Origin of the sequence: Rhizobium sp. SL42 (genome assembly GCF_021729845.1) — a bacterium.
Lineage (GTDB): Bacteria > Pseudomonadota > Alphaproteobacteria > Rhizobiales > Rhizobiaceae > Allorhizobium.
In genome coordinates this window covers 484,629-715,314 of record NZ_CP063397.1, presented here as the reverse complement: position 1 = coordinate 715,314, position 230,686 = coordinate 484,629, and the positions used below count along the sequence as shown (strand labels likewise).

Genomic DNA, 230,686 nt, shown 5'->3' with positions numbered 1-230,686 from the left:
GCTACGACGTCGGCGGCGCATCGGCGGGCGGCATCATCGCAGTCATCCTCGCCAATATCGTCGCCTTCTTCCTGATGCGCGCCGTCGGCAAGAACCTCGACCGGTAAGGAGAAGACATCATGGCACGCGCAGTCTCGACCCAACGCAAGCTCGCCTTCACGGCCGTCGCCTGGATTCTCGCGATGGTGATCTTCTTCCCGATCCTCTACACGATCATCACGTCGCTAAAGACCGAGACGGAGGCAATCCAGGGCTTCCGGCTGATCCCGTCTTTCACGCTGGAAAACTTTGTCACGGTGCAGACGCAGCGTGACTATTTCAAGCCATTCATGAATTCCGTGATCCTCTCGGTCGGTTCGACGATCTTGGCACTTCTCGTCGCGATCCCGTCGGCCTGGGCCATGGCCTTTTCACCAACCAAGCGCACCAAGGACATCCTCATGTGGATGTTGTCGACCAAGATGATGCCGTCGGTCGCCGTGCTCGTGCCGATCTACCTGATCTTCCGCGACACCTCGCTGCTCGACACGCGCATCGGCCTCACCATCATGCTGATGCTGATCAACCTGCCGATCGTCATCTGGATGCTCTACACCTACTTCCGCGAGATCCCCGGTGAGATCCTCGAGGCCGCACGCATGGACGGTGCATCGCTTTGGGGCGAAATCGTTTACGTCCTCACGCCGATGGCGGTGCCCGGAATTGCCTCCACCATGCTGCTCAACATCATCCTCGCATGGAATGAGGCTTTCTGGACGATCCGTCTGACGACGACGAATGCGGCGCCACTGACAGCGTTCATCGCCTCCTTCTCCTCTCCACAAGGGCTTTTCTGGGCCAAATTGTCCGCCGCCTCGACACTGGCCATCGCCCCGATCGTGATCCTTGGCTGGTTCAGCCAGAAACAGCTTGTCCGCGGCTTGACCTTCGGCGCCGTCAAATAAGGAAGACCACAATGGGTAGCATCACACTTCAGAACGTGTCGAAAACCTTCGGCGAAGTCTCGGTCATTCCTTCGATCGACCTGCAGATCAACGACGGCGAATTCGCCGTATTTGTCGGCCCCTCGGGCTGTGGTAAATCAACCCTGCTGCGCCTGATCGCCGGTCTCGAGGATGTCTCGGGTGGGAAGATCCTGATCGACGGCGTCGACGCCACCGACAAGGCACCCTCACAGCGTGGCCTGGCCATGGTGTTCCAGTCCTATGCGCTCTATCCGCATATGAGCGTGCGTTCCAATATCGGCTTTCCGTTGAAGATGGCCGGTATGGACAAGGCAGAGATCGATCGCAAGGTCAACGACGCCGCAAAAATCCTCAACCTGACAGACTATCTCGAGCGCAAGCCACGCAATCTCTCGGGCGGCCAGCGCCAGCGCGTTGCCATCGGCCGCGCCATCGTGCGCTCGCCGGAATGCTTCCTGTTCGACGAACCCTTGTCGAACCTCGATGCTGCCTTGCGCGTCAACATGCGGTTGGAGATTACCCAGTTGCATCAGCAACTGAAGGCCACGTCGATCTATGTCACGCATGACCAGGTCGAAGCCATGACCATGGCCGACAAAATCGTCGTGTTGAACAAAGGCCGTATCGAGCAGGTCGGTTCCCCCCTCGATCTTTATCATAAGCCGGCAAACATCTTTGTCGCGGGCTTTATCGGCTCGCCGAAGATGAACCTGATCACCGGCGCCTTTGCCGCGGAACACAATGCCCGCACCATCGGCGTGCGCCCTGAACACGTCACACTGTCGATGAACGAAGGCTCCTGGAAGGGCAAGGTTGTGGTGGCCGAACATCTGGGTTCCGACACGTTCCTGCACGTCGATATCGAGGGTATCGGCCATGTCACCACCCGCGCCGGCGGCGAATTTGCCGTCAAGCACGGCGACACCGTATTCATCACGCCTGACCCCAGCCGCATCCACCGGTTCGACGACAAGGGATTGGCGTTATGACGGGAAGGCTGACTGGCAAATCGGCGCTGATCACGGGTTCCGCCCGCGGGATCGGCCGTGCCTTCGCCGAAGCCTATGTTCGCGAAGGTGCGACTGTCGCCATTGCCGACATAGATTTTGCCCAGGCCACCGAAACGGCCAGCGCCATCGGTCAGAGTGCCTATCCCATTCACCTGGATGTTACCGACCAGTCTTCGATAGAGGCGGCCGTCAGGACGGTCGAGGAAAAGACCGGCGGCCTCGATATCCTGATCAACAATGCCGCCCTGTTCGATATGGCTCCGATCACAGAGATCAGCCGCTCTAGCTACGATCGCCTGTTTGCGATCAATGTCGCGGGTACGCTGTTCATGCTCCAGGCTGCCGCCCGATCGATGATCGCCCGTGGCCAGGGCGGGAAGATCATCAACATGGCAAGCCAGGCGGGCCGCCGCGGCGAGGGGCTGGTTGCCGTCTATTGCGCCACCAAGGCGGCTGTCATCTCGCTTACCCAATCAGCCGGTCTCGACCTGATCAAGCACCGCATCAATGTCAACGCCATCGCGCCGGGCGTGGTCGACGGCGAGCATTGGAACGGCGTTGATGCGCTGTTCGCCAAGTATGAAAACCGGCCGACCGGCGAGAAGAAGAGGCTCGTCGGTGAGGCAGTGCCCTTTGGCCGCATGGGCCGCGCCGAGGACCTGACCGGCATGGCGATTTTCCTCGCCTCACCCGAAGCCGACTACATCGTCGCCCAGACATACAATGTCGACGGCGGCAACTGGATGAGCTGAGCGCCGCCGGCACTCCGCTCAAGACTGACGTCTCGCACCCCGAGGACCGTGACATGACACACACCCTATCGCTGGCAAATCTTGCCGAAATCGCATCGACAGCAGCCGTGCCGGCCTATCGCCGCGAGCAGTTGAAGGCAGGCATCCTGCATTTCGGGGTCGGCAATTTTCACCGTGCCCACCAGGCGATCTATCTCCACGAACTGTTCAACAAGGGGCAGGATCTCGACTGGGCCATTCTCGGCGCCGGCGTCATGCCATCGGACCGACGGATGAAGGAGAAGCTGGAATCCCAGGATTATCTGACCACCGTCGTCGAGCAGGACAACAATCGCAGCGCAGCAACCGTGACCGGTCCGATGACCGATATCCTCACCGCGCCCGACTTCGACAGGATCATCGCCGCCCTCGCGGATCCGGCGATCCGGATCGTGTCGATGACAATTACCGAGGGTGGCTATTTTATCGACCCGGCGACCGGAAAGTTCGACCCGACCCATCCGGCCATGGCTGCCGATGCGAATGACCCCGCCAGTCCGAAGAGCGTGTTTGGCCTGATCATTGCGGGCCTCAAGGCTCGCCGTGCCGCCGGAATACCTCCGTTTACGGTGATGTGCTGCGACAACATTCCCGGCAACGGCGAAGTCACGGAAGCCACCGTTACCGGGCTCGCCCAACTGTCGGACCCGGAATTTTCCCACTGGATCGAAGAAAACGTGGCTTTCCCCAACGGCATGGTTGACCGGATCACACCGTCAACCGGCGAACGCGAGATCGCGATCGCGCGCGATACCTACGGTATCGACGACCAGTGGCCGGTCTTTTGCGAAGAGTTCAAGCAATGGGTGCTGGAAGACAAGTTCCCGCTCGGCCGCCCGGCGCTGGAAGACGTCGGCGTCACCTTCGTCGACGACGTGGCCCCTTACGAACTGATGAAGCTGCGCATCCTGAACGGCGGCCATGCGGCGATTGCCTATCCTGCCGCGTTGATGGACATTCATTTCGTCCATGAATCGATGGAAAACCCGCTGATCCGCGGTTATCTCGCCAAACTCGAAAATGACGAAATCATTCCAATCGTGCCGCCGGTGCCGAACACCAGTCTGCAGGACTATTTCAAGCTGATCGAAAGTCGTTTCCTCAATCCGAAGATTGGCGACACCATTCCGCGCCTGGCACAGGACGGCTCGAACCGCCAGCCGAAGTTTATCCTGCCTTCGACCGCCGATCGCCTGGCCAAGGGCCTCGACGTCGTCGGACTGGCCCTGGTGTCCGCGCTGTGGTGCCGCTATTTCGAAGGCACTTCTGACAGCGGCAAGACCATAGTCTTCAATGATGACAGTGCCGAGCGGCTGCAGGCCGCAGCCATTGCCTCGCGCAACGATCCAAAGGCTTTCCTTGGGCTGGCCGACATCTTCGGCAGCGTTGGGACCAATCCATTGTTCATCCAGCGTTTCGGCAAAGCATTGCAGTCACTGCGCGCCGATGGTACCGCGGAAACACTGAAACGCTACATCGATGGCCATCTGGCTGATTGAGGGCCGATAGAGGGCCAAGAGCTTTGGATGCGAAACGGCTGATCATATTCGATTGCGACGGTGTGCTCGTGGACAGCGAGCCGATTGCACTGTCGGTGTTGACCGAGACGCTGGGTATGTCCGGAATCGCAATTGACGAGGAAGGTGCGGCAAAGCGATATCTCGGTCGCAGCCTGACAACCGTGCGCAGCCTTGTCAGGGAAGAATACGGTCTTCAGATAGATGATCCGTTTCTGACCCGGATGCGGGATCTGCTCTATGCCCGCTTCAGCAGCGAGTTGAGGCCGATTCACGGCATTCAAACCGCGCTGGATAGCCTCGAAGCAGCCGGCATAGCCTGGTGCGTCGCATCCTCCAGCCAGATCGAACGGATCGCCCTGTGCCTGTCTGCAACCGGTATGCTGGATCGCTTTTCGCCGCATATCTTCAGCGCCAGCATGGTGACGCATGGCAAGCCGGCGCCTGATCTCTTCCTGTTTGCAGCAAACAAGATGGGTGTCGAGCCCTCGGAATGTCTTGTCGTCGAAGACAGTCCGGCCGGCATTCTGGCCGCCCGAGCCGCGGGCATGGACGTCCTTGCGTTTACCGGTGGATCGCATACCGGCCTGTTGGCGTATCGCGATGGACTTGCCGCGCTGATGCCCGTGCAAGCATTTGACGCGATGGAGAATTTGCTCCACCTTGTCGCTCCTGCGAGGAGACCGAAAGACCAACCGGATGCATGACCACATCATCGCCGTGGACGTCGGCACGGGCAGTGCACGTGCCGGCGTATTCGACCTTCACGGTCGCCAGATTGCCCGGCATGTCACCGCAATTTCACTGTTCCAACCCCAACCCCTTCACCTCGAACAAGACAGCGACGAGATCTGGTCCGCCGTATGCACCGCTGTCCGGGCTGCCGTGTCGGAAGCCGGGCTTTCGCCGCGGGACGTGGTCGCGATCGGCTTTGACGCAACCTGCTCTCTGGTGGTGAGGGACAGGCAGGGCATGCCACTGACCGTTTCGACATCAGGTCAGAGCAATCTGGATACGATCTTGTGGATGGATCACCGGGCGATCCGTGAGACTGACGACTGCAACCGCACCAACGACCCGCTGCTTGAACGCTTCGGCGGTCGCCTTTCGGTCGAAATGCAGGTGCCGAAACTGCTATGGCTGAAGCGGCATCTGCCCGAAACCTGGAAGCAGGCCGGGATGATTTTCGACCTTGCGGACTATCTGACCTGGCGAGCAACGGGCATCAACAGTCGTGGGCACTCGCCGCTGGCTGCCAAGTGGGGTTATGGCCCGATCGCGCCGGGCGAACGCCCGGATGCCTTCTATTGCCGTGTCGGGCTTGACGATCTCGCGGAGAAATCAGGCATTCCGGACCTTTCAGGCCTGCCTACGCTCCCTGTCGGGCATCTGACCACCGAAGCGGCCGATGCGCTGGGTCTTGCAGAAGACTGTCTGGTCGCCCCGGGTCTCATCGACGCCTATGCCGGAACCGTTTCGCTGTTTTGCGCCACGGATCGTTCCACGCCCGATGCGCTGGAAAGCCACGCTGTACTGATCGCCGGCACATCGAGCTGCATCGTGCGTCTGCTTGACAGGCCGGTGTCCGGGGAGGGCTGCTGGGGCGCTTTTCGTGACGTTGCCGTGCCCGATCTCTGGCTGCTGGAGGCCGGACAATCTGCCTCCGGCGCGCTGCTTGACCACATCGTCAGCACACATCCGCGGGGCGGCGAGCCGACTCAGGCCCGGCATAGGGCAATCCTGGACCATATCAGCCTGCAATTGCAGAAAATCGGTCCGAACTACGGCCTGCCCATCACCGTTCTGCCGGACTTCCACGGAACGCGTTCTCCCGTTTCCGATCCGCGACTGACCGGAACGATCGCGGGCCTCAGCCTCGACCGAAGCTTCGACGGCCTTTGCCAACTCTACTGGCGAAGCTGCATTGCATTGGCTTGCGGCGTCAAACATATCATTGAGCGCCTTCCCGCAGGACCGGCCCGAATCGATACGCTGCTGCTCGCCGGCGGACTGGCGCATCACCCGCTTCTTTCGCAACTCTATGCGGATGCCACCGGATGCAGGGTGCGCAAGGCAGAGGGCTGCGACGCCGTGCTTCTCGGCACGGCGCTACATACCGCGGTGGCAGCCGGCCGCTACGCTGACTTCTGGAGAGCTGGCCAGGCGATGGCAGTGCGGATGAGCGAATTGATCCCTGACGTTTCACGACGGACCGCGCTGAACCGCGATCACGCGCTTTTGGCCGAGATGATGCGCCACCGCGCTGCGCTGCAGCAACTGATGTGAGTGGCGGCAGTAGGGCACTCCATGCAGCCATTTGGCGGAGTGGAAAGGGCGTTGTGCAGCCATTATGTCAGCGTTGAACGCAAAAGCTCCTCAATGCTTGGAAGCAAGGGTGCGCCTCTAGACATTTCTGGGCGATTGGCGCTGCAGCGCAACCATGTGCGAAGAAGCGCCATGGCTATCTTGAGCGGCTTGGAGGTTAGGTTTTCCCCGGCTCGGGAACGCAAAAAACCGCCCCGGTTTTACGGAGGCGGTTATTGATTTGTTTGATTTTTTGGTTGCGGGGGCAGGATTTGAACCTGCGGCCTTCAGGTTATGAGCCTGACGAGCTACCGGGCTGCTCCACCCCGCGCCAAGCGCATTCGGCTTTGCCGAATGTCGCGATTACGTCATCGCTATGCGATGACGGACTGTGCCGGAGCAAAACCGAAGGTTTTGTCTCCTGTAAGGTTGGCACGAAGCCGAAGCCTCTGATCCAACCCTGTGTTTTGCGTATTCTACAAACGAATAAGGGTCGCTTTTGGCGACCCCTGATCGGCTCAAGGGCCGTAGAATGTTTAGAGAAGATTTATGTTTGCCTTTAGCAGACCTGGCAGCGACCTACTCTCCCGCGTCTTGAGACGGAGTACCATTGGCGCAGGGGCGTTTCACGGCCGTGTTCGGAATGGGAACGGGTGCAGCCACCCCGCAATAACCACCAGGTCAGCTAAGGGCAATAAAAGAGAAGCTGGTAGAAGTCGTTTCGACTTCGTTTTGAGATATGAACACGTTTTTGGCTTCATCGCCGCCGCTGAGGCGGCCGATGAGCATGGTCAATGAGAACGATCAAGCCAATCGAGCTATTAGTACCGGTAAGCTTCATGCATTGCTGCACTTCCACACCCGGCCTATCAACGTGGTAGTCTTCCACGGCTCTGATAGGGAATACTCGTTTTCAGGTTGGTTTCCCGCTTAGATGCCTTCAGCGGTTATCCATTCCATATATAGCTACCCTGCTATGCCGTTGGCACGACAACAGGTCCACCAGAGATATGTCCATCCCGGTCCTCTCGTACTAGGGACAGATCCTGTCAATATTCCTACACCCACGGCAGATAGGGACCGAACTGTCTCACGACGTTCTGAACCCAGCTCACGTACCGCTTTAATTGGCGAACAGCCAAACCCTTGGGACCTGCTCCAGCCCCAGGATGCGATGAGCCGACATCGAGGTGCCAAACAACCCCGTCGATATGGACTCTTGGGGGTCATCAGCCTGTTATCCCCGGCGTACCTTTTATCCGTTGAGCGATGGCCCTTCCACGCGGGACCACCGGATCACTATGACCGACTTTCGTCTCTGCTCGACTTGTCAGTCTCGCAGTCAGGCGGGCTTATGCCATTGCACTCGACGACCGATTTCCGACCGGTCTGAGCCCACCATCGCGCGCCTCCGTTACTCTTTCGGAGGCGACCGCCCCAGTCAAACTACCCACCATACACTGTCCCGGATCCGGATAACGGACCGCGGTTAGACATCCATGACGATAAGGGTGGTATTTCAAGGATGGCTCCACTCAAACTGGCGTCCAAGCTTCAAAGCCTACCACCTATCCTACACATGCCGACACGAATGCCAGTGTAAAGCTATAGTAAAGGTGCACGGGGTCTTTCCGTCTGACCGCAGGAACCCCGCATCTTCACGGGGAATTCAATTTCACTGAGTCTATGCTGGAGACAGCGGGGAAGTCGTTACGCCATTCGTGCAGGTCGGAACTTACCCGACAAGGAATTTCGCTACCTTAGGACCGTTATAGTTACGGCCGCCGTTTACTGGGGCTTCAGTTCAAAGCTTGCACCTCTCCCTTTAACCTTCCAGCACCGGGCAGGCGTCAGACCCTATACGTCGTCTTGCGACTTCGCAGAGCCCTGTGTTTTTGATAAACAGTCGCTACCCCCTGGTCTGTGCCACCCCATCTCACTTGCGTAAAATGGGGTCACGCTTCTTCCGAAGTTACGCGTGCAATTTGCCGAGTTCCTTCAGCATAGTTCTCTCAAGCGCCTTGGTATACTCTACCTGACCACCTGTGTCGGTTTCGGGTACGGTCTATAGGGTGGAGCTATTTCCTGGAACCGCTCCACCGCACATTCAATCCAATAAGAATGTACGATTTGTGCGATCCGTCACTACCACCAGGCCCACGAATATTAACGTGGTTCCCATCGACTACGCATTTCTGCCTCGCCTTAGGGGCCGGCTAACCCTGCTCAGATTAACTTTAAGCAGGAACCCTTGGTCTTTCGGCGAGGGGGTCTCTCACCCCCTTTATCGTTACTCATGTCAACATTCGCACTTCCGATACCTCCAGGGCCCCTCACGGGTACCCCTTCACAGGCTTACGGAACGCTCCGCTACCACACGTCTTGCGACGTATCCTCAGCTTCGGTGCATGGCTTTAGCCCCGTTACATTTTCGGCGCAAAGACCCTTATTTAGACCAGTGAGCTGTTACGCTTTCTTTAAATGATGGCTGCTTCTAAGCCAACATCCTGGTTGTTTTGGGATCCTCACATCCTTTCCCACTTAGCCATGACTTGGGGACCTTAGCTGGAGGTCAGGGTTGTTGCCCTCTTCACGACGGACGTTAGCACCCGCCGTGTGTCTGCCGACTAGTACTCCTCGGTATTCGGAGTTTGGTTAGGATCAGTAAGACGGTGAGTCCCCATAGCCCATCCAGTGCTCTACCCCCGAGGGTATTCGGTCGACGCACTACCTAAATAGTTTTCGCGGAGAACCAGCTATTTCCGAGTTTGATTGGCCTTTCACCCCTAGCCACAAGTCATCCCAATCTATTGCAACAGATGCGGGTTCGGTCCTCCAGTTGGTGTTACCCAACCTTCAACCTGCTCATGGCTAGATCACTCGGTTTCGGGTCTAATGCAACTAACTAAACGCCCTATTCAGACTCGCTTTCGCTGCGCCTACACCTACCGGCTTAAGCTTGCTAGTTACACTAAGTCGTTGACCCATTATACAAAAGGTACGCTGTCAGGCTTGCGCCCTCCAACTGTTTGTAGGCAACCGGTTTCAGGTTCTATTTCACTCCCCTTGTCGGGGTGCTTTTCACCTTTCCCTCACGGTACTTGTTCGCTATCGGTCATGCACGAGTACTTAGGCTTGGAGAGTGGTCTCCCCATGTTCAGACAGGATTTCACGTGTCCCGCCTTACTCAAGGACAATGTGTGTTCTACGCGTACGGGACTGTCACCCACTACGGTCGCACTTTCCAGAGCGTTCCACTTTATTCCACATTGCCACTGGCCTGGTCCGCGTTCGCTCGCCACTACTTACGGAGTCTCGGTTGATGTCCTTTCCTTCGGGTACTTAGATGTTTCAGTTCCCCGAGTTCGCTTCAAACCCCCTATTTTATTCAAGGGTTGATACCTTATCACAATGCTTGGAAACCCAAGCCGTCATCGCTGACAGCTTGGATTCTCCAAGCATTTAAGGTGGGTTTCCCCATTCGGATATCCATGGATCAAAGCTTATTCGCAGCTCCCCACGGCTTTTCGCAGCGTATCACGTCCTTCATCGCCTGTGCATGCCAAGGCATCCACCAATTGCCCTTATTCTACTTAATCGTTCTCATTGCCAATGCTCATCATCTAGTCGTCGTTTCATCAGAAACGATCGACGGGCCGGGTTACCTTTTACAACCCAACCTACTCAACAATGCCATCAACGTGTTCGACAGATCTGCTTTACTGGAGCTACGCCGAGCAGCTCACTTGCAGTCTGTCTTAAGACCAGCTTCTCGAGATCAAATCCGGTACCGCGCGGTCAGGCAACGGTAATCCGATCGTTCATCAGAGATGACACGAAGTCACCAACAACAAACGATCCAGAGTGACAAGCTTCCTTCCTACGTCCGGCTCCTCGTTCGTTTCCAGTCGGCTAGACCATCCACGACGTCATTGGAACCGGCTTCGGACGTCTTGAACTTGCGCTCAAAACACCTGGAAGCCTCCAGATCAATCTTCTCTTCACAATTTTGCAGAACAGGCAGCACTTCATCGAAGTGATGCAAACTTTATTTTCTTCAAAGGATATCCGCCACTCGACACCAAAAGCATTGGTGGAGCTGAGCGGGATCGAACCGCTGACCCCCTGCTTGCAAAGCAGGTGCTCTCCCAGCTGAGCTACAGCCCCAACCATCGCAACACCCAACAGCAATGCCGTCAGGATCAGGAACATCAAGTGAACCAAATGGTGGGCCCGGGTAGACTCGAACTACCGACCCCACGCTTATCAAGCGTGTGCTCTAACCAACTGAGCTACGGGCCCATTTCACCAAGCCGATAAAGGCTCAATTCAACCGCCCATACAGGCCAGAGGCCGTCGCCGGTCGTCCGGCGCCCTCGCGGAGCGTCAGCATGTCATAGACATGCGGTACGACGCGTGAGCGCTAACCAATGGTTCATATCCTTTTGAAGAAAGAGAAACGTGGACGGCGGCGCTTACGCCATACCGTGGATGTGCAAAGCACGATCCCGGCGTATTTCGTTGCGATGGTCGCCTGACTGGCGCCATCTTTGTTCTAAAAAGCGAAGGAAAGGTCATCCTGTTCAAGACAGGCATCTTCCAAATTCCAAGGCTTCCTTAGAAAGGAGGTGATCCAGCCGCAGGTTCCCCTACGGCTACCTTGTTACGACTTCACCCCAGTCGCTGACCCTACCGTGGTTAGCTGCCTCCTTGCGGTTAGCGCACTACCTTCGGGTAAAACCAACTCCCATGGTGTGACGGGCGGTGTGTACAAGGCCCGGGAACGTATTCACCGCAGCATGCTGATCTGCGATTACTAGCGATTCCAACTTCATGCACTCGAGTTGCAGAGTGCAATCCGAACTGAGATGGCTTTTGGAGATTAGCTCGACCTCGCGGTCTCGCTGCCCACTGTCACCACCATTGTAGCACGTGTGTAGCCCAGCCCGTAAGGGCCATGAGGACTTGACGTCATCCCCACCTTCCTCTCGGCTTATCACCGGCAGTCCCCTTAGAGTGCCCAACTGAATGCTGGCAACTAAGGGCGAGGGTTGCGCTCGTTGCGGGACTTAACCCAACATCTCACGACACGAGCTGACGACAGCCATGCAGCACCTGTCTTGGGTCCAGCCGAACTGAAGGTTACCGTCTCCGGTAACCGCGACCCAGATGTCAAGAGCTGGTAAGGTTCTGCGCGTTGCTTCGAATTAAACCACATGCTCCACCGCTTGTGCGGGCCCCCGTCAATTCCTTTGAGTTTTAATCTTGCGACCGTACTCCCCAGGCGGAATGTTTAATGCGTTAGCTGCGCCACCGAACAGTCAACTGCCCGACGGCTAACATTCATCGTTTACGGCGTGGACTACCAGGGTATCTAATCCTGTTTGCTCCCCACGCTTTCGCACCTCAGCGTCAGTAATGGACCAGTAAGCCGCCTTCGCCACTGGTGTTCCTCCGAATATCTACGAATTTCACCTCTACACTCGGAATTCCACTTACCTCTTCCATACTCAAGATACCCAGTATCAAAGGCAGTTCCAGAGTTGAGCTCTGGGATTTCACCCCTGACTTAAATATCCGCCTACGTGCGCTTTACGCCCAGTAATTCCGAACAACGCTAGCCCCCTTCGTATTACCGCGGCTGCTGGCACGAAGTTAGCCGGGGCTTCTTCTCCGGATACCGTCATTATCTTCTCCGGTGAAAGAGCTTTACAATCCTAAGACCTTCATCACTCACGCGGCATGGCTGGATCAGGCTTGCGCCCATTGTCCAATATTCCCCACTGCTGCCTCCCGTAGGAGTTTGGGCCGTGTCTCAGTCCCAATGTGGCTGATCATCCTCTCAGACCAGCTATGGATCGTCGCCTTGGTAGGCCTTTACCCCACCAACTAGCTAATCCAACGCGGGCTCATCATACCCCGATAAATCTTTCCCCCGTAGGGCGTATACGGTATTAGCACACGTTTCCATGCGTTATTCCGTAGGGTACGGTAGATTCCCACGCGTTACTCACCCGTCTGCCACTCCCCTTGCGGGGCGTTCGACTTGCATGTGTTAAGCCTGCCGCCAGCGTTCGTTCTGAGCCAGGATCAAACTCTCAAGTTGAGAATTCAATCTCGACTAATCACTTAATGTTCTGAATCGACGAGAACTCACTAGGTTCCAATCCTAAAACCGGAACCGGTGTTCTCATATCAAAACGTGACCGTCATCTTGTCTTCTAATCAGGAAATCACTTTCCCAATCACGCAAGACCGCCGTCCACGTTTCTCTTTCTTCTATCTTCAATTGTCAAAAAACAGACGACTTCAAAGCCGTCACAAAATCTTCCCGCCAAACCGTAAAGCCCGGCAACCCATCAGCATAACAGCCAATTTCTAAGATTTCTCAAGAACGAAGGACTTCGTCGCCAGCAGCGCCGCCGCCCTCGTCAGTGAGCGGGGTTATAGATTTCCACCCGATACAGTCAACAGCCTCTGTCGCAAAAACTTCAGAAAACATACAAATCATTGAATATTCGACATAAATAGGAGTTTCTAATGTTGATAGGCGCTTGGAGTGGCCCAAGTCATGCTGTTTTCGGCATCGCGACCGCCATTCCGGGTTCAAACGACCATTGGCTGCGGCGAGCGCTTGCACGAACCGTGCCTCTTGCTAGTGTCATGCACAACAACAGGAGACATGAGCATGCTTTTTCTCGACCGGACCGCAACTGCTGAAGCCTTGAACTGGGATCGTCTGATCGAGGCCATTGCCGGCCTGTTTGCCGGCGGCTGTGTCATGCCGGTTCGTCATCATCACGGCGTCGCGGTGCCGGGCGAGGCCGAGGCGACGTTGCTATTGATGCCCGCCTGGGTTCCCGGCTCCTATATAGGCGTGAAGCTGGTCTCGGTGTTTCCCGACAATTCCCGCCGCAGCCTGCCGGCCATTCATGGCAGCTATCTGCTCTCTTCGGGAAAGACCGGCGAGATGCTGGCGGTCATTGACGGCGGGGAACTGACCGCACGACGGACAGCCGCCACCTCGGCGCTCGCAGCACGTCATCTTGCCCGCGCCGACGCATCCGTGCTGCTGGTCACCGGCACAGGCCGGCTGTCGCTGAACCTGATCGAGGCGCATCGAACCGTGCGTCCGATCAGCCGTGTCCTTATATGGGGCCGTGATCCGTCGAAAGCAGCGGCGATTGCCGCGGAGGCGCGTGCGCTTGGCCATCCGGCAGAAGCTGTTGCAGACCTTGAGCCAGCGGCGCGGATCGCCGACATCATTTCCTGCGCGACGCTGTCACATCAGCCTTTGATCCTCGGCGCGTGGCTGAAGCCCGGCGCGCATCTCGATCTGGTCGGGGCCTTCAAGCGCGACATGCGGGAAAGCGATGACGAAGCCGCGCGGCGCGCGACGCTGTTCGTCGATACGCGTGACGGCGCATTCGGCGAAGCCGGCGACATCCTTCAGCCCCTAGAGGCGGGCATCATAACACGCGAGCACATCCGCGCCGAACTTGCCGATCTGGTCTCGGGGCGCCATGCGGGAAGGCGGTCAGATGACGAGATCACCCTTTTCAAGTCTGTCGGTGCCGCACTGGAGGACCTGGCCGGAGCGATCCTTGCCTACGAGACGGCAACGGGTACATCCGCGGCATGACGCCTGCCTTGCCGAAGCTGCCGATCAGCGACCAGTTGAAGGCAATTGCCGACGCCCTGCAGACCGGCAACCGGCTGGTGCTTTCGGCCCCACCCGGCGCCGGCAAGACCACGCTGGTGCCGCTTCATCTGCTGGGTGAAGGCTGGCGGGCAGATGGGCGGATCATCGTGCTGGAGCCAAGGCGGCTGGCGGCGCGGGCGGCGGCGTCCCGCATGGCAAACCTGCTTGGCGAGAGCGTCGGCGAAACAGTCGGATACCGCATGCGGCTGGACAACAGGATCTCAGGTCGTACACGGATCGAGGTGGTAACCGAAGGTGTTTTTGTCCGCATGATCCTGGAGGATCCGGAGCTGACGGGCATTGCCGCCGTGTTGTTCGATGAGTTTCATGAACGATCCCTGGATGCCGATTTCGGCCTTGCGCTCGCCGTCGACGTGCAAACGGCGCTCAGGCCGGACCTGAAACTGGTGGTGATGTCGGCAACGCTGGATGTCGACCGCATCGCCGTGCTGCTCGAAAATCCGCCCGTTGTCAAAAGTGAAGGCCGCAGCTATCCCGTCGACATTGCATATCGCGACCGTTCCGGCACGGAACGGATCGAAGACGTCATGACCTCGGCCATCCTGGAGGCCCATGCGGAGGAAGAGGGCTCGATCCTTGCCTTCCTTCCCGGCCAGGCCGAGATCCGGCGCGTAGCGCTGCGGCTCGAAGGCAGGCTTCCGCCGACGAGTCATGTCACGCCGCTTTACGGCAACCTTTCCCAGGCGGAACAGGATGCGGCGATCCGGCCGGCGCCAGCCGGGCAACGCAAGATCGTCCTGGCGACCTCTATTGCCGAAACCTCGATCACCATCGACGGTGTGCGCGTGATGATCGACAGCGGCTTGCAGCGCCTGCCGGTGTTCGAGCCGGCGACGGGCATTACGCGCCTGGAAACGGTGCGGGTATCGCGGGCATCGGCCGACCAGAGGGCGGGGCGCGCCGGGCGAACGGAGCCGGGCCTTGCCATTCGGCTCTGGCATCAGGGACAGACCGCCGCCCTTCCCGCCTTCACGCCGCCGGAGATCCTGGCGACGGATCTGTCCGGCCTTGTGCTCGACATGGCCCACTGGGGCGTGGCGGACCCTCAGCAACTGGCGTTGCTCGACATGCCGCCGGTTGCGCCCCTGAAAGAGGCACGCGCGTTGCTGCAGGCATTGGGCGCGCTGGATGCACATGGCCAGTTGACAGCGCGAGGGCGAAAAATGCGGGATTTCGGTCTGCCTGTCCGACTGGCTGCCATGGTTCTTGCCGCCGCTGACGAAGACCTCGCGCGACCGGCCGCGGACCTTGCGGTGCTGTTGACCGAGCAAGGCCTTGGCGGCCCGGATCTCGATCTCGACGAACGGTTGCGGCGCTTTCGCCGCGAGGGTGGCGAAAGAGCGGTTTCTGCTCGCAGGCTCGCCGCGCGGCTTGCCGACGAGGCAGGTGGACGCAAAACAGCGGCGGAGGCTCCGGCGGGCGCTCTGCTGCTGCATGCCTATCCCGACCGGATCGCCAAACGGCGCGGCGGACGCGGGCGGTTTGTCATGGCGAACGGACGGGGCGCCGAAATCGCCGAGACGGAACGGCTGGCAGGCGCAGACATGCTGGTGATTGCAGACCTGACCGGCAAGGCAGCGCAGGGCCGCGTGCTGGCGGCAGCGGAAATCACACGCGCAATGATCGAAGACGGTCTGCCTGACGTTATCGTTACGTCGGAGGAAGGCGGCTTTGATTCGGCAAGCCGGCAGGTGCGGGCGCGGCGGGTCACCCGGATCGGGGCGATCGTGCTTGAGGAATCACCACTGGCAAAACCGAAGGGAGAGCAGGCCGCACGGGCCCTGGCCGAAGGCGTCAAGCTGCTCGGGCTGCAGGCGCTCAGCTTTTCCAGATCGGGCGAGCAGCTTCGACAGCGACTGGGTTTCCTGCATCGAAGCCTGGGGGAACCATGGCCGGATGTCAGCGACGATGCGCTGCTCGATACGCTGGAGACATGGTTCGTGCCCTTCCAGTCAGGTGTTACAAGTCTTGAGCAAGTCAGCACGGCAAGTCTGCATGATGGGCTGATGTCCCTATTGCCGCACGGGCTCGGCCGTGATCTCGATCGCCTGGCGCCGACACATTTCACTGCGCCGACCGGGCACGCGCATCCGATCCGCTATGACGGTACGGAACCGGTGCTGGCGATCCGTGTGCAGGAACTTTATGGCATGAAGAGCCATCCGGCGATTGCCGGCGGCAAATTGCCACTGGTTCTCGAGTTGACCTCGCCCGCACATCGGCCCATCCAGACGACGCGCGACCTGCCGGGATTCTGGGCCGGTTCCTGGAAGGATGTGCGCAGCGAGATGCGTGGCCGCTATCCAAGGCATCCGTGGCCGGAAAATCCAGCCGACGCGGATCCGACCACCCGGGTGAAGCCGCGCGGCACCTGAAGCATCAGACGAAAGGCGAGACTGCATGAGCATGGAGCTTTCGGCCAAGTTCGGCCCCTCGAGCCGTCGGTTGAGACTGGAAACGCTGGTGCGCTTGCGCTGGGTGGCAGTGGCCGGCCAGGCGTTGACCGTCATGGTTGTCGCCTTCTGGTTCGACTTCCCGTTACCGCTGGCCACATGCCTTGGCCTGATCGGCGCGCTGGCCGCCGCCAATGCGCTCCTGTCCTTTGCATTCCCTTCGACTTACCGATTGGAACCGGCGGCCGCGCTTGCGGTTCTGGCGCTCGATCTCTTCCAGATGGGCGCCCTGCTGTTCATTACGGGTGGCCTGAACAATCCATTCGCACCGCTGATCTGCGTTCCGGTCATCATCTCGTTTGCCTCGCAGCCGCGTCGCCATTCGACAGCGCTGCTGATCACCGCCGTCGGGTTCATCACGCTGCTGGCGTTTACGCCTTATCCCCTGCCGTGGTTCGAGGGCCGGCATCTGGATGTCCACCCGCTGATGCAGGTCGGCATGTGGTGCTCGATCGTATCGATGATGGCGTTTGCCGCCTTCTATGCCTACCGTGTCTCGCAGGAGGCGACACTGCTGGCCGATGCATTGACCGCCACCGAACTCATCCTGCAGCGCGAGCAACATCTGCACCAGCTGGATGGTCTGGCGGCGGCCGCCGCCCATGAGCTTGGAACACCGCTCGCAACAATCAGCGTGGTTGCCAAGGAAATGGAACGCGAACTGGGCGAGGACGATCGCTTTCGCGAAGACGTTCAACTGCTGCGCAGCCAGAGCGAGCGATGCCGCGACATTCTCAGACGATTGACCAGCCTGCCCTCCGAGGGTGAAGCCCATATGCGTGTGCTGCCACTTTCCTCGATGATCGAGGAGGTGTTGGCGCCGCATCGCGAGTTCGGCATCAAGGTGGACCTGGTCGAGCTTTCCGACCGGGCGACGGAACCGGTTGGTACGCGCAATGCAGCCATTCTATACGGGCTTGGCAATCTGCTGGAGAACGCGATCGACTATGCAAGCAACAAGGTCATTGTCAGCGTTGAACACACAGCAAGCCATGTGACCGTGACGATCGAGGACGACGGCGCTGGATTTTCTGCCGGAGTCTTGCAAAGAATTGGCGAGCCCTATGTTACAAGCAGACAGGGCGATGCGCGTGCCGGCGGGTTGGGCCTCGGGCTTTTCATCGCCAAGACGCTGCTTGAGCGATCCGGCGCAAGCCTTCGTTTCGAAAATGGCGCGTCCGAGCACCCCGGTGCCCGCGTCATAGTGTCATGGCCCCGGGAATTCATGGAGGCAAACACGCCCTTATGACTTTACCGGCCAGCCTTTCGTGCCCATAAGCTCAGCCAGGACGAGAATATCGGTCTCGGGATACAGATCATGACAGATGTTGCAACTTCGATTGCGAAAGCAAACCATTCCACCTCGCCAGCCGGTGTCGATCTCGGCGCAGATCCATCTCTGCTGATCGTCGACGACGACGCACCATTCTTGCGGCGTCTTGCAAGGGCAATGGAAAGTCGCGGCTTTGTCGTCGATCTCGCCGGCTCCGTCGCCGAGGGCATCGCCAAGGCAAAGTCGGCACCGCCGAGCTATGCCGTCGTCGACCTTCGGCTTGGCGACGGCAACGGCCTTGATGTCATCGAAGCCATTCGCGAACGGCGAATGGACACACGGATCGTCGTGCTGACCGGTTACGGCAATATCGCCACCGCAGTGACTGCGGTTAAACTCGGCGCCCTCGACTATCTGTCAAAGCCGGCAGATGCCGACGACATCTTCCTGGCACTGACACAAAGGCCGGGTGAAAAGGCTGAAATTCCGGAAAATCCGATGTCGGCCGACCGCGTGCGCTGGGAACATATCCAGCGGGTCTACGAAAGCTGCGAGCGCAACGTGTCGGAGACCGCTCGGCGGCTCAACATGCATCGCCGCACGCTGCAGCGCATCCTTGCCAAGAGAGCGCCGAAGTAAGTCATTCGCGAGGGGTGCGCGCCGCCCACTCCGCTATCATCAAGCGCTGGGCCGCCGCACGGGAGAAATCCAGGGTGACGGCCTTTCGCGTTGCCGGTGCCAGACGATGTTCCGGGGCATCGCGCACGACGTGACCCGCATATCCATCGGACAACAGCAGCCCACAGTCCTCAGGGAAAATATCGAGGGGCACGCCGACATGCGTCGCGAAAAACAGCCGGTCACAATAGCGGCGGTAGTCGGGCCATTTGCGGTCCACGCGAAAATCCTCAATCGACGACTTGATCTCGACGATCCATATCTCCCCGCGTTCCGAAAGGGCGATCAGATCGGCGCGGCGGCCATTGGCAAGCGCCAGTTCCGGCAGAACCGCAAAACGCATGTCAGTCAGCAGAAGCTGGACCCCGCGCCGAACCATTAATGCCCGGTCGGACTGGCGCCCATCGATTAGCGGATTGTTAACGGCGATCGAAACTATGGTCATGGATATGTCCGTTCCAGCGGCCCAGAGATGTTGCAAAAAAGCCATGCCGCGTCATTTTGCAGTGCCGAAGACGCCCGGCTGACATACGGCGCTTGCACCGCCGAGATTAATCAAAAATAAACCATAATCAAAGATGGTCGAGACAACCATCTCCCCGCCAAAACCATGAGCTCCCCCATGCGCTTCCGCAATTTACTGACCTTGCTCGGCCTCGTTGCATCCGTAGGCCTCGCCGGCTGCACCACCACATCCGAAGGATCCAAGGAGGTTGCCGAAACCACCAGGGTCGAAATCTTCAGTGATTCCTATGGTAAAGTTACCGACGCTGGTTTCGCACTGCCAGCGATCCCGATCGAAAAGGTGAACAAGAAGTTCCACCGTCAGATCGTCGACTACTCAACCACGGAAAAGCCGGGCACCGTCGTCGTCAATACGCGCGAGCGTTTCCTCTATTACGTTCTGCCGCGCGGCAAGGCCGTTCGCTACGGTATCGGCGTCGGCAAACAGGGTTTCGCTTGGGAGGGCGAAGCCTATATCGCATGGAAGCAGGCTTGGCCGACCTGGCATCCGCCGAAAGAAATGGCGGCACGCAAGCCAGACGTGGCCCAGTATGTCGAGAAGGGCATGGACCCCGGCCTGCGCAATCCGCTCGGTGCCCGTGCCATGTATCTTTTCAACGAGAAAGGGCAGGACACGCTGTTCCGCCTGCATGGTACGCCTGAATGGGCTTCGATCGGCACCGCCGCTTCGTCGGGCTGCATCCGCCTGATGAACCAGGATGTGATCGACCTCTACAATCGCGTGACGCCGGGCAAGAGCGCCAAGGTCGTCGTCCAGCAGTAAAGCGATATCCGTTCCGACAATGAGAAAAGCCGCCAGATCGCTCTGGCGGCTTTTCTTTTGAGACATTGCTTTACCCTATTACTGGCGAGCTTTGGCTTTCAACTCCAGGCGACGACGATGCAGGACCGGCTCGGTGTAGCCATTCGGCTGTTGCCGTCCCTTGAGGACCAGGTCCAGCGCTGCCTGGAAAGCGATCGACGCATCGTAGTTTCCTGCCATCGGCACATAGACCGGATCTCCCGCATTTTGCCCGTCGACAACCACCGCCATGCGCTTCAGCGTCTCGACAACCTGAGCCTCGGTGATAACACGATGATGCAGCCAGTTTGCCATGTGCTGGGCGGAGATACGCAAGGTAGCGCGGTCTTCCATCAAGCCGATGTTGTTGATGTCCGGCACCTTTGAACAACCGACACCCTGATCAATCCAGCGAACGACATAGCCGAGAATGCCCTGGGCATTGTTGTCGAGCTCGCGCTGGATCTCGTCAGGCGTCCAGTTCGGCCGGATTGCGACCGGCACCGACAGGATATCGGCAAGGTTTGCGCGCGGACGAGTCCTGAGAGACTTCTGCACCTGCGCGACGTCGACACTGTGATAGTGCGTGGCATGAAGGGTCGCAGCCGTCGGAGACGGAACCCAGGCGGTGTTGGCGCCGGCTTTCGGATGCGCGATCTTCTGCTCGAGCATCGCGGCCATCAGGTCGGGCATGGCCCACATGCCCTTGCCGATCTGGGCGTGGCCGGACAGGCCGCATTCCAGGCCGATATCGACGTTCCAGTTCTCATAGGCCGAAATCCAGGCTGCCTGCTTCATATCGCCCTTGCGTATCATCGGTCCGGCTTCCATCGACGTATGGATTTCGTCGCCGGTGCGATCCAGGAAGCCCGTGTTGATGAAGACGACGCGATCCCTGGCGGCGCGGATGCACTCCTTGAGATTGACCGTGGTGCGGCGCTCCTCGTCCATGATGCCCATCTTGATGGTATTGGGTGCCATGCCGATCAGGTTTTCGACACGCGAGAAAATCTCGCAGGCAAAAGCAACCTCTTCGGGGCCGTGCATCTTCGGCTTGACGACATACATCGAGCCGGCACGGGAATTCTTCCGGCGACCCGATGGGCCTACGTCATGCAGGGCGATTAGGCCGGTCAGGGCCGCATCCATGATACCTTCCGGCACTTCGTTGCCGTCCCTGTCTCGAATCCCCGGATTGGTCATCAGGTGACCGACATTGCGCACCAGCATCAGTGAGCGGCCGGGCAGCGTGGCGGGTCGACCGTCAGGTGCCAGATACTCGACATCCGGGTTCAGGGCGCGGAGAAAGCTCTTGCTGCCCTTGGCGACTTCCTCCGTCAGGTCGCCTTTCATCAAACCAAGCCAGTTTGCATAGACCACCACCTTGTCATCTGCATCAACGGCGGCGACCGAATCCTCGCAGTCCATGATGGTGGTCACGGCTGACTCGAGGCGAATATCGTTGATCCTGGCGGCATCCACTCGGCCGATGATGCCGGAGCCGTCGATCAGAATGTCGACATGCAGACCATTCTTGCCGAGCAAAATCGCGGTCGGCGCATCCGGCGCGCCCCGGAAACCGGCAAACTGTGCGGGATCAGACAGCCCAGTCATGCCGCCGCCGATCAGGCGCACGGACAAAGCCTCGTTTTCAACAGTCAGCGCCTCGACGGACGACCAGTCACCGGCAGCGAGCGGAGCCGAGCGATCGAGGAAAGCCCGAGCCCAGGCAATCACTTTGGCACCACGGGCCGGGTTGTAGCCACTGCCCTTTTCTGCGCCATCGGTTTCGGGAATGACATCCGTTCCGTAGAGGGCATCATAAAGAGAACCCCAGCGGGCATTGGCGGCGTTCAGCGCATAGCGGGCATTCATCACCGGAACGACGAGCTGAGGGCCGGCAATCGATGCAATTTCCGAATCGACGTTCCCGGTTGCGATTTGAAACGCATCCCCTTCCGGCAGCAGGTAGCCAATTTCGCGAAGGAAAGCCTCATAGACGGCCAGGTCGCTCGGCGCACCGTTTTGGCGATACCAGACGTCTATCTTTTCCTGCAGTTCATCCCGACGCGCCAGCAATGCGCGGTTCTTCGGTGCAAGGTCGTGGACAATGGCGGAGAGCCCGGACAGGAAATGGTCGATGTCGACGCCGGTTCCTGGAATGGCACTGCCGACGATGAAGTCATGCAATCTACTGTCGATCGACAGGCCGTGGCTCTCAACGAATGTCATGGGCACTTCTCCTCGCAATGCGGCGCAATCTTTGCGGCTAGCATCATCTGAATGCATTCATAGTCAATTGTGCATAAATTAGAAATATTATTTCCATAATCGAAACTATCAGTGTCTCGCCATTCGCGGACGGCCGCTGACCGTCGCGAATATGCGCGCCTCCACCAGCTTGCGCCGTCCTTCGATCTCCGGCGCATCGACCTCCTCGCGCCACGTCAGGATCGCATCAGTGGCGCCGCTTGCCTCGGCATGCTCCAGCGCAATGGCCGAGGCTCGATCGCGTGCAGCCAAAAAGGCTTCCTCCTCGTTGACGAAACGCAGGCTATCGCCGGCGCCGGACAGGATGAAGAGCCCCTCTTCCGGCGATGTGATGAAGACCGTTGTCGTGCTGCGGACCTGGCCGACGACGGCGCCAACCGCATTGGCAACATCGGCATCGGGTGGGACGGCGCATTCGGCCGATAGCAGTTGGGCGATGGCAGGATAGTACACGGCTGCCGAAGCGCCGAGGCCGATCAGCGGCCTGTCCAGAGACAAGGAGAAACGGGCGATGCCGGGTTCCCGGTTGAGCGCTCTATCAATCAGGACGGAGCGCACCGGGTCGACTTCAGGAATACCGTCTTCGGCGAAAGAGGATGCCAGGATTACCTCGGCGGACTGGCGCGTCAGGCGATCGACTATCCGAACAGCCAACGCCTCGGGCGAGGCGGCAATCAGCTGGCCTGCTCCGTTTTTCTGCCGGACGGCGAGCTTCAAGCCCAATTCTGCTGCGTCCCTGTTCCATTGTCCCTGGCGACCCAAGAAATGCATCGCGTCCGAAGGCGTCAGCCCGATAACATGAACGAGGCCACGCGCGACGAGACGATCCAGCGTCGCCTTCTGCTGGGTGTAGGAAATCAACTGATCAAGCGGCAGAGGCGTGGCGCCGATCCTGGCAAACAATGCCGCCTCTTGCGGCTGAAGCCCGGCCGCAAGATGATCGGGGATGCCGGTGCGTATGGCAAAACGTCCATCATGACGGCCAAGGTGTGTTGCGCGAACTTGCCGGTCCAGAACATCGAGAATAGCCCCGCCATGCAAGGCGGCAGCGAGGCTGAGCGGTACCAGCCGGCGCGGCCCAAGATCGATCCGGGCAGCAAGGCCACGGTCATCAAAGCGAACTTCCGAATCACCGCCAAGACCGAAGGTACGCATCGCAACTGCCTCGACCATGGTGCGGAAACCACCAACCACCGCGCCATCCTGATCGAGACGCGGGTGACCGCCGTCCATCACCGCCACATCGGTGGTGGTTCCGCCGATGTCAGAGACAACGGCATTGTCCAGGCCGGTCAGATGGCGGGCACCAACGAGACTTGCCGCGGGTCCCGACAAGATCGTCTCGATCGGGCGCAGTCTTGCTTCGGCCGCTGAAATCAAGGCACCATCGCCTCGCACCACCATCAACGGAGCATCGATCCCGCGCCGCTTCAGATAGCTTTCCGCCGATCCAACCAATCGGTCGATCATCGAAACCAAGCGTGCGTTGAGCAAGGTCGTCAAAGCGCGTCTCGGACCGCCCAGCTTTGACGACAATTCGTGGCTGCAGGTGACAGGCAGACCACATTGGGCGCGGATCACCTCACGCACCTTCAATTCATGGGCCGGGTTGCGCACGGCAAAATATCCGGCGACGGCAAAGGACGAAACATGCGGCGCCAACCTTGGCAAGGCAGACTCGAGCGCCTCGAGATCAAGTGGCGTCTCGTTGCCGTGCACATCATGGCCACCGGCAATGAACAGCACCGGATCAGAGCCCAGCGCATCGGCCAATCCGCCACGCTTGAGGTCTTCAGGCCCGAAGCCGATCATCACCAGAGCGGAACGCCCGCCCTGCCCCTCAACCAGTGCATTTGTCGCAAGTGTCGTCGATAGCGAGACAAGTCCGATAGCCTCCGGCGCTATGCCTGAAGTCGCCAACACGTTCTCGAGCGCACCGGCGATCCCGATCGACAGATCGTGCCGCGTCGTCAGGGCCTTGGCCTTGGCGAGGATACCCGCCGTTTCGCTGTAGATCACCGCATCGGTATAGGTTCCGCCGGTATCGATGCCGAGCATAGTGTCTGAGGTCACGAAGGCCGCCTTGTCTTCCAGTCTTTGCTCCAGGGAGCCTAAACCGTTATGGCACAGTCGATTCCGTTTGCACCAGCGGACCCGCGTCAGATGCAGGGTTGTTTCGCGTCTTCCTCCGGGTGATCCTCATCGGCAACCCGCCTGCGGGCTGTGTCGTCAGTTTCTGCACCGGCCACGGATTCGTCTCAGGCGTCACGTCGAAGCGGAACCTGTGCATCAGCACCGCAAGGGCGATAACTGCCTCCTGCAGCGCAAAGGTCGCCCCGATGCAAACGCGCGGACCGGCGCCAAAGGGCAGATACTGAAAACGGCCGATCTTTTCACGGGCACCGGGCATGAAGCGCGCCGGATCAAAGGCGCGCGGCTTGTCCCAGTAGAGTTCGTGTCGATGCAGTGTCCAGGGCATGACAAGCACGGTGGTGCCCTTGGCTATCTCGATCACCTCGCCACTCGCCGCAGTGTAGCTATCGGCCGAAATCGCATCGCGATTGATCGATGGCGCCGGCGGATAGAGCCGCATCGCCTCTTCAAAAGCAGCGCGCACATATGGCATCTGGTCGAGCCAGTCCACCGGGTCGGCACCGCTGGCAATCACGCTGTCGATCTCGTCTTCCATGGCGCGACGCACATCTGGACAATGGGCGACGCAAAAGAATGTCCAGGCCAATGCCCGCGCAGTCGTTTCGTGCCCGGCACCAATGAAGGTCAGGATGTTGTCCTCGATCTCCTCCACGCCAAGCCCGTCCGGCCCTTCAAGATCCAGCAGCAAGGTGAGAAAATCATTGGGAGCCGTGGCGCGGTCGGCTGTCATGAGGGCACGCCGCTGATCCATGGTGTTGCGCACAAGCTGCCGGAACTTGCGCAATACCTTCTGACCGCGGATACGGGTGAGACGCGGTACCCATTTGGGTGCCTTGAGCAGATCAAAGGGATCAACGCGGCCCATATTGTGCAGGAGATCCTCGACGTCTCGGGCAAAATCTCCCTGTTCAGAGACAATACCGTCTGAAAACAGCGTGGCAGACAGGATGTCGTAGGTAAGTTCGGTCATATCGACAGCAATGTCGCGCACCTTGCCTGCGGGTTCGTCGGTCTCGTAGCGGGACAGGAAATCCTCGCTCTTCTGGCGCATCTGCAGCGCAAAGCCGCGTGCGTGACGTGGCGTGAAAACGGGCGCCATAGCCTTGCGCGACCGCTTCCATACGGGGCCTTCCGCCGTCAGCAGGCCATCCCTGAGGATCGGGCGCAAGACCAGCTGGCGCACTTCTGACATCTCGTAGTTGGCCGCATTGTCGACGAGCACGTGGCGGATCAGGCCGGGATCATTGGCGATGAGTGTCGTTTGGCCGAAGAAGCGGGTCTCGATCCATGGCCAAGTGTAGGACGGCACGCCCCACAATTCGAGCGGATTGCGCAGGACCGTTCTGATGATTTCAAGCCGACCCGGAGGGACCGTACGCGGCAGCGGTGCCGGTGGTTCGAAATCTGCGATTTGGGGCTTTGTATTCATGCCTTTGCTCCACAAGGGGCGCCGTCGCCCCTAAGGAGTTAGAGCAGGTCCTGCAACTCGTCCAGCCGATCGTTGACCAGCCATCCGTAATAGTTCTCTTCCGGCCAATTGGTCGCACCACCTGCATTGCGCGCACGTAGCGCGCGCGCACGTTGCTGCGAATTGCCGATATTGAACAACGTCGCCGTCACGCCTGGGTTTTGCGAAATATCCACATTGGCGATGCTGCGGTAGTCGTCGATGGACTTGCGGATGACTGCCGCCATGAACGCGAGCGAGATGTCTGGATCCATGATCGCCTTGTAAACGCCGACAGCATCCTTTTCATCGAGCTTGGCATAGCCAGACTTCTGATGAACGAGATCCGACAGCATCAGTGCGGTCAACGGATTGATCTGGCCCAGTCCGAAGGTCTGGCCGGCGTAGAAAGGCTGGAAGAAGACGGCACTGAACCGATTGTTGGGGTAAGCGGTGCCACCGACCGTCTTTCCGCGAAACCTGTCCTGCCAGACGTCTTCACGGCAGGTCCACAGACGGTAGGAATCATCCAGCTCGTCACACTCGGCAAATTCAGGCCGCTGAACGAAATCAGAAACGTCCTCGCTCTTATAGGCAAAACGGAAGCTGTTGCCGGCGTAAGACGCGGCCTTCACATAATAGCTCTGCAGGCTGTCATAGGCGTCGACGTTGTAGGTATGTTCGCCAACGATCGCACCGACCATGTGGATCGGCGCAATACCGTAAGCCACAGCCGTTTTCTTGATCTTGCCGACCAGGGCGTCGTCATCGCGCAGGAGATCGCGAACTTTTTCGTATTTCAGGTCAAAACTGGTCTTGCCGGCCTTGGTGCGACGAACCGAAGCGCCCGGAACCGGCGGCTGCTCGACGTTGCGATTGCCTGACGGCACGACCTGCGCAGCTTGAGCTACAGTGCCCAACAATCCCGCCAAGGAGACCGTCAGAAAAAATGTCCGGATGATAGATAGCACGCTTCGCCGTCCTCAGACTGAGCCGCAAATCAGATCTGCATCATTCACAAGGGAAGGGATGCAGATCCACTAGCTCACTCCTTACATAAGCACAGCCTGCATTGTCGACCTTCCGCGCTCTCACTTTCCCGATACTGCGGGAGGGAAAGAGCGCCATAGGTGCACAAAGATCACAGGATATAACGACTGAGGTCGGTATCGGCAGCCAGGTCTCCGACATGCTTCTGCACATAGTCCGAATCGATCATCACTACAGCGCCGCCGCGATCCGGTGCATTGAACGAAATGTCGTCCAGAACGCGTTCCATCACCGTCTGAAGGCGCCGCGCGCCGATATTCTCAACCGTGGTGTTCAGCTTCACCGCGACATCGGCCAAAGCATCGATCGCGTCCTCGGTAAAATCGAGATTGAGCTCCTCGGTCGCCATCAGCGCCTTGTATTGGCGGATCAGGCTTGCTTCGGTTTCAGTCAGGATCCGGCGAAAATCCTCCTTGGTCAAAGGCTTCAACTCAACGCGGATAGGCAGACGACCCTGCAGTTCCGGCAAGAGGTCCGACGGTTTCGAGACATGGAAAGCGCCCGACGCGATGAAGAGGATGTGATCCGTCTTGACCGGACCGTATTTGGTCGAAACGGTGGTGCCTTCGACCAGGGGCAGCAGGTCCCGTTGTACACCTTCGCGCGAAACGCCCGCACCCACGCCGCCTTCCCGTGCCGCGATCTTGTCGATCTCGTCGAGAAACACGATACCGTCGTTTTCAACGGAACGCACCGCTTCGCGCTGGATCACTTCATTGTCGATCAGCTTGTCGGATTCGTCTCGGATCAGGTCGGTATAGGACGCCTTGACCGTGGTGCGAACCTTTTTCGTCCGGTTGCCCATGGCCTTGCCGAACATTTCCGAAATATTCAGAATGCCGACATTGGCACCGGGCATGCCCGGAATTTCAAACCCGCCAGGCATGCCGGATCCGGCGTCTGCCACTTCAATATCGATTTCCTTGTCATCCAGTTCTCCATTGCGCAGCTTCTTGCGGAAGCTGTCGCGGGTCGCCGGTGACGATGTCGAACCAACCAGCGCGTCCAATACTCGCTCTTCGGCAAGCGCGTGCGCCTTGGCCTCAACTTCATTGCGCTTCTTGTCGCGCACCAGGGTGATACCGATCTCGACGAGATCGCGTACGATTTGTTCGACATCGCGGCCGACATAGCCGACTTCGGTGAACTTGGTCGCCTCGACCTTGATGAACGGTGCTCCGGCAAGCTTTGCCAGGCGACGGGAAATTTCGGTCTTGCCGACACCGGTCGGCCCGATCATCAGGATGTTTTTCGGCATGACCTCATCGCGGAGATCCTCGGACAGCTGCTGGCGGCGCCAGCGATTGCGCAGCGCGATCGCCACCGCACGCTTGGCGTCGTGCTGGCCGATGATGTGGCGATCGAGTTCGGAAACGATCTCGCGCGGAGAAAAATTGCTCATGTGGTTTTACTCCTGGCAGTCGCAAGGAAACTCGACTGCTTGAACTTGGTTTCATGGACCGGACAGGCAGGTTCAAGCGACGTCCAGGGTCTCGATAATCACGCTGTCATTGGTATAGACGCAGATTTCACCGGCAATCTGCATGGCGCGACGGGCAACCTCTTCGGCCGAGCGATCACTGTCCATCAGGGCCCTCGCTGCGGCATAAGCGAAATTTCCGCCCGAGCCGATCGCCATCGTACCATGTTCCGGCTCCAACACGTCGCCATTGCCGGTAATGGCAAGCGTGATCGTCTTGTCGGCGACCAGCATCATTGCTTCGAGGTTGCGCAGGTATTTGTCGGTGCGCCAATCCTTGGCAAGCTCGACGGCAGCCCGCATCAACTGACCCGGATATTGCTCCAGCTTTTTCTCCAACCGGTCAAGAAGAGTGAAGGCATCCGCAGTCGCGCCAGCGAAACCGGCGATCACCTTGCCATCCTTGCCGATCCGGCGAACCTTGCGTGCGTTGCCCTTCATCACGGTCTGGCCGAGGCTCACCTGGCCATCGCCGGCCATCACGACCTTGTCGCCCTTGCGAACAGTAATAATCGTTGTCATCAAACACCTATATGCCCGCGTACCGGGCCTTGTCTGCTTCGGCCAGCGGCCGTTTGTCGAAACCTATGTAAGTTGCCTTTTGGCGATTGCAATCATTGCCGACAGTCCGCTGCAGGCGCCTTACGGCAACGCAATGTAACTTCTGGATATTTGGCTCACCTGCTGATATGGAACGGCCATTATTCCCATGGAGCAGCCCGATGGCAGAGCGCAAAGGCGAGATTTCCCGCAAGACCAACGAGACGTCTGTGTCCGTTTCCGTCGATATCGACGGCACCGGCACCGGCAAGATCTCGACCGGCGTGGGCTTTTTCGACCATATGCTCGACCAGTTATGCCGCCATTCTCTGATCGACATGCATATCGATGCAGCGGGCGACCTTCATATCGACGACCACCACACTGTCGAAGACACGGGCATTGCGCTTGGCCAGGCAATTTCCAAAGCGCTTGGCGATCGCAAAGGCATCACACGTTATTCGTCGATCGACCTTGCCATGGATGAAACCATGACAAAGGCGGCCATCGATGTGTCCGGTCGACCGTTCCTGGTCTGGAACGTCAATTTCAGCGCGCCGAAAATCGGCACGTTCGATACCGAACTGGTGCGCGAATTTTTCCAGGCACTGGCACAGAATGCCGGCATCACACTGCATGTGCTGAACCACTACGGCGCCAACAATCACCATATCGCCGAGACTTGCTTCAAGGCAGTCGCACGGGCTCTGCGCATGGCGACGGAAATCGATCCGCGCCAGGCGAACCGGATACCGTCCACCAAAGGGACATTGTGACGGCAGCACGGGTCCGCTTAGCGGAAACAAACTGCCACCTTGCTCCGCTGTCGGCACAGGGCTGAAGCGTTGAGCGGAAAGGACATATGACATGCGTGTAGCCATCATCGACTACGGTTCGGGCAATCTACGTTCGGCGACCAAGGCATTCGAACGCGCAGCACGCGAAGCCGACGTTGACGCCACGATTGAACTGACCGATCAGGCGGACCGGGTGGCCTCGGCCGACCGGATCGTATTGCCGGGCGTCGGCGCCTATGCGGATTGCCGCCGGGGTCTCGATGCTGTTCCTGGAATGCATGAGGCAATCGTCGATGTGGTCGAACACAAGGGGCGCCCGTTCTTCGGGGTTTGCGTCGGCATGCAGCTGATGTCCTCGCGCGGACTGGAGAAGACCACGACGCAGGGTTTCGGCTGGATTGAAGGCGACGTCATCGAGATGACCCCGTCCGACCGGAGCCTGAAGATCCCGCAGATCGGCTGGAACACACTGACGCTCAGACATGCACATCCGCTCTTCGACGGGATCGCCACAGGCGCAAATGGCCTGCATGCCTATTTTGTTCACTCCTACCATCTTGCGGCCAAGCATGCATCTGACGTGATTGCGACCACCGAATACGGTGGCGCGATGACGGCCTTTGTCGGCCGGGACAACATGGTCGGCGCGCAATTCCATCCGGAAAAAAGCCAGACGCTTGGTCTCAAGCTGATTGCCAATTTCCTCACCTGGAAGCCCTGACCCTCATTTTCGGATTTTTGTCATGATCCTTTTTCCCGCCATCGACCTGAAGGACGGCCAGTGCGTTCGCCTGAAACTCGGCGATATGGACCAGGCGACCGTTTATAACGCCGATCCGGCCGCGCAGGCACGTGACTTCGAAGAGCAGGGCTTCGAATGGCTGCACGTGGTTGACCTGAACGGCGCCTTTGCCGGCGAAAGCGTCAATGGCGCCGCAGTCGATGCAATCTTGAAGGCCACCAAAAACCCGGTGCAGCTCGGCGGCGGTATTCGCACGCTGGAGCATATCGAGAGCTGGCTATCACGCGGCCTGTCACGCGTTATCCTCGGGACGATCGCGGTCCGCGACCCGGCTTTGGTCATCGAAGCCTGCAAGCGCTTCCCCGGCAAGGTTGCCGTCGGCATCGATGCCAAGGGTGGCAAGGTCGCCGTGGAGGGTTGGGCGGAAGCATCCGAACTCGGCGTTATCGAGCTTGCGAAGCGCTTCGAAGGTGCCGGGGTTGCTGCGATCATCTATACCGATATCGATCGGGACGGCATCCTGGCCGGGATCAACTGGCCGTCGACGCTGGAACTGGCTGGAGCTGTCTCCATACCGGTCATCGCGTCGGGCGGCCTGGCTTCCATCGACGACATCCATCGCATGTTGCGACCGGATGCGGCTAAGCTCGAGGGTGCCATATCGGGCCGCGCGCTTTATGATGGCCGTATCGATCCAGCGGAAGCGCTCGCGCTGATCAAGGCTGCCAGAGGTTAAAGGACACATCCCATGACGCTCAAGGCCCGCGTAATTCCCTGTCTCGATGTCAAGGACGGCCGTGTCGTCAAAGGCGTCAACTTCGTCGACCTGATCGATGCCGGCGATCCCGTGCAGGCTGCCAATGCCTATGACGCGGCCGGTGCCGACGAACTCTGTTTCCTCGACATCACCGCCTCTTCGGACAATCGCGACACGATTTTCGACGTGGTGGCTGAGACGGCCGATCACTGCTTCATGCCGCTGACCGTCGGCGGTGGCGTGCGTGCGGTGGCCGATATCCGCAAATTGCTGCTCTGCGGCGCGGATAAGGTCTCGATCAATTCGGCAGCGGTCAACAATCCCGATTTCGTCGCCGAAGCCGCCGACAAATTCGGCAACCAGTGCATTGTCGTTTCGATCGATGCCAAGAAGGTCTCCGCCAGCGGGGAAACCGACAGGTGGGAAATCTTCACCCACGGTGGACGCCAGCCGACCGGAATTGACGCCGTCGAGTTCGCCATCAAGATGGTCGAACGCGGCGCTGGCGAATTGCTTGTGACCTCGATGGACCGGGACGGCACCAAGAGTGGCTATGATATCGGCCTGACGCGCACCATTGCAGACAGCGTCCGGGTTCCGGTGATCGCGTCCGGCGGCGTCGGAAATCTCGACGATCTGGTCGCCGGCATTCGCGACGGCCATGCGACAGCTGTGCTCGCCGCCTCCATCTTCCATTTCGGCACCTATTCGATTGCCGAGGCCAAGGCATATATGGCTGACGCCGGCATCGCGATGCGGCTCGATTGAGCGCAAGGAAGGCAGATCATGACCGCTTTTACTCTCTCCGACCTTGAAGCTATCGTGGCAAAGCGCGCCAAGGCTGCCCCGGACCAATCCTGGACGGCGAAACTCGTCGCGGGCGGGCAGAACAAGGCGGCAAAGAAGCTTGGCGAGGAGGCTATCGAGGCCGTGATGGCGGCGGTCCAGAACGACCGGGAGAACCTCGTCTACGAAAGCGCCGACCTGCTCTATCACCTGATGGTCGTATTGAAAATCGCGGACATACCTTTACAAGACGTGATGCAGGAACTTGAGCGCAGGACCGCTCAGACGGGCCTGAACGAGAAGGCCAGTCGGCGGGATCCATGACGATATCTATACGGGAATCCGAAGCGCCAGAAGTCCTCGACCATTTCCAGGCCAATGGTTATTCGCCTTATCTGTTCTTTGATTCCGAGGAATGGGCGCATTTTCGCGCTGACACGCCGCTGACGCTGACGGCCGACGAAGTGCATCGGCTGCGCTCGATCGATGACCCGATTGATCTTGATGAGGTGCGGCGGATCTATCTGTCGCTGTCACGCCTGCTATCGTCGCATGTCGAATCCTCGCAGCTGCTGTTCGAGCAGCGCAATCGCTTCCTCAGCATGTCAGACGTATTCAAGACGCCATTCGTCATCGGCATTGCCGGATCCGTTGCTGTCGGGAAATCGACCACCGCGCGTATTCTGAAAGAGCTTCTCGCTCGCTGGCCTTCGAGCCCTAAGGTCGATCTGGTGACCACGGACGGCTTCCTCTATCCGAATGCGCACCTGACCAAAAACGATATCCTCAATCGCAAGGGTTTCCCCGAAAGCTATGACATCGGCGCCCTGCTACGCTTCCTGTCGGCGATCAAGGCGGGAATGCCGAACGTCAAGGCACCCTGCTATTCGCACCTGACCTACGACGTGCTCCCTAACGAACACGTGGTCATCGACCGGCCGGACATCCTGATTTTCGAAGGCATCAATGTTCTGCAGTCGCGCAATCTGCCCGCGGACGGCAAGATCGTGCCGATGGTTTCTGATTTCTTCGATTTCTCGATCTATATCGACGCTGATGAACATGCCATCCATCGCTGGTATGTCGAACGCTTCATGCGCCTCAGACAGACGGCGTTTCGCGATCCGAACTCCTACTTCCATCGATATGCGACAATCGGCGAGCAGGAGGCAATGACCATTGCCGAAGGCCTCTGGAACAACATCAATCTGAAGAACCTAAGGGAAAATATCCTGCCGACGCGACCGCGCGCCGATCTGATCCTGCGCAAGGGCAACAATCATCTGGTCGAGAAAGTCGCGCTGAGAAAACTGTAGGCGATGCATCGTCGGCTATGGATCAGGGATTGACGCGGCGCAGTGTCAGATTGATGCGACCGCCATTCTTCAAAAGCGTCGAGGTTCCTGGGTAAATCCTGTCGACGCCATGAAAGCACAGCCTGCCCGCTCCGCCCAGAACAAAGACATCGCCACTTTCAAGCCTCAGCGAACTGGTTCGATCTTTGCGATCCAATCCACCTATGCGGAACAGGCAACTGTCGCCGAGGGACACTGAGACAACGGGAGCGTTGAAATCCGTCTCGTCGCGGTCCTGATGCAGGCCCATCTTGGCATCGTCGCCATAGAAATTGACAAGGCAGGCTTCCGGATCCTTGTCGAAGCCGGATATTTCGCGCCAGAGATCGACCAGAATCTGCGGGATTGCCGGCCAGGGCACCCCGGTGATGGGATGGGCTGCCTGATAGCGATAGCCTCTCTCCTTGTCCGTTACCCAACCGAGCGGCCCACAATTCGTCATGCGCACGGACATGGGCTTTCCGGTGCCGGGCATGACCGGCACATAGAGCGGCGCTTCCGCCACCACATCGCGCACAGAATCCACCAGCACGTCCTGTTCGGTCCGCTGAAAATACCCGGGAAAATGAAAGAGTCCCTCCGAGAGGGACAGCTTGGGTTTCACGATCACTGTCTTTGCTGCCGCTGTTTCGAAGGCAGGTTATACAAAAAGCCGTTTGTGGGAACCCGTCATCGAAACAGCAATCAGCCGACAAGCGGAGGAATGCGCAGCACCTGGCCTGGATAGATCTTGTCGGGATGGCTCAACATCGGCCGGTTCGCTTCAAAAATCAGCGTATGCTTGGCACCCTTGCCCTTGCCATATTCGGCTTCGGCAATCTTCCACAGGTTGTCGCCCTTCTTCACCGTATGAAATACCGGCTCCTTTGCCGCGACGGGCGCAGCGCTGTCCGCGTCGGCAATCTTCAACTCGGTGGCTTCCACGGTGGAAATGCCAAGCGTGTTGCCGACGGCCACGACAGCCTTTTCGAAAATCGACTGATCCTTGACCACACCTTTCAGGACGATCTTGTCATTGACGACCTCAACATCAACCTTGTCCGTGCCAAGGTCATGGGAGGCGAGTTCCTTCTTGACCGCTTCGACATCAGGCGCTTCGTCCTCGCCGCCCAGTCCAAGCTTCTTGTCGGCGCTCTTGATGAAATTGAAAAAGCCCATCGATAGCCCTCCTTGGTTGCCGTGGATCAGATGACCGCAGAGGCCCGAAAAAGACAAGTAATTTTCTAATTTAAATATAGCTGAATTAGTCGCCGCCCGGTCTGCCGCGCATTTTCTTCACTTCGGCGCGTCCGGACTTTTCCTTCAGGCGGCGCTCGACCGAACCTTTGGTCGGCTTGGTTTTGCGGCGCGGCGGCGGCGGCGGTTCTGCGGCCTTCAGGATCAGTTCCTTCAGCCGCTCGCGCGCATCTTCGCGATTGCGCTCCTGGCTGCGAAAGCGATTGGCCTCGATCATCAGCACGCCTTCCTTGGACAGGCGCCGGCCAGCCAAGGCCGCTGCGTTCTGCTTGACCCGATCACTAAGTGCGGGCGATCCGAGGATGTTGAAGAACAGTTGAACCGCCGTCGAGACCTTGTTGACGTTCTGGCCGCCCGGGCCGCCGGCCAGAACGAACTGCTCGGTCAGTTCCCAACCCGCTATGGTTATGCGGTTGTTGATGTAAAGCGGATCGCTGGCCATGGCTCTTCACGTCGTGTCTGTCAGACATTTCATATCGGCAACAAAAGGCAACATGGCAAGCGACAAGAAAAGGCCCGGCGAAACTCCGCCGGGCCTTTTCTTGTCAGTTTCTGAATTCGGACTTATTCGGCTGCGATCGCAACACCCGGCGCCGCGTCGCGCACCTTGCCATCGACATGGGCTTCAAACTTGGCGAAGTTGTTGATGAACATGCCGACCAGTTTCCTGGCTTGCACGTCATAGGCGGCCCCATCCGACCAGGTCGAACGCGGATCGAGGATCCTGGTATCGACACCGTCCACCACCACCGGAACGGCAAACCCGAAATTGGGATCGGTCCGCATCTCCGCCTTTTTCAGTTCGCCCGTCAGTGCAGCCGTCAGCAAGGCGCGTGTCGCCTTGATCGGCATGCGGTTGCCTGTGCCGTAAGCGCCACCGGTCCAGCCGGTGTTGACCAGCCAGCAATCAACCTCATGACGAGCGATCAGATCGCGCAGCAGGTTGCCGTATTCAGTCGGATGACGCGGCATGAAAGGCGCACCAAAGCATGTCGAGAACGTCGCTTCCGGTTCTGTCACGCCCTTTTCAGTTCCCGCCACCTTGGCAGTATAGCCAGACAGGAAGTGGTACATGGCCTGCTCAGGCGTCAGACGGGCGATCGGCGGCAGCACGCCGAAGGCATCTGCCGTCAACATGATGATCGTCTTCGGATGCGGCGCCGTACCGGTTTCCGATGCGTTCGGAATGAAATGCAGCGGATAGGCGCAGCGGGTATTTTCGGTCAGCGAGCCATCGTTGAAATCCGGCATGCGATTTTCATCGAGCACGACATTTTCGAGAACGGTGCCGAAGCGCTTGGTCGTGGCGTAGATCTCAGGCTCAGCCTCGGCCGAAAGACGGATGGTCTTCGCATAGCAACCGCCCTCGAAATTGAAAATGCCGTTTTCGCCCCAGCCATGCTCGTCGTCGCCGACCAGCGTGCGGCTCGGATCGGCAGACAGTGTCGTCTTTCCGGTGCCCGAGAGCCCGAAGAAGACGGCAGCATCGCCAGCCGGACCGACATTGGCCGAGCAATGCATCGGCATCACGCCCTTTGGCGGCAGAAGGTAATTGAGAACCGTGAAGACCGACTTCTTCATCTCGCCGGCATAGGAGGTGCCGCCGATTAGCACGATGCCATTGGTTAGGTCGCAGGCAATGACCGTCTCGCTGCGGCAGCCGTGGCGCTCCGGATCCGCGCGAAAGCTCGGCAGGTCGATGATCGTCAACTTCGGCACGAACGTAGCGAGATCTGAACGTTCCGGACGGATCAGGAGATTGCGGATGAACAACGAATGCCAGGCGAATTCCGTCACGACGCGGGTCGGCAGGGCATTGTCCTTGTCGGCACCGCCAACCAGGTCCTGAACGAAAAGATCCTTGCCTTCAGCATGAGCCAGCATGTCCCTGTGCAGGACTGCAAAATGCTCGGGCGAAAGTGGCTTGTTGTTGTCCCACCAGATCTGGCCATCGGTCTTGCTGTCGCGAACGACAAACTTGTCCTTGGCGGAACGGCCGGTGTGCTGACCAGTCAAGGCGCGCAATGCGCCATCCGCGGTGAGTTCGGCTTCGCCGCGGCGAATCGATTCCTCATACAACAGGCCTTCGCCCAGGTTGTAGCGAACGCTTGCGGCACTGCCGAGACCGATCGTCGCAACCCCAATTGCGGGGTTATTTACACCGAATTCCTCCATGGGCGCGCATCCTCTCAACGTGAGCCACAATACTTGAATAGGCGGAAATTAGTCGGGGAATTTTAGAAAGGCAAGTGGGGCTTCCTAAATAATATAATGATATCAATTATTTAATCGATTTAAATTGCGAAATGCATTTTTAAATCGTTTAGTTCTCGTTCCATTCCAAGGGGTAACACAACCCCAGGCGGTGCATTTGCCTGCGACCTGCGCGCACCAGGAGCCTCCGCAACAGTCTCCCTTTATCTTTGCCACAATTTGTTCCACCTTTATCCCCATTAAGCACTGCCATGCCACCAGAGCTGGGCTGGGTGACACACCAGGAGCAGCGCTTACATGACGATGGAGACGTACAGCATGCAGACGATCGCGCTCGTGGATGACGACCGCAATATCCTCACTTCAGTCTCGATCGCGCTCGAGGCCGAAGGATACAAGGTCGAGACCTATACCGATGGCGCCTCTGCGCTGGACGGCCTGCTCGCAAGGCCCCCGCAGCTTGCCATCTTCGACATCAAGATGCCGCGTATGGACGGCATGGAACTGCTGCGCCGCCTGCGCCAGAAGTCCGACATTCCCGTCATCTTCCTTACCTCCAAGGATGAGGAAATCGACGAACTGTTCGGCCTGAAGATGGGTGCCGACGATTTCATCACCAAGCCGTTTTCGCAGCGACTGCTGGTGGAACGCGTGAAGGCAATCCTGCGCCGCGCAGCCAATCGCGAGAACCTGTCCGCCATCGGCGGCCCCGGCAAGCCGACGGCCGAGCAACAGGCCCGGACGCTTGAACGTGGCCAGCTGGTAATGGACCAGGAACGCCATACCTGCACCTGGAAAGGCGATCCGGTGACCCTGACGGTGACCGAATTCCTCATCCTGCAGTCGCTCGCACAGCGACCGGGCGTGGTCAAAAGCCGCGATGCCTTGATGGACGCAGCCTATGACGAGCAGGTCTATGTTGATGACAGAACCATCGACAGCCACATCAAACGGCTTCGCAAGAAGTTCAAAATGGTCGATACGGACTTCGACATGATTGAAACGCTCTACGGCGTGGGCTACCGCTTCCGCGAAGCAGCGTGAACAAACCTGTCCGGTGATCGCGGGGACCTGCCGAGACCTAGAGCTCATGCGTTTGGGCTCTTTGGCTCGAGTTCGAAGACGAGCGGTCAGAACGGCAGGCGAAGGGGTGGAGTTTGGCCAAGCAGGTAGATGAAGACACCTTGGAGGAGCTGGAAGGCGCCTCGGAATCGCGTCGGCTCTTTACCCATCCGTTCACCCTGATCCGGCGCATCTTCGGCCATGCTCTATTTTCGAGCCTGACACGACGGATTGTCTTCTTCAATCTGGCCGCCCTGATCGTCCTAGTCGGCGGGATCATGTATCTCAATCAGTTCCGGGAAGGCTTGATCGATGCACGTGTCGAGAGCCTGCTCACCCAGGGGGAAATCATCGCCGGCGCGATTTCCGCATCGGCGTCGGTCGACACCAATTCGATAACTATCGACCCGGAAAAACTGCTGGAACTGCAGGCCGGCCAAAGCATCACGCCCGTTCCGAATGACGAAGACCTGGAATTTCCTATCAATCCGGAGCGGGTTGCGCCCGTGTTGCGTCGACTGATTTCGCCGACTCGCACCCGCGCCCGGCTGTTTGACGCCGACGCCAATCTGCTGCTTGATTCCCGCCATCTCTATTCCCGCGGCCAGGTCCTGCGTTTCGACCTGCCGCCGGTGGACAACGATTCCTCCAGCCTGACCAACTGGGTAGCGCGGATCTTCAATACGGTGCTGCAGCCCGGCAATCTGCCGGTCTACAAGGAAGCGCCCGGCGGCGACGGCTCGATCTATCCGGAAGTGATGAATGCCTTGACCGGCGTGCGTGGTGCCGTGGTCCGGGTGACGGATCAGGGCGAACTGATCGTTTCCGTTGCCGTGCCGGTCCAGCGGTTTCGCGCGGTGCTCGGCGTACTTCTCCTTTCCACCCAGGCCGGCGATATCGACAAGATCGTGCATGCAGAACGTCTGGCGATCATGCGTGTCTTCGGCGTGGCGACGCTTGTCAACATCGTCGTGTCGCTGCTTCTGTCATCGACCATCGCCAATCCGCTTCGACGGCTTGCGGCAGCGGCGATCAGGGTGCGGCGCGGCGCCAGGGAGCGCGAGGAGATCCCTGACTTCTCCGCCCGCCAGGACGAGATCGGCAATCTGTCGATCGCTTTGCGCGAAATGACCACCGCACTCTATGATCGAATAGATGCGATCGAAAGCTTTGCCGCCGATGTCAGCCATGAGCTGAAGAACCCCCTCACCTCGCTGCGCTCCGCCGTCGAGACCCTGCCACTGGCCAAGTCGGATCAGTCCCGGCAGCGGCTGATGGATATCATACAGCACGACGTACGGCGCCTTGACCGGCTGATCAGCGATATTTCCGACGCCTCGCGGCTTGATGCCGAACTCGCGCGTTCGGATGCCAAGCCGGTCGACATGGAAGTGCTGCTGTCAAGCCTCGTGGATATCTCGCGCGAAATCCGCAGTGGCAAGAAAGCCGTCGAGATCGACTATGTCATCGACCAGAAACCCGGCTCCAAGGCACGGTTCCTGGTCAATGGCCACGATCTGCGTCTGGGGCAGATCATCACCAACCTGATCGAAAACGCTCGATCCTTCGTCCCGGAACAGGGCGGCCGGATCAGGGTTCGCCTATCGCGCACACGCGGTCGGTGCCTCGTGCAGGTTGAGGACAATGGGCCGGGCATCCAGGCCGAGAATATCGACCGTATTTTCGAGCGTTTCTACACCGACCGCCCCGAGGGCGAGAGCTTCGGCCAGAACTCCGGTCTCGGCCTGTCGATCAGCCGGCAGATCGCCGAAGCGCATGGCGGGACGCTGAGAGCAGAGAATGTCATCGATCAGGATAGCAAGACGCTGCTGGGCGCGCGCTTCGTTCTGACCCTACCGATCGATGCACCGGCATGACGGGCATTGGCGAAAACATTCACGCGACCGCCATCATCGTTGACGGTATCGGTCTGCTTTTTGTGGGTCCTTCGGGGACGGGAAAATCAGCCTTGGCGTTCGACTGCATCGCCGAGGCGCGTATCAGCGGAAAGTCCGCAGCGCTGATCTCGGACGATCGGGTCATCATTTCGCGCCAGAATGGCCACATCATTGGACACGGGCCAGCCAGCATCCGTGGACTTCTCGAATTGCGTCACAGCGGCATCGTCAGGATGGAATGGGTCGAACAAGCTCCACTTCACTATGCGATCATGCCCGTTGTATCGGCAGAAGCCGACAGATTGCCGCCCGAACACGAACAATTTGAAGTCGCGAGGGATATTCAACTGCCCGCTATCCGTGTTCCGCGACCTGTCCGATTTCCACTTTCCCATATCTTCGCCCTTATTCGGAGCGTATGATTCTGGGCTTGCACTTCCCATTTTCATCGCCAAGATGGCCTCGTGCTGATAGACGGAGCCTCCGTGTTGCGTTATTTGGCCAATGTTTGCGCTAAGGGGCAGTAAAGAATGATCGGACTTGTGCTTGTCACACATGGCAAGCTGGCTGAAGAGTTTCACCATGCGGTGGAGCATGTCGTCGGCCCACAAAAAAATATCGAGACCGTTTCGATTGGCCCGGAAGATGATATGGACCAGCGTCGTCAGGACATTCTTGACGCGGTTCTGCGGGCAGATGATGGCCACGGCGTGATTATCCTTACCGACATGTTTGGCGGCACTCCTTCCAATCTGGCTATTTCCGTCATGAACAATGGCCGGATCGAGGTCATCGCCGGCGTCAACCTGCCGATGCTGATCAAGCTTGCCGGCGTGCGTGGCGACAACGACATGGACAGGGCGCTGGTCGAGGCTTCCGAAGCCGGACGCAAATACATCAACGTCGCCAGCCGTGTGCTCAGCGGAAAGTAAGAGATCATGACTGGTCCGATCGCCCGTGAAATGCTGATCATCAACAAACGCGGCCTACATGCACGCGCCTCGGCGAAATTCGTCCAGATGGTCGGCGGCTTCGATGCAGCCGTGAGTGTGTCCAAGGACGGCACCACCGTCGGCGGCACGTCGATCATGGGACTGATGATGCTGGCGGCGAGCCCCGGATGCTCGATCCATGTCAGCGCCACCGGCAACCAGGCAACCGCCGTCATCGAGGCGCTGGAAACGCTGATTGCCGACAAGTTCGGCGAAGAGATTTAACCGATCGAACATAAAGACATAAAGACTTCTTTATGTCTAATTGCCAACGCACCTGATCCCTGTTACAGAGGCGGCATGGCCTGCAACGATTGTTGCGGGCGGCACATTCGCATCGGTCCCGTTCGTGAACGGGGGAGCCAGGCCAAATTTAGCCGGAGAACACCATGAGCCAACATGACTACGTCATTGCCGATATCGGTCTTGCCGATTTCGGACGCAAGGAACTAGACATCGCTGAAACCGAAATGCCGGGCCTGATGTCCTGCCGCAACGAATTCGGCGACAGCAAGCCGCTCAAGGGTGCGCGCATCACCGGCTCGCTGCACATGACGATCCAGACGGGTGTTCTGATCGAGACCCTGGTCGCGCTCGGCGCCGAAGTCCGTTGGGCTTCGTGCAACATTTTCTCGACCCAGGACCATGCCGCTGCCGCAATCGCAGCCGCCGGCATTCCGGTCTTTGCCGTCAAGGGCGAGTCACTCACCGAATATTGGGAATACACCGACAAGATCTTCCAATGGACCGATGGTGGCTTCTCCAACATGATCCTCGATGATGGCGGCGACGCCACCATGTATATCCTGCTTGGCGCCCGCGCCGAAGCAGGCGAGGACGTTCTCTCCAATCCGCAGTCGGAAGAAGAAGAAATCCTGGTCGCGCAGATCAAGAAGCGCCTGGCAGCAACGCCCGGCTGGTTCACCAAGCAGCGCGACGCGATCAAAGGCGTCACCGAAGAAACCACCACGGGCGTGCATCGCCTGTACGAACTGTCGAAGAAGGGTCTCCTTCCTTTCCCGGCGATCAACGTCAACGATTCAGTCACCAAGTCGAAGTTCGACAACAAGTACGGCTGCAAGGAATCGCTGGTTGATGGCATCCGCCGCGGTACCGACGTGATGATGGCCGGCAAGGTTGCCGTCGTCTGCGGCTACGGCGACGTCGGCAAGGGCTCGGCGGCATCGCTGCGCGGCGCAGGCGCCCGCGTCAAGGTGACAGAAATCGATCCGATCTGCGCCCTGCAGGCTGCCATGGATGGCTTTGAAGTCGTCACGCTGGAAGACGTCGTCGATTCGGCTGACATCTTCATCACCACGACCGGCAACAAGGACGTCATCCGCATCGAGCATATGCGCGAGATGAAGGACATGGCGATCGTCGGCAATATCGGCCACTTTGACAACGAGATCCAGGTCGCTGCGCTGAAGAACCTCAAGTGGACCAACGTCAAGCCGCAGGTCGACATGATCGAGTTCCCGAAGGGCAACCGCATGATCCTTCTGTCGGAAGGCCGCCTGCTGAACCTCGGCAATGCCACCGGTCACCCGTCCTTCGTGATGAGCGCCTCGTTCACCAACCAGGTTCTGGCCCAGATCGAGCTGTTCACCAAGCCCGGCGAATACAAGAACGACGTCTACGTCCTGCCCAAGCACCTCGATGAAAAGGTCGCTCGTCTGCATCTCGCCAAACTTGGCGTGAAGCTGACGGAACTTTCTGGCGAGCAGGCTGCCTATATCGGCGTCACTCAGCAGGGTCCTTTCAAGTCTGAACACTATCGCTATTAATTAATCTCTGGATAATACCAGATATGGTAGGCGCGGCATTGACAAATGCCGCGCCTTCTTTTTTGCCCGCCGGCCTTCCCGACACTTTCCATCGGCGGTATTGTTTAGGACTTGATTCGTGGACCGCCCGATGGGCGTGGACTCGAAATCGGATGTCTTGTCGACGATGCGGCACATAATAAGACGGAGACAGACCGAGCATGTCGGTACATCAATGCGACCCGCTTTCGCGGGAGACGGCTATGACGGCGTCTAAATCTGGCCTCTGGCGGCAAACGACACATCAACAGGGGCAATCCCTTCGCTCGACCGCGCGCATACACGCGGCGGCTTCATGGCGCCGTGTCCTGGCAAACGGTTCGGCGCTGGCCGGCCTGCTTCTGCCGACCCTTGCGCATGCCCAAGCTAGCGATAAGGCCGGAACGCCACTGCTCACCAGCGTCGATATGGCGGGTTACGCGCTCGTCATCGGCGTGGTTTCTGCTGCGGTGTTTTCTTCGATCCTGTTGATCCGCCAACGCAATCGCCTGGAATCCGAAAACCGCGACATCCGCTCGACGCTGTCGGACAACCAGCAGAAAATTTCCGGCTATCATGCGGTAATCGCGGACAATAGTCGGCGTATCGTGATGTGGGACGGGCAAAACGGCAAGGCGGAATTCCTCGGCCAGTTGCCGGCCGATACCGGGGCTCCGCAATCGGACAACGAGTTCCTGGCACTTGGACGCTGGCTGAAGCCTAACTCTGCGAGCGAGCTCGAAAAAGCGATCGAAGCGTTGCGCTCACATGCCAAAACCTTTGACCTTGTCGTCGAGACGCAGCGGGGTGAAGTCATCGAGGTTCAGGGTCGCCTGTCGGGCGGCCGGGCCTTGGCCCACTTCGTCGCGCTCAACAACCTGCGCGCGGAACTGGCCGAGTTGAAGATCGAGCGCAATCGTCTGCGCAGTTCCATTGCGACCTTCGAATCCCTGCTCGACTCGATCGAGCAACCGGTCTGGCAGCGTGACAGCGACGGACGCCTCACCTGGGTCAACCAGGCCTATTGCGAAGCGGTCGAAGCTAGCTCTCCCGACCAGGCAATCCAGGAAGGACGCGAAGTCCTCAGCAGCCTGACGCGCGAGAAGATCAAGGCGAGCACGACACCGGAATCGCCGTTCCACGACACCGTCTCGACGGCCGTGCGCGGTGCGAGAACTTTCTTCGATGTTGTCGATATCCGCGGTCCCGGCGGTTCGTGCGGCATGGCAATCGATGTCTCCGGAACCGAAGCTTTGCGCGAGGAACTGGCACGTACGTTGAAAAGCCACGCGGAAACACTCGATCACCTCGGTACGCCGGTCGCGATCTTCGACGGCGAGCGTCGACTGCAGTTTTACAACCAGGCCTTTGTCGCGCTCTGGGCACTGGAGCCGAAATTCCTGGAATCGAAACCCGACAATGCCGAAATTCTCGACCGGTTGCGCTCGGCGAACAAATTACCGGAGCAACTGAGCTGGAAGGCGTGGAAGGAAAACACCCTTTCCGTCTACCGATCGCTCGAAACCCAGACCGATCTCTGGCATTTGCCGAATGGTCAGACCCTGCGGGTCATCGCATCTGCGCATCCACAAGGCGGCGCAACCTGGGTGTTCGAAAACCTGACAGAACAGGTCGATCTGGAGACACGCTACAACACCCTGCTCCAGGTTCAGGGCGAAACCATCGATCACCTCTCGGAAGGTGTTGCCGTCTTCGGCCCCGATGGCCGTATACAGCTGTCCAACCCGGCATTCCGTGCCCTCTGGGGTGTCACCGACGCCGAGACCGCCGTTGGCACGCATATTCGCACGATCGAGGCCACCTGTGCGCCGTCCTACGATCGCCCCGACGGCTGGAAAGCCTTCGGCAAGATCATCACCAGCTTCGAAGACGAACGGCCGTCCAGTCAGGGCACATTGGAGCTCTATTCTGGCCTTGTGCTCGACTATGCCGTCACACCCCTGCCAAACGCCCAGACCATGCTGACCTTCGTCAACATGACAGACAGCGTTCGCGCAGAGCGGGCACTGAAGGAAAAGAACGAAGCGCTTCGCAAGGCGGACGAACTGAAGAACGATTTCGTCCAGCATGTTTCCTACGAGCTGCGTTCGCCGCTGACGAATATCATCGGCTTTACCGACCTGCTCAAGACACCGACGATCGGCCCTCTCAACGAGCGCCAGGCCGAGTATGTCGACCATATTTCCACCTCGTCCTCGGTATTGCTGACCATCGTCAACGATATTCTCGATCTCGCGACCGTCGATGCCGGCATCATGCAGCTCGACTATTCCGAGATTGATCTGAGCGATCTGCTCGACGACGTATCGATGCAGATGACGGATCGCCTGCAGGAAGGCGGCGTGACGTTGGAGATTGCTGCTGCCAGCCAGCTTGGCTATGTGATCGCCGACCGGCAGCGCCTCAAGCAGATCCTGATAAAGCTGCTGACAAATGCCGTGAACTTTGCCCCTGACGGTTCGGTCGTCGCGATGAAATGCTGGCGCGAAGACACCGATTTCGTCTTCTCGGTAACCGACAAGGGCTGCGGAATGAGCGAAGAGATGCTTTCCACCGTCTTCGATCGGTTCTCGACGCATGGCAAGGGTGGCAAGCGCAGCGGACCTGGGCTCGGTCTTTCGATCGTCCAGAGCTTTGTCAATCTGCACAGCGGCAAGGTCTCGATCGACAGCGCACCGGGCCTCGGCACCACCGTGCATTGCCGCATTCCCTCAGCCAGTGTTCCGCAAGCCATCGCCGCCGCCGAATGAGTGACGGCATGCCCCCGATCGTCTTGGATCTGCCCGACGAAACGGCAACCAAACGGCTTGGCACAGATCTGGCATTGGTGCTGCAGGCAGGCGACTGCCTCGCGCTGCACGGCGATCTGGGCGCCGGAAAATCCACACTCAGCCGGGCCTTGTTGCGAACGATCGCCGAGGATCCCGAACTTGAAGTGCCGAGCCCAACCTTCACGCTGGTTCAGGGCTACGACCTGCGGCTGCCTGTTGCGCATTTCGATCTGTACCGGCTATCCGACCCGAGCGAGCTCGATGAACTCGGCTTCGACGAAGCCCTTGCCAACGGAATCTGCCTGGTCGAATGGCCGGACAAAGCCGGTACGGCATTGCCGAAATCGACCATCGACATTCACTTTTCCTTCACGCCGGAAGGTGGCCGCCATCTGAGCATATCCGCGCCGGAAGCGACGCTCTCGCGGGTCAAGCGAGCGCTGCAGATTCGCAGCTTTCTCGACAGGAGCGGCTATCCGAATGCAGAGCGCCGGCATCTGATTGGTGATGCCTCGACACGGGCCTACGAATCCATCCATCCGGCCGGCGAAGATACGCGCCTGATCCTGATGGATGCGCCGAAACGACCAAACGGCCCGCCGATCCGGGACGGCAAACGCTACTCGCAAATCGCGCATATAGCCGAAGATGTCTATCCCTTCGTAGCCATTGACCAGGCGCTGCGGGAGCGCCGCTTTTCAGCGCCGGCCATCCTGGCCAGCGATTGCGAAGCGGGCATCCTGTTGCTCGAAGACCTTGGCTGCCAGGGAATACTCGACGAGGCCGGTCGGCCGATTGCGGAGCGCTACCAGGCCAGTGTCGCCTGCCTTGCCGCGATCCACAATACACCATTCGAACGGGAGATTTCCCTAGACGGCGGGCGGATCCATCGCATCCCGGATTTCGACCGCACGGCAATGAAGATGGAAGTCGAGTTGCTGATCGACTGGCACCTGCCTTGGAAACGCAGCGGTCTCAAAGTCAGTGACGACGAGCGTCTGAGTTACCTGAACATCTGGGATGCCTTGATCGATCAGCTTGCAGACAGCGAAACCTCGCTTGTCCTGCGTGACTTTCATTCGCCCAACGTCATCTGGCGGGGTGACAGGACCGGCCACGACCGGATCGGCATTCTCGACTTCCAGGATGCGATGATCGGGCCATCGGCCTATGATGTCGCCTCGATCATCCAGGATGCGAGGGTCACGGTGGAGCGCGCCTTGGCCGACCGTTTGATGGCGGACTATCTCGCGATCCGTCGGCTCTCTCCAACCTTCGATGAAGGGCTGTTCCAGAAAAGCTGGGCGATCATGGCTGCCCAGCGCGCCTGCAAGCTCTGTGGTCTATGGGTTCGGCTGAAAGATCGCGACGGTAAGGACGGCTATATGAAGCACATGCCACGCACGCTCCGGCACCTGGCGGTCGCTTTCGAACATCCGGCACTCGCCCCCTTGCGCGACTGGTGTATTGAAGCTGGAATCGAACTTCCCGAATCAGCGGCGTAGTCACAATGAAAATCACCCAAGCCATGGTGCTCGCGGCCGGTCTCGGCACGCGGATGCGGCCGATCACCGACACCATCCCGAAACCGCTGGTGAAAATCAGCGGCAAGCCGATGATCGACTATGCCCTGGAGGCGCTTGCCGAGGCTGGCGTCGAGACAGCGGTCGTCAACGTGCATCACCACGCAGACCAGATGGAAGCGCATCTCAGAGCTTTCAACGGTCTTGAGATCAAGATTTCCGATGAGCGGGATCGGCTGATGGATTCCGGCGGCGGCTTGGCTAGGGGATTGACGCAGCTCAAGTCGTCCCCTGCTTTCGTGATGAATGCCGATCTGTTCTGGATCGGCGAAGCTGAGGGTGAGCCGTCAAACCTGCGCAGGCTTGCGGCAATGTTCGATCCGCAGTCGATGGATATCGCCATGTTGTGCGCCGACCCGGAGCGGACGACCGGACACAATGGCAAGATCGACTTTTCGCTGGCTGCCGATGGTCGCTTGGCCCGTTACACAGCAGGCGATGCAAATCCTGTCATCTATGCGGGTGCGCTGGTGCTGATGCCCGGCTTTCTGGCCGATGCGCCGTCTGAACCGTTCAACCTCAACATCTATTTCGATCGCGCCATTGCAGCCGGCCGTCTGCGGGGCCTGATACTTGATGGCGAATGGCTGACCGTCGGTACTCCTGAAGCAATCGGCGAGGCGGAAGCAACCATCCAGCGCGTCAGTCGGGGCCTGTAGGCCATGGCCAGCGGTCGCACGCCAAGGGTCTTCACCATTCCGGCGGGTCTGCCATTTCTGCGCATGCTGACACGTGCGCTGGTCGACGGTGACCTTGTCGACAGCTATCGCTACGATCCGGCCGATCCGCTGTCTCTGTCGCGGGTGACTATCCTGGTTCCCACCCGACGCGCAGCCCGCGTCCTGCGGTCGGAATTCGTGGATCTGCTTGGTGGCCGGTCGGCGATCCTGCCGCAGATCAGGACCCTGGGCGAGACCGATGACGACAGCGGTTTCTTCGACCACGATACGCCCTCGGCGCTCGATCTGGCCCCTCCGGTCAGTGGAACTGTGATGCTGCTCGAGTTGGCACGGCTTATCCTCGCCTGGCGAAACCAGTTGCCTGAGATCGTGCGCTCCATTCATGCCGATACGCCGCTCGTTGCACCTGCAAGCCCGGCCGACGCGGTCTGGCTGGCACGTGCATTGACCGAACTGATCGAAGCGGCCGAGACCGAAGGCAGCGACTGGAAAAACCTGTCCAATCTGAAGGCGGAAAACTTCGCATCCTGGTGGCAACTGACGCTGGAATTCCTGAAGATCGCCACGGCATTCTGGCCGGCCCGTCTGGAAGAACTGATGCGCTCATCGCCGGCCCGTCACCGTGATGCGGTCCTGCGTGCAGAGGCGGATCGCATTCGCCGCCAGGGCACTGAAGGACCGATCATCGTCGCCGGTTCGACTGGTTCAATTCCGGCAGCGGCCGAATTGATCACCGCGATCGCCGAACTCGACCGCGGCGTCGTGGTCCTGCCCGGGCTCGATACCAACATGCCGGACAGGGACTGGGCCAAACTCGACGACCGCGCAGCGCTCGACATTCTGCCAAATCCTGCGGTGCGAGGTCATCCGCAATATGGTCTCGCACATCTGCTCAACCGGATCGGCATAAGCCGAGACGAAGTACAGCTTCTCGCGGCAGCGGATGACGCATTGTCCGACCGCGCGGAAATCCTGTCTCGCGCGATGGCCCCGGCCGAGGCAACCGATGGCTGGAAGGCCTGGCGAGACGGATTTGCCACGGATCGGCTGACGGATGCGTTTCGCGATGTCGCGCTGATCGAAGCAGCCAACGAGCGCGAGGAGGCGACCGCAATCGCGATCGCGCTTCGGCTGGGTCTGGAACAGCCAGGATCCGACAACGAAAGTCGGGTGGCACTGATTACGCCCGATCGCGCATTGGCACGCCGGGTGATGGCAGAACTTGCACGCTTCGGCATTCAGGCCGACGATTCGGCCGGCACGCCGCTGACCGGTACGCAGCAGGCCATGCTCACCCAGGTTCTGGTCGAGGCCTGTTTGCGGCCGGGCGATCCGGTGGCGATTGTCTCCCTGCTCAAGCATCCGCTAGCCCGGTTCGGCTTCGACGCGGAGACAGCGCGTACTGCCGCCGATGCGCTTGAAACCATCGCGTTGCGCGGTGGTATCAAATCGCTGGATCTGGCCGAGATGGAGCCGCTGTTCGAGCAAGGTCTGGCGGCTCATCTCGTGGATCGGCACGCGCCGCAATGGCGTCAGTCACTTTCTGATGAAGCCATCGATCTGGCGAGCGAACTGGCGCAGCGGGTGACCGCTGCCGTCGAGCCATTGGTGGGCGTGCTGGTGCGCACCGCAGATGGCCGCGTGCTATCCAACAGACTGGTGCTTGGGGACTGGGCCGAACGCACCGGCCGGGTGATCGAGGCCGTCTGCGTCGACGACCGCGGCGATCTGGCCGGCATCTGGGGCGAAGAGGCCGGCGACACGCTGGCCGAGCTCCTCACGCAGGTGATCGCGACAGAGGGGCGGATCGAGGCCGACGGCCCGCAATGGATCGACATTGTCGCAGCCCTGATGGCTGGACAGGCCGTGAAACCGAAGGCGATGCGCCATCCACGGGTTTTCATCTTCGGAACCCTCGAAGCGCGACTTCAAAATGTCGACATGGTGGTGATCGGCGGGATGAACGAAGGTGGCTGGCCGGGCCAGACCACCAACAATCCCTTCCTGTCACGCGTGATGAAAGCCGAAGTCGGGCTTGAGCCGCCGGAACGGCAAATTGGCCAGGTCGCTCATGATTTCGAAATGGCCTGCGGGACCCGCAATCTGATCTTTTCGCGTTCGCTGCGCCAGGGATCGGCACCAACGGTTGCTTCGCGCTGGCTGCAGCGTCTGCTGGCACTGGGCGGGTCTGGTTTTGAGAAGGATCTCAAACAGCGCGGCGACCTCTATCGTCGCTATGTCGATCTGCTGGACGATGGCGACAACCAGGCGCCGGCACAGAGACCGGCGCCAAAACCGAAGGCAGAGCTGCAGCCGCGTTCTTTTACCTTCAGCGAGGTCGGGCGGTTCAGGCGCGATCCCTACGCTACCTATGCCAAACGCATTTTGCGGCTTGATGCCGTCGATCCGTTCAATGAGGATCCGGGTGCCGCAGAACGCGGGACCCTCTATCACGGCATTGTCGATCGCTTCATCAAGGAGGGTCACGATGCCACCAGGAGAGATGCGCTCGACATCCTCTATCGGATCACCGACGAGGAATTTCTCAAGCAAGCGCTGCCGCTGCATATCGATATCGTCTGGCGACAGCGTTTCTACGGCGTGGCGCAGTCCTTTCTCAAATGGGAGCGCGCGCGCCGGCCTGAGATCCGGACAACATTGACCGAGGTGCGCGGCAATGTGGTGTTGAAACCGATCAACATTACCATCCGCGGTGTCGCCGACCGGATCGACATCAAGGGCGGTGGCCATGCTGATATCATCGACTACAAGACGGGCCTCAATCCCAGTGCTGCCCAGGCACGAAGCCTGCTCGATCCGCAGCTGGCGCTGGAGGCCGCAGCGCTGATGGAAAGCGCCTTTGGCTCGGCCGGACAGCTGAAGCCGGACAATCTGATCTATGTGCGACTGAGACCCGGTGACCGTTTCTGTGTGGACCAGGTCAACAACGAACTTTCGGGCCGTGGTGACAACCGCAAATCGGCAGCCGAGCTCGCAGTCCAGTCGGTCGAGGAACTCGGGAAATTCATCCAGGCCCTGCAATCGGGCGAACGTGGCTTTGTCTCGCGGCTGATCCCGGCGGAGCAGACCAAATATGGCGGCGAGTATGATCATCTGGCGCGTGTCGCCGAATGGTCGACTGCTGACAGCGAGGAGGCGGGCTCCGATGAGTGACAACCCTTCCCTACCCACAGACCTGCCGGTCGGCGATGATCCTGGCGCATGGATCGACTGGACGACGGTGGAGCAGTCGCGCGCCTCGCATCCCGGACAGTCTGCCTGGGTTTCCGCCAATGCCGGTTCCGGCAAGACGCATGTTTTGACCCAACGCGTCATCCGTCTTCTGCTGGCCGGGGCCCGCCCCTCCTCGATCCTTTGCCTCACGTATACAAAGGCGGCGGCATCGGAAATGTCCAACCGTGTTTTCGACCGGCTGGCCGAGTGGGCGACGCTGGATGACACCGAACTTGCCAAGCGCGTAACGGCCATCGAGCAGCGCGTACCGGACCGCACGACGCTTGCGGCCGCGCGCCAGCTCTTTGCCAAGGCGCTCGAGACGCCGGGCGGATTGAAAATCCAGACAATCCACGCCTTTTGCGAAGCGCTGCTGCACCAGTTTCCGTTGGAAGCCAATGTCGCCGGCCATTTCAGCGTTCTCGATGACCGGGCTGCCGTTGCCGTTCTCGCCGAAGCCCGCCGCTCGCTGCTGACGGCGACGTCGAGCGAAGACGATGCGGATCTGGCCGAAGCCTTCTCCCAGGTGCTCGGCATTGCGGATGAGAGCGGGCTGGAAACGCTGATCAGCGATATTGTCGCCAATCGCCACGCGATACGGCAATTCCGCCGGGAATCCGCCCGCCACGGCAGCATTGATGCAGCCTTGCGCCTGCGCTTCGAAATCAGTCCCGATGAAACAGAAGCATCGCGGGCAGAGGCCTATTGGCCTCTTGCCGGCCTTTCCGGTCCATTCTTTGCCCAGTACATTCGGTTGGCACTGGAAAAGGGCGGCGAGAAGGTTCGCTCGGTTGCCGAGACGCTGGAGCGCGTGCTTGTCGAACGTGATCCCCTGGAGCGGGCAAAACTGCTCGATGGTGCCTTCCTGACACAGGCGGAAGCGCCCAAGGCTGACAGCTCGCTGATTGCGGCAGCCATGACCAAGGCGGCGCCCGAGTTACGTGACGCAGTGATTGCAGCCCGCGAACATGTGGTTGGCAAACGCGACAGGCTGCGGATCTTCCGCATGTACGAGGCGACAAAGGCTGCCCTTACGCTCGCGGTGCGGTTGGACGAAGACTATGAAGACCTGAAGAAACGCAGATCCCAACTCGACTTCGAGGATCTGATCGCCCGCAGCGCAGAACTGCTGATGCGCGCAGATGTCGGTGCCTGGGTGCACTACAAGCTCGACCAGGGCATCGACCATATCCTGGTCGACGAGGCACAGGACACGAGCCCGGTGCAATGGTCCGTCATCCGGTCGCTGCGCGAGGACTTTTTTTCCGGCGCAAGCGCCCGTCCGGGCGTGCGCACCTTCTTTGCCGTGGGTGACGAAAAACAGTCGATCTATTCGTTCCAGGGTGCCCGCCCGGAGCAGTTTTCCGTCGAGGCAAAACAAACGCAGCAGGCGGTCCATGATGGTGGGCAGACGTTCAATACGATCCGCCTGCCGCTTTCCTTCCGCTCGACCTCGGCAATCCTTTCCGCAGTCGATCAGGTGTTTTCCGTCAGCGAGAATTTCCGTGGCCTCAGCGCCGGCGGCGACGCGGTCGTACATATGTCGAGCCGTAGCGGCCACCCGGGCGAAGTCGACCTCTGGGATATGGTCGCTGCGGAAAAGCAGGACAAGGTCGAGGACTGGACCGCCCCCTTCGATGCAACACCGGAAAGCGCGCCCTCCGCCATTCTGGCGCGTCGAATAGCCCACGCGATCAGCGAACTGGTCGGCAAACAGGCAATCATCGAGAAGGGTGTCGAGCGGTTGATCCAACCCGGCGATATCCTGGTCCTGGTGCGCAAGCGCGACAGCTTTGTCAATGCACTGACCCGGTCGCTTAAGCGGCCCTACAGCATTCCGGTGGCCGGCGCCGACCGACTGAAACTGACCAACCACATTGCGGTGCAGGACATGCTGGCACTTGGACGGTTCCTGTTGCTGCCGGCCGACGATCTGTCCCTGGCGGCCATCCTGAAAAGCCCGCTGTTCAATCATGTCGAAGAACAGCTTCTGGACCTTGCAGCCGAACGGCCGGAAAAGCAGAGCCTCTGGGCTCGACTGCGGGACCTGGCCCAGGTCGATGGATCGCCATGGGCGGCAAGCTGGAAGAAGCTACAGCTTTTCCTCGAGCTTTCACGCACTCACTCGGTGCATGACTTCTATGCCCGGGTCCTTGGCATTCACGGCGGGCGACGTGTCTACCTCGGAAGGCTGGGCACCGAGGTCAGCGATATTCTCGACGAGTTCCTGACTTTTGCGCTGTCCTTTGAAACCGCCGGCCTGCCCGGTCTGCAATCCTTCATATCCACGCTGGAGATGGAAGCGCCGGAGGTAAAGCGCGAGCAAGACAAGGAGCGAAACGAAGTCCGGATCATGACCGTGCATGCCTCGAAAGGCCTGGAGGCACCGGTGGTCTTTCTGGTTGATGGCGGATCCAAAGCCTTCAATTCGAACCATCTCGCCAAACTTCGCCTCCTTGAGACACACACGGCTCAGCCGGCGGTTCCAATCTGGGTGCCGACCAAGGCGCTCGGTAATTCGCTGACCGACGCCGACAGCCAGTTGCGAAGGCGCCAAACGGAAGAGGAATATCGGCGACTGCTTTATGTCGCCATGACACGTGCCGCCGACCGGCTGATCATCTGTGGCTATCGCGGTGTGCAGGAACCGGGCGATATCTGGCACAGGATGATCGCGGATGCGCTTTCCGGTGACGAAACCCACTGCAGCGCTGCGCAATTCAACGGTGCAGATGGTGCGTGGTCGGGGCTCAAATGGCGCCTGCCGCTCTCCTCGAAGGTCTTTCCTTTGTCGGACGAGATCGTCGCAGACGAAGTCGAGTTGCATTTGCCGGCCGCGCTGTCGCGACCTCTGCCCCCGCCCGTCAGTCTTCCGCGACCGCTCAGCCCATCGGGCGCCGGCAGTATCGTTCTCGATGACACCGACGAGACACTGACGGCGTCGGCACTGTTCACCGAGGACAAGAAGGCCGACCTTGCGCTTCAGCGCGGCCGGCTGGTTCACCGCATGCTGCAGACACTCCCGGCAATCGCAGCCTCCGACAGGGTTCAGGCAGCACAGCGCTATGCGGACCGCGCCGCACGGTTTTGGCCGCGCCCGGAGCGGGAGAGCCTCGTAGATACCGTGATGTCCGTGCTCGAAGCACCCGGCCTGGCACCCCTGTTTTCGAATGCGAGCCAGCCGGAAGTGTCCGTTATGGGCACGCTCATGCTGAAAGGCGAACCTCGCGCCGTATCCGGCCGCATAGACCGGATGGCCGTGCTGGAAGACCGTGTTCTGCTGGTCGACTACAAAACCAACCGCAACTCGCCTCATCACGTGCGGGATGTGCCGCTTTCCCATCGCGCGCAGCTGGCGATCTACAGCGAAATTCTCAAGCCGCTCTATCCAACAAAGCCGATCGAATGCCTGCTGATCTACACGGAAACCGGGACGGTGATTAAGCTTCCGGAAGACGTGATGCGCACCTCACTTGCCGACCTCGAGACATCGTGAGATACCGCATATTGAAATTGTCGCGATGCGGCATCACATATCTAGTCAATTCGATATCTATAAGGAGAGCCCGATGGCTACTGTAAAAGTCGACAAGTCCAATTTTCAGGCCGAAGTTCTCAACGCCGCCGAGCCGGTTGTCGTGGATTTCTGGGCTGAATGGTGCGGCCCGTGCAAGATGATTGCCCCGAGCTTGGAGGAAATCTCCAACGAGCTCGCCGGCAAGGTGAAGATCGTCAAGCTGAACATCGATGAAAACCCGGAACTGGCTGCCCAGTTCGGCGTTCGCTCGATCCCGACGCTGGCCGTGTTCAAGGGTGGCGAAGTGGCCGACATCAAGGTCGGCGCGGCTCCGAAGACCGCTTTGTCGAGCTGGATTTCCAGCGCCGCCTGAGGCCTTGGCAAGATTGGCAATACTGACTGAAAAGCCCGGCTAATCCGGGCTTTTTTTTCATGTCGGAATGGTGCCGTTCTGGGCCAGAACATTGCCGGCGAGATAGAGCGAGCCGCCAATCATGATGCGCGGCGGCGGGCCTCCCGCAACTCTTTCGGCTATAGCATTCAACGCCTCACCGAGCGACCCCGTCGGCAAAGCGGTCAGTCCTGCATCCGCTGCGGACTGGGCCAGCGCGACCGGATCAAGACCTACATCGGAGCCTTCGATCGGAACCGTGTAGACCGCGTGGGCAATGCCGGTGAAGGCGCGGAAATAACCGATCGGGTCCTTGGTATTGATCATGCCGACGATCAGGTGCAGGGGGCGGGCCTTGCGCTCTTCCATCGCAGCCATGGCTTCTGCGATTACTTCGCCAGCACCCGGATTGTGGCCGCCATCAAGCCAGATTTCAGCACCCGCAGGCGCGCGATCGACCAGATGCCCTTCGGTCAATCTTTGCAGTCGGCCGGGCCATTCGACGGACTGCATGGCCTTTTCGGCAATCATCTCGTTGACCGTAAACCCAGCCGCCTTGACGGCGCGAATCGCGGTCGCGGCGTTGCCTATCTGGTGGCGACCTGGAAGACGGGGAAGCGGCAAGTCCATGAGGCCGAACTCGTCCTGATAGACCAACCGACCGAATTCCTCGTAACCAAGAAAATCCTGGCTAAAGACAGAAAGCGGACAGCCAAGTCGTTCGGCCGTGGTGATCAACACATCACGGGCACCTTCGAATTCCTGGTGCCCAATGACGACGGGAACACCGCGTTTCATGATGCCGGCCTTCTCGGCCGCGATCAGTTCGACGCGGTCGCCAAGATAGGCCTGGTGATCGAGCGAGATTGGCTGGATGATAGAAACAGCGGGTTTTTCAACCACATTGGTGGCGTCGAAGCGACCACCGAGACCAACCTCTATGACGGAAACGTCGGCAGGCTGTTCTGAAAACAGCAGAAATGTGACCGCCGTCAGGATCTCGAAAACGGTGATCGACTGGCCGCCATTGGCATCGGCGACACGGCGGAGCGCATCGGCAAAGACCGCGTCATCAACGATCTGGCCACGACCGCCCTTGACCCCTATGCGATAGCGTTCATGCCAGCGGACCAGATGCGGCGAGGTGTGCACGTGGACCGATAAGCCCTGGGCTTCGAGCAGTGCCCGGCAAAAGGCCGTCGCCGAGCCCTTGCCGTTGGTGCCCGCCACATGAATAACCGGCGGCAAACGCTTTTCGGGATTGCCGAGCAGATCGAGCAGGCGGCGAATACGGTCGAGGGAGAGATCGTATCCCTTGGGGTGCAACCCCATGAGTTTTTCGATCTCGGCATCGGCCAGGCTCAAGGTAGGCACTGTCATCACGGTCGTTCCACTGCCATTGGCCAAAGACGATGGTCGTCTCAGGCCGACGCCTTCGTCGTAAGGGCTGGAGTGGCGTTTGAAACCACATCATTGGCAGGACGCTTGGTCATGATCTTCAAAACGCGGGCGAGAAGATCGGGAATCTCGTGACGCTTGACAACCATATCGACCATGCCGTGCTCAAGCAGATATTCCGATGTCTGGAAACCTTCCGGCAGCTTTTCGCGGATGGTCTGCTCGATGACACGTTTGCCGGCGAAGCAGATTTCAGCGCCGGGCTCCGCGATGTGCAGATCACCCAGCATTGCGTAGGACGCCGTCACGCCACCCGTGGTCGGGTTGGTCAGAACCACGATGTAAGGAAGGCCCGCTTCCTTCAGCATGTCGACCGCAACCGTCGTGCGCGGCAACTGCATCAGGGACAGGATGCCTTCCTGCATGCGTGCGCCGCCCGATGCGGGGAACATGACCAGCGGGCACTTTTCCTTCAGCGCGCGCTCGAAGGCCTTCACGATCGCCTCACCGGCTGCGATGCCGAGCGAACCGCCCATGAAGTTGAACTCATGAACAACGGCCACCAGCTTGAGCCCCTGAACGGTGCCGACGCCGGCCAAGATGGTGTCTTCCTGTTCGGTTTTCAGACGGCTATCTTTCAGGCGGTCGGTGTATTTCTTGGAATCGCGGAACTTCAGCGGGTCCTGCGCGACCTTCGGTTGCTGCAGCGCTTCATACTGGCCGTTGTCGAACAGGTGGATCAGGCGTGCCTTGGCTGGCATCTTCATGTGATAGCCGGAGGCAGGAATGACCCACTTGTTCTCTTCGAGGTCCTTGTGGAAGACCATTTCGCCGGTTTCGGGGCACTTGATCCAGAGGTTTTCCGGCACTTCCCGGCGACCCAGCATGGAATTGATGCGCGGGCGCACATAGTTGGTGATCCAGTTCACGCGGTATACTCCTGACTTTTACAGCCTTTATCGGAAAATTATTCGGCAGCAGCAAGGCGCGCACTGCGCGTACCGCTTGCAAGGCCGCGAACCAGGGTGACGACGGCCTGAACCGTATCCGCCGTGGCTTTCCCGTCAGCTGTCAGATTGTTGGCGACCTGATTGACAATAGCCGTGCCGACGACAACGCCGTCTGCATTGGCACCAATCAGGCGGGCATGTTCGGCGGTCTTGACGCCGAAGCCGACGCAGATCGGCAGATCCGTGTGGGCCTTGATGCGCTGAACCGCACCGGAAACGCGCGAAGGATCAAGCATCGAGGAACCTGTGATGCCATTCATCGACACGTAATAGACAAAGCCGGACGTGTTCTGCAGCACGGTCGGCAGACGCTTGTCGTCCGTCGTCGGCGTGGCCAGACGAATGAAGTTGATGTCGCGACGGCGGGCGGGAATGCAGAGTTCGTCGTCCATTTCCGGTGGAAGATCGACGACGATCAGGCCATCGATACCAACGTCGACCGCCACATCGAGAAAATGCTCGACACCGAAGACGTAGATCGGATTGTAGTAGCCCATGAGCACGATCGGCGTTGTCTGATCGGTCTTGCGGAATTCGCGCGCGAGTTCGAGCGTCTTGAGCAGGGTCTGGCCTGACTTCAGGGCGCGCTGTCCCGCCATCTGGATCGCAGGACCATCGGCCATCGGATCGGAGAAAGGCATGCCAAGTTCGATCACGTCGGAGCCAGCTTCCGGCAGCGCCTTCATGATCGCCAGTGATGTGGCGTAGTCCGGATCGCCGGCCATGAAATAGGTTACCAGGGCGGGACGGCCTTCAGCCTTCAGATCGGCGAAGCGTTTATCCATGCGTGCAGTCATGATCAGAGCCCCATTCCGAGAATCTTGCCGACGGTGAAGATGTCCTTGTCGCCGCGTCCGCAGAGATTCATGACAATGATCTGGTCCTTGCCCATCGTCGGCGCGCGCTTAATGACTTCGGCGAGCGCGTGGCTCGGCTCGAGCGCTGGGATGATGCCTTCGGTGCGGGTCAGCATCTGGAAGGCCGCAAGCGCCTCATCGTCCTTGATCGGCACATATTCGACACGGCCCATGTCCTTCAGCCAGGAGTGTTCCGGGCCGATGCCAGGATAGTCGAGGCCGGCGGAGATCGAATGACCTTCCTTAATCTGGCCATCGCCGTCCTGCAGCAAGTAGGTGCGGTTGCCATGCAATACGCCTGGCGAACCCGCCGTCAGAGAGGCGCAATGTTCCTCGCCCTCGAGGCCCTTGCCGCCGGCTTCTACGCCAACTATGCGAACGCTTTCGTCATCCAGGAAAGGATGGAAGAGGCCGATGGCATTGGAACCGCCGCCTACGGCCGCAATGAGCATGTCCGGGAGCCGACCTTCGGCAGCCATTATCTGCTCGCGTGTTTCGCGACCGATCACCGACTGGAAGTCGCGCACCATCTCCGGATAGGGATGCGGGCCAGCGGCTGTGCCGATCATGTAATAGGTATCGTCAACATTGGTGACCCAGTCGCGGAGCGCCTCGTTCATGGCATCCTTCAAGGTGCCGTGTCCTGCCGTTACCGGCTTCACTTCGGCGCCGAGCAGCTTCATGCGGAAAACGTTCGGTGCCTGACGCTCGACATCGGTCGCGCCCATATAGACGACACAGGGAATGCCGAAACGGGCAGCTACCGTCGCAGATGCCACGCCATGCTGGCCGGCACCGGTCTCGGCGATGATGCGGGTCTTGCCCATGCGCTTGGCAAGCAGGATCTGACCGAGGCAATTGTTGATCTTGTGCGAACCGGTGTGGTTGAGCTCGTCGCGCTTGAAATAGATCTTTGCGCCACCCAGTTCTTCCGTCAGGCGCTCGGCGAAATAAAGCGGGCTCGGCCGGCCAGTATAATGGGTATTCAGATGCGCCAGCTCAGCCTGGAATTCCGGATCGGTCTTTGCCTTTTCCCACTCGGCCTGAAGGTCGAGGATCAACGGCATCAGGGTTTCGGCGACGAAGCGGCCACCGAAGATGCCGAAGCGGCCGTCCTCGTCCGGGCCTTCCCGGAAGGAATTGGGTTTGGGTGACTCGTTCACTTGACACTCCCTGATACCGGTACGCGGCGCGAAGCCTCAGCGACCGCCGCAAAAAACTCGTCCATCATCTGCAGATCCTTGACCCCGGGCGCGCTTTCGACGCCCGAGGAAACATCAATCCCACGAGCGCCCGTTTCGCGCAGGGCGTCCGCTATGTTGTCCTTGTTGAGCCCACCGGAAAGCATGTAATTCACACTTTCGTCAAGCGAGCGCAACAGTCGCCAATCAAATGTGACGCCATTTCCGCCGGGCAGATCCGAGCCGACCGGCGGCTTCGCATCGAAGAGAAAACGATCGGCAATACCTATATAGGGTTCGATGCGCTTGAGATCATCTGGCTCACGGATCGAAAATGCCTTCATGATCGGCAAACCGGTCATCGCCTTGACCGTCAAAAGCCGCTCCGGGCTTTCATGTCCGTGAAATTGCAAGATATCCGGACGCAGCAGAGCGATGATCTCGTCCAGATCGTCCGCATCAGCATCGACCGTCACAGCAACGATCTTGGCCCGGCCGCGGACGCGGTCCGCCAGAGCACCGGCAATGTCCGGCTCGATATTGCGCGGGCTCTTGGCAAAAAATATGAAGCCGATATGGGTCGCCCCGCGCTCAACAGCGCGATCGACAGCCTCCGGCGTCTTCAATCCGCAGATCTTGATATCGGGTCTCATGGCAGCGAAGTCGCACGAAATCACAAAAGAGTCGAGCCAAATTGCGACCTATGCTGAACGGTCAGGGATCGATCAGCCGAAGTCGATCGCATGAAGCGCAGAGCCATGCCGCTTTAACCAAGCCTTCGATTCATCCATGTGGGGGCAGAGCTCCTTGCAAAGCGACCAAAATGCCGGCCCATGGTTCATCTCACGCAGATGTGCGACTTCATGCGCGGCGAGATAATCGATCACAGGCGGCGGTGCCATGACGATGCGCCAGGAGAAGCTCAGCTTGCCATCCCAGGAACAAGATCCCCATCGGCTGCGGGTGTCCTTCAAGCTCAGGCTCCTGATCGGTTTGCCGACAGACCGGGCATGTTGCTCGGCCAAACGCTCCAGATCCCGACGTGCCTCCTTCTTGAGAAAATCGCAGATACGGCGTGGCAGATGATCCTCGAGACCGCTGACGCTGAGGATATGGCCGATTTCGCTGTCAATCGACTGGGTCAGCCCCCGCATCTGTCCGGAGTGGACGATGCGGTGCTTGACGCCGCGCAGCGCAATCTCGCCACCATCCTCGATCGCGCCGCCGGCGGCCTGCCGCGCAAGCCGGGTGCGGAGCCAGCCCTGATGGCGATCGAGGAAGTCCTCGATGTCCCGTTCCCTGAGTCCATGCGGGATGGTCATCTTGAGCGCCCTTCCGCCGGGCTCGATACGCAGCGTGATGCGTGTTGCGCGGGTGTTCCTGCGGATCGTCAGAGGCAGTTCACGGCCGTCAACGGCCAGCATCCTGTCCAGCGCGATACTGGACGTGCGGGTTACAGCGGGCTTTTTGAACAGGGAGAACATCGTTGTCTTTTAGCCGATTCGTACGGGAAATTGACGCATAAAAAGGCCGGCATCAAGGATGCCGGCCTCGTTTTGGTCGCGCAGGCGCGTTTTCAGTTGCCGGAATTGCCCATTGGCGCAATCCCCTGATCGGCAGACTTCACCTGTTGGCGATCGCGCATGAAGCGATCGAATTCTTCCTGGTCCTTGGCGCGGCGCAGTTCACGCGCATAGGCGTCGAAATCCGCACGCATTTCATCGAGCTTGCGACGCTCTTCATCAAGCCGATCGAGCTCTGCCTTGCGCCAATCATCAAAGGCGACATTGCCGGTGGCCGAAGTCGAGCCCTGATAGCGGCTCGAGCGACACCAGGCAAACGCGTCGTCCGCCTTGCGGTTGGCTTCACGCTTGAAAGTCTGGAACTTGTCGCCAAACAGAATGTAGGCAAGCATGGCAAGGCCGAGTGGCCAGAATACCATGAATCCAAGTACCATCAGGACGACGGTCGCCGGAGTCCAATCCGGTCGAAGCAATGCTGACTGGTTCATCATCGATTACCCTCGTTTCATCGGGGGCAGGATGCCGACCGATGGAATCGATGTGGGAAATGGCAGCCGCGCGTTCAAGAGAAATGCGGACCCAAATGGACAACCATCTGAATCCGCTAATGTAAATCGGAGCTATTGGTTCGAACGTCAGCCCGCCTTGCCGCCCTTGATGACGCGCTTTACTGGCGTCGCCTTCACACCCTTGCTGTGTTTGGTGGCGAAGGCGATGATACGGGGCGCGATCTCCCTGCGGAAACGCGAACCGTTGAATACGCCATAGTGGCCGACATCCGGCTGCATGTAGTGCATGCGCATCTCGTCCGGGATGCTGCTGCAGATCGTCTGCGCTGCCTGTGTCTGCCCAACACCGGAGATATCATCATTCTCGCCTTCTACCGTCAGCAGCGCGACCTTGCGGATCGCCTTGGTGTCGACCGGCTTGCCACGATGAAGCATCTCGCCTTTCGGCAACGAATGCTTGATGAAAACCGTATCCACGGTCTGGAGATAGAACTCGGCGGTGAGATCCATGACGGCCAGATATTCGTCGTAGAAGTCGCGATGTTTTTCGGCCGAATCGCCGTCATTCTTGACGAGATGGCCGTAGAACTCCTTGTGCGCGATCATATGTCGATCGAGGTTCATCGACATGAAGCCTGAAAGCTGCAGGAAGCCCGGGTAGACGGAACGCATGACGCCCGGCTGAGGCCACGGAACCTGCATGATGACATTGTCGCGGAACCATTCGATTGGCTTGTTCTGCGCAAGCTGGTTGACGGCTGTCGGATTGATGCGGGTGTCGATCGGGCCACCCATCAGCGTCATCGAGGCCGGTGCGCACGTATCGCCGTCGGCTTCCATGACGGCAACCGCAGCCAGGACCGGAACAGAGGGCTGACAGACGGCGACCACGTTCGTGTCCGGGCCGAGATGGTGGAGCATCTCGATCACGTAGTCGATATAGTCGTCGAGGTCGAAGTCACCGTCCGTCACCGGTACCATGCGGGCATCGATCCAGTCGGTTATGTAGACGTCGGCGCTCGGCAGCAACGCCTCAACCGTACCGCGCAGCAGCGTGGCGTAGTGACCGGACATCGGAGCGACGATGAGGATACGAGGGCCCTTGTCGGTGCCAGCCGGCAGATGGCGCTTGAAGTGGATGAGGTTGCAGAACGGCTTGCGCCAGACCACCTCCTCCTCGACGGTGACGGCCTCACCATTGATCGGGGTCGTTGGCAGATCAAAGGCCGGCTTTCCGTATCGGCGCGTGACGCGCTCAAACACTTCGAAGCCCGCGGAGAAGCTTCGGCCGACGACTGTGTGGGACCAAGGGTTGAGAGGGTTTTTCCAGGCCAGGTTCATCGCATCCGCTGTCGCGCGAAACGGCGCCATGACAGCATGGTTGAGTTCATAGAGCTGATAAAACATCGCTTGGCTCACCTTCCGGTCGTGTAGGGCATATAAGCCCATTTCGATATGCTACACTAACAGAGTTTTTGCAGTGCAAAAGCCTTTTGATGCACGGCATCCAAGGAGAACATCGGCACATGCATTTCCGTTCCAACACAAGCTGAATGAAAAGGCTTAAGGTTCCCATTACATCCGCTGGTTAACTGTTATCCACGTCCGCCTGGGGATTTGTGCAACCGCGAAGGAAGTGCTGGCAAGGATTCGGCAATTGCGCCATCTTGTGCCGGCAAGCCTGCCAAAACTGCAAAGGAACCCCATGACTACCAGCAATAGCCGTCAGTCCGAGCACAATGTTGATTCGGTATTTCTCGACCGTTGGTCTCCACGCGCTTTCGACGACAGCGTCATGCCGAAGGCAGATCTGCTGACCATTCTCGATGCAGCCCATTGGGCACCATCCGCGTTCAATTATCAGCCATGGCGTTTTGTCTATGGCCTGAAGGGCACTGCCGAATTCGACAAGCTGCTCGGCATTCTGAATGAGTTCAACCAGGGTTGGGCCAAGACTGCTTCCGCGCTGATCATCGTATTTTCGGATACGCTGAGCCGCCCGGCGGACGGATCGGCGCCAAAGCCTTTCCGCAGCCACAGCTTCGATGCCGGTGCCGCGTGGGGTCTGCTTGCGCTTCAGGCCGTCAAGGCCGGCTATTTCGCCCACGGCATGACCGGCATCGATTTCGACAAGGCAGCCACCGACCTCGGCGCCCCGGAAGGTTTCCATGTCGAGGCCGCCATTGCGATCGGAAAGCCCGGTGACAAATCGGTCCTGCCGGAGGGCCTGCGCGCCAGGGAAATGCCCAACGACCGCAAGCCGCTGAGCGATGTGGCATTCGAAGGCAGCTTCTAAGGCTACTCCAAGATCAAGCGTTTCACGTGAATCGCATTAACCATGATTCACGTGAAAACAGCGGACAAAACAAAGGGCCACATTCTGAGGAATGTGGCCCTTTGTTTTTTGATTGCAGATCCGATCAGATGTCGAGATTGGCAACGCTCAGTGCGTTTTCCTGGATGAAGTCGCGCCGCGGTTCAACTTCGTCGCCCATCAGCCGTGCGAACAGGCTATCGGCATCGGTCGCATCATTAACGCGAACCTGGAGCAAGGAACGGACGTTCGGATCCAGCGTCGTTTCCCACAACTGTTCGGCGTTCATCTCTCCGAGACCCTTATAGCGCTGCATGGAAAGACCCTTGCGGCCCGCCGCAAAAATATGGTCGAGCAATGCGCGCGGCCCAGACATGTCGCTCTTGCCGTCCTTGCGCGCCAGAACCGGCGGTTCGGAATAGATGTCGTGCAGACGCGGCGCCAGCTGGTCGATATGGCGGGCATCTGCCGAGCCGATCAGCGCCACATCGACGGCTGCCGTTTCTTTCACGCCGCGGACCATGCGCTCGAACCGCAGACCGCCCTCGTCGGTAACAAAGCCTTGCCAGCCGCGCTCGGTTTCTTCGGCAATCATGTCGAGACGGCGCGCGACTTCGGCAGCCGTTGCCTCGGCGCGGGCGCGGTTGTCGGTGAGTTCTGGATTGAGCGCACCGGCAATGGCAGCCTGCTCGATGACGTTGCGATTGTAGCGCGAATGCAGGCCTTCGACGAGCGAGCGCAGTCGAAGGGCATCCTGGATCACATCGCGCAGATCCTGACCGGCGCGGACTTCGCCATTGGCAAGGGTCAGCGTCGCTTCCTCGATCCCCATGGTGATCAGGTACTCTTCAAGTGCCTTCTCGTCCTTGAGATACTGGATCGACTTGCCGCGCGACACCTTATAGAGCGGCGGCTGGGCAATGTAGAGATGGCCGCGCTCGATCAATTCCGGCATCTGACGGAAGAAGAAGGTCAGCAACAATGTTCTGATATGCGCGCCGTCCACGTCAGCATCGGTCATGATGATGATCTTGTGATAGCGCAGCTTGTCAGCGTTGAACTCGTCTTTGCCAATCGACGTGCCGAGCGCGGTGATCAGCGTGCCGATTTCCTGGCTCGACAGCATCTTGTCGAAACGCGCGCGCTCGACGTTGAGGATCTTGCCGCGTAGCGGCAATATAGCCTGGCTTTCGCGGGATCGGCCCTGCTTTGCCGAGCCACCTGCCGAGTCACCCTCGACGAGGAAGAGTTCGGACTTGGCCGGATCGCGCTCGGAGCAATCGGCGAGCTTGCCGGGCAACGAGGCGATGTCGAGGGCGCCCTTGCGGCGCGTCAGTTCGCGCGCCTTGCGGGCGGCTTCGCGCGCGGCGGCTGCCTCGACAACCTTGCCGACGAGAATCTTGGCTTCGCTCGGATGTTCCTCGAACCATGTGCTGAGCGCTTCGTTCACCAAGCTCTCGACAACCGGGCGAACTTCGGACGAGACAAGCTTGTCCTTGGTCTGCGAGGAGAACTTCGGGTCCGGCACCTTGACCGAAAGAACAGCGGTCAGGCCTTCGCGGCAGTCTTCGCCCTGGAGGGTGACCTTCTCTCGCTTGGTGATACCAGAGCTTTCACCATAGGAGGTGACCTGCCGGGTGAGCGCGGCACGGAAACCCGCCATATGGGTGCCGCCGTCGCGCTGGGGAATGTTGTTGGTGAAGCAAAGCACGTTCTCGTGGTAGCTGTCGTTCCACCACATGGCGACTTCGACCGTGATCCCGTCCTTTTCACCGCGGATGGCGACCGGCTTATGGACAAGAGGCTTCTTTGCCCGGTCCAGATAGACAACGAAGGCTTCAAGACCGCCGTCATAGACCATTTCTTCCTGGCGGATATCCGAGCGGCGCTTGTCGGTCAGCAGAATGCGAACGCCGGAATTGAGAAAGGCCAGTTCACGCAGGCGATGTTCCAGCGTGTTGTAGTCGAATTCGATGTTTGTGAAAGTTTCCGGACTGGGCAGGAAGGTGACTTCCGTGCCGGATCGGCCTTCGTAGTCGCCGATGACGCGCAGCGGCGCGTCGGCCACACCATGGGTAAAGCTGATCTCATGAACCTTGCCGACCCGACGGATCTTGAGGTTCAACTTGACCGACAGCGCGTTCACCACGGAAACGCCCACGCCGTGTAGACCACCTGAAACCTTGTAGGAATTCTGGTCGAATTTGCCGCCCGCATGCAGCTGGGTCATGATGACCTCTGCAGCAGATACGCCCTCGCCCGTGTGAATGTCTGTCGGAATGCCGCGACCGTTGTCGGTCACCGTGACCGAGCCGTCGGCGTTCAACGTGACCGTGACAATGTCGGCATGTCCAGCCAAGGCTTCGTCGATGGCGTTGTCGACCACTTCGTAGACCATGTGGTGAAGACCTGAACCATCGTCAGTATCACCGATATACATGCCCGGCCGCTTGCGGACTGCATCCAGTCCCTTGAGCACCTTGATCGAGTCGGCACCATATTCGGCCGGTCCATCATTTTCCGTGATCGGCAAGTCGGTCATTCAGCAATCTTTCCAGTCAATTCTCAAAGGATCTGCCTGATTCGAATCAGCAGCTTCAAGCGGCTCGACTATAGGGGTTTTGGTATCAGTTCCAAAGGCGCGAGCATTGTTTCCCGTGGATATCGCGGGATTTACGCCTTTCACATCCGATTTTTGGCAGCATCAAGGACGTCCTGCAATTGCCTTACCACATCCGGCGGCAGCTGGCGAATCAGGCGGGCGAGTTCATTAGCGAAGGCAGTGGTGTCAGGTGCCAGGCCGGCCGTGTCCAGAACAACGCGGGGATCAGACTTTCCGGCTGTGGCAAACAGCTCATCGGCCTCATCCCAGATGATGTTGAAATAGCCGGCGACACGCTGGAGAAAATCGAAATTCGGAAGGCCGCGCTTTCCGTGTTCCAGTGCCGACAGATAGGCGGGCGAGACACCAATCGCCGCTGCCATCTGCTTTTGCGAAACGCCCTTGCGTTGCCGCAGTTCGCGCAGCGCATTGCCGAAAGGGGTCATCGACGATCCGCTCCCTGACGCGAAAGACGAACATACAGTGCGCCCTCGCCGCCATGCTGACGTGCCGCAGGCTCGTAGGACGAAATCAGAAAGCGGAATTCCGGCATGGAGAACCAAATCGGCACCGCTCGTTTCAAGGCGCCTTCGCTGCCAAGCGAGCTGCCCTTACCGGTAATGACCAGCACGTGACGCAAACCGCGCTCATGGGCCCGGTGGAGAAAATCAAACAGCATGCCATGCGCTTCGCTCTGTATCAGGCCATGCAGATCGATGCGGGCTTCCAGCGCAAGATGGCCCCGCGACAGCTTGCGCTTGATCGGACGTTCCAACGGGTGATGTGTCCCCGAGGGTTTGCGTGCGCTGGTGGCCTGTCTGTTTTCAACGTTCGACGGCAAAGCGAGCGCGACCTTGGTTGCCACTTTGTCTTCGGCCTCCGCCTCGACCTCGAATTGCCTTTCAAATTCCAGAAGGTCTTCCAGGCGTCCGGGCATCGCGCGCGTCGAGCGGGCCACCTTGCCCCATAGAATGCGATCTTCCGGATTGAATTTTGACCCGCCTGACACTCAGACAAACCTCGCTGCTGCCTGCTTCGGGATCAATATATAGAAGTCCGCCGCATTGTGCACCGCGCCGGCCAGGTCTCCTGCCCCGTCACCCGATCCTGTAAAAATGTCCCCACGGGCGGGACCGAGGATGGCCGAGCCGGTATCGAGCGCCAGCATCAGCCGGGCAAATGGCGCACCGTGATCGAGGCTGGTCAGTGTTTCGGCATGAACGAAGAAAGGAAATCCGAAGGTATGGATCAGGCGGTCCACGGCCAGCGAGCGCCCCGCCACCAATGGTACCTTAGCGGCGGCAATTGGTCCTTTGCTCAGGTCGTCGACATCAGCTTCGCGGAAGAAAATATAGGAGCGATTGTGCCAGAGGATTTCGTCGACGCGATCGGGATGGGCAGCCAGCCAGGCACGGATCGACTGCATCGATATTGCGGCGTGCGGAATTTCTCCAAGATCGATCAGCAGTCGGCCAATTGCTGAAAACGCATGCCCCGCCTTGCCGGCATAGGTTATGCGTTTGATACTCCCGTCCCGATAGCGCAGACGTGCCGCTCCCTGGACATGGGCGAAGAAGACATCGACCTTCGACCGAGCCCAGGCAATCTCAAGCTCATGCCCGTCCAGATAACCCTCGTCGATCGCCTTGCGGTCCGGATAAAGAGAAATCACGCCGCCAATCTCACGGGCAAAGACATAGGATGGATCGATGGACGCGGGACGATTGGTTTCGTCGAGATCGATCAGGTCCGAGGGGCGGCGATAAAACGGAAAGCGGTATTCATCATCAGGGTGGCTCGAGACCGATACTTCGGGCTCATAGAATGCGGTCACACGACCAGATGAACCACCGGGCAACTCGATACGAAACGGTTGGCAGTGTTCCTCGAAAAAGGCGCGCGCGGAGGCGCCGTCTCGAGGATCGACCCTTTCCGCCTCTTCAAGAAACGGCAAAAGGTCGCCAGCGTTCAAGCCAAGCGACCCGGTGCGATAGGGTTTGACGTCGGTAATATGTGTCCTGCAGGCGCTCATCGCTGGGAAGATCGGCGAAGGGTCATCCTTCTCCCAACCCGGAAGATCCTCGAAGCGCACCGGCTTCAGCCGAAAATCGACAGGGGCTGCAGTCATTGTTCTGCTTCGGTCGCGATCAGCTTCCAATTCGGATCACGCGAACGGATGTCGCGTGCGAAGGTCCAGACGTCATTGACCTCGGAGACGGCTTCCGCATCGCCATCAACAAGGGTGCCGGCCTTGTCATAGGTCGCGGTAATCAACTGGCTGGCGATCCGCACTGTCACCTGCTCCTCGCTGTCACGAACCGACGCCTGGGTAATTTCGGCTTTCTCAATACCAACGAACGTTGACTTGATCATTTCGCCTCGGCTCTCCCGATCGGCGATGGCGCTTTCGAAACCCTCGAGAACGTCACGCGACAGAAGGGTTTTCAGGGTTTTCCTGTCGCCGTCAGCATAGGCCATGACGACCATCTCATAGGCCATCTTGGCGCCGTTGAGAAATTCCTTCGGATTGAAACTGGCATCGTGCCGGGTCAGTTCACGCAACTGGTCGTTCAACGGTGTGCCAGGTTTGGCGAAAGCATCAATTGCGGCATAACGATCTTCACCATTGCCCTCGTCGCGGCGCGGCAGGGTTACAACCTTGCTGTCATCAGCGGGATCTTTCGACTGATCGCGCTGTGCCAAAGGGTCGACAGGCGGCTTTTCATGCCCGGTCCGGCGTCCAAGGACGCTTCGCAGCTGGAAAAATATCAGCACCGCCGCCACAAGAAAGAACAATGTAACAAAATCATTTGATCCCATGGATACCGCCGGCCTTGATTGAATTTACTTATTCGATCTCCCATATAGTCGTCAGCGCCGTATCATTCAAATGGCAATCTTTGCAAAGAGTTTGCGCCGGCTCTTGCGATTGCATCGACAAGTGGCGTTCGGAGACCGTTATGCGCATATCCCTGGCGCTCATACTGATTGCGCCACTTGCTGAAATCGCCAGCCTCATTCTTGTCGGTCAGGCTCTGGGCGTCATGGCGACACTCGGCCTGGTGCTGCTCGCCGGCATCGTTGGCCTGTTTCTCTTGCGCATTCAGGGGGCGGGCATCTTGCGTCGCCTGCAAACGGAAGCCAGCAAAGGTGTTGATCCGGGCCGAGAGCTCGTTCACGCCGGCCTGCTTGTTGTTGCGGCATTTCTCCTCATCGTTCCTGGCTTTGTCGGTGACGTGATTGGGCTCCTGCTCTTCCTGCCCTTCGTTCGCGATTTCGCCTGGCGCGTGGCCAAGCCGCGCATCGTGGTCAAGCGCAGTGGTTTCACCACATCGGACTTCAGCTATCAGACCAGCAAGGATGCGTCGGTGGTTGATCTCGACGAAGACGAATATCTTCGTGATCCCAAGCCTGACTCACCCTGGCGTGGACCGCGGATCGGCGACCGCTAGACTGCGGCCGGGCCTGGTGCCGAGGGTTGTAAGCGCAAAGCCTAGATGTTAGATGGCCTTAGCAAAACACGCTTCGAGGAAAAGCCCTATGGCCGACGACAATCAGGGAACAAGCAGCCCTTCCCTCAACATTCTTGCCCAGTACATCAAGGACCTGTCCTTTGAAAACCCGGGTGCACCGCGTTCGCTGCAGGCTCGCGACAAGGCGCCGGCGATCAACATCAATGTCAACGTCAACGCCAATCCGCTGACCGAAACGGACTTCGACGTGGTGCTGGCGCTGACGGCTGAAGCCAAGGAAGGCGACAAAGTGGTCTTCGCCACCGAGCTCGTTTACGGCGGCGTGTTCCGCATCACCGGCTTCCCGCAGGAGCATATGCTGCCGGTTCTCTTCATCGAGTGCCCGCGCCTGCTGTTCCCGTTTGCCCGCCAGATTATCGCCGATGCCACTCGCAATGGCGGCTTCCCGCCGCTGATGATCGACCCGATCGACTTCGCACAGATGTTCGCCCAGCGCGTTTCCGAAGAGCAGGCGCGGGCAAAGGTTCAGGGTGCTCCGAACTGATCTCGTCCGACTTAAAATCAAACGCGTAAAAGGGCCTTCCGGGGCCCTTTTTCATGCGTCGAATTTCGACCAGATGGCACCCGCGCCGAGACGAGCGACAAGCTTGGAATGGTCCTCGACTTCGCTTGCCACGAGGCGCGCTGCCAGTGGACGCGGCCGCTCGTAGGAAATTTCCACCGTTTCGAGGATGTCCGTGTTGCGGTTCTGGCGGCTTTCCGCCGAGGTCAGGCCAAGCGCTGTCTGTCGGCCGCCCAGCATTTCGATATAGACTTCGGCCAGCAACTCGGAGTCGAGAAGTGCCCCGTGCTTGTTGCGGTGGGAATTGTCAATTCCGTAGCGGCGGCAAAGCGCATCCAGTGAATTTGGACCCATCGGATTCTTGCGACGGGCAAGCGCCAGCGTATCAATGACTACATCCGACTGAACAGGGGGAAGGCCAAGCCGTTCGAATTCGGCATTGATGAAGCCGATGTCGAAATTCGCGTTGTGAGCCACCCACTTGGCGCCATCGAAGAATTCGCGCATCTCGGCAACAATGTCACCGAACGGCGGCTTGTCCTTCAAGAAATCATCCGTGATGCCATGCACGGCAAGCGCGTCTGGATGCACCTTGCGATCACCCGGATTGATGTAGACGTGAAAGCTGCGTCCGGTCGGGAAATGATTGAACAGCTCGATACCGCCGATTTCGATGACGCGGTCGATCTTGGTTTCAAGGCCGGTGGTTTCGGTATCGAATACGATCTCGCGCATGATCAATGCATCTCCGGTCGACGCTGTCTGAGTTCCTGCAGGATGGTTTTCACCTGCGCGCGTGCGCTGTCAATGCCATGGGATGTGTCTACGATAAAATCCGCACGCCGCCGCTTTTCTTCATCGGGCATCTGGCGCGCCGATATGAGAGCGAATTTTTCCTCAGTCATCCCAGGTCGAGCCATGACGCGCCGCCGCTGGATCTCCCTATCGCAAGAGACCACAATGATCACATCCACCCGATCCTGCGCGCCAACTTCAAACAGAAGAGGAATATCCAGAAGGACGATAGCTTCGCCTGCGGCGCGATGTGCGTCGACGAACTGGATCTCCCGCGCCCTCACAAGGGGATGGATGATGGCTTCGAGCACCTTAAACTTATCCGGATTCTTAGCCAGAGTCCGAGCGAGGACCTGACGGTCGACCGCACCATCGACGATAGCGTCGGGAAACTCGGGCTCGAGAGCCGAAACCGCGGCGCCAGCGTAGAGATCGTGGACTACCTGATCGGCGTCATTGACGGCAATGCCTTCTTCGGCAAACAGCTGTGCCGTCGTGGATTTGCCCATGCCGATTGATCCGGTAAGCCCAATCACGATCATGCCGGGTCACCGATGTCTGCGAGGACAAGGTTGCGCAATTCTGGCGTGACCTCGGGACGGCGGCCGAACCATTTCTCGAAACCCGGAACGGCCTGGTGCAGTAACATGCCGAGACCGTCTACTGTCGCCAATCCAACGCTCTCTGCCTGACGCATGAATGGCGTTTTGAGCGGCACGTAGACAATATCTGCCACGAGAGCATCCGGTCGCATGCCGGCAAACGGAAGATCAGGAGCCGGAGTCCCATCCATGCCCAATGAGCTGGTATTGACGAAAAGGCCAGCGCCTTGCAGCAACTCCGGCAAGGCCGCAAGCCCATGCGCCCGAAGCGGTCGGCCAAAGCGGTCGGCCAATTCCTGCGCGCGCGCGACAGAGCGGTTTACCACGTGGATCTCAGCCAGACCGCGGTCGCGCAGCGCTTGAACGATCGCGCGGCTCGCACCGCCCGCCCCGAGCACGACAGCGACATCAACCCGGTCCCACGCCTGATGGCTTGCATCGAGGTTCGCTGTAAAGCCGAAGCCGTCTGTGTTTGTGGCGCACAAAGCACCGTCTTCCATCCACAGGGTGTTTGCCGCACCCAGTTCCTCGCAGATCACGTCGGGCCGGTCGGCAAGGCGAAAGGCTTCCTCCTTATGCGGGATGGTGGTATTGCCGCCGCGATATGTGCCTTCCATTTTCAGGCGTTGAACGAAGCCGGCAAAATCCTCCGGCGCGACTTCGACTTTCTCATAGCTTCCGGTCAGGCCGAATTGTTTCAGCCAGAAACCGTGAATGAGCGGCGAGCGGGAATGCTTTATTGGATAGCCGGCAACAAAGGCCCGCAGCGAAAATGTTTCACGTGAATCATGCATGGTTAATGCCCAGTGTGCGCAGCGTCGCGAGAAGGGGTAACATCGGCAGCCCCAAGATGGTGAAATAATCACCATCGAAGGCATCAAAGAGTTGTATTCCCTCGCCCTCCAATTGATAGCATCCGACACTGCCGAGAATGCGCACCAGATTTCGGTCGAGATACTCCTCCAGAAACGTGCTGGAAAAATCGCGCATGGTCATTCTGGCGATGCCGACATGGGACCAGAGAACGTCGCTATCGCGGACAAGGCAGACCGCACTGTTGAGATGATGCGTCTGCCCGCACAGGGCTTTCAATGTTGCATGTGCGTGCGCGCGATCCGGTGCCTTGTGAAACAGCTGGTCACCGAGTGACATGGTCTGATCGCAGCCGATGACGATAGCGGCCGGATGTCGTGCGGATACTTCTCTTGCCTTGGCAATGGCAAGCTGCTCGGCAACGCCTTGCGGCGTCCGCAGATCATCAGGCAAGCCATTCTCGATGGCACGTTCATCGACACGAGCCGGCTCAGCGGCAAAAGCCAATCCGGCATTGCGGAGTAACTCGCGTCGGGCTTGGCTGCCGGAGGCAAGGATCAGGTGTTCGGTCATGGCGACATCCCGTGCAAAATGGCTGGATTCGCTTAACGCAGCTTGGGTCGCAGGGCAACGATCGCGGCAGCTGTTTCCTCGATCGACCGGCGCGTCACATCGATGATCGGCCAGTTGTTACGTGCGCACAGCGCGCGAGCATATTTCAACTCTTCGGTAATGGAGGCGCGATCGACATAGTCGCTGCGATCATAACCAGCTGTGGTTCCCAGAATCCGATTTTCCCGCACCTGGGAGATACGGTCCGATGTGGCGATCAGACCGACGATCAGGGGCCGGGTCGCTGCAAGCAAACTGTCCGGCAGCGCGACACCCGGGACAATGGGAATGTTCGCAGTCTTGATGCCGCGGTTTGCAAGATAGATACTTGTCGGTGTCTTGGACGTCCGGCTGATGCCGATGATCACGACATCAGCCTCGTCATAGTCCTCCGGCGCCTGTCCGTCGTCATGATCCATGGTGAAGTTCAGCGCTTCGATGCGGGCGAAATATTCCGCATTCAAGACATGTTGCGCCCCTACCCTGCCGCGCGAGGGCGCGCCGAGATAGGTCTGGAATTTCTCGATGATCGGCGCCAGAACATTGACACAAGGCAAACCAAGTTCGTGGCAGCTCGTTTCGATCAATGCCGCGAGATCGGCATCGACGATCGTGTACAGTACAATGCCAGGTTCACGATCGATCGCTTCGATCAACGCGTTGATCTGCTTCTTGCTGCGGATCAATGGATAGACATGCTCGATTGCATTCGATCCACGAAACTGGGCGGCCGCTGCGCGCCCTGCCGAGATCAGAGTCTCCCCCGTCGAGTCAGAAATCAGGTGGAGATGGAAGAAGTTTTTCCGGTTCTCCACGTTGTTCTCCGTCGCCTGTTGATAATCCGGGATAAACACAGCTAGCGGTCGGGACCGAGGCAAGGCAAGCGGAAAAGTGGTGATTTATCCACAGTCGGCGATGACAGGGCGTGGCGTTTGGGGAGCCTGTGGATTGTGTTAAGAAGTCGCAGCCTTGGACAGGTCGCTGGACATTTTCCACAGAATGTCGCGTGTTAACATCCACGCTATCCGGCTGAATCAACGAGTTAATTTTGCCTTTTCCCCAGAAGCTAGTTTTCTCGCTGAAAAGATCTCACGCTATTTGTTCGAATCTCGCCCAGTGAGGCAAAACCGGTGGAGCGGCATTGATCCTTGATATCCACCGACTCTTAGAAATAGAAGAAGAGTCTATATATCTTTTCTTTTTTGAAAGGGCCTTGGCCTTGAGTGCTGCGAACCGTAAAGTCCTGAATGTGTTGAACGGAGCAACGGTCTCGCCTCCGCCGATCTGGCTTATGAGACAGGCAGGGCGCTATCTTCCTGAATATCGCCAGACACGTCAGCAGGCCGGCAGTTTCCTGGATCTCTGTTATTCGCCAGAGCTTGCAACCGAAGTGACCCTTCAGCCAATTCGCCGGTATGCCTTCGATGCGGCAATTCTGTTTTCAGATATCCTGGTTATTCCCGATGCCCTGAAGCGCAATGTCCGCTTCACCGAAGGGCATGGGCCGCAAATGGATCCTATTGATGCGGACGGGATCAGCGGGCTTTCCGAAAATGGGATACTCGATCATCTCAAACCGGTCATGCAGACGGTCTCACGATTGCGCCAGGCGTTGCCGCAAGAGACAACGCTGCTGGGTTTTTGCGGGGCACCCTGGACGGTTGCGACCTATATGATTGCCGGACACGGGACGCCTGACCAAGCGCCTGCCCGCCTGTTTGCTTACCAGCATCCGGATGCTTTTCTCCGTCTTCTCGATTTTCTGGCGGATGTATCTGCGGATTACCTCGTAGCCCAGATCGATGCTGGCGCCGACGCAGTACAGATTTTCGATTCATGGGCAGGCGTGTTGGGAGAGGCAGAGTTTGAGAAATTCTGTGTTCGGCCCGTTGCCCGGATCATCCGTTCGGTGAAGTCGCGCCGCCCCTCCGCCAAGATTATCGCCTTTGCCAAGGGTGCCGGCGTGATGCTGAAAACCTATCGACAAAAGACGCGCGCGGATGCGATTGGGCTGGACTGGTCGGTGCCCTTGAGCTTTGCTGCCGATCTGCAGAAGGATGGGCCGGTGCAGGGCAATCTTGATCCGATGCGGGTCGTCGCCGGCGGCGCCGCGTTGACAGAGGGTGTTGATGCGATCCTCCAGGCGCTGGGCAATGGGCCGCTGATCTTCAATCTCGGTCATGGCATTACGCCACAGGCAAATCCGGACCATGTGACGGATCTTGTCAATCAGGTACGCCGGAACGGGTGAGATGATGGACAAGCAGGCCGATCGCAGTCCAGGGCGCAGGGCGGCCCGCAGAGCTGCCGGGGCTCTTGCCCTGTTTACGCTGATCGGTCTTGTCATTGTGATATTCGGCGCCGACGAAGCCTATCTCTGGATCAAGTCACTGCACGTGATTGCGGTCATCTCCTGGATGGCCGGTCTGCTCTATCTGCCTCGGCTTTTTATCTATCATGGAGACTGTGAGCCGGATTCGGATCAGGCGCGGACATTTGCCGTAATGGAAAGTCGGCTGATGGGGGTGATCATGAACCCCGCGATGATCGTCAGCTGGGTTCTCGGGCTCTATCTCGCCTGGTCCGTCTATGGTTTTCAGGGCGGCTGGCTCCATGCAAAGCTTGCATGCGTCGTGTTGCTTTCGGCCGTGCACGGATATTTCTCGAAAGCGGTTCGCTCCTTTGGACGTGGCGTGTATGTTGGCAATGCGCGCCATTGGCGGCTGATGAACGAAGTGCCGACGGTGCTGATGATTGCCATCGTGGTATTCGTGGTCGTCAAGCCATTCTGACTGAAATGGCGTTTCGCGCTTTATTTTTACAAGTGCCGGGTTTTCGCTTGCGGTGAAATCGCTGACTCGCTATTTTCGCGCCATCTCATCTTTTTGGCTTGCGTAACATTCAGTCATTTGCGGCACTTCGCGATCGCACCGAATTCCATCAGCTCGCCGTTCCCCATAAAATAAAAACCTGACGTGGTCCCTCTTCATGGCTGAAATGAAGCTACAAGAACTTAAAAGCAAATCGCCGACCGATCTGCTGACTTTCGCCGAATCGCTCGAAGTCGAAAATGCAAGCACCATGCGCAAGCAGGAGCTGATGTTTGCGATCCTCAAGATGCTGGCGAGCCAGGATGTGGAAATCATCGGCGAAGGCGTCGTTGAAGTTCTTCAGGATGGCTTCGGCTTCCTGCGTTCGGCCAATGCCAACTACCTGCCGGGCCCGGACGACATCTATATCTCGCCGTCGCAGATCCGCAGATTCTCCCTGAAGACAGGCGATACCGTCGAGGGACCCATCCGTGGGCCCAAGGAAGGCGAACGCTATTTCGCGCTGCTCAAGGTCAATACAATCAATTTCGAAGACCCTGAGAAGATCCGCCACAAGGTGCACTTCGACAATCTGACGCCGCTCTATCCGAACGAGCGCTTCAAGATGGAACTGGATATTCCGACAACGAAAGACCTTTCGGCCCGTGTGATCGATCTCGTTGCGCCACTCGGCAAGGGGCAGCGCGGCTTGATCGTCGCTCCGCCACGCACCGGTAAGACGGTACTGCTGCAGAACATTGCTCATTCGATCACAGCAAACCATCCGGAATGCTACCTGATCGTTCTGCTGATCGATGAACGGCCGGAAGAAGTTACCGACATGCAGCGCTCGGTGAAGGGCGAAGTTGTGTCTTCGACCTTCGATGAGCCGGCAGTTCGGCACGTCCAGGTGGCCGAAATGGTCATCGAGAAGGCCAAGCGGCTTGTCGAGCACGGCCGCGATGTGGTCATCCTGCTCGACTCGATCACCCGTCTTGGTCGAGCCTACAACACGGTGGTTCCGTCTTCCGGCAAGGTCCTGACCGGTGGTGTGGATGCCAATGCCCTTCAACGCCCGAAGCGGTTCTTTGGCGCTGCGCGTAACATCGAAGAGGGCGGTTCGCTGACGATCATCGCGACGGCCCTGATCGACACCGGCAGCCGCATGGATGAAGTCATCTTCGAAGAATTCAAGGGTACGGGCAACTCGGAAATCGTGCTTGATCGCAAGGTTGCCGACAAACGTATCTTCCCGTCGATGGACATTCTGAAGTCGGGTACGCGTAAGGAAGACCTGCTCGTCCCACGCCAGGATCTCCAGAAGATCTTTGTGCTACGCCGTATCCTGGCCCCGATGGGCACCACCGATGCGATCGAGTTCCTCATCGACAAGCTCAAGCAGACGAAGAACAATGGCGACTTCTTCGATTCGATGAACACCTGATCAGAGACCGGCCCGTCGGGCCGGTTTTTTCGTTCATCCCAGGCAGATGATCTGCATGACTGTACCCCGCGATACCATATTTGCCCTGGCTTCCGGCGGTCTCCCCGCCGGGGTGGCGGTGGTGCGGTTGAGTGGGCCGCTTGCCTGCTCCGTTGCCGCCGGCATGGTTGGTGGTTTGCCAGAACCCAGGGTCGCTGCTCTGCGCACGATCCGTGACGCCAGTGGGTCGATGCTCGACCGTGGCTTGGTCATCCTGTTTCCTGGTCCGAATTCATTTACCGGGGAAGACTGTGTCGAAATGCATCTGCACGGCGGCCCGGCGCTCGTTGCAGCAGTATTGGATTCCTTAGCCGGATTCATCGGCTGCCGGCTGGCAGAAGCCGGAGAGTTCTCCCGCAGGGCGTTTGAAAACGGCAAGATGGATCTGGTCGAGATCGAGGGCTTGGCTGATTTGCTATCGGCCGAGACCGAGATGCAACGGCGGCTGGCCACAGAACAGAGCAATGGCCACCTGTCTTCGATCTATGAGGGCTGGCGGGAGCGCCTGATCTTTTGCCGGGCTATGATCGAGGCGGAGCTCGATTTCAGTGACGAAGGCGATATTCCCGGCGCAGTCTCCGATCGGGTTTGGCGCGAGGTGGAGACGCTTGTCGGAGAGCTTGACCAGGTGTTGAGCCAACTGAAATCCGGCGAGATTATTCGCGATGGCTTCAAGGTTGTCATCGCTGGTCGACCAAATGCTGGCAAATCGAGTTTGCTTAATGCCCTGGTAAACCGGGATGTAGCGATCGTCACCCACTATGCCGGAACCACCCGCGATATCTTGCACTGCGAATTGGATCTATCCGGCTACAAGGTCCATCTCTACGATACTGCAGGTTTGAGAGCGACCGATGAACCAGTGGAACGCGAGGGAATTCGCCGAGCGCTGGTATCGATCCAGGATGCCGATCTGGTCCTCCATCTGGTCGATCTGACTATCGACGAGAGTATTGCCGAGATAAGCAATCCACACGTATTGGAAGTTGGGACCAAGAGCGATCTCATCCGAATTGATTCGGATACGGTTCGATCTGTCGACCTGATGCTGTCTACGGCGACGGGCAATGGACTGAACGAACTTCGATCCCGCATTCTTGCAGAATTGCAAAAGCGGGTTCAGGTGAATAGCCTTGCAATTCCCAGCCGATTGCGGCATGCACAACTCCTGTCGAGCGCGAGACTGCATCTGATCGATGCTCTCAACCAGATTGCTTACCCTCTCGAGATTAGGGCAGAGTCACTGCGGTTGGGCGCCGATGACTTGGCCCGCGTTACCGGTCGAATCGATACCGAAACACTTCTTGGTAAGATTTTCGCAGAGTTTTGCGTTGGCAAGTGATTCACGTGAAACAGCTGCCTGATACTCGGAATTAAGACCATGGAAAATTTAAGGTTTGACGTCATCGTCGTCGGCGGCGGTCATGCTGGCACCGAGGCAGCTGCCGTAGCTGCGCGAATGGGCGCCAACACGGCACTCGTAACCCACCGGCGCGACACGATTGGCGCGATGTCGTGCAATCCCGCTATTGGTGGTCTGGGTAAGGGTCACTTGGTGCGCGAAATCGATGCGCTGGATGGCATTATGGGGCGTGCCGCCGATCTTGGTGGCATCCAGTTTCGTATGCTCAATCGAAAAAAGGGCCCTGCTGTCTGGGGTCCGCGGACACAGGCTGATCGCAAGCTGTACAGGCAGGCTGTTCAGACAATGTTGTCCGATGTCCCTAATCTGACAATTATCGAAGGTGGCGTCCGTCGGTTTATTCGTAACGATACCGAAATTAATGGTGTCATTCTCGAGGACGAACGGCAGCTTACGGCACGAGCCGTGGTTCTGACCAGTGGCACTTTTCTGCGCGGTTTGATCCATATTGGAGACCGCAAGATCCCTGCAGGGCGCGTAGGAGAAGCCCCTGCCCTCGGATTGAGCGAGGATCTGGAAGCGCTAGGCCTGACATTGGGACGTTTGAAAACGGGCACACCTGCTCGTTTGGATGGGCGGACGATTCACTGGACGAACCTAGAGATGCAGGATGCGGATAGTGACCCTATCCCCTTCTCCTTCATGACAGACCGTGTGACCACTCCTCAGATCAGCTGCGGCATTACCCGGACAGTGGCGGCCACGCACAACATTATTCGAGATAACATTCACCGTTCAGCGCTGTACTCAGGCCAGATCGAGGGTGTTGGTCCGCGCTATTGTCCTTCAATAGAAGACAAGATCAATCGCTTTGGTGAACGCGATGGGCATCAGATCTTTCTTGAGCCGGAAGGTCTCGACGATCATACCATCTATCCCAATGGCATATCGACCTCCCTGCCAGAGGAGGTTCAGGAGGCGTTCATTCGATCCATCCCGGGCCTGGAAGATGTCGCCATCTTACAGCCGGGTTATGCCATCGAGTATGATTTTGTCGATCCGCAACAGCTGGATCTGACCCTTGCCGTCAAGGGAACCAAAGGATTGTATCTGGCTGGTCAGATCAACGGGACTACGGGATATGAGGAAGCCGGGGCGCAGGGCCTGGTCGCCGGTATCAACGCCGCTCTTTTTGCAGCAGGGTCTTCGGGGCAAAGTTTCAGTAGGACGAATTCCTATATCGGCGTGATGATCGATGATCTGACATCGCGGGGCGTCGCGGAACCCTACCGAATGTTTACGTCGCGCGCCGAGTATCGATTGAGCTTGCGTGCGGACAATGCCGATATGCGCTTGACCCCGCTTGGGATGCAACTCGGTTGCGTGAGCAATCAGCGGGCAATCAAGTTCGCCGACTATGAGACGGCGCGGACCGGTCTGAACAAGACGCTCGCGGAGCTCACCGCATCGCCAACGGAAATGGCCAATGCTGGCCTGCATATCAATCAGGATGGTCGTCAACGCAGCGCGGGGGAAATTTTGGCCTATCCGGAGATTCAATGGGCGGATCTGTGCCGTGTCTGGCCATCTCTCCGGGACGTTGACCAAAGTTTGGCGAGACAAGTCGCTATCGATGCTCTTTACAGCACCTATATTGCCCGCCAGGCGAATGACGTGGCTTCCGTCCGTTCGGAGGAGGCCAGAGCCATCCCGCAGGATTTCGCCTATAACGATTTGGCTGGTCTTTCCAATGAGCTTAAGCAGAAGCTTAGTCGTTTGCGACCACAAAATATTGCACAAGCTGCTCGCATTGAAGGTATGACCCCCGCGGCGGTTGCGCTTTTGATTGCTCATCTTCGGCGGGCCGGTGATCTAAAACAAGCCTGCTGAAAAGTGACTTTATGAGGAATCAATTGATGCTTGATGTTTCACGTGAAACGCAAGAGCGACTTCAGCGCTTTGCAGAACTGTTTATGAAATGGTCGGCCAAGATCAATCTTGTCGCGCCCTCCACCATTGACACGCTGTGGACCCGCCATATTGCCGATTCATTACAGCTGCGAAACATCGTGCCTGATGCTCGACATTGGATTGATCTGGGCAGCGGCGGTGGTTTTCCTGGCATCGTTACCGCGATCTTGCTTGCCGAGCAGGGACAGGGTTGGGTCGATCTTGTCGAAAGCAATCACAAGAAAGCGAGCTTCCTGCGCATGGCGCTTCTTGAGACGGGTGGACGGGGGACCGTTCATCCGCTGCGCATCGAGGACGCCGCCATAAAGTTGCCGGTTGCGGATATAATCTCTGCCAGGGCGTTGGCGGAACTCGATTTGCTGCTTGTTTACGCCGAACCTTGGTCGCTTAAGAATCCAGAATTGCGGCTGGTTTTCCATAAAGGACGGGATTACCAAGAGGAGATCGATAAAGCGCGTGGTCGCTGGACGTTTGATCTGGTATTACATCAGAGCGCTGTAGAGGCTGACTCCGTCATACTGGAAATCGCCTCGCTGAAGCGCAAGGGCTAACACTTCGGGTGGCTGCATGGGTTTCGAGAAAAACCGTATCATTACTATCGCGAACCAGAAAGGTGGCGTCGGAAAGACGACAACAGCCATCAATCTGGCAACTGCTCTTGCTGCAATCGGCGAACGTGTGCTGATCGTTGATCTGGATCCCCAGGGCAATGCCAGTACCGGCCTCGGGATTGACCGACGCAATCGCAGACTGTCCTCCTATGATGTGCTGATCGGGACTGAGACGGTTTCGCAAGCTGCGCTTGAGACCGCCGTGCCGAATTTGTCGATTGTACCCTCAACGATGGATCTGCTCGGTTTTGAGATGGAGATTTCCCAGCACGCGGATCGCGTCTTTCGCCTTAAGAAGGCGCTGAACAGCGAGGATGCTCGGGCCTACAGCTATATTCTTCTCGATTGCCCGCCGTCGTTCAATCTGCTGACCATGAATGCAATGGCAGCTGCCCATTCGGTTCTGGTGCCGCTGCAGTGCGAATTCTTTGCGTTGGAGGGGTTGAGCCAGTTGCTCGAGACCATCAATCAGGTGCGTCAGACAGTTAACCCGACGCTGGATATACAAGGCATCGTGTTGACGATGTTTGACTCGCGCAATAATCTTGCACAGCAGGTTGTCAATGATGTCCGCGAGCATCTGGGTGAGAAGGTGTACACGACCCTCATTCCGCGCAATGTTCGAGTTTCCGAAGCGCCTTCCTATGGCAAGCCCGCCATTCTTTATGATCTGAAGTGTGCGGGGAGCCAAGCCTATTTGCAATTGGCGTCCGAAGTCATTCAGCGTGAACGGCAACGCAAAGCGGCCTAACTGTCCTATAAGGGTCTGAGTATATGAGTGAAGACGTTTCGAAACGGCGCCTGGGTCGCGGTCTCGCCGCACTTATCGGTGAAATGGACCAGCCCCTGCCAGCGGGTGATGCTCGGCCCAGCATCAATCCAGATCGCACGGTACCCATCGAATTCGTTTCGCGCAGCCCGAAAAACCCGCGCCGCTATTTTGATGAATCAGAGCTTCAGGACCTGGCGGGCTCCATTCGCCAACACGGTATCGTCCAGCCGGTGGTCGTGAGAACGATCAGCACGGATCGTTATGAGATCATTGCTGGTGAACGACGCTGGCGTGCGGCCCAGCTTGCCGGTCTGGTGGATATTCCGGTTATCGTTCGAGATGTCGATGACCGGACTGCGCTTGAGCTTGCGATCGTCGAGAATGTCCAGCGCGCTGATCTCAATCCGCTGGAAGAGGCGCTTGGCTACGATCAGTTGATAGCCGAACATGGCTATACCCAGAATGATCTCGGGGAAATCATCGGCAAGAGTCGCAGTCACGTTGCAAACAGCCTGCGACTTTTGAAGTTGCCTGAGCCGGTTCGGGATATGCTGGCCGAAGGCAGTCTGTCTGCAGGCCATGCCCGCGCGCTTGTCTCGACGCCGGATCCGGTGGTCCTGGCCACGATGATTACCGCAAAGGGTATGTCCGTCCGCGATGCGGAGAAGTTGGCTCAGAACCATATCAAGGCGCAAAATGCCCCTCCTTCAGTCGAGCAGCGGGACACAAAGGATTCTGATACAATCGCGCTGGAGCGTAGCCTGACAGACCGCCTTGGTCTGTCAGTATCGATCAATCACAAGGGTGGCGCCGGTCAGTTGAAGATCAATTACAAGACACTTGATCAGCTTGAAGAAATCTGCCGCCTTCTGGAAGCGCGCTAGCCTTTGCGGTTGCGGCGGGCCGATTGCAACGTTGTTGCGAGCAATGTCTGAATGGCGAGATTGTCTTCAATGGACGCCCGCTGGCGGCTTTGGAAAATTGCTGAATTGAGGCGGCTTGCCTCGCGGCCGAGATCCTGACTGTTCCAGTTCCGTAACGATTTCTCGATCACCGGCTTGCGCTTGAAATGAATGCCGCGTCCAAGCGTTTGCATGACCTGGGCGACCTGTTGTTGTCGCTCCTCCATCTCGAGACGCATGACTTCAAGTTGTTGGAATTGCTTCATGCAAGATTGAAGCACGAGAAAGACCGCGGTCTTGGAGGCAACGACTTTCTGGATGGCATGCAAAAATGCATCTGCATCGCCGTTCAAAACGGCATCGACCACTTCATCAGTCGATATGGCACTGGCATCGCCAACGATATCGAGCACGTGGTGTTCATCAATGACCGGCTCGTTCAGGCAATAGAGGATGAGCTTGCGCACTTCGTTGCGCGAGGCAATGCGGTCTCCCCCGATGGATTCAAGCAGGAGTTCGCGTGCTGCCGGCGTGATCCTGAGGTTAGCCGATGACAACTCACTGTCGATCAGGGCATTGAGTGCCCTTGCGTCGTCCTGGTAGCACGCGACACAGGCAATAGAGCGTTCACCCTCAGCCACTTTACGAAGCCCCGATCCCTTCTTCAGATCGCCGGCTTCGACAATGACGTAGCTGCCTTCGGGCGGGTGGGCACCCAGATACTGAAGACCGTCGACCAATGACTTTTCGTTTGCCGCACCGCGTATCCAGATGAGTTTCTCTCCGCCAAACAGACCGAAGGCATTGACCTCATCGAGCAATCGACCGGGATCGGATTGCAGGTCACCGACATCAAGCCGGATCAGGGCAAATCCATCGTGCAGATCGACACCTGTGGTCCCGGCGATCTGACTTGCTCGCTCGTTCACGAGCCCACGGTCGGGTCCGTAGATGACGAAGACCCGGTAGTGGCGAACCGACTTTTGCAGAAACCCTTCGAACTCGTGCGACTTGATCTCGGCCATGGCTGAGATCAGCGACCCAGCGCCATGGCAAGATCCGCATAGACAAGTTCCGCGAGTTCACGCGCGGCACGATCCTCGGCGTCGCGGACGGCGCGCAGCTTGGCAAATTCCTGCTTCGGATAGTCGAAGAGCGCCACGCTTTCACGGCGACCGGCCTTCAGCACCGTGTCATCGGAAATGCGTCGGATATTGTAGGTCGCGCTAACCACTGCCCGGCCTGCATTGGGGGTGTCCGCCGCTTCGTCGAGCAGGATGCCGGCGACCGAACTCTGAACGTTGAGTTCGACCCTGTATTGTGGGGTCAAACTTTCGCCGGAACCACCGCTGGTCAGGAAAATCAGCCGGTTGCGCACTTCAAGCCCGACCCGGCCATTGGCAGGGGAATAGGCAATAGCGGCCAGTGCCTCGCGTGTCTGGCCATCATCGTTGTTGTAAAGCGGGCGCGCCTGGCAGCCTGCAAGAAGCAGGGCTGCTCCGATCAGAATCGAACGACGAAGCACCGCGGAAGCTTGCTGTTTAGAGGACAATATTCACAATCCTTAGGGGAACGACGATGATCTTCTTCGGAGCCTGTCCATTCAGGGCAGCCTGTACGGGCTCAAGGGCGAGCACCGCTTCGCTGACTGCATTCTGGTCCGCGTCACGGCTGATTGTCAATTCGGCGCGCTTCTTGCCGTTGATCTGAACCGGCATTGTCACATCGTTCTCGGCGACAAGTGCCTCGTCGTAAGCCGGCCACGCCGCTTGAGCCACCAGACCACTGTTGCCGAGTACCGTCCAGCATTCTTCGGCCAGATGCGGTGTCATCGGCGCGATCAACTGCACCAGGATTTCCGCTGCATTGCGCACCGCCGCTGTCAGCCCGGCATCTGCCTTGCCGGACGCCACGGTTGCCAATGGTGTTGCGAGCGTATTCACCAGTTCATAGATGCGGGCGATCGCCTTGTTGAAGGCGAGCTTGTCGAGATCGGATTGCACCGCCTTCAGCGTCTTGTGCGCCGCCTGGGATACGGCCAGACCGGCGCCATCCTTAGCCGGATTCGCAGCAACGGACTTCAGCTGTTTCGCGGCTTCCGAAATCAGGCGCCAAACGCGCTGGACAAATCGATGCGCACCTTCGACCCCGGATTCTGACCAGATCACGTCGCGATCTGGCGGTGAATCCGAGAGAACAAAGAAGCGTGCGGTATCTGCCCCATATGATCCGATGATGTCATCGGGATCGACGACGTTCTTCTTCGACTTCGACATCTTCTCGATAGAGCCGATCTTTGCCTCGGCGCCGCTGCTTATCAGGAAGGCGCGGCGAAGACCGTCGGCCTCCTCGATGCGCAGATCGATTGGGGCGACCCATTCGCGGGTCAGTCCCTCGCCAATGCTGTAGGTCTCGTGCACGACCATGCCTTGGGTAAACAGACCCTTGAAAGGCTCCTTGACGTCGACATGGCCGGTTTCGCGCATCGCGCGGGTGAAGAAGCGAGAATACAGAAGATGCAGGATCGCGTGCTCGATGCCGCCAATATACTGGTCGACAGGCAGCCATTTGTTGGCCGCCTTCGGCTCCGTCGGGTTGTTTTCCCATGGGGCGGTAAAGCGGGCGAAATACCAGCTGGAATCGACAAAGGTATCCATGGTGTCGGTTTCACGACGTGCGTTCTTTCCGCAATGCGGGCAGGCCACATGGCGCCATGTCGGATGTCGGTCGAGTGGATTGCCCGGTTTGTCGAAAGTGACGTCATCGGGCAGCCTTACCGGCAGGTCTTTCTTCGGCACCGGCACGACGCCGCAGTCATCACAATGAATGACCGGGATGGGGCAGCCCCAATAACGCTGACGCGAGATGCCCCAGTCGCGCAGGCGGAAATTGACCTTGCGCTCGCCTTGGGCGGAATTGCCGAGGGTTTGTTCGGTCAGGCGCCGAGCGACCTCTTCGAAGGCTTCGGCACTGCCGAGCCCATCGAGGAAACGGGAGTTGATCATCACGCCATCATCGACATAGGCGGTATCGCCGATTTCGAACGTTGCCGCATCCCCCTCCCGCGGCATGACGACCGGAACCACCGGCAGATCATATTTGCGGGCAAAGTCGAGGTCGCGCTGGTCACCGGACGGGCAGCCGAAGATCGCGCCTGTGCCGTAATCCATCAAGACGAAGTTGGCGACATAGACGGGCAGTTCCCAGCTCGGATCCAGCGGGTGTTTCACCCTGATGCCGGTGTCGATGCCCTTCTTTTCCGCGGTTTCGAGTGCTGCAAGCGAGGTGCCGGCGTGGCGGCATTCCTGGCAGAAAGCTTCCACTTCCGGGTTTCTTTCGCCGACTTCCTTTGCCAGCGGGTGGTCGGCGGCGATTGCCAGGAACGACGCGCCGAACAAGGTGTCGGGTCGCGTGGTATAGACCGTCACTTCCGGTTGCGTGCTTCCCGATGCCACTTCCCAGCGCACCAGCATGCCTTCCGAACGACCGATCCAGTTCTTCTGCATCAACCGGACTTTTTCCGGCCAGTGGTCAAGCGTATCAAGCGCGTCGAGCAGATCCTGGCTGAAATCGGTAATCTTGAAAAACCACTGGGTCAGTTCGCGTTGTTCGACCAGCGCGCCGGAACGCCAGCCACGGCCGTCGATGACCTGCTCGTTGGCGAGCACGGTCATGTCTTCCGGATCCCAGTTGACCTTGGAGTTCTTGCGATAGACCAGGCCCTTTTCCATGAAATCCAGGAAGAGATGCTGCTGGCGCTGATAGTATTCCACGTCGCAGGTGGCGAATTCACGTGACCAGTCGATCGACAGGCCCATGGATTTCAGCTGGCCACGCATCGTGGCGATGTTTTCGTAGGTCCAGGCCTTGGGATGTACCTTGTTCTTCATCGCAGCGTTTTCCGCCGGCATGCCGAACGCATCCCAGCCCATCGGATGCAGCACATTGTAGCCGCGGGCGCGCTTGTAGCGCGCCACGACATCGCCCATGGCATAGTTGCGCACATGACCCATGTGGATGCGTCCCGACGGATAGGGGAACATCTCAAGCACGTAATACTTCTCGCGCTCATCATTGTTGTCGGTCGTGAAGACGTTGTCTTCGGACCATTTCGCCTGCCAACGGGGCTCGGCGTCGCGCGGATTGTAACGTTCGGTGGCCATGGATCGCATTTCCGGGATTGCAATAAAAAGGAGGGCTGACCTTCACCACGAAACCGGCCAAGCGTCAAGTTTTCGAGGCCGTTTGCGTGATCTCGGAGAAGCGACTTGCCATGCCAATTCAGGCGCTTTAACGACTTTGTCTCAAGAAGGCGCCGATCCGTATTCGGGAGCGAGACTGCAAGGAGTTATGATGTCGGTCGAACAGAGATTGGGTGACGTTCAGGGGCGGATGGCCAAGGCGGCAAGGGAAGCCAACCGTAAGCCGGAGTCCGTTTCGCTTGTCGCCGTTTCAAAAACCTTCGAGGCAGGCGACATTCGACCGGTGATTGCCGCAGGCCAGCGTGTGTTTGGGGAAAACCGAGTGCAGGAGGCTCAGGGCAAATGGCCGGTGCTTCAGGCGGAAACCGCAGGCATCGAACTCCATTTGATCGGTCCCCTCCAGTCGAACAAAGCGGCCGAAGCAGTGGCGATTTTCGATGTCATAGAAACGGTTGATCGGGAAAAGATCGCGCGCGCCGTTGCCGAAGAATGCAAGCGGCAAAATCGCACCCTGCGCTTCTATGTCCAGGTCAATACCGGGCTCGAGCCGCAGAAAGCCGGCATTGCCCCCGATGATGTTGCGACATTCGTCCGGCTATGCCGCGATGAGCTGGGATTGAATATCGAAGGGCTGATGTGCATTCCGCCGGTCGATGAGAACCCAGGCCCGCATTTTGCCTTGTTGGCCAAGCTCGCCGAAGAAAACGATGTGGCGGGCCTGTCGATGGGCATGTCTGGCGATTTCGAGACGGCCGTGGGCTTTGGCGCGACAAGTGTCCGGGTCGGATCCGCCATTTTTGGCAGTCGCTAAGTTTCATACGACCTTTGGCATAGCGCTTTCGTCTGGCTTCCCAGCGGGCTGACGGCTTCCTACACTTGTTCTCTAGACGAAGTGACTTGCGTGACATCGGGAGGATCGGCATGCGTGGGAGCTATCAGGAAACCTATGCCCTGTGGCAGGCGGATCCGGAAGGATTCTGGCGTCGCGCCGCAGAGCAGGTCCATTGGTTCAAGGCACCGGAAAAGATCTTTCAGCCGGATCAGGGGCCATACGGTCGTTGGTTTGTCGGGGGCGAAACCAATACCTGCTACAATTGTCTCGACAGGCACATAGCGGAGGGGCGTGGCCCGGAAACCGCCCTGATCTACGATAGCCCGATGACGGGGCAGACGGGCCGTTACTCGTACGAGCAGATGCTGGTCGAGGTGAGTGCCATTGCGGCCGTTCTTCGCAACCATGGGGTCGGCAAGGGCGACCGGGTGATCATCTACATGCCGATGATCCCGGAGGCGGTGTTTTCCATGCTCGCCTGCGCCCGTCTCGGCGCTGTGCATTCTGTCGTCTTCGGCGGCTTTGCCGCCCATGAGCTGGCGACCCGCATTGATGATTGCGGTGCAAAGGTTGTCATCGGCACGAGCTGCGGACTGGAGCCGGGCCGTATCGTTCCATACAAGCCGCTGCTCGACCATGCGATCGACATGGCCAGGGTGAAGCCAAACTTTTGCCTCATCCTACAGCGCGACCAGTATCACGCGCCCTTGCGCTACGAGCATGGCGATGTCGACCTTGCCCAGGCGATCGAGGTGGAGAAGGTCAGTGGCACCACCGTTGACTGCATTCCGGTTCTGGCGACCGATCCGCTCTACATTCTCTACACATCCGGAACCACCGGCCAGCCGAAGGGCGTCGTTCGCGACAATGGCGGGCATATGGTGGCACTCAACTGGACCATGGCCAATATCTACGGGGTCAAGCCGGGGGAAGTCTTCTGGGCTGCCTCCGATATTGGTTGGGTCGTTGGCCATTCCTACATCGTCTACGGTCCTTTGCTGGCCGGCAACGCGACAGTTCTTTTCGAGGGAAAACCGGTCGGAACACCGGATGCGGGCACTTTCTGGCGCGTGGTTGCTGATCACGACGTGAAGGTACTGTTTACCGCGCCGACGGCATTTCGGGCAATCCGGCGCGACGATCCGGACGGAGAGCATGTCGGGCGCTACGACCTGTCGGGTTTGCGCCGATTGTTTCTTGCCGGCGAACGTGCGGATCCGGAAACGCTGAAATGGGCCGAGCGCATTCTGAAAATCCCGATCATCGATCACTGGTGGCAGACCGAGACGGGATGGGCGATCGCGGCCAATCCGGCGGGTCTCGGTCTTTTGCCGGTGAAACACGGGTCGCCGGCAAAACCGATGCCGGGCTACGGCCTGGAGGTCCTGGACGATGCCGGTCATGGCGTGGCACCTGGAACGCTGGGCAATATCGTCGTGAAACTACCCCTGCCGCCTGGTTGTCTCGTGACGTTCTGGGGCGCCGACGAGCGGTTCAGGACATCGTGCCTCGATGAATTCCCGGGTTACTACAAGACGGCCGATGCCGGCGTGATCGATGACGACGGCTATGTTTTCGTCATGGCGCGCACGGATGACATCATCAACTGCGCCGGACACCGGCTGTCGACCGGTGCAATGGAGGAAGTCTGCGCAATGCATCCGGATGTGGCGGAATGTGCGGTCATCGGTATCGCAGACGAGCTCAAGGGGCAGATCCCCTGCGGTTTCCTGGTGTTGAAGAAGAATGTGCATAGAGACCATGCGGCGATTTCGAAAGAGGTGGTGCAATTGGTGCGTGACGAAATCGGCCCCGTTGCCGCGTTCAAAATGGTGCTGATGGTCGATCGTCTACCCAAGACACGGTCAGGCAAGATCCTGCGCGGCACCATGCAGAAAATCGCAGATGGCCTTCCCTGGAAAATGCCGGCGACCATCGATGATCCGATAGTCCTGGACGAGATTTCCGCCGTGCTCAAAGCCTGCGGCCAGGTTGCTGCCTGATGTGTCATCAGGCGCGTCGGATGGCTGGAACCAGCCTCGACAAAGAAAAGCCCCGGGCGATGATGCGACCGGGGCTAATTTTTAAGGCAACCTGTCGGGGACGATCAGTATTGATCTTCGTCCTCGTCCTTGTTGCGGTCAGACTTGAGCGACTGCAGCTTTGCGAAGACCGCGTTGGCGTCGATCGTCTTTTCTTCATCGCGGTCGTGGCCATAGCCGTAGTCGAGGTTTTCAGTCTCGGTGGCGGCCTGCAGGGTGGCGCCGAGTTCGGCAGCTGTCGGCAGCGGACGACCCTTGGAGGCCTTCTCAACTTCCAGGTCGAGGTCGATCTGGCTGCAGAGCCCGAGCGTCACCGGATCCATCGGGGTCAGGTTGGTCGAGTTCCAGTGGGTGCGCTCGCGGATCTGCTCGATGGTCGATTTTGTCGTTCCCACCAGACGGGAGATCTGGGCGTCCTTCAGTTCCGAGTGGTTGCGGACCAGCCAGAGAATTGCGTTCGGGCGATCCTGACGCTTGGAGACCGGGGTATAACGCGGGCCACGGCGCTTGGATTCCGGAACGCGAACCTTTGGCTCGGAAATCTTCAGCTTGTAGTTCACGTCCTTTTCCGCCCGCGCGATTTCGTCGCGTGACAGCTGGCCCGTTGCGATCGGGTCCAGACCCTTGATGCCCTGCGCCGCTTCACCATCGGCAATCGCCTTGACTTCGAGCGGATGCAGTTTGCAAAACTGCGCGATCTGGTCGAATGACAGCGCGGTATTGTCGACGAGCCATACGGCCGTTGCCTTCGGCATAAGCAGTGTCTGTGCCATGGATACAATCCTTCTGTGGTCCGCGCCGGTTGTCGCGAGCCGTGGGTTTAAACCACTATTTCCGGGAATTCGGCGTCCTTATACAGATTATGTAACGAAATTGCAATTCGCGAAGTAACGAATGACCTTTGTCTAATTGCTGGACGCATCTGAGTTGATAAGAATGGGTGCAAGAGGCCCGAGGAGGACGGTCCCCAGTTCGACAGTCCTGGCCGTTAAATGAGGAGGAGTTCATGTCAGCCAAGACCTATCCGGTGCTCAAGTCGGCGAAAGCCCAGGCCCTGATCGACGAAGACAAGTATCGCAAGTGGTACGAGGAAAGCATCGAGGATCCCGAAAAATTCTGGGGCAAGCACGGCAAGCGTATCGATTGGTTCAAGCCTTATACCAAGGTCAAGAACACCTCTTTCAGGGGCAAGGTCCCGGTCAAGTGGTTCGAAGACGGCCTGACCAACGTCTCCTACAATTGCATCGATCGCCATCTGAAAACCAATGGCGAACGGGTGGCGATCATCTGGGAAGGTGACAATCCCTATATCGACAAGAAGATCACCTATAACGAACTCTATGATCACGTCTGCCGGATGGCGAATGTGCTGAAGAAGCACGGCGTGAAGAAGGGTGATCGCGTCACCATCTACATGCCGATGATCCCGGAGGCGACTTATGCGATGCTCGCCTGTGCCCGTATCGGCGCAATCCACTCGGTGGTCTTTGGAGGCTTTTCGCCGGAAGCACTGGCCGGACGCATCGTCGACTGCGAATCGACCTTCGTCATCACCTGCGATGAAGGCGTGCGTGGCGGCAAGCCGGTGGCGCTCAAGGAAAACACCGATATCGCCATCGACATTGCTGCCAAACAGTATGTGATCGTCAACAAGGTTTTGGTCGTGCGGCGCACGGGCGGCAAGATCGGCTGGGCTCCCGGCCGCGACGTCTGGTATCACCAGGAAGTCGTCACGGTGAAGGGCGATTGCCCACCGGTGAAGATGAAGGCCGAAGATCCGCTTTTCATCCTTTATACGTCAGGCTCGACGGGCAAGCCCAAGGGCGTGATGCATACGACGGGAGGCTATCTCGTCTATGCCTCGATGACGCATGAATATGTCTTCGATTATCACGATGGCGAGGTCTACTGGTGTACGGCCGATGTCGGCTGGGTGACCGGCCATTCCTATATCGTCTATGGTCCGCTTGCGAATTGCGCGACGACGCTGATGTTCGAAGGTGTGCCGAATTTCCCCGATCAGGGTCGTTTCTGGGAGGTGATCGACAAGCACAAGGTCAACATCTTCTATACGGCGCCAACCGCCATCCGTTCGCTCATGGGTGTGGGCGACGAGTTCGTGAAGCGTTCCTCACGCTCGAGCCTCAGACTGCTCGGCTCCGTTGGCGAGCCGATCAATCCGGAAGCCTGGGAATGGTACTACAACGTGGTCGGCGACCAGCGTTGCCCGGTTGTCGACACTTGGTGGCAGACCGAAACCGGTGGGATCATGATTACGCCGCTGCCGGGTGCAACCGCGTTGAAACCCGGTTCGGCCACCCTCCCCTTCTTCGGCATCAAGCCGGAACTCGTCGACAATGAAGGCAATGTGCTGGAGGGGGCTGCGGACGGCAATCTCTGCATCACCGACAGCTGGCCGGGCCAGGCCCGCTCGGTCTATGGTGATCATGAACGCTATGTGCAGACCTATTTCTCGACCTATAAGGGGAAATATTTCACCGGCGACGGCTGCCGGCGCGACGAGGATGGCTATTACTGGATCACTGGTCGCGTCGATGACGTGCTCAACGTCTCCGGCCACAGGCTTGGAACCGCCGAGGTCGAATCGGCACTGGTTTCGCATCATCTCGTTTCCGAGGCCGCCGTGGTCGGCTATCCGCATGGCATCAAGGGCCAGGGCATCTATTGTTATGTCACCCTGATGGCGGGACATGACGGAACGGATGCGCTGCGCCAGGATCTGGTCAAACATGTCCGCACCGAGATTGGCCCGATCGCAACGCCTGACAAGATCCAGTTTGCTCCAGGTCTGCCGAAAACCCGTTCCGGCAAGATCATGCGGCGCATCCTGCGCAAGATTGCGGAGGATGATTTCGGTGCGCTCGGAGACACATCGACGCTGGCGGATCCGGCCGTCGTCGATGACCTGATCGACAACCGTCAAAATCGCAGCGCCTGATCAGCAGCCTGCCTTGGAAGAAAAGGGCTCCTTGATCGCAAGGGGCCCTTTTTGCATCGGGTGTCCGGTCTTCGGGGCGCTCCGTTTCTATGTGTCCGGGCAATGGTGACGGGGTTTTGTCCTGCCGGCATAGGGTTCGACAAGTCCCGCCTCAAGCAGCAGATCGGCTGCGCTTCGACCGTCAGCCAAAATCAGTTTAGCCACAACGCGACCGAAATATTTGTCGCCTGATATGTCAGTCAGGGAGACCTGCTCCTGGCCGGACATGAATTCGGTCAACTGATCCTGCGCTTCTCTCGCAGCCTCGCGGAAAGCTGGGCAACGCGATTTCAGCTCCGGCGCATCAATGCCTCGCAAGCGGACATAGGTGCTGATGCGATGATCAGGCCATGGCATTGCCTCAACGAGAATGGTGTCTCCATCGATGACCCGCACGACCTGGGCCGATACAGGACCGTCAAGCGTCTGGCCGGCATGACACTGCCCCGCCGAAAGCGTCAGCGTCAGCAAGACCAGCCAGGGAGTGTGATATCGGAGCATGAAAGGAATATATTCCGATATCTTGACGTGATCAATAGGTATATTTTCAGACTAGAAGTCGATAGCGCGTCCCTTGATTTCCCAGTCGCCAAAGCGTGCCGGATCAGCGCCGCCTCTACCGCCGATTTCCGGCTGGGGTTCTGTGGGCGTTTGCTGCTTGCGCCGTTCCTCGGCTTCGGCAAGGGCGCGCTTGGCTGCCGGGCTCAGTTCGCGGGGTGGTTCCCCTACCACGCCTTCCTGTTCCTGATCGTCTGACATGATGAGACCTCTATTTCGCGGTTTTTATGCGCAAACATTGAAATTGGCATTGCTGCTTTTTAAATCAACAGGTGAAATCGGCAACAGGCCCGTTGCCGAACATGTAGCTCGGAGGAGCAGGACATGAACTTCATGCGCACGGCAATGCTGCTTGCCTTCATGACGGCACTCTTCATGGGCGTCGGATTTCTGATTGGCGGTCGCGGCGGGATGGTGATCGCATTCGTCGTCGCAGCGGGCATGAACTTCTTTTCCTACTGGAACTCCGATCGAATGGTTCTGTCCTCCTACCGGGCACAAGAGGTCGATGAGCGGACTGCGCCCGAGTTCTACCTGATGGTCAAGGAGCTGGCGCGCAATGCCAATCTGCCGATGCCGCGCGTCTATGTTTTCGACAGTCCGCAGCCAAATGCATTCGCGACCGGCCGCAATCCGCAGAATGCGGCCGTTGCCGCCTCGACCGGCTTGCTGCAGCGTCTCAATCCTCAGGAAGTCGCCGGCGTGATGGCCCACGAACTGGCGCATATCGAAAACCGCGATACGCTGACGATGACGATTACCGCGACGCTCGCCGGTGCAATCTCCATGCTGTCGAACTTCGCCTTCCTGTTTTCAGGCAATCGCGACGAGCGCAGCAGCCCGTTCGGTTTCATCGGCGTTATCGTCGCCATGATCGTTGCGCCGCTTGCGGCGATGGTGGTTCAGATGGCAATCAGCCGAACGCGTGAATATGCCGCCGACCGGCGTGGTGCCGAGATTTGTGGCAATCCCCGGGGCCTCGCGTCCGCATTGCAGAAAATTGCCGGTGATGCATCGCATATCGAAAACATGGATGCAGAGCGCAATCCGGCCACGGCGCATATGTTCATCATCAATCCACTCAGCGGACGGCGCATGGACAACCTGTTTTCGACCCATCCGGACACGCGCAACCGTATCGAAGCGCTGTTGGCGATGACCGACATTGGGCCGGGGGTATCGACGCCAACCAGTCCCGCTGCTAATGCAAGGCCCAAAGCGCGCTCTGTCCCGAATACCGGATGGGGACGTGGCAACTCCGAACCGCCCAAAGGACCATGGTCTTGAACGATAAAGCACCGGGAAAACCGCAGAAGCACTTTCACAAGGGCAATGGCGGATCCCGTCCGACGGAACAGGCCGAGGCAAAACCGGGTCTGGAGGCGCGTATCGCTGCATCGCGCCTGCTGGCGGCTGTGATCGAGCGCAAGACACCGCTTGACGGCATGCTGGATGCAGAACATGGCAATCCCGCTTTCAGGGCCCTGAACGAAGCCGATCGCGGCCTGGTTCGTGCGATCCTGCATAGCGCACTTCGCCATCTGCCGCGGATCGAAGCGATCCTGCATGAGCTCTTGGACACGCCTCTGCCGGAAGGCGCCCGCTCCCTGCATCACCTGCTTGTGGTCGCCGCCGCGCAGATGCTCTATCTTGATGTGCCGGACCACTCGGCCGTCGATCTTGCCGTCGAACAGGCCAATCGCGACCCGCGCAGCCGCCGTTTTTCCAAGCTGGTGAACGCCATCCTGCGACGTGTCGGGCGCGAGAAGGAAGCGCTGCTCGAATGGGTCAATGACATACCCTGCATGCCGGAGTGGTTCCTGAAACGCCTGATCGCAGTCTACGGCCTGGATCATGCCCTGGCGATCGCCGAGGCACAGCTGCAGCCGGTGATGATTGACCTCACGGTCAAGAGTGATGCTCAGAGCTGGGCCGAAAAGCTTGGCGGCACGGTCTTGCCGACCGGCACAGTGCGCTTGGCACCGTTCAAGGGCAGCATTCCCTCGCTCGAAGGTTTCGAGGACGGCGAGTGGTGGGTTCAGGACGCCGCTGCCGGCATTCCGGCGAAGCTCTTCGGCGACCTCAGCGGCAAGCGCGTCGCCGATCTATGTGCGGCACCGGGCGGCAAAACAGCTCAGCTTGTGCTCGCTGGCGCGCAAGTGACTGCGGTCGAGCAATCCGCGTCCCGTCTCAAGCGGCTTCAGTCCAACCTGGAGCGGCTTCGTCTTTCTGCGGAATTCGTCACAAGCAATCTGCTGGAACTCGATACTGGCAAGGTTTACGACGCCATCCTGCTCGATGCACCCTGCTCATCAACCGGTACCACCCGCCGACATCCCGATGTCCTGTGGAGCAAGGATGCCGAAGACATCGCCAAGCTCGCCGCGTTGCAGGAAAAGCTGCTTCGGCATGCCATTACCTTGCTCGCCCCGGGCGGACGAATCGTCTTCTCCAACTGCTCCATCGATCCCTCCGAGGGAGAGCAGGTCGTGGAACGGGTTTTGGCTGACCATCAGGAGTTGAAGCTTGTCCCGATTCGCAATGAGGATTGGCCAGGCATGGAGGCGGCGATCAGCGATCGCGGAGAATTCCGTACCACGCCTGCGATGTTGCACGCTGAAGGTGGTCTCGATGGATTCTACGCTTGCGTAATTGCTAAAACTTAGCGAAATATTCAATAAAACTGTTGGAACCTGAAAACTGGCTGACGGGCGTTCCTTGCCCGTCGGCCTAGTCGCTATGAACTTTGCCTTTGCGATCGGCTGATTTGTCATGAAGCGATTTGAAGGACGGCTTGCGCCTTAAAGATTATCTGAATTTTCCTTGGAAAACTTATAGTTACCGGCCGCAGCAACGGGAATGAGAATGCGAATTTCTGATCGTCGGAGACTGATCTCCCTGTATTTTGCGGAGGGCTGGCGCAGAACGGGGCTGGCAATTTCGCTGGCATTGCCTGTGGTCAGCGGTCGTGCCGGCTTTGGTTCCATGCGTCTGGTCGTCGCGCCGACCGACCTTCGGGCGATCGATCCATTCGTGGCTGAAGAGATTTTCCAGGGGCGTTACCCGCTTGCCGGCCGCGTGCTTGACGCCGATCAACAATCGCCCTTCGATCTTGAGCTGCCGTCGCAGCAATTCGCTGTGCGCCTGCATGGATTCGGCTGGTTGCGCCACATCCGCGCCGACAAGTCGCATGCGGCCTGCGAGAATGCCCGCTGGGTTGTCGATCAATGGATCAATCTACATGGCGGACGTGTGACGGGCGTCGCCTGGGACGCGGATGTTGTCGCGCAACGCATCGTTGCCTGGCTCTCGCATTCACCGGTCGTGCTTCAGGATGCCGATGCCGGCTTCTATCGGCGTTTCATGGCGTCGCTCAGTTATCAGATCGGCTATCTGCATCGCATTGCCGGTTTTTTGCCGGAGGGACTGCCGCGTCTGCGGGCGCGTATCGCGCTGGCGATGGCGTCGATTTCAACCGAAGCGCGCTCTTCGGCCATTCGGCGGGCAGGCCGTCAGCTCAATCGTGAACTGGAACGCCAGATCCTGCCGGACGGTAGCCATGTCTCCCGCAATCCGCAGACCGCGGTCGAACTCCTCTTCGACCTGCTGCCGCTTCGCCAGACATATATCAATCTCGGCCACGACGTGCCGCAACGCCTGATCCCTGCGATCGACCGGATGTATCCCGCCGTGCGATTTTTCCGCCATAGCAGTGGCGATCTTGCGCTGTTCAATGGCGCCAGTTCGACACTTGCCACCGACCTGATGTCGGTCCTGCGCTATGATGAAACGGCGGGCCAGCCATTCAAGGCCTTGCCGCATGCCGCCTATCAGCGTCTTTCAGGTGGCGATACGGTGCTTCTGCTGGATACCGGCCATCCACCACCGGGATCCCTGTCACGGACCGCGCATGCAGGTTGCTTGTCACTCGAGCTATCGTCGGGCCGCAATCGCTTTATCGTCAACAGCGGATCTCCCCGCTTCGCTGGAGAAAAGCTCCGCCAACTGGCGCGCTCGACGGCTGCCCATTCGACGGTGGCGATCGGCGACATGTCGTCGGCCCGGATTTCGTCATCCGCGTTCCTCGGTCCGCTATTGGTTGCCGGCGTGGCAAAGGTCGAGATCACCCGACAGACCGGTCCTGACGGCAGCGACCGGCTGTCGGCGAGCCATGACGGCTATCTGGCGCGTTTCGGCGTGCTGCATGAGCGCGAGGTGCGCATCAACGAGACCGGTACGAAGATTGCCGGTCGTGACCGGTTTCTTCTGCCCGAAGGATTGCCCGCCCCCGGCCTTCCGCCCGAACCGGCGATCGCGCGGTTCCATATTCATCCGGCCATCTCGGTCGAGCGCATGGACGAGCGCAGGGTTCGCCTTGTCGCACCCGATGGCGAGAGCTGGGTCTTTTCGCTCCCGGTCGGCGAGGTCGAAATCGCCGAGGATATCTTTTTTGCCGATGTCTCCGGCGTCCGGCCATCGCAGCAGCTGGAAATTGCCTTCCACGGCCCAGAAATACGCTGGTTTCTCGCGCATCACGCATAGACTGTTGGTTCTGCGGCCCACCTGTGCTAGGCGGCGGCATCGCGCTCGTCATGCTGATCTTTTCGACGGGCGCCCGTCAGATCGGAGCTGAACCATGGCCGTCGTTTCCAAGAAAATTCCCGCCCCAGACCTCGTGCGTGTTCGCACCGCCCTGCTTTCGGTTTCCGACAAGACGGGGATCGTCGAGTTTGCCCAGGCGCTGCACCAGCGTGGCGTTCTGCTGTTGTCGACGGGCGGCACGCACAAGGCGCTTGCCGCTGCCGGCCTGCCGGTGACCGACGTATCGGAGATCACCGGGTTTCCAGAGATCATGGACGGTCGCGTCAAGACGCTGCATCCGCTGGTGCATGGCGGGTTGCTGTCGATCCGTGACGATGCCGAGCATGTCGAGGCGATGAAAGCGCATGGCATTGAGGCAATCGATCTCTCGGTGATCAATCTCTACCCGTTCGAGCAGGTGCGTGCTGCCGGCGGCGACTATCCGACGACGGTGGAGAATATCGACATCGGCGGTCCGGCGATGATCCGCGCATCGGCAAAAAACCACGCCTATGTTACCGTAGTGACGGATTCTGCCGATTATGGCGAGGTAATCGAGGCTTTGTCGCAGAATGACGGCCAGACAACCTATGCGCTCCGTCAGCGCCTTGCGGCCAAGGCCTACGCTCGGACCGCTGCCTATGATGCGGCAATCTCCAACTGGTTTGCCGAGGCGCTGGAAATCGAGATGCCCGCTTTTCGAGTGGTTGGTGGCGCATTGAAGGAAAAGATGCGCTACGGCGAAAATCCGCACCAGAGCGCCGGCTTCTATGTCACCGGTGAAAACCGCCCGGGTGTTGCCACGGCGACGCTGCTGCAGGGCAAACAGCTCTCCTACAACAATATCAATGACACGGATGCCGCATTCGAGCTGGTCGCCGAGTTCGCGCCGGAAAATGGCCCGGCCTGCGCGATTATCAAGCATGCCAATCCGTGCGGTGTTGCGACCGGTTCGACGCTGGTCGAAGCTTACCAGCGTGCTCTCGCCTGCGATTCCGTTTCCGCCTTCGGCGGCATTATCGCTCTCAACCAGATGCTGGATGCCGCGACTGCGCAGGAAATCGTCAAACTGTTCACCGAAGTCATCATTGCGCCCTCGGTCACCGATGAAGCCAAGGCGATCATCGCGGCAAAGCCCAATCTGCGCCTGCTGACGACCGGCGCCCTGCCCGACCCGCGCTCGCGCGGCCTCATGGCGAAGACGGTTTCCGGTGGCCTTCTGGTGCAGAGCCGCGACAACATCCTTGTCGAAGATCTCGACCTCAAGGTGGTGACCAAGCGCGCACCGACGGCAACCGAACTCGAAGACATGAAATTTGCCTTCAAGATCGCCAAGCACGTCAAATCGAATGCGGTCATCTACGCCAAGAACGGCCAGACGGCCGGTATCGGTGCCGGACAGATGAGCCGCGTCGATTCCGCCCGTATTGCAGCGCTCAAGGCGGAAGATGCCGCCAAGGCGCTTGGCCTGACAACGCCACTGACCAAGGGCGCTGCCGTGGCCTCGGAAGCCTTTTATCCCTTCGCCGATGGTTTGCTGGCTGCGATCGCGGCGGGTGCAACGGCGGTTATCCAGCCGGGTGGCTCGATGCGCGACGAGGAAGTGATCGCGGCGGCTGACGAACATGGTGTGACCATGGTGTTCACGGGCGTTCGCCATTTCCGCCACTGATCATTCGACACCTGGATAGAAAAAGGCCGGTTGCGGAGACGCAACCGGCCTTTTTCGTGGTGATTCACGCCTGGGCGGGTGTGTCGTCTCCGGCCGGATAGGCGGTGTTCCAGAGAATGGCCAAGCCCACCATCAGGAAAACCAACATGCTGGCCATGCCGACGCGCGGTGAACCGGTCCAGGTCGTCAGAACGGAAAAGGACAGGGTGGCCATGAAGCTCGTGGCGCGTCCCGAAAGTGCGTAGATTCCGAAATAGCGTCCCGCCTCGTGCGGCTTCACGCTGCGCGCTAGATAGGAGCGGGACGAGGCCTGGACAGGGCCGAACGACAGGCCGATCAGCAGGCCGTAAAGGATATAGGCCTTTTCCGCCGGCGTGGCGAACAGGCCCTCAGTGGTGGTGATCGGCAGGCCGACAAAGCCGAAAAGGGTGAAATCCGGTCCTGTCGAAATGATGCCGAGCGTGGCGGCAATCAGCATGAAGAGGCTGATCAGCACGACGCTCTTGGACCCGACAAGCCGGTCGATGCGGCTGGCAATCAGGCATCCGAAGATCGCAACAATGTTCAGAATGATGCCGTAGACGCCCATTTCCATCGTCGACCATCCAAACATCGCGGCGGCGAAGACGCCGCCCAGGATCAGCAAGCCGTTGACGCCGTCCTGATAGATCATCCGTGCCACGAGAAAGCGCAGGATTGCGGTGCGGTGCCGGACTTCGGACAGTGTGTTGTTTATCTCCTTCAGGCCTGAGCTGATCGCCTGGCCGAGTGGCTTTCCACGGGCCGCATCCGGGGTGAAGAGGAACATCGGCAGAATGAAGACAAGATACCATATCGCCGAAATCGGGCCGGTGATGCGGGCATCTTCGCCGTAGGCAGGATCGAGGCCGAACAGCGGCGGTATACCGATCAGGGTCAGTCCGGTGGTCGGATTTGCCGCAATCAGGGCAACGATCGCGATCAGCACGATCATGCCGCCGAGATAGCCGAGACCCCAGGCAATATTCGACACGCGGCCGACATCGCGCTGGCTGACAAGCCGGGTCATCATCGAGTCATTGAAGACGATCGAAAACTCCGCAGCAATGCTGGCGAAGATCATCAGGACCATGATCAATCCGACCGATGCACCCGGTGCCGCCAGCCAGAGACCCAGAAGACAGGTGATCTTGATCACCGCAAAAAAAGCGATCCACGGCTTTCGTGAGCCGGATTCATCGGCAATCGATCCCAGGATGGGCGCAAGGATTGCGATGACAATCGCCGAAATGGTCGCTGCATTGCTCCATGAGGCCTGGGCGGAAACCGGATCGTTGGTCATCCGGGCGACGAAATATGGGCCGAATATGAATGTGGTGACCACCGTGAAAAACGGTTGTGCTGCCCAGTCGAAGAACATCCAGCTCAGGACGCCCCGATTGAGGCGTCCGGTGTCTTTTGCGTCCGTCACGGCCGATCCGTTCATGCATCATCCCTGGCTTGTTGCCGGGACACTGTCACCTTGCAGGACCTTGCGCAAGATCACCGAGCAGGCCGGCAGCCACCGCCATTTTGGAGATGCTCGGCTCGCCGCTGTCGACCAGTGCCGCAAGTTCCTTGCCAATCCGCTCGATGCGAAGGGTGTCATTGGCGAGCCATGCCTGGACCGGTTGCTTGTGACCGTCATGGGCGATGAGCGCTGCGCAAACGATTTCGCGGCGGGCTGCGCCGATGCGATCGATGCTTCTTGTCAGCGCCAAGCTATCGTAATGGTCCGTTGGCTGAAGCCTACGGGCATTCTCGATGATGCGGCCGATGCGGAAGGCTTCCGAAACGGCAAAGAAGCCATCCATCGCCCGCGCCAGGCTCGCCTTTGTACGATCCGCGATCTGCATGATTTCCGGAAGCAGCAGCAATGTCTGAAGGTTGACGACCTCCACGGCGATCTCTTCCGGTGCGCCCGCGGAGATCAGACCGGCTACCTGCTCGTCGAAATACTGGCGCAGCAGCGCCGGCAATGCGCCTGCGAAGACCGGTCCAGCCGATTTGACGGCCGCCTTCAGATGGCTCACGGCAGCCATGATCGGGCCGGTCGCCAGCCCGGTATCCAGAAGCAGACGCGTCATGCCGACATAGACTTCGGTGACAATGCCGTAGAGACGGTTTTGCGTCTGGCCGGAGAGCTTGGCGTCCAGATTGTCGAGCTTGTCCCAGAGCGCCGTAAGGTTCAGCGCATCGCGGGTGACCAATGCCGCTTTCACCACTGCGTCGGGGGCAGCTCCCGTTGCGTCGCTCACGGCGACCACAAAGCCCGGGCCACCACGATTGATCGCATGGTTTGCCAGGACTGTGGCAATGATTTCGCGGCGAAGGCGATGGACCGAAATGTCGGACGCAAAGCTCTTGCGCATGCCGGCCGGGAAATAGTTAGACAGGGTGGTCTGGCAATAGGGGTCGTCGGGAAGGTCGGACTGGATCAACTGGTCAAACAGCACGATCTTGGCATAGGACAACAGCACGCCGATTTCCGGTCGGGTCAGGGTCTTACCGGATACGTAGCGTTCTGCAACCGCCGTCGAATCCGGCAGCGTCTCGACCTTGCGGTTCAATTTGCCGAGACCTTCCAGATAATCCATGAGCCGGCTCAGCTCTTCGCGGTTGCCGGCATGCTTCGCTTCGGTGAGCGAGATGGACAGGGACTGGAGATAGTTGTTGCGCAGCACCAGTTCGGCCACTTCGTCGGTCATCTCGACCAGCAGCTTGTTGCGTTTGTCGCGGGTCAGGCGCATTTCGGCCATGGCCGGCGAAAACGCGATCTTGATATTGACCTCAAGGTCGGACGAATTGACGCCGGCCGAATTGTCGATCGCGTCCGAATTTACCCGGCCGCCATTCAGGGCATAGGCGATACGGCCTTTCTGGGTGACGCCGAGATTGGCACCTTCGCCGATCACCTTGGCGCGAACTTCCGTCGCCGTGATGCGGATCGCGTCGTTGGCACGGTCGCCGACTTCGGCATCGGTCTCGCCGGCGGCCTTGATATAGGTACCGATGCCGCCGAACCACATCAGATCGACAGGCGCTTTCAGGATCGCGGTCAGGATGTCGAAGGGCGAGGCGGTCCGGGTTTCCAGTCCGATGGCCGCCGCGGCTTCCGGCGTCAGGGTCACTGACTTTTCCGCACGCGAGATGATCATGGCGCCCGGTGAGAGCGCCTTGCGGTCGTAATCCTGCCAGCTGGACCGCGGCAGCGCGAACATGCGCTTGCGCTCGGCAAACGAACGGGCCGTATCCGGATTCGGATCGATGAAGATATCGCGATGGTCGAAGGCTGCAATGAGCCTGATCTGTTGCGAGAGCAGCATGCCGTTGCCGAACACGTCGCCCGACATGTCGCCGACACCGGCCACGGTAAAGGGCGTGGTCTGGATATCCGTATCGATCTCGCGGAAGTGGCGCTTGACCGTTTCCCAAGCGCCGCGGGCGGTGATGCCCATCTTCTTGTGGTCATAGCCGGCTGAACCACCCGATGCGAAAGCATCGTCGAGCCAGAAGCCGGCCGCCTGGGCGAGACCGTTTGCGGTGTCTGAAAAGGTTGCTGTGCCCTTGTCGGCGGCGACGACAAAATAGGGATCGTCCTCATCCAGCCGCAGGGTGTCTGCCGGTGGCACAATGTCCCCGCCGACGATGTTGTCGGTGATCGAGAGCAGCGTTCGGATATAGGTCTTGTAGGCCTCCGTGCCGGCCGACAGCCAGGCTTCGCGGTTGGTCGCGGGCGGCAGCAATTTGGGGAAGAAGCCGCCCTTGGCGCCGACCGGCACGATCACGGCATTCTTGACCTGTTGCGCCTTGACCAGGCCGAGAACTTCGGTGCGGTAGTCCTGGGCGCGGTCCGACCAGCGCAGGCCGCCGCGGGCCACCTTGCCGAAACGCAGGTGAACACCTTCGACTTCGACCCCATAAACGAAGATTTCCCGGAACGGGCGTGGTTCCGGCAGACCGTCGAGCCGATGCGGGTCAAACTTGAACGCCAGCATAGGCCGGTCGCTGTCGATATAGCCCTTCTGGAAGAAATTCGTCCTGAGCGTGGCCTCGATGGCGTTGATGTAGCGCCGCAGGATCCTGTCTTCGTCCAGGCTCGGGACGGCAGCGAGGCTGGTTTCCAGCGACTGGTGCAGCTCAGCCGATCGCTTTGCGCGGCTCTTTTCACTCAGTGCGGGGTCAAGGCGGTTGCGGAACAGGTGTGCCAGGTTGGCCGCAATGGCGGCATATTTGTTCAAGGTTTCGGCGATGTAGCCCTGCGAAAAGACGAATCCGGCCTGGCGCAGATAGGCGCCGTAGGCACGCAACACGGAGGTTTCGCGCGCGTTCAATCCGGCATTCAGCACCAGCCGGTTATAGGCATCATTGTCGACCGTGCCGGTGAAGGCGGCGATGAAGGCTTCCTCGATCTTTTTGCCTTGGCGGGCGATATCGAAATCTCCGCCGCCCAGAACCTGAAGTTCCATATCATGCAGGACGACGAGTCTGCCGGGCTTGTTGCCCGGAGTGACATCGGTAACACCGATATCGAAGGTTCGCTCGCTGATGACGCCGAAGCCGAGGTTTTCCAGCAGAGGCACGCGCCGCGACAGCGGCAGATGATGTCCGGCATGGAAAATCTTCAGATAGAGAAGGGGGCCATCGGCTCCTGCCACCTGATGGAAAGCGATCGAAAGCGGTGCGCCGGCAAGGCAGGCCTCGATGTGCTTCAGATCGGCGACCGCTTCTTCCGGGGCAAAGGCTTCCTGAAAGGCCTGGCTGACATCCAGTTGCGGTACGTCCGTGCCGGCCAGCGAGATGAAGCGATCGCTCCAGCGTGCGGTAATCTCGCGAACGGCCTCTTCAAGCTTGGCCTGCGGAATTCGTGGTGTCTTGCCCTCCGAGCGACCGATGATGATGTGCACACGTGCAACGCCACCTTCCGGGAAAGCAGGATAATAGGCGGAGACATGGCCGTCATAGACGGTCTTGAAATAGATGCCGATCTTTTCGCGGACCATCGAATTGTAGTCTTCACGTGGGACATAGACGATCAGCGAGACGAAGCGGTCGAACTGATCGATACGCGGCAACACGCGCACGCGTGGACGTTCCGACAGATCGTTGATCTGTTCGCTGAATTTCGCCAGCATTTCCGGTTCGATCTGGAAGAGATCGTCGCGCGGATAGCTTTCCAGTGTGTTCTGCAGCATGCGGCCGGAATGGCTCTGCGGATCGAAGTCGAAATGTTCGACTACCTTTTCGATCTTGGCGCGCAGCAGGGGGATCTGGTTGGCCGAACGGGTATAGGCTGTGGACGTGAACAGGCCGACGATGCGCAATTCGCCGACAACCTTGCCATCCGGTCCGAACCGCTTGACCCCGACATAGTCCATGTAGGCACGACGGTGTACCACGGATTTCACATTCGCCTTGGTGACGATCAGGAATTCCGGCCCTTGCAGGAAGGCGAGGATTTCGGGTGTCGTGGTAACCTGGTTCTTGCCCTGGCGCAGGACCAGAACATCGGGATCGGATAGAATGCCGAGGCCCCTGCCCTTGCCTCGCTCGACGGTAGCCTCAGCGCCTTCGCCGGAATAGATATATTCCCGCATGCCGAGGAAGGTGAAATTGTCGTTGCGCAGCCACTCCAGGAAGGCGACGGCTTCGTCGCGTTCGGCTTTCTTGCGGCCCGGGCCGAGGTCCGACAGTTCGGCAAGCGCATTATCGAGAAGGCCGAGCATCGGCTTCCAGTCGCTGGCCGCCATTTTCACCTGGCTGAGCACGTGATGAAGCCGCTGGACCAGGGCGTTTGCCTGTTCGTCGGTGAGCGTTGCAATGTGGAGCTGGATATAGCTAACCTTGACCACATCGTCCGGATCGGTGTCGGGATTGGCCAGGGAGATATCACCCTTGGGTGTTACGGCAAGGATAGGATGCACTGCCATGAAGATATCGCGGTAAGCGCTGGTGACTTCCGCCATCACCGAATCATAGAGAAACGGCTTGTTGTGATCGACAATGGACAAGACACTGACCGGATTGTCTTCCGGGCTGACTTCGGTCACGGGCGTGAGGCTTACATGCGGCCTCTTGCGATCCCATGCCGCCAGGTCCGAGGCTGCGCGAACGGCTGAAAATGCGAGCATTTCCGGGGTATAGCGATCGAGATCGTCATTGCTTGCCCGGCCAAACAGCATTGCCGGCGTGATGAAGGCCTCGCCCAGGGCTTCGGCAATCTGGCCGGCACCTCGCAGCTGCTGTTCCCGCTTGGTGGTCCGCGTCTTGGCCATGTACCCTCTCCTCTTGGTCGGCTTTGCAGGCATAATTGGGAATTATGTTTTGCAGAAGTATGTATGATGCAAATTTGGAGGAGAAATTGTCAAAAAACGCGTTCTCCATCCGAATTTCTCTGAATTTTTGACAAAACTGACATCAAAATGCGTTCTAAGCTCAATTTTTAATGCGGAATCGCCTCATGCCCGATAATTCGCCAGGCGCTGTCATCGTCATTTCCAGCCATGTCGTGCGTGGTTCCGTGGGAAACCGTGCAGCGGTCTTCGCCTTGGAGACATTGGGGCATCAGGTCTGGGCCTTGCCCACGCTGGTGTTGCCTTGGCATCCGGGTCACGGTCCATCGACGCGCCTAAGATTTGCCGACGATGACTTCGAAAAAGCAATAGATGATTTGATCGGGGCGCCCTGGCTGGGCGAGGTAAAAGCAATTCTGACCGGCTATTTCGCCAGTCCTGCACAGCCAGCGGCGGTAGCCCGGCTTGTCGAGGCAGCAAGGGCCAGGAACCCCGACCTGCTATATGTCTGCGATCCCGTCATGGGCGATCTTGGTGGTCTCTATATTCCGGAAGAGACTGCCGCTGCCGTCCGTGACCGCCTGCTCCCGCTCGCCTCCGTCGCAACGCCCAATCGCTATGAACTGCAATGGCTGGTGGGCAGCACGCTCGACAGCAATGCGTTGATCATGGAGGCGGCCCTGTCGCTCGGACCGGCACGCATGCTGGTGACCTCGGCGGTCCCGATGATGGCCGGCGGCACCGGCAATCTTCTGCTCTCCGGCCGCAACGCGCTGCTGGCCGAGCATCGGCTGATCGACAATGCGCCGAACGGATTGGGTGACCTGCTCGGAGCAGTGTTTCTGGCGCGTCTGCTGGAGGGATGCGAGGAGGAAAGGGCCTTGCAACTCGCCACTGCCAGCGTGTTCGAGATCCTGGCGCGCACGGTCAAGCGCGGTTCGGACGAACTTGCGCTCGCCAGCGATGCGTCCAGCCTGTCTCGGCCGATGGCGATGGTACAGATGCGCCGGCTGCTGCATCCGGCACAAAGGCCGCTGAAGCCGAGATAAATTTTCCCGGCCGTTACGCTGCAGTGCAAGGTCGGTGTTGCCTTGGTTCGACTTGCGCTGTAATTGGTGAGTTATGAGCAGTTTTCCTCCTTCTCTTTTGTCCGGCTACAACAACTTCATGAGTGGCCGCTATGTTGACCAGCGGGAACGCTACCGCGTGCTCGCCGAACAGGGGCAGAAGCCGCATACGCTCGTCGTTGCCTGTTGTGATTCACGCGCCGCGCCGGAAATGATCTTCGATGCGGGGCCCGGCGAGCTTTTTGTGGTGCGCAATGTTGCCAACATGGTTCCGCCCTACGAACCGGACGGCCAGTACCATTCGACATCCGCCGCGCTGGAATTTGCGGTTCAGGCCCTGCAGGTTCGCGACATCATCGTGATGGGACATGGACGTTGCGGCGGCATTCGTGCGGCGCTCGACCCCAATGCCGAACCCCTGTCACCGGGTGACTTCATCGGCAAGTGGATGAACCTGGTTGCGCCGGCTGCCGAGCAGATCCAGGGCAATTCGGTCATGACGGCAACGGAACGGCAGACGGCGCTTGAGCGGATTTCCATCCGCAATTCCATCGCCAATCTGCGCACCTTCCCTTACGTCAAATCCATGGAACAAGGTGGCAAGTTGCGCATCCACGGCTGTTGGTTCGACATTGGCAATGGCGAATTGTGGGTGATGGATCCGAAGACGCGCGATTTCGTCCGGTTGGAAAACCAGGTTCCCGACTGATCGTTTTCTTCTTTAGAGAATTCTTAGGTGCTGGATATTAGTCTGGTTGCCGCGTGAATGCGGTGGAGCCTGTCGTTCGTCATCCGGCGATCAGGTTCATTAACTGGGCCTACCGATGTATCTGAAATCTGCCAAAAAGCATGTGATTGCCGCCCTTCTGTTGCCTGGGTTCGTGATGATCCTGGAGGCCGGGGCCTTGCTCCGCGAGCAGTTCAGCAAGTATCGCGCGCTCGAGAACAGCCGCGACTATGCCTATATAACCTCTCAAGCCGGCTACATCGCATCCTTTGCCCTGCCGCAGGAAAGCATTGCGACGACGACATATCAGATGAGCGGGTCTGAATTTTCCGCCCAGGGTCTCGAAACGGCTCGTGCCGAGACAGATCGCTCGCTCGCCAGCGTGCTTGAAATGCTGGCGCAGAAGATCGCCGGCCGTCAGGACATAGTCTATGCAATTCAGGAGATCTGGAACGCGACGGAAGCCTTGAAGCGGTTTCGTGAGCGTGTGGACAACGAGAGCCTGCCGGCAGAAGCGGTGATCGCTGCGATGAAGCCCTTCTCGAAGGATTTTCTCCGGCTCGTCTCAGTGCTGCGGTTCGAGATGGGAACGCCGGAAGCGACGCGGCAGATCAACCTTTTTCTCGATATGCTCGATGCGAACGACGCATCGCTGCAGGCTCTGTTTTATTCGGACAAGTATCTGCGCGGCGAGCCGCTCTCGCGCGCCGAAACACAGGCACTGGCCGGGTTCTCCGCCCTGCTGTCCGAGAATATCGAAAAGCTGCGCAGCTATCCGGAATCGCGAACCATCGGAGCGACACTTGCGTTCAACGACACCAGTCAAGGCAAGTGGCTGGCAGATCTGACGGGGCGGATCGAGGCGAATGCAGTCGTTCCATCCGAGCGACTGTATGAGCGATGGCAGAATGTGAAGGCGCAGCAACTGCAAGCGTTGCGCAAGGATCTGGACGAATCCAGCGCGGAAATTCGCTCGATAGGCGATGCAATGGCGGCGGAAGCGCGCTTCCAGTTCACCGCATTCCTGCTCGCCGGCGTGACGCTGTTCGGCGCGGTGCTCGCGGCCCTGTTCCTGGCTGCGAAGAGTGTTCGTTTCATCGAGCAGCTGATGCGCGATCGTGAGCAACTGATCGGTGAACTTCAGAAAGCCGCGCATACCGACCTGTTGACCGGATTGCTCAATCGGCGCGGTTTCGATGTGGCGTTGACGCTGCGGCCGAACACGCGCCTGGTATCGGGCGGTTCGTCGGTCATGATCTTCGATCTGGACAAATTCAAGCACATCAATGACAGCCATGGTCATGATGTCGGCGATCTCGTCCTGCAAAAAACGGCTGAAATCGCCAGGAAGCTGTTTCGCGTCGATGATCTTCTGGCCCGCCACGGCGGCGAGGAATTTGTCGGCTTCGTGTCAAATGTTTCTCTGGCCGAGGCTGCCGATCTTGCCAATCGGATACGCGAGGCACTTGAGCGATCCGAGCTGCAGCTTGAAAATGGGGAGAGCCTGCGGGTTACCGCGAGTTTCGGCTGCGCCCGCATCGAAGGCAGCGTCAACCGCGCCTCTGTGCATGATGCCTTGAAACGCGCCGATCAGGCACTTTACGCGGCCAAGTCCGCGGGCCGCAACCGTGTGATCTGCGATATCGATATCGAACCGATAGACATGCTGGCAAAGCCGGCGGCGTGATGCGCCGCCGGTCTTGAATTGTCGCCGTTATTCCGCGTCGATGCGGGCGCCGATATAGGCAATTGCCTGCTGGTAGACCGATGCGGCGTTCCAACCCTGAATGGCGGCAAAATTGGGTTCGCCCGGCTGATAGCCAGCGCCCGCCTGCCAACCATGGCCCTTGAGGAAGTTTGCGGTCGAAGCCAGAGCGTCAGCCTTCGAACGCACCATGTCTATGCGACGGTCGCCGTCACCATCGGCGCCGAAGCGCACGACATTGCGCGGGAGGAACTGCGTTTGTCCGATTTCTCCATGGGCGGCGCCGCGGGCGGCCACATCCAGCGTGCCGCGCTGAACGAGTTCGAGCGCTGCATACAGCTGGTCGGTAAAGAATTCGCTGCGACGGCAGTCGAAGGCAAGGGTGGCCACGGCCGAGAGCGTGTGTTCCTTGCCAAGGAAGGAGCCGAAGCCGGTTTCCATGCCCCAAATCGCGATCAGCGGGCCGGCCGGTACGCCGTAGCGCTGCTCAATCTTGGCAAAAAGCGCCGCATTGCTCTTCTTCATGCTCTTGCCGCGGTTGATGATGGTCTGGCCGCCGCGCTTCTGCATGAACTGGTCGAAGCTGAGCTTGAAGCTCTTCTGGCCACGATCCGCGCGAATGGTGCCGGTGTTGTAATTGACCGCGGAAAAAGCCTTGTCGAGGGTTCTCTGGTCGACGCCCGCAGCCGCAGCCTCTGCCTTGAATGCGCCCTTCCACTGGTCGAACCCGGCGGATGTATTGCTGCAAGATGCAGCCATTGCCAGACTAGCGCTTGAAACAGTTGCCGCCACTGTAAGAAGAGCTGCCGACAGATACTTGGTCAGTCGCATTAATGCCTCGTGATTCATTGATTTGATTTGCGCGCACCATGCCAGCGAAAGGTCAGCCTGTCATCCGCGGTGACATGTTTCCGGCATGGGATGAATTGAAAAAGCCTTCACTTTTGCATGAAGACGGCCGCGCCCGCCGGTTTGTTCCGGCGGGCGGGCAAAGTTTGGATCAGGCGGCTTCCTTGCGCGGCTTGATCAGGCCGCGGTTGACGAGCAGTTCGGCGATCTGGATGGCATTGAGGGCGGCGCCCTTGCGCAGGTTGTCGGAAACAACCCAGATGTTCAGGCCGTTCTCGACGGTCGCGTCCTCGCGGATGCGCGAAATATAAGTCGCGTCTTCGCCAGCGCACTCGTAAGGGGTGATGTAGCCACCGTTCTCGTGCTTGTCGATGACGAGGCAACCCGGTGCTTCGCGCAGGATGTCACGCGCCTGATCGGCGGTGATTTCGTTTTCGAACTCGATATTGACCGATTCCGAATGGCCGATGAAGACCGGAACGCGCACGGCCGTGCAGGTGACCTTGATCTTCGGATCGAGCATCTTCTTGGTCTCGGCCAGAACCTTCCATTCTTCCTTCGTATAGCCATCTTCCATGAAGCTATCGATGTGCGGAATGACGTTGAAGGCGATACGCTTGGTGAACTTCTTCGATTCAACCGGATCAGCGACGAAGACGGCGCGGGTCTGGGTGAAGAGTTCGTCCATGCCTTCCTTGCCGGCGCCTGAGACCGACTGGTAGGTGGAGACGACGACGCGCTTGATCTTGGCGAAATCATGCAGCGGCTTCAGGGCGACAACCAGCTGCGCGGTCGAGCAATTCGGATTGGCAATGATGTTGCGCTTCTTGAAATCGACAATCGCGTCGGGGTTCACTTCCGGCACGATCAGCGGCACCTCGGAGTCGTATCGCCAGGCGGAGGAGTTGTCGATCACGACGCATCCTTTTGCGCCGATCTTCGGCGACCACTTCTGCGAAATCGTGCCGCCGGCCGACATCAGGCAAATGTCCGTGTCGGCGAAATCGTAATTCTCGAGGTTCTGCACCTTCAATGTCGCGTCGCCAAACGAGACTTCGGTGCCCTGGGAGCGGGCCGATGCCAGTGCCACGACTTCCGAAGCCGGAAAGCCGCGCTCGGAGAGAATGTTCAGCATTTCGCGCCCGACATTGCCGGTTGCGCCTACGATTGCAATCTTGAAACCCATGTAAATGCTCTCTTTCTTTCTCTCCGCGGGACTGGTGAGAAGGAAAGTTCGCGGCGATCGCGCACCTTCCTTATCCCCGGCCGTGCCGGGGAGAGAGCGGTGGCCGGAGACGTCAGACGGTTTTCGTCGTCGTTTTGGCCTTGGTCGGGGAAGAAAGGGACAGAACAATGCCACCTGCGGCTGGAAGCCGTAGGCTCAGGGAGTCCGCAATATGATGCAGCTCGGAAGGCATGATCCAGAATCCTCTTCTGGCCGAGGCATTACAAGGTTTTGCAAAGGAGTCAAGCCGACCAGCCTGTCCAAGTGTAGAAAAGGCGTGCGGGCCCACGTTCGGCATGTTCGAACGGATCCGGTTCATTTGCTCTGCGCCATTGGCCATTGGTCATCGCCCTTGCCTGTCGTCGGTGCCTTCCGTCCATGGTTTTAGACTAAAGTCATAAGCCGAAAGCATCTCTCTTGTTCGCCGGTGATTTCTGCCAGTCTGTACTCAACCCGTAACCGCGACAATTCGACCCGGAGGAGAGTTGTGTCGGCGGTCCTGGGGGGCCCTTTTTGGTTTGGAGGAACTACAATGGCAAATGTTGCAATCGAGACCCGCGCGTCTCGTGGCATGACTGCCGAAGAGCGGAAAGTCATTTTCGCCTCATCGCTCGGCACAGTTTTCGAATGGTATGATTTCTATCTCTACGGATCGCTGGCGCTTTACATCGGTGCCACCTTCTTCTCGCAGTATCCGGAAACCACGCGCAATATCTTTACGCTTCTGGCCTTTGCCGCCGGCTTCCTGGTGCGTCCGTTCGGCGCGCTGGTCTTCGGCCGTCTCGGCGATCTCGTCGGCCGCAAATATACATTCCTTGTGACGATCCTGATCATGGGTCTCTCGACCTTCCTGGTCGGCATCCTGCCCGGGTCGGCCTCCATCGGTATCGCTGCTCCGATCATCCTGATCGTTCTGCGCATGCTGCAGGGTCTTGCTCTTGGTGGCGAATACGGCGGTGCTGCTACCTATGTGGCGGAACACGCGCCACATGGCCGCCGCGGCTTCTACACATCCTGGATCCAGACCACGGCGACGCTTGGTCTCTTCCTGTCGCTGATGATCATTCTCGGAATCCAGACGCTGCTCGGCAAGGAAGACTTCGCCGCCTGGGGCTGGCGCATTCCGTTCCTGCTGTCGGCAGTTCTGCTTGGCGTGTCGGTCTGGATCCGCATGCAGATGAATGAATCGCCCGCATTCCAGAAGATGAAGGCGGAAGGCACCCAGTCGAAGGCACCGATCTCCGAGGCTTTCGGTCAGTGGAAAAATGCCAAGGTCGCCCTGCTCGCCTTGTTCGGCGCAGTCGCCGGCCAGGCCGTTGTCTGGTACACCGGTCAGTTCTACGCGCTGTTCTTCCTGCAGAACGTTCTGAAGGTCGATGCGCAGGCAACCAACATCATGGTTGCGATCTCGCTCGCCATCGGCACGATGTTCTTCGTGGTGTTCGGCTGGCTTTCAGACAAGATCGGCCGCAAGCCGATCATCATGGCCGGCCTCGTGCTTGCAATGCTCACCTACTTCCCGCTGTTCAAGGCACTGACCTGGGCCGGCAATCCTGCACTGGCTCAGGCGCAGGATACCATTCGCGCCACGGTCACTGCCGATCCGGCAAACTGCACGTTCCAGTTCAACCCGACCGGCACGGCAAAGTTCACCACGTCCTGCGATATCGCGACGGCCTTCCTGACTCGCAACTCCGTTCCTTATGACGTCGTTCCAGGCCCGGTTGGTTCCATCGCGACGATCCAGATCGGCGACAAGATGATCGAAAGTTTCGATGCGATTGCTGCCGCAGACAAGGCCAAGGGGCTGGAAGCCGGCATGCAGAAGGCAGTCAATCTGGCCCTGCAGGCGAATGGCTATCCGCTGGTTCGTGCCGCCGCAAAGGTTCCAGATAGCAAGCTCGACGCCTTCGTCGCAGCCAATCCGGAACTGGCTCTCGATGCCGCTGCCATCCGCGCCGGCGAAAAGGTCATGGTACCGGCTGGCGATCTCGTGACCCAGAAGCTGCTCACGGCCGAAGAAGCCGCTGCCGCGCCCGAAATGGCTGTGTTCTCGGTTCCGAACGCTGGCGCATTCACCATGGTGGCCGACCCGGCCGCTGTGAACTGGACGCGGGTTATCGCCATCCTGACGATCCTCGTGATCTATGTCACCATGGTCTACGGCCCGATCGCCGCCATGCTCGTCGAGATGTTCCCGACCCGCATTCGCTACACCGGCATGTCGCTGCCCTATCATATCGGCAACGGCTGGTTCGGCGGGCTTCTGCCGGCAACGGCCTTTGCCATGAGTGCGGCCGCTGGCGATATCTACTACGGTCTGTGGTATCCGATCGTGGTCGCCGGCATCACGCTGGTGATCGGCATGATCTTCCTGAAGGAAACCAAGGACAACGATATCCACGCCTGATGGTGTGACCGTTGCCGCATCGACATTGCTTCGATCAGGAGGGACCCGGCTTCATTCGCCGGGTCCTTCTGCATTTGAGAACTGCGTCCTGTAACCGTGACAAGTGGGATATTGCGACATGGTTCGCTCCATGGAAAAAGGAGCCAGATTCAAAGGAGCTTTGTTGATGGCTGTCGATGTCCGTGATGCGACCCTTGCCGATATTGCAGCGATCACCGCCATTTATGGCGAAGCGGTAAACCACGGCAGCGCCAGCTACGAACTCGCGGCACCCGATGTGGCCGAGATGACCCGGCGCTATCAGGCGATCGTCGACAAGGGTTATCCCTACATCGCGGCTGTTTCCGAAGATGCAACCCTGCTTGGCTATGCCTATGCGTCGGCATTCCGCACCCGGCCCGCCTATCGGTGGCTCGTCGAGGATTCGATTTATCTCGCGCCGGAAGCGCGTGGCATGGGGATCGGCAAGGCGCTGCTCAATGAGCTGATCCTTCGCTGCACATCGCTGGGTTTCCGTCAGATGGTCGCGGTCGTCGGCGGTGCCAGCCCGGCCTCGATTGCAGTCCACAGCAGTTGCGGCTTTGATCACGCCGGTCGCCTGACCGGTACGGGGTTCAAGCATGGCACCTGGTTGGATACCGTCTTCATGCAACGGCCGCTGGGTGACGGAAATGCTACCCTGCCCGATCTCGGAGCCTATCCCGGCTCCATGATCTAGTGGAATTTCCAGATGGAATTTTCGGCGGTCCGCCTGAAGGCAACGGCGGCTGTGCCACAGACCTTACTCGATCGCTTTCAGGCTTTTGTCGAACACCCTCAAAACCGACTTCAGATCATGGCCACGCTTGAGAATGCGACCATCGGTGCCGACGACGCAGAACGCGCCCTGCTTGGCCGCAAGTTTGGGATTCTTCTCGATCCGGTAGAGCGGATATTCACCGGATCGCTTGAACACGGAGAAGACCGCCCTGTCCCTGAGGTGGTCGATGGCATAGTCGCGCCATTCACCCTCGCCCACCATACGTCCATAGATCCACAGGATGGCGTCGAGTTCTCGTCGGTGGAAGGTCACGGGAAGAGGGTCGACCGCCTGGCGATAGGTCCCCAAATCCACCACGCTTGCGAGCCTTTGATCCGCGCCATCAGGATCCTGGCGCTGCCCTTCCGGCTGGTCGGTCATCAATGCTCCTCGAGCTCTCATTCATGACGGATGAGTGACAGTGTGCCTGACATGGGCGAAAATGCAAGCATTTCAGCCGGCGTGCAGCCCGTGAACCGGTCAGAAGCCGCGCAGCTTGCCACGTGCATTGAATTCGGCGAGCAGCAGGTCGCGCAGACGCGCGGCGATCGGTGACAGGCGTTTGCCGGCTACGGTGATCAGGTGATAAGGCATGACCACGATCGGCGTTTCGAGTTTCAGCGAATACAGCCCCGCTGTCGCTGTCTGACGACAGAGAAGGTCGGAGACTTCGCGCGACATTGGCGCGATCGCATTGGACGCAGCCAACATGGCAATCATGACGAGAAGCGAGGTCGTGTTGACGATGTTGGAGGGAATTGGCGCGCCCTGTTCGACGAAGACGCTTTCCACGGCCTGGCGCAAGGGTGCACCAGGCGCCTGCATGACCCATGGAAAATGCGCCATGTCGGCCACGGTGAGCAAATCCACATTGACCAGCGGATGGCTTTGATGGACCACAAGCTCCACCTCCTCCATCATGCCGCCCTCAAGATTGAACTGCCGTGCATCGACGCCGCTCGGGATCCGTCCAAGGACAAAATCATACTGGCCGGACAGCAGATCTCGGATCAATTCGCCGCTTGATGCCACGTCAACGTAAAGATCGGCGGTTTCAGCTTCGGCTTTCAGCTGCTGGATGGCCGGAACGACGTAGCCGACCGCGCCACCGGTGACTGCACCGACACGGACCTTGCCGGTCAGGCCCCGTCGTATCGCGTCGATCTCGCGGGCCGCCTCGCGCATTTCTTCAAGCACGTTCTGGGCGCGGCGCGCCAGCGCGCTTCCCACGGCCGTCGGCTCCATGCCTTTCGGGGTCCGCGTGAAGATCGCTGACCCGACATCGCGCTCGATTTCGCTCAGCATCCGCGAAGCAGCCGGTTGCGTCAGCGCAAGTGCTTGCGCCGCAAGGCTGAGTTGCCCCAGTTCCGAGATGGAGCGGATCAGGCTCAAATGTTTGGGTTGCAAACGATCAATACGTGCTTCAGACATAAACAACATATCAACCACGATATGCACAAAGTCAAAATAATCATTTGATCGATATGTGGCACGCGATAAGACTCGCGACGGAGCTGGGGTCCGCCGCGTCGGTCACCCGTCCATGATTTCAGCGTGGCCAGGAGGACTTGGTCGCGCACGGTATGACCAGGGAGGTTACCATGAAGAAATTAGGCACTCTGATTGCGTCTGTCGCAATCGGTATCGCATCTTTTGCACCTATCACTTTTGCACAGGACAAGGGCACCGTCGGCATTTCCATGCCTACCAAGACCTCGACCCGTTGGATTTCCGACGGCGAGACCATGGAAAAGCTGTTCAAGGAAGCCGGCTATACGGCCGACCTGCAGTTTGCTGACGACGATATCCCGAACCAGCTCGCTCAGATCGAAAACATGGTCACCAAGGGTGCCAAGGTTCTTGTTATCGGCGCTATCGACGGCACCACGCTGTCGGACATCCTGCAGAAGGCTGCTGATGCCGGCGTCAAGGTTATCGCCTATGACCGCCTGATCCGCGACTCCGGCAATGTCGACTACTACGCAACCTTCGACAACTTCCAGGTTGGCGTTCTGCAGGCCACTTCGCTCGTCGAAGGTCTGAAGCTTGACGCTGCTACCGAGCCGAAGAATGTCGAGCTGTTCGGTGGTTCGCCGGACGACAACAACGCTTTCTTCTTCTATGATGGCGCTATGTCGGTCCTGCAGCCGCTGATCGACTCGGGCAAGATCGTGGTGAAGTCCGGCCAGATGGGCATGGACCAGGTCGGTACCCTGCGTTGGGACGGCACCGTCGCCCAGGCTCGCATGGAAAACCTGCTCTCCTCGACCTACACCGATGCCAAGGTTGATGGCGTTCTGTCGCCTTACGATGGTCTGTCCATCGGCATCATCTCGGCTCTGAAGGGCGTTGGCTACGGTTCCGGCGACATGCCGATGCCGGTCGTCACCGGCCAGGACGCCGAACTGCCGTCGGTCAAGTCGATCCTCGCTGACGAACAGTACTCGACCGTGTTCAAGGACACGCGCGAACTGGCCAAGGTCACCGTTGCGATGGTTGACGCCATCATGGGTGGCAAGGAACCGGAAGTGAACGACACCAAGACCTACAACAATGGCGTCAAGGTTGTTCCGTCGTACCTGCTGAAGCCGGTTGCCGTCGACAAGTCCAACATCAAGGACGTCATGGTTACCTCCGGCTACTACACTGCCGAGCAGATCGACAACTAATCGTTCGGATACATACGGGTCCGCGGCCACGTCGCGGACCCTTTTTCTTTCGCATTGAAGGAGCTCGCGCCGCCGACCTGACGTGATCGTCGTCGAGCAGGCGCTGGAATCTGCACATGGATAACATCATTCTCGAGATGCGTGGCATCACCAAGACGTTTCCAGGCGTCAAGGCGCTGAACAACGTCAGTTTCAAGGTGCGCGAGGGAGAGATCCACGCGCTCGTCGGCGAAAACGGAGCCGGCAAATCCACACTCATGAAGGTGCTGAGTGGCGTATACCCCGCCGGCACATACGAAGGCGACATCCATTTCGACGGAGAGGTTCGCCGTTTTTCCACGATCTCCGACAGCGAGCATCTGGGTATCATCATCATCCACCAGGAGCTGGCGCTGGTGCCGCTCCTGTCGATTGCCGAAAACATCTTCCTCGGCAATGAAGTCGCTACCAATGGCGTGATCAAATGGCCCGAGACCTTCGCGCGCACCAAGACGCTGCTGGAGAAAGTTGGGCTCAAGGATTCGCCGAGCACGCGCATCACCGACATCGGCGTCGGAAAGCAGCAGCTGGTTGAAATCGCCAAGGCGCTGTCGAAGAAGGTTCGCCTTCTCATTCTCGACGAGCCGACCGCATCGCTCAACGAAACGGATTCGGACGCGCTGCTCACCCTGCTGATGGAATTCCGCAAGCAGGGAATGACCTCGATCATCATCTCGCACAAGCTCAACGAGATCCGAAAGGTTGCCGACCAGATCACCATCCTGCGCGATGGCGGCACGGTCGAGACGCTCGACTGTCATACCCAGGATATCGGCGAGGACCGGATCATCAAGGGCATGGTCGGCCGCGATATGGAAGACCGCTATCCGCCGCGCACGCCGAATATCGGCAAGACGCTGCTTGAAGTGAAGAACTGGAACGTCTTTCACCAGAACCATCGCGACCGGCAGTTCCTGCATGACGTCAACTTCACGGTACGTGCCGGCGAAGTCGTCGGTATCGCAGGCCTGATGGGCGCCGGTCGCACCGAAACCGCCATGAGCATTTTCGGCAAGGCCTGGGGCCACAAGATTACCGGCGACGTCTCGATGCATGGCAAGCCGGTCGATGTCAGCACGATCCCGAAGGCGATTGCCGCAGGACTTGCTTACGTTACCGAAGATCGCAAGCATCTTGGCCTGGTGTTGAACAACAACATCAAGGACAACACGACGCTCGCCAACCTCAATGCGGTGGCATCGGCCGGCGTCATCGACGAGCACAAGGAAGCGCAGGTTGCTTCCGATTACCGGAAGAAGCTGCGTATCCGTTCGCATTCGATCTACCAGGAAGCCGTCAATCTGTCGGGCGGAAACCAGCAGAAAGTCGTTTTGTCGAAGTGGCTGTTCACCAATCCCGAGGTTCTGATCCTCGATGAACCGACCCGCGGCATCGACGTTGGCGCGAAATTCGAAATCTACACCATCATCAACCAGCTTGCCGCCGAAGGTAAGGGTATCCTGATGATCTCATCGGAAATGCCCGAGCTGCTCGGCACCTGCGACCGCATCTATGTGATGAACGAGGGACGCATCGTTGCCGAGCTTTCGAAGGAAGAGGCAAGTCAGGAGTCCATCATGCGTGCCATCATGCGCTCTGGGGAGAAACACTAATGGCTACTGATACAAAAATCGAAACCCCCAAAGTTTCCGTTGGTGACTACCTGCGCAAGAATATCCGTGAATACGGGCTTCTGCTGGCGCTCGTCGTCATCATGCTGTTCTTCCAGGTGCTGACGGGTGGCGTTCTGCTGCGTCCGGTCAACATTACCAACCTCATCCTGCAGAATTCGTTCATCGTCATCATGGCGCTTGGCATGCTGCTGATCATCGTTGCGGGCCACATCGACCTGTCTGTCGGATCGATCGTGGCGTTGGTCGGGGCGCTGTCGGCCATTCTTCTGGTGAAACTGGGCGTGCATTACGCCATCGTCATTCCGCTATGTCTCGTACTCGGCGGCCTGATCGGCGCGGCGCAGGGTTATTGGGTCGCTTATCAGAAGATCCCGGCCTTCATCGTGACCCTGGCAGGCATGCTGGTGTTTCGCGGCGTCACCTATCTGGTCCTGCAGAACCGCCCTATCGGCCCGTTCCCCAAGGACTTCCAGTCGCTTTCGACCGGTTTCGTTCCGGACCTTCTCTGGTTCCTGTCGAGCGATCCTGCCACGGACACGATCAAGAACTGGACGGCACTGGTTGTCGTGCTGCTCGCGGTCGGCTGGATGATCTACAATGGTTTCCGTACGCGCGCCCTCAACGAAAAGCATGGCTCTGAAAACGAACCGATGCTGTTCTTCGTGCTGCAACTCGGCGTAACCGCCGCTGTCGCGATTTTCCTCGGCTACCAGCTTGCAACATACAAGGGCCTGCCGAACGTGCTGGTCATCATGGCGGTGCTGATTGCGCTCTATACCTTCGTCACAACCCGTTCGACCATCGGTCGCCGCATCTTCGCGCTGGGTGGCAACGAGAAGGCGGCCAAGCTTTCGGGCATCAATACCGAACGCCTGACTTTCTACACCTTCGTCAACATGGGTGTGTTGGCTGCGCTTGCCGGCATGATCATCGCGGCCCGCCTGAATTCGGCGACGCCGAAAGCCGGCGTCGGCTTCGAACTCGACGTCATCGCGGCCTGCTTCATCGGCGGTGCCTCGGCGTCCGGCGGCGTTGGCAAGATCACCGGTGCCGTCATCGGCGCCTTTATCATGGGTGTGATGAACAACGGCATGTCGATCATGGGTCTCGGCATCGACTATCAGCAGCTGGTCAAGGGCCTGGTGCTTCTCGCAGCCGTGTATTTCGACGTCTACAACAAGAACAAAGCAGTCTAAGGATAAGGCTATGTTTCTCTCGCAATTGAAGACTGGCGGCGTCATTTGCCGCCAGGGTGACGCTGCACGCCTGGTTCCTGGCTTTCAGTCCACCTACGAACTCGCCAAGGCCGCCATCGCCTCCAAGGTGCCCGTCTCGGCGCTGATCGAGCGTCAGGGTCTCGGCGACACCGTGGATATCGTCGCGCTCGCGGCCTCCGGCAAGCTGGATTGTCCGGTGCGCCATCCGGATGCGGCTCATATGTACCTGACCGGTACCGGCCTGACCCACACGGGTTCCGCCTCGGCACGCGACAGCATGCACGCCGATACGGCCGGCATGAGCGACTCGATGAAGATGTTCCGTATGGGTATCGAAGGCGGAAAACCCAAGCCTGGCGAAAACGGCGTCCAGCCGGAATGGTTCTACAAGGGTAACGGCTTCAATGCGGTCGCCCATGGCGACGATCTGGTTTCGCCGTCTTTTGCGCTGGATGGTGGCGAAGAGCCGGAACTCGCAGGCTTCTACATCATCGGTGACGATGGCGTGGCCTACCGCCTCGGCTTTTCCGTTGCCAACGAGTTTTCCGACCATGTGACGGAAAAGATCAACTACCTCTACCTTGCCCATTCCAAGCTGCGGCCCGCGTCGTTTAGCCCGGAGCTTCTGGTCGGCGCCCTGCCCGATCACGTCGAAGGCATGTCTCGCATTCTGCGCGACGGCAAGACTGTGTGGGAAAAGCCTTTCCTCTCTGGGGAAGCCAATATGTCCCACACGATCGCAAACTTGGAATATCACCATTTTAAGTATGCGCTGTTCTGCCAGCCGGGCGATCTGCACGTGCATATGTACGGCACGGCAACGCTCTCCGTTGCGGACGGCTTCGTCACGCGGGAAGGCGACGTCTTCGAGATCGACGCTCCGCAATTCGGCCTTCCGCTGCGCAACAAGCTTGTCGTTGCAGCCAAGGAAACGGTTGCCATCAAGATGCTCTGAGCCTTGCTGGCGCGTTCCGCGCCGGGCTCCCAGATAGAGACAGAGAAACGTCATGAGCAATTTCAAGCCAGCGGCATGGCCGCGCCAACTCAGGTCACAGCATTGGTATGGCGGCACGTCCCGCGATACGATTTATCACCGTGGCTGGATGAAGAACCAGGGCTATCCGCACGACCTGTTCGATGGTCGTCCGGTGATCGGCATCATGAACACCTGGTCCGATCTTACGCCCTGCAACGGCCATCTGCGCGAACTCGCGGAAAAGGTGAAGGCGGGCATCTGGGAAGCCGGTGGTTTTCCGGTCGAAGTGCCGGTTTTCTCGGCCTCGGAAAACACCTTCCGCCCGACGGCGATGATGTACCGCAACCTTGCAGCACTCGCCGTCGAGGAAGCCATGCGTGGCCAGCCGATCGACGGTGCCGTGCTGCTGGTCGGTTGTGACAAGACAACGCCATCGCTTTTGATGGGCGCCGCCTCGACCGATATCCCGACCATCATGGTCACCGGCGGCCCGATGCTGAACGGTTATTTCCGCGGTGAACGCGTCGGTTCCGGCACGCATTTGTGGAAGTTCTCCGAAGCCGTCAAGGCGGGCGAGATGACCCAGGAGGAGTTCCTCGAGGCTGAAGCCTCGATGTCGCGCTCGACCGGTACCTGCAACACCATGGGTACCGCCTCGACCATGGCCTCGATGATCGAATCGCTCGGCATGGCGTTGTCCGGCAATGCTGCGATCCCGGCCGTCGACAGCCGTCGCCGCGTCATGGCGCAGCTTTCGGGTCGCCGCATCGTGCAGATGGTCAAGGACGACCTGAAGCCCTCCGACATCCTGACCAAGGAAGCCTTCGAAAATGCCATCCGCACCAATGGCGCGATTGGTGGCTCGACCAATGCCGTCGTCCATCTTCTTGCCATGGCCGGCCGCGTCGGAATCGACCTGACGCTCGACGACTGGGATCGCTGTGGTCGCGACATTCCGACGATCGTCAACCTGATGCCGTCGGGCAAATACCTGATGGAAGAGTTCTTTTACGCCGGTGGCCTGCCGGTCGTGCTCCAGCGTCTCGGCGAAGCCGGCAAGCTGCACAAGGATGCGCTGACCGTTTCGGGCACGACGATCTGGGAAGAGGTCAAGGACGTTCGCAACTGGAATGAGGATGTCATTCTGCCGGTCGAAAAGGCGTTGACCCAGCAGGGCGGTATTGCAGTCCTGCGCGGCAATCTCGCGCCGAAGGGCTGCGTTCTGAAGCCGTCGGCAGCCTCCGAACATCTGTTGAAGCATCGCGGCCGCGCCGTCGTCTTCGAAGACATCGACGACTACAAGGCGAAGATCAACGATGAGGCGCTCGATATCGACGAAACCTGCGTCATGGTTCTGAAGAACTGTGGCCCGCGCGGTTATCCGGGCATGGCCGAAGTCGGCAACATGGGCCTGCCGCCGAAGGTTCTGCGCAAGGGCATCACCGACATGGTCCGCATCTCGGATGCGCGCATGTCCGGTACGGCCTATGGAACGGTTCTCCTGCATACATCGCCGGAAGCGGCGCGTGGCGGTCCGCTGGCGATCGTACGCAACGGCGATTTTATCGAGATCGATGTCGAAGCCCGTCGCGTTCACCTCGACATTTCGGAAGAGGAAATGCAGCGCCGCCTGGCCGACTGGCGTCCGTCGGTCGAGCCGCCGACCAGCGGTTATGCCCGCATGTTCCATGATCATGTCGAAGGGGCCGATACCGGCGCCGACTTCGACTTCCTCAAGGGGTGTCGCGGATCTGCCGTCGGCAAGGATTCGCATTGATCTCTTGAACCGAACTTGGAAGCGCGCCCTCCGGCGCGCTTCATTCCATTGAACTTTACAGGATGAGCAGGCTATGACCTCTTCTCAGAAGATTGCGCTGGCATTGGCCGGCGTTGGCAAGATCGCCCGCGACCAGCACATTCCCTCGGTTGAAAACGGCGGTGATTTCACCATCAAGGCTGCCATCAGCCGCAACGGCAAGATCGACAGCGCGGAAAATTTCGAGAGCTACGAGAAGTTTCTCGAGACCCGTGGCGATATTCGCGCGATCTCGCTGTGCACGCCACCGGAAGTTCGCTTCGACATGGCCAAGAAGGCCATTGCCGAGGGACTGGATGTGCTGCTGGAAAAGCCGCCCGCAGCCACGCTCGGTGAAGCGCAGGCGCTGGCCGAATTGGCCCATGCCGCCGGCGTCACCCTGTTTGCCACTTGGCATTCCCGCTTTGCCAATGGCGTCGAGCCGGCGCGTGAATGGCTGCTGGGCAAGACGATCCGCAAGATCGAGATCACCTGGAAGGAAGACGTGCGTCGCTGGCATCCGGGTCAAGCGTGGATCTGGGAAGCCGGCGGTTTCGGCGTGTTCGACCCGGGCATCAATGCCCTGTCGATCCTGACCGCGATCATCCCCGGCCAGACCATCGTCGAGAAAGCCATTCTGGCCTTTCCTGAAAACCGCCAGCAGCCGATTGCCGCCAGCCTCGCGATGAAGAGTGCTGCCGGCGCTCCGATCACCGCCGAATTCGACTGGCGCCAGGAAGGCCCGCAGACCTGGGATATCGTCGTCGAGACGGAGCAGGGCATGTTGCGCCTCGCAAAAGGCGGCGCGGAACTCTATATAGACGGCAAGCAGGCTATCGAAGGTCCGGACCGGGAATATGCCCGCATCTATGACCGATTTGCCGACCTCATCCGCACCCGACAAAGCGACGCGGATTTCCAACCCCTCCGGCTCGTCGCAGACGCCTTCCTCACAGGCGAACGCCGTATCGTCGAGCCCTTTGTCGAATAATTTCGACCTCTATTGAAAGGATTACCCAATGACGCTGAACCTGACCGGAAAGCACCTTATTGCCGGCGAATGGGTTGAAGGCTCTGGAACCTTTGCCTCCAATCCCGCATCTGGCGAGAGCCACACTTTCTCGCTCGGATCTGCCGCGCTGGTTGATCGGGCGATGAAGGCTGCCGAAGAGGCATTCGTCACCTATGGTTATTCTTCCCGCGAAGAACGCGCCAAGTTCCTCGAGGCGATCGCCGAGGAAATCGATGCGCGTGGCGATGCGATCACCCAGATCGGCAGCCAGGAAACCGGCCTGCCGGAAGCCCGTCTGATCGGCGAACGCGGCCGCACGACCGGTCAGTTGAAGCTGTTTGCCGAACATATCCGCAAGGGTGACTATCTCGACCGCCGCTTTGATGCTGCCCTTCCGGATCGCCAGCCGCTGCCGCGTCCGGATATCCGCCTGATGCAGCGCCCGATCGGTCCGGTTGGTGTGTTTGGTGCGTCCAACTTCCCGCTGGCGTTTTCGACCGCCGGCGGCGATACCGCATCGGCGCTGGCTGCCGGTTGCCCGGTTGTCGTCAAGGGTCATGAAGCGCATCCCGGCACAGCGGAAATCGTCGGCCAGGCCATCGATGCCGCCATCAAGCGTTGCGGCGTTCATCCGGGCGTGTTTTCGCTCGTCCAGGGCGGCAACCGCGAGACCGGCGAGGCGATCTGCCTGCATCCGTTGACCCGTGCCGTCGGCTTCACCGGCTCGCTCGGTGGCGGTCGCGCGCTGTTCGACCTCTGCGTCCGTCGTCCTGAGCCGATCCCGTTCTTCGGTGAACTGGGCTCGGTCAACCCGATGTTCCTGCTGCCGGCAGCCGTTGCTGCGCGCGGCGAAGCACTGGCCAAGGGCTGGGCCGGTTCGCTGACCATGGGTGCCGGCCAGTTCTGCACCAATCCGGGCATCGCGATCATCGAGGAAGGCACAGAGGCCGACGCGTTCCTTGAAACCGCCAAGACCGCGCTTGCCGCAACCAATGCCCAGACCATGCTGACGGACGGCATTGCCAATGCCTACCGTGCCGGTGCCGACCGTATTGCCGGTACCGAAGGCGTGCAGGCGGTTCTGACCTCGAGCTGCGATCTACGCAACGCAAAGCCGTATCTGTTTGCCACCACCGGTGAAAACTGGCTCGGCAATCATGTTCTTGGCGAAGAAGTGTTCGGTCCGCTCGGCATCCTCGTCACCGTCAAGGACAAGGCCGAGATGGTCAAGATTGCCGAGAGCTTCGTCGGCCAGCTGACCACCACGCTGCACATGGATGATGGCGACGTACCGACCGCACAGGTGCTGCTGCCGATCCTTGAGCGCAAGTCGGGCCGCGTTCTGGCCAACGGCTTCCCGACCGGCGTCGAAGTCTGCGATGCCATGGTTCACGGCGGTCCTTATCCGGCTACCACCAACTTTGGTGCAACTTCGGTCGGGACCATGGCGATCCGTCGCTTCCTGCGTCCGGTGAGCTACCAGAACATTCCGGCAGCCCTGCTGCCTGAAGATCTGCGCTGAGACCGCACCATGGCTGGTAGAGCTTTCGCAGCACTGGTCGATTGGGGCACAAGTAACTTCCGCATCTGGCTGGTCGACAGCCAGGGCGAGGTTCTGGCCGAACGGCAATCGGCCGAAGGCATGGGCAGTCTGGATCGCTCCGCCTACCCGGCCGTGCTCGAAAGCCATCTCTCGGCCTTCGGCGCATCACCCGACCTGCCCGTGGTTGTCGCGGGCATGGCCGGTGCGCGCACCGGATGGCGTGAGGCACCGTATGTCGAAACGCCGGCCCCGCTCGTCGGCCTGTTCCAGCATGCCATCATTCCGGACGGCGCCAGCCGTCCGGTCTATATCCTGCCCGGCGTCTGCCAGCGTAAGGATGGCGCCTTCGACGTGATGCGCGGCGAAGAAACCCAGCTGGCCGGTGCGCTGGAACAGGGTCTCGAGAATGCACTGATCTGCCTGCCCGGCACACATTCCAAATGGGCCCTGGTGGAAGATGGCCAGATCAGCCGTTTCACCACCGTGATGACGGGCGAACTCTACAATCTCATCAGCCGGCAATCGATCCTGCGCCTGTCCATACCGGAAGATGGCGACGCCGAAGCCGATCTCGATATTTTCGACCAGGCCGTCGATCAGGCACTGGAGCCCGGATTTGCCCTGACGTCACGGCTGTTTTCCATTCGCGCAGAAGGTCTTCTGTCGGCGGGTGGCAAGACCGGTCCGGCGGCTCGCCTTTCAGGTCTGCTCATCGGCTCGGAGATTGCGGCAATCGCCACGGATCTCAAGCGCCACGGCAAGGCCTATCTGATCGGTACCGGCAAGCTGACGCGTCTCTATGCGCGGGCCATCGCCCAGGCCGGTGGCGAGGCCGTCATGCTGGACGGCGGCCTTCTGGTGCGCCGCGGCCTGCTCGCCTCTGCCCTTTCTCTTTTCGATCACGAATTCAAGGAATAGTTCCATGACCGCTTCCGTCGTTGCCTGGCCAGCCCTCCAACGCAATCTCGTCGCCATTCTGCGCGGGATCACGCCGGATGCGATCGAAGCGGCTGTCGATGCGCTGGTCGAGGCCGGCTTCGAGGCGATCGAGGTCCCGCTGAATTCGCCCGATGCCTTCGTATCGATCGAGAAGGCGCGGCGGCTCGCACCGGAAAATTGCCTGATCGGTGCCGGCACAGTGCTCGAAGTCGCCCAGGTCGACCGGCTCAAGGATGTCGGCGGCAACCTGCTGGTGACACCGAATGTCGAGCCGGATGTCATTCGCCGCGCCGTACACCACGGCATGGTGACTATGCCTGGCGTCTTCACGGCAACGGAAGCCCTGCTCGCGGCCAAATCCGGTGCTGCTGCGCTGAAGTTCTTCCCGGCCAGCGCGCTTGGCCCATCGGGCATTGCCGGTATCAAGGCGATCCTGCCGCCGAACTTGCCCATCGGTGCCGTCGGTGGCGTGTCGGACAGCAATTTCGCCGACTACTGGAAGGTCGGCGTGCGCGCCTTCGGTCTCGGCACAAGCCTGTACAAGCCGGGCGATGCCGCCGCTCTGATCTCCGAGCGGGCGATCAAGTCTGTGGCTGCCTACGACGCGCTGTCGGCCTGATCGCCGAGATGCTGCTGGACAAAGTCATCGCTATCAGCAGATTTAAAGTTGACTCTTTTCGTTTGGTAATTAGCTTGCGCCAATGATTTGACGCAAGTCGGCCCCGTGGGCCGGCCGAATGATTGGAGACATTGCTGTCATGCCTTTCCCGGAAGCGGTCAGCCGGCACATATCAGACCTCGATGGCCATCGCTGGCAGATGACCCCTGCAAAGGTGCGCCCACTGTGATCTGCGTGCAGGGCCCTCTTGCGGTCAAGGGCGAGCTCCCAGCCTCAGAGCCGAAGGATCTTGGCAGTCTTCTCCGCGCGGTGGTTGGCGAGCGCTACGTTTATGCGTCAGGCTACTTCCATTTCATCCAGCCGGCCAATACCGAAAGCATCGCCTGCGCCGATCTGCTTGATGAAGGTCGGTTCAATGCCGTCATCGATCGCTACGCTGCCCGATTTCCCGAAGGCACGGACCGCCGGGCGTTGGTCTCCCTCTGGTCGCTCTATTATCTCAGCGCACTCGGCATGGGCGCGGCAATCGCATGGCTGGAACTGCGCCGGAGCTTGCCATTGGCGCTGGATGAACTGACGGTGCTGATCGATCCTTCGACAGCCGCGCCGAAGGGTTTTCTGCTCGCAGACATCGGCACGGTTTCGGATCGCAGCGGCAATGGGATCCGCATTCACGACGCGCTGAGCCCGGTCATCCGCGATCACCTCGAGCCATGGATCCATGCCGTGGCCGCGCATTCCGGGCTCGGCAAGAAAGTGCTGTGGACCAGTGCCGCCGGCTATATCGACTGGATGATCCGGGAAATCGGCCGGCTGGGCAACAAGGCGCTGGAGATCGAGGCTTTGCCCCTGATCGAAGACGCTTCATGGCCAGATGGCTGGCGCAACCCGCTTTATCGCACGCTTCGTTTCGAACCCGGCCCGGATGGTTCTGTGATCAGCCAGCGCCGCGTCTGCTGTCTGCGCTATGCCGTGCCGGGTGTCGGCGGCTGCGGCCAGGTATGCCCGGTGGCCGAGGGCCGCTGCGGGCTCTAGGCTTTGCGCCGCATCAGGACGATCAGGAACGGTGCTCCGATCAACGCAGATACCAGACCTGCCGGAACCTCATAGGGAAAGAGCAGCGTCCGGCCGATCCAGTCCGCCATGACCATCAAGCCACCGCCGGCGAGGCTGCCAACCACGAGCTGGCTCGTCGCGCGCCGGGCACCGAATTCACGCGCCAGATGCGGGGCCATCAGGCCGACGAATGTGAGCGGGCCGACGCTCAGTGTTGCGGCCGCACTGAGAAGGCCCGCCAGTAACAGCAGCGCCAGCCTTGCGGCCCTTGTCGGCACGCCGAGGGAGCCTGCCGGGCGCTGTCCCAGCGGCAGCAGATCGAGCCAGCGCCTCAGCAGCAGGCTTGCTGCGACCAGGAGGATGGCGAGGCCGGAAACAGTGACCGCAATCTGCTGGTTGACGTTGTAGGTCGAACCGCTCATCCAGCGCATCAGGAAGACGGTGCGCGGATCGCCGGTCGCACCCAGTATGCCGACAACGGCGTCTGCCATGGCCGACAATGCAATCCCGGCCAGAAGAACCCGTTCCGGGGCGAGGCCAGAGCGCGCGGCGAGCAGGAAGATCAGCGCCAGAACCGACAGCGCGCCGATTGCCGCATAACCGAGTTGGCCGGCAAGGCTCGGGACGGCTACAAAAAACACGGCGATGGTGATGCCGAGCGTGGCACCGGCGCTGATGCCGAGGACTTCGGGGCTTGCCATCTCATTGCCCGTCAGGCGCTGCAGGATGGTGCCGGCGGCAGCCAGCATAGCGCCTGAGGCAAAGGCGGCGACCAGCCGCGGCCAGCGCAGCGGCAGAATGCTCTGCCAGAGGTCCGGGGAGACAATCGCCCAATCGCCATTGGTGGCGCGGCCAATGAAAATTGCGCCGATCAGGATTGCCACGCAGCAAAGGCCGGCGATCCAGAGCCCCCATCGCGCCGAGATCAGGCCCGGGCCCGACAGGCGTGGTTGTTCGATGATCCGGTTGCGGATCTTCAGGCGCGGCAACATGGCAAGCAGGAGAGGTGAACCGAAGACGGCGGTAACCGCCCCTGTCGGCAGCATGTCCGACCAGGCGCCGGCGAGGTTCATCAGGGCACTGTCGGCAAAGAACAGCAGGCTGGCACCGATGACGGTCGACCAGGCGAGCAGGGCCGCCGGGCGCCTCGCACCGACGAGCCTCGCCAATGTCGGGGCAACGAGGCCGATAAAGCCGATCACACCGACCGCGCTGGTGACGAAGGCTGCAAGCATCACGGCCAGGGTCACGGCGATGAAGCGCAGGCGGGACGGTCTCAGACCGACGGAGGCTGCGCCGGCCTCGCCCAGTTCGATCAGCCCCAGCGGCCGGATGATCAGCGCCGCCATGGTGCCGATGACAAGCAGTTTCAGCGCCAGCGAGATCGACGTGTCCCAGCTTTGCTGCGACAGCGAACCTGCGCCCCATATGTAGAGACTGACCAGATAGCGCTCGTTGAGCAGCGTCAGGATTGCCGCGAGACCGCCACACCATAGGCTGACCACCAGGCCAGCCATGACCAGCGAGAAGGGAGAAAATCCGCGCCTTGCACCGAGCAGGAAGACAAGGCCGGCTGCGGCGGAGCTGCCGACAAGAGCGGCCAGATCACGCCCGACGCCAAGCAGGGCCGGGAAAAACAGCATGGTCAGGACCAGCGCCAGATTGGCGCCGGCAGATATGCCGAGCGTGGTCGGCGAGGCCAGCGGATTGCGCAGAACCTGCTGGAACAAAGCGCCAGACAAGGAAAGCGCCGCGCCGCACAGCAGTGCCGTCGCCATGCGCGGCAGGGTGGAATAGACCAGAACCATCCAGCGGATGGCGTAGTCGGGTGCCGTCGATGCAAGCTGGAGCGTCGTGGCGATCTGCATCCAAGCGAGCATCGATGCCATGCCGAGCAGAAGCAGCGTGACGAGCAGTGGAAGAAGGTTGGAGCGGCTGATCATGCGCTGGCCTCTGCATAGTCGGTCATGATCCGGGCAAAGCGCATGGCATCATTCAGCATGCCGAACATCAGCGACCCGGGCAAGACGGTCAGATGGCCGTGCCGGGCGAATGGCAGGGTCTGCCATAGGGGGCTTCGTTCAAGGATCGGCATGACGTCGGGCAACAGGGGATCAAAGGCTATCAGGCGTGCCTCGGGATCGGTGATCGTTGCCAGATTTTCGATCGGGATCGTCTCAAACCCCCAGAAATTGCCCTCTGCGGTCCAGGCGTTTTCCATGCCGATGCGTTTCAGGACATTGGCGTAGAGGCCCGGCGAGGTGTAGATGCGGACGTGGCGCGGATCCATGAAATAGACCATCGCAACCGGCCGCGAGCCGACCTTTGCGATGCGCTGGCGGCAGCTGTCGAAAAGCGTGTCTGCCTCAAGGATGAATTGCGCGGCCTCGGCATTGCGGCCGAGTGCTTCACCGAGTTTGCGGGTTGCGGCGATAGCTTTCGGCAGAATATCGCCGCCGTCGGCCGTGTAGACTTCAAGCTGCAGGACGGGCGCTATTTCCTGTAGCCTCGGTGTCAGGGCTCCGCCATAGGGCGTGTTCAGGATCAGATCCGGCTTCAACTCCGAAATGATCTCGAAATTGACCTCCCAAGGGGAGCCGAGATCGGCGACCTCCGGCGGTAGAGGCGGCTCGATGACCCATCGGTCCCAGTCGGCACCGGCGGCAATGGCCTTGGGCACCACGCCGAGCGCCATGGCAGTCGAGGCAAGGCCGTAGTCGAGACTGATGATCCGTTGTGGTGCCTGGGCACCGAAGGAAAGGCGCGGTGCCAGCAAGCTGGAGGCGATGCCGGTCAGCAGCTGACGGCGGCCGAAGGGCAGGGCGGTGATGGGGCGCATCGGATCAGCGGACATAGGCAATCGGAACATTGAGGGACGGATGCGGGGTCACGTCCATGTCGATGCCGTAGATCTGGCACAAGGTCGCCGCCTGCAGGATGTCGGCCGGCGTGCCGCTGGCCACCACTTCACCGCTCTTCAGGGCATGGATGCGGTCGGAAAAACGCGCCGCCATGTTGATGTCATGCAGAACGATCACCACGCTCAGGCCGCGATCGGCCGACAGGCGTCGTACGAGTGAGAGGACTTCGATCTGGTGGGCGATATCCAGCGCCGAGGTCGGCTCATCGAGCAGCAGGCACTCGGTATCCTGAGCCATCAGCATGGCAATCCAGGCACGCTGGCGCTCGCCGCCCGACAGTGTCTCGATGGCGCGATCCGCCAGCGGCTCGATATGGGTCAGTGCCAGGGCATCCTCGACCTTGCGTCGGTCGATGTCGCTGAAACGCCCGAGTGCGCCATGCCAGGGATAGCGGCCACACGCGACGAGTTCGCGCACGGTCATGCCGCTGCCGGCGCCGAGATCCTGCTGCAGGTAACCAACCTTCCGGGCAAAGTCGCGCGTCGACAGGCCACCGAGTTCCTGTCCCGCGCACAGTATCTTGCCCGCCGTCGCCTTGTTCTGCCGTGCAAGGATCTTCAGAAGCGAGGACTTGCCGGAGCCGTTGTGCCCGACCAGGCTGGTGATTTCGCCACTCCCGAATTCTAGGGAGACCTGATTCAGTATCCGTCGTCCATCAATCTCCAGATCAATGTCGCGGGCCGAAAATGCGGCCGGTTGGTCTGTTGCTGGACGGTTCATCGACCGTTCTCCCTTGAGACGTGACAGGTGTTGAGGTCGGACTACTAAATATGATAAACGGCTTCAAGTATTGTTTTTCGCATGCGTTCGCCCGCTCGGGCGCAGTTGGTTTGGTCAGATGAGTTTCCTCCCCCAGATGCAGACCCGGACCGAGGGGTTTTCCGTCCGTCGCAATTTTCATCGGCGCTACTGGGATGGCATGGTTGTCGATCTCTGGGACGTCGATTGCGCGGTTGATGCCGGTGGCTACTACATGGGGCCGCACCCGCGACTGTTTGCGGTGCTGGCAGCGCGTCGGCGGCCCGAGGGTAATTTCGTCATGGCCGAAATCGGCGGACCACTTGTCGATGGCTGCTATCGCCGCTCCGTCTCCTTCATTCCGGCCGGACTGGAGTTGCGCACGGAAATGTCGGGGATGGAATTTCTCCAGCATCTCGATCTGCATTTTGATGTCGATGGCCTCACGCGCCGCTTTGGCGAGGATCTGCCACTGGACCGGCTGGAGGAGCCGAAATTCCTGGTGCAGGATCAGCGGCTCCTGTCGCTTGCCGATCTGATTGCGGCCGAATGCGCGTCACCTGATCCGCTGCATCATCTCTATGGCGACGGGCTGACACTTGCGCTTCTGATCGACGTGCTGAAAATCGCGCCGCCGGCCCTGCGCAGCCGATCGAGACTGGCGCCGTGGCAGTTGCGCAAGGTGACAGCGTTCATGGAGCACAATTGCCTGCGCGCGATCCGGCTGGAGGAACTTGCGGCGATTGCCGGCTTGTCGCAATCGCATTTCAGCCATGCCTTCAAGGCGAGTACCGGCGTGCCGCCGCATCAATGGCAATTGCGGGCGCGGATGGATCGGGTGAAAGCGTTGCTGACAAGGCGCGACATGTCGCTGACGACGGTCGCAGCCGAGACCGGTTTTTCCGATCCGGCACATTTCGCCCGTACGTTCCGCCGGCATACGGGCCTGTCGCCGTCTGCGTGGCGCAAGGCCTACGCGGCTTGACCGCCTGCTGGAAGCGCGCCGGCCGTGTGTGCACTGCCACAAAGTTTGTCCAGAATTGATCCAGTCACAGCAGAATCGAACAAGCGGCACAATAATACCTGATATAGAAACTCATCTTATTTGACGGAATTGAGGCGGATGCCAGATCCAGCCAGATGAGGTGTGAGTAGGATGGATTCAGTGAGAAATTACCGGTCGCTGACGCGGGCGTGCTATGCAAGTGTTGCCCTGGCTGTGGTCGGCGTGCCGGCTATGGTCCAGGCCCAGGAAGAAAGCACACAGCTTTCCACGATCGTTGTCGAGGGCAAGAAGCAGACCGCCACCGGTCCGGTCGACGGTTATGCCGCACGCCAGACCGGCACCGGCTCCAAGGCTGCGACCCCGATCAGCGAGATCCCGCAATCGGTGTCGGTTGTCGGCCGTGAGGAGATCGAGGACCGCGGCGTGACCAACAAGGTCGACGAGATCCTGCGCTATACCTCGGGCGTGCTGGCGCAGCCTTTCGGCGCTGACGGCGACACGGACTGGATCTATATCCGCGGTTTTGACGCGACACAGACGGGTGTCTTCCTCGACGGCCTGAACCTGTGGAGCTACGGATTCGGTGGCTTCCAGATGGATCCGTTCTTCCTGGAGCGTGTCGAAGTGCTGAAGGGACCGGCTTCGGTGCTCTACGGCGGCGCCAATCCGGGCGGCATCGTCAACATGATCAGCAAGCGACCGCTTGACGAAAACCGGATCTACACGGAAACCGGCATCAACAATCACGGCACGGCCTTCTTCAACTTCGATGTCAATCATGTGTTCGAGGAACAGGGTGTCTCCACCCGCCTCACCGGCAAGATCGACGGCGGCAATACTGAGACTGGCGACGAATTCCGCGGTGTGCTCATGCCGCAGATCACCTGGAGCCCGGACGAGGCGACCAAGCTCAACGTCTACGGCTACTATTCCTATCTCGACCAGCAATATGGCACCAACGGCTTCCTGCCCTATGTCGGCACCGTGGTCGACGCGTCCTTCGGCCGGATCGACCCGACCGTGGACTATGGCGAGCCGAGCACCGACTACAGCACGATCCGCCAGCAGATGGTCGGCTACGAATTCGAGCACGAGTTCGACAGCGGCTGGACTGTGACGCAGAATGCCCGCTACGGCCATGTCGAGCGGGACGAGAACTCACCTTACACCTACGGCTACTATGATCCGGCCAATCCCTATTCCAGCTACCAGGCGCCGGTCACTGCCGACGCCCAGCTGCAGCGCTATGGTTTCGAGCACGAAACCGCGGTCGATAGCTTCGCTGTCGACAATCGCCTGGACGGGGAATTCGAAACGGGAGCGCTCGATCATCAGCTGATGGTCGGCCTCGACTACAAGCACTACCAGCTTGAGAGCGTCCAGGCCTTCGCCTTTGCAACGCCAGTGACGGCCGTCAATCCGGTTCACGGTGTGACCCAGCCGACCAATGGCGTCTATCTCAACCAGACGCTGACCCTGCAGCAGCTCGGCTTCTATGCCCAGGACCAGATCCGTTTCGGTGACGGCTGGATCGCGACGCTGAACGGTCGTTATGACCTTATCGATACGAAGCTCGACGATCACCTCTACACGGCGGACTACAAGTCCAACGATGCCGCCTTTTCCGGTCGCGCGGGTCTCGCCTACCAGTTCGCCAATGGCCTGACCCCCTATGTGAGCGCGGGGACTTTCTTCAATCCGGTGATCGGCACGACGCTGGGCAATGCGTTGGAGCCGGAGGAAGGTTATCAGGTCGAGGGCGGCTTCAAATATGAGCCGACTGCGTTTCCGGGCATGATCACAGCCTCCGTCTTCCATATCACCAAGCAGAACTGGACGGATACCACGCTCGGCATCTCGACCCAGGTCGGTGAAGTCACCTCCGACGGGGTGGAGTTTGAGGGCAAGGTCGATCTGAACGACGACTGGAAGCTTCTGGCTTCCTTCACCTATCAGTCACTGGAAGTCACCGCGGACCAGAACGGCTCGCTCATCGGCAGCACGCCGTATCTGACGCCGGAAGTGCTGGCGTCCGCCTGGATCGATTACACGGTGCCGACAGGCGCCCTGGAAGGCTTGAGCCTCGGCGCCGGCCTTCGTTACCAGGGCGAGTCCTGGGCCGACATGCCGAATACCTCGAAGGTGCCGGATGCCGTGCTGACGGATCTTGCCCTGCGTTATGAAAAGGATGGCTGGGGTGCGTCACTGAACGTCAACAACCTGTTCGACAAGGAATATGTCGCAGGCTGCAAGAGCACGCTGACCTGCGGCTATGGCGAAGGACGCACGATCACCTTCAAGCTGACGAAGACCTGGTAAACACCGGGCTACACCTCAGTCTGTGCACCATAAAAGGCCGCCGGCGGAAACGCCGGCGGCCTTTTGTCTGTATCGGCCAAAAGGTGTTGGTGTCGGTGACGTCCGTCACCCCGGAATCTACCCCGGACAGAGAAAATCGTATCTGCCGCATTTTGAACAAAACAGCGCCCAGATTTGCGATGAAACATAACCAATCAACTTGGTTGGCGCCTGGCGCCAAAAAGGTCCGGTCTGGCGCATTGACCCCTTACCCCCAGCCCCCCAATGCTTCCGGGCCGGACCGCTCCAGGTTTTCTGATCCAGAACTTTCTCAGATCTTGTGCTTTTCGATCATCACCGTGGCGCCGATGATCCGCGATGGCTGGCCGTCCTGGCTTGCGGCCTGCAACAGCACGGCACACCCGTCGCTCTTGTCGGAGCCGATGACCTTTGCCGGCAGCACGATGTCGAGCGGCTTGCCGTCCCACATGCCGACGGTCTGGACATCCGTTACGCTGTGCCAGTAATTGAGTTTCTGGCCGGTATTTTCGCCCTTGAGCACTTCAACCGTCTGATTTTCACGGAAATAGACGACCACGACATCGGCCTTGCCGATGCCGGCGACCGTGCCGGCGCCGATCGAAATTGTCAGCTCGTCGCCGGTGCGTCGGGTGTCGATCGGGACGACCAGCCCCAGCCCCTTGCCGTTCATGCTGTCGATCCGGCGATTGATTTCGACCGCGTCGGTACCCTTCAGATGGTCGCGGCCATTGAGCACGGCCTGGGGCGTGTAGACACCGCTGCGGCCAAAGGACTTGGCATAGCCATATTGCCGCTCGGTGTTTTCAGAGGACGCCAGTGTGTCGGCCCAGCCGAGATAGTTCCAGTAGTCGACGTGATAGGCGAGAGCAACGACGTCTCCCTGGCGCACAAGCTGCTCGAATGCCCGGTCAGCCGGCGGGCAGGAGCGACAGCCTTGCGAGGTGAAAAGCTCGACCACGCCCTTCGGCTTGACGATCTCTTCCGCCATGACGGGCGGGGCTGCCAGGCAGAACAAGATCGCACAATTCGCTGCCAGATGGCCCAGCGCGCTTTTCCTGTTCATAGATGCAGTGTCCAGTCGCATTGTCCGTGACGTAGCCTTGCTTTGCGGTTGTGCAGAGATAGCCCTTCCATCGCCGACAGCAAAGTCACGATGGGGTGAAATTTGCGTCATCGTTTCTTTCCGGCGCGCCGGCCCTACAAAAAAGCCGCCGGCTGGGGGCCGGCGGCTCATTCATTCAGAGGCTTGACGCGATCAGGCGGCCAGGTCGCGAAGAACGGTCTGCAGAATGCCGCCGTTGTTCATGTAGGTGACTTCATCCAGCGTATCGATGCGGCAGAGGATCGGAAGCTCCTTCACCGTGCCGTCGCCATACGTGATCTTGGCGATCTTCTTTTCACGCGGCTTGATGTCGCCTTCCAGGCCGTCGATCTCGACGATCTCGTCACCCTTCAGGTTCAGGCTTGCCCAAGTCGTGCCTTCCTCGAAGACGAAGGGAACGACGCCCATGCCGACCAGGTTCGAGCGGTGGATACGCTCGAAGGACTGGGCGATCACGGCGCGTACGCCGAGCAGGTTGGTGCCCTTGGCAGCCCAGTCGCGCGACGAGCCGTTGCCGTATTCGACGCCGGCGAAGATGACCAGCGGCGTGCCTTCAGCCTTGTACTGCATGGCCGCGTCGTAGATCGACATCTCTTCCTTGGACGGATAGTGGATGGTGTAGCCACCTTCCTTGCCGTTCGGGCCGAGCATGTGATTGCGAATGCGGATGTTGGCAAACGTGCCGCGCATCATCACTTCATGGTTGCCGCGACGCGTGCCGTACTGGTTGAAGTCGGCCACAGCCACGCCGTTTTCGGTGAGGTAGGCGCCGGCAGGCGAAGCCGCCTTGATCGAACCGGCAGGCGAGATATGGTCGGTGGTGATCTTGTCGCCGAAGAGACCAAGAACGCGGGCGCCCTTGATGTTCTTCAGGCCGGTGCCGGTCTTGCCCATGCCAACGAAGTAAGGCGGGTTCTGCACATAGGTCGACTTGTCGTCCCAGGCATAGGTCTGGCCGGCAGGAACCTGAACGGCCTGCCAGTTCTCGTCACCCTTGAATACGTCGGCATACTTCGATTCGTAAAGTTCGCGGGTGACGTATTTCAGGATGAATTCCTGGATCTCGTGCGAGGTCGGCCAGATATCCTTCAGGTAGACCGGGTTGCCGGCTTGGTCTTCACCGATCGGCTCCTTGGTCAGGTCCTTCTGGACCGTACCGGCCAGCGCATAGGCGACGACCAGCGGCGGCGAGGCCAGGTAGTTCGCCTGGACGTCCGGCGAGATACGGCCTTCGAAGTTGCGGTTGCCCGACAGCACGCCGGCGGTGATCAGGCCCTTGTCGTTGATCGTCTTCGAGATCGGACCCGGCAGCGGGCCGGAATTGCCGATGCAGGTCGTGCAGCCGAAGCCGACGAGGTTGAAGCCGAGTGCGTCGAGAGACGTCTGCAGGCCGGACTTGGCGAGATATTCGCCGACAACCTGCGATCCCGGTGCCAGCGAGGTCTTCACCCACGGCTTGGACTTGAGGCCCTTGGCAACGGCATTGCGTGCCAGGAGGCCCGCTGCGATCAATACGCTCGGGTTCGAGGTGTTGGTGCACGAGGTGATGGCGGCAATCGCCACGTCGCCATGGCCAATATCATAGTCGGTGCCTTCAACCGCATAGCGATTGGTCAGCTGGCCCGGCTTCTTGTAGTCGGTTTCCAGGGCCGTCGCGAAATTCGGTGCGATGGTTTCGAGCGGCAGGCGGCCTTCCGGACGCTTCGGGCCGGCCATCGACGGCACGACGTCGCCGAGGTCGAGTTCGAGCGTGTCGGTGAACACCAGTTCGGAGCCGTCGCCGTCGCGCCACATGCCCTGAACCTTGGAATAGGCTTCCACCAGCGCGATGCGGTCCTTGGCGCGGCCCGACATGGTCAGGTAGTTGATGGTTTCGCCATCAACCGGGAAGAAGCCGCAGGTCGCGCCATATTCCGGGCCCATGTTGCCAATGGTCGCACGGTCGGCGAGCGACATCGAATCGAGGCCCGGGCCGAAGAATTCGACGAATTTCGACACGACGCCCTTCTTGCGCAGCATCTGGACGACGGTGAGCACGAGGTCGGTCGCTGTGACGCCTTCCTTGACTTTGCCGGTCAGCTTGAAGCCGATGACTTCCGGCAGCAGCATGGACACCGGCTGGCCGAGCATGGCGGCTTCGGCTTCGATGCCACCCACGCCCCAGCCGAGAACGCCGAGACCGTTGATCATGGTCGTGTGAGAATCGGTGCCGACGCAAGTGTCGGGATAGGCGATCGTTTCGCCGTCCTCATCCTTGGTCCAGACGGTCTGGCCGAGGTATTCGAGGTTGACCTGATGACAGATGCCGGTGCCGGGCGGTACGACGCGAAAGTTCTTGAACGCCTGCTGGCCCCACTTGAGGAAGCGGTAACGTTCGCCGTTGCGCTCGTATTCGAGCTCGACGTTGCGGGCGAATGCCGTCGGCGTGCCGAATTCGTCAACGATGACCGAGTGGTCGATGACGAGGTCGACGGGAACGAGCGGGTTGATCTTTTCCGGATCGCCACCGAGGTTGACCATAGCATCGCGCATGGCAGCCAGGTCGACAACCGCCGGAACGCCGGTGAAGTCCTGCATCAGGACGCGGGCCGGGCGATAGGCGATTTCGTTTTCGGCCGTGCCCTTGTCGACGAGCCAGGCGGCGATGGCCTCGATGTCCTTCTTGAAGACGGAACGACCGTCCTCGTTGCGCAGGAGGTTTTCCAGCAGGACCTTCATGGAATAGGGCAGCTTCGACACGCCGGCGAGGCCGTTCGCCTCGGCCTTCGGGATGCTGTAGTAGACATAGTCTTTGCCGTTAACGGTCAAGACCGAACGGCAGTTGAAACTGTCGAGTGATTTAGCCACGGATAGAAACCCCGCTGATACTGATAGCCAACACAATCGTGCGGACGCCTATGCACTTCATGCACATCAGGATGCGGGTACGGCCATTTCCGCTGTCCGCCCGTGAAATATTGCTGTCGCAACGTTCATGTTCGGCACAAGGATGAAGTTCACGCCGACCGCTGGCGTGCTTGCAGGTCTTATAGATAGTTTCTAAGAAAGGTTCCAGACCGACCAATGGCGAATTTTGACAAAATTTTGCAACGCGATGATTAAAATCTTAATGAAGGGTCGGCCATGCGCCTGACGGTAGAAAACCTGAGCGCGCGACGCGGTGAGGAATTCATTTTCGTAAACATTTCCTTTGACTTGGGTCCGGGCGAGGCGCTGGTTCTCACCGGCCGCAACGGCTCTGGAAAATCAACGCTTCTGCGTGTCGTTGCAGGGCTTCTGCGACCTGAGACAGGGCAGGCGGAATGCCAGATTTCCGGCGATGGCGAGATGCGTCCGGCGGGGGAATTCAGCCATTATCTTGGTCATCGCAACGGCATGAAGCGAGAGTTGACCGTTCACGAGAACCTCGATTTCTGGCGCCGCTATCTTGGCGATGTCGGCGGCGAGAGTATGTCTGTCCAGGATGCGGCCATGACCGTCGGTCTCGCAGACATTACCCATCTTCCCTATGGTTATCTTTCCGCCGGCCAGCAGCGGCGATTCGCCATGGCGCGACTGCTCGTCGCTCACCGGCCGATCTGGATCCTCGATGAACCGACGGCCGCACTTGATTCGCGCGCCGATGAAATGTTCGAAGGCCTTGTGCGTCGTCATCGTGGCGCGGGCGGCATCGTGCTCGCCGCGACACATCAGCCGCTCGGGCTGGACGGCGCGCAGCAACTCGAGATGCGCGGTTTCGACCATGAAGAGATGGAGGGCGTGCAATGATCGCGCTTTTCCTGCGTGACCTGAAGCTTTCCGTCCGTGCCGGTGGCGGCGCCTTGATCGGGGTCCTGTTTTTCATGACGGTCGTTGCCGTCATTCCCTTCGGCGTCGGTCCCGATCTCAATCTCCTGGCGCGCATTGGTCCGGCGATCGTCTGGATCGGTGCCCTGCTGTCGGCGCTGCTCGGGCTGGACCGTCTGTTTCAGGCCGAACGTGACGACGGTGCGCTGGATGTGATCCTGATGCAGGAGACGCCTCTGGTATTGACGGTGCTCGTCAAGTGCCTCGCCCATTGGGTGGCGACCGGCCTGCCGCTGGTCATCGCATCGCCGCTGCTCGGATTGTTCATGAACATGAGCGAGGTGGCGATCGGGGCGGTGATGCTGACGCTGCTGGTCGGGTCGCCGGCGATCACCTTCATCGGCGCTGCCGGCGCCGCAGTCGCGGTGGCGCTGCCGCGCGGGGGTCTGCTTGTCTCTATCCTCGTCCTGCCTCTGGCGATCCCGGTGCTGATCTTCGGAGTCAGCGCCTCGTATGCCGCTGTCGAGGACCCGGCCCCATTTATGCCACCCTTCCTGTTTCTGGTCGCGATCATGCTGTTCTTCGCGGTTATCGGTCCGCTGGCGGCGGCACTTGCCCTGCGCAACGCCGCAGACTAGCCATTCCAGCAAAACGGCGTCACGGTTTTGCGTTCGAAACCGAGTGAACACAGAGAGGATGCGTTACCGGTGATCCGTATCCGTCGGAAACGCCTTCGTGACCCTGGATTGACCAGGATCAATTGCAGCAACAGGGATGACAGGTTAGAAGCAGTCTCATGAGCGATACCAGCCTTGCCATCTCGAAAATCGGCGATCTCGCCAATCCGACGCGTTTTCTGGCGCTGACGGCGCGTGTTCTGCCGTGGCTTTCCGGCATCACGGTGCTGTTGTTTTTCGTCGGTCTCTACATGAGCTTCACCACCGAGGGCGACTACCAGCAGGGCGATACTGTGCGCATCATGTATGTGCATGTGCCGGCCGCCTGGCTGTCGATGATGTGCTATTCGGTGATGGCCCTGTCGGCGATCGGCACCCTGGTCTGGCGCCATCCGCTGGCCGATGTAAGCCACAAGGCCGCAGCCCCGCTTGGCGCTGCCTTCACGCTGATCGCATTGATCACGGGTTCGCTCTGGGGCAAGCCGATGTGGGGCACCTGGTGGGTCTGGGATGCGCGCCTGACCTCGGTCTTCGTGCTGTTCCTGATGTATCTCGGCCTGATTGCGCTCAACCGTGCGATGGACGATCCGTCCCGGGCGGCGCGCCTGAGTTCCGTGCTGATCCTGGTCGGTTTCGTCAATATCCCGATCATCAAGTTCTCGGTCGAGTGGTGGAACACGTTGCACCAGCCGGCAAGCGTCATCAGGCTGGATGGGCCGACGGTGGATCCGGAATTCCTCCGGCCGTTGCTGGTGATGGCCGTTGCCTTCACCATGCTGTTCTTCACCCTGCATTTTGCCGCGATGCGCAACGAGATCTGGCGGCGCCGTGTCAGCGCCCAGCGCCGAATGGCCGCCCGCCAGGCCAGCCGGGAGCACGCCGCATGAGCCACGCATTCTATATCTATGGTTCCTATCTCCTGACGGCGCTGGTCTGTCTTGTGCTCATCGGCTGGGTCTGGCTCGACGGCCGGGCACGGCAGGGCGAGTTGAAGGCGCTTGAGGCTTCCGGCATTCGCCGCCGCTCCACTGCCGTCAAGCCGGGTGAGGGGGCATGAACACGCGGCCCTCCGATCCTGGCACGTCCCGCAAGGGGTTCGGCCGCTATGTCTTCGCGCTGCTGCCGCTGGCTTTCTTTACCGTGATCGCGGGGACCGCGGCCAAGATGCTCTACGAGCAGGACGTCAACGGCCGCGACATTTCCGTCATACCCTCGGCGCTGATCGGAACCAAGGCGCCGGAATTGTCCCTGCCCGCGCTCGAAGGCTCCGAGAGGCCGGCTCTGACGACGGCCGCGATGGCCGGCAAGCTGACGCTGGTCAACGTCTTTGCCTCCTGGTGCGTGCCATGCCGCGAGGAGCATCCGATGTTGCTGGAACTGTCGAGGGATCCGCGCATCACGCTGGTCGGCATCAACTACAAGGACCGAAACGACAATGCGCTGCGTTTTCTCGGTGAACTCGGCAATCCCTTCCAGGCGATCGGCATTGATCCGAACGGCAAGGCGGCCATCGACTGGGGTGTCTATGGCATTCCGGAAAGCTATCTCGTCGCCCCCGATGGCACGATCCTCTACAAGAAGGTCGGTCCGTTCGATCCGCAGTCGATCGAGACGCAGCTGATGCCGGCGATCGAAAAGGCGCTGGCCGCCGGCAGCTAGCTGAACCACGGATCAAAGCCGTTTGAGGCCGCCTGAGATGCTCAGAGCGCCGCTTGCCATTCCTTGATCGCGTCGACCGGCCAGACCAGCATCAGCACATTGAGGGTCAGATTGTCGCGGATGATGTAGCCCGTGGCGAGTTCGAAGCCGATGGCAATTGCCACCGTCAGCCAGATCGGCGCACGCGCGGCAAACCAGAAGCCGGCGATCATCGCGACCATGTCCATGGCCGAATTCAGGATGCTGTCGCCCTCGTATCCGATCGCCATGGTCGCGGACCGGTAGCGGTTGATGATGAGCGGCGAGTTTTCCAGAATTTCCCATCCCGCCTCGATGACGGCCGCCAATGTCAGGCGCGCGCCGATCGACGCCTTGCGCAGAATGGCCCAGCCAAGCAGGTAGAACAGGAAGCCGTGAATGATGTGCGAGGGCGTGTACCAGTCAAACAGATGCTGGGAATTGCCCGGCGTGTTGACGCCCGGCTCGAACAGCTTGATGTAGCCGCAAGAGCAGATCCACAGCCGGCCCATGAAGTATTGTGCGGCGATCTGGACGATCAGCACGACGGCCGTGGCGATCAGCCAGAAGCTCAGGCTGGATCTGCTTTCGCTTTCGGTCATCGTCGGCATACTCATTCCTGGCGGCCTGCGGCTTCATCTTCAAGCGAGTGCTTCATGATCAGCGGCATCTGGGCGAGGGTGAACAGGATGGTGATCGGCATGGTGCCCCACACCTTGAAATTCACCCAGACATCATTGGAGAAATTGCGCCAGACAAGTTCGTTGATCACGGCGAGGAACAGGAAGAATATGCCCCAGCGCAGTGTCAGCTTCCGCCACCCTTCCGCATCAAGCTGGAAGGCGGCATTGAAGACATAGCCGAGCAGCGATTTGCCGAACAGCAGCCCCCCGAGCAGGACCACGCCGAACAGCGAGTTGACGATGGTCGGCTTCATCTTGATGAAGGTCTCGTCCTGCAGCCAGATCGACAGTGTGCCAAACACCATGACAACGATGCCCGAGACAAAGGGCATGATCGGCAGGTGCTTGAAGATCAGTTTCGAGGCAATCAGCGATGCGATCGTCGCCACCATGAACAGCGCGGTTGCGATGAATAGCGGGCCGCCGACAGCGGTCAGGGCCGGAAAGGTCTTGGCCAGCCATTCGCCGCGCAGGTTGCCGAAGAAGAAGACGAGCAAGGGGCCAAGCTCGAGGGCCATCTTCAACATCGGATGATGCTTCTCGGCCGGGCTCGCCTCGATGTCGCTGGAATGGGCGGTCATGTCGTCGTCTTTCGTGGTTTTGTCCGGAAAATCGTTCATCGGGCGATGCCTGCAATGGCGCTGGCGAAATCCTCGGCCTCGAAGGGCTCGAGGTCGTCGACGCCTTCGCCAACGCCGATGAAATAGACCGGCAGTTTGTGCTTGGCGGCAATGGCGACAAGAATGCCGCCGCGGGCCGTGCCGTCCAGCTTGGTCATGATCAGGCCGTTGACGCCGGCGACATTGCGGAAGATCTCGACCTGGTTCATCGCGTTCTGGCCGGTGGTCGCGTCCAGCGTCTGCAGCACGGTATGCGGCGCGTCGGGATCGAGCTTGCCGAGCACGCGGACGATCTTTTCCAGCTCGGCCATCAGCTCGGTCTTGTTCTGCAGCCTGCCGGCCGTGTCGATGATCAGCACATCGGCCTTTTCGGCCCTGGCGCGCTCGAAGGCATCATAGGCGAGGCCTGAGGCATCGGCGCCAAGCCTGGTGCCGACGAAGGTGGAGCCGGTGCGGTCGGCCCAGATCTTCAGCTGTTCGATCGCTGCTGCACGGAATGTGTCGCCGGCGGCCAGCATGACCTTCAGGCCGGAGCCCGAGAGTTTTGCGGCGAGCTTGCCGATCGTGGTGGTCTTGCCGGTACCGTTGACGCCGACCACCAGAATGACATGCGGCTTGTGATTGAGGTCGAGCGCCAGCGGTTTGGCGACCGGCTTGAGCACCTTGGTGATCTCGCCGGCCATGATCCGGGTCACGTCCTCGCCGGTCACGTCCTTGCCGTAGCGCTCTGATGACAACGTGTCAGTGACACGGAGCGCGGTCTCGACGCCGAGATCGGCCTGGATCAGAAGGTCTTCCAGTTCTTCAAGCGTTTCTTCGTCCAGCTTGCGCTTGGTGAACAGCGCTGTGATCTGGCTGGTGAGTTGCGAGGATGTGCGAAACAGGCCGGCCGTCAGGCGCTGGAACCAGGTCAGCTTAGTCGCCGGAGCCGCAGCCACCGGTTCGACCGGCAGGCTGTCCGCCGTGGCAAAGCCCTTCGGCAGCGCAAGCGGTGCCGGCACCGGTTCTGCATCGACGGTTTCGGTGATCTCGCCATGCGGGATATCCGCCGGCTGGACCGGGTTTTCATGGAATACAGGCATGTCGACCGCTGCCGGCTCGGCGTCGGCGACGCCCTGCTGCCCGGCCGCTTCTTCGGCTTTCAGCAACTCCAGCGGCACGATTGCCAGATCGTTTTCCGCCGTTATCGGCTCAGGCGCGCCTAGCAGCGGGGGTTCTTCCGCGAGATCCGGTGCCGGGCCGCCTGCGGTGTCGATCTCTTCGGCAAGGACCGGGTCTTCCGCCAGCGGCAGGTCCTCGACATGGTCATGCGGTTCGCTTTCGGCGATGATCGCGGCCTCGACCTCGGGCGGCAGCGCCTTGTCGTCAATAGGCTCCACAACCGATTCGGACGGCTTTTCCTTGCCGAAGGTGAAGACTTTCCTGATGAAACCGAGAGCCATGGGTCGTGTTATTCCGTCTTCTCAGGCTGCAGCGCTGGCGGCCGTTGCCGATGCAATCGTCAGATGGCGGCCATTGTGGCCGCCGATCGAAACTTCGGCCAGCATGCCCGGCGTAAAGCCCGGCGCTGAGACGAAGGTGAAGTCTTCCGTATGGGCCATTTCGTTGCGTTCGACCAGCAGCATTTGTCGCGTGCCCGTCAGACGGTCGAGGTGGGCCACATGCAAGCGCTCGGCCACGGCGCGCAAAGCGGAGGCGCGCGCCTTGACCACGGCGCGGTCGTGCTGCGGCATGCGGGCCGCCGGCGTTCCGGGGCGGGGGCTGTAGGGAAAGACATGCAGATGGGCGATGCCGATCGCCTCTGCCAGGCGCGCGGAATTGGCGGCCATCTCCTCCGTCTCCGTCGGAAAGCCGGCGATCATGTCTGCGCCGAAGGCGAATCCAGGGCGAAGGTCACGGACCTGTCGGGCGAAAGCGAGCGCATCCGCACTGGAATGACGGCGCTTCATGCGCTTCAGGATCAGGTCGTCGCCATGCTGCAGCGACAGATGCAGGTGCGGCATGAAACGCGGCTCGTCGGCGATCAGGTCGAAAAGATGCCGGTCGACCTCGATGCTGTCGATCGAGGACAGCCGCAGCCTGAGTATTTCCGGCACCTGTTTCAGCAGCGTCTTGGCCAGTTGTCCGAGCGTTGGCCTGCCGGGCAGGTCGGCGCCGTAGCTGGTGGCATCAACGCCGGTCAGCACCAGTTCGCGATAGCCGTTTTCCACCAGCCTGCGGGCCTGCGCGACCACGGCGCCCATCGGGACCGAGCGGGAATTGCCGCGGCCATAGGGGATGATGCAGAAGGTGCAGCGATGGTCGCAGCCATTCTGCACCTGCAGGAAGCCACGGACATGGCCATCGATATGACCAACCATCTGCGGTGCAGTCTCGGTCACGCTCATGATGTCGTTGACGCGCAGCTTTTCTTCGGCCGAGACACCGAAATCCGGTAGCCGGCGATAGGTCTCGGCCTGCAGCTTCTCCTCGTTGCCGAGCACGGCATCGACTTCCGGCATGGCGGCAAAGCCTGCTGCATCCGTCTGGGCGGCGCAGCCGGTCACGATGATGCGGGTGTCGGGGTTTTCGCGGCGCGCACGGCGGATCGCCTGGCGGGCCTGCTTCACGGCCTCGCCGGTGACGGCACAGGTATTGACCAGAATGGCGTTGTTCAGCCCGGCCCTGGCGGCTTCGGCCTTCATCACTTCGGATTCGTAGGTGTTGAGGCGACAGCCGAAGGTGATGACGTCGATGCCGCTCACGAGGCGGAGGCCCCGACGATACTGCCGCCATTGTCCGTGTCGCGTTGCCAGTTGCCGCCGACAGGATCGACAGATCCGGACCATTCCCATTCGGCAGGACCGGTCATGATCACCTTGCTATCGCTTTCGCGCCATTCGATCGTCAGGGATCCACGATCGGGACTCGATGCGACGGTAATCGTCACCTTGCGGTCGGTACGGCCGGTGCGTGCGCCCGAAACCGCCGCCGCGCAGGCGGCAGAGCCACAGGCGAGTGTCAGGCCGGCACCGCGCTCCCAGGTACGGGTGGTCATCGTGGTCTTGGACGTGACGTGAGCCAGGGTGATATTGGCCTTTTCGGGAAAAATCGGATGGTTTTCCAGCAGCGGGCCGAAGCGTTCCAGATCGAAGTCCATCGGGTCCCGGTCGATCCAGAAGATCGCATGCGGATTGCCCATCGACATCACCGATGGAGAATGCAGGACCGGTGCGTCGATCGGGCCGATCTGCAACTCGATCTTGCTTGTATCGTAGAACTCTTCCGCCAGCGGGATGCGGTCCCATTCGAAGACGGGTTTGCCCATGTCGACCGAAATGGTTCCGTCGGCATGTTCGGCGGCGTTCAAAATGCCGGCAATGGTCTGGAAGGTGAAGGTCTTGCGGCCGGTTTCCGCGGCCAGCGCCTGCACGACGCAGCGCGTGCCATTGCCGCAAGCCTGGGCCTTCGTGCCATCGCAGTTGAGAATGTCGATATAGGCGTCGGTGCCATCGATCTTCGGATCGTGGATCGCCATGATCTGGTCGAACCGGGTTTCAGTATCGGCAGCCAGCGAAATGGCCGCTGCCGGGGTGACACGATCCGTGCGGCCGCGCATGTCGACGACCAGGATCTTGTTGCCAAGCCCGTTCATCTTCGCGAAGTCGACCCGATTGTCCATTTCCATGCTTCCTTGCCCTGTTGAGGGTTTATATGGCGGAAAAGCGATGAAATTACCAGTGCTGCAGCGCGAAGCGCCTCACCCTGCCGGAACGTCGAATACCTCTCCCGGCAGCAGCGCACGGAAAAGCGCGGCATCGACGCCGTGCTGGTCGAGTGCCGTGCGCAGCTCGGCGACAGGATGATCGATCGCTTCGTCGGTCAGCTGGAACGTGCCAAAATGGTGGCCGGCGACATGGGCTGCCCGACATGCCAGCATGCCGCGGACGGCTTCTTCCGGGTTCTGGTGCTGTCCCTTCATGAACCAGCGCGGCTCATAGGCGCCGAATGGCAGGATGGCGAGGCGGAAGCTGTCATACTTTTCGGCGGCGCTGGCATAGTTGATCCCGTCGTGAAAGCCAGTGTCGCCGACGTGATAGATCCGGCCTGCCGGCGTCTCGATAACGAAAGCGGCCCAGAGCGCCATGCTGCGGTCGCCGGTTCCGCGGGCCGACCAATGGTGGCTCGGCTCCGCTACGATGCGCACTCCGGGGCAGATGCTGGCCTCGGCGCCCCAGTCGAGCGCCGCGATCTCGGCATCCGGGATGGCCCGACGGATGATCGTGTCATTACCCAGCGGCGTGACGATCCGTGGCGAATGATGTTTGTGCAGGCGTTTCAACGTCGCGACATCGAGATGATCGTAGTGATTGTGGGAGACGAGCACGAGGTCGATCGGCGGCAGGTCGGCAAAGGCGATGCCCGGCGCCACGACCCGTTTGGGTCCGGCAAAGGAGAGGGGGCTGGCGCGTCTCGACCACAGCGGATCGGTCAGGATATTGAGCCCGGCCACCTGGATCAGAAGGGTGGCGTGGCCGACCATGGTTACCCGCAGATCCTCACCGGTAATGCGTTCTGTCGGTTTTGCCCCGGCAAACGGGCTGGTGACCGACTTCGGCCATCGGGCGCGCTTGCCGTTGAACTGCCATTTCAGCACGTCGCGGAAACTGCCGGGGGCCACGCCATTGGGATTGAAAAATCGTGTGCCGTCGAAATGATCGGAAACGGGACCGCTGTAATAGGGATTCTTGTTGCCTGTCACCGTCACTTCAACCGTCCTGTTGCCCTTGATGTGTCAGCATATGGGAGAGACGGGTGACGGTATCCAGCGGCGTTCGCAAAAATTGCCTTGCCTGACTGGTCGTGGCAAGGACAGAGACCGGCGCCACGTTGAGGTGGCGCCGGTCTGGATCGGATCAGAATTCCTGCCAGTCCTGGTTTTCCGCGCTGACGGCAACACCGCCTGCTGCCACGCGAACCGGTGCGCGACGCGGCGATGCGGCGGCTGCGGGCGCAGGGGCCGGAGTTGCGGAGCGTCGCGGTGCGGCCATTTCTGCCGCAACGGAGCGCAGTGAATCTGCACTGTTGCCGAGCTGGAACTGGCGGATCAGGTCGCGCAGGCGATTGGCTTCTCCGGCAAGGGTCGCGCAGGCCGCGTTGGCCTCTTCCACCATGGCGGCGTTCTGCTGGGTAACCTGGTCCATCTGGTTGACCGCCATGTTGACTTCCGACAGGCCGACCGACTGTTCGCGCGCCGACGTGGCGATCGAATCCATGTGCTGGTTGATCGTGACAATATAGGCTTCGATCGTCTTCAGCACTTCGCCGGTCTCGCTGACCAGCTTGACGCCGCTCGACACTTCGTCGCTGGAATTGCGGATCAGCGTCTTGATCTCCTTGGCCGCATTGGCCGAGCGCTGCGCCAGCTCGCGCACTTCCTGGGCGACGACGGCAAAACCCTTGCCGGCTTCACCGGCACGGGCGGCCTCGACGCCTGCATTCAGGGCCAGAAGGTTGGTCTGGAAGGCGATATCGTCGATCACGCCGATGATGTTCGAGATCTGGCCGGAGGACTGCTCGATCTTGCCCATGGCCGCGACCGCGTTTGCCACGACGGCGCCGGACTGGCGGGCGCTGTCATTGGCCTGGATGGCGACCGACCGTGCCTCTTCGGCGCGCTTGGAGGAATTGCTGACATTGACCGTGATTTCGTCGAGCGCTGCTGCCGTTTCTTCGAGCGAAGCGGCCTGCTGTTCGGTGCGCTTCGACAGATCGTCGGTGCTCTGGCTGATCTCGCGTGAACCGCTGTCGATTGCACCGCCGGCCTGGGCGACTTCGGCAAGCGTCTGGCGCAGCTGCGAGACGGCAAGGTTGAAGTCCGTCCGCAGGGTTTCGAAATCGGCGTCGAGCTGCTGGTTGATCTGGAAGGACAGGTCACCGGCCGCCAGATGCTTCAGGCCATCGGCCAGGGTCGAGGTGGCCTTGCTCATCGCTTCCGCACGCTGGTGTTCCAGCTGGGCTGTGCGGCGACGTTCGTCTTCGCTCTGGCTGCGCTGGCTGTCGGCCTCGTTTTCGAGATGCACGGCCCGGATGGCATTGTCTTTCAACACCTGGACGGCACGCGCCATGGCGCCGATCTCGTCGGGACGATTGCCATTGTCGACGGTTGCCGACAGATCGTTGGCGGCCAGACGGGAGATCGTGCCGGTGATATTGGCGATGACGGATGCCAGCGAACGGGCAAAGAACAGGAAACCGAGCGACGACAGCAATGCGACGAGAACGGTCACGATGGCGGTCGTCCAGAGCGCCTCGCGGCTGCCTTCGACGATCGGCGTCACATCGGAGGCGATCGTCATGACACCGATCTTGTCGCCGGAGAAATTGTTGAACGGCACACCTTCGACGATGTAGCTGCGTCCGCCTTCCGTCATCTGCGCCTTTACAGGCTTCCCGTCAAAAACGGACTTCAGCTGCTCGTCCGACAGAAGCGGCTTGTCGCCTAGCGTCGATGCCTGCTGAACCAGCTTTCCTTCGACGAGGACATGCACTGCGATTTCGCCCTGGATGCGTTCCGCCAGCGGCTTGAAATACGCGTTGGCAAGGCTCGTTCCGGTATCGACGACGCCGACCACCTTGCCATCGCGGAGAACTGGCGCTGAGGCAAACATGCTGACCGCGGTCCGGCCGGGTTCGGTGCCGGCGACCAGCTTGCCGCTTGCCAGCGCGCCGACGACCGTCTTGCGCCGACCCGTCATGTCATCGCCGAACTTGTCCGGCGTGTGAACGCGGGCAACGGCCTCGCCCTTTGCATTGATGAAGGTGATCAGCTGGACGCCGCCGGAACTGACGATTTCGGGCAGGCTGCCGGAATAGCGCTTGATGATCTCATCACGCGCATTGCTTTCGATCAGCCCCGCTGTTTCGGGCTCTCCGGCCAGCGCCAGCGCCACGGTCGATGCCGTCTTCTTCTGGGCATTCATGTCGTTTTCGATCAGCGCCAGGTCGCTCTGCATTTCCTTGCGCAGCGCGTCCTCGTTCATGTTCGACTGGCGATACCAGGCCGTGCCGCCAATGGCAGCGCTGGTAAACAGAACCGCAGCAAAGCCATAGGCCGTGATTTTGACCCAAAGGGGTCGTTTGATTGTCGTTTCGGTCATGGTGCTCTCCTCGATCCCGTCCGTGAGGAGAAAGTCATGGAAAACATTCAAATTTATGTAAATTCTGAATTAGCGAGTTATGAGGGGTGCATTCTTGTGGCGCGGGCCGTTTCCGCTTTGCCCTCAGGTTGCATCTGTTGGCAGCATTGTTGACTTTCCCAGCGTTTTGCTGTTTATCCCGGCCATCTGCGACGAGACAAGCACTCCGAGCCGCCGACCGGGACCCGCAAGGTATAAACAGATCCCGGAGGTCAACACCCGACAGCGCGATGCGCCCTCGGGTGCTTTTTGGCTTTGCGTCTTGTTTTCGTCCAAGGAAATACCGAGGTTTCGGGTATCCGAAACCGAGCAAGGAAGAGCCGATGTTTGAAAACCTCCAGGACCGCCTTGGTTCCATTCTGAATGGACTGACCGGCCGTGGCGCATTGTCCGAGGCAGATGTCTCGGCGGCGTTGCGCGAGGTTCGTCGTGCGCTTCTGGAAGCCGACGTTGCGCTTGAGGTCGTGCGCGGCTTCACCGAACGGGTTCGCGAAAAGGCTGTCGGCGCCGCCGTCCTGAAATCGATCAAGCCGGGACAGATGGTCGTCAAGATCGTCCATGACGAGCTTGTCGAAATGCTCGGCACCGAAGGTGTCGGCGTCGACCTGATGGCGGCTGCTCCGGTCGTGATCATGATGGTCGGCCTGCAGGGCTCGGGCAAGACCACGACGTCGGGCAAGATCGCCAAGCGCCTGACCGACCGCGACAAGAAAAAGGTCCTGATGGCCTCGCTCGACACGCGTCGTCCGGCGGCCCAGGAACAGCTTCGCCAGCTCGGCGTCCAGACCGGCATCGATACGCTGCCGGTGATCGCCGGCCAGTCGCCGACCGATATCGCCGCGCGCGCCGTCCAGGCTGCAAAGCTTGGCGGCCATGACGTCGTCATCCTCGACACCGCCGGTCGTACCCATATCGACGAGCCGCTGATGATCGAGATGGCCGAGATCAAGGCCCGCTCGAAGCCGCATGAAATCCTGCTGGTCGCCGATGCGCTGACCGGCCAGGACGCGGTCAATCTTGCGCGCAATTTCGACGAGCGCGTCGGCATCACCGGTCTCGTGCTCACCCGCATGGATGGCGATGGCCGCGGCGGTGCTGCCCTTTCGATGCGCGCCGTCACCGGCAAGCCGATCAAGCTGATCGGTGTCGGTGAAAAGATGTCGGAACTCGACGAGTTCCACCCGCGCCGTATCGCAGACCGCATTCTCGGCATGGGCGACATCGTCTCGCTGGTCGAGAAGGCTGCCGAGAACATCGATGCCGAAAAGGCAGCCGCCATGGCTGCCCGCATGGCCAAGGGAAAGTTCGACCTCAACGATCTCGCCGACCAGATCGGCCAGATGCAGAAGATGGGCGGCATGGGCGGCATCATGGGCATGATGCCCGGCATGGCCGGCATGAAGGACAAGATGGCGTCCGCCGGTCTCGACGACAAGCTGTTCAAGCGCCAGCTCGCGATCATCTCCTCGATGACCAAGGCCGAGCGCGCCAATCCCGACCTGCTCAAGCATTCCCGCAAGAAGCGCATCGCGGCCGGCTCCGGCACGGATGCCGCGCAGATCAACAAGCTTTTGAAAATGCACCGCCAGATGGCCGACATGATGAAAATGATGGGCGGCAAGAAGGGCGGCGGCATGATGAAGCAGATGATGGGCGGTCTCGCTTCCAAGATGGGCCTCGGTGGTGGAATGGGCGGCATGCCCGATCTGTCCAGCCTCGACCCCAAGCAGCTCGAGGCGCTGGCCAAGCAGGCCGAAGCCGCCGGCATCAAGCCAGGCGGTGGCCTGCCGGGTCTGGGCGGCGGTGGCCTGCCGGGCCTCGGCGGTCCGAAGCTGCCGGGTCTCGGTGGCGGTTTCCCGGGCCTTCCAGGCCTGCCGAAGAAGAAGTGAAAGGACGCGCATGACTGATCAGACTGTCAAGCAGCAGCTTTCCGGCTATCGCCAGTCGATCGACAATATCGACGCGGCGCTGGTCCATATGCTGGCGGAACGTTTTCGCTGCACCAAGGCCGTGGGCGTGCTCAAGGCCCAATACGATTTGCCGCCGGCGGACCCGGCGCGCGAGGAATACCAGATCGCCCGCCTGCGTCGCCTGGCGCAGGATGCCAATCTGGATCCGGATTTCGCCGAGAAGTTCCTGAACTTCATCATCACCGAAGTCATCCGGCATCATGAAGCCATTGCCGCCGAACATGGTGGCGTCACTGAAAAGACCGCCTGACGGCGGCCTCAACAAAAAACCGGATCTGCCGCGCGCAGTCCGGACTGAAAACCAAGGAGTAATGCAATGTCCCTGAAGATTCGTCTCGCCCGTGGTGGTTCCAAGAAGCGCCCTTACTACCAGATCGTTATTGCCGACGCCCGTTCGCCGCGCGATGGCCGCTTCCTCGAGAAGGTCGGTTCGTGGAACCCGATGCTCGCCAAGGACAACGACAAGCGCGTTGAACTGAACGCCGACCGCATCAAGGAATGGCTCGTCAAGGGCGCGCAGCCGACCGACCGCGTTGCAAAGTTCCTGGCCGATGCCGGCCTCGTGACCCGCGACGCACGCAACAACCCGGAAAAGGCAAAGCCGGGCAAGAAGGCCCTGGAGCGCGTTGCAGAGCGCAAGCAGAAGGCTGAAGACGCCGCTGCTGCCGCTGCCGAAGCTGCTGCTGAATAACAGGGTCTGCTCCCTGATCGAGCGGGCGGTGGGTTTCCCTCCGCCCGCTTTTGCGTTTTCTTTCTGCGCGCTTGCCCTTAAAAGGGATGAGCAGACCCTTTTCTCTCCAGGATATCGTACACCCATGACCGTGCTGCAGAACCCCGTCTTGATGGCCGTGATCGGCGCTGCCCAGGGCTTGCGCGGCGAGGTCCGGGTGAAAACCTATACCGCCGATCAGCTGTCGCTCGGCGAATATGGCGCACTCTACAGTGCCGACGGACGCAAGTTCGAGATCCTCGATATCCGCGAAGCCAAGACGGTGGCGATCGTTCGCTTCCGTGGCATCAATGACCGCAATGCCGCTGAGGCGCTAAACGGGCTCGAACTGTTCGTCGACCGCGACAGCCTGCCCAACGACGATCTGGACGATGACGAATTCTACTATGCCGATCTCGAAGGCCTCGAGGTCTATGACGCTGAGAACAATCATTACGGTGCTGTGTCCGGCGTTTATGATTTCGGCGCCGGCGATCTGCTCGAGCTGAAAGGCCCCGGCAAGCGCCCTGTCCTCATTCCCTTCTCGGAAGCCGCCGTGCTCGAGATCGATCTCGAGGGCAACCGCATCCTGGTCGATCCGATTGCCGCCGGCCTCAAGGATGACGGCGAGGAAAAACCCTACGGGCTCGGCAAGCCGCGCCCGCCCTATGGCAGCAAATGATCAGGCCATGAGTTTCAAGGCCTCCATTCTGACCCTCTATCCGGACATGTTTCCGGGCCATCTCGGCCAGGCGCTTGCCGGCCGGGCGCTTGAGCGTGGCGACTGGTCCCTGGAAGCGGTTCAAATCCGCGATTTTGCCGAGGACAAGCATCGCAGTGTCGACGATACGCCGTCCGGCGGCGGTGCGGGCATGGTCCTCAAGCCCGATGTGCTGGCGCGGGCGATTGATTCCATAGCCAGCGATGCAAGACCGCGACTGCTGATGAGCCCGCGCGGTCGGCCGCTCACCCAGCAGCGCGTGCGCGAGCTCGCGCAGAGTGAAGGCGTGGTGATTGTCTGCGGTCGTTTCGAGGGTATCGACCAGCGCGTCATCGATGCACGGCAGCTCGAGGAAGTTTCCATCGGCGACTATATATTGTCAGGTGGCGAGCCGGCCGCCCTGACCCTTCTCGATGCCGTGGTGCGCATTCTGCCCGGCGTCATGGGCAACCAGCTGTCGGGCGTGCATGAGAGCTTTGAAGGCGGCCTGCTGGAGCATCCGCACTATACCCGGCCGCAGGTCTTCGAAGGGATGGAGATCCCCGACGTGCTGACCTCCGGCAATCATGCGGCGATCGAAAAGTGGCGCCAAGCCGAAGCGGTCAAGCTGACGCGGGCGCGTCGCCCGGATTTATTGGTGGATGGCCGGCCTCAGCCTGTGACGAAGTAATAGATCGAAAGTCCGACGCCGGCACCCACGACCAGCCAGCGCAAGACGGCCTGCGGTACTCTCTTCGCCATGGCAACGCCGGCATAGCCGCCCAGCGCGGTGGCGGGGATCATGACGAGGGCATGCGGCCAGGATACTGCCCCGGCACCGACGAAGACGATGATCGCAACGGCGGCGATGACGATCGACAGAAAATTCTTCAGCGCGTTCAGCCTGTGATAGTCGCCGCCGCTGGCCAGTCCGAGCGAAGCCAGCATCATGATGCCCATGCCGGCACCGAAGAAGCCGCCGTAAAAGGATGTCGCTGCCTGGAGGGCAAGGCCCAGCGGGCTCGCCGGATGGCTTTCTCCCGCCGTCTTCGGTCGCAGTTTCGGACCGGCTGCGAAGACTGCCGTTGCCGCAAGCAGCAACCAGGGCACCATGGCGCGGAAGGACGGATTGGACAGCGATATCAGGAACAGGGCGCCGCCCAGCGCTGCAATCGCCGATACGATGCCCAAGGCCAGGGCGCCTCTCCAGAGGCCCGCAAACTCCTTCCGATAGGCCAGTGTCGAGGTGATGTAGCCGGGAAACTGGATGATCGACGAGGTTGCGTTGGCGCTGATCGGCGGGACACCCGCCAGCGTCAGCGCACCGAAGGTCAGGAAGGTGCCGCCGCCGGCTATGGCATTGACCGCGCCGGACAGGAAGCCGGCGACAAACAGCAGACAGATCAAGGCCATGGACATGCAGCAAGCTCCCTTTTATGCGCTAGCCGCAGTCATAGCATCGCAAAATCGGCCGACAAGCCGCATTTCAAGGGCTTCCGGCGGATAAAATTGGGATCGAAGGGGTGACAAGCCGTGCCCCATGGTGTAATGGCCCGCTCGGATATGGGCGACAAGCCCGTCTGCCAAAACAAAGAACCGCGTATTCGCTCCCGCCCGTCTGGGCAAGATCCGGAGGCCTTGGCCGAAGGATGATCGTAGAGCGCTCTGGCCGTTTCAGAAGAAATTGAGGTTAGACATGAACATCATTCAGCAGCTGGAAGCCGAACAGGCCGCCAAGATCGAAGCCAAGCGCAAGCTTCCGGAATTCTCGGCTGGCGATACGCTCCGCGTCAACGTCACCGTCAAGGAAGGCACGCGCACCCGCGTACAGGCCTATGAAGGCGTTTGCATCGCTCGTTCGGGCGGCGGCATCAACGAAAGCTTCACCGTTCGCAAGATCTCCTACGGCGAAGGCGTCGAGCGCGTATTCCCCGTCTACTCGCCGCTGGTCGAAAGCGTCGAAGTTGTCCGTCGTGGTAAGGTCCGTCGCGCCAAGCTGTACTACCTGCGCGATCGTCGCGGCAAGTCGGCTCGTATCGTTGAAGACACCGGCGTTCGCGCCCGCAAGCTGAACGACGCCGAGCGCGCCGCGATTGCTGAAGAAAAGGCACGTCTGGAAGCCGAAAAGGTCGCAGCAGCACAGGCTCTGGCCGCCGAAAAGGCAGCTGCAGAAGCCGCTGAAGCCAAGGCCGCAGCAGAAGCTGCTGCTGCCGCTGAAGCAACGGCTGCCGAAGGCACCGCAGAATAAGAATTTCCCGTTACGGGATCTGGAAAAGGCGGTCTTCGGACCGCCTTTTTTCGTTTTGGCCCGTTTTGCCCGGTGCGACATCCCCACGCAGCCTTCGCCCCGTTTGCATACTTGTCGTTTACGGGGACGCCTGTTATCTCTCCTCGTCTGTCGGGGGATAGAATGACGAAGCGTGGACCGATTGCGACCTGGATGACGATGATGCGCATTGTATGCGTCGTCGCCCTGTGCGCCGTCGGCTTTGCCCACCGGGCGCCTGTCGTCGCTGCCACTGCGCTGACTGCCGCAGAAATCGCTGCCTTGACGCTGCCTGACGGTTCTCTGCCCGACCTTTGTCTGCCTGGGCAGGCCGAAGACGGCAAATCGAAGACGCACACGGCTTCCGCCGATTGTGAAGCCTGCCGGATCTCCGGACAGAGCCTGCCACTCATGCCGACGGACATGGTCGGCATGCGCCTGCCTATCGTGACCCATATTGCCTTGCCGCGTCGGGCCGAGGCATTCTATCGGCAACTTTTCCCCCCAAATGGTGGCCCCCGAGCCCCACCCGTTTCGGTCGTTTGATCTGAGCCCGGTACGTCGGCGGCCCTGCCGCCTGCGTCCGGATATCGTCAAATCTGGCCGTTGACCATGCCGTCAAGCATGTCCGGCCGAAGTCCGGACCTGCTCATGCTTGAATCCACCATGCCGTTGCGCCCGCAGGCGGCGATGCCGCCCCTGCCGCCCTCCCATCAGGATGCTGACCGCACCGACCGTCAGCGTGCTGTACTCCTGCCGCCGCGAACGACGATTTTTCTCGAAGGCTTCGCCCGCTCGCCGCATTACCGGGTGGTCGAGGGATGCGTCGCAACATCGCAAGCCCTGTCCGACGGTCGGCGCCAGATCATCGATGTCGTCGGTCCCGGACGTCTGTTCGGGCTCGGCCTGGGCGACCGCAATCATTGCTCCGCCGAGACCCTCGGCTGGACCCGGTTGCAGCCCTGTGACGACAGTACCGGCCCGCAGGCACTGGAGACCGCGTTGCACGAAATGCTGGCGCGATCGCAGGCGCTTGCCATGCTACTCGGTCGCAAGACGGCCCCTGAACGGGTCGCCTGCGCCATTCTCGATCTTGCCGGGCAATTCGGTCGTCCTGCACGCCAGCGCAAGCGTGGCGCCGTGACCTTCCATCTGTATCCGACGCGGGGCGATCTTGCCGATTGGCTCGGCCTCACGATCGAGACGGTCAGCCGATGTTTCACCCGGTTGAAGCGCGCTGGGCTGATCGAATTCCAGACTTCCGACCTCGTGACCCTGCTTGAGCCCGCGCAACTGGCGCGGGTGGCCTCCGGCAACGGTCCAATCCCACATTCATTGATCTAGAGAGGATCCCATGTCGACTGTTCAAGGTCTTTCCCCCGCCGCCGAGGTGTCGCAAAACGCCTCGCGCCGGTTCTACTTCACAGCCTGGCGCTGGCATTTCTATGCCGGTCTCTATGTTGCTCCGTTCCTGTTGATGCTGGCGGTCACCGGCCTCGTGATGCTGTGGTCTGCCGTATTCGTCGGACGCGACGGAGAAAAATACTACCGCGTCGCGCCGCAGGCCGAAACCGTTTCGGTATCCCGGCAGGCCGAAGCGGCTTTCATGACCGCGCCGGACGGCCAGATTGTCCAGTATATCGCGCCGCGAACGGCCGATGGCGCTGCCGTCTTCCGCATCAACCAGGGCGATGCCTCCAGCATGGTTGCGGTCGATCCCTACACGGCCGAGGTGCTGGGGACCTGGGAGCGGCACAACGGCCTCTATGATCTGGCCAACACCATTCACGGCACTCTCATGCTCGGCACCCTGGGCGACCGGCTGATCGAGATTGCCGCCGGCTTCGGGGTGGTGCTCGTCGTCACCGGGCTCTATCTCTGGTGGCCACGCGGCAACCAGGGCGCCGCCAGTGTCCTTTTGCCGAATTTTGCGGCAAGAGGCCGGGCGCTGTGGAAGTCCCTGCACCTGACGGTCGGCTTCTATATCTCGGCGATCCTCCTTGTCTTCCTGCTGTCGGGGCTGACCTGGGCCGGTATCTGGGGCGAGAAAATGACCCAGGCCTGGAGCACGTTTCCGGCCGCAAAGTGGGACAATGTGCCTCTGTCCGACGAAACGCATGCCAGCATGAATCATGGTGGCGTCAAGAACGTGCCGTGGACGCTGGAGCAGACGCCTCTGCCGGCATCCGGCTCTTCGGCCGGGACCACCGGCATACCGGACGGCCAGCCCGTCGATATCGACGCGATCGTCACGCTTGCCCGCACTTTGGGCTTCGACCAGCGCTTCCAATTGGCATTCCCCGGCGATTCGACCAGTGTCTGGACGATCTCGCGCGACACGATGAGCAATGACAGTGCCAATCCCCTGTCGGATCGAACCGTGCATATCGATCAGTATACCGGCAAGATCCTCGCCGATGTCGGATTTGCCGACTATGGCACCGCCGGCAAGGCCATGGCGGTGGGTATCGCCTTTCACGAGGGCGATATGGGTCTATGGAACCTGGCATTGGTCACCGTGTTCTGTCTGTCGATCATCTTCCTGTCGGTCAGCGGTATCGTCATGTGGTGGAAGCGTCGGCCGAAAGGGGCGACCCGCCTCGTTGCTCCGGCGGTCAGCGAGCCAGGCCCGCTGTGGAAGACCGGGGCGGTTGTGATGCTTGCGGTGTCGCTGCTGTTTCCGCTTTCGGGGGCCGTGCTCGTCGGCGTGCTGCTGCTCGATCTGCTGGTGATCCGTCATGTGAAGCCGCTGAAGCGCGCCGTCAGCTGATCAGAAGCGACAGGCGGACGGTCGCGCCCGCCTGTCGGACCAACCTGCAAATCTGTCAAAGGGCTGAAAAGAAGGAAGTTTTTTCACATCTGACAGAAAAATAGAAACGTCTGGCGATGGAGTTCTGCTAGTTTTCGTTCATCCTGCGGGTTGTCATGGTGCTGTTTGCGCGGGGAAGGCCACTCTTGCCTTGGTCAAACAATCTGTGACACTCTGCGCAGCCACAATTCAGGAGACTTCCATGCTGTTTCGCCGCGCTGTCCTTGCCGGTCTGTCCGCTCTCGTGCTTGCACCCTTTTCCGTTTCGGCTGCCGACCTGCCGGATCTCGGCGGCAAGACGGTCGTCGTGGTCACCGAAAACGCCTATCCGCCGCTGCAGTTCGTCGATCCGAAGTCGGGCAACGCGATCGGCTGGGAATATGACGCGATGAACGAGATCGCCAAGCGGCTGAACTTCAAGGTCGAGTACCAGAACACGTCCTGGGACGCGATGATCCAGGCGGTTTCCGACGACCAGTACAATCTCGGCATGACCGGGATCACCATCAAGGACGACCGTAAGGAGAAGGTCGATTTCTCCGATCCTTACATGCGCTCCGAGCAGTTCATGCTGGTGCGCGGCGACGAGGTGCGGTTCACCGATGCCAAGAGCTTCGCTGCCCTGACCGACGGTCTGGTCGGCGCGCAGCCGGGCACGTCTCCGTTCTACACGGCCGTCTACGAAATCCTCGACGGCAACGAGCAGAACCCGCGCATCAAGCTGTTCGAGACCTTCGGCGCCACGGTCCAGGCCCTCAAGGCCGGCGACGTCGATCTCGTGCTGACCGACAGCGTCGCTGCCAAGGGCTATGTCGATTCCTCCAATGGCGGCCTGAAGGTCGTCGGTGGCGCGCTCGGCGCGGAAGACTTCGGCTTCATCTATCCGAAGGGATCCGACTTGGTGCAGCCGATCAATGCGGCCATCGCGGCGCTGAAAGCCGACGGCACGTTCGATGCGCTGAACAAGAAGTGGTTCCTCGACTACAAGATGGGCGAATGAGCCGGCTTCGTCCAAACCGCGACGGGATCGCCGGCAGATGAGCTTTCAGACCCTGCCGCAAGGCAATCAGAAGGGCGACCGACCGTGGTGGTTGGTCGCCTTTGTCGTGCTGGCCGTCCTGATCGGCCTCGTCATCTTCTTCAGCGATCTTTACGCACAGGTGTTCAACACGGTGGCCCAGGGCATCTGGGTCACGGTCTTCGTCACACTGACCGGGTTCCTGCTGGCGACCACGCTCGGGCTGATGATCGCGCTTCTGGGCATGGCCGACAGCGTGGTGCTGCGCCAGATCGCCCGCTTCTATGTCGAGGTGGTGCGCGGTGTGCCGATCCTCGTCCTGCTGTTTTACGTCGCCTTCGTCGGTGCGCCGGGCTTTGTCGCGCTCTACAACCTCATCGTCTCGCCGCTCACTGCTGCCGGTCATCTGGAGCCGATGGTGGTGCGCGACGTTTCCTTGATGTGGCGGGCGATCATCGCGCTGATGATCGGCTATTCGGCCTTCATCGCCGAGATCTTCCGGGCCGGCATCCAGTCGATCGACAAGGGTCAGATCGAGGCGGCAAAGGCGCTTGGCCTCAGCCGTAGCCAGCGGTTCCGCCTGGTCGTGTTTCCGCAGGCGATCCGGGTGATCTTTCCGCCTCTGTCGAACGATTTCGTTGCCATGGTCAAGGATTCGTCGCTGGTCTCGGTGCTTGGCGTCGCCGACATTACCCAGATGGGCAAGGTCTATGCGTCGGGTTCGTTCCGCTTCTTCGAGACTTATTCGATCGTCGCCTATGTCTATCTGGTGCTGACGATCGGCCTGTCGCTGATGCTGCGCGGCTTCGAAAAGCGGATGCGCTCGCGGGCCGAGCGCTCCTGAGTTGCCGGCCGGAAGCACGGGGCCGGGAAACACTCCAGCACCTCCGGCTTCCGGCCTGCCTTCACTCAGTAGATTTCCGGCACATACATTTCCTGTGGCACGGGATGGCGCAGATAGTCGCTGTTTCGCACGCGCTCCGGCAGGACAACCTGTTCCTTCGGCACGGTCTCATAAGGGATCTGGCCGAGCAGATGGGCGATCATGTTCAGCCGCGCCTTCTTCTTGTCCACGGCCTGGACGACCCACCACGGCGCTTCGGGAATGTGGGTGCGCTCCAGCATTTCCTCCTTGGCCTTGGTGTATTCCTCCCAGTGAATGCGGCTCTGCAGATCCATCGGCGAGAGCTTCCACTGCTTCAGTGGATCGTTGATGCGCATGCGGAAGCGGAACTCCTGCTCCTCGTCGGTAATCGAGAACCAGTATTTCAAGAGGATGATGCCCGAGCGGGCGAGCATGCGCTCGAATTCCGGCACCGAGCGGAAAAACTCTTCCAGTTCCTCCTGGCTGCAGAAACCCATGACGCGCTCGACACCGGCGCGGTTGTACCAGGAGCGGTCGAACATGACCATTTCGCCGGCGGTCGGCAGGTGATTGACGTAGCGCTGGAAATACCACTGGCTGCGTTCGCGCTCGGTCGGGGCCGGCAGTGCCACGACGCGGCAGACGCGGGGGTTGAGGCGCTGTGTCACCCGTTTGATCGCGCCGCCCTTGCCGGCGGAATCGCGGCCCTCGAACAGCAGCACGACCTTGAGCTTCTTATAATGCACCCAGTCCTGCAGCCGCACGAGTTCATGCTGCAGCTTGAAGAGTTCGCGGAAATAGACCCTGCGGTCGATTGTCGGCTCGGACAGGCCCTCGGCGACGAGCTCGTCCAGTCGTTCCTCTTCCATCTCCAGTTCCAGCTCCTCGTCGAAGCTATCGATGATCTCGTTCTTGATGCGATTGACGTCGTCATGCGTGGGCGCGGACATTAAGGCTCCTTCCGGTTCGAACGGCAGATCAACGCATGTTTGCGCGAATGCTTTATGACAGCTGGAAAATGTGTCGGCCAGCCCATGCAATCGCTTGCGCGGCAATCCCGCCCATGCGATCGCGGCGGGATGCGTGCAGGCCGACACTGCCGCATTGCCGAGGTCGGGAAAAACTGCTAAAGAAGCGCCCATGGGATCGAAATTCGGATGCCTCGCGCCAGACATTTTCGTGCTGCAAGACCACAAGCGTCTGCCGGCACGTTTTTTCGCGCGCGTCTCCGGGGCGCTCAACAGCCGTCTACTTTAAGACGCCGTAACGCCGGTCTGCCGCTTGGCGACCACACGCCCGATTGCCATCATTCATCTTCACACGGATATACCAGCCATGAGCGCACCGCGTACCCTTTACGACAAGATCTGGGACGACCACATGGTCGATCAGCAGGACGACGGAACCTGTCTTCTCTACATCGATCGTCACCTCGTTCACGAGGTGACGAGCCCGCAGGCCTTCGAAGGTCTGCGCATGGCCGGCCGCAAGGTCCGTGCTCCGGAAAAGACGCTCGCCGTCGTTGACCACAACGTGCCGACCTCGCCGGATCGCCACCTCGGCATCAAGAACGAGGAAAGCCGCATCCAGGTCGAGGCGCTGGCCACGAACGCTGCCGAATTCGGCGTCGAATATTACTCGGCCAGCGACAAGCGCCAGGGCATTGTGCACATCGTCGGACCCGAGCAGGGCTTTACCCTGCCCGGCATGACCATCGTGTGCGGCGACAGCCACACCTCGACGCATGGTGCCTTTGGGGCATTGGCGCATGGCATCGGCACGTCCGAGGTCGAGCATGTGCTGGCAACCCAGACGCTGATCCAGAAGAAGGCCAAGAACATGCTGGTGCGCGTCGACGGCGTGCTGCCGGAGCATGTCACCGCCAAGGACATCATCCTCGCTATCATCGGCGAAATCGGCACAGCCGGCGGCACCGGCCATGTCATCGAGTTTGCCGGCGAAGCCATTCGCGCGCTGTCGATGGAAGGCCGCATGACGGTCTGCAACATGACGATCGAGGGTGGTGCCCGCGCCGGCCTGATCGCGCCGGATGAAAAGACCTTCGAATATATCAAGGGCAAGCCGCGCGCGCCGCAAGGCGAGCAGCTGGAACAGGCGATCGCCTACTGGAAGACGCTGCAGAGCGACGAAGGCGCCCATTACGACCGCGTCGTGGTGCTGGATGCCGCCAGCCTGCCGCCGATCGTCTCCTGGGGCTCTTCGCCGGAAGATGTGATCTCGGTCCAGGGCGCCGTGCCGAACCCGGACGAGATCCAGGACGAAAACAAGCGCACATCCAAGTGGCGTGCGCTCGACTACATGGGCCTGCAGCCGGGCACGAAGATCACCGATATCGCCATCGACCGCGTCTTCATCGGCTCCTGCACCAATGGTCGCATCGAGGACCTTCGCGAAGTCGCCAAGGTCGTCGAAGGCAAGACGGTCGCGTCGACCGTGTCAGCGATGATCGTTCCGGGTTCCGGCCTGGTCAAGGAGCAGGCGGAAGCCGAGGGTCTGGACAAGATCTTCAAGGCGGCCGGTTTCGACTGGCGCGAACCGGGCTGCTCGATGTGCCTGGCCATGAACGACGACCGGCTGAAGCCGGGCGAGCGCTGCGCCTCGACCTCGAACCGCAATTTCGAAGGCCGCCAGGGCTTCAAGGGCCGCACGCATCTCGTCTCGCCGGCCATGGCCGCTGCTGCTGCCGTTGCCGGTCATTTCGTCGATATCCGCGACTGGAAGTAAGGCGAAAGTCCAACGTTTGATCTGAAGAGCCGCCCGCAGCGATGCGGGCGGCTTCTTTTCTGGGGTATTGGTGCGGGATGATTGCAATGGCGGGCAAAGGCGCTATCGTCGCGCCGTCACAAAACTGTCATGCAGCCCCTCCTCGATGGCCTTTCCCATGCAAGATCCGAAATTCTCCACCGTCAGCGCCCGCGCGGTGTGCCTATGAGCGTGATCGCCATCGGCCTGGCACTGATTGCCGCCGTTCTGCATGCGAGCTGGAATGCCTTCTTGCGCACCGGGGCAGACCGGCTGTGGTCGATCACGGTGATGAGCCTTGCGGGCAGCGTCATTGCGCTGCCGTTCCTGTTCTATTTTCCGCTGCCGGATCTCGCGGCCTGGCCCTATATCGTGCTTTCGGCCAGCCTGCAGGTTGGCTACAGCCTGTTTCTCGTGGCGGCCTACCGCCATGGCGAACTCGGCCAGGTCTATCCGATCGTGCGCGGCTCCGTGCCGCTCCTGGTGACGCTCGGCGGCTTCCTGTTCTTTCACGAGGTGCTCGGACCCTACCAGACGCTGGGCGTTGCCCTCGTGGCTGCCGGGATCATGAGCCTGTCGCTCGGCAAGACACGGGCAGCCACGTCCTCGCTGCTGTTCGCGCTCGCCACCGGCTTTATCATCGCCTGCTATTCAACGGTTGATTCCAAGGGCGTGAAGCTTGTCGGGCAGCCGGTTGCCTATGCCATGTGGGTGCTGTTCCTGTTCGGCGTGATGATCTGCGTCACCTATGGCGTGCTGCGTCGCGGATTGCTGATCGACTTTCGCGCCAGCGTCACCTGGAAGGCGTTTGCCGGCGGTGTCGTCGCGATGATGGCCTATGGCCTCGTCGTCGTCGCCTATTCCTTCGCGCCGGCCGGTCTGGTGACGGCGGTCCGCGAAACCAGTGTCGTCTTCGCTGTGCTGATCGGGGCCGCTTTTCTCGGTGAACCGCTGACGATCAAGCGGGTTGCAGCCTGCCTGACCGTGGCCGCCGGGGCAATCTGCGTCAGCCTCTAGAGCGAGAAAGGCGGCCGGGTGGCCGCCTTCATCCTGTTCTGGTTAACCAAATGTTACACGTGAATCAGAAGCTTGCGGTCTTCGGATCCGGGCCGATGCGGGCGGCCGCGTTGTCCAGCGCATTCAGCTCGGCCAGATCTTCGCTCGACAGCTTGAAGTCGAATACCTTGAAGTTTTCGACGATGCGCGACGGCGTCACCGATTTCGGAATGACCACCAGGCCATTGTCGATATGCCAGCGGATGATCACCTGCGCCGGCGTGCGACCAAGACGCGCGGCGATCTTGCCGATGACCGGATGGGACAGAAGTTTGCCCTGCCCGAGCGGGCTCCAGGATTGCGTGACGATCTTGTGGGCGTCGTGGAAGGCCCGTGTCGCTTTCTGCTGGAAGTCCGGATGCAGTTCGATCTGGTTGATGACGGGCACAACACCGGTTTCTCCGATGATCTTCTCCAGATGCTCCGGATAGAAGTTCGACACGCCGATCGACTTCGCCCGGCCTTCTTCCATGAGCTTGGCAAAGGCCTTCCAGGTGTCGACGAACAGGCCGCGATGCGGCGAAGGCCAGTGAATGAGGTAGAGGTCGACATAGTCGGTGCCGAGGCGTCTCAGGCTGGCGTCGAAGGCCTTGAGTGTCTGCTCGTAGCCCTGGTCGACGTTCCATAGCTTGGTGGTCAGAAAGATGTCGCTGCGGGCAACGCCTGATTGCTTGATGCCCTTTCCGACGCCTTCCTCGTTTTCATAGACGGCCGCCGTATCGACATGGCGATAGCCGGCATCGAGTGCTGCCTTGACCGCAGGTGCGGCTTCGTCATTCGGGGTCTGCCAGACGCCGAGCCCGACCTGGGGAATGGTCTTGCCGTCGTGCAGGGTAATATGGGTTTGCTCTGTCATCGTTGAAATCTCCATGAAATATCGGGCGATCGGAAGCGGCGCAGATCTTCGACAAGCGCTCTTGCCAGCGCGCGGCGTGCCCCTGTCTCCCGGTTCCTACTTAGGATGGCCATTGTCCAATGAAAGGGGCGGGTGATGCAATTTGGCTGATCCTGGCGTCAGAGAACCTGAAGACTGGTTCGTGCCGTCAGGAAAGGCAGGAGGCGGCGCATGTCGCGTGGGTGGAGCGCGACGCAACCCTCCGTCGGCGGGTAGCCCGGACGGGCTATGTGGAAGAAGATGGCAGAGCCGCAACCGCGCTTTCGGGCTGACAGGTTCCAGTCCATGACGATGCAGATGTCATAGAGTTCATCGTCGCGTACCAGCCGTTCATGGCTCGGCCGGAAGGGTGCGTTGACCGCGCGGTTGTAGCTGGCATGCTCCGGCGCATCGCACCAGAGCATATGCGCCAGCGCCCGCCGAACCGGCAGCGCGGTCCTTGTTTCCCGCACCCTGTCTCCGCGCAGGTAGCCGGAGATGAGTTTCATCGTGGCGATCGGCGTTGCGCCATCGCCTTCGCGCTTGCGGCTGGTGGTTTGCGAGCGGCCGATTGCGGCGCGCAGGCGCAAGGGTCCCGCCTGCAGGATCGCCTGGCTCCGGCCTGTCGGCGCCCGGCGCACCAGAAGGCGGCGCAGTGTCTTGTCCGGAATTTTCGAGTTGTCGGCTCTGACATTCACGAGATTTTGCCTTGTTCGTGAAGAATGTTGTATTCATATCACTTCAGTTGTTTCGGCAAAGCCATAATTGCCTGAAGATAAAAGCATAAACCTTCGAAATTACGACCCAATCTGGAAGGATCAAGGATGACGGCGCGGACCATTCTGCTCGTGGATGACGACGAGGATCTGAGGCAGATCCTGGTCGAACAGCTCTCGCACTACGAAGAGTTCCAGCTTCTGCAGGAAAACAATGCCACGCGCGCCATGCTGACGGCAAAGACCAGCCAGGTCGACCTGCTGATCATGGATGTCGGGCTGCCGGATATGGATGGGCGCGAGGCGGTGAAGCTGCTGCGCAAGGGTGGCTTCAAGTCGCCGGTGATCATGCTGACCGGCCACGATACCGATTCCGATACGATCCTCGGCCTCGAGGCCGGCGCCAACGATTATGTCACCAAGCCGTTCCGCTTTGCGGTGCTGCTCGCCCGCATTCGCGCCCAGTTGCGCCAGTTCGAGCAGAGCGAGGACGCAACCTTCGGCGTTGGACCCTATCTGTTCAAGCCGAGCCAGAAACTGCTGACCACCGAAGACGGCAAGAAGATCCGGCTTACCGAAAAGGAATCGGCGATCATCCGCTATCTCTATCGCGCCGGCCAGAAGGTCGTCACGCGTGACGTGCTGCTCGAAGAGGTGTGGGGGTATAATTCCGGCGTCACCACCCATACGCTGGAAACCCATGTCTACCGCCTGCGCCAGAAGATAGAGCGGGATCCATCGAATGCCGAAATCCTGGTCACCGAGAATGGCGGTTACAAGATCATTCCCTGACTTGATCTGATCGGTGGCCATGATCCTGCCTTCGGTCAGCGCCATGGCCCTGGTCACGCTCGGTGTCCGCAGACGGCTGCGGACAGCCGGGGATGATGCGCTTGCATGGGTCGTCTCGTCCGCACTTTTGCGTTATGCGTTGAGGACTGCTGCCGGGACCGGCAGCTGCATGCGGTCTGCGACGGGAGACGATGATGGCACTGAGCGACGATATCGACCTGCTTTCGGCGGTTCCGCTCTTTTCCGGCCTGGATACGGACCAGTTGCGCCTGATCGCCTTTGGCGCCGAACATCGGCAGGTTGCCGCGGGGCAGGTGCTGTTTCGTGAAAAGTCACCCGCTGAATGCGCCTATGTATTGGTCAGTGGTACACTGGAGCTGCATGTCATCGGTCGCGGCGGCAAGTCTCGGCTCGAGACCACGGTCGGCAAGGGCGTGATGCTGTCCGAACTTGCGCTGGTGACGATGGTCGAGCGGAAATTCACCGCCGTTGCGGCTGAAGACGTCGATGTCATCCGCATCACCCGGGCGATGTTTCACAGGTTGCTGGAGGAATATCCGGCCATGGCGCGGCATGTCGAGGCGCGCATCAAGCAGTCTATCAGCGCATTGGTTGACGGAACGGCCGCCATGGCGGGCCGCTTCGAATAAACATAGTCAGCTATCAGATATCGAATGTCGCCGTGACGGGAACGTGGTCTGACGGCTGCGTCCAGCCGCGTGCTTCCTTCAGGATATCGACGCGCTTGAGCAGCGGCGCGAGATCGGCCGATGACCAGATATGGTCGAGGCGGCGGCCCTTGTTGGCGGCCGCCCAGTCCTTGGCGCGGTAGCTCCACCACGTGTAGAGCTTCTCGCTGTCCGGCACATGCTGGCGCATCAGGTCGACCCAGTTGCCCTTGCGCATGACGTCGAGCAGGCCTTCGGTCTCGACCGGCGTATGGCTGACGATCTTCAGCATCTGCTTGTGCGACCAGACGTCGTGCTCCAGCGGCGCGATGTTGAGGTCGCCAACCAGCACCGAGGCCGTGTTCGGCTCGCCATCGGCCGACAGTGCCTTCATCTCCGTGATGAAATCGAGCTTGTGGCCGAATTTCGGATTGATCTCGCGATTGGGTTCGTCACCGCCGGCGGGTACGTAGAAATTGTGCAGCCGGATGCGGCGACCGGCCCATTCGAACAGCGCCGAGATGTGGCGGCTGTCGCCGACTCCGCAATAGTCCTGGCGATGATCTTCGGTCAGCGGCAGGCGCGAGCAGATGGCAACGCCGTGATATCCCTTCTGGCCGTGCAGGACGATGTTCTTGTAGCCGAGTGCCGCGATCTGTTCGGCGGGGAACTGGTCGTTCTGGCACTTGATCTCCTGGAGGCAGAGGATGTCCGGGCTTGCCTGCCTCAGAAAGTCCTCGACGATCGGCAGGCGAAGGCGCACCGAATTGATGTTCCAGGTGGTGATCGAAAGCGTCATGACGGTTGTTCCCCAGATGTCTCACGTTCTTAGGGAGTTTCATCCGCCGTGAACAGGAAAAGGCGGCCGGACATGTCTGTCTGCCGCCTTTCTCCACAGGTGAGGCCCGGACAATCAGCGCTGCTGGTTGTGCACATCCGCATAGGGAATTTCAAAGACGCTCTGGTCGAAATCGACGCCGGTCTGGACGTTGAAGATCATCACCGATGTGTCCTTCTTCTGCAGGTCGGTGATGGTCCACTGGCGCAACTCGAAGGTCTTCGGGTCGAACATCAGGGTGATCGTCGAATCGCCGAGCAAGGTCTTGTCGCCGAGCACGATCGTGGTCAGGTCCGCTTCTTCCTTGACGTCCCGGACCATCTTGTTGCCAAGGTCGATGCGCTCGGCCAGCAGCAGGCTGAGCGGCGTCTTCGACAGTGGATAAAGATCCCAGGTCTTCAGCTTGGTATTGCCGATCACGACATTCTTGCCATCGGCGATCACGCGCATCGGCGAGGGTTTTTCATAGTTGAAACGCAGCTTGCCCGGTCGCTGGATGAAAAACTTGCCGCCGGTCTGCTCGCCGCGCGGACCGAACTGGACGAATTCGCCCATCATGTTCTTCACGCTGGAGAAATGGTCGGCGATCTTCTGTGCGGCATCGGTCGCGGCAAATGCAGGCATTGGCGGCAGGGCGGCATAGGCCATGAAAGCCGCAGCGCCGAGGACGAACTGGCGACGGGAGGTCAACGCGGGCATGAATACCTCGCGTTCTGCATTATCTTCACTCATCCGGTACTCCTTCATATGCTTGCATGTCTTGCCGAAAAAAGGCGGCGGCTTCATGACGCAAGCCTGCTCCTCCTGTGCGGCAACTCGTCCCAGTCGCAGTTGTTCCATCACCTTTCGATGTCGGATTCCGTCGGCACGAGGATCTCGCGCTTTCCGGCGTGATTGGCCGGGCCGATGATGCCTTCCTTCTCCATGCGTTCGATCAGCGAGGCGGCGCGGTTATAACCTATGCCGAGCCGGCGCTGGACATAGGACGTGGATGCCTTGCCGTCGCGCAGCACGATCGCGACCGCCTGGTCATAGGGATCGTCGGATTCGGACAGGTTGGATGTGCCGGCCGGTCCGCCGCCCTCATCGCCATCGTCATCGTCAATCGTGATGGCGTCGAGATATTGCGGCGAGCCTTGCGTCTTCAGGTAGGCGACGATTTCCTCGACCTCGTTGTCGGAGACAAACGGCCCGTGGACACGCTGGATTCGGCCGCCACCGGCCATGTAGAGCATGTCGCCCATGCCGAGCAGCTGTTCGGCGCCCTGTTCGCCGAGGATCGTGCGGCTGTCGATCTTCGAGGTCACCTGGAAGGAGATGCGGGTCGGGAAGTTGGCCTTGATCGTGCCGGTGATGACATCGACCGACGGGCGCTGGGTGGCCATGATCACGTGGATGCCGGCGGCACGCGCCATCTGGGCAAGTCGCTGCACGGCACCTTCGATGTCCTTGCCGGCGACCATCATCAGGTCGGCCATCTCGTCGATGATCACGACGATATAGGGGATCGGCTGCAGGTCGAATTCCTCGGTCTCGTAGATCGCCTCGCCGGTCTGGCGGTCGAAGCCGGTCTGCACGGTGCGGGTCAGGACCTCGCCCTTTTCCAGCGCCTGCTCGACGCGGCTGTTGAAGCCGTCGATATTGCGCACGCCGATCTTCGACATCTTCTTGTAGCGCTCTTCCATCTCGCGGACGGTCCATTTCAGCGCAACGACGGCCTTCTTGGGATCCGTCACCACAGGCGACAGAAGATGCGGTATGCCGTCGTAGACCGAGAGTTCGAGCATTTTCGGGTCGATCATGATCAGGCGGCACTTTTCCGGCGGCAGCCGGTAGAGCAGCGACAGGATCATCGTGTTGATCGCCACCGACTTGCCGGAGCCCGTGGTGCCGGCGACCAGCAGATGCGGCATCTTGGCAAGGTCGGCGATGACAGGTTCGCCGCCGATGGTCTTGCCGAGCGCCATGGCGAGCTTGGCCTTGTTGCCGTCGAAGTCCTTCGAGCCGATCAGCTCGCGCAGATAGACCGTCTCCCTGGTCTGGTTGGGCAATTCGATGCCGATGGCGTTGCGGCCAGGCACCACGGCAACACGGGCGGCGATCGCGCTCATCGAGCGTGCGATGTCGTCGGCAAGGCCGATGACTCGTGACGACTTGATGCCCGGTGCCGGCTCCAGTTCGTAGAGTGTCACGACCGGGCCGGGGCGGACATGGATGATCTCGCCCTTGACGCCGAAATCGTCGAGTACGCCTTCGAGCAGGCGGGCATTGTGCTCCAATGCATCGGCCGACAGCGTCGCGTCGCGGGCAACGGCACGGGGTTCGGCGAGCAGGTGCACGGAGGGAAGCTGGAAGCCGTCGGGGCGCAGCAGCGAGCCCTGGGCGTCGCGTTCGACCCGGGCGCCGGGCTTGGGGCGGCTGGCGGGCGCGGAGACGCGCGGCGAGCTGCGGCCGGCGCCGAGATTGCGCGACGGCGCGGCCGGGGCTGCATTCCAGTCGTCTTCGTCGTCGGGCAGGATTCCGGCGGGGCGCGGCATGTCGTCCATGTCGAATGCATTGTCGTCGTCGTCGAAATGGCCGCTGGCCATCGGCGGCGGCGAAATGATGGAGCGGGTGGTTGCCCGCGGAGCACCCTCGAGCACCGGCTCCTGCCGGGCATGCAATGCCGGCGCCTTGGGACGACTAGGTTCGTTCAGCGTGCCGAATTCATCATCGTTGAAGTCGTAGGGCTGGTCGAAGTCGCGGCGGCTGCGCTCGGCCGGCTTCAGGCCGAACAGGCGGCGCAGGCGCGCGCGCGTCGTGTACCAGTTATGGGCGAGCGCGCCGAGCGCCAGCGCGATCGGACCTTCCGGCTCATCGTCGTCATCGGCCTCGATGGCTTGCGCCAGGTTGCGGCTCTTGTCTGCCGGGACCTTGGTCTGGGGTGCCGGAATTTCCGGTTCGCTGCGGCCGACAATGCCGGCGGCAAACAGCAGAAGCCAGGCCGTCGGCACGGCGAGGATGGAGCCCATCACCATGGCAAAGGTCCCGGTCGGGTAGGCGCCGATGAAGAGGGCCGGGAAGCGCAGGATCAGGTCGCCCAGTACGCCGCCGGTGCCGCTCGGCAGCGGCCATGTCAGCGGCGGTGGAAAACAGCCGACGGTGGCTGCGGCAACCAGCGCGCCGACCAGCCACGCGGCAAGGCGACCGGGCACGCGGGTCAGTCTGCGCGCGCCGATCAGGGCGAAGGACCAGGCCAGCACCGGCAGCAGGGCCAGAAGGCTGGCCAGGCCGAAGAACTGCATCATCAGATCGGCGAAGACCGCACCCGAGAGCCCGAGGATATTGGTCGGCTGGTTGTCAGTGGCATAGGACAGGCTCGGATCGGCGACATTCCAGGTGGCGAGCGACGCGACCGCGAGCACCAGCAGCAGGAAGAGCCCAAAACCGGCCAGGGAGTAGATCTGGCGCAATACGAAAGCGGTCAGCACAAAGCGAGCCGAGTGTTCGGGAAGCGCTGCCGAATTTCCTCTGTTCATCTGAATGCCTGTCCGTCCAAGTGAGGTCACCGCGATGCCTTGCGCCGGTGGTGACCGGCATGGCTGGGCGATACCCTACAGGGCTGAGAGTTAATGCGGCATTAACCATGGTGGTTCGAGAGGGGCCGGAGCGGTCACCGAATGGGGATTTACGCACGAAAACGCCCGGGCCTTGCGGTCCGGGCGTCTTTCAGGCTTCAGGTTGGCCGCGCCGGAGCGCGATCCGTGTCTTAGTTGTGGTAGGCCGCTTCGCCGTGCGAGGCGAGGTCGAGACCTTCGCGTTCGGCTTCGACCGGAACGCGCAGGCCGATCACGACATCGACGACCTTGTAGAGGATCGCCGAGATGATGCCGCACCACAGGATGGTGACGACGACGCCTTTCAGCTGGTTGAAGACCTGGGTGGCCGTACCGGCATAGGTGGCTGCGAAATCGGCCGTCGAGTAGTCGACGATGCCAGCACCGCCAAGAGCCGGGTTGACGAATACACCGGTGAGCAAAGCGCCGATGATGCCGCCAACGCCGTGGATGCCGAAAACGTCAGCAGTGTCGTCGTAGCCGAACTTGTTCTTCACGGTCGAGCAGAAGAAGTAGCAGACCGGGGAGACAATCAGGCCCATGACGATTGCACCCATCGGGCCGGCGAAGCCAGCGGCCGGGGTTATGACGACGAGACCGGCAACGGCACCGGAAACAGCGCCGAGCATCGAAGCCTTGCCGCGCGAGAAGGTTTCCACCAGCGACCAGGAGAGAAGGGCAGCTGCTGTGGCGAGGAAGGTGTTGATCATGGCGAGAGCGGCGTAACCGTTCGATTCGAGGTTCGAGCCGGCGTTGAAGCCGAACCAACCAACCCAGAGAAGGCCTGCGCCGATCAGGGTCATGGTCATCGAGTGCGGAGCCATCATTTCCTTGCCGAAGCCGGTGCGCTTGCCGACCATGATTGCGCCGATCAGGCCAGCAACGCCAGCGTTGATGTGCACGACGGTACCGCCGGCGAAGTCGATGGCGCCGAAACCGAAGATCAGGCCCGACGGATCCGCATAGGCGCTCGGGCCACCCCAGAACCAAACCATGTGGGCGATCGGGAAGTAGACGAAGGTCAGCCACAGGATGGAGAAGAGGATGACGGCCGAGAACTTGACGCGTTCGGCAAAGGCGCCGACGATCAGGCCCGGGGTGATGGCGGCAAAGGTCATCTGGAAGCAGACGAAGATCAGTTCCGGAATGGCTACGCCCTTGGAAAAGCTCTCGGCCATGGTGCTGACGTCAACGCCAGCCAGGAACATCTTGGAGAAGCCGCCGACGAACGAATTCATGCCGCCGCCGTTGGTGAAGGTCAGGGAGTAGCCGTAGACGACCCAGACGATCATGGCGACCGCAGCAATGGTGGTAACCTGCATAAGAACCGACAGCATGTTCTTTGCGCGGACGAGGCCGCCGTAGAACAGGCCGAGGCCCGGAACGGTCATCAAAAGGACCAGCAGGGCCGAGACGAGCATCCAGGTGGTGTCACCCTTGTCTACGGACATGGTGGGTGCCGCGGCAGCAACCGCTTCGGCAGCAGCAGGTGCTGCTTCTTGCGCGAAGGCGACAACCGGCGCCAGCATTGCTGCCGACGCGGCGCCAATGCGCAGCAATGTGGAATTCAACTTGGCAAATGACATCAGAAAAAACTCCCCTAGCGGCCGTTCTTACAGAGCTTCGGTATTGGTTTCGCCGGTGCGGATACGCACGGCCTGATCAATCGGATAGACAAAGATCTTGCCGTCGCCGATCTGACCGGTCTTGGCCGACGATGCGATGGCTTCAACAGCCTTGTCCGCAAGCTCGGAGGAAACTGCGATCTCGATCTTCAGTTTCGGCAGAAAGCTGACGGCATATTCCGTGCCGCGGTAGATTTCAGTATGTCCCTTTTGGCGTCCGTATCCCTTGACCTCGGTCACGGTCAGGCCCTGGATGCCCACAGCGGTGAGGGCTTCGCGCACCTCGTCCAGCTTGAACGGCTTTATGATAGCCATCACAATCTTCATCTGGTTTCCCATCCTTTGCTTGTCCTCGGCGCGGAGCCGACTCTCCTTGACGCAGGCTAGATCAATTTGCCTAGCGACCGGACCTTGCCATTCAAACTATGTGCCAGTTTGGGAGGCGGTGATTAAGTTATTGAAATGTAAAGACTATAAACAGAGGATCTAATAAACAGGCAAATGAACGGGCGATGTGCGCACAAAATATGTGCAAAAAAACAAAATTGCTAACGTTTTAATCATTTGCCCTTTTGCGGATCAACCCTTCCTGGGCGACCGAAGCGACGAGGCGGCCATCACGGGTGAAAATGCTGCCGCGGGTCATGCCGCGGGCTCCGGCAGCGCTCGGGCTGTCCTGGGTGTAGAGCAGCCAGTCGTCGAGCGCGCAGGGCCGGTGGAACCACATCGCATGATCTAGGCTTGCCACCTGGAGGTCGGGATCGAAGATCGACGTTCCATGGGCATAAAGCGAGGTGTCGAGCAGGGTCATGTCGGACAGATAGGCCAGGATTGCTGCCCGGTAGTGGCCATCTTCGGGAACGATGCCGGTGGCGCGGACCCAGATATGCGCCTGCGGGTCGAGCTTTTCCTTCGACAGGTAATGCACCAGCGACACGGGACGGATCTCGATCGGCCGCTCCCGACCCCAGTATTTCTTCACCATGTCCGGCGCTTTGGCGAGGAAGGCCTCGCGGAATTCCGTCTCGCCCATCAGCTGTTCGGGCCGTGGCACATCGGGAATGGTGACCTGGTGGTCGAAGCCCGGTTCGGCGAGCTGGAAGGAGGCTGACATGGAGAAGATGGCCTTGCCATGCTGGATGGCGAGGACGCGGCGCGTGGTGAAGCTGGCACCATCGCGAATGCGCTCGACCTGATAGACGATCGGCACTGAAGGATCGCCGGGCCGCATGAAATAGGCATGCAGCGAATGCACCAGGCGATCGGCATCGACACAGCGTTGCGCGGCCATCAGGGCCTGGGCAATCACCAGCCCGCCGAAAACGCGCTGCCAGCCATTCTGCGGGCTGTTGCCGCGAAACAGGTTTTCCTCCAGCTTTTCCAGGTCGAGGCGCTCGATCAGGTCCTGCATCGGTTTCGTCTGTTCATGTGGCTGCGACATAATGCATGGCTCCGCTTATAGGCACCCGTTCATGGCTGATCTATATAGGTGGCAGAATGTCTACAAGAGCAAAGGATTTCGCCATGCTGGATGTGCTGGTTGTCGGCGGCGGCTATGTCGGTCTTTCGGTTGCGGTTGCGATCAAGCAGGCTGCGCCCCATCTGAGTGTCGAGGTGATCGAGGCAGCCCCGGAGAATGCTTGGACGAAGGATCCGCGCGCCTCCGCGATCATTGCGGCTGCAACGAAGATGCTTGATGTCTTCGGTCTCTGGGACCGTATCGAGCCGGATGCCCAGCCGATCAACCGGATGATCGTGACCGATTCGAAGACATCCGATCCGGTGCGACCGGTGTTTCTGACGTTTGACGGTGCGGTCGAAGACGGGCGTCCCTTTGCCCATATGATCCCGAATGTCAGCATGGTGGCTGCCCTGCGTGATGCCTGCGCCGATGCCGGTATCGCGATCCGCCATGGACTGCGGGCCACCGGTTTTCGTGACACGGGTCCGTCCGCCGAACTCACCCTGTCGGATGGCGCGACCGTTGCCGCGCGGCTCGTGGTCGCCTGCGATGGCGTGCGCTCCAAGCTGCGCGATCTTGCCGGAATCAAGACCGTCACCTGGAACTACAACCAGTCCGGCATCGTCACCACGGTCGAGCATGAGCGTCCGCATGAGGGCGTGGCCGAAGAGCATTTCCTGCCCGCCGGCCCGTTTGCCATCCTGCCGCTCAAGGGCAACCGTTCCTCGCTGGTCTGGACGGAACGCACGGCCGATGCCGATCGGCTGGTCGCTTCCGACGAACTCGTCTTCGAGGCCGAGCTGGAGCGGCGCTTCGGCCACAAGCTCGGCCAGATCCGCGCAACGGAAGATCGCCGTGCCTTCCCGCTCGGCCTGACGCTGGCGCGCGCCTTCGTGGCGCCGCGTCTGGCGCTGGCGGGCGATGCCGCCCATGGCATCCATCCGATTTCGGGCCAGGGTCTCAATCTCGGCTTCAAGGACGTGGCAGCGCTTGCCGAAACGATTGTCGATGCCGACCGGCTCGGGCTCGACATCGGTTCGCTCAACGTGCTCGAGCGCTACCAGACCTGGCGGCGCTTCGACACGTTCCGCATGGGCGTCACCACGGATGTGCTCAATCGGCTGTTTTCCAACGATGTCACGCCGGTCCGGGTGCTGCGCGATTTTGGTCTCGGGATTGTCGACCGTCTGCCGAGCATCAAGGGCTATCTGATCCGCGAGGCTGCCGGCACGTCAAGCGGCGAGGGGCCGCGGTTGCTGTCCGGCCAGTCGATCTGAAGGGATTGCCCGGCGCCGACCTGCACCAAGGCGCGCGGACCACGGATCGCATGGCTGCATTTAAGGCGCGCGGGCGTTCAGTCTTCCAGCTTGCGGGCTTCCGACACCAGCATGATCGGGATGCCATCGCGGATCGGATAGGCAAGCCGAGCCTTTTCCGAGATCAGTTCATTGTGCTCGCGATCGAATTTCAGCGTGTTCTGCGTCAGGGGGCAGACCAGCAGTTCCAGCAGTTTCGGATCGACCAGGCTGGTGCGGTTCTCGACCATCGGGCGCTCTACTGCAGCATGCTGTCGGCATCGCCGAAGGTGCGGGCGAGCACGATCTCGGTGATGGCGATCAGCGTCTCGGCGCGGGTCTTGAGGTCCGGGGCTTCGAGAAGCGCCTGCTTTTCCGCCGGACCGAAAGGCGACATCATCGACAGCGAATTGACCAGCATCACATTGCTGGCGCGCTCGACGCTTTCCCAGTCCGCTTCCAGCTTGTTGGCCTCGAGATAGGCACGGAAGGCGGCCAGAAGGCCGACGCGGTCGACCTGGCCCTCATCATCGCCGGTGGTGAGGTCGGTCATGAAGGGCGCGATGTGGAATGTCCGGTAGGGCTTGGAGCCAGCCACTTCGTCCAGCAGCCGGAACCGGCAGATCCCCGAGAGCGAGATGACATAGCGGCCGTCGCCGGTCTCGGTGAACGATGTGATGCGGCCGATGCAGCCGACCTGTGACAGGGCTGGCCTTTCCGGCAGGATATTGGTCTGCGGCTCGCTCATCGCCGGCTGGATCATGCCGATGAGCCGGTTGCCGGAAAGGGCCGCGTCGAACAGCGCCAGATAGCGCGGTTCAAAAACATTGAGCGGCAACTGCCCGCCGGGCAAAAGCAGCACGCCGGAGATCGGGAATACGGGGATAGTCTCCGGCAGGTCACCCGCGGTCAGATATCTGGCATTTCCCACTTGCATCGAAACACATCCTGTCCGGTCAGAACCGGCTTCTAGTCTCTTTCCTTATTTGGAACGCGCGCGGCAAAACTCAAGGCCGCGCGACGGAGTTCGGCAAAAGAGTGGCCGGCGTCACGAGAAGAGAATGGAGGACAGCTTCCGGCGCGCCATGATCGTTGCCGGTTCCTTCGGTCCCCAGACTTCGAAAAACTGCAGCAGCTGGCGGCGGGCGCCGTCATCGTCATAGGCGCGGTCGCGCCGCATGATCAGCAGCAGATGTTCCGCCGCTTCCTCGCGGCTGCCTTCGACATTGCGGATCTTGGCAAGCTTCATGCGTGCATCGTGATCATCGGGATTGAGCGACAGCGTATGTTCGAGTGCCACGGGGTCGCCGAGCTTGCGCGCTTCGTCGATCTGGTCGAGGCGCTTCAGCTGCGCCTGGACTTCCGGCGCCTTGGTCAGCTCTTCCGGCAATTGCGTCAGAAGCTCCCGGGCGCGGACATGCTGGTTGGCGACGATCATGCATTCCGCCATGCCGGCCAGCGCCTTGACATTGTCGGGGTCGGCCTGGAGGACGGCGGCAAACAGCTGCGCCGCACCGTCGATGTCGCCGGCTGCGACCAGGCCGGCAGCCTCTTCCAGCACAGCCGCGATCTCGGCTGCCTGGTCGGCGCCTGCGGGCCCCGCGACCTTGTCGATGAACTGCTTCACCTGGCTTTCCGGCAGTGCGCCCATGAAGCCGTCGATCGGACGGCCGTCAACGAAGGCGACGATAGCCGGGATCGACTGGATGCCGAGCTGGCCCGGAATGGCCGGATGGTCGTCGATGTTCAGCTTGACCAGCTTTACGCGGCCGTCGGCCTCGTTGACGGCCTTTTCGATCACGGGGGTCAACTGTTTGCACGGGCCGCACCAGGGGGCCCAGAAATCGACCAGAACCGGCTGCCGGCGCGATTCCTCCAGCACGTCCCTGGTGAAGCCTGCCGTTGTCGTGTCCTTGATCAGGGTCGCTGCCGGGGCTTGGTTTGCTGCGGGGCTTGCTGCTGCGGGGGTGTCGCCAAATTGCGCCTTGGCCGTCATCTGCTGGTTGCCGTAACCGCCAAAGGGATTGCCGTAGTCGCTCATGTGCGTTTCTCCCGCCTTTTTTCGCCCGCCTGATCAGGGCTGCTGAACTGCCTTAAAGATCGTATGTCAGGCTGTCACTTTCAAGACAAGCGGCTGGTGGCCGGTTGCTTCGATGAAGCGCAGCAGATCCTGGCTGCTGATCGACGTCGTGGCATCGTTCGACAGCGGATGGGCGTTGATGTTGTCATGCTGCATCAGATCGGCGTCGAGGATGAAAGTGACATTGCCGCCGGTGTCGTTGATGGCGCCAAACGCGGTCACGGCACCGGGGACGACGCCGAGATAGTCCATCAGTTTTTCCGGCTTGCCGAAGGATACCTTGCTCGCAGCACCAATGATCGTGTGCACGGTCTTGAGGTCGACCACGGCGTTTTCCTCGACGGTCAGCAGGAAGAAGCGGTCCTTCTTGTCCTTGACGAAAAGGTTCTTGGTATGGCCGCCGGGAATTTCGTCGCGCAAGGATACCGATTCGGCCACCGTGAACACAGGGGCATGGGTCTTGGTCTTGTGCGGAATGTTCAGCTCGTCGAGAAAGCGGAACAGGTCTTGCGCACTCTTGGCATCTGCATTCTGCGGCTGGGAAATCGCGGTTTCGGCGGTCATTTTGGCGTTCCTGTTGAGGGCTGTTGCGGCAGGTCTAGCGGATTTATCCGCCAGAGATAGGCCCGTGACCGACACCTGACAATCTGACCCGCGGCAAAAAAGCCCGCGTTTTCTGGGGTTTGCGAGATTTTTTCGACTTCGCTGCATTTTTTTCGCAGCAAAGTTTCATTTCCCTGTTGCAATTGAAAATCGTTTGGGCGATATAGCGCCCGTCGCCGCAGAAACGGCGGCCCACGATCCACTGACTACCCCAGGATCGAGGTTATGAGCGGGTGTAGCTCAGGGGTAGAGCACAACCTTGCCAAGGTTGGGGTCGAGCGTTCGAATCGCTTCACCCGCTCCATATTCTCTCCGGGAACAGTTTGATTATTTCCTACGGATTGAGGCCAGAGCGACCTCTGGTTGAATCATTTTCTTGACTTAATCGGGAAAGCCTGACTCCATTGATTCAGGAGAGCGCCAAGATGGATGATTTGATCGGTATTGGTCTTTATACACCTGCGGAAGCGGGCAGGCTGCTTCATGTGCCCTCCGCCAAGATTATTAGATGGCTTCGTGGTCATATCGTCAAGAATCGCCACTATCCTGCATTGTGGAAGCCGCAAGTTGATCTCGGCGATGGGCGGATTTTCCTTGGTTTCCGTGATCTGATGGAAATAAGGGTAGCCGACGCTTTCATACGTGAAGGTGTGTCCGCGATCCGAATCCGCGAAGCAATTGATCTGGCGAGAGATGCCCTCGGACGTGACCATCCCTTATCTACGGATCAGTTTCGAACGGATGGTCGTGAGATTTTCATTCGGACCGTCGAGACCGGTGCCGATGGGCAGGAACGCGCAGTGCTCCTCAATCTGTTTCGTCGGCAGTATGAATTCAACGGCATCATCGAGCCCATTCTGAAAAGTGTTGATTTCGGACATGATGGCGATCCCCTGCTCTGGTGGCCTGCTGGACGTAGGCTCAACGTCGTGATTGATCCTGCGCGCGCATTTGGACAGCCTATTGAGGCAAGTTCAAGCGTTCCCACTGCCGTGCTTGCGGCCGCCGCCGAGATCGACGGAATAGATGTCGCCGCAACCGCATTTGATGTGCCGGCAATTGCCGTGCGGCGGGCGATTGAGTTTGAGGGCACTTTAGGACAGCGGATGGCAGCGTGAAGGTCCTGTTCGACAACTGCACTTCGCCAGTTTTCGCCTCGACCTTGCATGGATACATCAGCCACTTTGGGCATGAAGCGCTGCATATCAAGGATATGTCCGGCCTCACCTTGGGGCGAAGCTCGCCGGATATCGAGTGGATCAGCTTGTTGAAGCAGGCTCCTGAACGCTGGATGTTCATCTCCGGCGACGGACGAGTGCTCCGAAACCCCGCGGAGCGTGCAGCGCTACGTTCCGCGGGATTACATGGCTTCATCCTGGCTCCAGCCTATCAAAGGTCTCCTTTGCATCTGGTAGCGGCCACTCTGGTGCAGCGCTGGCCGGACATGCTGAACCTGACCGACATTGTGTCAGCACCTTCAATGCACGAAGTACCTATCGGAAAGCACACGAAGTTACGGCCGTTGCCCCTGTAGCTCAGGCCTTCGAAAACACATAGTCGGTTTCCTGGCGCAACACTTCGCCAGGCCGCAGGATCGCATTGGGGAAGCCCTTGTGGTTGATGGCGTCCGGCCAGGTCTGGGTTTCCAGGCAGAAGCCGGCAAAGGCGCCGTAGCGGCGGCCGTCCAGTCCGGGAACGTCCGGCGCGACCTTGCCGCCGGCATAGAACTGCACGCCCGGCTCGGTGGTGCGCACTTCCAGCGTGACGCCGGAATTGACGCTGCGGGCCAGTGCCACGCTGCGCTTGTCGGTCCTGGCCGACGAGAAGCAGAAATTGTGGTCATAGCCCAGCTGCGCGCCGTCCACCGTCTGCCGGATCGGGCGCATCTCGCGGAAATCGAAATCGCTGCCGGCGACCGGACGGATCTCGCCAGTGGGGATCAGGCGGTCGTCGACCGGGGTATAATGATCGGCGGCGATCATCAGGTCATGGCCGAGAATGTCATCGCGGCCATCGAGATTGAAGTAGGAATGATGGCAGACATTGGCGATCGTCGGCTTGTCGGTCGTGGTCTCGAAGACGATCGATAACGTGCCCTCCGGCTTCAGCGTGTAGGTCGTCGTGGTCCGCGTGGTGCCGGGATAGCCGGCACGGCCCTCCGCATCGCTGATTTCCAGCGTCACGCTATCGGGAGACAGGCCGATGACCTTCCAGTTGCGCTTGCCCATGCCGTCGGAGCCGCCATGCAGATGGCTGACGCCGCGCTCGTTCAGTTCCAGCTGGTAGTCGGTGCCATCCAGCGTGAAGCGGCCATTGCCGATGCGGTTGGCGCAGCGGCCCGGCGTGGCGCCGAAATAGGGCGAATGGTGCAGGTAGCCGTCGAGATTGTCGAAGCCGAGCACCAGCGGTGCGGCATGACCTTCCAGGCGCAGATCCTGCAGGGCTGCACCATAGGTGATGATCGAGGCCGTCAGTCCGCCGCCGGTCAGGGTCACCTTGTCCACGGTCTCACCCGTCGCCGTCTGTCCGAATGCCTGCCTTGCCATGCGTTTCTCCCGCTTTTCTGTTGTCTGTCTGTCTTACCGTGCCAGTTCGCGGGCTGCCGTCTCGAGGCCGCCCAGCGTTAGGGGAAACATCCTGTTCTCCATCAACCGGCGAATCAATCCGACCGACATCGTATAGTCCCATTGTGGCTCGGTCAGTGGATTGATCCACAGATGCCGGCGGAAATGTCCGGTCAGCCTCTGCAGCCAGACCGCGCCGCTTTCGGTATTCCAGTGTTCGACGGAGCCGCCTGGCTGGGTGATCTCGTAGGGGCTCATCGATGCATCGCCGACAAAGATCAGGCGGTAGTCCGGACCGAAGGTGCGGATGATGTCCTGTGTCGCGATCGTATCGCTATGGCGCCGGCGATTGTCCTTCCACACCCGCTCATAGGGGCAGTTGTGGAAATAGAAATAATCCATATGGCGAAACTCGGAACGGGCGGCTGAAAACAACTCCTCGACGCTCCTGACGTGATCGTCCATCGAGCCGCCGATGTCGAAGAACATCAGCAGCTTGACTGCGTTCTTGCGTTCGGCCTGCGTCCTGACGTCGAGATAGCCGTGTTCGGCCGTGGCGCGGATCGTGCCGTCGAGGTCGAATTCCTCGGCCGCGCCCTGCCGGGCGAACCGGCGCAGCCGGCGCAAGGCGACCTTGATGTTGCGGGTTCCGAGTTCGACATTGTCGTCGAGATTGCGGAATTCGCGGTTGTCCCAGACCTTCACCGCGCGCCGGTGACGGCTTTCCTGCTGGCCGATACGCACGCCTTCCGGATTATAGCCGTAGGCACCGAAGGGGGAGGTGCCGGCCGTGCCGATCCATTTCGAACCGCCCTGATGGCGTTCCTTCTGTTCGGCAAGGCGCTTTTTGAGCGTTTCCATCAGCGCATCGAAGCCGCCAAGCGCCTCAATCAGCTTCTTGTCCTCTTCCGAAAGGTGTTTTTCGGCAAGCCTGCGCAGCCATTCGTCGGGAATGGCAACGGTTTCCACGCCGTCGCCGGCCGGCTGTGATACAAGGCCGCCGAAGATTTCGCCGAACACCCGGTCGAAACGGTCGATGAAGCGCTCTTCCTTGACCAGCGTTGTGCGGGCGAGAAAATAGAAGCCGTCGATGTCGAAATCGACCAGTTCTGCCTGCAGGCCCTCAAGCAGCGACAGATATTCCCCGAGCGTCACCGGGACCTTCTCTTGTATCAGCCGCAGGAAGAAAGGCAGGAACATCGGCGTCTAGAGGTTCTTCTGGTAGATGATGAAAGGTGTCTTGTCGGCGATCCTGTCATAGAGCCGCCTGGCTGTCCCGTTGAATTCCTGGGTCATCCAGTAGACCTCTCCGGCATTTGCGTCCTTGGCCTCGCGGTAGACCGCCTCGATCAGGGCCCGGCCGATGCCCTTGCCGCGGACATCAGGGTCGGCATAGAGGTCCTGCAGGTAGCAGATATTCTCGATATGCCAGCAGGAGCGATGAAAGAGGATGTGGGCAAGCCCAACCGGCCGGCCGTCCACAAGGGCCAGAAGCCCGCGATATTCGCCCGCAACGCCGGAGAGCAGCCGGGCAAAGGTCGCCCGGTAGATTTCCTCCGGCAGTTCGGTCTCGTAGAAGGCCAGATAGGCCTTCCACAGACGCCGCCAGTCGGCCTCGTCGGCAGCGGCAAGCGGCCGGATCTCCACAGGCGCGGCGTCGGGAATGTCCATGGCTACAGATCCTTGCCGATCTCGTTCAGGTCATAGGGTGTCGTCTGGTAGATCTCGTTGATCCAGTTGCCGAACAACAGATGCGCGTGACCGCGCCAGCGGTTGAGCGGCGCAAGCGTGTCGTCGTTATGCGGGAAGTAGTTGTGCGGCATCTTGATCGGGATGCCGGCATTGACGTCGCGGAAATATTCGTCCGCCAGGGAGGTGGAGTCATATTCGACGTGATTGAACATGTAGAGACGCTTCGCGCGTTCCTCCTGCACCAGGCAGACGCCCATCTCGTCGGATTCGAGCAGGATGTTCAGGCTCTTTTCCGTCTCGATGTCGGCGCGGCGCACTTCGGTCCAGCGTGACACCGGGACCTGGAAATCATCGGAAAAGCCGTTGAGGAACACCGAGGACGGCGCCAGGTTGCGATGGCGATAGACGCCGAACGCCTTTTCCTTCAGCGGATGCTTGGCGACATTGTGGAAATGGTAGATCGCCGCCATCGCGCCCCAGCAGACATTCATCGATGAATGCACGTTGGTTTCGGTCCAGTCGAAGATCTGCGCCATTTCGTTCCAGTAGGTCACATCCTCGTAGGGCATCGTCTCGACCGGCGCGCCGGTGACGATGAAGCCATCGAACTTGCGGTCCTTCACCTCGTCCCAGGTCTGGTAGAAGGACAGGAGATGCTCTTCCGAGGTATTCTTCGCCTTGTGGCCGCCAACGCGCACCAGGGTCAGCTCGACCTGCAGCGGCGAGGCGCCGATCAGGCGGGCAAACTGCAGTTCCGTCTTGATCTTGTTCGGCATGAGATTGAGAAGGCCGATCTGCAGCGGGCGGATATCCTGGCGGACAGCCACCGTTTCGGTCATCACCCGCACGCCCTCGTGCACGAGGGTTTCAAAGGCTGGCAGTGTGTCGGGAATCCTGATCGGCATCTTGCTCTCAACTTTCGGTGTCGCGGCGGTGCTGGACCGCCAAAACAAAAATACCGGCAGCTTTGCATATCGCTACCGGTCCTTGGAAAGTCTTGGAACTTGCCTCGGCCCTTTAGCGACTTATTTTACGTGGCTGCAAGCCGGCCGGCCAAATCACCACGAAACACCCGCGCTGTTTACGCCTGTCATGCCAGCGAATCAACGAAAAAACATGTGGCAATGCAGCGCATGAACGTGGCTGCCGCGCTAGCGACCCTCCCGGCGTGCCAGGAAAGCCAGCCTCTCGAAAAGATGCACGTCCTGCTCGTTCTTCAACAGCGCGCCGTGCAGTTTCGGCAGCGCCTGTTTCGGATCGCCGCGCAGGTCGGCGGGATCGATATCCTCCGAAACCAGCAGCCGGATCCAGTCGAGCGCCTCTGAGGTCGAGGGTTTCTTGCGCAGGCCGGGCGTCTCGCGGATCTCGTAGAACTGGGTCAGCGCATTGCGCACCAGTGTCTGCTTGATGCCCGGATAATGCACCTCGACGATGCGGGCCAGCGTCTCGGCTTCGGGAAAGCGGATATAGTGGAAGAAGCAGCGGCGCAGAAACGCGTCCGGCAATTCCTTCTCGTTGTTCGAGGTGATGATGACGATCGGCCGGACCTTCGCCTTCACCAGTTCGCCGGTCTCGTAGACATGGAATTCCATGCGGTCGAGTTCCTGCAGCAGGTCGTTGGGAAACTCGATATCGGCCTTGTCGATCTCGTCGATCAGCAGCACGCATTTCTGCTCGGTCGCAAAGGCCTGCCAGAGCTTGCCGCGGCGGATGTAGTTGCCGACGTCGTTGACGCGCGGATCGCCGAGCTGGCTGTCGCGCAGCCGCGACACGGCATCGTATTCGTAGAGACCCTGCTGCGCCTTGGTCGTCGACTTGACGTTCCATTCGATGATGTCGAGACCGAGGGCCGCGGCCACCTGGCGCGCCAGCTCGGTCTTGCCGGTGCCGGGCTCGCCCTTGACCAGCAACGGCCGCTCCAACGCAATCGCGGCATTGACCGCGATCATCAGATCCTTGTCGGCGACATAGTCGGCGGTCCCGGTGAACTGCATTGTCTGTCTGCCCCCATGCCATCCCATGTCCTGTCTGGTGCAAAACCTAGTGAGCCGCACCGGTTCATGCAAGCGCAAGTCGGCCGTTGACGCGGGCGATCTGTGCTGCTGACATGCAAGATAAAGCTTGTATTTATGCAGAAATCTGACAGTCTGAAGGGACTTCAGTTTCACATGTCCAGTTGAGGCGCGTCTCCCCCCACAGGGACGGGATCACCGGCGCCGGATGTGTCAGCTTTTTCTTCCTTGATCAAAACAAAGCCGACCACCGTCCTGCGGTCGTCGCCACCAGCCGCCGCAAAGGCGGGTTTGTGTGCCTTCCGAAACAGAAACTGCCCCCGGTATGCGATCAGCGCGTCCGGGCGGCTTTGCTACACCCGCAGCGCCCGGCGCGCGGAGGAGACCCTGATGAGTGGACATAAATTTGCAATCGGCGACATGATCTTCCTGAAGGATGGCCCTGTGCGCGTGGCGCGCATGCCGGGTGTCTGCAGGATCACCGCGACGCTGCCCGAGACCGGCGGCAAACGGCAGTATCGCGTGCGTTTCGAAGCCGAGAACTTTGATCGTTGCGTCGCCGAAGACGATATCGACCCAACCCGCAGCCAGACGCCGAAACAGGCGCCGGCCAACGTACAGAAGGAGCAAGGTCCATGGCTAAAGGTCAACAGCGTTCGAACCGCGAAGTGAGGAAGCCGAAGAAGGACAAGGACAAGCCCGCCTCCTCGGCTCCGGTATCGAGCTTCACCAACCAGATGAAGACGGCGGAAACCACCGGCACCAAGAAGCGCTGAACGGTTTCGGCCTTCGGGCCTCGCCAGGCAAACCGCGGCAATGGCCTGCCTTGCCGCGCTTTCATCCGTGATCGGGCTTTTGCTTTTGGCCCAAGATGCGTTATGGGCAGAGCCATGACGCAGCGCATCTTCTCCATCCTTCTCGGCGGGCTTGTCGAACCGACCGACCGGCTGAAGGCCGCGGTCGCCGAAAGCCGCGTGATCGCGGCCGATGGCGGCATGCGCCATGCGGCCGTGCTCGGCGTCAAGCCCGAGCTCTGGGTCGGGGATTTCGACAGCTCCGACGATCTGCCGGTGGAGGATTTCCCCGACGTGCCGCGCATGCCCTATCCGGTGCGGAAGGCCTCGACCGATGGCGAAATCGCCGTCGACGAGGCTTTGTCGCGCGGGGCCACACGGCTGGTTCTCGCCGGTGCGCTCGGCGGCGAACGCTCCGATCATGCGCTGATGCATCTTCTGTCGGCGGTGGCGCTGGCCAAGCGCGGGATCGACGTGGTGATGAGCTCGGGTCTCGAAGAGGCCTATCCGCTTTTGCGTGCGCCGCTGGTGATCGACCTGCCCAGGGGCTCGCTGTTTTCCGTTCTCGGTCTCACCGATCTTGCCGGCCTGACGATCGAGAATGCCCGTTATCCGCTTGCCGATTTCGATCTTGCCTTCGGATCGTCGCGCACCATTTCCAACGTCGCGGAAGGGCCCGTGCGCTTCTCGCTGACACGCGGTGACGCGGTGATCCTTGCCCGCCCTCATGACATGACCGGAGCCTGAAGCCTTGGCGCCTCCCATCCTGAAACTCGACGACATTTTCCTTTCCTTCGGCGGAGCCCCTTTGCTCAACGGCGCCAATCTGCAGATTGAACCGGGCGACCGGATCTGCCTGGTCGGCCGCAACGGCTCGGGCAAGTCGACGCTGATGAAGATCGCCGCCGGCATGGTCGAGGCACAGTCGGGCGAGGTTTTCCGTCATCCGTCCTCGACGGTCCGCTACCTGGAACAGGCGCCGGATTTCGGCGCCTACACCACGGTCCAGGCCTATGCCGAAGCCGGTCTCGGGCCGGGCGACGATCCGTATCGTGTGACCTATCTGCTGGAGCATCTGGGCCTCACCGGCCAGGAAGAACCATCCAGCCTGTCGGGCGGCGAGGCGCGGCGTGCAGCGCTTGCCCGCGTCATGGCGCCGGAGCCCGACATCCTGATGCTCGACGAGCCGACCAACCACCTGGATCTGCCGACCATCGAATGGCTGGAAGGCGAACTTGCCAAGAGCCGCAGCGCGCTGGTGGTGATCAGCCATGACCGGCGGTTCCTGGAAAAGATCTCGACCGCCACCGTCTGGCTCGATCGCGGCCTGTCGCGCCGCCTCAACCGCGGCTTCGGTCATTTCGAGGAATGGCGCGACAGGGTGCTGGAAGAGGAAGAGATCGAGCAACACAAGCTCGGCAAGCAGATCGAGCGCGAGGAGCACTGGCTGCGCTACGGCGTGACCGCGCGGCGCAAGCGCAACATGCGCCGCCTCGGCAATCTGCAGAGCCTGCGTGCCGACTATCGCGGCCACAAGGGTCCGCAGGGCACGATCCAGGCCGGCGCCACCGAGGGTCGCGAAAGCGGCAAGTTGGTGGTCGAGGCCGACAAGATCACCAAGGCTTACGGCGAGCGCACCATCGTCGCACCGTTTTCGATCCGGGTGCATCGCGGCGACTGCATCGGCCTGATCGGCCCGAACGGCGCCGGCAAGACGACGCTTTTGAAGATGCTGACCGGGCAGATGACACCGGATTCCGGCACGATCAAGCTCGGCACCAATCTCGAGATCGCCGTGCTCGACCAGAAGCGCGAGGATCTCAATCCGGACGATACGCTGGCGAACTACCTGACTGACGGGCGCGGCGAGAATCTTCTGGTCAATGGCGAGCAGAAGCATGTCACCGGCTACATGAAGGACTTCCTGTTCCAGCCGGAACAGGCGCGCACGCCGATCCGCAACCTGTCGGGCGGCGAACGCGCGCGGCTGATGCTGGCGCGGATCATGGCCAAGCCGTCTAACCTCCTGATCCTCGACGAGCCGACCAACGACCTCGACATCGAGACGCTCGATCTGTTGCAGGAAATCGTCGCCGGCTATTCGGGCACGGTCATCCTGGTCAGCCATGACCGCGACTTCCTCGACCGCACCGTGACCTCGACCATCGCCCCGGCCGATCCGGAAAATCCGGATGGCCGCTGGATCGAATATGCTGGTGGCTATTCGGACATGCTGGCGCAACGCAAGGGCGTCGAGGACGAGCGCAAGAAGGCGGAGAAAGCCGAGAAGGCGAAAGCCCAGGAGGCCTCGGGCAAGCCGACCGAGACCGGCGGCACGAAGAGCCGGGGCAAACTGTCCTTCAAGCAGAAGTTCGCGCTGGAAAACCTGCCCAAGGAGATGGAAAAGGCGCAGAAGGAGATCGCCGCCCACGAGGCGAAGATGGCCGATCCCAAGCTGTTCACCAAGGATCCGGCGACCTTCAACAAGCTCGCCGCCGAGACCGAAAAGCTGCGTGCCAGCGTGACGCGCATGGAAGAGGAATGGCTCGAGCTGGAAATGCTGCGCGAGGAGCTGGAAGGGTAAGCGGCGGTGCTTGCCTGCCGGGCCTGTAGCGCGGATGTGTGCGAGGTTTGTCCGCCTGACGATAGCGTCTGCCTCTGGATACCCCCCTCTGCCCTGCCGGGCATCTCCCCCACAAGGAGGGAGATTGGCTGGTGGCTGGCCGCTCGTCCCAACTGATACCTTGTGCAATTGAGGCCGGTGCAACGAGGAATTTCTGACTGCCCGTTTTGTTCGCCTTGGCACCAAAGTCATCATCCTCTGCCTCTGCCTCTGCCTCTGCCTTGCACTGCGGTCTCGGTGATCTCCCCCCGTGAGGGGGAGATGTCGGCGGAGCCGACAGAGGGGGGCGAACTGGCACTGACGGCTGAGCCGGACCTGTCCTCCTCATCATCAACGTCCTCTTCATCAATCAGAACCTTCAAAAATCCCACGCCAAACCACCGGTCGGATTTCCTCCTCCGGGGATGGTCATGCCTGTACTCCATTCCAAGTCTCGGACAGGGCGCCAGAAGCAACCTGTTGAATAATTTATATGGCTCCCTCCGGCGCCCCGTTCGGCGATTTTTGCCGGTTGCATGCGTCTCTCTGGCAAGGCGGCTCTGGCTTTGAGACCGAAGTCTCGTCGTCAACCGGGCTTGGGTCCGAAACGTCTCATCGAGACGTCCTGGCCGGGTGCCCGGGAGGTTTCAGGTTCCCGGCGGATGTGCGCACATCCCGACCTGACCCTCGCCCGGGGAGCGGGTCATTTACGATCCCAGCTCCCGCCGTCTTTGTCACCAGACCCGTTTCAGCGGATCCGGCGCCTTGTTTGTGTGCCCCTGAGGCACGCCCGATGGTCGTTGGGATCGAGGCTGGCTCAAACCATCCGAGGTCTTAACCATCACCGTCCCGCCACCGGAGGGAGACCGTTGCATCCGGCCCGGAGGATCTGGCCAGCGACAGCCGCGCCCCCCGGCGCCGGTTCCGCCTCGCCGGGCTCGCAACACCCGGTGTATCCGAAAGCGGAACGGGAGGAGTATGGCATGGGTGGAAACAAGGGGGATGAAATGGGGTGCGTTTTATTGAAAAGGTTGGAGGATTTGGAAAAGTCATCCCCGCAGGAGATCGGTTTGTGCGGGTGAGCCCCCTCATCCGCCCTTCGGGCACCTTCTCCCTCGGGGGGAGAAGGAAGTCACTGCACACCTTGCCCTCCGCTTTGCGGCGACGTCTTCCGCTCAGGCGGCGCGGGGCCGCGCGCCGGCCTTGTAAAATCGATTTACGGGACGGCGGACAGGCGCCGATCAATCGACCAGGGCATCGGCAGCATGGCCTGTGCGTTCCAGATGCAGCAGCCGCGGGTTGGTGGCCTTGAGATAGGCGGCGGAGCGGCCGATATAGATCAGGGTGGCATCGCCGAGTTCGTGCAGAATGCCGCAGAGCCGTTCCTCGGTCGCGGGTTCCAGGCCTTCCAGCACGTCGTAGAAGACCACCCAGCGTGGCTTGCGCAGGAGGATGTTGGCAAAGGCCAGCGCCATCTGTTCATCCTTGTCAAGCGCGCGATCCCAGCGGGCGCGGTCGTCGAGGCGGCGGATCAGTTCGTCCAGGCCGACGCGGGTGAGTGCGGCGGCCAGTTCGGCATCGGTAAAGCTGGCGGAAGGCGCGGGATAGGCGAGCAGGCTGCGCAATCGCCCTTCCGGCAGATAGCCGACCTGCGGCACGAAGAGGATTTCCTCATTGGCGGGCAAGGTCACACTGCCTTCGCCAAACGGCCAGAGACCGGCGAGCGCATTGAACAAAAGCTTGCGGTTCACGCCCTGGTCGCCATTGACCATGACCTTTTCGCCGGCCCGGATGGTGATATTGCGTTCCTTGAGGCGGAAGGCGCTTTCGCAGGCATCGCCGTTGACGCGCACGCAGATCTCGAGTGCCTCGAGATCGACCTGACCAGGCCTGCCGCTTGCCATGGCGATGCGGCCGGCAGTCGGCACCTGCCGGTCGAGGTCCATCAGGGCGGCGCGAAAGACGGTGACGCGCATCAGGGCGGCGCGCCAATCGGCGATGGCGCCGAAATTGTCGACATACCAGCGCAGCGCCGAATAGACCTGGGTGAAGGCCGCGGCCGCCATCATCAGGCCGCCGAAGCTCATCGGGCCGGCGAAATAGGCGGGCGATGCGATCAGGATCGGCACGATGATCGCCAGCCAGCCGAAGCCGGCGGTGACCCAGGTGAGATTGGTGAGCGCCATGGCCAGATGGCGGATCGAGCCGATGACCGTGTCGAGCGTCTGGTGGATATGACGGCGTTCGGTTTCCTCGCCGCGGGCCAGCGCGATCGCTTCGAGATTTTCATTCGCCCGCATCAGGGAGAAGCGCAGATCGGCTTCGCGGGCATAACGATCGGCGTTCAGCCGCGAGAGGCGGCGCCCGACCAGCTGGCTGAGCAGCGAGGCTGCGAGCGCATAGAGGATGGCGCCCCAGACCATGTAGCCGGGGATGGCGAAGCTGTATGTGCCGACATGGAAGGTGAAATTGCTCGACAGGTTCCACAGCACGCCGATGAAGCTGACGAGAAGGATGGTCGACTGGACAAGGCCGATGGTCAGCGAGGTGGTCATCTCGGCAAGCTTGCGGGCGTCTTCATGCAGGCGCTGGTCGGGATTGACGCCGAGCGGGCTCGACATCGACAGGCGAAAGGCGCGCCTGTCCGTCAGCCACTGATCGACGACATCGCGCGACAGGCCTTCACGCATGTAGAGCGCCGTCATCTGGTTGAGCCAGGTCTGGATGACATTGAGCAGCAGCAGGAAGCCGGCAATGATGGCGAAGTTGCGCAATTCGTTGAGGAAGGCGGTGAGATCGCGACGTTCCAGCGCATTGTAGAAAGGCGCGTTCCACTGATTGAGCAACACGGTGCCATAGGCGGTCAGCAGGATGATGCCGAGCAGGGCGGAAGCGACGCCGAGAATGCGGTTGCGAACCGCCGAACGCCAGAAACTGTCGGCGGCAATCGAAATCTGGCGGCTGAAACTCAGTTCGGCGGCTGCAATGGCGTTTTCCGCTGCGGCCTGCTGCTCGGTATGAAACGTAACCATGCACACTCATCCCATCAATCGAAGACAAGGTCTAGCATGCGGGGCTTGCGTTTCCCTTACCCTTCGATGCATGGCGGCCTTGCGTGACGTGGATGGCGCATCTTGCGCTGATCCGCGCGCCGCGCTATCTCAACAGTGCTCTAACGGGGTGCCTTTCGTTCCATCGGGACGAAATGCTGAGAGGCGACAGCCAACCCGCGGAACCTGATCCGGTTAACACCGGCGGAGGGATTAGACGCGTCGATCGCAAAGCGCCCTATCCCGAGATCAATTGTTTTTTAGGAGGAGGGCGTCATGCCATCATATCTCGTCGACACCTTGCGTTCCGGCCTGGCCGCAGCGCTTCTCGCAACAGGCCTTCTCGGGTCAGATCTGGTGCTGCCGGCGCATGCCGCCGACAAGGTGCTGACCGTCTATACCTATGAGAGTTTCATTTCCGAATGGGGTCCGGGGCCGAAGGTGAAGGAAGCCTTCGAGAAGACCTGCGACTGCACGGTCAATTTCGTCGGCGTGGCCGATGGCGTGGCGCTGCTGACACGGCTTAAGCTGGAAGGCGAAGGCTCCAAGGCCGATGTGGTTCTCGGCCTCGACACCAGCCTGACCGAAGAGGCCAAGCAGACCGGCCTGTTCGAGGCCTCTGGCGTTGACCTTTCCAAGGCCAAGGTGCCGGGCGGCTTTTCCGACGAGGTCTTCGTGCCCTATGACTACGGTCATTTCGCCGTGATCTATGACACCGAGACGCTGAAGACCCCGCCGAAGAGCCTGCAGGAACTGGTCGACGGCGATCCGAGCCAGAAGATCGTCATCGAGGATCCGCGTACCTCGACGCCGGGGCTTGGCCTGCTTCTCTGGGTGAAGTCGGTCTATGGCGACAAGGCGCCGGAAGCCTGGGCGAAGCTCAAGGGCCGCGTGCTGACGGTGACGCCAGGCTGGTCGGAGGCATACGGCCTGTTCACCAAGGGCGAGGCGCCGATGGTGCTGTCCTATACAACCTCGCCGGCCTACCACATGGTGGCGGAAGAAACCGACCGCTATCAGGCGGCGGAGTTTTCCGAGGGTCACTACATCCAGATCGAGGTCGCGGGCCTGTTGAAAAACGCGCCGGAAAAGGATCTTGCCCGGCAGTTTCTCGCCTTCATGCTCGAGCCGGGCTTCCAGGACACGATCCCGACCAATAACTGGATGATGCCGGCGGCTGCCACATCAGAGCCGCTGCCGGACGCTTTCGGCAAGCTGGTGCAGCCGAAGACAACGTTCCTGATTAACTCGGCCGAGGTCGCCGCCAACCGCAAGGCCTGGATCGACGAATGGCTGGCGGCGATGACGCTGAACTGAGCATCGCGGCATGGCACGCCCGCGCATCCTGTCAAACGCGGAGGAACTGCCTGCTCTGGCCGGCGGTCTCCTGGTGCTGGCGCTGGTGGCGGGTTTTATCGGCACGGCGCTGGTCGCCCTGCTCAGCGGACGGATGGACGGCGCATTCCTCGGCGTGATCGGCGATCCGGTCGTGCATTCGGTGCTGCGCTTCACGCTGTTTCAGGCCGCGCTTTCGACTGCCCTGTCGATCATGCTTGCCCTTCCGGTCGCCAGCGCGCTGGCCCGGCAGCCGGCGTTTGTCGGCCGTCGCTGGCTGATCCGGCTGATGGCGGTACCGATGGGCCTGCCGGTGCTGATCGGGGCGCTCGGACTGATCGGCATCTTCGGGCGGCAGGGCATCATCAACGATGCCCTTTCCTTTGCCGGCCTTGCTGAGCCGGTCTCGATCTACGGCCTTTCCGGCATCCTGATCGCGCATGTGTTCTTCAACCTGCCACTTGCCGCCCGGCTGATGCTGTCGGCGCTGGAGCGGGTGCCGGCGGAATACTGGCGCTCGGCGGCAAGCCTCGGCCTGTCGCCGCTGTCGATCTTCCGCTTCATCGAATGGCCGGTGCTGGCGCGGGTCATTCCGGGCGCGGCTGGGCTGATCTTCATGCTCTGTGCCACCAGTTTCACCTTGGTGCTGGTGTTTGGCGGCGGGCCGGCGGCAACGACGATCGAGGTGGCGATTTATCAGGCGCTGCGCTTCGATTTCGATCCGGAACGGGCGGTGTCGCTGGCGCTGATGCAGATCGTCGTCACCGGTGCGTCCCTTGGCGCCCTCAGCCTGCTGCCGGCGGCGGTCGATACCGGCCAGACCAGCGGCAGGCGCTATCCGCGATTTGACGGCATGGGGCTGCCGATCCGGCTGCTGGACGCTGCCATTCTGCTGCTGGCGGCGCTGTTTCTCGTGCTGCCGCTGGCGCAGGTGATCGTCTCGGGGGTGAATGCCGATCTGCTCAAGCTGGCGCTGGAGCCGGCATTCCGGCAGGCGGCGGGCACCAGCCTGATGGTCGCCTCGTCGGCCGGCCTGCTGTCGCTCGCCTGCGCTTACGGCGTGGTATCGGCCCGGGCCACGCTTTCGTCGTCGCGTCCTTCCGCCATCGGAGCGCGGCTGTTTTCGGCGGCACTCGGGGCAAGTTCGTCGCTGGTGCTGCTGGTGCCGACCAGCGTGCTGGCGACCGGCTGGTTTCTGGCACTGCGCCAGACAGGCGATATCGCCGGCTTCGCACCGGTCATCGTCATCGGCATCAATGCGCTGATGGCTTTGCCGTTCACCATGCGGGTGCTGGAGCCGGCCTTTGTCGAGCATCGGGCGCGGACCACCCGGCTTTCGATCTCGCTCGGGCTTGGTGGATTTTCCCGGTTCCGGCTGGTCGACTGGCCGGTGCTGAAGCGGCCGCTGGCCATGGCGCTGGCCTTTGCCATGGCGCTGTCGCTGGGCGATCTCGGGGCGGTTGCGCTGTTCGGCTCGGAAAATATCTCGACGCTGCCGTCGCTGATCTATGCGCGCATGGGCAGCTATCGCAGTCATGACGCCGATGGCCTCGCGCTCATCCTGGGGGCCATCTGCCTGGCGCTTGCGCTGGTCGGCGCGCCGCCGGAGGCGGGGCAAGTGCAGGGGCACAAATCAAGATCAGGGGAGACGGGCAGATGACGACGGACAGATCGGCGTCGATCCGCCTCGACAAGGTTCGGCTGACACTCGGAGACGCGGCGTTTTCCTTCGACTGCCGCTTCGCGGCGGGGGCGATCACCGCCATTGTCGGGCCGTCGGGCTCGGGCAAATCGACCTTGCTCAACCTGATCTCCGGCTTCGAGCGGCCGGACAGCGGGCGTGTGCTGATCGGCGATCAGGATGTCACGGGACTTGCCCCGGCCGCGCGGCCGGTGTCGCTGGTCTTCCAGGACAACAACCTGTTTGCCCATCTCGACCTCTACACCAATATCGGGCTCGGCATCCATCCGGCGCTGCGGCTTGCGCCGGCGGACCGGCAGGCGGTGTCGCTTGCGCTCGACCGGGTCGGGCTCGGCGGCTTCGAGCGGCGTTTGCCGGGCTCGCTGTCGGGTGGTGAGCGGCAGCGCGCGGCCTTTGCCCGGGCGCTGGTGCGCCGAAAACCGGTGTTGCTGCTCGACGAGCCGTTTGCCGCCCTCGATCCGGGCCTGCGGGCGGTGATGGTCGAGCAGCTCGCCGACCTGCACCACGAGACCGGCGCGACGATCGTGCTCGTCACCCACGATCCGCGCGATGTCGAGCGGCTGGCCAGCGACGTGGTCTTCCTCGAGGCCGGTCGCGTTCTGGTTGCGGCGGCGGCGGCCGAGTTTTTTGCCCGGCAGGATCTCGACGGGGTGCGGCTCTTTGCCGGGCTCGATGCAAGACGGAATGCCGAACCGGATGCCTAACCGGATACTGGCGGGCCGCCTTCGCCTTAATTTCGTCGTTCGCCGGTGTCATGCGCCAAGGGAATGGGTGCTTGGCGTTAACAAGCCTTGGTCATATCGTGTGTCGCCACTATCTTATTCAGCATGCGGTTTTTTCGCATTGTGTGAAATGGCGGCAGATGCTTGATGGGATGGACCGATTCTCGGTTTGGTTGGCAGGCAGATTGCGTGGCCATCGACCGGGATCTCGGGCTCGACAGGCGCTGACGAAGGTTTAGGCAAAGGGGCAGGATGCAGTTTTTGACCGGGAACAGCGCGTTGGCCGCCGAGACTGTTCGGTGGCGCGGGTCCGCGAGGTTTGTCTCGTCGATAGCTGGCATCGTCAGCCTTGGCCTCCTGCTGTCGTCCTGCCAGTCCCTGTTCGAACAGGCCTATGTGCCGAGCGTTGCGCCGTCGACCAATCCGCAGATCGTCGACGAGGTGCAGAAGGACGATCCGCGGGCGCAGATGGGCGCACGCGAACATCCGCGCATCGTGGCGTCCTATGGCGGCGAATATTCCGATGCCAAGACCGAACGGCTTGTCGCCCGCATTGCCGGGGCGCTGACGGCGGTATCGGAAAATCCGAACCAGTCCTACCGCATCACCATCCTCAATTCGCCGGCGATCAACGCGTTCGCGCTGCCGGGCGGTTATCTCTATGTGACGCGCGGGCTGCTGGCGCTGGCCAATGACGCGTCGGAAGTCGCAGCTGTGCTCAGCCACGAGATGGCGCATGTGACCGCCAATCACGGCATCGAGCGGCAGCGCCGCGAAGAGGCGGAAGTGATCGCCAGCCGGGTGGTGGCGGAAGTCCTGTCGAGCGACCTGGCCGGCAAGCAGGCGCTTGCCCGGGGCAAGTTGCGGCTTGCCGCGTTTTCGCGTCAGCAGGAGTTGCAGGCCGACGTGATCGGCGTTCGCACGCTGGGCGAGGCCGGATACGACCCCTATGCGGCGGCGCGTTTCCTCGATTCGATGGCGCGCTACAGCCAGTTCACTTCGGTCGATCCCGATGCCGACCAGAGTCTCGACTTCTTGTCGAGCCATCCGAACGCGCCGCAGCGCGTCGATCTCGCCAAGCGCCATGCAAGGGCCTTCGGGCCGGAAGGCACGCATGGCGAGACCGGGCGCGATTATTATCTGAACGGCATCAACGGCCTGCTCTATGGCGACAGCCCGCAGGAAGGCTATGTGCGCGGCCAGACCTTCCTGCATGGCACGCTCGGCATCCGCTTCGACGTGCCGGCGGGCTTCCAGATCGACAACAAGGTCGAGGCCGTGCTGGCTACCGGGCCGGGCGATGTGGCGATCCGCTTCGACGGCGTCGCCGACAGCCAGAAGATGACACTGTCGAATTATATTTCCAGCGGCTGGGTAACCGGCCTTTTGCCGGAAACCATCCAGATGACCACGATCAACGGGCTGGAGGCGGCAACGGCCCGGGCCTCGGCTGATCGCTGGGACTTCGACATTACCGTGATCCGCATCGGCACGCAGATCTTCCGCTTCCTCACCGCCGTGCCGAAGGGCAGCGCGGCGCTGGAGCCGACGGCGCAGCAGCTGCGCACGAGCTTCCGGCGGATCTCGCCGGAGGAAGCCGCGACATTGAAGCCGCTCAGGGTTCGTGTCGTCACCGTCGGGGCAAAGGACGATATCGGCACGCTGTCGGCCCGGATGATGGGCACCGATCGCAAGCTCGAACTGTTCCGGCTGATCAACGCGCTGGGACCGACATCGACGGTGGCACCGGGCATGCGGGTTAAGATCATCTCCGAGTGAGGTTTTCCTCACTGAGAGCCCGGTCGTGCGCTGGGTGGGGCCGGTGGCTACGTCCCGAACCCGGAGGCGATCTGCTCGAGGTGGCTACCGAAACAGCCGGGATATCCTCGCATGCCGGCACCCCATAGGGATGATCCAAGCAGATCGGGGAACGAACGGCATCCCGGCCTATCGATTTTCTTTAGGACACTTGCAATCCCATGGTATGATTGCGGTCCTGGCGTCGTCCGCCGTGGGTTCCGCACGGAGACTTGTCTCATGAGTGAAATGGACGTGCTTTTTTCCACCCTGCGACAGGCGGCTGACCCGCAGACTGTGGCGTGTATCGAAAACGTTGTCCGGCATGGCTCGGACCGCGACCTCAATCGTATCAATGCGCTTGCCTTTGCCGACAAACATCATCTCGATGCGGAGAAGACGATCGCGGCGCTTCTCCATGCCGCCCGTATCGGCGCATTCGAGATGACCTGGAATGTCCTTTGCCCTGGATGCGGCGGCGTCCTCGACAGCGGTGCCACCCTCAAGGGAGTGGTCCAGGACACCTACCACTGTGCGCTCTGCGCGGCCGGATACGAACCGACCCTCGACGAGATGGTCGAGGTCACCTTTACCGTCAGTCCGAGAGTGCGCAAAATTGCGGCCCACGACCCTGATCGGCTGTCTCCGCTTGAATATTACCGGCAGATCTTTTTCAGCTCCGGCGTGGACCTGCCGGATGATCTGGAGACGCGGTTCGAACGCATCCTTCTGGAGATGATCGAGCTTGCGCCGGGCGAGAAGGCTTTCGTTTCGCTGCAGCTGCCGGCGCAGTTCGTCATCATCTTCGATGCGGTGACGCATTCGGCGCAATTCATCGACGTGCAGGGCGAGCCAACCGAAGAGCGCCAGAACCTCTCGATGGTCATGAGCCGGGCGCACACGCCGAATGAAACGCTGATCCTGCGTCCCGGCCAGCTGCGGCTGACCCTCGAAAACCACACCGATCGCAGGGTGGTGCCGAATGTCTGCATCGCTGGAGACGATCTGCACGAGCTTCTGGGCCGCAGGCGCGCCTTTCTGACGGCCAAGCGGCTGCTGACGAACCAGAGTTTTCGGGACATCTATCGGACCGATACGCTCGACGTCGACCAGCGCCTCAAGATCACCAGCCTGACATTCCTGTTCACCGACCTCAGAGGCTCGACTGCGCTCTATGAGCGTGTCGGCGATCTTGCCGCTTTCGATCTGGTGCGGGCGCATTTCCGGGTTCTTCACGAGATCGTCGCCACCGAGGCGGGAGCCGTGGTCAAGACCATAGGCGATGCCGTGATGGCGACCTTTCCGAGCCCGGACCGGGCGGTTTCGGCTGCGCTCAGGATGCGCGAGGCGATGCTGCGGCTGAATACCGAACACGGCAGCGACGACCTTCTCCTGAAGATCGGCATCCATGAGGGACCATGCCTTGCCGTCAACCTGAACGACCGTCAGGACTATTTCGGCCAAACCGTCAATATCGCGTCGCGTGTCCAGGGCCTTGCCGATCCGAATGTGATCATGACGACGGAGGCGATCGTCGGGGACGCCCAGGTTTCACAGATCCTGCGCAACGGGGGCATCACATCGGCCTCCCGGATGGAGGAGCTGCACGGTATCGGGCGCGAGGTGAGGATTTTCGCACTGTCGTGAGCCGGTCTGCTCGCCGACGTGAAGGTCAAGTCCAGCCATTTCGCCATGGCTGCTTTCAAAATGGTGCCAAGGTTTCGCTCATGTAACGCAGGGAAAAAAGAAGCCGGCGTTTCCACCGGCTTCTTTTGCTTAATCCCTGACGGCCCTCAATAGGCCATCTCGTAGCGGCTGGCTGCCGGTACGCGGGTGGTGAGCGCGGATTTCAGCTTTTCCAGCGCACGGGTCTCGATCTGGCGGACGCGTTCCTTGGAGATGCCGAGTTCGACGCCGAGCTCTTCGAGCGTGGCGCCGTCTTCGGTCAGGCGGCGGGCCTTGATGATGCGGCTTTCGCGTTCGTTGAGCTGGGTCAGGGCGGTTTTCAGCCAGCCGGTCCAGCGTTCGCCGTCGATGATGCTGGTTACCTGCTCGTCCGGCAGGGTTTCGTTGCTTTCCAGCATGTCGAGCTGCTCTGTGCCTTCGCCATGGCGACCGGCGACGGGGGTCTGCAACGAGGCGTCATTGCCGGTCAGGCGGGCGTCCATCGACTGCACGTCGGCGAGGCTGACGCCGAGCGCGGAGGCGATTTCCTGGTGGATGGCCTGATCGCTCAACCGGTTGTCGCCCTGGGCGAGCTTGGCGCGCAGGCGGCGCAGGTTGAAGAACAGCGCCTTTTGCGACGAACTGGTGCCGCCGCGCACGATCGACCAGTTGCGCAGGATATAATCCTGCATCGAGGCGCGGATCCACCAGCCGGCATAGGTCGAGAAGCGCACCTCGCGACCGGGGTCGAAGCGGGCGGCGGCTTCGAGAAGGCCGATATAGCCTTCCTGGATCATGTCGTTGAGCGGCAGGCCGAAGCCCCGGAATTTCGAGGCCATGGCGATGACGAGGCGCATATGCGCCTGGGCGATGCGGTTGCGCGCATCCTGGTCGTTGTTGTCCTTCCAGCGGATCGCCAGATCCAGCTCTTCCTGCCGTTCGAGGTAGGGCTGCGACATCGCATATTTGATGATGTGTCTGTCAGCGGACATGGCTTTCATCGAAATCTCTCCATGGTCGGTGCGGACCGTTTGCTGGCAAGAGCCTCATTTGCGCATTTCAGCATCAACGGACAAAGGGCGCGGATGTTCCATGGCTTGTTGAGGCGGCTTGTTGAGGCGGTTTGTCATGGCGTCTGGTCGAAGTTTGGCTAGTTCAGGCCGGCTTAGTTCAGGCCGGATTTTGGGCGATCTGTCGCGACGGCCGCGGCGGACCTCAGGCTTTGTCTGTCCTGATTACGCTCGAGAGATGTGTCCGGATTGCTGCTGCTCAGGGAGGCGGCGGGATTCTCACGCAGTTGTGAGCATTGCCTGGCAGTCCATCGCGACGAAAGGCGGGACGACAAAGCGATGTGGCCAAAGGGAGCGCCGGATGGGACAACGCAAAACGGCGCGGATTGCTCCGCGCCGTTGACTGTTTTCGCCTAGGCGAAAGGGATCGATCAGGCCGACAGGGCCTTGAATTCGGCGAGGATCGCATCGCCCATTTCGACGGTGCCGACCTCTGTTGCGCCTTCGGCCATGATGTCGCCGGTGCGGATGCCCTTGTCGAGCACGTTGGCGATCGCCTTTTCCAGCCGGTCGGCTTCCTCGACCATGTTGAACGAGTAGCGCAGGCACATGGCGAACGAGGCGATCATGGCGATCGGATTGGCAATGCCGCGGCCGGCGATGTCGGGGGCCGAGCCATGTACCGGCTCGTAGAGCGCCTTGCGCTTGCCGGTCTTGGCATCGGGCGCGCCGAGCGAGGCCGACGGCAGCATGCCGAGCGAGCCGGTCAGCATGGCGGCGACGTCTGACAGCATGTCGCCGAACAGGTTGTCGGTGACGATGACGTCGAACTGTTTTGGCGCACGAACGAGCTGCATGCCGCCGGCGTCTGCCAGCATGTGCTCGAGCTTGACGTCGGAATACTTTTCCTTGTGCGTTGCGGTGACGACCTGGTTCCACAGGACGCCGGACTTCATCACATTGCGCTTTTCCATCGAGCAGACGCGGTTGCCGCGGGTGCGGGCCAGTTCGAAGGCGACAGCGGAGATGCGCTCGATCTCGTAGGTGTCGTAGACCTGGGTGTCGATGGCGCGCTTCTGGCCGTTGCCGAGGTCGGTGATGGTCTTCGGCTCGCCGAAATAGACGCCGCCGGTCAGTTCGCGGACGATCAGGATGTCAAGGCCCTCGACCAGCTCGGGCTTCAGCGACGAGGCGTTGGCGAGCGCCGGATAGCAGATCGCCGGGCGCAGGTTGGCGAAAAGCTCGAGATCCTTGCGCAGGCGCAGCAGGCCGGCTTCCGGGCGCACCTCGTAGGGCACGTCATCCCATTTCGGACCGCCGACGGCGCCGAACAGCACGGCATCGGCGGCAAGCGCCTTGGCCATGTCTTCTTCCGAGATCGCTGCGCCATGGGCATCATAGGCGGAGCCGCCGACCAGGCCTTCCTCGATGACGAAGCCGGCAGCCTTCTCGGCATTCATATAGGCGATGATCTTGCGAACCTCGGCCATGGCCTCCGGGCCGATGCCGTCGCCGGGCAGAAGAAGAAGATTGCGCTCAGTCATGATAGCCTCCGCTGAAAAACAAGTTGCGGTTTCTTAGACCCCGACCCCCGGCATTTCAAGCGAGCAAGGGGCGGAAACGGTACGGTTTGCGGGGTGTGCCGTCGCATCCTGATCGGTTGACGGGCGGGCGTTTGGCGGTCACAAGGACACATCCCTATCCAAAACGGGCCTGTAAAAAAGCGGGCCAATCCAATTCCGACCTGTCCAATTTCTGCCTGTCCAAATCCGGTGACCCGATGACACCCATGCCCGCGCCTGCCCTGCATATCGATACGCCGCTGTTTCGCGCGCCCGAAGCCTATAGCGAAAGCGGCCGGCCGCTCTGGCTGAAGCTCGATGCGCTGCAGCCGTCCGGCAGTTTCAAGCTGCGCGGCGTCGGCCGGCTTTGCCAGCACGCGGTGGAAAAAGGCGCGCGGGAGATCTTCTGCGCCTCGGGCGGCAATGCCGGCATTGCGGCAGCCTATGCGGGCCGTGCGCTCGGCGTGCCGGTGACGATCGTGGTGCCGGAAACGACCTCGGTCGAGGTAAGACTGCTGATTGCGGCGACGGGGGCCGCCGTTCTCGTGCATGGCTCGGTGTTCGACGCGGCGAATGCCCATGCGATCGCCCTCGCCGAGACGCGCAAGGCGGCCTATGTGCATCCCTTCGACCATCCGCTGCTGTGGGAAGGTCATGGCACGCTGATCGACGAAGTGGTGGCGAAGGGGGCGGAATTCGACTGCGTCATCGCCAGCGTCGGCGGCGGCGGGCTGATGGCGGGTATCGTCGAGGGGTTGCGGCGCAACGGGCTTTCGCATGTGCCGGTGATCGCCGTCGAAACCGAAGGAGCGGCTTCGCTCAATGCAGCGATTGTTGCCGGCGAGCGGGTAACGCTGCCGGCGATCACCTCGATTGCCAATTCTCTCGGCGCCCGCCAGGTGGCGCAACATGTCTTCGAGCTACCGAACAGCCATCCGATCGAGAGCGTGACGGTCAGCGATGCGCAAGCCGTTGCCGCCTGCCTGAAGTTTGCCGACGCCTATCGCATCCTGGTCGAGCCGGCCTGCGGGGCGGCGCTGGCCGTGGCCGATGTGCATGCCGGGCTCTTGTCGCGGTTCCGGAACCCGCTGATCGAAGTCTGCGGCGGCATCGGCGTGTCGCTCGCCAAGCTGAAGGCGTGGCAGGAGACGCTGGTTTAGGGGCGGTCGTGGGAAAGACGGGCGGGCCGGGTGCGGGGGTGAGTCTTGGAGATGCCATGGCTGGTTTGCGCCAAAAGCGGCCGCAGGATATTCTACTCGATGAAATCAGCCATGATAGATGAAACGCTCTCGATGGCAGGTGCAACATTGGCGACACCCTCGGCTTGCTGGCCTTGCGCCCACGCGGACTGAACATCCTTGTATCTGGTTGCGGCTTCGAACTGCTTTACCTCTTCGGCAGTGAGCACACGTACGGTCGCACCTGCCTTCTTCAAATCTTCCAATTGCGTTTCGAAGCTTTCGCCCATGACCGCATCCAATCCCGCATAGGATTTCCGGGCGGCCCGGATGATGGCGTCCTGGTCTTCCTGGGCAAGGCTTTTCCAGACGTCCTTGTTCATAGCGAGGATGTAAACATGACCCAGCCACAGGTCCTTTGAAACCAGAACATGGGGCGCGTTTTCGTGTACCTTCAGCATGTAGCCGCTGTCGACGTTCACCATCAGGCCATCGAGCGTCTTCGCCCTCAGGGCAGCCGGGATTTCTGGTCCCCAGTGCATGGTGACGGGAGTTGCCCCGTAATTCCTGAGAAAATCCAGATGCCAGAAACTTGCAGACCGCCATCGGCCACCCTTCAGCTTATCGAGGTCGACCATCGGCTCGTTGCTGAAAAATGCGACCGGGTATCCTGTGCCGAAGTAGATTTGAACGATGTTATTGTCGTCGAGTTCTGCTGGGAAAGCGGGAATTTCCGAATAGACGCGATCAAAGAATTCAATCTGTCGGCCGCCGATGGGGCCTCGGATGAAGCTTTTGAATATCTGGTGCAGCGGCATCTGCTTGGCCGTATATTCCGGTACCACCGTACCGATGTCGGTTGTGCCCTTCGTGACGGCACCCAATGCATCATAGGCGGCTGCAATCTCGCCGTTCCAGTGATCCTTGATTTTTAGGCGGCCGTTCGACTCCTTCTCGATTGCCGGGAATACGACATCTTTGAGAAATCGTGTGCGCATTCCGCCAAGCGGTTCGTGATCACTAAACCTCAGAATGCGGGTAGACCCCGTGATCCCCTGAGCGGCTGCATTCACGATCAATGGCGTCGATGCGGCCGCGCCAATTGCCGAGGCGATAAACATCCTGCGGCTGAACCCGTTTCCAATGGAGCCTTTGCTGAATTCGGTCATATCGCTACCTTCATGTTAACCCTGACGCGAGCGGGAAAAGAGTGTCTTGCCTGTCAAGAAAGGCTCCGATCATCTGGAGCCATATGACAAGGTTCCGTTGACCCCTCACTTGATCGGGGAATGCCCATATGTATATCTGAATGATCCTTCAGTTGGGAATTCGCATTTTGAAAGACGCCTCTCAGGTTGTGCCGCAACGTCTAAAACCCCGGAAAACCCCAGTTCAATCGCGATCGGGGGTCACCGTGGAAGCGATCCACGAAGCCGCCATTCAGGTTTTGCTGAGCGAAGGGTTATCGCGGCTGACCACCACACGGGTGGCGGAACGCGGCGGCGTTTCGGTTGGAACGCTGTATCAGTACTTCCCCAACAAGGAGGCTTTGCTGTTCGCCATCCTTCTACGTCATTTCAAAGAAGTGGCTGAGGCGCTGGAGCGAGTGGATATTGCAGCGAATGGCCGCCCGCTGGAAGAGCTGGCTGAAAGCATCGCGGATGCCTATGTCTCAGTAAAGGTCGCGCGGCCCGACGCAACAATCGCTCTCTATCGCGTCGCGGGAGCCATCGATCAGTTCAAGATGTCCCCCGATATACATGTAAGACTTGTGAACGCCGTTGTCCGGGTGCTCACCAATGCCTCGGATGCTTCATTCACGGAGCCGAGGAAGGCATCGTTCACCCTTCTTTCGGCGTTGGCCGGTCTTTCGCGGGGAAGCTTTGCCAATCTGGCTTCCGGCCCAGAGATACTTGACGGTTTTCGCGAGGAGGCGCGATTGCTGTCGCGGGCATATCTGAGGGCGGCCGCGCAAATCTGACGATCAGAATGTCCGCTTCGGGCCGAATGCAGACCTTATTTTTTGCGCCTCCGGCGGATGCTGCCGCACACTTAAAAAAGAAAAACCGCCCGCAGCCGGTGCTGCAGGCGGTTTGATATTTCAGGTCAAGGTCGAAGACGAACGTCCGACCTTAGCCAGCAAGGCGCTTGATCAGGCCCAGGGGCGCGAGGCGGCGGTCGCCTGTTCGAAGACGTTGATGCTCGATGCCTTTTCCAGCGTCAGGCCGATATCGTCGAGGCCGTTCAGCATGCAATGGCGCTTGAAGGCATCGAGTTCGAAGGTGATCTTGCCGCCGTCCGGGCCGGTGATTTCCTGGCTTTCGAGGTCGACGGTCAAAACGGCATTGGAGCCGCGGCCAGCGTCGTCGAGCAGCTTTTCCAGGTTTTCCGGGCTGACGACGATCGGCAGGATGCCGTTCTTGAAACAGTTGTTGTAGAAGATGTCGGCGAACGAGGTCGATATGACGCAGCGGATGCCGAAGTCGAGCAGCGCCCAGGGCGCGTGTTCACGCGACGAGCCGCAGCCGAAATTGTCGCCGGCGACCAGGATCTGGGCGTTGCGATAGGCCGGCTTGTTGAGGATGAAATCCGGGTTTTCCGAGCCGTCTTCCTTGAAACGGGCCTCGGCGAACAGGCCGGCGCCGAGACCGGTGCGCTTGATGGTCTTCAGATAATCCTTCGGGATGATCATGTCCGTGTCGATGTTGACGACCGGGAGCGGCGCGGCAACGCCGGTGAGCTTTACGAACTTTTCCATCAATCCTGCCTTCGATCTGGGCGTGTGATCCAACGCTCCTGCGCGCTTTTCGCCTGTCTTATCCGGCGGCCGGCGCCGTGGAGCGGCGATAATGCCCCGGCAATAAAACAAAACATCACAAATTTGAAGGGGAATCTTGCTTGAGATCCGGAGTTCGGGCTAGCGTTGGAGGTCGCGGCCTTTGGCGCACAAGATCTCATCGTCGCAGTCTGCGCGCGCGATCGCTCCCGAAGAGCTTCATCCGACCCTCAAAGGTCGATGATCGTGCCTTTGCCATCGTTCCAGATGCGCATGTCTTCCTGGCGTCTGGCCTTGGCATAGACCGGCGCCTGCCTGGTGCGCAGCATCAGCATGCGCACGGCGAGGGTCACGGTCAGGAAGGCGCCGATGACTAGGGTGAGCGACACAGCGAAAGCTGCGGCGAGCCCGATGAGTGCTAGACCTGCGACGGCGAGGACGGCGGAACGGATATTATGCATGTTGAGTTCCTTTCACACGACGAAGGTGGTCCTTCTTCGCCATGAATGCAAGGGCTTTTCACCGAATTGTCATCTTGCGCAAGGCGGCAAAGCTTGCCAGAAGTCAGCAGCATGACATCCGATCGCGACAACCTTCCTTTGACGCATGCCTTGAAGCTTCGCCGCTCGGTGCTGACCGTGCCGGCGATCAACCGACGTGCGCTCGACAAGGTGGCGGCGCTGGATTGCGATGCGGTGATCTTCGACCTGGAAGATTCCGTCGCGCCGGAGAAGAAGGCCGAGGCACGCGCCAATCTCCTTGATTTTCTGGAAAAAACCGATCTCGGCCATCGCGAGAGGATCATTCGCGTCAACGCGTCCGGCAGCGCATTTTTCCGGGATGATATGGATGCCGTGCTTGCCTGCATGCCCGAGGCCGTGCTGCTGCCCAAGGTCGAGGAGCCGGAGGCGGTGCAGAGCGTGGCCGAGCTGATCGACAAAAGCGGTGCGGCGGAAGGTCTCAGGGTCTGGGCGATGATCGAGACGCCGCGCGGGATCCTGAACGCCGCAGCGATTGCCTCTTGCGGCCGGACGGCGGCTGCGAGGCTCGATGCCTTCGTCGTCGGGCTGAACGATCTGCGCAAGGCAACCGGAGTGCCGGCGGCGCCGGGCCGCAGCGCTCTGGTGCCGTGGCTGATGCAGGTGGTGCTGGCGGCGCGCGCCTACGGGCTGGACGTGATCGACAGCGTCTCGAACGATTTCAAGGATCTTGAGGCCTTTGCCGCGGAATGCAACCAGGGCCGGGCGATGGGTTTCGACGGCAAGATGCTGATCCATCCGGCGCAGGTCGATGGCGCCAATACGGCATTCGGTCCGAGCACCGGGGATATCGCCCATGCGCGGCTGGTGGTCGCGGCATTTGCCCGGCCCGACAGTGCCGGGTTGAACGTCATCAATGCGGATGGCCGGATGATCGAACGGCTGCATCTCGAAGAGGCGGAGCATCTGCTCGCCAAGCTTCAGAACATTCAAGACAGAAAGGTCCATGCAACGTGAAAGTCTATCGTTTCCTTACCGGTCCCGACGACGCGAACTTCTGCCATCGGGTGACCGATGCGCTGAACAAGGGCTGGGAACTGCATGGCGCGCCCAGCCTGTCGTTCAATGCGGCGACCAACCAGATGCATTGCGGCCAGGCGGTGGTGAAGACCGTGCATGGCAAGGACTATGATCCGACGATGAAGCTCGGCGAACAGTGAGGCGCCTGTTGACCCGGGAGATCGGTCTCTTCCGGGTCGATTGCTTCACTTGACGGCCGCATTGCCGCCATCGGCATAAAGGGCCGAGCCGGCGACGAAGCTTGCCATCGGACCGGCGAGGAAAAGGGCGGCCTGGGCGATTTCCTCCGGACGGGCGATGCGCTTCAAGGCATGCAGGCCGGCGGCCCATTGCTTCTGGGCCTCGTCGCCGGCCATGGCCGTATCGGTTCCGCCCGGAAGAAGCGCATTGGCCCTGATGCCCTGGCTCGCATAGTCGGCGGTGATCGCCTTCACCAGACCCATGATGCCGGCCTTGGAGGCGGCATAAGCGCCCATGCCGGGAATGCCGACGCTGGTTCCGACAAAGCTCGAGACGAAGACCAGCGCGCCGGCGCCGCGTTCCAGCATGGCAGGAATCTGGCAGCGGGCGGCAAGGAAGCTGGAGGTCAGGTTTGCAGCCAGCGTGTCCTGCCATTCCGGCAGCGTGACATCTGCGAGCGGCTTGAGCGGACCGATGGTTCCGGCATTGTTGATGGCGATGTCCAGGCCGCCAAACTGGTCGGTTGCGACACGGACCAGCGCTTCATGGGTTTGCGCCAGGGCAACGTCGCCGGGCACGGCGATGGCCCTTCCGCCCTGGCTGCGAATGGCCGCGACGACCTCTTCCAGAGCCTGGCTGCCCCTCGCATTGAGGACGAGCGATGCGCCCTGTGCCGCAAACAACAGGGCGGTTGCGCGGCCTATGCCGGATGAGGCGCCGGTGATGATTGCGGTTTTGTGCCTGATGCCTGTCATGGAAACCTCCTTGTCTCGGAGGTTCACGGATAGGGGCGTCGCCGGGCGGCGGCCACCCGATTCATGCGGGCGTTTTCCGCCTCCGCTGCCGATGCCTGGCTTGGGAGCCGAAATGTCTGTGGTCCTAGCGCTCGGCGGCTGCGTCTTCGGCGCTTTCCTCGATGCGTTCCATGTCGTCGTCGGACAGGCCGAAATGGTGGCCGATCTCGTGGATCAGGACATGGGTGATGATGTCGCCGAGGGTTTCGTCGTTTTCGGCCCAGTAATCGAGGATCGGCCGGCGATAAAGGGTGATCCGGTTCGGCATTTCACCGGTTTCCATGGTGAAACGCTCGGAAATGCCGCGGCCCTCGAACAGGCCCAGCAGATCGAAAGGCGTTTCCAGCGCCATGTCCTCGAAGATCTCATCCGTCGGGAAGTCGCTGATCTCGATGATCAGCTCGCCGGTCAGCGCGCGAAACTCCTGCGGCAGGTGGCCATAGGCCTCGATCGCCAGCGACTCGAAGGTGCTGATCGTCGGGGCATGGCGTTCGCGCCAATCTTCAGTCTGGTCAATGCGGGCCATTAGAACTCCTAACTACCGCCGACATATAGGCATTTCGCCCGCGCATTTCGAGGGCAAATCCAGTCAAGGAATAAATTCACAATGAATCCGGTTGACTCTTGGGCGGAGCTCTGGAATCCATAGGAACATAAAGAGAACATTCTGACAGGAGAGATCGTCATGGGCGCAGGCCCTCAGGCGCAGGAGCAGCTTTTTGCCCTCAGACAGGCGGTCGCCCTGATCGAGGGAAAGGCCAGCCATGCCGCCCGAATGGCGGCCGATCCGGGTCATGCCGATGCCCCCCTTCGCAGCCGGATCGCCGCCAATCCGGATGCTGCCGGGCCGGATGTTGTGGGGTCTGGCAATCGTGATTTCGACCAGCTGATGGCCGAGATCGCGGTTGCCGGCACCATGGTGGAAATCCGCAGCGCGCGCATGCAGGATGCCGGTGCGGCGAGCGGTTTTGCGTTTGCGCTTTCGCGCCTGCTTGACGGCCGGAACGGCACGCCGCGCCGTAGCCTTCTGATCGCCGATCCATTTGCCAGCCGCGAAACCGGCCTTCTCTATGCGCCGGGGCTTGCCGATTTCGGGCTCGAGGCCGGTGAAGTCATCCATGCCCTGCCACGGCGCATCGAGGATGCACTCTGGCTGGCGGATGCGGCACTTTCGTCGCGCGCATTTTCCGCCGTGCTGCTCGAAATGCATGGCAATCCGCAGAAATTCGGGCTGACCGAAAGCCGCCGCCTTTCCCTGAAAGCGCGGGCAGCCGGCGGGACGCTCTTTCTCCTTCGCCAATCGGGAGAGGAGGAGGCATCAAGTGCTTCTCTTCGCCTGCTGGTCGAACCTGCACCCGCCATGGCGCGGGTATTGTCGGATGGCAGTCTGCTTGGCGGCAGCATCGGCCATCCCGTTTTTCGTGTCCTTGCCGAAAAGTCCCGATCGTCGGGGGTTTTTGCGCTTTTCCTGGAGTGGATCATCCATGACCGCCGCCTCAAGCCTCTCTCTCCTGCCAGTTTCGTCATCCCTTCCGGATCGGCGTATCCTGGCGATCTTCTTACCCCGTCTGGCCACAGACAGGCTGGCGCGCCGCCGCTGGGGGCTCTCCTGGCGTTCGAACGGGCGTCCTGAGCACCCTCCGGTCGTCTGTGCCGGGCGGGTTGCCAACAGCATGCGGCTGACGGCGCTGGACGATGAGGCCGAGGCGATCGGTCTCAGGATTGGCCAGGGGCTGGCCGAGGCACGGGCCATCTGCCCGAGCCTTGACGTGATCGAGGCGGATGCGGATGCCGACCGCATCTTCCTTGATGCGCTGGCCGACTGGTGCGATCGCTACACGCCGCTGGTCGCCGTCGATGACGAGAGCGGCTTGATGCTCGACATCAGCGGCTGCGCCCATCTCTTCGGCGGCGAGGAAAAGCTGCTTGACGATCTTCTACGCCGGCTGACCTGTTTCGGCCTGGATGTGCGCGGATCGATTGCCCCGACGCCGGGGCTTGCCTGGGCCGCGGCGCGCTTTTCCGGCCCGCCGATCATTCCGCCTGCGGATGTGCCGGCGGTGCTGGCCGGCCTGCCGGTCAAGGCACTCCGGCTTGCGAGTGAGACCTGCCTGAAGCTCGCCAAGGTTGGCCTGAAGCAGATCGGCGAATTGATGACGGCGCCACGGGGGCCGATCATGCGGCGTTTCGGGCCAGAGCCGCTGTTGCGTCTTGATCGGGCGATGGGCCGCGAAGGTGAGCCGATTTCGCCGCGGCGACCGCTTGCCATGCTTTCTGTCGAGCGACGCCTGGCGGAGCCGATCAGCATGGAGGCACAGATTCTCGATCTTGCCGGCCGGCTTGCCTGCGGCTTGAAGGCGGGGTTGCAAGCCCGGGGCGAAGGCGGACGGCTGTTCGAGCTTTTGCTGTTTCGCGTCGATGGTCGGGTTTTTCGCATCGAAGTCGGAACGTCGGCTCCCCTGCATGATGCGGTGCGGATCCGGTCGCTGTTTTCGGAGCGCTTGTCCGTGTTGCGCGATGATCTTGATGCCGGCTTCGGTTTCGAGTTGATCAGGCTCAATGTGCTGCGCAGCGAGAGCCTGTCGCCCAGCCAGCCGCATTTCGACCAGGAGGCCGAAGCGGAGGGGCGCTTCGGGCGATTTCTCGACCAGGTCTCTGCCCGGCTCGGGCCGCGCTGCCTGACGGTGCCGACGGCACTTGCCAGTCACTGGCCGGATCGTGCTGCGCTGCTGCAGCCTCTGGGTGACGGCCTACCATCACCCGCGGCGCCGCTTCTGGCACCGCAACGGGGAATGCGGCCGCTCCGGCTGTTTGCCCGGCCGGAACCGGTCGAGGTGACCGCCGAGCTGCCGGATGGTCCACCGGCCCTGTTTCGCTGGCGCCGCAGCCGGCATCGGGTGGCGCGTGCCGAGGGACCGGAGCGTGTTGCGCCGGAATGGTGGATCGATGGCGAGGCAAGCCCGCCGCGTGACTATTTCCGCATCGAAGACAGCGCCGGCCATCGTTTCTGGCTGTTCCGCGAGGGACTTTACGAGCGTGGCCCGCATCATCCTGAATGGTATATGCAAGGGGTGTTTGCCTGATGGAGCCCGTCTATTTCGAAATCGGCGCGCGCAGCAATTTTTCCTTTCTCGAAGGGGCTGCTCATCCGGAGGATCTCGTGCGGGCTGCACGGGAGTTGAAGCTTGCCGGCCTGGGGCTTGCCGACCGCAACACTGTGGCGGGTGTGGTGCGTCTGCATGCGGTGGCCAAGGCCAACAATTATGCGTTTCGGCCGGGTGCTCGGCTGGTCTTCGCCGATGAAACGCCGGAGCTTCTCGCCTATCCGATGAACCGGCAGGGCTGGGGTAACCTGTGCAGGCTGCTGAGCGCCGGCAATCTGCGTTCGCAGAAAGGATGCTGCACGCTTTACGAGGCGGACCTGTTCGAATGGTCGCGGGATCTGCTCTTTGCCGCGATGCCGCCCCCGCTTGCCGACACGCATCAGGTCCTGGAGTTCCGCCGTCGGCTCGCGCGCCTTTTGCCTGTTCTTGACGGCCGGCTCTATCTCCTCCTGGTTCCACGCCATGACGGGCGGGATCGCTTGAGTTTTGCCGAAGTCGCAAGCCTGGGCAAAGCCCTGAAGCTGCCGCTTCTCGCCAGCAACGACCCGTTTTATGCCATTCCCGAACATCGACCGCTCGCCGATGTCGTCACCGCCATTCGCGAACATGTGACGATCGCACAAGCCGGTTTTCGGCTCGCCACCAATGCCGAACGACATCTGAAGGCGCCGCGGGAAATGGCGCGCCTGCTCCGGCTTCATCCCGAGGCGATCGCAGCCACCAGCGAATTCTTTAGCCGGCTTCATTTTTCGCTTGACGAACTCGGGCATCAATATCCGGATGAAAGCGTAGACGGCGAACAGCCTGCACAGGCCTTGCGCCGGCTGACCTATGAGGGGGCTGCCCGGCGCTTTCCGGATAAAGACATTACCGAAAAGGTTGCGATGCTGCTGGAATACGAGCTGAACCTGATCGGCGAGAAGAAGTACGAAGCCTATTTTCTCACAGTGCAGCGGATCATCAACTATGCCCGCAGCAAGGATATCCTGTGCCAAGGGCGTGGATCGGCGGCCAATTCCGCCGTCTGCTATTGCCTCGGGATCACCGAGGTGAACCCGGAAAAGACGACCCTGCTTTTTGATCGCTTCATCTCGACCGAGCGTGACGAGCCGCCCGATATCGATGTCGATTTCGAGCATAACCGGCGCGAGGAGGTGATCCGGTTCATCTACGAGGCCTATGGGCGCGAACATGCGGCGCTGACGGCGGCGGTGATCAGCTACCGCGCCCGTTCGGCCGGTCGCGAAGTCGCCAAGGCCTTCGGCCTGTCGGATGACGTTCAGTCGGCGCTGGCCGGTTCGATCTGGGGCTGGTGGACAAAAAACTTCACCGAGGAGCAGGCCAAGGCGGCCGGGCTCGATCTGGCCGATCCGACAACCCGGCGCGTGATGGACTACGCCGACCAGTTGCAGCGTTTTCCGCGTCATCTGTCCCAACATGTCGGCGGCTTCGTGATCACCCGCGACCGGCTCGACGAGGTCGTGCCGATCATGAACACGGCCGATGGCCGGTACATGATCGAATGGGACAAGGACGATCTTGATGTGCTGAAGATCCTGAAGATCGACGTTCTGGCGCTCGGCATGCTGACCTGCCTGGCCAAGGCCATGAAGCTGCTGGAGCAACATTACCGGCGCACGGAAACGCTTGCCTCGATCTTCGACGATGACCAGCCAGCGGTCTATGACATGATCTGCCGGGCCGATACACTGGGCGTCTTCCAGATCGAGAGCCGGGCACAGATGAGCATGCTGCCGAGACTGCGGCCGCGGATTTTCTACGATCTGGTGATTGAGGTGGCGATCGTCCGACCGGGGCCGATCCAGGGCAATATGGTGCATCCCTATCTGAGAAACCGGCAGGAATTCCGAAAGCATGGCCGGCAACCGACCTATCCGAATGCGGAACTCGTGCCGGTGCTGGAGCGGACACTCGGCGTGCCGCTTTTTCAGGAACAGGCGATGCAGATCGCGATTACCGCGGCGGGCTTCACGCCGGCCGAGGCCGACCGGTTGCGGCGGGCGATGGCAACATTCCGGCGGACGGGACAGGTCAGCGATTTCAAGACGCGTTTCGTCGACGGTATGCTCGGGCGGGGCTACGAGCGGGAGTTTGCCGAGCGTTGCTTCAGCCAGATCGAGGGGTTTGGTGAATATGGCTTTCCCGAAAGCCATGCGGCGTCCTTTGCGCTGCTCGTCTATATTTCCTGCTGGTTCAAGGCCTTCTATCCGGATGTGTTCTGCGCAGCCTTGCTCAATTCCCAGCCGATGGGGTTTTATGCCCCGGCGCAACTGATCCGCGACGCGCGCGAGCATGGCGTCGAGATGCGCCCTGTCGATATCAATCATTCCGAATGGGACAACGGGCTGGAAGCGGGGGAGTACGACCGTGCGCGGATCTCGCCGCGTCATCGCGAGATGGCCGGCGTCATCCTGACGGAAAAGGCCGTACGGCTGGGATTGCGGCAGGTCAAAGGTGTCTCGAAGGTGGATATGGAGCTGCTCGTGGCGCAACGCGGATCGGGCTATGATTCGGTGCGTGATCTCTGGCTGCGCACGCGCCTGCCGCGTTCGGTGATCGAGCGGCTGGCGGATGCCGACTGCTTTTCGTCGCTTGGTCTTGGCCGGCGCGATGCGCTGTGGGCGGCGCAGGCGCTGGACGGAGACCAAGCGGTGGAAATGCTGCCGTTGTTTGCAACGGTGCCGCAGGAGGATATCCATGGCGAGGCCGAAATGGCGCTGCCACGCATGCTGCCGGGTGAAGAAGTGCTGAGCGACTACCGCGCGCTGACATTTTCGCTCAAGGCGCATCCGGTGTCCTTCCTCAGAACAGACATGGCGCGGGCCGGCCTCAGCCGTGCCGTCGACCTGGAGACCCTGCGCAACGGCGACTCGATCCAGATTGCCGGACTGGTTCTGGTGCGCCAGAGGCCCGGTTCTGCCAAGGGCGTCATCTTCATGACCATCGAGGACGAGACGGGCGTCGCCAATATCATCGTCTGGCCCAAGGTCTTCGAACGGTATCGGGCGATTGTCATGGGGGGCCGTTTCGTCTGTCTGCGCGGCAAGCTGCAAAAAGCGGATGGCGTCATCCATGTGGTTGCCGATCACCTGGTCGATGCAACGGTCCGGCTCGGCATCCTGCAGCGCGACCTGAAGGATTTTACCACGCTTGCCCATGCCGACGAGGTCCGGCGACCGGGCGTCGATCATCGCCAGGGCAAGGACCATAGCCGGGGTGAGGGCCGGGATCAGGATAAGGACCGGGGTGAAGCGCCGACCGGCGCAGGTCGTGTCTCGCTGGCGGTGATCAGAGAAGGACCGGGAGGAGACGAGGTGCCCGAACGAGGGGAAGTATCAGCAAGAAGGGAGGTGTCAGGCGGTGGGAAAGCCAGAGCAGGACGGGTAGTTTCTGATGGTGCGATTGCCAGCGTCATGCCGAAAGGCCGCAATTTTCACTGAGCGGCGTGGTGTCACGGTCCATCGGAATGTTCTTGACAAAGCGCATCCAGTTCAGCAGAAAGGCGAGAGTAAGAGTCATGTTTGACGGTGCACGCTTTCATGCTGGTCTGCAGCTGCAATTACATTACCGACAAGGACATCAAGTCAGTCATAACTGAGCTGCTTGACGAAGACTGTTGGCAGTTGATCGTTCCCGCCAAGGTCTATCATGCCATGGGCAAGCGCGGCCGGTGCTGCGGCTGTTTCCCGAATGTCGTTGAATTGATCATCCGCACGACAGAGGATTATCACGCCGCCCGCGAGACGGAGACCGCCGAGGTCGTCGATTTCATGGAACGGCTGAAGCGTTTCCATGAAGAGCAGAGAGCAGCCATTCTTGAGCGCCGGATGGCCGCTGTTGCAGCCCGTCGCGCCGTCTGATCGCATCTGTCTATCTTCCTCTTTCTTCTCCCTTTCTTTGTTCTCTCGTTTATCCATCCGCCTTTCGCGCCGACTGCGATAATCGCCGTTGTGTATGCGTTGCGGCCGAGTGCGGCTGTCTGCCCGCGATTTGGTTGTCTGTCCGCGATGCGGTGATGCGCAGCGCGTCGCAAGGTGATCGCAGCCGGCTGGTGATGCCGGCATGGTTGTCGCGTTGGGCTTTTGGTGGCGAGGGCCAGGTGGCTGCGAAGGGCAGGCGATGAGTGCTGGCGATCGAGGTTGGCTCGGGATCGGGTCACGGGATCGGGCCACGGGGTCGAGCGATGGGAGCGGGCCGCAAGAGCGGGCTGCTGGTCGGGCGGTTGATTTCGATCGGATTTGCGCCGTATAGCCGGCTCTCTGCGTCTTTCCCGATGGTCATGCCTGATCACATCAAGTGCGAGATCTGCTCGCCGATATCTTCAGGACCCTGTTGCGGCCGGTGTTCGGATGGTAAAGGTCATGTCTATCGCCGACATATCGGTCCTGGGTGCGAACATAATGCCGGCGGGAACAACCTGGCCGGCGAGATCAGCCTGGCCATCGGGCGCATCCTGGCCCGCGTCGACGGATTTGATGATGAGCGGCGACCGCTTCCAAACTTGTGTCGCTCAAACTCGACAATCTTAGAATACTTCTAAAAAAGCGCTCGACAGGATTTGCGACAGGGCGTAAAGTTTGGCCATTCCATTCACGTAAAGGACGAATTTCATGAAGGGTGATCCGAAGGTCATTGAACGGCTCAACGAGGCGCTTTTCCTCGAGCTTGGCGCGGTAAACCAGTATTGGCTGCACTACCGCCTGCTCGAAGATTGGGGCTATACAAAGCTCGCCAAAAAGGAGCGCGCCGAGTCGATCGAAGAAATGCAGCATGCGGACAAGCTGGTTGCCCGCATTATCTTCCTTGAAGGTCATCCGAACCTGCAGCAGGTCGGCGCATTGCGCATCGGCCAGAATGTCAAGGAAGTCCTCGAAGCCGACCTGGCCGGCGAATACGACGCCCGCACCGCCTACAAGGCATCGCGCGACGTCTGTTATCAGGCAGGAGACTATGTCACGATGAAGCTGTTTGAAGAGCTTCTGATGGACGAAGAAGGCCATATCGACTTCCTCGAGACGCAGATCGAACTGCTCTCGAAGCTCGGCGAGGAAAAATACGGCCTGCTCAACGCCGATTCCGCCGACAACGCCGAATAAGCTGCCGCTGCCAGCCTGAAGAGCTTGCTGTGCCGGGCGTGTCCGGCGCATCTGCCTCTAGCACCTTGAAGCGGTGCGACATGTCGCTCTGCGGGTTGAACTGCATCCATATTGCAAGACGAGACCGGGACACTCACAGGTGTTCCGGCCTCGTTTGATATGCCGTTGCCGCGACTGCCTCGACATGCGCGCGATGCGCGGCATACCGGCCTTGGGGCCTCGGTTGGTGCGGGTGAATTCCGAATCCTTTCATGCGGAGATCGCGGTTTCATCGATGCCTGTGTCCGGCCGCTCAGCGCGCTTTCACGTCAGGCCCCGAGACGAAAGCGCGGGCGATCGGTTGCCGGACTTGCGGCGAGGCAGGTGCGGACGGGATGACGCCGCGCCACCAGGCGCAGCCTGCGGCTGTGGCAATGTCGTTGCGCTTCAAAGGGCTGTTTGGCGGCGGTATTTCGCAGGTGTGGTCCGGGCGTCCGGGCAAGAGCCAATCACCTCGCGCATTTTCATCAGATCTCCGAGGCGTCCTGGCAGATTGTGCCGTGCGTCAAATTGCGCCGCCATCGTTGATACCGGGTGAGGTCGGGATGCTGACCGATGTTGCGACCACGTTTGGCTTGCTGATGCTGCGATATGGGGCGATGTGGAGAATCCCGGTCTTGCGGCTGAGGCGGCGGTGCGGGTGCAATTGCAATTGCAATTGCGGGTGAAAACCTGATCTCCTCCTGCTGCAATTGCGGTCTCATCGATGCTTGCGCCCGCCCGCTCGTTCAGGGTGCCTGCCGTCAGGCTTCGAGGCGAAAGCGTGCGCGATAGGCGGCCGGGCTTGTGGCGAGGCGAGTGCGGAAATGATGACGCATCGTCGCCAGTGTGCCGAAGCCTGAGGCATCGGCAATGTCGTCAAGCGGGACCTGGCCATGCTGCTGCAGCAATTCGCAGGCGTGGCGCAGTCGCTCAAGCAGGAGCCAGTCGCCCGGGGCCTTTCCCGTCAGCTCCTTGAAGCGGCGCTGGAAGGTGCGCTCGCTCATGCCGGCGCGTTCGGCCATCTGCTTCAGGCCGATGTCCTCGTCGAGCCGGCTGCGCAACCAGTCGATCAGCGGGGCGAGCCTTGCACCCTCGCGGTCCTGGAGCACCGGCCGCTCGATGAACTGGGCCTGTCCGCCTTCGCGGTGGGGCGGGACCACGAGGCGGCGGGCAACGCTGTTGGCGGCCTGTGCACCAAAATCCTTGCGCACGACGTGCAGGCACAAATCCATGCCCGCCGCGCTGCCGGCGGCGGTCAGGACATTGCCCTCGTCAATATAAAGAACGTCCGGATCCAGCTCTATCTGCGGATAGCGCGTGGCAACCGCATCCACATACCGCCAGTGGGTGGTCGCACGGCGGCCATCGAGCAATCCGGCAGCCGCCAGAACAGCAATGCCGGAACACAGGGACATGATGCGCGCGCCCCTTGCCTGGGCTGCCCGTAGCGCAAGGATCAATGCGGGCGGCACCGGGGCATCGATACCGCGCCAGCCGGGCACGACAATCAGGTCGGCCTCCTCCAGCAAGTCCAGCCCATTGTCGGCCGTGACCATCAGGCCGCCCGCGGCACGCAAGGGGCCGGGCTCGACCGCTGCGGTGGCATGACGATACCAGCCTTCCCCCATTTCCGGCCGGGCAAGGCCGAAAACCTCGGTCGCTACCCCGAACTCGAAGGTGCAGAGACCTTCATAGGCAAGGGTCGCGACACGCGGGCCGGCGAGCGGGGAGGACTGAAAGGGGGACGGTGACGGCTGCGAGGTTCCGATGGGCGAGAGCGCGGGTGCAGGTATCGGCGACGATGCAGGCAAAGAAATTGACGAAGATGTTGGCGAGGACATTTGTGCGGGCGCTTGTGACGGAATTTGTGAGGGCATTGGCATGGGCACTTGTCAGGGTACTTGTGAGGGCATTGGCGATGAAGGCGATGACCATGAAGGAGTGGGTAATGATGGCAGGCGCGCTGATCGTGCACAGGATGACGGTCCGGGCGCCGAGGACAGCGACGGCGGCGATGCTGGTGGTGGAAACAGGGGCGAGGCAGCGACCGGTTCCGCCGCTTCGGGCGTGGCTGCGACCAGCCCTGCCCCTGTCCCTGCCATTGTCACGGCCATTGGAGACGCCGCGAAAGGCGCATGCGGAGGTTCCGCTAGTGATGCCATTGGCGATGCCTCCGGTGGAGCTATCGGTCGCGCGGCCAGCGGCGCTGGTGGCGCAGCTCGTGCGGTTGCGATCGGCGCAGACATCGATGCCGGCAGGGACGCGCCGTCTCGCGCACGGCGCGGTCGTCCGGGTCGTGTGCCAATCGACGGGCTGTCAGGCGGACGGTCTGGCGGGTTCTCCGGCGGGGCATGTGTCATTGGCGAGATCTTTACGGAGATTGGCATTGACGCCAGTTTCGCCGAATATCTGAAAAAGGCAAGCTCGCTGCATGTTCCACCAGCCAGTCGAGAGCGTGTAATGCCGAGCACCGTCACCGAAATCCCTTCCGCCGATCCCGCCGTCGTCGCCGCCCATTATGCAGCGCGGCTTTCCTTTGAAACCGATTGCTGGGACGTGCATCACGCGCTTTCCACCGGGCTCACGGATTTCGTGCTTGTCGATGTGCGCGGGCCGCAGCTTTTCGAGAGGGCGCATGTACCGGGTGCGATCAACCTGCCGCATGGCAAGATGACCGAGCGGAAGATGGGCGAATGGCCCGACGATACGCTGTTTGTCGTCTATTGCGCCGGGCCGCATTGCAACGGTACCGACCGGGCGGCCCTCAGACTTGGCCGGCTGGGGCGGCGGGTCAAGGTGATGATCGGCGGCATGACCGGCTGGGCTGACGAGGGGTTCGCGGTGGCGACCGGACGATAGGACTGGGCGGGTCGGGTCCGGTCCCTTGCGGCATTCAGCCCTTGCGAGGGCGACACCGTCCGTTGCTGTCTTCGCCCGGACGGTTTCTCGGCGATTGCCGTCTTTTCCTGTGAACCCCCACGCGAACGTGAGGGTTCTGTTCAAGGCCAGAGGGTCAGGCCGCGCGATACTGCTTCACGAACTGGGTACCATCCATCTCCAGCTTGCGGCCGGTGATCTGGCGGTCTTCGCCCAGATACTGAACGTGAAGGTATTCGCGATCATCGAAGTCCGCATGCTTGATCTTGAGGTTGCTGATGGAATGACCACCCGCCTCGACGATCTTGCGCGCCTCCGGCGTCAGCCGGGAGAGAACGTCGTTGATCACGACTGCTTTCGGGCCACCCAGGAGTTTCCCGGTGGTGTCGTCCCAGATCAGCTTGTAGACCGCGCCATGGCGGAAATAGTTGATCTCTACCTCGGTGACACCATGTGCCTTTGCGACGATGATTTCCCCGAGTTTGGAGCCGACGAGAAAGCGGGCAACGGCTTGCTGAACATCGACCGAGAGATCCCAGAACGAGTTCAGAAGAACTTTGCTTTCGTGCATCGTCATGATCCGGTCCTCACTAGTGCTTGTGAGCACCGAGTTCGACCTTGCTCTTGTCGATATCGATTTCACTCTTGCCGGCAAGTTCCGCAACAACGGCCTGCAGCCGCTGCTGTGCCTGAGCGAAAGCATCGTCATGGCCGGTGGCCTCGACGAAAGCTTCAAGCTCCAGCTTGTCCCCATTGTCCAGCATGTGGGCGATTTTGGTCTTGAACATCTGCTTCATATGTATCCTCACTTTTTGAAGCTTGCAGTTTAGTCGCCACTAAAGCGACTGTTGTCTGTGCCGAGTGATCAAATTCGCTCAGCACACTTCTCACCAAAGGAATGCAGTTGTTGCACTTGGGCATGCATCCGATGGATCTGAAGCAGGTCTTGACGTTGTGGGCCCCGGCGCGGCAGGCGGCGCGAAAGGTCTCCTCGTCAATATCGTGGCAGGTGCATCTGGTCCGGCACGTCACAGGGCGATCTCCTCTGCGCGGGTTTCATGCGGGCGAAGCGCGCGCCTGACCGATGGCCAGCATTCGCGGATCTTGTTGTGCATCTTGGTTACCGCGCTCAGCGGCGGATTGAGCAGCTTCAGGTTGACCAGGAACACGCCGATCTGGACGGCCGACAGCTCCTCCGGCAGCAGTTTCCATAGGCCGCTGAGCGACATGATGAGCAGGAAGACCAGCGAAACCCAGAAGGCGAAGTCGCTGATCGCCTCGCTTGCCTGCTTGTAGAGTTCGAAGCGGATGCGGTTCGAATACAGCTTTTCCTGCTCCCGATGGAGCTTCAGCCGGTCGCCATCGGCAACGGCGGCACTGACGCTGCCGAACAGCAGCAGTCCGGTATGGCTGAGCCGCTGGATCAGGGTACCGAATGTCAGCGAGGCGAGGAACGGCACAAGGGCCGAGACGAGCAATGCCGGCAGCAATTCGGGGGACAGGGTGGTTTGCCAGATCAGCACGGCCGGGACGCCGACCAGGACGATCCACATGTCCTTCTGCGCCAGGTCGAAGAGCTTGACGACGTTCTTGCAGTCATTGGTCGCCTTGGCGACATGGTTACCCGGATCGCCATCGCCGCGGATTTCGAACCATCGGCGCTGAACGTCGATCAATAGGCGATCGTCATACATGCGGTTGGTCACCTTCTCGACGATATGCAAAAGCGAGAGGCCGAGAAATATTGCGATGGCATAGGGCGTATAGGCCAGCAGTTCGACCAGGCTGAACCGTCTTTCGCCTTGGGAGATCTCCAGCAGGACTTCCTTGGCGAACCAGGCCTGGATCGGAGCGATGGCGGGTGAAATGATATTGGGCAGAACCGTCAGCGCGAGGAGCCACGGATGCGCCAGCATCATGGCGAGCAGCTCCCAGATCAGCGCTGGAAGCGGCGTGCGAGGACAGTGGCTGCTGCCCGCTGTCGCTTCGATCTGTCCTTTTGTTTCCAGCACCTGCATGACCATTCCAGACGGGAGTGATGTTGGTTTGCCCGGCCCGCCGGAGATGACGGGCCGGGCTGAGTGGGTTAGAATTTTGCGCGGATGCCGGCGAAATAGCTCTTCACGCCTTCCTGGATTTCCGTCGTGCCGTCCGCCTTGTGGTTGACGCGTTCGGTACCCGTGACATTCTTGGCGAGTGCGTAGAGCTCGAATGTCTCGGTGAGCTGGTAGTTCATCGCGAGGTCAAGCGAGAGTTCCGCGTCGCGGGTTTCATTGGCGCTGTCGCCTGCGGAATCGATCCGGGCGGTGTAGCCGAGGCCGGCGGACAGCGAGAGCCTGTCGCTCGGATCCGTCCATTCCAGCGCGACATCGGCGAAGAACGGCGCCTGTTCCTTGAATTCGCGTGTCGTGCCGTCAGCCTGGGTGACCTTGCTGCGGGCAAATGTCTGCGTTGCAAATACGGAGAAGCCGCTGACGACAGGTACGTCCAGCGCGGACAGGCTGATGCGCTGGCTGAGGATGATGCCGTTGGTCCAGCCATTACCGACGTTCTGGTACTGGTAGACGCTGTCACCATCGCTGTTGAGCGTGCCGGTATCGACCGTTTCCATCAGGTCCTCGATCGCGCGGTGGAAAAGCCCGAAGGATAGTTCCACGTCGCTCGTCTCGTAGGTGACGCTTGGGTCGAAAGCCTAGGCGCGCTCGGGGTCGAGATCGGGATTGCCGAGCAGCATGTCGGAATTCTGCGGGATCAGGTTGTCGAATTTCGGCCGGTTGACCAGACGCGCGACGCTGGCATCGACGGCCCATTCCTCGGTCGCCTGGAAATGCACCGGCAATGACGGCAGGACGTCGAAGACATTGCCGCCACCGGTCGTGCCATCGGCAATCGCGGCGTCCAGGTCGCTTGCTTCAAAACGCACGCCCGGCGCGATGGTCAATCCGTTGTCGAAGGTGATTTCATCGAGGATATAGCCGGCCCAGACCGTTTCATCGATCGCATAGACTTCCTTGGCATCCAGTGCCTGGACAACGCCACCGACCGTCTTCTGCTTTTCCTTGGTCCGGTCGCGGACACGGACCAGAGCGCCGGTCTTTACATCATGCTGCACGCCGCCAAGCTCGAAAGGCAATAGCAGATCGACCTGGCTAAAGGTGGACGCGGTCGAGCTTGTCCTCGATTTCCGTCTCGTATTTGTTGGTCGTTTCCACGCCGGCAGCGTTGAAGATACGCTTGCCCTTGTCCTTCTTTTCCGTGGTGCGGTAATTGCCCGCCAGCACCTCGACGCTGGCACCAACCCAGGCGTCGAAATCGTGACGCCAGGAGCCGCTCGCACCATAGGTCCGCTTTTCCTTCTGCTCGACTTCCGTCTCGCTTCCGTTGCCGGAGCCGTTGGCCTTGTATTTGTATTTGATCTTGTCCTTGTCTTCATCGAGTCCGAGAAGCAAGGGTTTCAAATGGACTGCATTGGCGTCGTTCTGCCACAGGATATCGGCGAGCGCGCCGAAGGTATTCATCGACTTGTTTTCGTCCTCGGCTTCGGAAAGAAGCCGCGGTCGCGGTGAATTTTTCCTTGGTCTTGCTGTTGGAATTGCGGGCCCGTGTCAGGCCACCCTGGGCGCCGAAATTGTCGGAATACATGCCGCCGCCGATCGCGCTATGGACCTCGTATCGTGGTGTTTCCGGGATTTCGGCCAGCTTGACCTCGATGCGTCCGGCCAGGCCGTCGGCTTCCATGTCGGCGCGACGTCCGCGGATCACTTCGACGGAATCGACAAGGCCGGCCGGCAGGCTGTCGAGATTGAATTCGCGCTTTTCACCGCCGTCCGGCAGCACGATGCCGTCGATCGAGGTGCGGGTGTATTCCTTGTCCATGCCGAGAACGCGGGCATCCTTGTCCTCGCCCGGTGCACCGCCGGTCATGACACCGGGAAGCCGCTTGACGAAATCCTGGGCCTGCGAGCCGCTTGGCAGGCGGTCGAGCTGATTGCGGTCGAATGTGTCGCCTGGCACGTTGCGGCGGGCAATGCCTTCACCGACGCAGAGCGGACGTCTGTCACCTTCTGCGCGCCGCTGTCCAAGATCGGGTCTGCCGAATATCCGGTACTGTTCGAATTGCCAGCCTGGGCTGGATCGGATGCATGCGCCAACTCTTCTTGCGGTGCCGGCGAGTTGCCAAAAGCCGGCGAATGGCGGAAGCTTCAGGGCGGCGTTTCAATCACGGGGCGAAGATTGCGCATGACGACGATGGTTTCGCATGACAAGGAGCCCACACAACAGCGCCACGGCACGATCTGCCGGGGATGCTGGGACCAGATGCATGTGCCCATTCCGATCCGCGGGGCACTGGCATTGCCGTTTCGCGCCTTTGGCATCACGCGCAGCAAGATGAACCCGAATATCTGCACGATCTGCGAGCGGGCCTTCCAATATGTAAAGAAGCAGCGGCATGTGACGGCCGGTGCGACGATCCTGTTTGCCGATATCAGGGGGTTTACCACCTTGTCGGAGCGCATCGACGTCGTAACGCTCAGCGAGATAGTCAGCCAGTTCCAGGGGCGCTGTGCGCAGGCAATCTGGGCACATGACGGCATCGTCAACAAGCAGATGGGCGATGGACTGATGGCGATCTTCAACTTTCCGATCACGCGCAAGGATCACGCCAGCGCCGCCATCATGGCCGCACGGGATATCCAGCAAAACTGCCGTTCCGCGCTCGACAGACTGACGTCAGATTTTGGCGGGCCGCTCGGCGATACCGGCGCTGTAGGGATTGGTGTCGGCATCCATTCCGGGGATGTCGAAATCGGCGAGTTCTCGAGCTTCCGCAGCGATTTCACCGCGATTGGCGGCGTCGTCAACCAGGCCGCGCGACTGGAATCGCAGGCTGCAGCAGGCGAGATCCTGGTGTCTGCGGAGACTGCTGCGCAGGCCCCGGACCTGATGGCCGGTACGCAAACGCGCTCACTTGTGCTGAAGGGCATCGCGCAACCGGTTCAGGCTCGGGTGCTGACGCTGCATTGATATGGTTTGCCGGGGGCGATGTTGGTGTGCCCGCCGCGCGGCATCCGCGTTTGAACGTCTCCGGCACGCGATCTGCAGCCGACGGGATTTTCAGCCGGTCAGATGGGCGAATTCCGCGACAACCTGTTCATAGACCGCGCGCTTGAACGGCACGATGAGAGCGGGCAGTTCCTGCATCGGCTTCCATTCCCAGGCGTCGAATTCGGCCTGGTGGCCGCCGGGGGGCGGGTTGATGGCGATCTCATTCTCGTCGCCTTCGAAGCGGAAGGCGAACCAGCGTTGGGTCTGGCCCCGGTATTTGCCACGCAAGCCGATGCCGATCAGTTCGGCGGGCAGGTCGTAATTGATCCAGCGGCTGGCTTCGGCAAGCAGCGAGACCGTCTTCATGCCGGTTTCCTCGTATAGCTCGCGGATGGCGGCCGGCAGGGCATCCTCGCCGGCGTCGATGCCGCCCTGCGGCATCTGCCAGAGTTGCGGCGAGCCGTCATATTCCGAATTGCCTTCGACCAAACGGCGGCCGGCCCAGACCAGGCCCTGGCCGTTCAGCACCATGATGCCGACGCAGGGGCGGTAGGGCAGATCCTCGGCCTTGACCGATGGGGCGGGAGATTTTGTCATGATGTCCTCAAGGCTTGTTGTCGGTGGTCAGGGCCGAGACGCCGACGATCTCGATGCCGCGGGCGACCGCCTCCTCGCGCCATTCGGCGACGGCGGAAATCGTCTCGTCGAAGGCTGAGCCGATACCGATCGCCTGGCCGTTGCGCTGGGCGATGCGTTCCAGTTCATCAAGCTTTGCGAGGATCGCCTTGCGATCCAGCTGGGCGTCGATCATCACGTCGCCGAAGGCATGGGGAATGCCGATCGCCTTGGCGAAGTCGCCAGAAAGCGAGCGGGCGGTCGAGCCATCGTCGAGGAAAAGCAGGCCGCGATTGCCGATATCCCGCATGATCGGGTCCATCGCCTTCTCGTCAGAGAGGAAGCGGGCGCCCATATAGTTCATGATGCCGGTGTAGTTGGTGATCTGGGCCATCGCCTGATGCAGGTTGGCGAGATTGGTGGCCTTGCTCTTTTCGGCCACCAGCGTGCCGCGACCGGGATCGTTGTTGGGATAGTCGAAAGGCTCCATCGGCACCTGCAGCACGACTTCATGGCCCTTGCGGCGGGCCTCCTGCATCCAGCGGGTCAGGCTGTTGCCGGTTGCGGCAAAGGCAAGGGTCACGTCGTCGGGCAGGTCGCGGATAGCTTTCTGGCTGCCGGTCTGGCTGAGGCCGATGCCGCCGATGACGATGGCGATGCGGTTGCCGCGGGCGCCGGACCAGGGACGGGCGTAAAATTCGACGGGTTTCAAACCATCGGTGCCGATGACCGGCAGACGGCCTTGCGGGCTGTCCTCCAGCAGATCGTCATTCGGCTGACCGGCCAGGCGCGGATTCTGGATATGCGATCCGATGATCACCGGGCCTTCGCCGTCGCGCGGCTTGGGGGTGTATTTGGTAACGACAGATCCGTCGTCGTTCACGGTGCGCTGGACGTTGGCGCCGTCCTGCGGTCGGCTGCGGATCAGTCCCGAGCCTGCTTCGTCGAGAGCGGTCTTTTCCTCGGCAACCACAACCTCGGTCCCTTCGTCAGCGCCGGCCGGCATGATTGGCGCGGTGTCCTGAAGGGGAAGCGGGGAGAAGGCGGTCAGCGCGGAAAAGCCGACAAGCGCCAGCACGGCTGCCGTCGAGCCCAATGTCGAAAGGCGGAACCGTCGCTCGACGCGACGTCCGCCTTTACGCTCCTGACCGAGCGGTGCATGCAGATCCATGCGGGAATTCCAACGGCTACCGACGGGTCGAAACCCAGGCGCCTGCGCCCGGTGAGGCGCAGGCGATGGCTTGTTCGATTACTGCAGCGAGGCCTTCTGCGGATCGGCCGGGAAGGCCGGGTCCGTCTTGACGCCGCGCAGCAGGTCGAGGGCATAGTTCAGCTGGACGTCGTCCTTGGCTTCCGGCGGCACATAGGCGACGGAACCCGAACCTTCGTCATTCTCGTTCTGGCCCTTGATGTGACCCGGCAGAGCCGATTCACCCTCGGAGCGCACCTTGCCCTGCAGTTCTTCCGGCAGCGGCTGTTCGACCTTGATGTCCGGCTCGATGCCGGTGCCCTGGATCGACTTGCCCGACGGCGTGTAATAGAGCGCCGTGGTCAGGCGGAGCGCACCCTTTTCGCCCATCGGGATGATGGTCTGGACGGAGCCCTTGCCGAAGGAACGCGTGCCGAGAACGGTGGCGCGCTTCAGGTCCTGCAGGGCGCCGGCGACGATTTCCGAGGCCGAAGCCGAACCGCCGTTGACGAGAACGACGAGCGGCTTGCCATCGGTCAGGTCGCCTGCGCTGGCGTTGAAGCGGCGGGTGTCTTCCGGATCACGCGAACGGGTGGAAACCACTTCGCCGCGCTCCAAGAAGGCGTCCGAAACGTAGATCGCCTGATCGAGCAGACCGCCCGGATTGAGACGCAGATCGAGAACGAAGCCCTTCAGCTTGTCGCCCGGCACTTCCTTCTTGATCTTCTCGATCGCAGCTTCCAGGTCGTCGTAGGTCTTCTCGGTGAACGAGATGACACGCAGATAACCGACATCGCCTTCGACGCGCGATTTGACGGCGCGGATCGGGATGATTTCGCGGGTGACGCTGAGTTCGATCGGCTTGTCGGCACCCTTGCGCAGGATGGTCAGCTTGATCGCGGTATTGACCGCGCCACGCATCTTCTCGACGGCTTCCTCAAGCTTGAGGCCGCGCACGGATTCACCGTTGATCTCGGAAATGAAGTCACCGGCGAGAATGCCGGCCTTGGAACCCGGCGTGTCATCGATCGGGGTGATGACCTTGACCAGTTCCTCTTCCATCGTCACTTCGATGCCGATGCCGCCGAACTCGCCGCGGGTCTGGGTCTGCATGTCGGCCGCGTCCTTGGCGTTCATGTAGACGGAATGCGGGTCCAGCGAGGTGAGCATGCCGTTGATGGCGCTCTCAACCAGCTTTTCCTCATCCGGCGGCGTGACATACTGGGCGCGGATGCGCTCGAACACGTCGCCAAAAATCGACAGTTCCTTGTAGGTGGAAGGGCCAGCCGCCTGCGCGGGGACACCAGCCGAGTAAATGACGCTCATCGCGGTTGCGCCCATCAGCGCGCCGACGAGTAGAAGAGAAGCTCTACGAATCATTCTGTGCCTTTCCAGAATCGCCTCCTACCCACCAGGGGCGGGAATCAACCGGTTTTCCGTCTTTCCGAAGTTCTATGTAAAGTGTCGGGCGATCGGTTTCCAGCGCCAAAGCAGTGGCGCTTGCCACTCTTTTTTCCCCCATGCTCGCGAGGGGTTCACCGGAAAGCACGAACTTGCCCTGACTGGTGTTGATCCGGTCCATTCCGGACAGCACCATATGATAGCCGTCGCCCGTGTTCAGAATGATCATCTGACCGTAGCTGCGGAAATTTCCTGCAAATACCACCCATGCGTCTGCCGGTGCAGTGACCAGCGCTCCCGGCGACGAGGCAATGACCATGCCCTGAGCCTGGTGGCCGGTTCCGTCCGGGTCACCAAACTGCCGCAGGGTCTCGCCGGCGGCCGGCAATTCCAGTTTCTGCTGCAGTTCCGAGAAGGGATATGCTGGCGCAATGCGGTTTTTATCAGGCAATCCGGACTGGGCGAGTTCGCGCGCGCGGGTTCGTTGTTCCTCGGTCATCTGGTCGCGCCGCGCCTCTTCGGCGCGGGCCATTTCGGCTGCCTGGCGGGATGACAGGATCTCGCTTTCAAGCGAGCGGATCAGCGCTTCCATGGTCGACGCGCGTTCGGCAAGTGCTTCTGATTGCTTGCGTTCCGCCTGCAGTTGCAAAGTATTGGTGCGCGCCAGCCGATCATTTTCGGCCAATAGCATGTCCATGCGCCGTTCTTCTTCCTGGCGGCTGGAAATGGCGGCGACAAGCTGGTCCATTTCCGTCTTGCCGGCCAAGCGCAGTTCGATCAACTCTTTGAGATCAGCCGCGAGCTTGTCGGTCTGCTGGCGCATGCCTGGGACAACGGAGCCGAGCAGGATCGCGGTGCGGACGGAGGCGAGCGCATCCTCGGGGCTAACGAGCAAAGCGGGTGGCGGGTTGCGACCCATGCGTTGCAGGGCGGCAAGCACTTCGGCCAGGACTGCGCGCCGCTCGCGGAACGAGGCACGGATGCCATCCTCCTTGATGGCGATGCCGGCCAGGCGCTTTTCGCCGCTGGTGATCTGTTTCTCGATGTCCTTGCGCCGCGTGGCGGACTCGATCAGCGCCGTCTTCAGGCTTTCGGTGGTCTTGGCCAGCGCGTCGATGCTTTTCTGCAGTTCGGCGGACTTGTCATTCGACAGGCGCATGCTCTGCGAGATTTCCTGCAGTTCACGACCGATCTGGTCGCGCTTTGTCCGCAGCTCGACTTCCGCATTTGTCGGTGCAGCGGCGGCTGCCGGATTGCGCGCGCCGGTCTCGGCGGCCGGCGGGGTGGAGCCGGTGGTTGCCGCGGGCTCCTGCGCGCTGACGACGGACAGCGGCGTGGCGGACGAAAGGGCGAGCGTCAATACGGCGATGGTCGAAACGGTGACGCCGCAAGCCTTCTGCGACCACGCGCGCGGCTTGCGGCGACGCGGTTCGCTCATGCCAGTCTGGGCAGGCAGGGCAGTCTGGATGGTTTTCGCTGGCAAAGGATGATCCCGGTTCGGCGGGAAAATACGCTGATTTGCCGCATAGGCAAAGCGGCATTGCGCCGGTGCCGTCAAACGCGGTGATAAGGGTGGCCGGTGAGGATGGTGACGGCACGGTAGAGCTGTTCGGCCAACAGGATGCGAACCAGCTGATGCGGCCATGTCAGGCGGCCGAGATTGAGCACCAGCCTAGCCCGATCGCGTAATTCGGGGTCGACGCCATCGGCACCACCGATGATGAAGACCATGTCGCGCTGGCCGTTGTCGGCGGCATCGCCGATGAATTTGGCAAATTCCGGGCTGTCAAAGGCCTTGCCGCGCTCGTCGAGGACCACGATAAGGGCGCCATCGGGGATCGTGCGGGAAAGCTCGGCACCTTCCTCGCGCTTGCGGGTGTCAGCATTGCCGGCCCGGCTTTCATTCAGCTCGACGGAGCGGGTGAATTCCAGCCCGCAGGCGGGACCGGCCTTGGCGAAGCGGTCCAGATAGCGGGATGCAAGTTCCTTCTCCGGTCCAGCCTTCAGCCGGCCCACGGCGTAAATGCCTATTTTCATGACGGCTGTCCTCGTCCTTGGGTCACAAAACCAACTGTCCGGCAAAGCAGGCGCTTGCCGCGTCACTCCGGCTTCGGGACCGTCCAGTGGGACGGCTGGCCGTTCCTAGAGCATTTCCGGTGAAAACGGCATCACCTGCCATGCTCCATCTGTCTTTTTTCACGCAATTTCGGCGCAAAACCGCTGCGCAGTTCTGCCGGAACGGCGCTAGTGCAGGCGACCTTCCTCGATGTCCGGAGCGGCCCACATTCTTTCGATATTGTAGAACTCGCGGATTTCGGGACGGAATACATGCACGATGATGTCTCCGATGTCGATCAGGACCCAATCGCCGGTTTCCAGACCTTCGACGCGGGCATAACCCAGGCCTTCGTCCTTCATGTCGGAGATGAGGTGTTCGCTGATCGCC

Annotated in this window: 200 protein-coding genes, 4 tRNA genes, 3 rRNA genes, 1 pseudogene and 2 riboswitches (2 of these 210 only partly in view); of the genes and pseudogenes, 109 read left to right on the top strand and 99 right to left on the bottom strand. The window is 60.4% G+C overall.

Annotated elements, in window-relative coordinates; translation table 11 throughout:
* The 7 genes in view from IM739_RS03180 to IM739_RS03150 are tightly spaced (at most 53 nt apart) and all read left to right on the top strand, a layout consistent with a single transcriptional unit that may run on beyond the window.
* Positions 1–107, top strand: partial view of a carbohydrate ABC transporter permease gene (locus IM739_RS03180; protein WP_237369794.1) — the 3' portion only. It extends 766 nt beyond the left edge of the window; 107 of the gene's 873 nt are visible here — the last part of the coding sequence; the start codon falls outside the window, past its left edge; the stop codon is at positions 105–107.
* 12 nt (positions 108–119) lie between these two features.
* Positions 120–944 (top strand): carbohydrate ABC transporter permease, encoded by an 825-nt coding sequence (locus tag IM739_RS03175; RefSeq protein ID WP_237369793.1) that lies wholly within the window; start codon positions 120–122, stop codon positions 942–944.
* An 11-nt stretch (positions 945–955) separates the two neighbouring features.
* Complete coding sequence (locus IM739_RS03170; RefSeq protein ID WP_237369792.1) at positions 956–1,954, top strand: ABC transporter ATP-binding protein; 999 nt, start codon at positions 956–958, stop codon at positions 1,952–1,954.
* Positions 1,951–2,727 (top strand): L-iditol 2-dehydrogenase, encoded by a 777-nt coding sequence (locus IM739_RS03165; protein ID WP_237369791.1) that lies wholly within the window; start codon positions 1,951–1,953, stop codon positions 2,725–2,727. Before IM739_RS03170 ends, IM739_RS03165 begins: the two co-directional genes overlap by 4 nt.
* A gap of 53 nt (positions 2,728–2,780) precedes the next feature.
* Positions 2,781–4,265 (top strand): mannitol dehydrogenase family protein, encoded by a 1,485-nt coding sequence (locus tag IM739_RS03160; RefSeq protein WP_237369790.1) that lies wholly within the window; start codon positions 2,781–2,783, stop codon positions 4,263–4,265.
* A 23-nt stretch (positions 4,266–4,288) separates the two neighbouring features.
* Positions 4,289–4,990: an HAD family hydrolase gene (locus tag IM739_RS03155; protein WP_237369789.1), complete on the top strand. Its 702-nt coding sequence runs from the start codon at positions 4,289–4,291 to the stop codon at positions 4,988–4,990.
* The gene (locus IM739_RS03150) at positions 4,983–6,569 is read left to right on the top strand and encodes an FGGY-family carbohydrate kinase (RefSeq protein WP_237369788.1); all 1,587 of its coding nucleotides are present in this window, start codon (positions 4,983–4,985) and stop codon (positions 6,567–6,569) included. Before IM739_RS03155 ends, IM739_RS03150 begins: the two co-directional genes overlap by 8 nt.
* A 272-nt stretch (positions 6,570–6,841) precedes the next feature.
* Here IM739_RS03150 and IM739_RS03145 read toward each other — a convergent pair.
* The 6 genes from IM739_RS03145 to IM739_RS03120 form a co-directional block, all read right to left on the bottom strand.
* A tRNA-Met gene (locus IM739_RS03145) sits at positions 6,842–6,918 on the bottom strand.
* A 235-nt stretch (positions 6,919–7,153) separates the two neighbouring features.
* Positions 7,154–7,268: ribosomal RNA gene (gene rrf, locus IM739_RS03140) — 5S ribosomal RNA — on the bottom strand.
* A gap of 119 nt (positions 7,269–7,387) precedes the next feature.
* A 23S ribosomal RNA gene (locus IM739_RS03135) occupies positions 7,388–10,186 on the bottom strand.
* A gap of 492 nt (positions 10,187–10,678) precedes the next feature.
* A tRNA-Ala gene (locus IM739_RS03130) sits at positions 10,679–10,754 on the bottom strand.
* Positions 10,755–10,812: 58 nt separating this feature from the next.
* Positions 10,813–10,889: transfer RNA gene (locus tag IM739_RS03125), tRNA-Ile, on the bottom strand.
* Between the two features lie 319 nt (positions 10,890–11,208).
* A 16S ribosomal RNA gene (locus tag IM739_RS03120) occupies positions 11,209–12,693 on the bottom strand.
* The 16S, 23S and 5S rRNA genes sit together here with 3 tRNA genes alongside, the layout of an rRNA operon.
* A 582-nt stretch (positions 12,694–13,275) precedes the next feature.
* Between IM739_RS03120 and IM739_RS03115 the strand changes: the two genes are divergently transcribed.
* The 4 genes from IM739_RS03115 to IM739_RS03100 all read left to right on the top strand — a co-directional run bounded on the left by IM739_RS03115 (position 13,276) and on the right by IM739_RS03100 (position 18,675).
* Complete coding sequence (locus IM739_RS03115; protein ID WP_237369787.1) at positions 13,276–14,229, top strand: ornithine cyclodeaminase family protein; 954 nt, start codon at positions 13,276–13,278, stop codon at positions 14,227–14,229.
* On the top strand, positions 14,226–16,685 hold the full coding sequence (gene hrpB / locus IM739_RS03110) for an ATP-dependent helicase HrpB (protein WP_237369786.1): 2,460 nt from the start codon (positions 14,226–14,228) through the stop codon (positions 16,683–16,685). Before IM739_RS03115 ends, hrpB begins: the two co-directional genes overlap by 4 nt.
* A gap of 25 nt (positions 16,686–16,710) precedes the next feature.
* Positions 16,711–18,012, top strand: coding sequence for an ActS/PrrB/RegB family redox-sensitive histidine kinase (locus IM739_RS03105; protein WP_237369785.1), 1,302 nt, complete (start codon positions 16,711–16,713; stop codon positions 18,010–18,012).
* A 69-nt stretch (positions 18,013–18,081) separates the two neighbouring features.
* Positions 18,082–18,675 carry an ActR/PrrA/RegA family redox response regulator transcription factor gene (locus IM739_RS03100; protein ID WP_007597451.1) on the top strand — a complete coding sequence of 198 codons (594 nt, stop codon included), beginning with the start codon at positions 18,082–18,084 and terminating at the stop codon, positions 18,673–18,675.
* A gap of 1 nt (position 18,676) precedes the next feature.
* On the opposite strand, the gene IM739_RS03095 is transcribed toward IM739_RS03100, so the two are convergent.
* Positions 18,677–19,159, bottom strand: coding sequence for an MmcB family DNA repair protein (locus IM739_RS03095; RefSeq protein WP_237369784.1), 483 nt, complete (start codon positions 19,157–19,159; stop codon positions 18,677–18,679).
* A 177-nt stretch (positions 19,160–19,336) separates the two neighbouring features.
* Between IM739_RS03095 and IM739_RS03090 the strand changes: the two genes are divergently transcribed.
* On the top strand, positions 19,337–20,002 hold the full coding sequence (locus IM739_RS03090; protein WP_007597447.1) for a L,D-transpeptidase: 666 nt from the start codon (positions 19,337–19,339) through the stop codon (positions 20,000–20,002).
* A gap of 78 nt (positions 20,003–20,080) precedes the next feature.
* Here the strand turns inward: IM739_RS03090 and IM739_RS03085 are convergent, their stop codons facing one another.
* From IM739_RS03085 to hslV, 6 genes are all read right to left on the bottom strand, one after another.
* A complete protein-coding gene (locus IM739_RS03085; protein ID WP_237369783.1) occupies positions 20,081–22,252 on the bottom strand; it encodes a malate synthase G in 2,172 nt (723 codons plus the stop codon).
* A gap of 108 nt (positions 22,253–22,360) precedes the next feature.
* On the bottom strand, positions 22,361–24,349 hold the full coding sequence (locus IM739_RS03080; RefSeq protein ID WP_442981119.1) for a hydantoinase/oxoprolinase N-terminal domain-containing protein: 1,989 nt from the start codon (positions 24,347–24,349) through the stop codon (positions 22,361–22,363).
* Positions 24,350–24,410: 61 nt separating this feature from the next.
* Positions 24,411–25,874 (bottom strand): cytochrome P450, encoded by a 1,464-nt coding sequence (locus IM739_RS03075; RefSeq protein WP_237369781.1) that lies wholly within the window; start codon positions 25,872–25,874, stop codon positions 24,411–24,413.
* A 38-nt stretch (positions 25,875–25,912) separates the two neighbouring features.
* Complete coding sequence (locus IM739_RS03070) at positions 25,913–26,851, bottom strand: DUF1402 family protein (RefSeq protein WP_442981118.1); 939 nt, start codon at positions 26,849–26,851, stop codon at positions 25,913–25,915.
* Between the two features lie 182 nt (positions 26,852–27,033).
* Positions 27,034–28,344 (bottom strand): ATP-dependent protease ATPase subunit HslU, encoded by a 1,311-nt coding sequence (gene hslU / locus IM739_RS03065; protein ID WP_237369780.1) that lies wholly within the window; start codon positions 28,342–28,344, stop codon positions 27,034–27,036.
* 72 nt (positions 28,345–28,416) lie between these two features.
* Positions 28,417–28,944 carry an ATP-dependent protease subunit HslV gene (gene hslV, locus IM739_RS03060; protein ID WP_237369779.1) on the bottom strand — a complete coding sequence of 176 codons (528 nt, stop codon included), beginning with the start codon at positions 28,942–28,944 and terminating at the stop codon, positions 28,417–28,419.
* Between the two features lie 200 nt (positions 28,945–29,144).
* Between hslV and hisB the strand changes: the two genes are divergently transcribed.
* From hisB to coaA, 6 genes are all read left to right on the top strand, one after another.
* Entirely contained in the window at positions 29,145–29,738 is a 594-nt protein-coding gene (gene hisB, locus IM739_RS03055) for an imidazoleglycerol-phosphate dehydratase HisB (RefSeq protein WP_237369778.1), read from the top strand.
* Between the two features lie 91 nt (positions 29,739–29,829).
* Positions 29,830–30,480, top strand: a complete 651-nt coding sequence (gene hisH, locus IM739_RS03050; RefSeq protein WP_237369777.1) for an imidazole glycerol phosphate synthase subunit HisH — start codon at positions 29,830–29,832, stop codon at positions 30,478–30,480.
* Between the two features lie 22 nt (positions 30,481–30,502).
* Positions 30,503–31,237 (top strand): 1-(5-phosphoribosyl)-5-[(5-phosphoribosylamino)methylideneamino]imidazole-4-carboxamide isomerase, encoded by a 735-nt coding sequence (gene hisA, locus IM739_RS03045; protein ID WP_237369776.1) that lies wholly within the window; start codon positions 30,503–30,505, stop codon positions 31,235–31,237.
* 12 nt (positions 31,238–31,249) lie between these two features.
* The gene (hisF, locus tag IM739_RS03040; protein WP_237369775.1) at positions 31,250–32,026 is read left to right on the top strand and encodes an imidazole glycerol phosphate synthase subunit HisF; all 777 of its coding nucleotides are present in this window, start codon (positions 31,250–31,252) and stop codon (positions 32,024–32,026) included.
* A gap of 18 nt (positions 32,027–32,044) precedes the next feature.
* Positions 32,045–32,368, top strand: coding sequence for a phosphoribosyl-ATP diphosphatase (locus tag IM739_RS03035; protein ID WP_237369774.1), 324 nt, complete (start codon positions 32,045–32,047; stop codon positions 32,366–32,368).
* The gene (gene coaA, locus IM739_RS03030) at positions 32,365–33,360 is read left to right on the top strand and encodes a type I pantothenate kinase (protein ID WP_237369773.1); all 996 of its coding nucleotides are present in this window, start codon (positions 32,365–32,367) and stop codon (positions 33,358–33,360) included. The genes IM739_RS03035 and coaA overlap by 4 nt, the downstream gene beginning before the upstream one ends.
* 22 nt (positions 33,361–33,382) lie before the next feature.
* On the opposite strand, the gene IM739_RS03025 is transcribed toward coaA, so the two are convergent.
* The 4 genes from IM739_RS03025 to IM739_RS03010 form a co-directional block, all read right to left on the bottom strand.
* Entirely contained in the window at positions 33,383–34,003 is a 621-nt protein-coding gene (locus IM739_RS03025; protein WP_442981083.1) for an alpha-ketoglutarate-dependent dioxygenase AlkB family protein, read from the bottom strand.
* Positions 34,004–34,083: 80 nt separating this feature from the next.
* The gene (lysM, locus tag IM739_RS03020) at positions 34,084–34,557 is read right to left on the bottom strand and encodes a peptidoglycan-binding protein LysM (RefSeq protein WP_237369772.1); all 474 of its coding nucleotides are present in this window, start codon (positions 34,555–34,557) and stop codon (positions 34,084–34,086) included.
* An 85-nt stretch (positions 34,558–34,642) separates the two neighbouring features.
* Positions 34,643–35,077: an alternative ribosome rescue aminoacyl-tRNA hydrolase ArfB gene (gene arfB, locus IM739_RS03015; RefSeq protein ID WP_237369771.1), complete on the bottom strand. Its 435-nt coding sequence runs from the start codon at positions 35,075–35,077 to the stop codon at positions 34,643–34,645.
* Positions 35,078–35,199: 122 nt separating this feature from the next.
* Positions 35,200–36,810, bottom strand: a complete 1,611-nt coding sequence (locus IM739_RS03010; RefSeq protein WP_237369770.1) for a phosphoenolpyruvate carboxykinase — start codon at positions 36,808–36,810, stop codon at positions 35,200–35,202.
* 357 nt (positions 36,811–37,167) lie between these two features.
* On the opposite strand from IM739_RS03010, the gene IM739_RS03005 reads away from it, so the two are divergent.
* The 12 genes from IM739_RS03005 (at position 37,168) to trxA (IM739_RS02950) (ending at position 54,785) form a co-directional block, all read left to right on the top strand.
* A complete protein-coding gene (locus tag IM739_RS03005; protein WP_085995842.1) occupies positions 37,168–37,893 on the top strand; it encodes a response regulator transcription factor in 726 nt (241 codons plus the stop codon).
* A gap of 113 nt (positions 37,894–38,006) precedes the next feature.
* Positions 38,007–39,788, top strand: coding sequence for a sensor histidine kinase (locus tag IM739_RS03000; protein ID WP_272911329.1), 1,782 nt, complete (start codon positions 38,007–38,009; stop codon positions 39,786–39,788).
* A complete protein-coding gene (locus IM739_RS02995) occupies positions 39,785–40,231 on the top strand; it encodes an HPr kinase/phosphorylase (protein ID WP_237369769.1) in 447 nt (148 codons plus the stop codon). The genes IM739_RS03000 and IM739_RS02995 overlap by 4 nt, the downstream gene beginning before the upstream one ends.
* A 108-nt stretch (positions 40,232–40,339) precedes the next feature.
* Positions 40,340–40,741, top strand: a complete 402-nt coding sequence (locus IM739_RS02990) for a PTS sugar transporter subunit IIA (protein ID WP_237369768.1) — start codon at positions 40,340–40,342, stop codon at positions 40,739–40,741.
* Between the two features lie 6 nt (positions 40,742–40,747).
* On the top strand, positions 40,748–41,026 hold the full coding sequence (locus IM739_RS02985) for an HPr family phosphocarrier protein (RefSeq protein ID WP_237369767.1): 279 nt from the start codon (positions 40,748–40,750) through the stop codon (positions 41,024–41,026).
* 164 nt (positions 41,027–41,190) lie between these two features.
* Positions 41,191–42,588 (top strand): adenosylhomocysteinase, encoded by a 1,398-nt coding sequence (ahcY, locus tag IM739_RS02980; protein WP_237369766.1) that lies wholly within the window; start codon positions 41,191–41,193, stop codon positions 42,586–42,588.
* A gap of 200 nt (positions 42,589–42,788) precedes the next feature.
* On the top strand, positions 42,789–45,377 hold the full coding sequence (locus IM739_RS02975) for an ATP-binding protein (protein ID WP_442981082.1): 2,589 nt from the start codon (positions 42,789–42,791) through the stop codon (positions 45,375–45,377).
* An 8-nt stretch (positions 45,378–45,385) separates the two neighbouring features.
* Positions 45,386–46,903: a tRNA (adenosine(37)-N6)-threonylcarbamoyltransferase complex ATPase subunit type 1 TsaE gene (gene tsaE / locus IM739_RS02970; protein WP_237369764.1), complete on the top strand. Its 1,518-nt coding sequence runs from the start codon at positions 45,386–45,388 to the stop codon at positions 46,901–46,903.
* 5 nt (positions 46,904–46,908) lie between these two features.
* A complete protein-coding gene (locus tag IM739_RS02965) occupies positions 46,909–47,640 on the top strand; it encodes a nucleotidyltransferase family protein (RefSeq protein ID WP_237369763.1) in 732 nt (243 codons plus the stop codon).
* A gap of 3 nt (positions 47,641–47,643) precedes the next feature.
* A complete protein-coding gene (gene addB / locus IM739_RS02960) occupies positions 47,644–50,835 on the top strand; it encodes a double-strand break repair protein AddB (protein WP_237369762.1) in 3,192 nt (1,063 codons plus the stop codon).
* The gene (addA, locus tag IM739_RS02955) at positions 50,828–54,391 is read left to right on the top strand and encodes a double-strand break repair helicase AddA (protein WP_237369761.1); all 3,564 of its coding nucleotides are present in this window, start codon (positions 50,828–50,830) and stop codon (positions 54,389–54,391) included. Before addB ends, addA begins: the two co-directional genes overlap by 8 nt.
* A 73-nt stretch (positions 54,392–54,464) precedes the next feature.
* Entirely contained in the window at positions 54,465–54,785 is a 321-nt protein-coding gene (gene trxA / locus IM739_RS02950; protein ID WP_237369760.1) for a thioredoxin, read from the top strand.
* Positions 54,786–54,842: 57 nt separating this feature from the next.
* Here trxA (IM739_RS02950) and IM739_RS02945 read toward each other — a convergent pair whose 3' ends face one another.
* The 8 genes from IM739_RS02945 to IM739_RS02910 form a co-directional block, all read right to left on the bottom strand.
* Positions 54,843–56,183 carry a bifunctional folylpolyglutamate synthase/dihydrofolate synthase gene (locus tag IM739_RS02945; RefSeq protein WP_237369759.1) on the bottom strand — a complete coding sequence of 447 codons (1,341 nt, stop codon included), beginning with the start codon at positions 56,181–56,183 and terminating at the stop codon, positions 54,843–54,845.
* A gap of 41 nt (positions 56,184–56,224) precedes the next feature.
* A complete protein-coding gene (accD, locus tag IM739_RS02940) occupies positions 56,225–57,130 on the bottom strand; it encodes an acetyl-CoA carboxylase, carboxyltransferase subunit beta (protein WP_237369758.1) in 906 nt (301 codons plus the stop codon).
* A 38-nt stretch (positions 57,131–57,168) separates the two neighbouring features.
* Positions 57,169–58,008, bottom strand: coding sequence for a tryptophan synthase subunit alpha (trpA, locus tag IM739_RS02935; protein ID WP_237369757.1), 840 nt, complete (start codon positions 58,006–58,008; stop codon positions 57,169–57,171).
* 2 nt (positions 58,009–58,010) lie between these two features.
* On the bottom strand, positions 58,011–59,231 hold the full coding sequence (trpB, locus tag IM739_RS02930; protein ID WP_237369756.1) for a tryptophan synthase subunit beta: 1,221 nt from the start codon (positions 59,229–59,231) through the stop codon (positions 58,011–58,013).
* Complete coding sequence (locus tag IM739_RS02925; RefSeq protein WP_237369755.1) at positions 59,228–59,902, bottom strand: phosphoribosylanthranilate isomerase; 675 nt, start codon at positions 59,900–59,902, stop codon at positions 59,228–59,230. Before IM739_RS02925 ends, trpB begins: the two co-directional genes overlap by 4 nt.
* 72 nt (positions 59,903–59,974) lie before the next feature.
* On the bottom strand, positions 59,975–60,733 hold the full coding sequence (locus IM739_RS02920) for a M48 family metallopeptidase (protein ID WP_237369754.1): 759 nt from the start codon (positions 60,731–60,733) through the stop codon (positions 59,975–59,977).
* A 92-nt stretch (positions 60,734–60,825) separates the two neighbouring features.
* Positions 60,826–61,260: a DUF2852 domain-containing protein gene (locus IM739_RS02915; RefSeq protein ID WP_237370954.1), complete on the bottom strand. Its 435-nt coding sequence runs from the start codon at positions 61,258–61,260 to the stop codon at positions 60,826–60,828.
* 147 nt (positions 61,261–61,407) lie between these two features.
* Complete coding sequence (locus IM739_RS02910; RefSeq protein WP_237369753.1) at positions 61,408–62,688, bottom strand: polyhydroxyalkanoate depolymerase; 1,281 nt, start codon at positions 62,686–62,688, stop codon at positions 61,408–61,410.
* Between the two features lie 298 nt (positions 62,689–62,986).
* On the opposite strand from IM739_RS02910, the gene IM739_RS02905 reads away from it, so the two are divergent.
* Complete coding sequence (locus tag IM739_RS02905) at positions 62,987–63,577, top strand: nitroreductase family protein (protein WP_237369752.1); 591 nt, start codon at positions 62,987–62,989, stop codon at positions 63,575–63,577.
* Positions 63,578–63,701: 124 nt separating this feature from the next.
* On the opposite strand, the gene gyrB is transcribed toward IM739_RS02905, so the two are convergent.
* From gyrB to IM739_RS02880, 5 genes are all read right to left on the bottom strand, one after another.
* The gene (gene gyrB / locus IM739_RS02900; protein ID WP_237369751.1) at positions 63,702–66,137 is read right to left on the bottom strand and encodes a DNA topoisomerase (ATP-hydrolyzing) subunit B; all 2,436 of its coding nucleotides are present in this window, start codon (positions 66,135–66,137) and stop codon (positions 63,702–63,704) included.
* Between the two features lie 140 nt (positions 66,138–66,277).
* Positions 66,278–66,643, bottom strand: a complete 366-nt coding sequence (locus tag IM739_RS02895; RefSeq protein ID WP_237369750.1) for a helix-turn-helix domain-containing protein — start codon at positions 66,641–66,643, stop codon at positions 66,278–66,280.
* On the bottom strand, positions 66,640–67,206 hold the full coding sequence (locus IM739_RS02890) for a Smr/MutS family protein (RefSeq protein WP_237369749.1): 567 nt from the start codon (positions 67,204–67,206) through the stop codon (positions 66,640–66,642). The genes IM739_RS02895 and IM739_RS02890 overlap by 4 nt, the downstream gene beginning before the upstream one ends.
* Positions 67,207–68,325 (bottom strand): murein transglycosylase A, encoded by a 1,119-nt coding sequence (gene mltA / locus IM739_RS02885; protein ID WP_237369748.1) that lies wholly within the window; start codon positions 68,323–68,325, stop codon positions 67,207–67,209.
* On the bottom strand, positions 68,322–69,017 hold the full coding sequence (locus tag IM739_RS02880; RefSeq protein ID WP_237369747.1) for a Tim44/TimA family putative adaptor protein: 696 nt from the start codon (positions 69,015–69,017) through the stop codon (positions 68,322–68,324). The genes mltA and IM739_RS02880 overlap by 4 nt, the downstream gene beginning before the upstream one ends.
* Before the next feature lie 140 nt (positions 69,018–69,157).
* Here IM739_RS02880 and IM739_RS02875 point away from each other — a divergent pair, with 140 nt between their 5' ends.
* Together IM739_RS02875 and secB are read left to right on the top strand one after the other, a co-directional pair.
* A complete protein-coding gene (locus IM739_RS02875) occupies positions 69,158–69,649 on the top strand; it encodes an FxsA family protein (protein ID WP_237369746.1) in 492 nt (163 codons plus the stop codon).
* Between the two features lie 88 nt (positions 69,650–69,737).
* Positions 69,738–70,214 (top strand): protein-export chaperone SecB, encoded by a 477-nt coding sequence (gene secB / locus IM739_RS02870; protein ID WP_007605662.1) that lies wholly within the window; start codon positions 69,738–69,740, stop codon positions 70,212–70,214.
* 51 nt (positions 70,215–70,265) lie between these two features.
* Here the strand turns inward: secB and dnaQ are convergent, their stop codons facing one another.
* The 5 genes from dnaQ to IM739_RS02845 are packed head-to-tail and all read right to left on the bottom strand — an operon-like array spanning position 70,266 to position 73,869.
* Positions 70,266–70,967 (bottom strand): DNA polymerase III subunit epsilon, encoded by a 702-nt coding sequence (dnaQ, locus tag IM739_RS02865; protein WP_237369745.1) that lies wholly within the window; start codon positions 70,965–70,967, stop codon positions 70,266–70,268.
* Positions 70,968–70,969: 2 nt separating this feature from the next.
* Positions 70,970–71,569, bottom strand: a complete 600-nt coding sequence (gene coaE / locus IM739_RS02860; protein ID WP_237369744.1) for a dephospho-CoA kinase — start codon at positions 71,567–71,569, stop codon at positions 70,970–70,972.
* The gene (locus tag IM739_RS02855; RefSeq protein WP_237369743.1) at positions 71,566–72,423 is read right to left on the bottom strand and encodes a shikimate dehydrogenase; all 858 of its coding nucleotides are present in this window, start codon (positions 72,421–72,423) and stop codon (positions 71,566–71,568) included. The genes coaE and IM739_RS02855 overlap by 4 nt, the downstream gene beginning before the upstream one ends.
* Positions 72,416–73,015 (bottom strand): Maf family protein, encoded by a 600-nt coding sequence (locus IM739_RS02850; RefSeq protein ID WP_237369742.1) that lies wholly within the window; start codon positions 73,013–73,015, stop codon positions 72,416–72,418. Before IM739_RS02850 ends, IM739_RS02855 begins: the two co-directional genes overlap by 8 nt.
* A gap of 32 nt (positions 73,016–73,047) precedes the next feature.
* Positions 73,048–73,869 carry a pyruvate, water dikinase regulatory protein gene (locus IM739_RS02845; protein WP_237369741.1) on the bottom strand — a complete coding sequence of 274 codons (822 nt, stop codon included), beginning with the start codon at positions 73,867–73,869 and terminating at the stop codon, positions 73,048–73,050.
* Between the two features lie 404 nt (positions 73,870–74,273).
* Between IM739_RS02845 and hemE the strand changes: the two genes are divergently transcribed.
* From hemE to IM739_RS02805, 8 genes are all read left to right on the top strand, one after another.
* Positions 74,274–75,305: a uroporphyrinogen decarboxylase gene (hemE, locus tag IM739_RS02840; RefSeq protein WP_237370953.1), complete on the top strand. Its 1,032-nt coding sequence runs from the start codon at positions 74,274–74,276 to the stop codon at positions 75,303–75,305.
* Positions 75,306–75,309: 4 nt separating this feature from the next.
* Positions 75,310–75,846 (top strand): protoporphyrinogen oxidase HemJ, encoded by a 537-nt coding sequence (hemJ, locus tag IM739_RS02835; protein WP_237370952.1) that lies wholly within the window; start codon positions 75,310–75,312, stop codon positions 75,844–75,846.
* Between the two features lie 196 nt (positions 75,847–76,042).
* Entirely contained in the window at positions 76,043–77,308 is a 1,266-nt protein-coding gene (gene rho / locus IM739_RS02830; RefSeq protein WP_007605643.1) for a transcription termination factor Rho, read from the top strand.
* Between the two features lie 55 nt (positions 77,309–77,363).
* A complete protein-coding gene (gene mnmE / locus IM739_RS02825; RefSeq protein ID WP_237369740.1) occupies positions 77,364–78,689 on the top strand; it encodes a tRNA uridine-5-carboxymethylaminomethyl(34) synthesis GTPase MnmE in 1,326 nt (441 codons plus the stop codon).
* Positions 78,690–78,728: 39 nt separating this feature from the next.
* Complete coding sequence (gene mnmG, locus IM739_RS02820; RefSeq protein ID WP_237369739.1) at positions 78,729–80,600, top strand: tRNA uridine-5-carboxymethylaminomethyl(34) synthesis enzyme MnmG; 1,872 nt, start codon at positions 78,729–78,731, stop codon at positions 80,598–80,600.
* Positions 80,601–80,626: 26 nt separating this feature from the next.
* Positions 80,627–81,232, top strand: coding sequence for a 16S rRNA (guanine(527)-N(7))-methyltransferase RsmG (gene rsmG, locus IM739_RS02815; protein WP_237369738.1), 606 nt, complete (start codon positions 80,627–80,629; stop codon positions 81,230–81,232).
* Positions 81,233–81,248: 16 nt separating this feature from the next.
* Entirely contained in the window at positions 81,249–82,043 is a 795-nt protein-coding gene (locus IM739_RS02810) for a ParA family protein (RefSeq protein WP_237369737.1), read from the top strand.
* A gap of 23 nt (positions 82,044–82,066) precedes the next feature.
* Positions 82,067–82,948 carry a ParB/RepB/Spo0J family partition protein gene (locus IM739_RS02805; RefSeq protein ID WP_237369736.1) on the top strand — a complete coding sequence of 294 codons (882 nt, stop codon included), beginning with the start codon at positions 82,067–82,069 and terminating at the stop codon, positions 82,946–82,948.
* Here the strand turns inward: IM739_RS02805 and holA are convergent.
* The 3 genes from holA to leuS are packed head-to-tail and all read right to left on the bottom strand — an operon-like array spanning position 82,945 to position 87,129.
* Positions 82,945–83,991, bottom strand: a complete 1,047-nt coding sequence (gene holA, locus IM739_RS02800) for a DNA polymerase III subunit delta (RefSeq protein WP_237369735.1) — start codon at positions 83,989–83,991, stop codon at positions 82,945–82,947. The genes IM739_RS02805 and holA overlap by 4 nt on opposite strands.
* Before the next feature lie 8 nt (positions 83,992–83,999).
* On the bottom strand, positions 84,000–84,518 hold the full coding sequence (locus IM739_RS02795; protein WP_237369734.1) for a hypothetical protein: 519 nt from the start codon (positions 84,516–84,518) through the stop codon (positions 84,000–84,002).
* Positions 84,508–87,129, bottom strand: coding sequence for a leucine--tRNA ligase (leuS, locus tag IM739_RS02790; RefSeq protein WP_237369733.1), 2,622 nt, complete (start codon positions 87,127–87,129; stop codon positions 84,508–84,510). Before leuS ends, IM739_RS02795 begins: the two co-directional genes overlap by 11 nt.
* Positions 87,130–87,319: 190 nt before the next feature.
* Between leuS and IM739_RS02785 the strand changes: the two genes are divergently transcribed.
* Together IM739_RS02785 and IM739_RS02780 are read left to right on the top strand one after the other, a co-directional pair.
* Complete coding sequence (locus tag IM739_RS02785; RefSeq protein WP_237370951.1) at positions 87,320–87,979, top strand: YggS family pyridoxal phosphate-dependent enzyme; 660 nt, start codon at positions 87,320–87,322, stop codon at positions 87,977–87,979.
* Positions 87,980–88,089: 110 nt separating this feature from the next.
* Positions 88,090–90,003, top strand: coding sequence for a propionyl-CoA synthetase (locus tag IM739_RS02780; protein WP_237369732.1), 1,914 nt, complete (start codon positions 88,090–88,092; stop codon positions 90,001–90,003).
* Between the two features lie 104 nt (positions 90,004–90,107).
* Here the strand turns inward: IM739_RS02780 and IM739_RS02775 are convergent, their stop codons facing one another.
* A complete protein-coding gene (locus IM739_RS02775) occupies positions 90,108–90,815 on the bottom strand; it encodes a DUF1013 domain-containing protein (protein WP_237369731.1) in 708 nt (235 codons plus the stop codon).
* 233 nt (positions 90,816–91,048) lie between these two features.
* On the opposite strand from IM739_RS02775, the gene acs reads away from it, so the two are divergent.
* The gene (gene acs / locus IM739_RS02770) at positions 91,049–93,001 is read left to right on the top strand and encodes an acetate--CoA ligase (protein WP_237369730.1); all 1,953 of its coding nucleotides are present in this window, start codon (positions 91,049–91,051) and stop codon (positions 92,999–93,001) included.
* Between the two features lie 87 nt (positions 93,002–93,088).
* Here acs and IM739_RS02765 read toward each other — a convergent pair whose 3' ends face one another.
* The gene (locus tag IM739_RS02765) at positions 93,089–93,541 is read right to left on the bottom strand and encodes a thermonuclease family protein (protein ID WP_237369729.1); all 453 of its coding nucleotides are present in this window, start codon (positions 93,539–93,541) and stop codon (positions 93,089–93,091) included.
* A 51-nt stretch (positions 93,542–93,592) separates the two neighbouring features.
* Entirely contained in the window at positions 93,593–93,799 is a 207-nt protein-coding gene (locus IM739_RS02760) for a DUF1674 domain-containing protein (protein ID WP_237369728.1), read from the bottom strand.
* Positions 93,800–93,922: 123 nt separating this feature from the next.
* Here IM739_RS02760 and htpX point away from each other — a divergent pair, with 123 nt between their 5' ends.
* The 4 genes from htpX (at position 93,923) to purH (ending at position 99,851) form a co-directional block, all read left to right on the top strand.
* The gene (gene htpX / locus IM739_RS02755) at positions 93,923–94,885 is read left to right on the top strand and encodes a zinc metalloprotease HtpX (protein WP_237369727.1); all 963 of its coding nucleotides are present in this window, start codon (positions 93,923–93,925) and stop codon (positions 94,883–94,885) included.
* A complete protein-coding gene (locus tag IM739_RS02750; protein WP_237369726.1) occupies positions 94,876–96,264 on the top strand; it encodes an RsmB/NOP family class I SAM-dependent RNA methyltransferase in 1,389 nt (462 codons plus the stop codon). The genes htpX and IM739_RS02750 overlap by 10 nt, the downstream gene beginning before the upstream one ends.
* Before the next feature lie 199 nt (positions 96,265–96,463).
* The gene (locus IM739_RS02745; RefSeq protein ID WP_237369725.1) at positions 96,464–98,140 is read left to right on the top strand and encodes a heparinase II/III family protein; all 1,677 of its coding nucleotides are present in this window, start codon (positions 96,464–96,466) and stop codon (positions 98,138–98,140) included.
* Positions 98,141–98,234: 94 nt separating this feature from the next.
* A complete protein-coding gene (gene purH, locus IM739_RS02740) occupies positions 98,235–99,851 on the top strand; it encodes a bifunctional phosphoribosylaminoimidazolecarboxamide formyltransferase/IMP cyclohydrolase (RefSeq protein ID WP_237369724.1) in 1,617 nt (538 codons plus the stop codon).
* A 64-nt stretch (positions 99,852–99,915) separates the two neighbouring features.
* Here purH and IM739_RS02735 read toward each other — a convergent pair whose 3' ends face one another.
* The gene (locus IM739_RS02735) at positions 99,916–101,316 is read right to left on the bottom strand and encodes an MFS transporter (protein WP_237369723.1); all 1,401 of its coding nucleotides are present in this window, start codon (positions 101,314–101,316) and stop codon (positions 99,916–99,918) included.
* A 31-nt stretch (positions 101,317–101,347) separates the two neighbouring features.
* Entirely contained in the window at positions 101,348–106,144 is a 4,797-nt protein-coding gene (locus tag IM739_RS02730; RefSeq protein ID WP_237369722.1) for an NAD-glutamate dehydrogenase, read from the bottom strand.
* Positions 106,145–106,329: 185 nt separating this feature from the next.
* Here IM739_RS02730 and pdxY point away from each other — a divergent pair, with 185 nt between their 5' ends.
* From pdxY to IM739_RS02715, 3 genes are all read left to right on the top strand, one after another.
* Positions 106,330–107,211: a pyridoxal kinase PdxY gene (gene pdxY, locus IM739_RS02725; protein ID WP_237369721.1), complete on the top strand. Its 882-nt coding sequence runs from the start codon at positions 106,330–106,332 to the stop codon at positions 107,209–107,211.
* A 73-nt stretch (positions 107,212–107,284) separates the two neighbouring features.
* Positions 107,285–107,938, top strand: a complete 654-nt coding sequence (locus IM739_RS02720) for a carbonic anhydrase (protein WP_237369720.1) — start codon at positions 107,285–107,287, stop codon at positions 107,936–107,938.
* Between the two features lie 115 nt (positions 107,939–108,053).
* Complete coding sequence (locus tag IM739_RS02715) at positions 108,054–109,643, top strand: GGDEF domain-containing protein (RefSeq protein WP_237369719.1); 1,590 nt, start codon at positions 108,054–108,056, stop codon at positions 109,641–109,643.
* Positions 109,644–109,670: 27 nt separating this feature from the next.
* Here the strand turns inward: IM739_RS02715 and IM739_RS02710 are convergent, their stop codons facing one another.
* Together IM739_RS02710 and IM739_RS02705 are read right to left on the bottom strand one after the other, a co-directional pair.
* Positions 109,671–110,492: a lytic murein transglycosylase gene (locus IM739_RS02710; RefSeq protein WP_007605607.1), complete on the bottom strand. Its 822-nt coding sequence runs from the start codon at positions 110,490–110,492 to the stop codon at positions 109,671–109,673.
* A 169-nt stretch (positions 110,493–110,661) separates the two neighbouring features.
* Positions 110,662–111,696 (bottom strand): aspartate-semialdehyde dehydrogenase, encoded by a 1,035-nt coding sequence (locus IM739_RS02705; protein WP_237369718.1) that lies wholly within the window; start codon positions 111,694–111,696, stop codon positions 110,662–110,664.
* A gap of 571 nt (positions 111,697–112,267) precedes the next feature.
* Between IM739_RS02705 and IM739_RS02700 the strand changes: the two genes are divergently transcribed.
* Positions 112,268–114,145, top strand: a complete 1,878-nt coding sequence (locus IM739_RS02700) for an MFS transporter (RefSeq protein ID WP_237369717.1) — start codon at positions 112,268–112,270, stop codon at positions 114,143–114,145.
* Positions 114,146–114,311: 166 nt separating this feature from the next.
* On the top strand, positions 114,312–114,863 hold the full coding sequence (locus tag IM739_RS02695; protein ID WP_237369716.1) for a GNAT family N-acetyltransferase: 552 nt from the start codon (positions 114,312–114,314) through the stop codon (positions 114,861–114,863).
* A gap of 63 nt (positions 114,864–114,926) precedes the next feature.
* On the opposite strand, the gene IM739_RS02690 is transcribed toward IM739_RS02695, so the two are convergent.
* Positions 114,927–115,325, bottom strand: coding sequence for a DUF2794 domain-containing protein (locus IM739_RS02690; RefSeq protein ID WP_237369715.1), 399 nt, complete (start codon positions 115,323–115,325; stop codon positions 114,927–114,929).
* 99 nt (positions 115,326–115,424) lie between these two features.
* Positions 115,425–116,375 (bottom strand): LysR family transcriptional regulator, encoded by a 951-nt coding sequence (locus IM739_RS02685; RefSeq protein WP_237369714.1) that lies wholly within the window; start codon positions 116,373–116,375, stop codon positions 115,425–115,427.
* 170 nt (positions 116,376–116,545) lie between these two features.
* Here IM739_RS02685 and chvE point away from each other — a divergent pair, with 170 nt between their 5' ends.
* From chvE to fhuF, 10 genes are all read left to right on the top strand, one after another.
* Entirely contained in the window at positions 116,546–117,613 is a 1,068-nt protein-coding gene (gene chvE / locus IM739_RS02680) for a multiple monosaccharide ABC transporter substrate-binding protein (RefSeq protein WP_237369713.1), read from the top strand.
* 116 nt (positions 117,614–117,729) lie between these two features.
* Positions 117,730–119,265 carry a multiple monosaccharide ABC transporter ATP-binding protein gene (gene mmsA, locus IM739_RS02675; RefSeq protein ID WP_237369712.1) on the top strand — a complete coding sequence of 512 codons (1,536 nt, stop codon included), beginning with the start codon at positions 117,730–117,732 and terminating at the stop codon, positions 119,263–119,265.
* Positions 119,265–120,482 (top strand): multiple monosaccharide ABC transporter permease, encoded by a 1,218-nt coding sequence (mmsB, locus tag IM739_RS02670; RefSeq protein WP_237369711.1) that lies wholly within the window; start codon positions 119,265–119,267, stop codon positions 120,480–120,482. The genes mmsA and mmsB overlap by 1 nt, the downstream gene beginning before the upstream one ends.
* A 10-nt stretch (positions 120,483–120,492) precedes the next feature.
* Positions 120,493–121,458, top strand: a complete 966-nt coding sequence (gene araD1 / locus IM739_RS02665; protein WP_237369710.1) for an AraD1 family protein — start codon at positions 120,493–120,495, stop codon at positions 121,456–121,458.
* Positions 121,459–121,510: 52 nt separating this feature from the next.
* Positions 121,511–123,256 carry an L-arabinonate dehydratase gene (gene araD, locus IM739_RS02660; protein ID WP_237369709.1) on the top strand — a complete coding sequence of 582 codons (1,746 nt, stop codon included), beginning with the start codon at positions 121,511–121,513 and terminating at the stop codon, positions 123,254–123,256.
* Positions 123,257–123,329: 73 nt separating this feature from the next.
* Complete coding sequence (locus tag IM739_RS02655) at positions 123,330–124,265, top strand: Gfo/Idh/MocA family protein (protein ID WP_237369708.1); 936 nt, start codon at positions 123,330–123,332, stop codon at positions 124,263–124,265.
* A 28-nt stretch (positions 124,266–124,293) separates the two neighbouring features.
* Positions 124,294–125,808 (top strand): aldehyde dehydrogenase (NADP(+)), encoded by a 1,515-nt coding sequence (locus tag IM739_RS02650; RefSeq protein ID WP_237369707.1) that lies wholly within the window; start codon positions 124,294–124,296, stop codon positions 125,806–125,808.
* 9 nt (positions 125,809–125,817) lie between these two features.
* The gene (locus tag IM739_RS02645; protein WP_237369706.1) at positions 125,818–126,747 is read left to right on the top strand and encodes a 2-dehydro-3-deoxygalactonokinase; all 930 of its coding nucleotides are present in this window, start codon (positions 125,818–125,820) and stop codon (positions 126,745–126,747) included.
* A gap of 4 nt (positions 126,748–126,751) precedes the next feature.
* Positions 126,752–127,387, top strand: coding sequence for a 2-dehydro-3-deoxy-6-phosphogalactonate aldolase (locus IM739_RS02640; RefSeq protein WP_237369705.1), 636 nt, complete (start codon positions 126,752–126,754; stop codon positions 127,385–127,387).
* 234 nt (positions 127,388–127,621) lie between these two features.
* On the top strand, positions 127,622–128,422 hold the full coding sequence (gene fhuF / locus IM739_RS02635) for a siderophore-iron reductase FhuF (protein WP_237369704.1): 801 nt from the start codon (positions 127,622–127,624) through the stop codon (positions 128,420–128,422).
* On the opposite strand, the gene fhuB is transcribed toward fhuF, so the two are convergent.
* From fhuB to IM739_RS02620, 3 genes are read right to left on the bottom strand one after another with little or no spacing between them, the layout of a single operon-like run.
* The gene (gene fhuB, locus IM739_RS02630) at positions 128,419–130,386 is read right to left on the bottom strand and encodes a Fe(3+)-hydroxamate ABC transporter permease FhuB (RefSeq protein ID WP_237369703.1); all 1,968 of its coding nucleotides are present in this window, start codon (positions 130,384–130,386) and stop codon (positions 128,419–128,421) included. The two genes, fhuF and fhuB, sit on opposite strands and share 4 nt — an antisense overlap.
* Complete coding sequence (locus IM739_RS02625; RefSeq protein WP_442981117.1) at positions 130,383–131,264, bottom strand: ABC transporter substrate-binding protein; 882 nt, start codon at positions 131,262–131,264, stop codon at positions 130,383–130,385. Before IM739_RS02625 ends, fhuB begins: the two co-directional genes overlap by 4 nt.
* 22 nt (positions 131,265–131,286) lie before the next feature.
* Entirely contained in the window at positions 131,287–132,084 is a 798-nt protein-coding gene (locus IM739_RS02620; protein WP_237369701.1) for an ABC transporter ATP-binding protein, read from the bottom strand.
* A gap of 118 nt (positions 132,085–132,202) precedes the next feature.
* On the opposite strand from IM739_RS02620, the gene IM739_RS02615 reads away from it, so the two are divergent.
* Both IM739_RS02615 and IM739_RS02610 read left to right on the top strand, forming a co-directional pair.
* Entirely contained in the window at positions 132,203–133,087 is an 885-nt protein-coding gene (locus tag IM739_RS02615) for an AraC family transcriptional regulator (RefSeq protein WP_237369700.1), read from the top strand.
* 180 nt (positions 133,088–133,267) lie between these two features.
* Positions 133,268–135,427 (top strand): TonB-dependent siderophore receptor, encoded by a 2,160-nt coding sequence (locus tag IM739_RS02610; protein ID WP_272911328.1) that lies wholly within the window; start codon positions 133,268–133,270, stop codon positions 135,425–135,427.
* A 310-nt stretch (positions 135,428–135,737) separates the two neighbouring features.
* On the opposite strand, the gene IM739_RS02605 is transcribed toward IM739_RS02610, so the two are convergent.
* Both IM739_RS02605 and acnA read right to left on the bottom strand, forming a co-directional pair.
* On the bottom strand, positions 135,738–136,436 hold the full coding sequence (locus IM739_RS02605; RefSeq protein ID WP_237370949.1) for a DUF1223 domain-containing protein: 699 nt from the start codon (positions 136,434–136,436) through the stop codon (positions 135,738–135,740).
* Between the two features lie 267 nt (positions 136,437–136,703).
* Positions 136,704–139,397, bottom strand: a complete 2,694-nt coding sequence (acnA, locus tag IM739_RS02600) for an aconitate hydratase AcnA (RefSeq protein WP_237369699.1) — start codon at positions 139,395–139,397, stop codon at positions 136,704–136,706.
* Between the two features lie 276 nt (positions 139,398–139,673).
* Between acnA and ccmA the strand changes: the two genes are divergently transcribed.
* From ccmA to IM739_RS02575, 5 genes are all read left to right on the top strand, one after another.
* On the top strand, positions 139,674–140,318 hold the full coding sequence (ccmA, locus tag IM739_RS02595; protein ID WP_237369698.1) for a heme ABC exporter ATP-binding protein CcmA: 645 nt from the start codon (positions 139,674–139,676) through the stop codon (positions 140,316–140,318).
* Complete coding sequence (gene ccmB, locus IM739_RS02590) at positions 140,315–140,974, top strand: heme exporter protein CcmB (RefSeq protein WP_237369697.1); 660 nt, start codon at positions 140,315–140,317, stop codon at positions 140,972–140,974. The genes ccmA and ccmB overlap by 4 nt, the downstream gene beginning before the upstream one ends.
* A gap of 158 nt (positions 140,975–141,132) precedes the next feature.
* Entirely contained in the window at positions 141,133–141,900 is a 768-nt protein-coding gene (locus tag IM739_RS02585; protein ID WP_237369696.1) for a heme ABC transporter permease, read from the top strand.
* Entirely contained in the window at positions 141,897–142,070 is a 174-nt protein-coding gene (ccmD, locus tag IM739_RS02580) for a heme exporter protein CcmD (protein WP_237369695.1), read from the top strand. Before IM739_RS02585 ends, ccmD begins: the two co-directional genes overlap by 4 nt.
* On the top strand, positions 142,067–142,672 hold the full coding sequence (locus IM739_RS02575; RefSeq protein ID WP_237369694.1) for a DsbE family thiol:disulfide interchange protein: 606 nt from the start codon (positions 142,067–142,069) through the stop codon (positions 142,670–142,672). Before ccmD ends, IM739_RS02575 begins: the two co-directional genes overlap by 4 nt.
* A gap of 41 nt (positions 142,673–142,713) precedes the next feature.
* Here IM739_RS02575 and IM739_RS02570 read toward each other — a convergent pair whose 3' ends face one another.
* From IM739_RS02570 to IM739_RS02540, 7 genes are all read right to left on the bottom strand, one after another.
* Complete coding sequence (locus IM739_RS02570) at positions 142,714–143,307, bottom strand: DUF2585 domain-containing protein (RefSeq protein ID WP_442981081.1); 594 nt, start codon at positions 143,305–143,307, stop codon at positions 142,714–142,716.
* On the bottom strand, positions 143,304–143,954 hold the full coding sequence (locus IM739_RS02565; protein ID WP_237370948.1) for a septation protein A: 651 nt from the start codon (positions 143,952–143,954) through the stop codon (positions 143,304–143,306). The genes IM739_RS02570 and IM739_RS02565 overlap by 4 nt, the downstream gene beginning before the upstream one ends.
* Before the next feature lie 35 nt (positions 143,955–143,989).
* Positions 143,990–145,435 carry a signal recognition particle-docking protein FtsY gene (gene ftsY / locus IM739_RS02560; protein WP_237369692.1) on the bottom strand — a complete coding sequence of 482 codons (1,446 nt, stop codon included), beginning with the start codon at positions 145,433–145,435 and terminating at the stop codon, positions 143,990–143,992.
* A 21-nt stretch (positions 145,436–145,456) separates the two neighbouring features.
* Positions 145,457–146,737 (bottom strand): tRNA (N(6)-L-threonylcarbamoyladenosine(37)-C(2))-methylthiotransferase MtaB, encoded by a 1,281-nt coding sequence (gene mtaB, locus IM739_RS02555; protein ID WP_237369691.1) that lies wholly within the window; start codon positions 146,735–146,737, stop codon positions 145,457–145,459.
* The gene (dapF, locus tag IM739_RS02550) at positions 146,734–147,654 is read right to left on the bottom strand and encodes a diaminopimelate epimerase (protein ID WP_237369690.1); all 921 of its coding nucleotides are present in this window, start codon (positions 147,652–147,654) and stop codon (positions 146,734–146,736) included. The genes mtaB and dapF overlap by 4 nt, the downstream gene beginning before the upstream one ends.
* A gap of 78 nt (positions 147,655–147,732) precedes the next feature.
* Positions 147,733–148,740 carry an MBL fold metallo-hydrolase gene (locus tag IM739_RS02545; protein ID WP_237369689.1) on the bottom strand — a complete coding sequence of 336 codons (1,008 nt, stop codon included), beginning with the start codon at positions 148,738–148,740 and terminating at the stop codon, positions 147,733–147,735.
* Between the two features lie 148 nt (positions 148,741–148,888).
* Positions 148,889–151,132, bottom strand: a complete 2,244-nt coding sequence (locus tag IM739_RS02540; protein ID WP_237369688.1) for a methyl-accepting chemotaxis protein — start codon at positions 151,130–151,132, stop codon at positions 148,889–148,891.
* 362 nt (positions 151,133–151,494) lie between these two features.
* Here IM739_RS02540 and ffh point away from each other — a divergent pair, with 362 nt between their 5' ends.
* The 5 genes from ffh (at position 151,495) to trmD (ending at position 155,241) form a co-directional block, all read left to right on the top strand.
* Positions 151,495–153,060: a signal recognition particle protein gene (ffh, locus tag IM739_RS02535; RefSeq protein WP_237369687.1), complete on the top strand. Its 1,566-nt coding sequence runs from the start codon at positions 151,495–151,497 to the stop codon at positions 153,058–153,060.
* 10 nt (positions 153,061–153,070) lie between these two features.
* Complete coding sequence (locus IM739_RS02530) at positions 153,071–153,391, top strand: chorismate mutase (RefSeq protein ID WP_230170031.1); 321 nt, start codon at positions 153,071–153,073, stop codon at positions 153,389–153,391.
* Between the two features lie 66 nt (positions 153,392–153,457).
* Positions 153,458–153,832, top strand: coding sequence for a 30S ribosomal protein S16 (gene rpsP, locus IM739_RS02525; protein ID WP_237369686.1), 375 nt, complete (start codon positions 153,458–153,460; stop codon positions 153,830–153,832).
* 124 nt (positions 153,833–153,956) lie between these two features.
* Positions 153,957–154,532 (top strand): ribosome maturation factor RimM, encoded by a 576-nt coding sequence (gene rimM / locus IM739_RS02520; protein ID WP_237369685.1) that lies wholly within the window; start codon positions 153,957–153,959, stop codon positions 154,530–154,532.
* A gap of 7 nt (positions 154,533–154,539) precedes the next feature.
* Positions 154,540–155,241: a tRNA (guanosine(37)-N1)-methyltransferase TrmD gene (trmD, locus tag IM739_RS02515; protein ID WP_237369684.1), complete on the top strand. Its 702-nt coding sequence runs from the start codon at positions 154,540–154,542 to the stop codon at positions 155,239–155,241.
* On the opposite strand, the gene IM739_RS02510 is transcribed toward trmD, so the two are convergent.
* Positions 155,223–155,969, bottom strand: a complete 747-nt coding sequence (locus IM739_RS02510) for a sulfite exporter TauE/SafE family protein (protein ID WP_237369683.1) — start codon at positions 155,967–155,969, stop codon at positions 155,223–155,225. The genes trmD and IM739_RS02510 overlap by 19 nt on opposite strands.
* Before the next feature lie 277 nt (positions 155,970–156,246).
* Between IM739_RS02510 and rplS the strand changes: the two genes are divergently transcribed.
* From rplS to IM739_RS02480, 6 genes are all read left to right on the top strand, one after another.
* On the top strand, positions 156,247–156,798 hold the full coding sequence (rplS, locus tag IM739_RS02505; protein ID WP_237369682.1) for a 50S ribosomal protein L19: 552 nt from the start codon (positions 156,247–156,249) through the stop codon (positions 156,796–156,798).
* Positions 156,799–156,960: 162 nt separating this feature from the next.
* Entirely contained in the window at positions 156,961–157,362 is a 402-nt protein-coding gene (locus tag IM739_RS02500; protein ID WP_237369681.1) for a DUF2946 family protein, read from the top strand.
* 105 nt (positions 157,363–157,467) lie between these two features.
* A complete protein-coding gene (locus IM739_RS02495) occupies positions 157,468–158,160 on the top strand; it encodes a helix-turn-helix domain-containing protein (protein WP_237369680.1) in 693 nt (230 codons plus the stop codon).
* A gap of 10 nt (positions 158,161–158,170) precedes the next feature.
* On the top strand, positions 158,171–159,586 hold the full coding sequence (locus tag IM739_RS02490; RefSeq protein WP_237369679.1) for a PepSY-associated TM helix domain-containing protein: 1,416 nt from the start codon (positions 158,171–158,173) through the stop codon (positions 159,584–159,586).
* 241 nt (positions 159,587–159,827) lie between these two features.
* Complete coding sequence (locus IM739_RS02485) at positions 159,828–160,625, top strand: transporter substrate-binding domain-containing protein (RefSeq protein ID WP_237369678.1); 798 nt, start codon at positions 159,828–159,830, stop codon at positions 160,623–160,625.
* A 37-nt stretch (positions 160,626–160,662) separates the two neighbouring features.
* Entirely contained in the window at positions 160,663–161,487 is an 825-nt protein-coding gene (locus tag IM739_RS02480; RefSeq protein WP_237369677.1) for an amino acid ABC transporter permease, read from the top strand.
* Between the two features lie 65 nt (positions 161,488–161,552).
* On the opposite strand, the gene ppk2 is transcribed toward IM739_RS02480, so the two are convergent.
* Complete coding sequence (gene ppk2 / locus IM739_RS02475; RefSeq protein WP_237369676.1) at positions 161,553–162,458, bottom strand: polyphosphate kinase 2; 906 nt, start codon at positions 162,456–162,458, stop codon at positions 161,553–161,555.
* 385 nt (positions 162,459–162,843) lie between these two features.
* On the opposite strand from ppk2, the gene leuC reads away from it, so the two are divergent.
* Positions 162,844–164,253: a 3-isopropylmalate dehydratase large subunit gene (gene leuC, locus IM739_RS02470; RefSeq protein ID WP_237369675.1), complete on the top strand. Its 1,410-nt coding sequence runs from the start codon at positions 162,844–162,846 to the stop codon at positions 164,251–164,253.
* Between the two features lie 204 nt (positions 164,254–164,457).
* Positions 164,458–165,288, top strand: a complete 831-nt coding sequence (locus IM739_RS02465; protein ID WP_237369674.1) for a DMT family transporter — start codon at positions 164,458–164,460, stop codon at positions 165,286–165,288.
* 64 nt (positions 165,289–165,352) lie between these two features.
* Here IM739_RS02465 and IM739_RS02460 read toward each other — a convergent pair whose 3' ends face one another.
* Both IM739_RS02460 and IM739_RS02455 read right to left on the bottom strand, forming a co-directional pair.
* On the bottom strand, positions 165,353–166,183 hold the full coding sequence (locus IM739_RS02460; protein WP_237369673.1) for an aldo/keto reductase: 831 nt from the start codon (positions 166,181–166,183) through the stop codon (positions 165,353–165,355).
* Between the two features lie 158 nt (positions 166,184–166,341).
* On the bottom strand, positions 166,342–166,899 hold the full coding sequence (locus tag IM739_RS02455) for a L,D-transpeptidase family protein (RefSeq protein WP_237369672.1): 558 nt from the start codon (positions 166,897–166,899) through the stop codon (positions 166,342–166,344).
* 126 nt (positions 166,900–167,025) lie between these two features.
* On the opposite strand from IM739_RS02455, the gene IM739_RS02450 reads away from it, so the two are divergent.
* Together IM739_RS02450 and IM739_RS02445 are read left to right on the top strand one after the other, a co-directional pair.
* Positions 167,026–167,709, top strand: a complete 684-nt coding sequence (locus IM739_RS02450; protein ID WP_237369671.1) for a response regulator transcription factor — start codon at positions 167,026–167,028, stop codon at positions 167,707–167,709.
* A gap of 194 nt (positions 167,710–167,903) precedes the next feature.
* Complete coding sequence (locus tag IM739_RS02445; protein ID WP_237369670.1) at positions 167,904–168,359, top strand: cyclic nucleotide-binding domain-containing protein; 456 nt, start codon at positions 167,904–167,906, stop codon at positions 168,357–168,359.
* A 13-nt stretch (positions 168,360–168,372) separates the two neighbouring features.
* Here the strand turns inward: IM739_RS02445 and IM739_RS02440 are convergent, their stop codons facing one another.
* The 6 genes from IM739_RS02440 to tesB form a co-directional block, all read right to left on the bottom strand.
* Positions 168,373–169,176, bottom strand: a complete 804-nt coding sequence (locus IM739_RS02440) for an exodeoxyribonuclease III (protein WP_237369669.1) — start codon at positions 169,174–169,176, stop codon at positions 168,373–168,375.
* Positions 169,177–169,290: 114 nt separating this feature from the next.
* The gene (locus tag IM739_RS02435; RefSeq protein WP_237369668.1) at positions 169,291–169,947 is read right to left on the bottom strand and encodes an outer membrane lipoprotein carrier protein LolA; all 657 of its coding nucleotides are present in this window, start codon (positions 169,945–169,947) and stop codon (positions 169,291–169,293) included.
* 107 nt (positions 169,948–170,054) lie between these two features.
* Positions 170,055–172,733, bottom strand: a complete 2,679-nt coding sequence (locus IM739_RS02430) for an FtsK/SpoIIIE family DNA translocase (protein WP_237369667.1) — start codon at positions 172,731–172,733, stop codon at positions 170,055–170,057.
* Between the two features lie 230 nt (positions 172,734–172,963).
* A complete protein-coding gene (locus IM739_RS02425; RefSeq protein WP_237369666.1) occupies positions 172,964–174,397 on the bottom strand; it encodes an ammonium transporter in 1,434 nt (477 codons plus the stop codon).
* A gap of 27 nt (positions 174,398–174,424) precedes the next feature.
* Complete coding sequence (locus tag IM739_RS02420; RefSeq protein WP_007601534.1) at positions 174,425–174,775, bottom strand: P-II family nitrogen regulator; 351 nt, start codon at positions 174,773–174,775, stop codon at positions 174,425–174,427.
* 217 nt (positions 174,776–174,992) lie between these two features.
* Positions 174,993–175,877 carry an acyl-CoA thioesterase II gene (tesB, locus tag IM739_RS02415; protein WP_237369665.1) on the bottom strand — a complete coding sequence of 295 codons (885 nt, stop codon included), beginning with the start codon at positions 175,875–175,877 and terminating at the stop codon, positions 174,993–174,995.
* Positions 175,878–175,933: 56 nt separating this feature from the next.
* On the opposite strand from tesB, the gene IM739_RS02410 reads away from it, so the two are divergent.
* Entirely contained in the window at positions 175,934–177,175 is a 1,242-nt protein-coding gene (locus IM739_RS02410; RefSeq protein WP_272911327.1) for a ubiquinone biosynthesis hydroxylase, read from the top strand.
* Positions 177,176–177,252: 77 nt separating this feature from the next.
* Here the strand turns inward: IM739_RS02410 and IM739_RS02405 are convergent, their stop codons facing one another.
* From IM739_RS02405 to IM739_RS02390, 4 genes are all read right to left on the bottom strand, one after another.
* Entirely contained in the window at positions 177,253–177,444 is a 192-nt protein-coding gene (locus tag IM739_RS02405; RefSeq protein WP_007601528.1) for a Trm112 family protein, read from the bottom strand.
* Between the two features lie 8 nt (positions 177,445–177,452).
* Positions 177,453–178,130, bottom strand: coding sequence for an LON peptidase substrate-binding domain-containing protein (locus tag IM739_RS02400; protein ID WP_237369664.1), 678 nt, complete (start codon positions 178,128–178,130; stop codon positions 177,453–177,455).
* A 111-nt stretch (positions 178,131–178,241) separates the two neighbouring features.
* Entirely contained in the window at positions 178,242–179,234 is a 993-nt protein-coding gene (gene trxA / locus IM739_RS02395; RefSeq protein WP_237369663.1) for a thioredoxin, read from the bottom strand.
* A gap of 66 nt (positions 179,235–179,300) precedes the next feature.
* The gene (locus IM739_RS02390; protein ID WP_237369662.1) at positions 179,301–179,837 is read right to left on the bottom strand and encodes a prolyl-tRNA synthetase associated domain-containing protein; all 537 of its coding nucleotides are present in this window, start codon (positions 179,835–179,837) and stop codon (positions 179,301–179,303) included.
* 268 nt (positions 179,838–180,105) lie between these two features.
* Between IM739_RS02390 and IM739_RS02385 the strand changes: the two genes are divergently transcribed.
* From IM739_RS02385 to IM739_RS02375, 3 genes are all read left to right on the top strand, one after another.
* A tRNA-Gly gene (locus tag IM739_RS02385) sits at positions 180,106–180,180 on the top strand.
* 121 nt (positions 180,181–180,301) lie between these two features.
* Entirely contained in the window at positions 180,302–180,994 is a 693-nt protein-coding gene (locus IM739_RS02380; RefSeq protein ID WP_237369661.1) for a hypothetical protein, read from the top strand.
* Positions 180,991–181,410, top strand: coding sequence for a hypothetical protein (locus tag IM739_RS02375; protein WP_237369660.1), 420 nt, complete (start codon positions 180,991–180,993; stop codon positions 181,408–181,410). The genes IM739_RS02380 and IM739_RS02375 overlap by 4 nt, the downstream gene beginning before the upstream one ends.
* Before the next feature lies 1 nt (position 181,411).
* On the opposite strand, the gene IM739_RS02370 is transcribed toward IM739_RS02375, so the two are convergent.
* The 5 genes from IM739_RS02370 to IM739_RS02350 form a co-directional block, all read right to left on the bottom strand.
* On the bottom strand, positions 181,412–182,422 hold the full coding sequence (locus IM739_RS02370; RefSeq protein WP_237369659.1) for an aldose epimerase family protein: 1,011 nt from the start codon (positions 182,420–182,422) through the stop codon (positions 181,412–181,414).
* 33 nt (positions 182,423–182,455) lie between these two features.
* Positions 182,456–183,640: a vWA domain-containing protein gene (locus IM739_RS02365; RefSeq protein WP_237369658.1), complete on the bottom strand. Its 1,185-nt coding sequence runs from the start codon at positions 183,638–183,640 to the stop codon at positions 182,456–182,458.
* 6 nt (positions 183,641–183,646) lie between these two features.
* A complete protein-coding gene (locus IM739_RS02360) occupies positions 183,647–184,111 on the bottom strand; it encodes a GNAT family N-acetyltransferase (RefSeq protein ID WP_237369657.1) in 465 nt (154 codons plus the stop codon).
* A gap of 2 nt (positions 184,112–184,113) precedes the next feature.
* Positions 184,114–185,037: a homoserine O-acetyltransferase MetA gene (gene metA, locus IM739_RS02355; protein WP_237369656.1), complete on the bottom strand. Its 924-nt coding sequence runs from the start codon at positions 185,035–185,037 to the stop codon at positions 184,114–184,116.
* A gap of 92 nt (positions 185,038–185,129) precedes the next feature.
* Positions 185,130–185,207, bottom strand: a riboswitch (SAM riboswitch).
* A 76-nt stretch (positions 185,208–185,283) separates the two neighbouring features.
* The gene (locus IM739_RS02350; RefSeq protein WP_237369655.1) at positions 185,284–186,126 is read right to left on the bottom strand and encodes an AAA family ATPase; all 843 of its coding nucleotides are present in this window, start codon (positions 186,124–186,126) and stop codon (positions 185,284–185,286) included.
* Positions 186,127–186,534: 408 nt separating this feature from the next.
* Here IM739_RS02350 and IM739_RS02345 point away from each other — a divergent pair, with 408 nt between their 5' ends.
* From IM739_RS02345 to IM739_RS02330, 4 genes are all read left to right on the top strand, one after another.
* The gene (locus tag IM739_RS02345) at positions 186,535–186,816 is read left to right on the top strand and encodes a cold-shock protein (RefSeq protein WP_237369654.1); all 282 of its coding nucleotides are present in this window, start codon (positions 186,535–186,537) and stop codon (positions 186,814–186,816) included.
* Positions 186,780–186,920, top strand: coding sequence for a hypothetical protein (locus IM739_RS02340; protein WP_200844314.1), 141 nt, complete (start codon positions 186,780–186,782; stop codon positions 186,918–186,920). Before IM739_RS02345 ends, IM739_RS02340 begins: the two co-directional genes overlap by 37 nt.
* 114 nt (positions 186,921–187,034) lie before the next feature.
* Positions 187,035–187,685 carry a thiamine diphosphokinase gene (locus IM739_RS02335; RefSeq protein ID WP_237369653.1) on the top strand — a complete coding sequence of 217 codons (651 nt, stop codon included), beginning with the start codon at positions 187,035–187,037 and terminating at the stop codon, positions 187,683–187,685.
* 4 nt (positions 187,686–187,689) lie between these two features.
* Entirely contained in the window at positions 187,690–189,522 is a 1,833-nt protein-coding gene (locus IM739_RS02330; RefSeq protein ID WP_237369652.1) for an ABC-F family ATP-binding cassette domain-containing protein, read from the top strand.
* Between the two features lie 1,259 nt (positions 189,523–190,781).
* Here the strand turns inward: IM739_RS02330 and IM739_RS02325 are convergent.
* Positions 190,782–192,572, bottom strand: a complete 1,791-nt coding sequence (locus tag IM739_RS02325; protein ID WP_237369651.1) for an ABC transporter ATP-binding protein/permease — start codon at positions 192,570–192,572, stop codon at positions 190,782–190,784.
* Positions 192,573–192,706: 134 nt separating this feature from the next.
* A riboswitch (TPP riboswitch) is annotated at positions 192,707–192,820 on the top strand.
* 46 nt (positions 192,821–192,866) lie between these two features.
* On the opposite strand from IM739_RS02325, the gene thiB reads away from it, so the two are divergent.
* The 5 genes from thiB (at position 192,867) to IM739_RS02300 (ending at position 199,793) form a co-directional block, all read left to right on the top strand.
* A complete protein-coding gene (thiB, locus tag IM739_RS02320) occupies positions 192,867–193,907 on the top strand; it encodes a thiamine ABC transporter substrate binding subunit (RefSeq protein WP_237369650.1) in 1,041 nt (346 codons plus the stop codon).
* 10 nt (positions 193,908–193,917) lie between these two features.
* A complete protein-coding gene (gene thiP / locus IM739_RS02315) occupies positions 193,918–195,585 on the top strand; it encodes a thiamine/thiamine pyrophosphate ABC transporter permease (RefSeq protein ID WP_237369649.1) in 1,668 nt (555 codons plus the stop codon).
* On the top strand, positions 195,582–196,331 hold the full coding sequence (locus IM739_RS02310; RefSeq protein ID WP_237369648.1) for a thiamine ABC transporter ATP-binding protein: 750 nt from the start codon (positions 195,582–195,584) through the stop codon (positions 196,329–196,331). Before thiP ends, IM739_RS02310 begins: the two co-directional genes overlap by 4 nt.
* A 270-nt stretch (positions 196,332–196,601) precedes the next feature.
* Positions 196,602–198,128, top strand: a complete 1,527-nt coding sequence (locus IM739_RS02305; protein ID WP_237369647.1) for a M48 family metalloprotease — start codon at positions 196,602–196,604, stop codon at positions 198,126–198,128.
* 258 nt (positions 198,129–198,386) lie between these two features.
* Positions 198,387–199,793 (top strand): adenylate/guanylate cyclase domain-containing protein, encoded by a 1,407-nt coding sequence (locus tag IM739_RS02300; RefSeq protein WP_237369646.1) that lies wholly within the window; start codon positions 198,387–198,389, stop codon positions 199,791–199,793.
* A gap of 146 nt (positions 199,794–199,939) precedes the next feature.
* Here the strand turns inward: IM739_RS02300 and IM739_RS02295 are convergent, their stop codons facing one another.
* Together IM739_RS02295 and leuB are read right to left on the bottom strand one after the other, a co-directional pair.
* Positions 199,940–200,812 carry an RNA polymerase factor sigma-32 gene (locus IM739_RS02295; protein WP_237369645.1) on the bottom strand — a complete coding sequence of 291 codons (873 nt, stop codon included), beginning with the start codon at positions 200,810–200,812 and terminating at the stop codon, positions 199,940–199,942.
* A 440-nt stretch (positions 200,813–201,252) separates the two neighbouring features.
* A complete protein-coding gene (gene leuB / locus IM739_RS02290) occupies positions 201,253–202,365 on the bottom strand; it encodes a 3-isopropylmalate dehydrogenase (RefSeq protein WP_237369644.1) in 1,113 nt (370 codons plus the stop codon).
* Positions 202,366–202,610: 245 nt separating this feature from the next.
* On the opposite strand from leuB, the gene IM739_RS02285 reads away from it, so the two are divergent.
* On the top strand, positions 202,611–203,543 hold the full coding sequence (locus tag IM739_RS02285) for a pyridoxal-phosphate dependent enzyme (protein WP_237370946.1): 933 nt from the start codon (positions 202,611–202,613) through the stop codon (positions 203,541–203,543).
* A 92-nt stretch (positions 203,544–203,635) separates the two neighbouring features.
* On the opposite strand, the gene dctP is transcribed toward IM739_RS02285, so the two are convergent.
* Complete coding sequence (dctP, locus tag IM739_RS02280; protein WP_237369643.1) at positions 203,636–204,730, bottom strand: TRAP transporter substrate-binding protein DctP; 1,095 nt, start codon at positions 204,728–204,730, stop codon at positions 203,636–203,638.
* A 140-nt stretch (positions 204,731–204,870) separates the two neighbouring features.
* Here dctP and IM739_RS02275 point away from each other — a divergent pair, with 140 nt between their 5' ends.
* Positions 204,871–205,542 carry a TetR/AcrR family transcriptional regulator gene (locus IM739_RS02275; protein WP_237369642.1) on the top strand — a complete coding sequence of 224 codons (672 nt, stop codon included), beginning with the start codon at positions 204,871–204,873 and terminating at the stop codon, positions 205,540–205,542.
* Positions 205,543–205,713: 171 nt separating this feature from the next.
* Here the strand turns inward: IM739_RS02275 and leuD are convergent, their stop codons facing one another.
* A complete protein-coding gene (leuD, locus tag IM739_RS02270; RefSeq protein WP_237369641.1) occupies positions 205,714–206,319 on the bottom strand; it encodes a 3-isopropylmalate dehydratase small subunit in 606 nt (201 codons plus the stop codon).
* Between the two features lie 248 nt (positions 206,320–206,567).
* Positions 206,568–206,798, bottom strand: a complete 231-nt coding sequence (locus IM739_RS02265; protein ID WP_007596891.1) for a hypothetical protein — start codon at positions 206,796–206,798, stop codon at positions 206,568–206,570.
* A gap of 111 nt (positions 206,799–206,909) precedes the next feature.
* On the opposite strand from IM739_RS02265, the gene IM739_RS02260 reads away from it, so the two are divergent.
* Both IM739_RS02260 and IM739_RS02255 read left to right on the top strand, forming a co-directional pair.
* Entirely contained in the window at positions 206,910–207,833 is a 924-nt protein-coding gene (locus IM739_RS02260; RefSeq protein WP_237369640.1) for an HpcH/HpaI aldolase/citrate lyase family protein, read from the top strand.
* Positions 207,830–208,036, top strand: a complete 207-nt coding sequence (locus IM739_RS02255; RefSeq protein WP_007596895.1) for a DUF1737 domain-containing protein — start codon at positions 207,830–207,832, stop codon at positions 208,034–208,036. Before IM739_RS02260 ends, IM739_RS02255 begins: the two co-directional genes overlap by 4 nt.
* A gap of 45 nt (positions 208,037–208,081) precedes the next feature.
* On the opposite strand, the gene IM739_RS02250 is transcribed toward IM739_RS02255, so the two are convergent.
* Complete coding sequence (locus IM739_RS02250; RefSeq protein WP_237369639.1) at positions 208,082–208,831, bottom strand: SDR family oxidoreductase; 750 nt, start codon at positions 208,829–208,831, stop codon at positions 208,082–208,084.
* A 124-nt stretch (positions 208,832–208,955) separates the two neighbouring features.
* The gene (locus IM739_RS02245) at positions 208,956–209,396 is read right to left on the bottom strand and encodes a metallopeptidase family protein (protein ID WP_237369638.1); all 441 of its coding nucleotides are present in this window, start codon (positions 209,394–209,396) and stop codon (positions 208,956–208,958) included.
* Between the two features lie 159 nt (positions 209,397–209,555).
* On the opposite strand from IM739_RS02245, the gene IM739_RS02240 reads away from it, so the two are divergent.
* The 5 genes from IM739_RS02240 (at position 209,556) to bfr (ending at position 217,091) form a co-directional block, all read left to right on the top strand.
* Positions 209,556–210,503 carry a hypothetical protein gene (locus IM739_RS02240; RefSeq protein WP_237369637.1) on the top strand — a complete coding sequence of 316 codons (948 nt, stop codon included), beginning with the start codon at positions 209,556–209,558 and terminating at the stop codon, positions 210,501–210,503.
* Positions 210,504–210,543: 40 nt separating this feature from the next.
* Positions 210,544–211,953 carry a Y-family DNA polymerase gene (locus IM739_RS02235; protein ID WP_237369636.1) on the top strand — a complete coding sequence of 470 codons (1,410 nt, stop codon included), beginning with the start codon at positions 210,544–210,546 and terminating at the stop codon, positions 211,951–211,953.
* Positions 211,953–215,435, top strand: a complete 3,483-nt coding sequence (locus tag IM739_RS02230) for an error-prone DNA polymerase (protein ID WP_237369635.1) — start codon at positions 211,953–211,955, stop codon at positions 215,433–215,435. The genes IM739_RS02235 and IM739_RS02230 overlap by 1 nt, the downstream gene beginning before the upstream one ends.
* A 99-nt stretch (positions 215,436–215,534) precedes the next feature.
* Positions 215,535–215,855 carry a (2Fe-2S)-binding protein gene (locus tag IM739_RS02225; protein ID WP_237370945.1) on the top strand — a complete coding sequence of 107 codons (321 nt, stop codon included), beginning with the start codon at positions 215,535–215,537 and terminating at the stop codon, positions 215,853–215,855.
* Between the two features lie 750 nt (positions 215,856–216,605).
* Positions 216,606–217,091, top strand: a complete 486-nt coding sequence (gene bfr / locus IM739_RS02220; RefSeq protein ID WP_237369634.1) for a bacterioferritin — start codon at positions 216,606–216,608, stop codon at positions 217,089–217,091.
* A 782-nt stretch (positions 217,092–217,873) separates the two neighbouring features.
* Here the strand turns inward: bfr and ftrA are convergent.
* Positions 217,874–218,881, bottom strand: a complete 1,008-nt coding sequence (gene ftrA / locus IM739_RS02215) for a transcriptional regulator FtrA (RefSeq protein WP_237370944.1) — start codon at positions 218,879–218,881, stop codon at positions 217,874–217,876.
* A 691-nt stretch (positions 218,882–219,572) separates the two neighbouring features.
* Here ftrA and IM739_RS02210 point away from each other — a divergent pair.
* Positions 219,573–219,971: a rhodanese-like domain-containing protein gene (locus IM739_RS02210; RefSeq protein ID WP_237370943.1), complete on the top strand. Its 399-nt coding sequence runs from the start codon at positions 219,573–219,575 to the stop codon at positions 219,969–219,971.
* A 154-nt stretch (positions 219,972–220,125) separates the two neighbouring features.
* Here IM739_RS02210 and IM739_RS02205 read toward each other — a convergent pair whose 3' ends face one another.
* The 6 genes and pseudogenes from IM739_RS02205 to IM739_RS02180 form a co-directional block, all read right to left on the bottom strand.
* On the bottom strand, positions 220,126–220,566 hold the full coding sequence (locus IM739_RS02205; protein WP_237369633.1) for a hypothetical protein: 441 nt from the start codon (positions 220,564–220,566) through the stop codon (positions 220,126–220,128).
* Between the two features lie 13 nt (positions 220,567–220,579).
* Complete coding sequence (locus IM739_RS02200; protein WP_237369632.1) at positions 220,580–220,777, bottom strand: hypothetical protein; 198 nt, start codon at positions 220,775–220,777, stop codon at positions 220,580–220,582.
* 240 nt (positions 220,778–221,017) lie between these two features.
* Positions 221,018–222,007 (bottom strand): hypothetical protein, encoded by a 990-nt coding sequence (locus IM739_RS02195; protein ID WP_237369631.1) that lies wholly within the window; start codon positions 222,005–222,007, stop codon positions 221,018–221,020.
* 68 nt (positions 222,008–222,075) lie between these two features.
* Positions 222,076–223,209 (bottom strand): annotated as a pseudogene (locus tag IM739_RS02190) (TonB-dependent receptor domain-containing protein).
* On the bottom strand, positions 223,139–223,438 hold the full coding sequence (locus IM739_RS02185) for a hypothetical protein (protein WP_237369630.1): 300 nt from the start codon (positions 223,436–223,438) through the stop codon (positions 223,139–223,141). The pseudogene IM739_RS02190 and the gene IM739_RS02185 overlap by 71 nt, the downstream one beginning before the upstream one ends.
* On the bottom strand, positions 223,419–224,003 hold the full coding sequence (locus tag IM739_RS02180; protein WP_237369629.1) for a TonB-dependent receptor plug domain-containing protein: 585 nt from the start codon (positions 224,001–224,003) through the stop codon (positions 223,419–223,421). Before IM739_RS02180 ends, IM739_RS02185 begins: the two co-directional genes overlap by 20 nt.
* Positions 224,004–224,228: 225 nt before the next feature.
* Here IM739_RS02180 and IM739_RS02175 point away from each other — a divergent pair, with 225 nt between their 5' ends.
* Positions 224,229–225,014: an adenylate/guanylate cyclase domain-containing protein gene (locus tag IM739_RS02175; RefSeq protein ID WP_237369628.1), complete on the top strand. Its 786-nt coding sequence runs from the start codon at positions 224,229–224,231 to the stop codon at positions 225,012–225,014.
* A gap of 90 nt (positions 225,015–225,104) precedes the next feature.
* On the opposite strand, the gene IM739_RS02170 is transcribed toward IM739_RS02175, so the two are convergent.
* The 6 genes from IM739_RS02170 to rsfS all read right to left on the bottom strand — a co-directional run.
* Complete coding sequence (locus IM739_RS02170; RefSeq protein WP_237369627.1) at positions 225,105–225,632, bottom strand: RNA pyrophosphohydrolase; 528 nt, start codon at positions 225,630–225,632, stop codon at positions 225,105–225,107.
* Positions 225,633–225,639: 7 nt separating this feature from the next.
* Positions 225,640–226,821, bottom strand: coding sequence for a divergent polysaccharide deacetylase family protein (locus IM739_RS02165; protein ID WP_237369626.1), 1,182 nt, complete (start codon positions 226,819–226,821; stop codon positions 225,640–225,642).
* A 78-nt stretch (positions 226,822–226,899) separates the two neighbouring features.
* Complete coding sequence (locus tag IM739_RS02160) at positions 226,900–228,219, bottom strand: S41 family peptidase (protein ID WP_237369625.1); 1,320 nt, start codon at positions 228,217–228,219, stop codon at positions 226,900–226,902.
* Complete coding sequence (locus IM739_RS02155; RefSeq protein WP_237370942.1) at positions 228,209–229,678, bottom strand: murein hydrolase activator EnvC family protein; 1,470 nt, start codon at positions 229,676–229,678, stop codon at positions 228,209–228,211. The genes IM739_RS02160 and IM739_RS02155 overlap by 11 nt, the downstream gene beginning before the upstream one ends.
* 116 nt (positions 229,679–229,794) lie before the next feature.
* Positions 229,795–230,277 (bottom strand): 23S rRNA (pseudouridine(1915)-N(3))-methyltransferase RlmH, encoded by a 483-nt coding sequence (rlmH, locus tag IM739_RS02150; protein ID WP_237369624.1) that lies wholly within the window; start codon positions 230,275–230,277, stop codon positions 229,795–229,797.
* 207 nt (positions 230,278–230,484) lie between these two features.
* Positions 230,485–230,686: the final stretch of a ribosome silencing factor gene (gene rsfS / locus IM739_RS02145; RefSeq protein WP_442981116.1), read on the bottom strand. The gene runs 212 nt beyond the window's last position; 202 of the gene's 414 nt are visible here — the last part of the coding sequence; its start codon lies off the right edge, out of view — the gene reads right to left on this strand; it ends in the stop codon at positions 230,485–230,487.

Bases quoted from the DNA above. Each gene is read 5' to 3' on its own strand.
- hisF (WP_237369775.1), top strand. From the start codon at position 31,250: ATGACGCTCAAGGCCCGCGTAATTCCCTGTCTCGATGTCAAGGACGGC.
- IM739_RS03175 (WP_237369793.1), top strand. From the start codon at position 120: ATGGCACGCGCAGTCTCGACCCAACGCAAGCTCGCCTTCACGGCCGTC.
- IM739_RS03075 (WP_237369781.1), bottom strand. From the start codon at position 25,874: ATGAATACAAAGCCCCAAATCGCAGATTTCGAACCACCGGCACCGCTG.
- IM739_RS02965 (WP_237369763.1), top strand. From the start codon at position 46,909: ATGAAAATCACCCAAGCCATGGTGCTCGCGGCCGGTCTCGGCACGCGG.
- IM739_RS02420 (WP_007601534.1), bottom strand. From the start codon at position 174,775: ATGGGAAACCAGATGAAGATTGTGATGGCTATCATAAAGCCGTTCAAG.
- IM739_RS02540 (WP_237369688.1), bottom strand. From the start codon at position 151,132: ATGACCGAAACGACAATCAAACGACCCCTTTGGGTCAAAATCACGGCC.
- leuS (WP_237369733.1), bottom strand. From the start codon at position 87,129: ATGGCCACCGAACGTTACAATCCGCGCGACGCCGAGCCCCGTTGGCAG.
- hisB (WP_237369778.1), top strand. From the start codon at position 29,145: ATGGCAGAGCGCAAAGGCGAGATTTCCCGCAAGACCAACGAGACGTCT.
- IM739_RS02160 (WP_237369625.1), bottom strand. From the start codon at position 228,219: ATGATTCGTAGAGCTTCTCTTCTACTCGTCGGCGCGCTGATGGGCGCA.
- IM739_RS02485 (WP_237369678.1), top strand. From the start codon at position 159,828: ATGCTGTTTCGCCGCGCTGTCCTTGCCGGTCTGTCCGCTCTCGTGCTT.
- IM739_RS02785 (WP_237370951.1), top strand. From the start codon at position 87,320: ATGTCGGTCGAACAGAGATTGGGTGACGTTCAGGGGCGGATGGCCAAG.
- arfB (WP_237369771.1), bottom strand. From the start codon at position 35,077: ATGGCCAGCGATCCGCTTTACATCAACAACCGCATAACCATAGCGGGT.
- ppk2 (WP_237369676.1), bottom strand. From the start codon at position 162,458: ATGTCCGCGCCCACGCATGACGACGTCAATCGCATCAAGAACGAGATC.
- dnaQ (WP_237369745.1), bottom strand. From the start codon at position 70,967: ATGCGCGAGATCGTATTCGATACCGAAACCACCGGCCTTGAAACCAAG.
- IM739_RS02435 (WP_237369668.1), bottom strand. From the start codon at position 169,947: ATGAGTGAAGATAATGCAGAACGCGAGGTATTCATGCCCGCGTTGACC.
- IM739_RS02230 (WP_237369635.1), top strand. From the start codon at position 211,953: ATGGAGCCCGTCTATTTCGAAATCGGCGCGCGCAGCAATTTTTCCTTT.
- hslV (WP_237369779.1), bottom strand. From the start codon at position 28,944: ATGACAACGATTATTACTGTTCGCAAGGGCGACAAGGTCGTGATGGCC.
- IM739_RS02895 (WP_237369750.1), bottom strand. From the start codon at position 66,643: ATGACCCCTTTCGGCAATGCGCTGCGCGAACTGCGGCAACGCAAGGGC.
- hemJ (WP_237370952.1), top strand. From the start codon at position 75,310: ATGGACAAGCAGGCCGATCGCAGTCCAGGGCGCAGGGCGGCCCGCAGA.
- IM739_RS02400 (WP_237369664.1), bottom strand. From the start codon at position 178,130: ATGCAAGTGGGAAATGCCAGATATCTGACCGCGGGTGACCTGCCGGAG.
- IM739_RS02460 (WP_237369673.1), bottom strand. From the start codon at position 166,183: ATGACAGAGCAAACCCATATTACCCTGCACGACGGCAAGACCATTCCC.
- IM739_RS02730 (WP_237369722.1), bottom strand. From the start codon at position 106,144: ATGGCCAAGACGCGGACCACCAAGCGGGAACAGCAGCTGCGAGGTGCC.
- IM739_RS02285 (WP_237370946.1), top strand. From the start codon at position 202,611: ATGCCCGCGCCTGCCCTGCATATCGATACGCCGCTGTTTCGCGCGCCC.
- IM739_RS02480 (WP_237369677.1), top strand. From the start codon at position 160,663: ATGAGCTTTCAGACCCTGCCGCAAGGCAATCAGAAGGGCGACCGACCG.
- IM739_RS02260 (WP_237369640.1), top strand. From the start codon at position 206,910: ATGACATCCGATCGCGACAACCTTCCTTTGACGCATGCCTTGAAGCTT.
- IM739_RS02695 (WP_237369716.1), top strand. From the start codon at position 114,312: ATGGCTGTCGATGTCCGTGATGCGACCCTTGCCGATATTGCAGCGATC.
- IM739_RS02245 (WP_237369638.1), bottom strand. From the start codon at position 209,396: ATGGCCCGCATTGACCAGACTGAAGATTGGCGCGAACGCCATGCCCCG.
- IM739_RS02855 (WP_237369743.1), bottom strand. From the start codon at position 72,423: ATGCATGATTCACGTGAAACATTTTCGCTGCGGGCCTTTGTTGCCGGC.
- gyrB (WP_237369751.1), bottom strand. From the start codon at position 66,137: ATGACCGACTTGCCGATCACGGAAAATGATGGACCGGCCGAATATGGT.
- ftsY (WP_237369692.1), bottom strand. From the start codon at position 145,435: ATGGCTCTCGGTTTCATCAGGAAAGTCTTCACCTTCGGCAAGGAAAAG.
- IM739_RS02715 (WP_237369719.1), top strand. From the start codon at position 108,054: ATGTATCTGAAATCTGCCAAAAAGCATGTGATTGCCGCCCTTCTGTTG.
- IM739_RS02250 (WP_237369639.1), bottom strand. From the start codon at position 208,831: ATGACAGGCATCAGGCACAAAACCGCAATCATCACCGGCGCCTCATCC.
- IM739_RS02995 (WP_237369769.1), top strand. From the start codon at position 39,785: ATGACGGGCATTGGCGAAAACATTCACGCGACCGCCATCATCGTTGAC.
- IM739_RS02810 (WP_237369737.1), top strand. From the start codon at position 81,249: ATGGGTTTCGAGAAAAACCGTATCATTACTATCGCGAACCAGAAAGGT.
- IM739_RS03080 (WP_442981119.1), bottom strand. From the start codon at position 24,349: ATGCTCGGCATCGATACCGGCGGAACCTATACCGATGCGGTGATCTAC.
- ahcY (WP_237369766.1), top strand. From the start codon at position 41,191: ATGAGCCAACATGACTACGTCATTGCCGATATCGGTCTTGCCGATTTC.
- trxA (WP_237369663.1), bottom strand. From the start codon at position 179,234: ATGAGCGACTACGGCAATCCCTTTGGCGGTTACGGCAACCAGCAGATG.
- coaE (WP_237369744.1), bottom strand. From the start codon at position 71,569: ATGATCGTGATTGGGCTTACCGGATCAATCGGCATGGGCAAATCCACG.
- leuB (WP_237369644.1), bottom strand. From the start codon at position 202,365: ATGACTGAGCGCAATCTTCTTCTTCTGCCCGGCGACGGCATCGGCCCG.
- IM739_RS02910 (WP_237369753.1), bottom strand. From the start codon at position 62,688: ATGTTTTATCAGCTCTATGAACTCAACCATGCTGTCATGGCGCCGTTT.
- IM739_RS03005 (WP_085995842.1), top strand. From the start codon at position 37,168: ATGCAGACGATCGCGCTCGTGGATGACGACCGCAATATCCTCACTTCA.
- IM739_RS02275 (WP_237369642.1), top strand. From the start codon at position 204,871: ATGATCCTTCAGTTGGGAATTCGCATTTTGAAAGACGCCTCTCAGGTT.
- IM739_RS03100 (WP_007597451.1), top strand. From the start codon at position 18,082: ATGACAGATGTTGCAACTTCGATTGCGAAAGCAAACCATTCCACCTCG.
- IM739_RS03090 (WP_007597447.1), top strand. From the start codon at position 19,337: ATGCGCTTCCGCAATTTACTGACCTTGCTCGGCCTCGTTGCATCCGTA.
- rho (WP_007605643.1), top strand. From the start codon at position 76,043: ATGGCTGAAATGAAGCTACAAGAACTTAAAAGCAAATCGCCGACCGAT.
- IM739_RS02175 (WP_237369628.1), top strand. From the start codon at position 224,229: ATGACGACGATGGTTTCGCATGACAAGGAGCCCACACAACAGCGCCAC.
- IM739_RS02710 (WP_007605607.1), bottom strand. From the start codon at position 110,492: ATGCGACTGACCAAGTATCTGTCGGCAGCTCTTCTTACAGTGGCGGCA.
- IM739_RS02170 (WP_237369627.1), bottom strand. From the start codon at position 225,632: ATGACAAAATCTCCCGCCCCATCGGTCAAGGCCGAGGATCTGCCCTAC.
- metA (WP_237369656.1), bottom strand. From the start codon at position 185,037: ATGCCGATCAGGATTCCCGACACACTGCCAGCCTTTGAAACCCTCGTG.
- IM739_RS02325 (WP_237369651.1), bottom strand. From the start codon at position 192,572: ATGGTTACGTTTCATACCGAGCAGCAGGCCGCAGCGGAAAACGCCATT.
- IM739_RS02210 (WP_237370943.1), top strand. From the start codon at position 219,573: ATGCCGAGCACCGTCACCGAAATCCCTTCCGCCGATCCCGCCGTCGTC.
- IM739_RS02745 (WP_237369725.1), top strand. From the start codon at position 96,464: ATGCGAATTTCTGATCGTCGGAGACTGATCTCCCTGTATTTTGCGGAG.
- IM739_RS02700 (WP_237369717.1), top strand. From the start codon at position 112,268: ATGGCAAATGTTGCAATCGAGACCCGCGCGTCTCGTGGCATGACTGCC.
- hisH (WP_237369777.1), top strand. From the start codon at position 29,830: ATGCGTGTAGCCATCATCGACTACGGTTCGGGCAATCTACGTTCGGCG.
- IM739_RS02735 (WP_237369723.1), bottom strand. From the start codon at position 101,316: ATGAACGGATCGGCCGTGACGGACGCAAAAGACACCGGACGCCTCAAT.
- IM739_RS02570 (WP_442981081.1), bottom strand. From the start codon at position 143,307: ATGAGTATGCCGACGATGACCGAAAGCGAAAGCAGATCCAGCCTGAGC.
- IM739_RS02380 (WP_237369661.1), top strand. From the start codon at position 180,302: ATGGATGATTTGATCGGTATTGGTCTTTATACACCTGCGGAAGCGGGC.
- thiB (WP_237369650.1), top strand. From the start codon at position 192,867: ATGCCATCATATCTCGTCGACACCTTGCGTTCCGGCCTGGCCGCAGCG.
- leuD (WP_237369641.1), bottom strand. From the start codon at position 206,319: ATGGAAAAGTTCGTAAAGCTCACCGGCGTTGCCGCGCCGCTCCCGGTC.
- dctP (WP_237369643.1), bottom strand. From the start codon at position 204,730: ATGACCGAATTCAGCAAAGGCTCCATTGGAAACGGGTTCAGCCGCAGG.
- IM739_RS03170 (WP_237369792.1), top strand. From the start codon at position 956: ATGGGTAGCATCACACTTCAGAACGTGTCGAAAACCTTCGGCGAAGTC.
- holA (WP_237369735.1), bottom strand. From the start codon at position 83,991: ATGGCCGAGATCAAGTCGCACGAGTTCGAAGGGTTTCTGCAAAAGTCG.
- IM739_RS02920 (WP_237369754.1), bottom strand. From the start codon at position 60,733: ATGTTCTCCCTGTTCAAAAAGCCCGCTGTAACCCGCACGTCCAGTATC.
- leuC (WP_237369675.1), top strand. From the start codon at position 162,844: ATGAGCGCACCGCGTACCCTTTACGACAAGATCTGGGACGACCACATG.
- rsmG (WP_237369738.1), top strand. From the start codon at position 80,627: ATGCTTGATGTTTCACGTGAAACGCAAGAGCGACTTCAGCGCTTTGCA.
- rlmH (WP_237369624.1), bottom strand. From the start codon at position 230,277: ATGAAAATAGGCATTTACGCCGTGGGCCGGCTGAAGGCTGGACCGGAG.
- mltA (WP_237369748.1), bottom strand. From the start codon at position 68,325: ATGACTGCAGCCCCTGTCGATTTTCGGCTGAAGCCGGTGCGCTTCGAG.
- IM739_RS02685 (WP_237369714.1), bottom strand. From the start codon at position 116,375: ATGTCTGAAGCACGTATTGATCGTTTGCAACCCAAACATTTGAGCCTG.
- hrpB (WP_237369786.1), top strand. From the start codon at position 14,226: ATGACGCCTGCCTTGCCGAAGCTGCCGATCAGCGACCAGTTGAAGGCA.
- IM739_RS02495 (WP_237369680.1), top strand. From the start codon at position 157,468: ATGCTTGAATCCACCATGCCGTTGCGCCCGCAGGCGGCGATGCCGCCC.
- IM739_RS02450 (WP_237369671.1), top strand. From the start codon at position 167,026: ATGACGGCGCGGACCATTCTGCTCGTGGATGACGACGAGGATCTGAGG.
- IM739_RS03105 (WP_237369785.1), top strand. From the start codon at position 16,711: ATGAGCATGGAGCTTTCGGCCAAGTTCGGCCCCTCGAGCCGTCGGTTG.
- IM739_RS02880 (WP_237369747.1), bottom strand. From the start codon at position 69,017: ATGGGATCAAATGATTTTGTTACATTGTTCTTTCTTGTGGCGGCGGTG.
- mnmG (WP_237369739.1), top strand. From the start codon at position 78,729: ATGGAAAATTTAAGGTTTGACGTCATCGTCGTCGGCGGCGGTCATGCT.
- IM739_RS02925 (WP_237369755.1), bottom strand. From the start codon at position 59,902: ATGAGACCCGATATCAAGATCTGCGGATTGAAGACGCCGGAGGCTGTC.
- fhuB (WP_237369703.1), bottom strand. From the start codon at position 130,386: ATGATCAGCCGCTCCAACCTTCTTCCACTGCTCGTCACGCTGCTTCTG.
- IM739_RS02750 (WP_237369726.1), top strand. From the start codon at position 94,876: ATGGTCTTGAACGATAAAGCACCGGGAAAACCGCAGAAGCACTTTCAC.
- IM739_RS02300 (WP_237369646.1), top strand. From the start codon at position 198,387: ATGAGTGAAATGGACGTGCTTTTTTCCACCCTGCGACAGGCGGCTGAC.
- trpA (WP_237369757.1), bottom strand. From the start codon at position 58,008: ATGACTGCACGCATGGATAAACGCTTCGCCGATCTGAAGGCTGAAGGC.
- IM739_RS02990 (WP_237369768.1), top strand. From the start codon at position 40,340: ATGATCGGACTTGTGCTTGTCACACATGGCAAGCTGGCTGAAGAGTTT.
- trxA (WP_237369760.1), top strand. From the start codon at position 54,465: ATGGCTACTGTAAAAGTCGACAAGTCCAATTTTCAGGCCGAAGTTCTC.
- IM739_RS02915 (WP_237370954.1), bottom strand. From the start codon at position 61,260: ATGAACCAGTCAGCATTGCTTCGACCGGATTGGACTCCGGCGACCGTC.
- IM739_RS02850 (WP_237369742.1), bottom strand. From the start codon at position 73,015: ATGACCGAACACCTGATCCTTGCCTCCGGCAGCCAAGCCCGACGCGAG.
- IM739_RS02655 (WP_237369708.1), top strand. From the start codon at position 123,330: ATGACCTCTTCTCAGAAGATTGCGCTGGCATTGGCCGGCGTTGGCAAG.
- tsaE (WP_237369764.1), top strand. From the start codon at position 45,386: ATGCCCCCGATCGTCTTGGATCTGCCCGACGAAACGGCAACCAAACGG.
- IM739_RS02575 (WP_237369694.1), top strand. From the start codon at position 142,067: ATGAACACGCGGCCCTCCGATCCTGGCACGTCCCGCAAGGGGTTCGGC.
- IM739_RS02585 (WP_237369696.1), top strand. From the start codon at position 141,133: ATGAGCGATACCAGCCTTGCCATCTCGAAAATCGGCGATCTCGCCAAT.
- htpX (WP_237369727.1), top strand. From the start codon at position 93,923: ATGAACTTCATGCGCACGGCAATGCTGCTTGCCTTCATGACGGCACTC.
- mmsB (WP_237369711.1), top strand. From the start codon at position 119,265: ATGGCTACTGATACAAAAATCGAAACCCCCAAAGTTTCCGTTGGTGAC.
- IM739_RS02235 (WP_237369636.1), top strand. From the start codon at position 210,544: ATGCGGCTGACGGCGCTGGACGATGAGGCCGAGGCGATCGGTCTCAGG.
- rpsP (WP_237369686.1), top strand. From the start codon at position 153,458: ATGTCCCTGAAGATTCGTCTCGCCCGTGGTGGTTCCAAGAAGCGCCCT.
- IM739_RS02760 (WP_237369728.1), bottom strand. From the start codon at position 93,799: ATGTCAGACGATCAGGAACAGGAAGGCGTGGTAGGGGAACCACCCCGC.
- araD (WP_237369709.1), top strand. From the start codon at position 121,511: ATGAGCAATTTCAAGCCAGCGGCATGGCCGCGCCAACTCAGGTCACAG.
- tesB (WP_237369665.1), bottom strand. From the start codon at position 175,877: ATGTCGCAGCCACATGAACAGACGAAACCGATGCAGGACCTGATCGAG.
- IM739_RS02650 (WP_237369707.1), top strand. From the start codon at position 124,294: ATGACGCTGAACCTGACCGGAAAGCACCTTATTGCCGGCGAATGGGTT.
- IM739_RS02775 (WP_237369731.1), bottom strand. From the start codon at position 90,815: ATGGCACAGACACTGCTTATGCCGAAGGCAACGGCCGTATGGCTCGTC.
- IM739_RS03165 (WP_237369791.1), top strand. From the start codon at position 1,951: ATGACGGGAAGGCTGACTGGCAAATCGGCGCTGATCACGGGTTCCGCC.
- IM739_RS03115 (WP_237369787.1), top strand. From the start codon at position 13,276: ATGCTTTTTCTCGACCGGACCGCAACTGCTGAAGCCTTGAACTGGGAT.
- IM739_RS02605 (WP_237370949.1), bottom strand. From the start codon at position 136,436: ATGGCGGAAGAGATCGTCAAGCCGAAGGGCGTGGTCGAGCTTTTCACC.
- IM739_RS02410 (WP_272911327.1), top strand. From the start codon at position 175,934: ATGTCTACAAGAGCAAAGGATTTCGCCATGCTGGATGTGCTGGTTGTC.
- IM739_RS02295 (WP_237369645.1), bottom strand. From the start codon at position 200,812: ATGAAAGCCATGTCCGCTGACAGACACATCATCAAATATGCGATGTCG.
- chvE (WP_237369713.1), top strand. From the start codon at position 116,546: ATGAAGAAATTAGGCACTCTGATTGCGTCTGTCGCAATCGGTATCGCA.
- IM739_RS02510 (WP_237369683.1), bottom strand. From the start codon at position 155,969: ATGTCCATGGCCTTGATCTGTCTGCTGTTTGTCGCCGGCTTCCTGTCC.
- IM739_RS02985 (WP_237369767.1), top strand. From the start codon at position 40,748: ATGACTGGTCCGATCGCCCGTGAAATGCTGATCATCAACAAACGCGGC.
- IM739_RS02370 (WP_237369659.1), bottom strand. From the start codon at position 182,422: ATGGCAAGGCAGGCATTCGGACAGACGGCGACGGGTGAGACCGTGGAC.
- IM739_RS02620 (WP_237369701.1), bottom strand. From the start codon at position 132,084: ATGAACCGTCCAGCAACAGACCAACCGGCCGCATTTTCGGCCCGCGAC.
- hisA (WP_237369776.1), top strand. From the start codon at position 30,503: ATGATCCTTTTTCCCGCCATCGACCTGAAGGACGGCCAGTGCGTTCGC.
- trmD (WP_237369684.1), top strand. From the start codon at position 154,540: ATGAGTTTCAAGGCCTCCATTCTGACCCTCTATCCGGACATGTTTCCG.
- coaA (WP_237369773.1), top strand. From the start codon at position 32,365: ATGACGATATCTATACGGGAATCCGAAGCGCCAGAAGTCCTCGACCAT.
- rplS (WP_237369682.1), top strand. From the start codon at position 156,247: ATGAACATCATTCAGCAGCTGGAAGCCGAACAGGCCGCCAAGATCGAA.
- mnmE (WP_237369740.1), top strand. From the start codon at position 77,364: ATGACTGTACCCCGCGATACCATATTTGCCCTGGCTTCCGGCGGTCTC.
- IM739_RS02705 (WP_237369718.1), bottom strand. From the start codon at position 111,696: ATGGGTTTCAAGATTGCAATCGTAGGCGCAACCGGCAATGTCGGGCGC.
- IM739_RS02445 (WP_237369670.1), top strand. From the start codon at position 167,904: ATGGCACTGAGCGACGATATCGACCTGCTTTCGGCGGTTCCGCTCTTT.
- IM739_RS02195 (WP_237369631.1), bottom strand. From the start codon at position 222,007: ATGCAGGTGCTGGAAACAAAAGGACAGATCGAAGCGACAGCGGGCAGC.
- lysM (WP_237369772.1), bottom strand. From the start codon at position 34,557: ATGGGCTTTTTCAATTTCATCAAGAGCGCCGACAAGAAGCTTGGACTG.
- IM739_RS02350 (WP_237369655.1), bottom strand. From the start codon at position 186,126: ATGCAGTTCACCGGGACCGCCGACTATGTCGCCGACAAGGATCTGATG.
- IM739_RS02765 (WP_237369729.1), bottom strand. From the start codon at position 93,541: ATGCTCCGATATCACACTCCCTGGCTGGTCTTGCTGACGCTGACGCTT.
- ccmD (WP_237369695.1), top strand. From the start codon at position 141,897: ATGAGCCACGCATTCTATATCTATGGTTCCTATCTCCTGACGGCGCTG.
- IM739_RS02335 (WP_237369653.1), top strand. From the start codon at position 187,035: ATGACGCAGCGCATCTTCTCCATCCTTCTCGGCGGGCTTGTCGAACCG.
- IM739_RS03150 (WP_237369788.1), top strand. From the start codon at position 4,983: ATGCATGACCACATCATCGCCGTGGACGTCGGCACGGGCAGTGCACGT.
- IM739_RS02565 (WP_237370948.1), bottom strand. From the start codon at position 143,954: ATGACCGCCCATTCCAGCGACATCGAGGCGAGCCCGGCCGAGAAGCAT.
- IM739_RS02640 (WP_237369705.1), top strand. From the start codon at position 126,752: ATGACCGCTTCCGTCGTTGCCTGGCCAGCCCTCCAACGCAATCTCGTC.
- IM739_RS03095 (WP_237369784.1), bottom strand. From the start codon at position 19,159: ATGACCATAGTTTCGATCGCCGTTAACAATCCGCTAATCGATGGGCGC.
- IM739_RS02165 (WP_237369626.1), bottom strand. From the start codon at position 226,821: ATGGATCTGCATGCACCGCTCGGTCAGGAGCGTAAAGGCGGACGTCGC.
- IM739_RS02205 (WP_237369633.1), bottom strand. From the start codon at position 220,566: ATGACGATGCACGAAAGCAAAGTTCTTCTGAACTCGTTCTGGGATCTC.
- purH (WP_237369724.1), top strand. From the start codon at position 98,235: ATGGCCGTCGTTTCCAAGAAAATTCCCGCCCCAGACCTCGTGCGTGTT.
- IM739_RS02305 (WP_237369647.1), top strand. From the start codon at position 196,602: ATGCAGTTTTTGACCGGGAACAGCGCGTTGGCCGCCGAGACTGTTCGG.
- acs (WP_237369730.1), top strand. From the start codon at position 91,049: ATGTCAGCCAAGACCTATCCGGTGCTCAAGTCGGCGAAAGCCCAGGCC.
- IM739_RS02945 (WP_237369759.1), bottom strand. From the start codon at position 56,183: ATGACAGTGCCTACCTTGAGCCTGGCCGATGCCGAGATCGAAAAACTC.
- hslU (WP_237369780.1), bottom strand. From the start codon at position 28,344: ATGAGCAATTTTTCTCCGCGCGAGATCGTTTCCGAACTCGATCGCCAC.
- araD1 (WP_237369710.1), top strand. From the start codon at position 120,493: ATGTTTCTCTCGCAATTGAAGACTGGCGGCGTCATTTGCCGCCAGGGT.
- IM739_RS02780 (WP_237369732.1), top strand. From the start codon at position 88,090: ATGCGTGGGAGCTATCAGGAAACCTATGCCCTGTGGCAGGCGGATCCG.
- IM739_RS02645 (WP_237369706.1), top strand. From the start codon at position 125,818: ATGGCTGGTAGAGCTTTCGCAGCACTGGTCGATTGGGGCACAAGTAAC.
- IM739_RS02360 (WP_237369657.1), bottom strand. From the start codon at position 184,111: ATGGACATTCCCGACGCCGCGCCTGTGGAGATCCGGCCGCTTGCCGCT.
- IM739_RS02200 (WP_237369632.1), bottom strand. From the start codon at position 220,777: ATGTTCAAGACCAAAATCGCCCACATGCTGGACAATGGGGACAAGCTG.
- IM739_RS02490 (WP_237369679.1), top strand. From the start codon at position 158,171: ATGTCGACTGTTCAAGGTCTTTCCCCCGCCGCCGAGGTGTCGCAAAAC.
- IM739_RS02365 (WP_237369658.1), bottom strand. From the start codon at position 183,640: ATGTTCCTGCCTTTCTTCCTGCGGCTGATACAAGAGAAGGTCCCGGTG.
- IM739_RS02690 (WP_237369715.1), bottom strand. From the start codon at position 115,325: ATGACCGACCAGCCGGAAGGGCAGCGCCAGGATCCTGATGGCGCGGAT.
- IM739_RS02440 (WP_237369669.1), bottom strand. From the start codon at position 169,176: ATGACGCTTTCGATCACCACCTGGAACATCAATTCGGTGCGCCTTCGC.
- IM739_RS02530 (WP_230170031.1), top strand. From the start codon at position 153,071: ATGACTGATCAGACTGTCAAGCAGCAGCTTTCCGGCTATCGCCAGTCG.
- IM739_RS03010 (WP_237369770.1), bottom strand. From the start codon at position 36,810: ATGGAGGAATTCGGTGTAAATAACCCCGCAATTGGGGTTGCGACGATC.
- IM739_RS03035 (WP_237369774.1), top strand. From the start codon at position 32,045: ATGACCGCTTTTACTCTCTCCGACCTTGAAGCTATCGTGGCAAAGCGC.
- IM739_RS02805 (WP_237369736.1), top strand. From the start codon at position 82,067: ATGAGTGAAGACGTTTCGAAACGGCGCCTGGGTCGCGGTCTCGCCGCA.
- ccmA (WP_237369698.1), top strand. From the start codon at position 139,674: ATGCGCCTGACGGTAGAAAACCTGAGCGCGCGACGCGGTGAGGAATTC.
- IM739_RS02225 (WP_237370945.1), top strand. From the start codon at position 215,535: ATGCTGGTCTGCAGCTGCAATTACATTACCGACAAGGACATCAAGTCA.
- ffh (WP_237369687.1), top strand. From the start codon at position 151,495: ATGTTTGAAAACCTCCAGGACCGCCTTGGTTCCATTCTGAATGGACTG.
- IM739_RS02975 (WP_442981082.1), top strand. From the start codon at position 42,789: ATGTCGGTACATCAATGCGACCCGCTTTCGCGGGAGACGGCTATGACG.
- IM739_RS02390 (WP_237369662.1), bottom strand. From the start codon at position 179,837: ATGACCGCCGAAACCGCGATTTCCCAGCCGCAGAATGCAGATGCCAAG.
- mmsA (WP_237369712.1), top strand. From the start codon at position 117,730: ATGGATAACATCATTCTCGAGATGCGTGGCATCACCAAGACGTTTCCA.
- IM739_RS02720 (WP_237369720.1), top strand. From the start codon at position 107,285: ATGAGCAGTTTTCCTCCTTCTCTTTTGTCCGGCTACAACAACTTCATG.
- addA (WP_237369761.1), top strand. From the start codon at position 50,828: ATGAGTGACAACCCTTCCCTACCCACAGACCTGCCGGTCGGCGATGAT.
- pdxY (WP_237369721.1), top strand. From the start codon at position 106,330: ATGCCCGATAATTCGCCAGGCGCTGTCATCGTCATTTCCAGCCATGTC.
- IM739_RS02425 (WP_237369666.1), bottom strand. From the start codon at position 174,397: ATGTCATTTGCCAAGTTGAATTCCACATTGCTGCGCATTGGCGCCGCG.
- dapF (WP_237369690.1), bottom strand. From the start codon at position 147,654: ATGGACAATCGGGTCGACTTCGCGAAGATGAACGGGCTTGGCAACAAG.
- IM739_RS02265 (WP_007596891.1), bottom strand. From the start codon at position 206,798: ATGCATAATATCCGTTCCGCCGTCCTCGCCGTCGCAGGTCTAGCACTC.
- IM739_RS02345 (WP_237369654.1), top strand. From the start codon at position 186,535: ATGAGTGGACATAAATTTGCAATCGGCGACATGATCTTCCTGAAGGAT.
- IM739_RS02340 (WP_200844314.1), top strand. From the start codon at position 186,780: ATGGCTAAAGGTCAACAGCGTTCGAACCGCGAAGTGAGGAAGCCGAAG.
- IM739_RS02500 (WP_237369681.1), top strand. From the start codon at position 156,961: ATGACGAAGCGTGGACCGATTGCGACCTGGATGACGATGATGCGCATT.
- IM739_RS02615 (WP_237369700.1), top strand. From the start codon at position 132,203: ATGAGTTTCCTCCCCCAGATGCAGACCCGGACCGAGGGGTTTTCCGTC.
- IM739_RS02310 (WP_237369648.1), top strand. From the start codon at position 195,582: ATGACGACGGACAGATCGGCGTCGATCCGCCTCGACAAGGTTCGGCTG.
- ccmB (WP_237369697.1), top strand. From the start codon at position 140,315: ATGATCGCGCTTTTCCTGCGTGACCTGAAGCTTTCCGTCCGTGCCGGT.
- thiP (WP_237369649.1), top strand. From the start codon at position 193,918: ATGGCACGCCCGCGCATCCTGTCAAACGCGGAGGAACTGCCTGCTCTG.
- addB (WP_237369762.1), top strand. From the start codon at position 47,644: ATGGCCAGCGGTCGCACGCCAAGGGTCTTCACCATTCCGGCGGGTCTG.
- IM739_RS02465 (WP_237369674.1), top strand. From the start codon at position 164,458: ATGAGCGTGATCGCCATCGGCCTGGCACTGATTGCCGCCGTTCTGCAT.
- IM739_RS02430 (WP_237369667.1), bottom strand. From the start codon at position 172,733: ATGAACAGAGGAAATTCGGCAGCGCTTCCCGAACACTCGGCTCGCTTT.
- IM739_RS02875 (WP_237369746.1), top strand. From the start codon at position 69,158: ATGCGCATATCCCTGGCGCTCATACTGATTGCGCCACTTGCTGAAATC.
- bfr (WP_237369634.1), top strand. From the start codon at position 216,606: ATGAAGGGTGATCCGAAGGTCATTGAACGGCTCAACGAGGCGCTTTTC.
- secB (WP_007605662.1), top strand. From the start codon at position 69,738: ATGGCCGACGACAATCAGGGAACAAGCAGCCCTTCCCTCAACATTCTT.
- IM739_RS02155 (WP_237370942.1), bottom strand. From the start codon at position 229,678: ATGAGCGAACCGCGTCGCCGCAAGCCGCGCGCGTGGTCGCAGAAGGCT.
- IM739_RS02905 (WP_237369752.1), top strand. From the start codon at position 62,987: ATGACTACCAGCAATAGCCGTCAGTCCGAGCACAATGTTGATTCGGTA.
- IM739_RS03160 (WP_237369790.1), top strand. From the start codon at position 2,781: ATGACACACACCCTATCGCTGGCAAATCTTGCCGAAATCGCATCGACA.
- rimM (WP_237369685.1), top strand. From the start codon at position 153,957: ATGACCGTGCTGCAGAACCCCGTCTTGATGGCCGTGATCGGCGCTGCC.
- IM739_RS02405 (WP_007601528.1), bottom strand. From the start codon at position 177,444: ATGGTCGAGAACCGCACCAGCCTGGTCGATCCGAAACTGCTGGAACTG.
- IM739_RS03085 (WP_237369783.1), bottom strand. From the start codon at position 22,252: ATGACATTCGTTGAGAGCCACGGCCTGTCGATCGACAGTAGATTGCAT.
- IM739_RS02240 (WP_237369637.1), top strand. From the start codon at position 209,556: ATGGGCGCAGGCCCTCAGGCGCAGGAGCAGCTTTTTGCCCTCAGACAG.